At 68.9% G+C, this 230,686-nt stretch carries 194 protein-coding genes, 1 tRNA gene, 3 rRNA genes and 15 pseudogenes (2 of these 213 cut by a window edge); 89 read left to right on the forward strand and 124 right to left on the reverse strand.

All coding sequences use genetic code 11. From position 1 onward, the window contains the following. On the reverse strand, positions 1 to 229 hold the 5' portion of the coding sequence (locus tag C6A87_RS19855; protein ID WP_311113836.1) for a hypothetical protein. 65 nt of this gene lie to the left of the window's left edge; 229 of the gene's 294 nt are visible here — the first part of the coding sequence; the start codon lies at positions 227 to 229; the stop codon falls past the left edge of the window. A gap of 16 nt (positions 230 to 245) precedes the next feature. Continuing rightward, positions 246 to 917 carry an endonuclease NucS gene (gene nucS, locus C6A87_RS19860; protein ID WP_311113837.1) on the reverse strand — a complete coding sequence of 224 codons (672 nt, stop codon included), beginning with the start codon at positions 915 to 917 and terminating at the stop codon, positions 246 to 248. Positions 918 to 964: 47 nt separating this feature from the next. Between nucS and C6A87_RS19865 the strand changes: the two genes are divergently transcribed. Continuing rightward, positions 965 to 2,575, forward strand: a complete 1,611-nt coding sequence (locus C6A87_RS19865) for an adenylate/guanylate cyclase domain-containing protein (protein ID WP_311113838.1) — start codon at positions 965 to 967, stop codon at positions 2,573 to 2,575. Here C6A87_RS19865 and C6A87_RS19870 read toward each other — a convergent pair. Both C6A87_RS19870 and C6A87_RS19875 read right to left on the reverse strand, forming a co-directional pair. Then, positions 2,572 to 2,967, reverse strand: coding sequence for an OB-fold domain-containing protein (locus C6A87_RS19870; RefSeq protein ID WP_311113839.1), 396 nt, complete (start codon positions 2,965 to 2,967; stop codon positions 2,572 to 2,574). The two genes, C6A87_RS19865 and C6A87_RS19870, sit on opposite strands and share 4 nt — an antisense overlap. Positions 2,968 to 2,986: 19 nt before the next feature. Then, positions 2,987 to 4,153 carry a thiolase family protein gene (locus C6A87_RS19875; protein WP_311113840.1) on the reverse strand — a complete coding sequence of 389 codons (1,167 nt, stop codon included), beginning with the start codon at positions 4,151 to 4,153 and terminating at the stop codon, positions 2,987 to 2,989. Between the two features lie 224 nt (positions 4,154 to 4,377). Here C6A87_RS19875 and C6A87_RS19880 point away from each other — a divergent pair. From C6A87_RS19880 to C6A87_RS19895, 4 genes and pseudogenes are all read left to right on the forward strand, one after another. Continuing rightward, a pseudogene (locus C6A87_RS19880) lies at positions 4,378 to 5,494 on the forward strand (acyl-CoA dehydrogenase family protein). 2 nt (positions 5,495 to 5,496) lie between these two features. Further along, entirely contained in the window at positions 5,497 to 6,699 is a 1,203-nt protein-coding gene (locus tag C6A87_RS19885) for an acyl-CoA dehydrogenase family protein (protein ID WP_311113841.1), read from the forward strand. Between the two features lie 4 nt (positions 6,700 to 6,703). Then, entirely contained in the window at positions 6,704 to 9,046 is a 2,343-nt protein-coding gene (locus C6A87_RS19890; RefSeq protein ID WP_311113842.1) for a CoA transferase, read from the forward strand. A 76-nt stretch (positions 9,047 to 9,122) separates the two neighbouring features. Then, positions 9,123 to 10,056, forward strand: a pseudogene (locus C6A87_RS19895) (LysR family transcriptional regulator). A gap of 7 nt (positions 10,057 to 10,063) precedes the next feature. On the opposite strand, the gene C6A87_RS19900 reads toward C6A87_RS19895, so the two are convergent. Genes C6A87_RS19900 through C6A87_RS19920 form a run of 5 tightly spaced genes read right to left on the reverse strand, consistent with a single transcriptional unit; the run spans position 10,064 to position 14,568 of the window. Then, complete coding sequence (locus C6A87_RS19900; RefSeq protein WP_311113843.1) at positions 10,064 to 10,693, reverse strand: carboxymuconolactone decarboxylase family protein; 630 nt, start codon at positions 10,691 to 10,693, stop codon at positions 10,064 to 10,066. Continuing rightward, positions 10,690 to 11,445, reverse strand: a complete 756-nt coding sequence (locus C6A87_RS19905; RefSeq protein WP_311113844.1) for an SDR family NAD(P)-dependent oxidoreductase — start codon at positions 11,443 to 11,445, stop codon at positions 10,690 to 10,692. The genes C6A87_RS19900 and C6A87_RS19905 overlap by 4 nt, the downstream gene beginning before the upstream one ends. 14 nt (positions 11,446 to 11,459) lie before the next feature. Beyond that, on the reverse strand, positions 11,460 to 12,740 hold the full coding sequence (locus C6A87_RS19910) for a cytochrome P450 (RefSeq protein WP_311113845.1): 1,281 nt from the start codon (positions 12,738 to 12,740) through the stop codon (positions 11,460 to 11,462). Further along, entirely contained in the window at positions 12,737 to 13,201 is a 465-nt protein-coding gene (locus C6A87_RS19915) for a hypothetical protein (protein WP_311113846.1), read from the reverse strand. The genes C6A87_RS19910 and C6A87_RS19915 overlap by 4 nt, the downstream gene beginning before the upstream one ends. Next, complete coding sequence (locus tag C6A87_RS19920; protein ID WP_311113847.1) at positions 13,198 to 14,568, reverse strand: aromatic ring-hydroxylating dioxygenase subunit alpha; 1,371 nt, start codon at positions 14,566 to 14,568, stop codon at positions 13,198 to 13,200. Before C6A87_RS19920 ends, C6A87_RS19915 begins: the two co-directional genes overlap by 4 nt. A 182-nt stretch (positions 14,569 to 14,750) precedes the next feature. Here C6A87_RS19920 and C6A87_RS19925 point away from each other — a divergent pair, with 182 nt between their 5' ends. The 4 genes and pseudogenes from C6A87_RS19925 (at position 14,751) to C6A87_RS19940 (ending at position 17,939) form a co-directional block, all read left to right on the forward strand. Then, positions 14,751 to 15,242 (forward strand): hypothetical protein, encoded by a 492-nt coding sequence (locus C6A87_RS19925; RefSeq protein ID WP_311113848.1) that lies wholly within the window; start codon positions 14,751 to 14,753, stop codon positions 15,240 to 15,242. 28 nt (positions 15,243 to 15,270) lie between these two features. Then, entirely contained in the window at positions 15,271 to 15,870 is a 600-nt protein-coding gene (locus C6A87_RS19930) for a helix-turn-helix domain-containing protein (RefSeq protein WP_311113849.1), read from the forward strand. A 77-nt stretch (positions 15,871 to 15,947) separates the two neighbouring features. Beyond that, positions 15,948 to 17,437: pseudogene (locus C6A87_RS19935) on the forward strand (AlkA N-terminal domain-containing protein). Then, positions 17,437 to 17,939 (forward strand): annotated as a pseudogene (locus tag C6A87_RS19940) (methylated-DNA--[protein]-cysteine S-methyltransferase). The pseudogenes C6A87_RS19935 and C6A87_RS19940 overlap by 1 nt, the downstream one beginning before the upstream one ends. A 64-nt stretch (positions 17,940 to 18,003) precedes the next feature. Here C6A87_RS19940 and rrf read toward each other — a convergent pair. From rrf to murA, 4 genes are all read right to left on the reverse strand, one after another. Then, positions 18,004 to 18,116: ribosomal RNA gene (gene rrf / locus C6A87_RS19945) — 5S ribosomal RNA — on the reverse strand. A 138-nt stretch (positions 18,117 to 18,254) separates the two neighbouring features. After that, a 23S ribosomal RNA gene (locus tag C6A87_RS19950) occupies positions 18,255 to 21,378 on the reverse strand. 410 nt (positions 21,379 to 21,788) lie between these two features. Then, a 16S ribosomal RNA gene (locus C6A87_RS19955) occupies positions 21,789 to 23,310 on the reverse strand. Together the 16S, 23S and 5S rRNA genes form the textbook arrangement of a ribosomal RNA operon. A 353-nt stretch (positions 23,311 to 23,663) precedes the next feature. Further along, entirely contained in the window at positions 23,664 to 24,917 is a 1,254-nt protein-coding gene (gene murA / locus C6A87_RS19960) for a UDP-N-acetylglucosamine 1-carboxyvinyltransferase (protein ID WP_311113850.1), read from the reverse strand. Positions 24,918 to 24,998: 81 nt separating this feature from the next. On the opposite strand from murA, the gene C6A87_RS19965 reads away from it, so the two are divergent. Continuing rightward, positions 24,999 to 25,574: a cob(I)yrinic acid a,c-diamide adenosyltransferase gene (locus tag C6A87_RS19965; protein WP_311113851.1), complete on the forward strand. Its 576-nt coding sequence runs from the start codon at positions 24,999 to 25,001 to the stop codon at positions 25,572 to 25,574. A 10-nt stretch (positions 25,575 to 25,584) separates the two neighbouring features. Here C6A87_RS19965 and C6A87_RS19970 read toward each other — a convergent pair whose 3' ends face one another. The 16 genes and pseudogenes from C6A87_RS19970 to fadD1 all read right to left on the reverse strand — a co-directional run bounded on the left by C6A87_RS19970 (position 25,585) and on the right by fadD1 (position 40,219). Next, the gene (locus C6A87_RS19970) at positions 25,585 to 26,031 is read right to left on the reverse strand and encodes a DUF2550 domain-containing protein (RefSeq protein ID WP_311113852.1); all 447 of its coding nucleotides are present in this window, start codon (positions 26,029 to 26,031) and stop codon (positions 25,585 to 25,587) included. Positions 26,032 to 26,037: 6 nt separating this feature from the next. Continuing rightward, positions 26,038 to 26,403 (reverse strand): F0F1 ATP synthase subunit epsilon, encoded by a 366-nt coding sequence (locus tag C6A87_RS19975; RefSeq protein WP_311113853.1) that lies wholly within the window; start codon positions 26,401 to 26,403, stop codon positions 26,038 to 26,040. A gap of 39 nt (positions 26,404 to 26,442) precedes the next feature. Then, positions 26,443 to 27,870 carry a F0F1 ATP synthase subunit beta gene (atpD, locus tag C6A87_RS19980; RefSeq protein WP_311113854.1) on the reverse strand — a complete coding sequence of 476 codons (1,428 nt, stop codon included), beginning with the start codon at positions 27,868 to 27,870 and terminating at the stop codon, positions 26,443 to 26,445. Positions 27,871 to 27,905: 35 nt separating this feature from the next. Next, positions 27,906 to 28,835 carry a F0F1 ATP synthase subunit gamma gene (locus C6A87_RS19985; protein WP_003931030.1) on the reverse strand — a complete coding sequence of 310 codons (930 nt, stop codon included), beginning with the start codon at positions 28,833 to 28,835 and terminating at the stop codon, positions 27,906 to 27,908. 34 nt (positions 28,836 to 28,869) lie between these two features. Further along, positions 28,870 to 30,516, reverse strand: a complete 1,647-nt coding sequence (gene atpA, locus C6A87_RS19990; protein WP_311113855.1) for a F0F1 ATP synthase subunit alpha — start codon at positions 30,514 to 30,516, stop codon at positions 28,870 to 28,872. 48 nt (positions 30,517 to 30,564) lie between these two features. Next, positions 30,565 to 31,903 (reverse strand): annotated as a pseudogene (locus tag C6A87_RS19995) (F0F1 ATP synthase subunit B/delta). Continuing rightward, on the reverse strand, positions 31,904 to 32,404 hold the full coding sequence (locus C6A87_RS20000) for a F0F1 ATP synthase subunit B (protein ID WP_003931027.1): 501 nt from the start codon (positions 32,402 to 32,404) through the stop codon (positions 31,904 to 31,906). Positions 32,405 to 32,413: 9 nt separating this feature from the next. Continuing rightward, complete coding sequence (locus tag C6A87_RS20005) at positions 32,414 to 32,668, reverse strand: F0F1 ATP synthase subunit C (RefSeq protein WP_163924093.1); 255 nt, start codon at positions 32,666 to 32,668, stop codon at positions 32,414 to 32,416. Between the two features lie 114 nt (positions 32,669 to 32,782). After that, positions 32,783 to 33,556: a F0F1 ATP synthase subunit A gene (gene atpB, locus C6A87_RS20010; protein WP_311113856.1), complete on the reverse strand. Its 774-nt coding sequence runs from the start codon at positions 33,554 to 33,556 to the stop codon at positions 32,783 to 32,785. A 48-nt stretch (positions 33,557 to 33,604) separates the two neighbouring features. Continuing rightward, positions 33,605 to 34,051, reverse strand: coding sequence for an ATP synthase subunit I (locus C6A87_RS20015; protein WP_311113857.1), 447 nt, complete (start codon positions 34,049 to 34,051; stop codon positions 33,605 to 33,607). Positions 34,052 to 34,330: 279 nt separating this feature from the next. Further along, the gene (locus C6A87_RS20020) at positions 34,331 to 35,548 is read right to left on the reverse strand and encodes an MraY family glycosyltransferase (RefSeq protein WP_311113858.1); all 1,218 of its coding nucleotides are present in this window, start codon (positions 35,546 to 35,548) and stop codon (positions 34,331 to 34,333) included. Positions 35,549 to 35,559: 11 nt separating this feature from the next. After that, positions 35,560 to 36,222 (reverse strand): L-threonylcarbamoyladenylate synthase, encoded by a 663-nt coding sequence (locus C6A87_RS20025; RefSeq protein ID WP_311113859.1) that lies wholly within the window; start codon positions 36,220 to 36,222, stop codon positions 35,560 to 35,562. Positions 36,223 to 36,267: 45 nt separating this feature from the next. Beyond that, entirely contained in the window at positions 36,268 to 37,095 is an 828-nt protein-coding gene (gene prmC, locus C6A87_RS20030; protein WP_311118011.1) for a peptide chain release factor N(5)-glutamine methyltransferase, read from the reverse strand. A gap of 23 nt (positions 37,096 to 37,118) precedes the next feature. Beyond that, the gene (gene prfA, locus C6A87_RS20035) at positions 37,119 to 38,192 is read right to left on the reverse strand and encodes a peptide chain release factor 1 (RefSeq protein ID WP_311113860.1); all 1,074 of its coding nucleotides are present in this window, start codon (positions 38,190 to 38,192) and stop codon (positions 37,119 to 37,121) included. A gap of 90 nt (positions 38,193 to 38,282) precedes the next feature. Then, positions 38,283 to 38,507, reverse strand: coding sequence for a 50S ribosomal protein L31 (rpmE, locus tag C6A87_RS20040; RefSeq protein ID WP_311113861.1), 225 nt, complete (start codon positions 38,505 to 38,507; stop codon positions 38,283 to 38,285). 134 nt (positions 38,508 to 38,641) lie between these two features. Next, positions 38,642 to 40,219 (reverse strand): fatty-acid--CoA ligase FadD1, encoded by a 1,578-nt coding sequence (fadD1, locus tag C6A87_RS20045; protein ID WP_311113862.1) that lies wholly within the window; start codon positions 40,217 to 40,219, stop codon positions 38,642 to 38,644. A 110-nt stretch (positions 40,220 to 40,329) separates the two neighbouring features. Here fadD1 and C6A87_RS20050 point away from each other — a divergent pair, with 110 nt between their 5' ends. Beyond that, positions 40,330 to 40,974: a helix-turn-helix domain-containing protein gene (locus C6A87_RS20050; protein ID WP_311113863.1), complete on the forward strand. Its 645-nt coding sequence runs from the start codon at positions 40,330 to 40,332 to the stop codon at positions 40,972 to 40,974. A gap of 1 nt (position 40,975) precedes the next feature. On the opposite strand, the gene C6A87_RS20055 is transcribed toward C6A87_RS20050, so the two are convergent. The 7 genes and pseudogenes from C6A87_RS20055 to argS all read right to left on the reverse strand — a co-directional run bounded on the left by C6A87_RS20055 (position 40,976) and on the right by argS (position 50,516). Continuing rightward, a complete protein-coding gene (locus C6A87_RS20055) occupies positions 40,976 to 41,575 on the reverse strand; it encodes a maleylpyruvate isomerase family mycothiol-dependent enzyme (RefSeq protein ID WP_311113864.1) in 600 nt (199 codons plus the stop codon). A 114-nt stretch (positions 41,576 to 41,689) separates the two neighbouring features. Next, the gene (rho, locus tag C6A87_RS20060; protein ID WP_311113865.1) at positions 41,690 to 43,798 is read right to left on the reverse strand and encodes a transcription termination factor Rho; all 2,109 of its coding nucleotides are present in this window, start codon (positions 43,796 to 43,798) and stop codon (positions 41,690 to 41,692) included. A 296-nt stretch (positions 43,799 to 44,094) separates the two neighbouring features. Further along, entirely contained in the window at positions 44,095 to 45,039 is a 945-nt protein-coding gene (gene thrB, locus C6A87_RS20065) for a homoserine kinase (protein ID WP_311113866.1), read from the reverse strand. A 13-nt stretch (positions 45,040 to 45,052) separates the two neighbouring features. Then, positions 45,053 to 46,132, reverse strand: a complete 1,080-nt coding sequence (gene thrC, locus C6A87_RS20070; RefSeq protein WP_311113867.1) for a threonine synthase — start codon at positions 46,130 to 46,132, stop codon at positions 45,053 to 45,055. Next, on the reverse strand, positions 46,129 to 47,445 hold the full coding sequence (locus C6A87_RS20075; protein WP_311113868.1) for a homoserine dehydrogenase: 1,317 nt from the start codon (positions 47,443 to 47,445) through the stop codon (positions 46,129 to 46,131). The genes thrC and C6A87_RS20075 overlap by 4 nt, the downstream gene beginning before the upstream one ends. Continuing rightward, positions 47,442 to 48,774 (reverse strand): annotated as a pseudogene (gene lysA / locus C6A87_RS20080) (diaminopimelate decarboxylase). The gene C6A87_RS20075 and the pseudogene lysA overlap by 4 nt, the downstream one beginning before the upstream one ends. 89 nt (positions 48,775 to 48,863) lie before the next feature. After that, the gene (gene argS / locus C6A87_RS20085) at positions 48,864 to 50,516 is read right to left on the reverse strand and encodes an arginine--tRNA ligase (RefSeq protein WP_311113869.1); all 1,653 of its coding nucleotides are present in this window, start codon (positions 50,514 to 50,516) and stop codon (positions 48,864 to 48,866) included. Between the two features lie 101 nt (positions 50,517 to 50,617). On the opposite strand from argS, the gene C6A87_RS20090 reads away from it, so the two are divergent. From C6A87_RS20090 to C6A87_RS20115, 6 genes are all read left to right on the forward strand, one after another. After that, positions 50,618 to 50,690 (forward strand) — tRNA-Arg (locus C6A87_RS20090). 668 nt (positions 50,691 to 51,358) lie between these two features. Next, a complete protein-coding gene (locus tag C6A87_RS20095) occupies positions 51,359 to 52,999 on the forward strand; it encodes an ABC transporter substrate-binding protein (protein ID WP_311113870.1) in 1,641 nt (546 codons plus the stop codon). Further along, positions 52,999 to 53,982, forward strand: coding sequence for an ABC transporter permease (locus C6A87_RS20100; protein ID WP_311113871.1), 984 nt, complete (start codon positions 52,999 to 53,001; stop codon positions 53,980 to 53,982). The genes C6A87_RS20095 and C6A87_RS20100 overlap by 1 nt, the downstream gene beginning before the upstream one ends. Next, positions 53,979 to 55,655 carry a dipeptide/oligopeptide/nickel ABC transporter permease/ATP-binding protein gene (locus tag C6A87_RS20105; protein WP_311113872.1) on the forward strand — a complete coding sequence of 559 codons (1,677 nt, stop codon included), beginning with the start codon at positions 53,979 to 53,981 and terminating at the stop codon, positions 55,653 to 55,655. The genes C6A87_RS20100 and C6A87_RS20105 overlap by 4 nt, the downstream gene beginning before the upstream one ends. Then, positions 55,652 to 56,407, forward strand: a complete 756-nt coding sequence (locus C6A87_RS20110) for an ABC transporter ATP-binding protein (RefSeq protein ID WP_311113873.1) — start codon at positions 55,652 to 55,654, stop codon at positions 56,405 to 56,407. The genes C6A87_RS20105 and C6A87_RS20110 overlap by 4 nt, the downstream gene beginning before the upstream one ends. Positions 56,408 to 56,417: 10 nt before the next feature. Beyond that, on the forward strand, positions 56,418 to 56,921 hold the full coding sequence (locus tag C6A87_RS20115; protein WP_311113874.1) for a hypothetical protein: 504 nt from the start codon (positions 56,418 to 56,420) through the stop codon (positions 56,919 to 56,921). 4 nt (positions 56,922 to 56,925) lie between these two features. On the opposite strand, the gene C6A87_RS20120 is transcribed toward C6A87_RS20115, so the two are convergent. The 5 genes from C6A87_RS20120 to C6A87_RS20140 all read right to left on the reverse strand — a co-directional run bounded on the left by C6A87_RS20120 (position 56,926) and on the right by C6A87_RS20140 (position 60,431). Then, positions 56,926 to 57,600, reverse strand: coding sequence for a hypothetical protein (locus C6A87_RS20120; protein WP_311113875.1), 675 nt, complete (start codon positions 57,598 to 57,600; stop codon positions 56,926 to 56,928). After that, positions 57,597 to 58,172 carry a hypothetical protein gene (locus tag C6A87_RS20125; RefSeq protein ID WP_311113876.1) on the reverse strand — a complete coding sequence of 192 codons (576 nt, stop codon included), beginning with the start codon at positions 58,170 to 58,172 and terminating at the stop codon, positions 57,597 to 57,599. Before C6A87_RS20125 ends, C6A87_RS20120 begins: the two co-directional genes overlap by 4 nt. A gap of 143 nt (positions 58,173 to 58,315) precedes the next feature. Further along, positions 58,316 to 58,948 carry a GIY-YIG nuclease family protein gene (locus C6A87_RS20130; RefSeq protein WP_311113877.1) on the reverse strand — a complete coding sequence of 211 codons (633 nt, stop codon included), beginning with the start codon at positions 58,946 to 58,948 and terminating at the stop codon, positions 58,316 to 58,318. An 82-nt stretch (positions 58,949 to 59,030) separates the two neighbouring features. After that, the gene (locus C6A87_RS20135; protein ID WP_311113878.1) at positions 59,031 to 59,318 is read right to left on the reverse strand and encodes a hypothetical protein; all 288 of its coding nucleotides are present in this window, start codon (positions 59,316 to 59,318) and stop codon (positions 59,031 to 59,033) included. A 138-nt stretch (positions 59,319 to 59,456) separates the two neighbouring features. Further along, complete coding sequence (locus C6A87_RS20140) at positions 59,457 to 60,431, reverse strand: lytic transglycosylase domain-containing protein (protein WP_311113879.1); 975 nt, start codon at positions 60,429 to 60,431, stop codon at positions 59,457 to 59,459. A gap of 91 nt (positions 60,432 to 60,522) precedes the next feature. On the opposite strand from C6A87_RS20140, the gene C6A87_RS20145 reads away from it, so the two are divergent. The 3 genes from C6A87_RS20145 (at position 60,523) to C6A87_RS20155 (ending at position 63,683) form a co-directional block, all read left to right on the forward strand. Then, positions 60,523 to 61,332, forward strand: a complete 810-nt coding sequence (locus C6A87_RS20145) for a DUF1460 domain-containing protein (protein ID WP_311113880.1) — start codon at positions 60,523 to 60,525, stop codon at positions 61,330 to 61,332. Between the two features lie 78 nt (positions 61,333 to 61,410). Continuing rightward, complete coding sequence (locus tag C6A87_RS20150) at positions 61,411 to 62,568, forward strand: acyl-CoA dehydrogenase family protein (RefSeq protein ID WP_311113881.1); 1,158 nt, start codon at positions 61,411 to 61,413, stop codon at positions 62,566 to 62,568. Positions 62,569 to 62,576: 8 nt separating this feature from the next. Next, positions 62,577 to 63,683 carry an acyl-CoA dehydrogenase gene (locus C6A87_RS20155; RefSeq protein ID WP_311113882.1) on the forward strand — a complete coding sequence of 369 codons (1,107 nt, stop codon included), beginning with the start codon at positions 62,577 to 62,579 and terminating at the stop codon, positions 63,681 to 63,683. On the opposite strand, the gene C6A87_RS20160 is transcribed toward C6A87_RS20155, so the two are convergent. Together C6A87_RS20160 and C6A87_RS20165 are read right to left on the reverse strand one after the other, a co-directional pair. Beyond that, complete coding sequence (locus C6A87_RS20160) at positions 63,680 to 65,656, reverse strand: M13-type metalloendopeptidase (RefSeq protein WP_311118012.1); 1,977 nt, start codon at positions 65,654 to 65,656, stop codon at positions 63,680 to 63,682. The two genes, C6A87_RS20155 and C6A87_RS20160, sit on opposite strands and share 4 nt — an antisense overlap. Before the next feature lie 138 nt (positions 65,657 to 65,794). Continuing rightward, a pseudogene (locus tag C6A87_RS20165) lies at positions 65,795 to 66,016 on the reverse strand (Ig-like domain-containing protein); the annotation flags it as partial. Positions 66,017 to 66,184: 168 nt separating this feature from the next. Here C6A87_RS20165 and C6A87_RS20170 point away from each other — a divergent pair. Then, positions 66,185 to 66,805, forward strand: a complete 621-nt coding sequence (locus C6A87_RS20170) for a hypothetical protein (RefSeq protein ID WP_311113883.1) — start codon at positions 66,185 to 66,187, stop codon at positions 66,803 to 66,805. A gap of 227 nt (positions 66,806 to 67,032) precedes the next feature. Beyond that, positions 67,033 to 67,260 carry a hypothetical protein gene (locus tag C6A87_RS20175; RefSeq protein ID WP_311113884.1) on the forward strand — a complete coding sequence of 76 codons (228 nt, stop codon included), beginning with the start codon at positions 67,033 to 67,035 and terminating at the stop codon, positions 67,258 to 67,260. 2 nt (positions 67,261 to 67,262) lie between these two features. On the opposite strand, the gene C6A87_RS20180 is transcribed toward C6A87_RS20175, so the two are convergent. From C6A87_RS20180 to C6A87_RS20190, 3 genes are all read right to left on the reverse strand, one after another. Beyond that, positions 67,263 to 67,934, reverse strand: coding sequence for a DUF899 domain-containing protein (locus C6A87_RS20180; RefSeq protein ID WP_311113885.1), 672 nt, complete (start codon positions 67,932 to 67,934; stop codon positions 67,263 to 67,265). A 22-nt stretch (positions 67,935 to 67,956) separates the two neighbouring features. Then, complete coding sequence (locus C6A87_RS20185; RefSeq protein WP_311118013.1) at positions 67,957 to 68,838, reverse strand: LLM class flavin-dependent oxidoreductase; 882 nt, start codon at positions 68,836 to 68,838, stop codon at positions 67,957 to 67,959. A gap of 77 nt (positions 68,839 to 68,915) precedes the next feature. Continuing rightward, entirely contained in the window at positions 68,916 to 69,974 is a 1,059-nt protein-coding gene (locus tag C6A87_RS20190; protein ID WP_311118014.1) for a TDT family transporter, read from the reverse strand. Between the two features lie 218 nt (positions 69,975 to 70,192). Between C6A87_RS20190 and C6A87_RS20195 the strand changes: the two genes are divergently transcribed. From C6A87_RS20195 to C6A87_RS20210, 4 genes are all read left to right on the forward strand, one after another. Beyond that, positions 70,193 to 71,518 carry a histidine kinase gene (locus C6A87_RS20195; protein WP_311113886.1) on the forward strand — a complete coding sequence of 442 codons (1,326 nt, stop codon included), beginning with the start codon at positions 70,193 to 70,195 and terminating at the stop codon, positions 71,516 to 71,518. Beyond that, on the forward strand, positions 71,506 to 72,144 hold the full coding sequence (locus C6A87_RS20200; protein ID WP_311113887.1) for a response regulator transcription factor: 639 nt from the start codon (positions 71,506 to 71,508) through the stop codon (positions 72,142 to 72,144). Before C6A87_RS20195 ends, C6A87_RS20200 begins: the two co-directional genes overlap by 13 nt. Before the next feature lie 18 nt (positions 72,145 to 72,162). Then, positions 72,163 to 73,047, forward strand: a complete 885-nt coding sequence (locus C6A87_RS20205; protein WP_311113888.1) for a DUF4097 family beta strand repeat-containing protein — start codon at positions 72,163 to 72,165, stop codon at positions 73,045 to 73,047. 75 nt (positions 73,048 to 73,122) lie between these two features. Continuing rightward, positions 73,123 to 73,515: a VOC family protein gene (locus C6A87_RS20210; protein ID WP_311113889.1), complete on the forward strand. Its 393-nt coding sequence runs from the start codon at positions 73,123 to 73,125 to the stop codon at positions 73,513 to 73,515. On the opposite strand, the gene C6A87_RS20215 is transcribed toward C6A87_RS20210, so the two are convergent. Beyond that, positions 73,512 to 73,988, reverse strand: a complete 477-nt coding sequence (locus tag C6A87_RS20215) for an RrF2 family transcriptional regulator (protein ID WP_311113890.1) — start codon at positions 73,986 to 73,988, stop codon at positions 73,512 to 73,514. The genes C6A87_RS20210 and C6A87_RS20215 overlap by 4 nt on opposite strands. A gap of 141 nt (positions 73,989 to 74,129) precedes the next feature. On the opposite strand from C6A87_RS20215, the gene C6A87_RS20220 reads away from it, so the two are divergent. Both C6A87_RS20220 and C6A87_RS20225 read left to right on the forward strand, forming a co-directional pair. Continuing rightward, a complete protein-coding gene (locus tag C6A87_RS20220; RefSeq protein WP_311113891.1) occupies positions 74,130 to 75,377 on the forward strand; it encodes an acyltransferase in 1,248 nt (415 codons plus the stop codon). Positions 75,378 to 75,400: 23 nt separating this feature from the next. After that, on the forward strand, positions 75,401 to 76,396 hold the full coding sequence (locus C6A87_RS20225; protein ID WP_311113892.1) for an SGNH hydrolase domain-containing protein: 996 nt from the start codon (positions 75,401 to 75,403) through the stop codon (positions 76,394 to 76,396). A 1-nt stretch (position 76,397) separates the two neighbouring features. Here the strand turns inward: C6A87_RS20225 and C6A87_RS20230 are convergent, their stop codons facing one another. The 10 genes from C6A87_RS20230 to C6A87_RS20275 form a co-directional block, all read right to left on the reverse strand. Beyond that, a complete protein-coding gene (locus tag C6A87_RS20230; RefSeq protein ID WP_311113893.1) occupies positions 76,398 to 76,994 on the reverse strand; it encodes a cysteine hydrolase family protein in 597 nt (198 codons plus the stop codon). A 39-nt stretch (positions 76,995 to 77,033) separates the two neighbouring features. Further along, a complete protein-coding gene (locus tag C6A87_RS20235; RefSeq protein ID WP_311113894.1) occupies positions 77,034 to 77,645 on the reverse strand; it encodes a hypothetical protein in 612 nt (203 codons plus the stop codon). 78 nt (positions 77,646 to 77,723) lie between these two features. Then, positions 77,724 to 78,467: a 3'(2'),5'-bisphosphate nucleotidase CysQ gene (locus C6A87_RS20240; RefSeq protein ID WP_311113895.1), complete on the reverse strand. Its 744-nt coding sequence runs from the start codon at positions 78,465 to 78,467 to the stop codon at positions 77,724 to 77,726. Then, positions 78,464 to 80,320 carry an adenylyl-sulfate kinase gene (gene cysC / locus C6A87_RS20245; RefSeq protein WP_311113896.1) on the reverse strand — a complete coding sequence of 619 codons (1,857 nt, stop codon included), beginning with the start codon at positions 80,318 to 80,320 and terminating at the stop codon, positions 78,464 to 78,466. Before cysC ends, C6A87_RS20240 begins: the two co-directional genes overlap by 4 nt. Further along, positions 80,320 to 81,249: a sulfate adenylyltransferase subunit CysD gene (cysD, locus tag C6A87_RS20250; protein WP_396836909.1), complete on the reverse strand. Its 930-nt coding sequence runs from the start codon at positions 81,247 to 81,249 to the stop codon at positions 80,320 to 80,322. The genes cysC and cysD overlap by 1 nt, the downstream gene beginning before the upstream one ends. 177 nt (positions 81,250 to 81,426) lie before the next feature. Next, positions 81,427 to 83,316, reverse strand: coding sequence for a glycosyltransferase family 39 protein (locus C6A87_RS20255; protein ID WP_311113897.1), 1,890 nt, complete (start codon positions 83,314 to 83,316; stop codon positions 81,427 to 81,429). Next, positions 83,313 to 84,596, reverse strand: a complete 1,284-nt coding sequence (locus C6A87_RS20260; RefSeq protein WP_311113898.1) for a bifunctional glycosyltransferase family 2/GtrA family protein — start codon at positions 84,594 to 84,596, stop codon at positions 83,313 to 83,315. Before C6A87_RS20260 ends, C6A87_RS20255 begins: the two co-directional genes overlap by 4 nt. A gap of 200 nt (positions 84,597 to 84,796) precedes the next feature. Further along, entirely contained in the window at positions 84,797 to 86,101 is a 1,305-nt protein-coding gene (locus C6A87_RS20265; protein ID WP_311113899.1) for a DUF222 domain-containing protein, read from the reverse strand. A 197-nt stretch (positions 86,102 to 86,298) separates the two neighbouring features. Beyond that, positions 86,299 to 87,909, reverse strand: coding sequence for a HAMP domain-containing sensor histidine kinase (locus tag C6A87_RS20270; RefSeq protein WP_311113900.1), 1,611 nt, complete (start codon positions 87,907 to 87,909; stop codon positions 86,299 to 86,301). Further along, positions 87,887 to 88,591: a response regulator transcription factor gene (locus tag C6A87_RS20275; RefSeq protein WP_311118015.1), complete on the reverse strand. Its 705-nt coding sequence runs from the start codon at positions 88,589 to 88,591 to the stop codon at positions 87,887 to 87,889. Before C6A87_RS20275 ends, C6A87_RS20270 begins: the two co-directional genes overlap by 23 nt. Before the next feature lie 179 nt (positions 88,592 to 88,770). Here C6A87_RS20275 and C6A87_RS20280 point away from each other — a divergent pair, with 179 nt between their 5' ends. From C6A87_RS20280 to C6A87_RS20300, 5 genes are all read left to right on the forward strand, one after another. Continuing rightward, positions 88,771 to 89,256, forward strand: coding sequence for a hypothetical protein (locus C6A87_RS20280; protein ID WP_311113901.1), 486 nt, complete (start codon positions 88,771 to 88,773; stop codon positions 89,254 to 89,256). An 88-nt stretch (positions 89,257 to 89,344) separates the two neighbouring features. Next, on the forward strand, positions 89,345 to 90,322 hold the full coding sequence (locus C6A87_RS20285) for an ABC transporter permease (protein WP_311113902.1): 978 nt from the start codon (positions 89,345 to 89,347) through the stop codon (positions 90,320 to 90,322). A gap of 26 nt (positions 90,323 to 90,348) precedes the next feature. Beyond that, positions 90,349 to 91,239, forward strand: a complete 891-nt coding sequence (locus C6A87_RS20290; RefSeq protein ID WP_311118016.1) for an ABC transporter permease — start codon at positions 90,349 to 90,351, stop codon at positions 91,237 to 91,239. Further along, the gene (locus tag C6A87_RS20295) at positions 91,236 to 93,071 is read left to right on the forward strand and encodes an ABC transporter ATP-binding protein (RefSeq protein WP_311113903.1); all 1,836 of its coding nucleotides are present in this window, start codon (positions 91,236 to 91,238) and stop codon (positions 93,069 to 93,071) included. Before C6A87_RS20290 ends, C6A87_RS20295 begins: the two co-directional genes overlap by 4 nt. 101 nt (positions 93,072 to 93,172) lie before the next feature. Beyond that, positions 93,173 to 94,822 (forward strand): ABC transporter family substrate-binding protein, encoded by a 1,650-nt coding sequence (locus tag C6A87_RS20300; RefSeq protein WP_311118017.1) that lies wholly within the window; start codon positions 93,173 to 93,175, stop codon positions 94,820 to 94,822. On the opposite strand, the gene C6A87_RS20305 is transcribed toward C6A87_RS20300, so the two are convergent. Genes C6A87_RS20305 through C6A87_RS20315 form a run of 3 tightly spaced genes read right to left on the reverse strand, consistent with a single transcriptional unit; the run spans position 94,812 to position 99,918 of the window. Then, positions 94,812 to 96,065 carry an alpha/beta fold hydrolase gene (locus C6A87_RS20305; protein WP_311113904.1) on the reverse strand — a complete coding sequence of 418 codons (1,254 nt, stop codon included), beginning with the start codon at positions 96,063 to 96,065 and terminating at the stop codon, positions 94,812 to 94,814. The genes C6A87_RS20300 and C6A87_RS20305 overlap by 11 nt on opposite strands. A 56-nt stretch (positions 96,066 to 96,121) precedes the next feature. After that, complete coding sequence (locus C6A87_RS20310; protein ID WP_311113905.1) at positions 96,122 to 98,770, reverse strand: AAA family ATPase; 2,649 nt, start codon at positions 98,768 to 98,770, stop codon at positions 96,122 to 96,124. Further along, on the reverse strand, positions 98,767 to 99,918 hold the full coding sequence (locus tag C6A87_RS20315) for an exonuclease SbcCD subunit D (RefSeq protein WP_311113906.1): 1,152 nt from the start codon (positions 99,916 to 99,918) through the stop codon (positions 98,767 to 98,769). The genes C6A87_RS20310 and C6A87_RS20315 overlap by 4 nt, the downstream gene beginning before the upstream one ends. 113 nt (positions 99,919 to 100,031) lie before the next feature. Between C6A87_RS20315 and C6A87_RS20320 the strand changes: the two genes are divergently transcribed. After that, entirely contained in the window at positions 100,032 to 100,556 is a 525-nt protein-coding gene (locus C6A87_RS20320; protein WP_311113907.1) for a histidine phosphatase family protein, read from the forward strand. A gap of 11 nt (positions 100,557 to 100,567) precedes the next feature. On the opposite strand, the gene C6A87_RS20325 is transcribed toward C6A87_RS20320, so the two are convergent. Continuing rightward, positions 100,568 to 101,113, reverse strand: coding sequence for a DUF3558 domain-containing protein (locus C6A87_RS20325; RefSeq protein ID WP_311113908.1), 546 nt, complete (start codon positions 101,111 to 101,113; stop codon positions 100,568 to 100,570). After that, the gene (locus C6A87_RS20330) at positions 101,110 to 101,721 is read right to left on the reverse strand and encodes a DUF3558 domain-containing protein (protein WP_311118018.1); all 612 of its coding nucleotides are present in this window, start codon (positions 101,719 to 101,721) and stop codon (positions 101,110 to 101,112) included. Before C6A87_RS20330 ends, C6A87_RS20325 begins: the two co-directional genes overlap by 4 nt. 124 nt (positions 101,722 to 101,845) lie before the next feature. Between C6A87_RS20330 and C6A87_RS20335 the strand changes: the two genes are divergently transcribed. The 3 genes from C6A87_RS20335 (at position 101,846) to C6A87_RS20345 (ending at position 107,717) form a co-directional block, all read left to right on the forward strand. Continuing rightward, complete coding sequence (locus C6A87_RS20335; protein ID WP_311113909.1) at positions 101,846 to 103,588, forward strand: ABC transporter ATP-binding protein; 1,743 nt, start codon at positions 101,846 to 101,848, stop codon at positions 103,586 to 103,588. Then, positions 103,585 to 105,489, forward strand: a complete 1,905-nt coding sequence (locus C6A87_RS20340) for an ABC transporter ATP-binding protein (protein WP_311113910.1) — start codon at positions 103,585 to 103,587, stop codon at positions 105,487 to 105,489. Before C6A87_RS20335 ends, C6A87_RS20340 begins: the two co-directional genes overlap by 4 nt. 65 nt (positions 105,490 to 105,554) lie before the next feature. After that, on the forward strand, positions 105,555 to 107,717 hold the full coding sequence (locus C6A87_RS20345) for a molybdopterin-dependent oxidoreductase (protein WP_311113911.1): 2,163 nt from the start codon (positions 105,555 to 105,557) through the stop codon (positions 107,715 to 107,717). Here C6A87_RS20345 and C6A87_RS20350 read toward each other — a convergent pair. Further along, positions 107,714 to 108,280 (reverse strand): hypothetical protein, encoded by a 567-nt coding sequence (locus tag C6A87_RS20350; protein WP_311113912.1) that lies wholly within the window; start codon positions 108,278 to 108,280, stop codon positions 107,714 to 107,716. The genes C6A87_RS20345 and C6A87_RS20350 overlap by 4 nt on opposite strands. Before the next feature lie 123 nt (positions 108,281 to 108,403). Between C6A87_RS20350 and C6A87_RS20355 the strand changes: the two genes are divergently transcribed. Continuing rightward, positions 108,404 to 109,264, forward strand: a complete 861-nt coding sequence (locus tag C6A87_RS20355) for an AIM24 family protein (protein ID WP_311113913.1) — start codon at positions 108,404 to 108,406, stop codon at positions 109,262 to 109,264. Between the two features lies 1 nt (position 109,265). Here the strand turns inward: C6A87_RS20355 and dtd are convergent, their stop codons facing one another. Next, positions 109,266 to 109,697, reverse strand: coding sequence for a D-aminoacyl-tRNA deacylase (gene dtd, locus C6A87_RS20360; protein WP_311113914.1), 432 nt, complete (start codon positions 109,695 to 109,697; stop codon positions 109,266 to 109,268). 9 nt (positions 109,698 to 109,706) lie between these two features. After that, positions 109,707 to 110,357, reverse strand: coding sequence for a DUF305 domain-containing protein (locus C6A87_RS20365; protein WP_311113915.1), 651 nt, complete (start codon positions 110,355 to 110,357; stop codon positions 109,707 to 109,709). Positions 110,358 to 110,441: 84 nt separating this feature from the next. Here C6A87_RS20365 and C6A87_RS20370 point away from each other — a divergent pair, with 84 nt between their 5' ends. From C6A87_RS20370 to C6A87_RS20380, 3 genes and pseudogenes are all read left to right on the forward strand, one after another. Continuing rightward, positions 110,442 to 110,648, forward strand: coding sequence for a heavy metal-associated domain-containing protein (locus C6A87_RS20370; RefSeq protein WP_311113916.1), 207 nt, complete (start codon positions 110,442 to 110,444; stop codon positions 110,646 to 110,648). Positions 110,649 to 110,653: 5 nt separating this feature from the next. Then, positions 110,654 to 110,809 (forward strand): hypothetical protein, encoded by a 156-nt coding sequence (locus tag C6A87_RS20375; RefSeq protein ID WP_311113917.1) that lies wholly within the window; start codon positions 110,654 to 110,656, stop codon positions 110,807 to 110,809. 26 nt (positions 110,810 to 110,835) lie between these two features. After that, a pseudogene (locus C6A87_RS20380) lies at positions 110,836 to 113,017 on the forward strand (heavy metal translocating P-type ATPase). On the opposite strand, the gene C6A87_RS20385 reads toward C6A87_RS20380, so the two are convergent. Both C6A87_RS20385 and C6A87_RS20390 read right to left on the reverse strand, forming a co-directional pair. Further along, positions 113,018 to 113,479, reverse strand: a complete 462-nt coding sequence (locus tag C6A87_RS20385; protein ID WP_311113918.1) for a nuclear transport factor 2 family protein — start codon at positions 113,477 to 113,479, stop codon at positions 113,018 to 113,020. A gap of 122 nt (positions 113,480 to 113,601) precedes the next feature. Then, a complete protein-coding gene (locus C6A87_RS20390) occupies positions 113,602 to 114,723 on the reverse strand; it encodes an adenylate/guanylate cyclase domain-containing protein (RefSeq protein WP_311113919.1) in 1,122 nt (373 codons plus the stop codon). A gap of 43 nt (positions 114,724 to 114,766) precedes the next feature. Here C6A87_RS20390 and C6A87_RS20395 point away from each other — a divergent pair, with 43 nt between their 5' ends. The 3 genes from C6A87_RS20395 to C6A87_RS20405 are packed head-to-tail and all read left to right on the forward strand — an operon-like array spanning position 114,767 to position 116,197. Then, the gene (locus tag C6A87_RS20395) at positions 114,767 to 115,273 is read left to right on the forward strand and encodes a DNA-deoxyinosine glycosylase (protein WP_311113920.1); all 507 of its coding nucleotides are present in this window, start codon (positions 114,767 to 114,769) and stop codon (positions 115,271 to 115,273) included. 23 nt (positions 115,274 to 115,296) lie between these two features. After that, on the forward strand, positions 115,297 to 115,734 hold the full coding sequence (locus C6A87_RS20400; protein WP_311113921.1) for an HIT family protein: 438 nt from the start codon (positions 115,297 to 115,299) through the stop codon (positions 115,732 to 115,734). A 4-nt stretch (positions 115,735 to 115,738) separates the two neighbouring features. After that, complete coding sequence (locus C6A87_RS20405) at positions 115,739 to 116,197, forward strand: nitroreductase family deazaflavin-dependent oxidoreductase (RefSeq protein WP_311113922.1); 459 nt, start codon at positions 115,739 to 115,741, stop codon at positions 116,195 to 116,197. Here the strand turns inward: C6A87_RS20405 and C6A87_RS20410 are convergent. Both C6A87_RS20410 and C6A87_RS20415 read right to left on the reverse strand, forming a co-directional pair. Then, a complete protein-coding gene (locus C6A87_RS20410; protein WP_311113923.1) occupies positions 116,194 to 117,243 on the reverse strand; it encodes an LLM class flavin-dependent oxidoreductase in 1,050 nt (349 codons plus the stop codon). The genes C6A87_RS20405 and C6A87_RS20410 overlap by 4 nt on opposite strands. Before the next feature lie 79 nt (positions 117,244 to 117,322). Next, positions 117,323 to 118,171, reverse strand: coding sequence for a uracil-DNA glycosylase (locus C6A87_RS20415; RefSeq protein WP_311113924.1), 849 nt, complete (start codon positions 118,169 to 118,171; stop codon positions 117,323 to 117,325). A 110-nt stretch (positions 118,172 to 118,281) separates the two neighbouring features. Between C6A87_RS20415 and C6A87_RS20420 the strand changes: the two genes are divergently transcribed. The 5 genes from C6A87_RS20420 to C6A87_RS20440 all read left to right on the forward strand — a co-directional run bounded on the left by C6A87_RS20420 (position 118,282) and on the right by C6A87_RS20440 (position 123,544). Continuing rightward, the gene (locus C6A87_RS20420; protein ID WP_311113925.1) at positions 118,282 to 118,962 is read left to right on the forward strand and encodes a sensor domain-containing protein; all 681 of its coding nucleotides are present in this window, start codon (positions 118,282 to 118,284) and stop codon (positions 118,960 to 118,962) included. A gap of 75 nt (positions 118,963 to 119,037) precedes the next feature. Then, the gene (locus C6A87_RS20425; RefSeq protein ID WP_311113926.1) at positions 119,038 to 120,249 is read left to right on the forward strand and encodes an MFS transporter; all 1,212 of its coding nucleotides are present in this window, start codon (positions 119,038 to 119,040) and stop codon (positions 120,247 to 120,249) included. A 31-nt stretch (positions 120,250 to 120,280) separates the two neighbouring features. Continuing rightward, complete coding sequence (locus tag C6A87_RS20430) at positions 120,281 to 121,642, forward strand: FAD-linked oxidase C-terminal domain-containing protein (RefSeq protein WP_311113927.1); 1,362 nt, start codon at positions 120,281 to 120,283, stop codon at positions 121,640 to 121,642. Between the two features lie 61 nt (positions 121,643 to 121,703). Beyond that, a complete protein-coding gene (locus C6A87_RS20435; protein WP_311113928.1) occupies positions 121,704 to 122,957 on the forward strand; it encodes a cytochrome P450 in 1,254 nt (417 codons plus the stop codon). Continuing rightward, positions 122,957 to 123,544 carry a TetR/AcrR family transcriptional regulator gene (locus C6A87_RS20440; RefSeq protein WP_311113929.1) on the forward strand — a complete coding sequence of 196 codons (588 nt, stop codon included), beginning with the start codon at positions 122,957 to 122,959 and terminating at the stop codon, positions 123,542 to 123,544. The genes C6A87_RS20435 and C6A87_RS20440 overlap by 1 nt, the downstream gene beginning before the upstream one ends. On the opposite strand, the pseudogene C6A87_RS20445 reads toward C6A87_RS20440, so the two are convergent. The 3 genes and pseudogenes from C6A87_RS20445 to C6A87_RS20455 all read right to left on the reverse strand — a co-directional run bounded on the left by C6A87_RS20445 (position 123,529) and on the right by C6A87_RS20455 (position 127,187). Continuing rightward, positions 123,529 to 124,246: pseudogene (locus C6A87_RS20445) on the reverse strand (siderophore-interacting protein). The gene C6A87_RS20440 and the pseudogene C6A87_RS20445 overlap by 16 nt on opposite strands. Positions 124,247 to 124,314: 68 nt before the next feature. Continuing rightward, a complete protein-coding gene (locus C6A87_RS20450; RefSeq protein ID WP_396836910.1) occupies positions 124,315 to 125,493 on the reverse strand; it encodes an acyltransferase family protein in 1,179 nt (392 codons plus the stop codon). Next, positions 125,490 to 127,187, reverse strand: a complete 1,698-nt coding sequence (locus C6A87_RS20455; protein WP_311113931.1) for a DEAD/DEAH box helicase — start codon at positions 127,185 to 127,187, stop codon at positions 125,490 to 125,492. Before C6A87_RS20455 ends, C6A87_RS20450 begins: the two co-directional genes overlap by 4 nt. A 107-nt stretch (positions 127,188 to 127,294) precedes the next feature. On the opposite strand from C6A87_RS20455, the gene C6A87_RS20460 reads away from it, so the two are divergent. The 4 genes from C6A87_RS20460 to C6A87_RS20475 all read left to right on the forward strand — a co-directional run bounded on the left by C6A87_RS20460 (position 127,295) and on the right by C6A87_RS20475 (position 134,219). Next, on the forward strand, positions 127,295 to 127,849 hold the full coding sequence (locus C6A87_RS20460; RefSeq protein WP_311113932.1) for an LppP/LprE family lipoprotein: 555 nt from the start codon (positions 127,295 to 127,297) through the stop codon (positions 127,847 to 127,849). Between the two features lie 117 nt (positions 127,850 to 127,966). Next, positions 127,967 to 131,452, forward strand: a complete 3,486-nt coding sequence (locus C6A87_RS20465; RefSeq protein WP_311113933.1) for a TM0106 family RecB-like putative nuclease — start codon at positions 127,967 to 127,969, stop codon at positions 131,450 to 131,452. A gap of 8 nt (positions 131,453 to 131,460) precedes the next feature. Further along, entirely contained in the window at positions 131,461 to 132,807 is a 1,347-nt protein-coding gene (locus C6A87_RS20470; protein ID WP_396837110.1) for an FAD-binding oxidoreductase, read from the forward strand. A 23-nt stretch (positions 132,808 to 132,830) separates the two neighbouring features. Further along, positions 132,831 to 134,219 carry an NAD(P)-binding protein gene (locus tag C6A87_RS20475; protein WP_311113935.1) on the forward strand — a complete coding sequence of 463 codons (1,389 nt, stop codon included), beginning with the start codon at positions 132,831 to 132,833 and terminating at the stop codon, positions 134,217 to 134,219. Here C6A87_RS20475 and C6A87_RS20480 read toward each other — a convergent pair. Both C6A87_RS20480 and C6A87_RS20485 read right to left on the reverse strand, forming a co-directional pair. Continuing rightward, positions 134,216 to 136,020 (reverse strand): annotated as a pseudogene (locus C6A87_RS20480) (MFS transporter). The gene C6A87_RS20475 and the pseudogene C6A87_RS20480 overlap by 4 nt on opposite strands. Before the next feature lie 97 nt (positions 136,021 to 136,117). Continuing rightward, complete coding sequence (locus C6A87_RS20485; RefSeq protein WP_311113936.1) at positions 136,118 to 137,383, reverse strand: multidrug effflux MFS transporter; 1,266 nt, start codon at positions 137,381 to 137,383, stop codon at positions 136,118 to 136,120. Positions 137,384 to 137,523: 140 nt separating this feature from the next. Here C6A87_RS20485 and C6A87_RS20490 point away from each other — a divergent pair, with 140 nt between their 5' ends. After that, the gene (locus C6A87_RS20490; RefSeq protein WP_311113937.1) at positions 137,524 to 138,267 is read left to right on the forward strand and encodes a hypothetical protein; all 744 of its coding nucleotides are present in this window, start codon (positions 137,524 to 137,526) and stop codon (positions 138,265 to 138,267) included. A gap of 243 nt (positions 138,268 to 138,510) precedes the next feature. Beyond that, on the forward strand, positions 138,511 to 142,335 hold the full coding sequence (locus C6A87_RS20495; RefSeq protein ID WP_396837111.1) for a multifunctional oxoglutarate decarboxylase/oxoglutarate dehydrogenase thiamine pyrophosphate-binding subunit/dihydrolipoyllysine-residue succinyltransferase subunit: 3,825 nt from the start codon (positions 138,511 to 138,513) through the stop codon (positions 142,333 to 142,335). Positions 142,336 to 142,362: 27 nt separating this feature from the next. Here the strand turns inward: C6A87_RS20495 and C6A87_RS20500 are convergent, their stop codons facing one another. After that, on the reverse strand, positions 142,363 to 142,716 hold the full coding sequence (locus tag C6A87_RS20500; protein ID WP_311113939.1) for a DUF732 domain-containing protein: 354 nt from the start codon (positions 142,714 to 142,716) through the stop codon (positions 142,363 to 142,365). A gap of 137 nt (positions 142,717 to 142,853) precedes the next feature. Here C6A87_RS20500 and C6A87_RS20505 point away from each other — a divergent pair, with 137 nt between their 5' ends. After that, positions 142,854 to 143,681 (forward strand): SDR family NAD(P)-dependent oxidoreductase, encoded by an 828-nt coding sequence (locus C6A87_RS20505; RefSeq protein ID WP_311113940.1) that lies wholly within the window; start codon positions 142,854 to 142,856, stop codon positions 143,679 to 143,681. An 89-nt stretch (positions 143,682 to 143,770) separates the two neighbouring features. Here the strand turns inward: C6A87_RS20505 and C6A87_RS20510 are convergent, their stop codons facing one another. Next, positions 143,771 to 144,589 carry a glycine betaine ABC transporter substrate-binding protein gene (locus C6A87_RS20510; RefSeq protein WP_311113941.1) on the reverse strand — a complete coding sequence of 273 codons (819 nt, stop codon included), beginning with the start codon at positions 144,587 to 144,589 and terminating at the stop codon, positions 143,771 to 143,773. 52 nt (positions 144,590 to 144,641) lie between these two features. Next, a complete protein-coding gene (locus C6A87_RS20515) occupies positions 144,642 to 145,802 on the reverse strand; it encodes an NADP-dependent malic enzyme (protein WP_396837112.1) in 1,161 nt (386 codons plus the stop codon). 164 nt (positions 145,803 to 145,966) lie between these two features. Here C6A87_RS20515 and corA point away from each other — a divergent pair, with 164 nt between their 5' ends. After that, positions 145,967 to 147,082, forward strand: coding sequence for a magnesium/cobalt transporter CorA (gene corA / locus C6A87_RS20520; protein WP_311113942.1), 1,116 nt, complete (start codon positions 145,967 to 145,969; stop codon positions 147,080 to 147,082). Between the two features lie 55 nt (positions 147,083 to 147,137). Here the strand turns inward: corA and C6A87_RS20525 are convergent, their stop codons facing one another. The 3 genes from C6A87_RS20525 to C6A87_RS20535 all read right to left on the reverse strand — a co-directional run bounded on the left by C6A87_RS20525 (position 147,138) and on the right by C6A87_RS20535 (position 149,570). Beyond that, positions 147,138 to 147,731, reverse strand: a complete 594-nt coding sequence (locus C6A87_RS20525; protein WP_311113943.1) for a suppressor of fused domain protein — start codon at positions 147,729 to 147,731, stop codon at positions 147,138 to 147,140. Next, the gene (locus tag C6A87_RS20530) at positions 147,728 to 148,903 is read right to left on the reverse strand and encodes a sn-glycerol-3-phosphate ABC transporter ATP-binding protein UgpC (protein ID WP_311113944.1); all 1,176 of its coding nucleotides are present in this window, start codon (positions 148,901 to 148,903) and stop codon (positions 147,728 to 147,730) included. Before C6A87_RS20530 ends, C6A87_RS20525 begins: the two co-directional genes overlap by 4 nt. A 139-nt stretch (positions 148,904 to 149,042) precedes the next feature. After that, positions 149,043 to 149,570 (reverse strand): general stress protein, encoded by a 528-nt coding sequence (locus C6A87_RS20535; protein WP_311113945.1) that lies wholly within the window; start codon positions 149,568 to 149,570, stop codon positions 149,043 to 149,045. Positions 149,571 to 149,693: 123 nt separating this feature from the next. Between C6A87_RS20535 and C6A87_RS20540 the strand changes: the two genes are divergently transcribed. Continuing rightward, entirely contained in the window at positions 149,694 to 150,362 is a 669-nt protein-coding gene (locus C6A87_RS20540) for a DUF4190 domain-containing protein (RefSeq protein WP_311113946.1), read from the forward strand. A 15-nt stretch (positions 150,363 to 150,377) separates the two neighbouring features. Here the strand turns inward: C6A87_RS20540 and C6A87_RS20545 are convergent, their stop codons facing one another. Next, the gene (locus tag C6A87_RS20545; protein WP_311113947.1) at positions 150,378 to 151,337 is read right to left on the reverse strand and encodes a CoA ester lyase; all 960 of its coding nucleotides are present in this window, start codon (positions 151,335 to 151,337) and stop codon (positions 150,378 to 150,380) included. Between the two features lie 26 nt (positions 151,338 to 151,363). On the opposite strand from C6A87_RS20545, the gene C6A87_RS20550 reads away from it, so the two are divergent. The 4 genes from C6A87_RS20550 (at position 151,364) to C6A87_RS20565 (ending at position 155,835) form a co-directional block, all read left to right on the forward strand. Then, the gene (locus tag C6A87_RS20550; protein WP_311113948.1) at positions 151,364 to 152,656 is read left to right on the forward strand and encodes a magnesium transporter MgtE N-terminal domain-containing protein; all 1,293 of its coding nucleotides are present in this window, start codon (positions 151,364 to 151,366) and stop codon (positions 152,654 to 152,656) included. Then, positions 152,653 to 153,198: a DUF1003 domain-containing protein gene (locus tag C6A87_RS20555; RefSeq protein ID WP_311113949.1), complete on the forward strand. Its 546-nt coding sequence runs from the start codon at positions 152,653 to 152,655 to the stop codon at positions 153,196 to 153,198. The genes C6A87_RS20550 and C6A87_RS20555 overlap by 4 nt, the downstream gene beginning before the upstream one ends. A gap of 147 nt (positions 153,199 to 153,345) precedes the next feature. Next, the gene (locus tag C6A87_RS20560) at positions 153,346 to 154,647 is read left to right on the forward strand and encodes a lytic murein transglycosylase (protein ID WP_311113950.1); all 1,302 of its coding nucleotides are present in this window, start codon (positions 153,346 to 153,348) and stop codon (positions 154,645 to 154,647) included. 60 nt (positions 154,648 to 154,707) lie between these two features. Next, positions 154,708 to 155,835 (forward strand): P-loop NTPase, encoded by a 1,128-nt coding sequence (locus C6A87_RS20565; RefSeq protein WP_311113951.1) that lies wholly within the window; start codon positions 154,708 to 154,710, stop codon positions 155,833 to 155,835. Positions 155,836 to 155,854: 19 nt separating this feature from the next. Here the strand turns inward: C6A87_RS20565 and tatB are convergent, their stop codons facing one another. The 4 genes from tatB to sigE form a co-directional block, all read right to left on the reverse strand. Further along, positions 155,855 to 156,298, reverse strand: coding sequence for a Sec-independent protein translocase protein TatB (tatB, locus tag C6A87_RS20570; protein WP_311113952.1), 444 nt, complete (start codon positions 156,296 to 156,298; stop codon positions 155,855 to 155,857). 2 nt (positions 156,299 to 156,300) lie between these two features. Then, a complete protein-coding gene (locus C6A87_RS20575) occupies positions 156,301 to 157,788 on the reverse strand; it encodes a trypsin-like peptidase domain-containing protein (RefSeq protein WP_311113953.1) in 1,488 nt (495 codons plus the stop codon). A gap of 97 nt (positions 157,789 to 157,885) precedes the next feature. Then, positions 157,886 to 158,281: an anti-sigma E factor RseA gene (gene rseA / locus C6A87_RS20580; protein WP_396836911.1), complete on the reverse strand. Its 396-nt coding sequence runs from the start codon at positions 158,279 to 158,281 to the stop codon at positions 157,886 to 157,888. 88 nt (positions 158,282 to 158,369) lie between these two features. Beyond that, the gene (gene sigE / locus C6A87_RS20585; RefSeq protein ID WP_311113955.1) at positions 158,370 to 159,176 is read right to left on the reverse strand and encodes an RNA polymerase sigma factor SigE; all 807 of its coding nucleotides are present in this window, start codon (positions 159,174 to 159,176) and stop codon (positions 158,370 to 158,372) included. Between the two features lie 178 nt (positions 159,177 to 159,354). Between sigE and C6A87_RS20590 the strand changes: the two genes are divergently transcribed. Next, on the forward strand, positions 159,355 to 160,035 hold the full coding sequence (locus C6A87_RS20590; RefSeq protein ID WP_003931064.1) for an O-methyltransferase: 681 nt from the start codon (positions 159,355 to 159,357) through the stop codon (positions 160,033 to 160,035). Positions 160,036 to 160,108: 73 nt separating this feature from the next. Here the strand turns inward: C6A87_RS20590 and C6A87_RS20595 are convergent, their stop codons facing one another. Then, on the reverse strand, positions 160,109 to 161,305 hold the full coding sequence (locus C6A87_RS20595; protein WP_311113956.1) for an IS30 family transposase: 1,197 nt from the start codon (positions 161,303 to 161,305) through the stop codon (positions 160,109 to 160,111). A 134-nt stretch (positions 161,306 to 161,439) separates the two neighbouring features. Between C6A87_RS20595 and C6A87_RS20600 the strand changes: the two genes are divergently transcribed. From C6A87_RS20600 to C6A87_RS20620, 5 genes are all read left to right on the forward strand, one after another. Next, positions 161,440 to 162,108, forward strand: a complete 669-nt coding sequence (locus C6A87_RS20600) for a TetR family transcriptional regulator (RefSeq protein ID WP_311113957.1) — start codon at positions 161,440 to 161,442, stop codon at positions 162,106 to 162,108. Then, a complete protein-coding gene (locus C6A87_RS20605; protein WP_311113958.1) occupies positions 162,095 to 163,000 on the forward strand; it encodes an ABC transporter ATP-binding protein in 906 nt (301 codons plus the stop codon). Before C6A87_RS20600 ends, C6A87_RS20605 begins: the two co-directional genes overlap by 14 nt. Beyond that, the gene (locus C6A87_RS20610) at positions 162,997 to 164,622 is read left to right on the forward strand and encodes an ABC transporter (protein ID WP_311113959.1); all 1,626 of its coding nucleotides are present in this window, start codon (positions 162,997 to 162,999) and stop codon (positions 164,620 to 164,622) included. The genes C6A87_RS20605 and C6A87_RS20610 overlap by 4 nt, the downstream gene beginning before the upstream one ends. A gap of 18 nt (positions 164,623 to 164,640) precedes the next feature. Then, entirely contained in the window at positions 164,641 to 165,315 is a 675-nt protein-coding gene (locus C6A87_RS20615; protein WP_311113960.1) for an isoprenylcysteine carboxylmethyltransferase family protein, read from the forward strand. 125 nt (positions 165,316 to 165,440) lie between these two features. Then, positions 165,441 to 165,917 (forward strand): MSMEG_6728 family protein, encoded by a 477-nt coding sequence (locus C6A87_RS20620; RefSeq protein ID WP_311113961.1) that lies wholly within the window; start codon positions 165,441 to 165,443, stop codon positions 165,915 to 165,917. A gap of 6 nt (positions 165,918 to 165,923) precedes the next feature. Here the strand turns inward: C6A87_RS20620 and glgC are convergent, their stop codons facing one another. Then, the gene (glgC, locus tag C6A87_RS20625) at positions 165,924 to 167,138 is read right to left on the reverse strand and encodes a glucose-1-phosphate adenylyltransferase (protein ID WP_311113962.1); all 1,215 of its coding nucleotides are present in this window, start codon (positions 167,136 to 167,138) and stop codon (positions 165,924 to 165,926) included. Between the two features lie 158 nt (positions 167,139 to 167,296). Between glgC and glgA the strand changes: the two genes are divergently transcribed. Further along, entirely contained in the window at positions 167,297 to 168,460 is a 1,164-nt protein-coding gene (glgA, locus tag C6A87_RS20630; RefSeq protein WP_311113963.1) for a glycogen synthase, read from the forward strand. Positions 168,461 to 168,471: 11 nt separating this feature from the next. Here glgA and C6A87_RS20635 read toward each other — a convergent pair whose 3' ends face one another. From C6A87_RS20635 to C6A87_RS20665, 7 genes are all read right to left on the reverse strand, one after another. Continuing rightward, entirely contained in the window at positions 168,472 to 168,639 is a 168-nt protein-coding gene (locus tag C6A87_RS20635) for a DUF3117 domain-containing protein (protein ID WP_003406247.1), read from the reverse strand. Positions 168,640 to 168,849: 210 nt separating this feature from the next. Next, positions 168,850 to 169,467, reverse strand: a complete 618-nt coding sequence (locus tag C6A87_RS20640) for a DNA-3-methyladenine glycosylase I (RefSeq protein ID WP_311113964.1) — start codon at positions 169,465 to 169,467, stop codon at positions 168,850 to 168,852. Beyond that, entirely contained in the window at positions 169,464 to 169,814 is a 351-nt protein-coding gene (locus C6A87_RS20645) for a DivIVA domain-containing protein (protein WP_311113965.1), read from the reverse strand. Before C6A87_RS20645 ends, C6A87_RS20640 begins: the two co-directional genes overlap by 4 nt. Positions 169,815 to 169,872: 58 nt before the next feature. After that, the gene (locus C6A87_RS20650; protein ID WP_311113966.1) at positions 169,873 to 170,835 is read right to left on the reverse strand and encodes a glucosyl-3-phosphoglycerate synthase; all 963 of its coding nucleotides are present in this window, start codon (positions 170,833 to 170,835) and stop codon (positions 169,873 to 169,875) included. After that, complete coding sequence (gene folP, locus C6A87_RS20655; RefSeq protein ID WP_396836912.1) at positions 170,832 to 171,707, reverse strand: dihydropteroate synthase; 876 nt, start codon at positions 171,705 to 171,707, stop codon at positions 170,832 to 170,834. The genes C6A87_RS20650 and folP overlap by 4 nt, the downstream gene beginning before the upstream one ends. Before the next feature lie 78 nt (positions 171,708 to 171,785). Next, positions 171,786 to 173,594, reverse strand: coding sequence for a long-chain-acyl-CoA synthetase FadD6 (gene fadD6, locus C6A87_RS20660; RefSeq protein WP_311113967.1), 1,809 nt, complete (start codon positions 173,592 to 173,594; stop codon positions 171,786 to 171,788). 39 nt (positions 173,595 to 173,633) lie between these two features. Continuing rightward, entirely contained in the window at positions 173,634 to 174,191 is a 558-nt protein-coding gene (locus C6A87_RS20665) for a TIGR00730 family Rossman fold protein (protein ID WP_311113968.1), read from the reverse strand. A gap of 88 nt (positions 174,192 to 174,279) precedes the next feature. Here C6A87_RS20665 and C6A87_RS20670 point away from each other — a divergent pair, with 88 nt between their 5' ends. Both C6A87_RS20670 and C6A87_RS20675 read left to right on the forward strand, forming a co-directional pair. After that, positions 174,280 to 176,223 carry an ATP-binding protein gene (locus C6A87_RS20670; protein ID WP_311118021.1) on the forward strand — a complete coding sequence of 648 codons (1,944 nt, stop codon included), beginning with the start codon at positions 174,280 to 174,282 and terminating at the stop codon, positions 176,221 to 176,223. A 74-nt stretch (positions 176,224 to 176,297) separates the two neighbouring features. Then, positions 176,298 to 177,065 (forward strand): type VII secretion target, encoded by a 768-nt coding sequence (locus tag C6A87_RS20675; protein ID WP_311113969.1) that lies wholly within the window; start codon positions 176,298 to 176,300, stop codon positions 177,063 to 177,065. On the opposite strand, the gene C6A87_RS20680 is transcribed toward C6A87_RS20675, so the two are convergent. Both C6A87_RS20680 and dapE read right to left on the reverse strand, forming a co-directional pair. Further along, positions 177,062 to 178,669: an ABC-F family ATP-binding cassette domain-containing protein gene (locus C6A87_RS20680; protein ID WP_311113970.1), complete on the reverse strand. Its 1,608-nt coding sequence runs from the start codon at positions 178,667 to 178,669 to the stop codon at positions 177,062 to 177,064. The two genes, C6A87_RS20675 and C6A87_RS20680, sit on opposite strands and share 4 nt — an antisense overlap. A gap of 109 nt (positions 178,670 to 178,778) precedes the next feature. Further along, positions 178,779 to 179,843, reverse strand: a complete 1,065-nt coding sequence (gene dapE, locus C6A87_RS20685) for a succinyl-diaminopimelate desuccinylase (protein ID WP_311113971.1) — start codon at positions 179,841 to 179,843, stop codon at positions 178,779 to 178,781. Between the two features lie 79 nt (positions 179,844 to 179,922). Here dapE and dapD point away from each other — a divergent pair, with 79 nt between their 5' ends. Further along, entirely contained in the window at positions 179,923 to 180,879 is a 957-nt protein-coding gene (gene dapD, locus C6A87_RS20690; RefSeq protein ID WP_311113972.1) for a 2,3,4,5-tetrahydropyridine-2,6-dicarboxylate N-succinyltransferase, read from the forward strand. A gap of 11 nt (positions 180,880 to 180,890) precedes the next feature. On the opposite strand, the gene C6A87_RS20695 is transcribed toward dapD, so the two are convergent. Then, positions 180,891 to 182,081 carry an ROK family transcriptional regulator gene (locus C6A87_RS20695; protein ID WP_311113973.1) on the reverse strand — a complete coding sequence of 397 codons (1,191 nt, stop codon included), beginning with the start codon at positions 182,079 to 182,081 and terminating at the stop codon, positions 180,891 to 180,893. A 54-nt stretch (positions 182,082 to 182,135) separates the two neighbouring features. On the opposite strand from C6A87_RS20695, the pseudogene C6A87_RS20700 reads away from it, so the two are divergent. Then, positions 182,136 to 183,312, forward strand: a pseudogene (locus C6A87_RS20700) (MFS transporter). A gap of 3 nt (positions 183,313 to 183,315) precedes the next feature. Here the strand turns inward: C6A87_RS20700 and C6A87_RS20705 are convergent. The 3 genes from C6A87_RS20705 to C6A87_RS20715 are packed head-to-tail and all read right to left on the reverse strand — an operon-like array spanning position 183,316 to position 185,695. Beyond that, entirely contained in the window at positions 183,316 to 183,939 is a 624-nt protein-coding gene (locus tag C6A87_RS20705; RefSeq protein WP_311113974.1) for a M15 family metallopeptidase, read from the reverse strand. Further along, entirely contained in the window at positions 183,936 to 184,286 is a 351-nt protein-coding gene (locus tag C6A87_RS20710) for a VOC family protein (protein ID WP_311113975.1), read from the reverse strand. The genes C6A87_RS20705 and C6A87_RS20710 overlap by 4 nt, the downstream gene beginning before the upstream one ends. Continuing rightward, positions 184,277 to 185,695 carry an acyl-CoA synthetase gene (locus C6A87_RS20715; protein ID WP_311113976.1) on the reverse strand — a complete coding sequence of 473 codons (1,419 nt, stop codon included), beginning with the start codon at positions 185,693 to 185,695 and terminating at the stop codon, positions 184,277 to 184,279. The genes C6A87_RS20710 and C6A87_RS20715 overlap by 10 nt, the downstream gene beginning before the upstream one ends. 42 nt (positions 185,696 to 185,737) lie before the next feature. Between C6A87_RS20715 and C6A87_RS20720 the strand changes: the two genes are divergently transcribed. Together C6A87_RS20720 and C6A87_RS20725 are read left to right on the forward strand one after the other, a co-directional pair. Next, positions 185,738 to 186,274 (forward strand): NUDIX hydrolase, encoded by a 537-nt coding sequence (locus C6A87_RS20720; RefSeq protein WP_311113977.1) that lies wholly within the window; start codon positions 185,738 to 185,740, stop codon positions 186,272 to 186,274. 147 nt (positions 186,275 to 186,421) lie between these two features. Beyond that, the gene (locus C6A87_RS20725) at positions 186,422 to 186,922 is read left to right on the forward strand and encodes a hypothetical protein (RefSeq protein ID WP_311113978.1); all 501 of its coding nucleotides are present in this window, start codon (positions 186,422 to 186,424) and stop codon (positions 186,920 to 186,922) included. A gap of 11 nt (positions 186,923 to 186,933) precedes the next feature. Here C6A87_RS20725 and C6A87_RS20730 read toward each other — a convergent pair whose 3' ends face one another. From C6A87_RS20730 to pruA, 6 genes are all read right to left on the reverse strand, one after another. Continuing rightward, positions 186,934 to 188,553 (reverse strand): glycosyltransferase, encoded by a 1,620-nt coding sequence (locus C6A87_RS20730; protein WP_311113979.1) that lies wholly within the window; start codon positions 188,551 to 188,553, stop codon positions 186,934 to 186,936. A 3-nt stretch (positions 188,554 to 188,556) separates the two neighbouring features. Then, on the reverse strand, positions 188,557 to 190,035 hold the full coding sequence (locus C6A87_RS20735) for a glycosyltransferase family 39 protein (protein WP_311113980.1): 1,479 nt from the start codon (positions 190,033 to 190,035) through the stop codon (positions 188,557 to 188,559). 92 nt (positions 190,036 to 190,127) lie between these two features. Further along, positions 190,128 to 191,378 carry a glycosyltransferase gene (locus C6A87_RS20740; RefSeq protein WP_311113981.1) on the reverse strand — a complete coding sequence of 417 codons (1,251 nt, stop codon included), beginning with the start codon at positions 191,376 to 191,378 and terminating at the stop codon, positions 190,128 to 190,130. 38 nt (positions 191,379 to 191,416) lie between these two features. Next, positions 191,417 to 195,178: a PQQ-dependent sugar dehydrogenase gene (locus tag C6A87_RS20745; protein WP_311113982.1), complete on the reverse strand. Its 3,762-nt coding sequence runs from the start codon at positions 195,176 to 195,178 to the stop codon at positions 191,417 to 191,419. A 1,162-nt stretch (positions 195,179 to 196,340) separates the two neighbouring features. Continuing rightward, positions 196,341 to 197,297 carry a proline dehydrogenase family protein gene (locus C6A87_RS20750; RefSeq protein WP_311113983.1) on the reverse strand — a complete coding sequence of 319 codons (957 nt, stop codon included), beginning with the start codon at positions 197,295 to 197,297 and terminating at the stop codon, positions 196,341 to 196,343. A 2-nt stretch (positions 197,298 to 197,299) separates the two neighbouring features. Next, positions 197,300 to 198,928 (reverse strand): L-glutamate gamma-semialdehyde dehydrogenase, encoded by a 1,629-nt coding sequence (gene pruA, locus C6A87_RS20755; RefSeq protein ID WP_311118022.1) that lies wholly within the window; start codon positions 198,926 to 198,928, stop codon positions 197,300 to 197,302. Positions 198,929 to 199,030: 102 nt separating this feature from the next. Here pruA and C6A87_RS20760 point away from each other — a divergent pair. Next, a pseudogene (locus C6A87_RS20760) lies at positions 199,031 to 200,604 on the forward strand (PucR family transcriptional regulator). A gap of 14 nt (positions 200,605 to 200,618) precedes the next feature. On the opposite strand, the gene dapC reads toward C6A87_RS20760, so the two are convergent. Beyond that, on the reverse strand, positions 200,619 to 201,794 hold the full coding sequence (gene dapC, locus C6A87_RS20765; protein ID WP_311118023.1) for a succinyldiaminopimelate transaminase: 1,176 nt from the start codon (positions 201,792 to 201,794) through the stop codon (positions 200,619 to 200,621). Next, complete coding sequence (gene fdxA / locus C6A87_RS20770; RefSeq protein ID WP_311113984.1) at positions 201,791 to 202,114, reverse strand: ferredoxin; 324 nt, start codon at positions 202,112 to 202,114, stop codon at positions 201,791 to 201,793. The genes dapC and fdxA overlap by 4 nt, the downstream gene beginning before the upstream one ends. A gap of 336 nt (positions 202,115 to 202,450) precedes the next feature. Here fdxA and C6A87_RS20775 point away from each other — a divergent pair, with 336 nt between their 5' ends. Further along, a complete protein-coding gene (locus tag C6A87_RS20775) occupies positions 202,451 to 203,008 on the forward strand; it encodes a YceI family protein (protein WP_311113985.1) in 558 nt (185 codons plus the stop codon). 36 nt (positions 203,009 to 203,044) lie between these two features. On the opposite strand, the gene C6A87_RS20780 is transcribed toward C6A87_RS20775, so the two are convergent. From C6A87_RS20780 to mshB, 4 genes are all read right to left on the reverse strand, one after another. Then, the gene (locus C6A87_RS20780; RefSeq protein ID WP_311113986.1) at positions 203,045 to 203,953 is read right to left on the reverse strand and encodes a fumarylacetoacetate hydrolase family protein; all 909 of its coding nucleotides are present in this window, start codon (positions 203,951 to 203,953) and stop codon (positions 203,045 to 203,047) included. 119 nt (positions 203,954 to 204,072) lie between these two features. Continuing rightward, positions 204,073 to 206,652, reverse strand: a complete 2,580-nt coding sequence (locus C6A87_RS20785) for a bifunctional FO biosynthesis protein CofGH (protein ID WP_311113987.1) — start codon at positions 206,650 to 206,652, stop codon at positions 204,073 to 204,075. A gap of 96 nt (positions 206,653 to 206,748) precedes the next feature. Continuing rightward, positions 206,749 to 207,207: a hypothetical protein gene (locus C6A87_RS20790; RefSeq protein ID WP_311113988.1), complete on the reverse strand. Its 459-nt coding sequence runs from the start codon at positions 207,205 to 207,207 to the stop codon at positions 206,749 to 206,751. Positions 207,208 to 207,322: 115 nt separating this feature from the next. Continuing rightward, a complete protein-coding gene (gene mshB / locus C6A87_RS20795) occupies positions 207,323 to 208,177 on the reverse strand; it encodes an N-acetyl-1-D-myo-inositol-2-amino-2-deoxy-alpha-D-glucopyranoside deacetylase (protein WP_311113989.1) in 855 nt (284 codons plus the stop codon). A 204-nt stretch (positions 208,178 to 208,381) separates the two neighbouring features. Between mshB and C6A87_RS20800 the strand changes: the two genes are divergently transcribed. After that, the gene (locus tag C6A87_RS20800) at positions 208,382 to 209,722 is read left to right on the forward strand and encodes a hypothetical protein (protein WP_311113990.1); all 1,341 of its coding nucleotides are present in this window, start codon (positions 208,382 to 208,384) and stop codon (positions 209,720 to 209,722) included. 66 nt (positions 209,723 to 209,788) lie between these two features. Here C6A87_RS20800 and C6A87_RS20805 read toward each other — a convergent pair whose 3' ends face one another. Further along, the gene (locus C6A87_RS20805; RefSeq protein ID WP_396837113.1) at positions 209,789 to 211,624 is read right to left on the reverse strand and encodes an ABC transporter family substrate-binding protein; all 1,836 of its coding nucleotides are present in this window, start codon (positions 211,622 to 211,624) and stop codon (positions 209,789 to 209,791) included. An 86-nt stretch (positions 211,625 to 211,710) separates the two neighbouring features. Continuing rightward, the gene (gene typA, locus C6A87_RS20810) at positions 211,711 to 213,618 is read right to left on the reverse strand and encodes a translational GTPase TypA (protein WP_311113992.1); all 1,908 of its coding nucleotides are present in this window, start codon (positions 213,616 to 213,618) and stop codon (positions 211,711 to 211,713) included. Between the two features lie 56 nt (positions 213,619 to 213,674). Between typA and C6A87_RS20815 the strand changes: the two genes are divergently transcribed. The 3 genes and pseudogenes from C6A87_RS20815 (at position 213,675) to C6A87_RS20825 (ending at position 214,742) form a co-directional block, all read left to right on the forward strand. Then, complete coding sequence (locus C6A87_RS20815) at positions 213,675 to 213,842, forward strand: hypothetical protein (protein ID WP_003931192.1); 168 nt, start codon at positions 213,675 to 213,677, stop codon at positions 213,840 to 213,842. Between the two features lie 90 nt (positions 213,843 to 213,932). Continuing rightward, the gene (locus tag C6A87_RS20820; protein ID WP_311113993.1) at positions 213,933 to 214,205 is read left to right on the forward strand and encodes a hypothetical protein; all 273 of its coding nucleotides are present in this window, start codon (positions 213,933 to 213,935) and stop codon (positions 214,203 to 214,205) included. Between the two features lie 14 nt (positions 214,206 to 214,219). Continuing rightward, positions 214,220 to 214,742: pseudogene (locus tag C6A87_RS20825) on the forward strand (DUF488 family protein). A 13-nt stretch (positions 214,743 to 214,755) separates the two neighbouring features. Here C6A87_RS20825 and narI read toward each other — a convergent pair. The 4 genes and pseudogenes from narI to C6A87_RS20845 all read right to left on the reverse strand — a co-directional run. Beyond that, positions 214,756 to 215,493, reverse strand: a pseudogene (gene narI, locus C6A87_RS20830) (respiratory nitrate reductase subunit gamma); the annotation flags it as partial. Beyond that, the gene (gene narJ, locus C6A87_RS20835; protein WP_311113994.1) at positions 215,489 to 216,139 is read right to left on the reverse strand and encodes a nitrate reductase molybdenum cofactor assembly chaperone; all 651 of its coding nucleotides are present in this window, start codon (positions 216,137 to 216,139) and stop codon (positions 215,489 to 215,491) included. The gene narJ and the pseudogene narI, both read right to left, overlap by 5 nt. Next, entirely contained in the window at positions 216,136 to 217,791 is a 1,656-nt protein-coding gene (gene narH / locus C6A87_RS20840; protein ID WP_311113995.1) for a nitrate reductase subunit beta, read from the reverse strand. Before narH ends, narJ begins: the two co-directional genes overlap by 4 nt. Continuing rightward, positions 217,788 to 218,060: pseudogene (locus C6A87_RS20845) on the reverse strand (hypothetical protein); the annotation flags it as partial. The gene narH and the pseudogene C6A87_RS20845, both read right to left, overlap by 4 nt. 411 nt (positions 218,061 to 218,471) lie before the next feature. On the opposite strand from C6A87_RS20845, the gene C6A87_RS20850 reads away from it, so the two are divergent. After that, a complete protein-coding gene (locus C6A87_RS20850) occupies positions 218,472 to 220,058 on the forward strand; it encodes a PE-PPE domain-containing protein (RefSeq protein WP_311113996.1) in 1,587 nt (528 codons plus the stop codon). A gap of 113 nt (positions 220,059 to 220,171) precedes the next feature. Here C6A87_RS20850 and C6A87_RS20855 read toward each other — a convergent pair whose 3' ends face one another. Beyond that, a complete protein-coding gene (locus C6A87_RS20855; protein ID WP_311113997.1) occupies positions 220,172 to 220,582 on the reverse strand; it encodes a (deoxy)nucleoside triphosphate pyrophosphohydrolase in 411 nt (136 codons plus the stop codon). A gap of 27 nt (positions 220,583 to 220,609) precedes the next feature. Here C6A87_RS20855 and C6A87_RS20860 point away from each other — a divergent pair, with 27 nt between their 5' ends. Then, positions 220,610 to 220,891: a 4a-hydroxytetrahydrobiopterin dehydratase gene (locus C6A87_RS20860; RefSeq protein ID WP_311113998.1), complete on the forward strand. Its 282-nt coding sequence runs from the start codon at positions 220,610 to 220,612 to the stop codon at positions 220,889 to 220,891. On the opposite strand, the gene C6A87_RS20865 is transcribed toward C6A87_RS20860, so the two are convergent. Beyond that, positions 220,839 to 222,038 carry a mannosyltransferase gene (locus C6A87_RS20865; protein WP_311118024.1) on the reverse strand — a complete coding sequence of 400 codons (1,200 nt, stop codon included), beginning with the start codon at positions 222,036 to 222,038 and terminating at the stop codon, positions 220,839 to 220,841. The genes C6A87_RS20860 and C6A87_RS20865 overlap by 53 nt on opposite strands. A gap of 198 nt (positions 222,039 to 222,236) precedes the next feature. Between C6A87_RS20865 and C6A87_RS20870 the strand changes: the two genes are divergently transcribed. The 3 genes from C6A87_RS20870 (at position 222,237) to C6A87_RS20880 (ending at position 225,182) form a co-directional block, all read left to right on the forward strand. Then, positions 222,237 to 222,836, forward strand: coding sequence for a hypothetical protein (locus tag C6A87_RS20870; RefSeq protein ID WP_311113999.1), 600 nt, complete (start codon positions 222,237 to 222,239; stop codon positions 222,834 to 222,836). A 62-nt stretch (positions 222,837 to 222,898) separates the two neighbouring features. After that, on the forward strand, positions 222,899 to 223,891 hold the full coding sequence (locus C6A87_RS20875; protein ID WP_311114000.1) for a hypothetical protein: 993 nt from the start codon (positions 222,899 to 222,901) through the stop codon (positions 223,889 to 223,891). Between the two features lie 94 nt (positions 223,892 to 223,985). After that, positions 223,986 to 225,182, forward strand: a complete 1,197-nt coding sequence (locus C6A87_RS20880; protein WP_311114001.1) for an IS30 family transposase — start codon at positions 223,986 to 223,988, stop codon at positions 225,180 to 225,182. Between the two features lie 64 nt (positions 225,183 to 225,246). Here the strand turns inward: C6A87_RS20880 and C6A87_RS20885 are convergent, their stop codons facing one another. After that, the gene (locus C6A87_RS20885) at positions 225,247 to 225,393 is read right to left on the reverse strand and encodes a DUF1059 domain-containing protein (RefSeq protein WP_311114002.1); all 147 of its coding nucleotides are present in this window, start codon (positions 225,391 to 225,393) and stop codon (positions 225,247 to 225,249) included. 50 nt (positions 225,394 to 225,443) lie between these two features. Here C6A87_RS20885 and C6A87_RS20890 point away from each other — a divergent pair, with 50 nt between their 5' ends. After that, positions 225,444 to 226,109: a nitroreductase family protein gene (locus C6A87_RS20890; RefSeq protein ID WP_311114003.1), complete on the forward strand. Its 666-nt coding sequence runs from the start codon at positions 225,444 to 225,446 to the stop codon at positions 226,107 to 226,109. Positions 226,110 to 226,134: 25 nt separating this feature from the next. After that, complete coding sequence (locus C6A87_RS20895) at positions 226,135 to 226,518, forward strand: recombinase family protein (RefSeq protein ID WP_311114004.1); 384 nt, start codon at positions 226,135 to 226,137, stop codon at positions 226,516 to 226,518. Here C6A87_RS20895 and C6A87_RS20900 read toward each other — a convergent pair. Then, positions 226,508 to 227,104 (reverse strand): HhH-GPD-type base excision DNA repair protein, encoded by a 597-nt coding sequence (locus C6A87_RS20900; RefSeq protein ID WP_311114005.1) that lies wholly within the window; start codon positions 227,102 to 227,104, stop codon positions 226,508 to 226,510. The genes C6A87_RS20895 and C6A87_RS20900 overlap by 11 nt on opposite strands. A gap of 289 nt (positions 227,105 to 227,393) precedes the next feature. After that, on the reverse strand, positions 227,394 to 229,175 hold the full coding sequence (locus tag C6A87_RS20905) for a thiamine pyrophosphate-requiring protein (protein WP_311114006.1): 1,782 nt from the start codon (positions 229,173 to 229,175) through the stop codon (positions 227,394 to 227,396). A 161-nt stretch (positions 229,176 to 229,336) separates the two neighbouring features. On the opposite strand from C6A87_RS20905, the gene C6A87_RS20910 reads away from it, so the two are divergent. Further along, positions 229,337 to 229,639, forward strand: a complete 303-nt coding sequence (locus tag C6A87_RS20910) for a DUF732 domain-containing protein (RefSeq protein WP_311114007.1) — start codon at positions 229,337 to 229,339, stop codon at positions 229,637 to 229,639. A gap of 36 nt (positions 229,640 to 229,675) precedes the next feature. On the opposite strand, the gene C6A87_RS20915 is transcribed toward C6A87_RS20910, so the two are convergent. Next, positions 229,676 to 230,686: the 3' portion of a DUF222 domain-containing protein gene (locus tag C6A87_RS20915; RefSeq protein WP_311114008.1), read on the reverse strand. It continues 270 nt past the right edge of the window; 1,011 of the gene's 1,281 nt are visible here — the last part of the coding sequence; the start codon falls outside the window, past its right edge; its stop codon occupies positions 229,676 to 229,678.

Genomic DNA, 230,686 nt, shown 5'->3' on the forward strand with positions numbered 1-230,686 from the left:
GTCGATCGTCGACGCGGCCGCCACCGTCGGCCGGCCACACCACCAGGTGCGCTGTAGCGGGCCTGATCTCGTGGTCGCAACCCGGGCACCGGTAGACCTTGGTCGCGCGTGCGGCCGACACCGGGCGTACCTCGTAGTCGTCGCCGTCGGCACCGACCTCGATGCGCCGCGGCCCGGGTAGCGGATCGCGCACGGGGGCCGGCTTGCGCGGGACGCGCCGCTTGCCCATCAGTGCCACCCGCTCATCAGAAGAGTCGGAACTCGTCGCTGTCCATGCCGCGCATTTTGTCGTAATCCAAAGTCACACAACGGATTCCGCGATCAGTCGCGAGCGTACGGGCCTGCGGCTTGATCTGTTGCGCGGCGAACACCCCGGCCACCGGCGCCAGCAGCGAGTCCCGGTTGAGCAGATCCAGATAGCGGGTGAGCTGCTCGACGCCGTCGATCTCGCCGCGCCGCTTGATCTCCACCGCCACCGAGCGTCCCTGCTCGTCCCGGCACAGCAGGTCCACCGGCCCGATCGGGGTCATGTATTCGCGGCGCACCAACGTGTATCCGGCCCCGAGCAGTTCGACGTGCTCGGCCAGCAGCGCCTGCAGATGCGCCTCCACACCGTCTTTCACCAGACCCGGATCGACGCCCAGTTCGTGGCTGGAATCGTGCTCGATCGCCTCCACGGTGATGCGCAGCTGCTCCCCTGCCTTGTTCTCCACCACCCACACCGGGGTCTCGCCGTCGGGCTGTTCGACGATCCAGCAGGGCGGAGACATCCAGTTCAGGGGCTTGTAGGCGCGGTCGTCGGCATGCACGCTGACCGACCCGTCCGCCTTGAACAACAGCAGCCGACGGGCCGAAGGCAGGTGGGCAGTGAGCCTTCCGACGTAGTCGACGGTGCACTGGGCGATGACGAGACGCACCGAACCACCATAGATGCCGGCCGCCGGGTCACTAGGCTGACGCCACAATGAACGCGACCAAGAGCGTGCCGTATCGGTTGGGCCGGGTACTGGAGCGGGTGACGCGGCAGAGCGGACGGCTGGGCACACCGGACTACGGCTCCTGGTTGTTGGGCAGACCCGAGGAGAGCCAGGGCCGCCGCCGCGTCCGCATTCAGGTGATCCTGACGGTCCTCATCCTGTTCACCAACATCCTGGGCATCGCGGTGTCGCTGTTGCTCAACACCGTCGCCATCCCGGTGCCGAGCGTCTTCTCCGATGCACCGGCATGGTTGACGTTCGGGGTCACGCCCGCCTACATGGTGGTCGCGCTGATCTTCGGCACGGCGTGGATCACCTCGCGCACCGTCGCCTCACTGCGGTGGTCGATCGAGGAACGCCGGCCGACCACCGCCGACCAGCGCGCTGTCTTCCTGGCCCCGGCCCGGGTGGCGCAGAGCCTGCTGTTCCTGTGGGGCGTCGGCACTCTCCTGCTGACGTTGCTGTACGGCCTGCAGGATTCGGCGTTCATCCCCCGCTTCCTGTTCGCGGTCGGTTTTCCCGGCATCGTGGTCGCCACGGCGTGCTACATGATCACCGAGTTCGCGCTGCGGCCGGTCGCCGCGCAGGCACTGGAGGCCGGCCGACCGCCGCGCCGGCTGGCACACGGGGTCATGGGCAGGACCATGACGGTCTGGCTGCTCAGCTCCGGAGTGCCCGTGCTGGGCATCCTGTTGCTCGCGATCTTCACGCTGTCGTTGAAGAATCTCAGCCCCACCCAGTTCGCGGTGGCGGTGATGATCATCTCCATCGTCGCTCTGGTCTTCGGGTTGGTCCTGATGTGGCTGCTGGCGTGGCTCATCGCCACCCCGGTCCGGGTGGTGCGCGAGGCGCTCAAGCATGTCGAGCAGGGCGATCTGGACTGCAACCTGGTGGTGTTCGACGGCACCGAACTCGGCGAGCTCCAGCGCGGTTTCAACTCGATGGTGCACGGCCTGCGTGAACGCGAGCGGGTGCGGGATCTGTTCGGCCGCCACGTCGGTCGCGAAGTCGCGCTCGCCGCGGAGAAGCAGCGGATCGAGCTGGGCGGCGAGGAACGCCACGCGGCGGTCATCTTCGTCGACATCATCGGGTCGACGCAGCTCGTCACCAGCAGGCCCGCCGTCGAGGTCGTCGAGTTGCTCAACCGGTTCTTCGACGTCGTCGTCGAGGAGGTCGACAACCACCACGGGCTGGTGAACAAGTTCGAGGGGGATGCGGTGCTCGCGGTGTTCGGCGCACCAGTCTCCCTGGACAACCCCGAGACCGAGGCGCTGAGCGCCGCACGTGCCATGGCGCGGCGGCTGCGCCACGAGATCCCGGAACTGCGCGCGGGCATCGGCGTGGCTGCCGGTCAGGTGGTGGCCGGAAACGTCGGCGCCAAAGAGCGATTCGAGTACACGGTCATCGGCGAGCCGGTCAACGAGGCCGCCCGGCTGTGCGAATTGGCCAAGAACGAACCGCATCTGGTGGTGGCCGCCGCCGACACGGTGACGGGCGCCACCGAGGACGAACGCGGCCACTGGCAGCTGGGCGACACCGTCACGCTGCGCGGCCACGACCAGCCGACGCAGTTGGCGGGTCCGGCCGGTGAGCCCTAGGCCACCTCGAAGTACGGGATCGCCTCGGCGGCGTCGCCGTCACCGAGCAGTTCGAAGGCCACCGTCACCCGCGCCCCGAACAGGTCGGCCTGCGGATCTGCCCCCGGAAACGACGTCCACCACCACGGGCCCTCGTCGAGCTCGACGATACCGACGGGCAGCGTGTGCATCTGGCCGTCGAAGCCCCTCTGGTGAACCACCGACCAGCTGACCACCGTTCCGGTGCCCGCGGCGGGCACCCGGGTGTAGCGCTCGGGTTGCACGGAGACGTCGAACTGGGGCGGCAGGATCTCCCCGGTCTCGATGTCGCGGACGAGCAGGAACTCGCCGCGCTTGGTGCCGTCGAGGAACTCCGCCGAGGCGGCGTCGCGCTCAATGGGGAAGACGGGCATGTGAAGTCGCGCTCCTTGCTCAGTTGTCGGTGCCCAGCACCAGGGTCGAGTGGTAGTCGAGGATGCCACCGTTGCCGGAGACCAGCACACGGTCGTGATCGTCGACCTGACGCCCGCCGCCCTGCCCGCGCGCCTGCACCACGGCTTCGTGCAGCGGCGTCATGCCCCACATGTAGAACGAGCTCAATTCCCCACCGCCGGTGTTGAACTTGAGCCGCCCGCCCGGCCCGATCATGCCGGGCTCGGCCATCGCGGGACCGGCCTCGCCCTTGGGGAAGAAGCCGTAGTCCTCCAGGGTCAGCAGCGCGGTGAAGGTGTAGCAGTCATAGAGCTGGGCGACGCCGATCTCGTCGAGCGTGGTCCGGGCCATCTTCAGCGCCGCCGGGCCCGACTGGGCCGCACCGCTGACCAGACCGAAGTCGTCGTTGCGGATCCCGGCCCGGCCCGGGTGTGCCTGCGCCCAGCCCAACACGCGCACCGGCGGCTGCCGCAGCGCGCGGGCCCGCTCCAGCGACGTCACGATGACCGCCACGCCGCCGTTGCTCACCAGGCAGCAGTCGTAGAGGTGGAACGGTTCGGCGATGTAGCGGCTGTCGTGATACTCCTGCAGCGTCAGCGGCGTCCCGCAGAACTGCGCGATGGGGTTGAACTGTGCCCAGGCGCGCTGCGCGACGGCGATGTGGCCCAACTGATCCGAGGTCGTGCCGTAGGTCTTCATGTGCCTGCGGGCCGCCAGCGCGTACATCGTGGTCGGCGACATGATGCCGTTGGACGCGGTGATCCCGTCGAAACCCCGCGGCAGTGACCCCGCCCCCGAGTACGCCGCCGACGAGCGCGATTTCTCCTTCAGCGGCGCGTCGGCCCACACGATCGCGACGGTGCTCGCCATGCCGGACTGCACGGCCATCGACGCGTACTGAACCATCTGCGCGGCGGTGGAACCGAATCCCTGCATCGCGGTGAGCAGCTTCAGGTCGACCAGGCCCAGCGTGTTCTGCAACTCGATCCCGACCCGGGCCTTGATCCCGCCGGAGACGATCAGGCCGTCGATGTCGGACATCTCCAGTCCGGCGTCGGCAGCGGCGCGGCGCACCGCGTCGGCGGCGAACTGCCGGGCCGTCCTGCCGTACACCTTGCCCTGCTCGGTGATGCCGAGGCCGGCGATGGCCACCGTGGGGTCGCTCATGCGTCGTGTGCTCCTTGTCGGACCGCGAAGTCGATGGCACCGATTGTGTTAGGGCGGCTCGCAAGCTGTAAACGACCGAACAGCTCACCGGTACGTGCGCGGTTGGGAAACCTGTCGCGCGGCGGCATGTCCCAACGGGAAATCAGCTGGTGTCGGGATTCGTGATTTACACCGGGGCCGCCGCCCCCCAGCATGGGGTGGCAAGCCAGGAGAGGCGGATGACGATGACGATCAGTGTGGCCGAGCGCGCAGAACTGCGCACCGCGGTCGGCGAGCTGTTGGCCGACAAGTGCACCGAGGCGGACGTGCGGCGGGTGATGGAGTCCGACGACGGCTTCGATCGCGAGCTGTGGGGACGCCTGGCCGACCAGGGTGTGCTCGGCATGCTCGTCGACCCCGACCTCGGCGGGCTCGGTTTCGACGCCCTCGAGCTCGAGGCCGTCGCCGAGGAGACCGGCGCCGCGCTGCTGCCCGCGCCGTTCATCTCCAGCGCCGTGCTGACCGTCGCGCTGATCAACGCGGCGGGATCCGACGACGACAAGCAACGCCTGCTGCCCACGCTCGCCGACGGCACGTCGATCGGCACGGTCGCGCTGACCGGCCCGTCCGGCACGTGGACGGCCGACGGCGTCGACGTGCGCGCCGGAGCCGACGGCACCCTCACCGGCACCGCGCATTACGTCACCTGGGGCCAGGTCGCCGACGTCGTGCTGGTCGTCGCCCGCACCGACGACGGTGTCGGCGTATTCGAGGTCGAAACGGACGCAACAGGTTTCGACCGCGCCGCGGCGACGGTCTTCGACCCGACGGTGCGCCTGTCGACCTACACGTTCACGGACACCCCCGCGCGCCGCCTCGGCACCGCGGGATGGGAGGCCGTCCAGGAAGCGCTGGACTACGCGGTGGTCGCGTCGGCCGGTGAGCAGGCCGGCGGCACGCGGCGCATCTTCGACATCACCATCGCCTACCTCAAGACCCGGTTCCAGTTCGGCCGGGCGATCGGCAGTTTCCAGGCGCTCAAGCACATGGCCGCCGACCTGCTGCTGGAGGTCGAATCGGCCACCTCCGCCGCGCAGAACGCGGCGGCACAACTCGCCTCCACCGGCGACACAGCCGCGAGCACCGAAGAGGCCCGCGCCGGGGCGGTCGCGCTGGCCGGCTTCGCCTGCGCCGAGGCCTATGCGAAGACCACCATGGATGCGGTGCAGATGCACGGCGGCATCGGCTTCACCTGGGAACACCCCGCGCACCTGTACGTCCGCCGGGCCCGGACGGGCCTGCAGCTGTTCGGCGACTCGGAACTCGCACCGCGAACGCTATCTGCTCTCGAAAGGCGCATGAGAATGAGCGACAACAATCTGCCGAGCGCCGAGGAACTGCGCACCGAGGTCCGCGAATGGCTGGACCGGAACTGGACCGGTGTCACGCTGCCCAAGTCCGATGACCCGTGGGTCAGCCCGCCTGAGCGGATCGCCTGGCTGGACAAGGTCGTCAAGGCCGGCTACGGCGCACCCACCTATCCGACCGAGTGGTACGGCCGGGCGTACCCGAACAAGCTGGCCAAGGTGATCGCCGAGGAGTTCCGCGCGGTCCACGCGCCCGGCGCCTGCCAGGACAAGTTCAGCATCCCGGCCAACACGACGCTCGCGTTCGGCACCGAGCAACTCAAGGCGGATCTGCTGCGGGACTTCCTGACCGAGAAGTCGCGCACCTGCCTGCTCTACAGCGAGCCCGGTGCCGGCTCGGATCTGGCGGGGGTGCGCACCACCGCGGTGCGCGACGGCGACCAGTGGATCATCAACGGCCAGAAGGTGTGGACCTCGGGCGCCAAGACTTCGCAGTATGCGCTGCTGATCGCCCGGACCGACTGGGATGTGCCCAAGCACAAGGGCATCACGTTCTTCATCGTGCCGATGAACCAGCCGGGCATCGAGATTCGGCCGCTGGTGCAGATCACCGGCGACGCGCATTTCAACGAGGTGTTCATCACCGACGCCAAGGTGCCCGACGCCTACGTCGTCGGCGGGGTCGGCAACGGCTGGCGGGTGCTGCAGACCGCGCTGGCCTACGAGCGGTCCATCATGGGCTCCGGAACCAGCCTGCACCGCAAGGAGTCCCGCGGAAACAGCCTGGTCGAGATGGCCCGCGCACACGGCAAGCTGGACGACTCCGCGATCCGCCGGCAGCTGGCCGATGTGCTCGCACTGCGAGAACTCAACGCCCTCAACAACGCCCGGGCCAAGGCCGAGGCCAAGCAGGGCACCGCCAGCCCGGTCATGTCCCTGGGCAAGCTGGCGACATCGCGCATCCTGCACGCCGAGGCGCGGCTCAAGACCGACGTCATCGGTGCGCAGGCGCTGCTGGCCGGACCGGACAACGCGGAGGCCGACGAGGTGAACTTCCTGACGCTCAACGCGTTCTTCACCTCGATCGGCGGCGGCACCGACCAGATCCAGCGCAACATCATCGGCGAGCGGGTGCTCGGGCTGCCCAAGGAGCCCGAGGTCGACCGCGACATCCCGTTCCGCGAAATCCGGAAGAACTGACCAGATGAGCTACGACCCGCCGCTGCTGGGTGTCCGGATACTCGACGCCTCCTCGGGCCCGATGACCGCCGTCGGCCGGCTGTTCGCCGACCTGGGCGCCGACGTCACGGCACTGCGCCTCGCCGGGGTGACCGCCGACGAGCAGGCCGGCCCGATCGTCGACTCCGTCGACGTGCAGACCGCGATCAACCGGCACGGAATGCCCACCGCGGACATCGATCCCGCCACAGCGGCCGGACGTGAGCAGTTCGCCGCGCTGCTGGCCGACGCCGACATCCTGATCGAGAACACCCGCCCCGGCTCCCCCGCCGAGGCGGCGCTGGCGGTACGCGACATCAGGGCCGCGCACCCGTCCCTGGTGATCCTGTCGATCAGCGACTTCGGCCGCGACAACGAGTACTGCAACTGGCAGGCCACCACGCCGGTGCTGCATGCGCTGAGCAGCGAACTGTCGAGATCGGGCATCCCCGGCCGGGAACCGTTGGTGCCGCCCGCGGACCTGCCCTATCAGGTCGCCGCCGCGCAGGCCGCGGTGATGACGCTGAGCCTGTTCCTGGACCGGTTACGCACCGGCGAAGGCGATCTCATCGATTTCTCAGTGCTCGACGGCGCCATGCAGACCCTCGATCCGCCCTTCGGCACGGCCGGCAGCGCGTCGGCCGGGGTGGCACTCAGCGCGCAACAACGCAACTGGGACGCCGAGCGTCAGCGCTACCCCATCATCCCGTGCAAGGACGGCCACGTCCGCATCTGCATCCTGTCGAAGCGGCAGTGGCGCGGCATGTTCGCGTTGATGGGCAGCCCCGAGGAGTTCGCCGACCCGTCCTACGACAAGCTCGGCAAACGCTTCCACTCCCCCCACCTGCTGGAGGCGATCGAGAAGTTCTGCGCCGACAAGACCCGCGCCGAGCTCGAGCGCGCGGGGCAGGCCCACGGCGTGCCCACCGCGGCGGTGCTGACGCTGTCAGAGGCGCTCAACGCCGACCACTTCACCGCGCGCGGCTTCTTCCGCGACGTGGAACTGGCCCCTGGCGTGCCCGCGCCGGTACCGGTCGGCGTCAGCGAGATCGACGGCCACCGCGCCGGCGCGCCGGACAACGCGCCCACCGGGGCCGACCGTCTCGGCGCCGCGCCGATCCTTTCCGCGCGGCAGCGCCGGGGCCAGGGGCTGCCGCTGGAAGGCATCCGCGTGCTGGATCTGGGCGTGATCGTGGTCGGCGCCGACACCGGACGGTTGTTCGGCGACCTCGGCGCCGATGTCGTCAAGATCGAACACACTGCGCATCCGGACGGTCTGCGGGTGGGCAGGCTGACGTCGATGACGCAGCCGTTCGCCGCGGGGCACCGCAACAAGCGGTCGATCGGCATCGACCTGCGGTCCGACGAGGGCAGGGCCCTCGCCCACCGTCTGGTGCAGCAGTGCGACGTGGTGCTGTCCAACTTCAAGCCGGGCGTGGCCCAGGCACTGGGCATGGATCACGCGACGCTGCGGCAGATCAACCCGGGCATCGTGGTCGTGGACAGTTCCGCGTTCGGCCCGACCGGCCCGTGGGCCGAGCGGCTCGGCTACGGACCGCTGGTGCGCGCCGCCGTCGGGTTCACCAACCTGTGGGTGTACCCGCGTGAGCCCGAGACGTTCTGCGACACCGTCACCGTCTACCCCGACCACGTCGCGGCCCGGATCGGCACCCTGGCCGCCCTGGCGCTGCTGCTGCGCCGGGAACGCACCGGCACCGGCGGCGCGGCGAGCATCTCGCAGGCCGAGGTGATGCTCAGCCATCTCGCTGCCGACATCGCCGCCGAGGCGCTGCAGCGGGCCGGGCATACGCGCACCGAGGCCCGGATGCCCGACGCCCCGTGGGGGCTGTACCCGGCCGACGGCGAGGACCAGTGGGTGGCGGTCACCGTGCGCGACGAGACCGACCTGAGCGCCCTGGCCGAGGTCATCGGCTTCACCGCCGGGGACCGCGCGTCGATCGACGACGCTGTGCGGACGTGGACCGCGCAGCGCTCCCGGATCGAGGCGATGGAGCTGCTGCAGGCCGCCGGTGTGCCTGCGGGCGCGGTGCTGCACGCCGAGGAGATTCCTGGTTGGGGCTATTACGAGCAGCGGCGCGCGTTCCGGGAGGAGCTGCACCCGTACGGGTCAGCGCCGTTCATGATGGAGAACGTGCAGATCCACTGCGAGCACGTCGCGGACCCGCCGTTGGGCCAGGCCCCACTGCTGGGCGAGCAGACCGCCGAGATCGCCGAGGAGCTGCTCGGACTGGATTCTGGGCAGATCGCCGACCTGCACGAGCGCGGGGTGCTGGAGACCCCGGAGGTGGAGGCTGCCGCCCAACCGTGACGGGGTCGCCGCGGCGATCTCGTAGCATTCCTGCATATCCGTGGTGGGCACGACACCACGCTCGAGTGCGGCAGGAATGGACATCGACTTCACCAGGCTCAGATACTTCGTGGCTGTCGCCGACGAGCTGCACTTCAAGCGTGCCGCCGACAAGTTGATGATCACTCCGCCGCCGCTGAGCAAGCAGATCAAACTGCTGGAGAAGGAGCTCGGCGGACCGCTCTTCGAGCGCGGCTACCACGAGGTGCGGCTCAGCCCGCTCGGCGAGCGCCTGATCGGGCCAGGCCCGGGAGATCCTGCGTCAGGTGGAGGACTTCGAGGCCGTGGCCACGCAGGGTGTTCAGGGGCTCGCGCCGATCCGGGTCAGCGCGACCGCGTATGCGCCGTCCGATCTGCTGGGCGAGTTGGAGACCGTCCTCGCGGGCCTGCCAGGGGCGACCGAGTTCAGCGTCCCCGGTTCGGCGGCCGAGGTCACCGCCAAGTTGATCGCCGGACAGAGCGAGGTGGGGTTGATCCACCTGCCGGCCACCGACAAACGGCTCCGGCACAAGGTGGTGGCCAGGTATCAGGGCGGAATCGCCGTGCGCTTCGACGACCCACTGGCGGCCAGGGATCTGGTGTCGATCGAGGAACTGCGCGACCGCGAAGTCGCCATCGACTTCGCCCGACCCAACCCGGTGGTGCTGGCGGGCCTGACCCGCCGGCTCAACCGCAAGGGCGTCCACCGGATCGTGCGCACCACCAACCAGCGTGGCGGTGAGGTCGAGATGGCGACCCAGGTGTTCAACCGGCACCTCGTCGCCGTGGTCAGCTACGCCCCCGATTCGTTCATCGGCAAGATCTTCTCCCCGCCGGAGTTCAAGTTGATCCCCGTCGACGAAAGCACTTGGGCGCCTGCCGACATCGCGCTGGCGTGGGTGCCGGACCGGGTCCAGGCACGGCTGGCCGAGGTCGAGTTGACGGTCGAGCAGATCGCCGACCGGCTCGGCCCCGTGGACCGGGGCGCCTGAGCAGGGGCTAGCCGACGACGGACCCGGCGTCCGGCCCTGGGGGAAGCTGCGCGCTACCGGCGGGCGGGGCCAGCCGCCAGGTGTCGAAGGCCATCGCCAACATCGCATAGGTGCCGACGACGAAGATCAGTTCCATCGCCTGGTGGGTACCGATGCCGTCCGTCAGTTGGTGCCACGTCGACGCCCCGGCACGGCCGTCTCGCAGCAGCTCGTCGGTGGCCTCCAGGACCAGTCGATCGACACCGGTGAATCCGTCGTTACCGCCGGCGATGCGGGCGATGTCGGCCTCGGGCACACCGCCTTCGAGGGCGACCTTGGTGTGCTCACCCCAGAAGAACGCGGACCGGCGGGTGTGCGCAACCCGCAAGATCGCCAATTCCCTTAGCCGCAGCGGCAATTCGCCACGCTGCAGCAGCCATCCGTTGAAGGTCAGGAACCGGCGGGCCATCTTCGGGTGACGGGCGAGAAGCCCGATGATGTCGAAGTTGAGCGGATCGGCGGCGTGCCCTGAGCCGGCTCGCGGGACCTTCTCCCCCGGCAGGCCCAGAAGCGCACCGAACGCCGCGTACTCGTCATCAGCCCATTCGTCGGCGGCCAGCGGCGCGAGAAGCGGTTCGATGCCGTCGGTGGAATTCATGTCCGCCGCCCTCCGTTGACGGGAATGATCTGTCCGGTGATGTAGTCGGATTCGTCCTGGCACAGGAATATCGCCGCGTTGGCGATGTCTTCGGGGCGACCGGCCCGTCGCACCGGCGTGATCTTGGCGAAATGGTCGAGCGACGCCGTGAAACGGCCCTCGGCGATCGCCTTCTCGAGCATCGGGGTGACGACCATGCCGGGTGGAATGGTGTTGACCGTAATGCCCTTGGGACCGAGTTCCAGCGCGAGGCTCTTGGTGAATCCGATCAGCCCGGCCTTGGAACTGACATAGGCGGCCATCCTAGACTGACCGCCCTGAGCGCTCGACGACGAGATATTGACGATGCGGCCCCACTGCGCATCGATCATGTCGGGTAACACCGCCTGGGTGCAGATGAAGGGTCCGCGCAGGTTGACCGCCATCACCCGATCCCACTCGTCGTCGGTGATCTCGGTGAACTTGCCGAACTGTTCGACGCCGGCGTTGTTGATCAGCATCAGCACCGGCCCCAGGTCGGCACGCACCGCACCGAGGGCGGACTCGACCGCCGCACGGTTGGAGACGTCGACGACGTAGCCCGCGACCTTGGCTCCCTCGCCGCGTAATCGGTCGACCTGCCTGTCGATCTCGTCGGCGGCGATGTCGAAGATCGCGACCTTGGCGCCGCGGGCCGCGAGGGCCTCGGTGATGGCCAGCCCGAGGCCGGCGGCTCCGCCGGTGACGACGGCGGTGGTGTTGTCGAAAGGCATGGTTGTCGGGACCCCTACGAGAATTCGATGTGCAGCCGGGTCAGGCCGCGCAGGATGAACGTGGGCAGGTATCTGTAGCGGCGCGCATGTGGCGGTCCGTGCTTGTCCTCGTCGATCCGGATGTCCGACGTCCTGTCCAGCAGCCGGTTGATGCTCACCTTGGCCTCCGCACGTGCCAGCGGAGCACCCGGGCAACTGTGGGCTCCGCGGCCGAAGGCGATGTGCTGTCGCGCATTCGACCGCTGCGCGTCGAAGGTGTCGGGATCGGCGAACCGGCGGGGGTCACGATTGGCTGCCGCGTTGTTCAGCATCACGGTGGTCCCTGCCGGCAGCTCGACGCCGCCGACTGTGACCGGAACCTTGGACAGCCGGAAGTCGCCCCGGATCGGACTCTCGAACCTCAGCGCCTCTTCGACGAAGCCGGGGATGAGGCTGCGGTCGTCACGCAGTTTCGCCTGCAGCGCAGGGTCTTCGGCGATCATCATCACCGCCGTGCTGAGCAGGCGGACCGTGGTCTCCTGCCCGGCCGCGAACAGGTTGGCGGCCACACACACGACATCGATCACGGGCGGCGTCCGACCGTCCGGGAAGAGCGCCGAAGCCAGTCCGGTCAACACGTCGTCACGGGGGTTCTCGCGGCGATCGGTGATGTAGTCGGTGAACTTGCCGTAGAGGTATTCCAGCGGCGAGTGGCGCATGGCCTCGCCGCCGCTGCTGCCGATGGTGCCGGTCGAGGTCAGGAGTTGGTCCTTGAAGTCAGCGTGGTCGGACTCCGGGACTCCGAGCAGGTCGGCGATGACCAGCATCGCGAAGGGATTGCCGAACTCACCGACGAATTCGCAACGCCCACCGGCGAGGGCCTCGTCGTACTGACGGTCGGCCAGCCGCCACATGAACTCCTCGTTCTCCTTGAGGCGCTTCGGCGTGATCATCCGTGACAACAGGGCGCGGTGATCGGTGTGCAGCGGAGGATCCAGTGTCGGCAACTGATCGTTGAACGGAAGCTCGTCCCGGTGCTGCGCGATCAGCGCCGAAACGTCATCGCCCTCAAGAGGAACCGGGAAACCGGGGAACGGCCCGGTGACCGCGGTGCAGGACGAGAACCGCAGGTTGTCGTTGTAGACGGCGACCGCTTCCTCGTAGCCGGTGATCATCACGACGTCATGGTGCGGTTCCCGGCGGACGGGGCACTCGCTGCGCACCGCCGCGAGATATTCGTAAGGGTCGTGCAGCAGCTCGTCATCGGTGAAGAAATCCACCGCGTCGATGCCGGCCGGCGTGAGTTGATCCGTCACTCGGCCCGCCCGGCACCGTCGAATTCGGGCAGCGGCACCGAGTCGGGCAACTGCATCTGAAGGTAGACGGCGACATATCGAATCTTGTTGTCCGCATTGAATTCGTACACCGACGCGGTGTTGACGACGCTGCTGAAGTCACCGATCCGGCTGCGTTCCTCGAGTTCGAGGAAGGCGACTTCGCCGGCGTCACTAATGCGCTTGAACGAGCAGTCCCAGTCCGAGGAGGTGGCCCAGTTGGTCAGGAACTCGGTGTACTCGGCCCAGTTCTGCACCTCCTTGAACGGACCGATGCGGACGAAGTCGTCGACCGCGACCAGCTCGGCCAGCGGCGCCCAGCTTTCGACCGAGAATCCGGGTTCCTTCGCGCTTTTCACCAGCCGCCCCATCGTCTGGCTGTACTCCAGGACCATCCGTGAACGTCCGCTGGTCTCACCGATGACATCCTCGATCGCCGTCATGCCGTCACCCCCGCAGCTGCCATGTAGCGGTCCACCACCGAGTGGAAGTGCGCGATGACGACTTCCTCCTTGACCAGCGACATGTGGTCGAGTCGGTCGTTGCGCAGCCCCTTCTGCTGACGCGGCATCTGCTCGTAGTCCTGCTGGAGCGCCTCGAAGTACTTGTGGCTGCCGGGTGTATCCACCACGATCGCCTCGGCCCGGACGGCGTCGCGGAAATCCTGCGGCACGTACATGTAGCTGGCCACATGCCAGATGCACCTGTTCGGGTCGCCGTCGGGGTGCGGCCTGGCCATGATGACGTGGCATTCGCCGGCACGCACCGTCATGAAGTAGTTTGGGAACAGCACCCAGCCCTGGTTGTCGACCATCTGACTGTCGGTCAGACCGCTGACGTCGAGACCCATTCCGGTCAGCACCTCACGGGTGGCCTGCTGCAGCAGCAGGCGCGCGGTGACGCCTTCGGGGAACGCCACGTTTCCGTCCGAATCCTGGTAGGGCGCAATGAGTTCCTGAAACCGCGGGATCACCGCGACGGTACCGGGGAAGGTTTCGGGCAATGCCAGGATCCCGGCAACCTGATCCTGCACGCCGGCGCCCACCACCTCGAAAGGGGCCATCGCCACGCTGTGGCTTTCGAAGAACCGGTACCGCGCCGTCTGTGGGTTGATGTGCAGCACCTGCAACAGTTGGGGATGAATGCCGTTGATGTGGTAGCCCTCTTCGAAGGCATCCATGACGACTTTCCAGTTGCACTCGATGGCCTCGGTGACATCCATGACGGTGGTGAACGTCTCGATGTTGTAAGGCTCCAGGAGGCTGACGACGTCGTCGCCCAGGTACTCCCGCAGCGACGCGGCGTCGGGATCAGGGTTGAGGAAGATGAAACCGGCGAAGGTGTCGACCGAGACCTGAAGTAGCGAGTTCTCCGTCTTGTCGATCGGGCCGGCGAGGTTCTCCCGCAGCATGCCCTTCAACCTGCCGTCGAGGGCGTAGGACCACAGATGGTACTGGCAAAGGAAGCCGCGCTTGGCGTTACCGGTCTCGGTGATGCACAAGGCGTTGCCGCGGTGCCGGCACGCGTTGACGAATCCGCGGAGTTTCTCGTCCTTGCCGCGGACGATGATGAAGGACTGGTCGAGGATCTCGTACCTTTTCCAGTCGCCTGGCTTCGGCAGGTCCTCCACCCGTCCCGCAATCTGCCATGTGCGCGCCCAGATCGCTTCTCGCTCACGCGCCGCGTACTGCGGACACGTGTATCGGTCGGTCGGGATGGTCATGGAGAAAGTCCCGGGTTGAACGTCGTCCAAGCCGAGCCCGAGACCCGAATCGGGGTCGAGCCATTCTCCTGAGCGGGTTGCTGGCATCAAGGGGTCCTCCTCTGTCGGCGTGGATCACCGATGGTGATGCCGTCGACTTTGCGCATTGGCTGTGATACGCCTCACCATATACATCTATGTATCAGCGATACAAGGATGTATAGAGTGGTCGGCGTCACATCAGCAACGATGTCGTGCAGAGGAGGGGGACCGTGGGCTATCGCCTTGACGTGATCACCGACAGTGTCCCGGAAGCCATCCTGTACGCAGGCGGGCTGATGTTCGATCGCCGCCGGGCCGGTTGGCAGGTCGTCGTGTTCACCGACGATGTCTCCCACCTGAGAGGTTTGGCGATTCTCGGTATCGGAGCGCAGTCTCGGTGCCGGCTCGACGACCGAGAGCACGGGGACCGGGAGGTCCGTGCCGTGGCGTCGCCGATCGAACGTCTGGCAACGAAGCGGGAATCACCCTGGGAAACCCGGATCGTCTGGGGCTGGAACGCACCCGCGGCGTCGACCGGTGTCGTGCAACCTGTGGGCCATCAACTCAGCGCGGCCGCGCGGGCGTTCAAAGAACATGCGCTCCGCTGCACCGGCCTGCGCTCCGCCGTTGAGCATTGCGAGCGTTTCTGGGTAGACGACACCTTCGACACGCGCTTGTTCGTCGATCTGGTGGCGAGAACCGATCGGCCACCTCGGTCGGCCGGTCGGGGCGGGTCATGATCGCTGCCAGTGGTGGGAAGATGGGGCTGTGGCTGAACGCTGGACCAAGGAGCGCCGTACCGAGCACACCCGGCAGATCCTGTTGGACGCCGCCGAGGAAGTCTTCGCGCGCAAGGGATTGACCGGCGCCGCACTCGAAGAGATCGCCGAGACCGCCGGATTCACGCGGGGTGCCATTTATTCTCAGTTCGGCGCCAAGGAGAAGCTGTTCCTCGCGGTGGTGGACCGCCGGCGTCAGCGTTTCCTCGACGGGTTCGCCGAGGTGATGATGTCTTTCCACCGCCTCAGTGATGTCGACATCGACGAACTGGCGCAGCGGTGGCGCCAGTTGAGCAGCGAGACCGACCGGGCGGCTTTGGGGTACGAACTCACTCTGTTCCTATTGCGCAACCCCGAGGCGCGGGAGAGTGTGGCCGCGCAGCGGCGCGAGACGATCCGCGCACTCGGAGAATTCATCAGCAAGAACGTCGCCCGCATCGGAGGAATACTCACGATCGAGGCGGAGACTCTGGCCCGGGTCGTGCTCGCCGCCAACGACGGCATCACGTTGGACAGTCACATCGACGGCGAGGACCTGTACCGCCCGTACCTGCAGCTGGTGATATCCAGCGTGCAGACTCCGGGCTAGTACCGTTTGGGGCGTCGGCGGACGACGATGTCGTTTTTCCGCTAGTTCCGAGCGGGCTCGCGTGTCATCGTCGATGCGTGTACACCGACTTCGACCGCTGCTGCCGGGCCGTCCAATCCAAGGACGCCCGGTTCGACGGCTGGTTCGTCACCGCGGTGCTCACCACCGGGATCTACTGCAGGCCCAGCTGCCCGGTCCGGCCACCGCACGCGCGGAACATGCGGTTCTACCCGACCGCGGCCGCCGCACAACGGGCGGCTTCCGGGCGTGCAAGCGGTGCAGGCCGGATGCGTCGCCGGGGTCTCCCGAGTGGAATGTACGCGGTGACGTCGTCGCCCGCGCCATGCGTCTGATCGCCGATGGAACGGTCGACCGGGAGGGTGTCGGCGGCCTGGCCGCGCGATTGGGATACACCGTGCGGCAACTGGAACGGCTCACCAATGCCGAGGTCGGAGCGAGCCCGCTGGCACTGGCCCGGGCGCAGCGCACCCAGATGGCCCGGGTGCTGATCGAGACGACCGAGATGCCGTTCACCGACGCCGCATTCGCCGCGGGGTTTTCCAGCATCCGGCAGTTCAACGACACCGTGCGTGCGGTCTGCGCGCTCACGCCCACGATGCTGCGGCGCCGCGCCCGGACGCGGCCGGGCGGGGACGGTGACGGCGGCACGGGCCTGCTGTCGCTGCGGCTGCCGGTCCGGGCGCCGTTCGCATTCGAAGGGGTCTTCGGGCACCTGGCCGCGTCCGCGGTGCCCGGGGTGGAGGAAATCCGCGACGGCGCCTACCGCAGAACCCTGCGGTTACCGCATGGCCGCGGCGTGGTGAGCCTGACGCCCCGCCCTGACCACGTCGCGTGCCGTCTAGTCATCGACGACTTCCGCGACCTTGCGGCAGCGATCGCGCGATGCAGGCGCCTGCTCGATCTCGATGCCGACCCGGAGGCCGTCGTCACCGCGCTCAGCGCCGACGACCGGCTTGCCGCACTCGTCGCCAAGCAGCCGGGCCAGCGCATCCCCAGGACCGTTGATGAACATGAGCTCGCGGTACGGGTGATCCTCGGCCAGCAGGTGTCGGTGGCTGCCGCCCGGACCCATGCCAGCCGGCTCAGCCGCGCGTACGGCGCGTCGATCGAGGATCCCGAAGGGACCCTCACCCACGTGTTCCCCTCGGTCGCAGAACTCTCGGCGATCGACCCCCGGCACCTGGCGTTTCCGAAGGTACGGCAGCGGACCCTGCACACGGTGGTCACCGCGCTCGCCGACGGCACCGTCACGCTCGACCCGGGCTGTGACCGGGAGGCCGCGCGTGCGCAGCTGCTCGCGCTGCCCGGTATCGGACCGTGGTCGACGGAGATGATCGCGATGCGCGGCCTCGGCGACCCCGACGCCTTTCCCGGCACGGATCTCGGTGTGATCGCCGCGGCTCGACAGCTCGGCCTGCCCGCGACCCCGCGCGGTCTGGCCGAGCACAGCAGACGATGGCAGCCCTGGCGCTCGTATGCTGCCCAGCACCTCTGGACCGCCCTCGACCACGCCGTCAATCAATGGTCCCCGAAGGAGACACCATGATGACCACCGTGCACTACCGGACGGTGAACAGCCCGGTCGGGCCGCTGACCCTGGCCGGCACGGACGGACGATTGCAGCATCTCAGGATGGTGGACCAGACCTATGAACCCGACCGCGCCGGTTGGGAGCCGGACGAGGACGCGTTCGCCGACGCGGTCACCCAGCTGACGGAGTATTTCAGCGGCGAACGCCGGGATTTCGATCTGGATCTCAACCTGGTCGGCACCGACTTTCAGCGCGGGTCTGGGCAGCACTACTGACAATCCCCTATGGCCAGACGCGGTCCTATGGAGAGATCGCCCGGCAGATCGGCGCGCCAGGCGCATCACGTGCGGTCGGATTGGCCAACGGACACAATCCGATAGGGATCATCGTGCCGTGCCACCGTGTCATCGGCGCCAATGGGAATTTGACCGGATATGGCGGTGGATTGCACCGGAAGAAACAATTGTTGGGTTTGGAGGGTGGTGGTGCGTCGGCGTTTCCGATGCTGTTCGGTTGATGAACAAGCGGACGCATAAATGCCTGTACCCCCCAACGGTGTTGGGGGGTACAGGTCAATGTGTGTTCGGCGGTGTCCTACTTTTCCAACCAGTGGTTAGTATCATCGGCGCTGGCAGGCTTAGCTTCCGGGTTCGGGATGGGACCGGGCGTTTCCCTGCCGCTATGGACCGCCGTAACTCTATTCACTCGTTATCGAGCGTGAATCTGTGATACCCCGTGTTTTTGGTGGTGGGGTGTGTCTCAACAATGTCCCGGTGAACCGGGTCGTGTTGAGTGTGTCTGGGTTTGTGGTGTGGTTGCGAGGTTTTGTTGTTGTTGTAAGTTTTCGGCCGGTTAGTGCCAGTTCCCTGCGCCTATTACTAGGTTTCTAGGTCTGGTCTATCGATCCCGTGGTCTGCGGGGGGCCTTATCCCACTTAATGGGTGAGAAGCCTGGTCTTGGAGAAGGTTTCCCGCTTAGATGCTTTCAGCGGTTATCCTGTCCGAACGTAGCTATCCAGCAGTGCCCCTGGTGGGACAACTGGTAGACCAGAGGTTCGTCCGTCCCGGTCCTCTCGTACTAGGGACAGGTTTCCTCAAGCTTCTGACGCGCGCGGCGGATAGAGACCGAACTGTCTCACGACGTTCTAAACCCAGCTCGCGTGCCGCTTTAATGGGCGAACAGCCCAACCCTTGGGACCTGCTCCAGCCCCAGGATGCGACGAGCCGACATCGAGGTGCCAAACCATCCCGTCGATATGGACTCTTGGGGAAGATCAGCCTGTTATCCCCGGGGTACCTTTTATCCGTTGAGCGACACCCCTTCCACTCAGAGGTGCCGGATCACTAGTCCCGACTTTCGTCCCTGCTCGACATGTCCGTCTCGCAGTCAAGCTCCCTTGTGCACTTACACTCAACACCTGATTGCCGTCCAGGTTGAGGGAACCTTTGGGCGCCTCCGTTACATTTTAGGAGGCAACCGCCCCAGTTAAACTACCCACCAGGCACTGTCCCTGAACCGGATATACGGTTCGAGGTTAGAGGCCCAATACGATCAGAGTGGTATTTCAACAACGACTCCACAATCACTGGCGTGACCGCTTCACAGTCTCCCACCTATCCTACACAAACCGTATCGAGCACCAATACCAAGTTGTAGTGAAGGTCCCGGGGTCTTTTCGTCCTGCCGCGCGTAACGAGCATCTTTACTCGTAATGCAATTTCGCCGAGTCTATGGTTGAGACAGTTGAGAAGTCGTTACGCCATTCGTGCAGGTCGGAACTTACCCGACAAGGAATTTCGCTACCTTAGGATGGTTATAGTTACCACCGCCGTTTACTGGGGCTTAAATTCTCCGCTTCACCCTTACGGGTTAACGGGTCCTCTTAACCTTCCAGCACCGGGCAGGCGTCAGTCCGTATACATCGTCTTGCGACTTCGCACGGACCTGTGTTTTTAGTAAACAGTCGCTTCTCACTGGTTTGTGCCACCCACCCCCGCTGCCGGCCGCAAAAGCCATGACGGTACGTGGGTCCCCCTTCTCCCGAAGTTACGGGGGCATTTTGCCGAGTTCCTTAACCATAGTTCACTCGTACGCCTCGGTATTCTCTACCTGACCACCTGTGTTGGTTTGGGGTACGGGCCGTGTGTGCGCTCGCTAGAGGCTTTTCTCGACAGCATAGGATCACCGAATTCGCCTCAATCGGCTATGCATCACCTCTCAGGCATCATGAGTGACGGATTTACCTATCACTCGCCCTACAGGCTTACCCCAGTATTACCACTGACTGGTACGGCTACCTTCCTGTGTCACCCCATCGCTTGACTACTACCCACCTGGGTCCCGCGCAGCCCCAGCAGCCCTCACCCCGAAGGGATCGGTGCCACTGGATTTGGGCGGTTAGCAAGATGGATTCATCAGGGACGCTCACACACGGGTACGGGAATATCAACCCGTTGTCCATCGACTACGCCTGTCGGCCTCGCCTTAGGTCCCGACTCACCCTGGGCGGACTGGCCTGGCCCAGGAACCCTTGGTCTTCCGGCGGGCAAGGTTCTCACTTGCCTTATCGCTACTCATGCCTGCATTCTCACTCCCACACCCTCCACAGCTCCATCACTAGGCTGCTTCACCGGATGCAGGACGCTCCCCTACCCAGCACACGAAGTGTGCTGCCGCGGCTTCGGCGGTGTGCTTGAGCCCCGCTACATTATCGGCGCACAATCACTTGACCAGTGAGCTATTACGCACTCTTTCAAGGGTGGCTGCTTCTAAGCCAACCTCCTGGTTGTCTTCGCGACTGCACATCCTTTTCCACTTAGCACACGCTTAGGGGCCTTAGCCGGCGATCTGGGCTGTTTCCCTCTCGACGCACGGAGCTTATCCCCCGCCGTCTCACTGCCGCATTACACCGTGTCGGCATTCGGAGTTTGGCTGACGTCAGTAACCTTGTGAGGCCCATCGGCCATCCAGTAGCTCTACCTCCGACACGAACACTGCGACGCTGCACCTAAATGCATTTCGGGGAGAACCAGCTATCACGGAGTTTGATTGGCCTTTCACCCCTACCCACAACTCATCCCCTCAGTCTTCAACCTAAGTGGGTTCGGGCCTCCACGCGGTCTTACCCGCGCTTCACCCTGGCCATGGGTAGATCACTCCGCTTCGGGTCCAGAACACACCACTACACCACACACTCTTGTGTGGATACGCCCTATTCAGACTCGCTTTCGCTACGGCTACCCCACACGGGTTAACCTCGCGACATGTCCCTGACTCGCAGGCTCATTCTTCAAAAGGCACGCCATCACCCCACGCTTTAACACGAAGGCTCTGACGGATTGTAAGCGCACGGTTTCAGGTACTATTTCACTCCCCTCCCGGGGTACTTTTCACCATTCCCTCACGGTACTAATCCGCTATCGGTCACTGGGAAGTATTCAGGCTTACCGGGTGGTCCCGGCAGATTCACAGCAGATTCCACGGGCCCGCTGCTACTCGGGGAAACATTCCACAGGAGCTGTTGAGTTTTCGTCTACGGGGCTCTCACCCTCTACGACAGACCATCCCAGGCCACTTCGACTAACCCAACAGTTTCTAACTCCTGCCCTCATCGGCGGATGAGAGAAGAAACGCCCCACAACACCGCACACACAACCCCCGCCGGGTATCACATGCACGCGGTTTAGCCATCCTCCGCTTTCGCTCGCCACTACTCACGGAATCACTTTTGTTTTCTCTTCCTACGGGTACTGAGATGTTTCACTTCCCCGCGTTCCCCCCCAACGCCTATATATTCAGCGTTGGGTGACACGACATCACTCGTGCCGGGTTTCCCCATTCGGACATCCTCGGATCCACGCTCGGTTGGCAGCTCCCCGAGGCATATCGCAGCCTCCCACGTCCTTCATCGGCTCCCAGTGCCAAGGCATCCACCATGCGCCCTTAAACACTTACAACACAAAACCAAAAAATGAGTCACCCACACACAACCCCCAAAAGGGACTGCATGCGAGTATCAGAAAAATTTGCATTACACCGAACACACAACACCACAAGCGCTGTGCATTCAGATGCTCGCAACCACTATCCACGAATCAAACACCACACCCCACCACCAAAGCAGGGCAACAACACGCCGACCCTGCCAACGCAGAGCCACCCCCCAAAAAGGGGCACGGGCCTGTTGTCTCAAAGCCCAATAGTGTGTCTGATAATTTTCCTCACCGGCAATCCCGTACCAGCTCAGCCAAGTTTGTTGAGTGCACCAGACCCCCACCCACTACAGGCGAAAGGCCATCCAACGAATCGCTTGAGTCACCGAACCCCCACACTCGTGGGCGGGCTCAAGTCTCGTGGTGCTCCTTAGAAAGGAGGTGATCCAGCCGCACCTTCCGGTACGGCTACCTTGTTACGACTTCGTCCCAATCGCCGATCCCACCTTCGACGGCTCCCTCCCACAAGGGGTTAGGCCACCGGCTTCGGGTGTTACCGACTTTCATGACGTGACGGGCGGTGTGTACAAGGCCCGGGAACGTATTCACCGCAGCGTTGCTGATCTGCGATTACTAGCGACTCCGACTTCACGGGGTCGAGTTGCAGACCCCGATCCGAACTGAGACCGGCTTTGAAAGGATTCGCTCCACCTCACGGCATCGCAGCCCTTTGTACCGGCCATTGTAGCATGTGTGAAGCCCTGGACATAAGGGGCATGATGACTTGACGTCATCCCCACCTTCCTCCGAGTTGACCCCGGCAGTCTCTCACGAGTCCCCGCCATTACGCGCTGGCAACATAAGATAAGGGTTGCGCTCGTTGCGGGACTTAACCCAACATCTCACGACACGAGCTGACGACAGCCATGCACCACCTGCACACAGGCCACAAGGGAACCGACATCTCTGCCGGCGTCCTGTGCATGTCAAACCCAGGTAAGGTTCTTCGCGTTGCATCGAATTAATCCACATGCTCCGCCGCTTGTGCGGGCCCCCGTCAATTTCTTTGAGTTTTAGCCTTGCGGCCGTACTCCCCAGGCGGGGTACTTAATGCGTTAGCTACGGCACGGATCCCAAGGAAGGAAACCCACACCTAGTACCCACCGTTTACGGCGTGGACTACCAGGGTATCTAATCCTGTTCGCTCCCCACGCTTTCGCTCCTCAGCGTCAGTTACTGCCCAGAGACCCGCCTTCGCCACCGGTGTTCCTCCTGATATCTGCGCATTCCACCGCTACACCAGGAATTCCAGTCTCCCCTGCAGTACTCCAGTCTGCCCGTATCGCCCGCACGCCCACAGTTGAGCTGTGAGTTTTCACGGACAACGCGACAAACCACCTACGAGCTCTTTACGCCCAGTAATTCCGGACAACGCTCGGACCCTACGTATTACCGCGGCTGCTGGCACGTAGTTGGCCGGTCCTTCTTCTCCAGGTACCGTCACTTGCGCTTCGTCCCTGGCGAAAGAGGTTTACAACCCGAAGGCCGTCATCCCTCACGCGGCGTCGCTGCATCAGGCTTGCGCCCATTGTGCAATATTCCCCACTGCTGCCTCCCGTAGGAGTCTGGGCCGTATCTCAGTCCCAGTGTGGCCGGTCACCCTCTCAGGCCGGCTACCCGTCGTCGCCTTGGTGAGCCGTAACCTCACCAACAAGCTGATAGGCCGCGGGCCCATCCCACACCGCAAAAGCTTTCCCCTCCCAGACCATGCAGCCAGAAGGGTGTATTCGGTATTAGACCCAGTTTCCCAGGCTTATCCCAAAGTGCAGGGCAGATCACCCACGTGTTACTCACCCGTTCGCCACTCGAGTACCCCGAAGGGCCTTTCCGTTCGACTTGCATGTGTTAAGCACGCCGCCAGCGTTCGTCCTGAGCCAGAATCAAACTCTCCAAACAAAAACCCCTCACCCAAAGGCAAGGCAGAATTCACAATCAGAGAAATCCGATCATCAAACAAGACACCAAAAACTGGCATCAAAAAACAGCCCACCCCTAAACGGGAAAAAGAGGTGAACCAAAAACAACAAACAAAAACCACCAAACACACTATTGAGTTCTCAAACAACACGCCTGAATCTTTGCGAAGTCACCCTCTGGAGGGCAACCCTGCCAGCTTAAACCATCTGGGCTAGCGAGTCAAGATCCTGTCCTTCGCGTTTCCGCGGCGACTTCATAAGATTAGAGCCGAGGCTCTTTCGAAGTCAAATCCGCTGGTCAGAGGCTTGTTAGCGCTTCGCAGCGGGTCTTCTCTAGGTTACCCGTTCTATCTCCGCGCCTAAACCGACCAGGTTTTCCACGAACTTCGGGTAGCCGCGGTCGATGTGGAAGACGTCGTGCACCTCGGTATCGCCATCGGCGACCAATCCCGCCAGCACCAGGCCGGCACCGGCACGGATATCCGACGACCACACGGGAGCGCTGGAAAGCTGCGGGATGCCCCGCACCACCGCGTGGTGGCCGTCGGTACGGGCGTCGGCGCCGAGCCGGATCATCTCCTCGACGAACCGGAAGCGGGCTTCGAACACGTTCTCGGTGATCATCGATGTGCCGTCGGCGATCGCTGCGAGGCCGATCGCCATCGGTTGCAGGTCAGTCGGGAATCCCGGGAACGGCAGCGTCGCGACGTTGACCGCTTTCGGGCGCTCGTACTGGACCACCCGGAAACCGTCGTCGGTCTGGGTGACGGTGGCGCCGGCGTCATGAAGTTTGTGCAGCACGAGTTGCAGATGCGCCGGGTCCACCCCGGTCACCGAGATGTCGCCGCGCGTCATCGCCGCGGCTATCCCCCACGTCGCAGCCACGATCCGGTCACCGATGACCCGGTGTTCGGTCGGATAGAGCCGGTCGACGCCGGTGATGGTCAAGGTCGAAGACCCCGCGCCGGTGATCTGCGCGCCCATCTGGTTCAGCATCATGCACAGATCGGCGACGTCCGGTTCGCGGGCGGCGTTGTGGATCGTCGTGACCCCCTCGGCCAGCACCGCCGCCATGAGGATGTTCTCGGTCGCACCGACGGACGGGAACTCCAACTGGATCTCGGCGCCGTGCAGATGTTCGGCCTCGGCGACCACGCAGCCGTGCTCGATATTGCACTGAGCCCCCAGTTGCCGCAGGCCGGCTTGATGCATGTCCAACGGTCGCGAACCAATCGCGTCGCCCCCGGGAAGGGCGACCTTCGCCTTCTTGCATCTGCCGACAAGTGGACCGAGGACGCACACCGACGCACGGAACTGACGCACCGCCGCGAAGTCGGCGTCGTACTTGAGCTCGTCGGGTGAAGTGATCCGGACGACATCACCGACGAGGTCGACCGTCGCGCCGAGCCCACGCAGGACTTCGGCCATCAACGGGACGTCGAGGATGTCGGGGCAATTGGTGATCGTGCTGGTGCCCTCGGCGAGCAGGGCCGCGGCCATCAGCTTGAGCACGCTGTTCTTGGCGCCCCCGACGGCCACTTCGCCTGACAACCGGCAACCACCGGTTACCACGAAACGCTCGCTCACGCCGGTCAGTGTAAACAGCCTGCTCGGCCGTGTCAGGCTGCCGAGCCACCGCTCAGGACACAGCCCGGTACCGTTCTGGCCATGGCTGTACACCTGACACGGATCTATACCCGGACCGGCGACGATGGCACGACGGGGCTCAGCGATTTCAGCCGGGTTTCCAAGAGCGATGCCCGCCTGAGCGCCTACGCCGACTGTGACGAAGCCAACGCGTCCATCGGTGTCGCGGTCGCGCTGGGACACCCCGACGAGCGGATCCTGCCGGTGCTGCTCCAGATCCAGAACGACCTGTTCGACGCGGGTGCCGACCTGTCGACGCCGGTGGTGGAGAACCCCGAGTATCCCCCGCTGCGTATCCAGCAGAGTTACATCGACCGCTTGGAGAAGTGGTGCGACGAGTTCAACGAGCCGCTGCCGGCGCTGAACTCGTTCATCCTGCCCGGCGGGACGGCGCTGTCGGCCCTACTGCATGTCGCCCGCACGGTGACCCGGCGGGCCGAACGGTCGGCGTGGCATGCGGTGGACACTCATGGCGACTCGGTCAGTGTGCTGCCGGCCAAATACCTGAACCGGCTGTCCGATCTGCTGTTCATCCTGTCCCGGGTGGCCAATCCAGACGGCGATGTGCTGTGGCAGCCGGGTGGACAGCGCGGGTAATTGAGCAGCGTCAGTAGCTGCGGCGGCGCGCCCGCGGGGACGGGCGCGACTCCAACCATGAGGTGAAGGCGGTGAGCGCGCCGCGGTCCAGTGCGATCTCGTAGCCGCGGCCGCGTTCCGGGCTGGTGTCGCGCAGTTCGAGGACGACGATCTCGTCGCTCATGATGTCGAACTCGTCACCGCGCGGCGATCGGCGCGACACGATCTCCAGGCCTCGCCGGCTCAACCTCCGGTCGGGCCACCATCGCAAGCTCGACAGCCGGTAGAAGCCGGCCTCGCCGCCGCGGTATCTCATCACGCCGTGGCGCCAGCCCTGACCACCGTTGGCCGGGAAGTCACGCAGGATGGCGGCGGTGCCGCCCACCTGCCGCAACTTCCACAGCCGATAGGTCAGGGCCGCGACGGCGACCAAGAGCACACCGACGAGCGCGGCCATGAACAGCATGGACGCGCTCATCGGTGATCAGTCCAGTTGGCCGAGGGCGCGCAGGCGCGCGCGACCCCATGCCGCGGTCCGCTCGTCGTCGGACTCGGAATCCTGCTTGGCCTGGTCGGCATTGATCTCCGACTCAAACTGCGCGTTCTCGACGAGGATGCGAACAGCTTCCTCGGTGACGGACAGAAATCCGCCGTCGACCGCGATCCGCAGGTCGTCCTCGCCGTCGCGCTCGACGCGCACCATCGCGTCGTCGACGAGCTGGGCAACCAGCGGGATGTGCCGCGGCAGGATGCCGATCTCGCCGGCAGTGGTGCGGGTGAACACGAACGTCGCGTCACCCGACCACAGCTCCCGCTCCACGGCGACGATCTCGACGTGCAGGTCAGCCATGACGCACCACCCTTCGGTTCACGGGGCAAGCGGTCATCATCACAGCTTGGCGCCGAGGCTTTCGGCCTTCTTCGCCAGGTCATCGAGACCGCCGATGAGGAAGAACGCCTGCTCGGGCAGGTGGTCGAAGTCGCCCTTGGTCAGCTTGTCGAAGGCCTCGATGGTCTCCTTCAGCGGCACCGTCGAACCCGGCTGACCGGTGAACTGCTCGGCCGCCATCATGTTCTGGCTCAGGAAGCGCTCGATGCGGCGGGCACGCTGCACCAGCTGCTTGTCCTCCTCGGCCAGCTCGTCGATACCGAGGATCGCGATGATGTCCTGCAGATCCTTGTAGCGCTGCAGGATGCGGATGACTTCCTGCGCGACGCGGTAGTGCTCGTCGCCGACCACGGCCGGGTCGAGGATCGTCGAGGACGACGCCAGCGGGTCCACGGCCGGGAAGATGCCCTTGGAGAACACCGTACGAGAGAGCTCGGTGGTGGCGTCGAGGTGCGCGAACGTCGTCGCCGGCGCCGGGTCGGTGTAGTCGTCGGCGGGCACGTACACGGCCTGCATCGAGGTGATCGACCGACCGCGGGTCGAGGTGATGCGCTCCTGCAGCTCACCCATCTCGTCGGCCAGGGTGGGCTGGTAACCCACCGCGGACGGCATACGACCGAGCAGCGTCGACACCTCGGAACCGGCCTGGGTGAACCGGAAGATGTTGTCGATGAACAGCAGCACGTCCTGCTGCTGCTCGTCGCGGAAGAACTCGGCCATGGTCAGGGCCGAGAGCGCGACGCGCATACGCGTGCCCGGCGGCTCGTCCATCTGGCCGAACACCAACGCGGTGTCCTTGAGCACGTTGGCGTCCTCGAGCTCGACCCACAGGTCGTTGCCCTCGCGGGTGCGCTCACCGACGCCGGCGAACACCGAGGTACCACCGAAGTTGCGGGCGATACGGTTGATCATCTCCTGGATGAGCACCGTCTTGCCCACGCCAGCACCACCGAACAGCGCGATCTTGCCGCCACGCACATACGGGGTGAGCAGGTCGACGACCTTCAGGCCGGTCTCCAGCATCTCGGTGCGAGGCTCGAGCTCCGAGAAGGGCGGCGGCTTGCGGTGGATCGACCAGTGGTCGAAGTCCTTGCCGTAGCCGGGCTCGTCGAGGCAGTCGCCGAGGGCGTTGAACACGTGGCCCTTGACCCCGTCGCCGACGGGCACCGAGATCGAGGCGCCGGTGTCGGTCACCTCGACGCCGCGGACCAGGCCGTCGGTCGGCTGCATGGAGATTGTGCGCACCAGGTTGTCACCCAGGTGCTGGGCGACCTCCAGGGTCAGCGTCTTCGACAGCTCCTTGTAGGTGATGTCGGCGTGCAGCGCGTTGAACAGTTCGGGTACGGAGCCACGCGGGAACTCCACGTCGACCACGGGTCCGGTGATACGAACGACGCGGCCTGCGCTCTTTTCGGCGGTAGCTGTCATTTCCTCTTCGCTTCCTACGGGGCTTGCTGTTGAGACTATTTCGCGTCGGCCAGCGCGTTGGCGCCGCCGACGATCTCGCTGATTTCCTGAGTGATCTGCGCCTGACGCTCGCGGTTGGCCGCCAAGGTCAGCGCCTTGATCAGATCGTCGGCGTTGTCGGTCGCCGACTTCATGGCGCGCCGACGGGAGGCCGACTCGGAGGCTGCGGCCTCCAGCAGCGCGGCGTACACACGGGTCGCGACGTAGCGCGGAAGCAGGGCGTCGAAGAGCGTCTCCGGGTCCGGCTCGAACGAGAACAGCGTCTGCGGGCCGTCTTCGGGCTGTTCGTCGCCGACGTACTCGACCACCATCGGGGCGATTCGCCGCGCGACAGCCGACTGCGACAGCATCGACCGGAACTCGGTGAAGACGATGTGCAGTTCGTCGACGCCGAGGATGCCGTCGGCACCGGCGTCGTCACCCTCGTCGTCCGCGCCGGACATGAACGCCGCCACCAGGGTGTCGGCGATCTCACGCGCGTTCTCGTAGGTGGGCCGCTCCGAGAAGCCGTCCCAGGAACCGATCACGTCGCGCTGGCGGAAGCTGAAGTAGCCCAGAGCCTTTCGGCCCACCGTGTAGAGAACCGGCTCCTTGCCCTCTTCGCGCAGCAGCGCGAACAGTTCCTCGGACTGCCGGAGCACGTTGGCGTTGTAGGCGCCGCACAGGCCGCGGTCCGACGACACCACAAGCACCGCGGCCCGGCGCGGGTTCTCCCGTGCGACCAGCAGCGGGTGATCCAGTGCGCTGGCACTCGCGAGCTCGGTGAGCATGTTCGTGATCTCAGTGCTGTAAGGCCGAGCCGCTTCGACTCGGGCCTGCGCCTTGGCGATTCGCGACGTGGCGATCAGTTCCTGGGCCTTGGTGATCTTCTTGATCGACCCCGCGGAACGAATGCGCCCACGAAGCTCGCGCAGTGTTGCAGCCATCTAGCTCTCCAGACCCTTCAGTGCGTTTCCCGCCTTACTTCTTCGGGGCCGGCTTGCGGACCTTGACGGATTCCTTCTCGACGTCAGCCTCGTCCATCGCCTCGGCGCCGGCCTCGTTGACCACCACCGAGCTGCCGTCGGTCGTCGAGAAGCCCTTCTTGAACTCGTTGATGACGTCGGTCAGCTTCTCCGCAGTCTCGTCGGAGAGCTTCTTCGTCTCGCGGATCTCCTTGAGGATCTCCTCGTGCGAACCCTTCACATGCTCGAGCACTTCCTGCTCGAAGCGTGCGACGTCCTCGACGGGAACCGAATCCAGGTGGCCCTTGGTGCCGAGGAAGATCGCGACGACCTGATCCTCGACCGGGTACGGGGTGTACTGCGGCTGCTTCAGCAGCTCGACGAGGCGGGCACCGCGGTCCAGCTGCGCCTTCGAGGCGGCATCCAGATCCGAGGCGAACGCCGCGAACGACTCCAGCTCGCGATACTGCGACAGCTCCAAGCGGAGACTTCCTGCCACTTCCTTCATTGCCTTGATCTGCGCGGCGCCACCGACGCGGGACACCGACACACCGACGTTGATGGCCGGCCGGACGCCCTGGTTGAACAGGTCGGACTCCAGGAAGCACTGGCCGTCGGTGATCGAGATGACGTTGGTCGGGATGAACGCCGAGATGTCGTTGGCCTTGGTCTCGATGATCGGCAGACCCGTCATCGAACCACCACCGAGCTCATCGGACAGCTTCGCGCAACGCTCCAGCAGGCGAGAGTGCAGGTAGAAGACGTCACCGGGGAACGCCTCGCGGCCCGGAGGGCGACGCAGCAGCAGCGAGATCGCGCGGTAGGCGTCGGCCTGCTTGGACAGGTCGTCGAACACGATCAGCACGTGCTTGCCGTCGTACATCCAGTGCTGGCCGATGGCCGAACCGGTGTACGGGGCCAGCCACTTGAAGCCGGCGGCGTCCGAGGCGGGGGCCGCGACGATGGTGGTGTACTCCATCGCGCCGCCCTCTTCGAGGGCCCGCTTCACCGAGGCGATCGTGGTGCCCTTCTGGCCGATCGCGACGTACACGCAGCGCACCTGCTGCTTCGGGTCGCCGGTCTCCCACGCCTCACGCTGGTTGAGGATGGTGTCGACCGCGACGGCCGTCTTGCCGGTCTTGCGGTCGCCGATGATCAGCTGACGCTGGCCGCGGCCGATCGGGGTCTGGCTGTCGATGGCCTTGATGCCGGTCTGCAGCGGCTCGGAGACACCCTGACGCTGAACCACCGACGGCGCCTGGAGTTCCAGGGCGCGGCGGGTTTCGGCCTCGATGTCGCCCTGGCCGTCGATCGGCTGGCCGAGCGGGTTGATGACGCGACCGAGGAACGCATCCCCGACCGGGACCGAGAGAACCTCGCCGGTGCGCTTGACCTGCTGGCCTTCTTCGATCTTCGCGAAGTCACCGAGGATGACCGCGCCGATGCTGTGCTCGTCGAGGTTCAGTGCGACACCGAGGACGCCGCCGGGGAACTCCAGCAGTTCCTGGGTCATCACCGAGGGCAGACCCTCGACGTGGGCGATGCCGTCACCGGCGTCGATCACGGTGCCGACCTCTTCCCGCTCGTTGTCGGCGGTGAAGGAGGAGACGTAGTCCTCGATCGCACCTTCGATGTCAGAAGCCGAGATTGTCAACTCTGCCATGGCTTTTCGTCCTGCCTTTGTGTTGTTACTGCGCGAGTTCTGGGGCGGTCAGTCCGGCAGCCCGGTGCGGGCCGCGGCCAACCGCGAAGAGATGGAGCCGTCGATGACCTCGTCACCGACCATGATCAGGAGCCCACCGAGGACCTCGGGGTCGACCTTCGAGCTGGATCGACACCGGGGTGCCGTAGATCCGGCTCAGCACCTCGGTCAACCGGGTGCGCTGCGAATCGGAGAGGTCGGCTGCGGCGGTGACCTCGGCGACGGCCTCACCGCGCCGGGCGACCGCAAGCTCCGCCAGGTCGTTGACCGCGGAGTCGGCGGTTTCGCCGCGCAGCAGTTCGACCGTCTGGATCAGCAGGGCCTTGGCGGTGTCGTTGACGCCGTCGCCGCCGTCGAGGATCTTCGTCAGCAGCGCCACACGCTTCTCGGCGGGCACCACGGTGTCGGTCAGCAGCCGGCTCAGCTCGGGCTGCGAGTCGAGCACGCGGCTGAACCGGAAAAGCTGGTCCTCGACCTCTTCGCTCTGACCGTCACGCTCGGCGCGGACCAGCAGCGCCAGCCTGGCGACGTGCTCGATCGCGTCGATCAAGTTCGCCTCAGTGGACCAGCGTTGCGCCACAGCGGTCTTCAGCAGATCCTGTGTCGCGGCGTCGACCTTGCCGTCGAACAACCGGTCGACCAGCCGCTCCTTGGCCGAGGGGTCCTCGGCGGGCTCGGCGAGATGCTTGTTCAGCGTCGTCTGATCCAGCAGCAGCGTGGCCACCGCGGAGAGATCGTTGGCGAGGGTGGCCAGGCTTGCGGCGTCGGCGCCCTCGGCGAGCGACTCGAACTTCTTGACCAGCTCGGCCAGCGCTTCACGGCTCGCGGCGCGCAGGTTCACCGTCGCGCCCGCCTCCAGCACCGAGGAGGACGGAGCCATCGCATCCAGCTCGTCCAGGAACCGGTCCACGGTCGACGACTGTGCGGCCGGATCGGAGACGTAGTTGCGGACGATCTCCGTGGCCTTCTCCACCGATTCCTCACCGAGGCCGCTGCGCAGCTGCCGGATGAGTTGCTGACGCATCAGCTGAACCTGCTGGGCACCTTGGGCTTTGATCCGCTCGGCCTCGGCGTCGGCCTGCTCGGCCAGCTGTGAGGTGATCCGCTCCGAGTCCTGGCGTGCTTCCGCGGCGACCTTGGCCCCCGCCGCCTTCGCGTCCTCGACCGCCTTGGCGTGCATCGCGTCGGCGTCGGCGAGCTTCTTGCTGGCCTCGGCACTCTCGGCGAGCGCGACCCGGATCGCCTCCTGCTGGCGCTGCATCAGCCCCTTCACAGGCGGCACGACCCACTTGACGATGATGAACACGATGACGGCGAAGCCGATCAGCTGTCCGATGAAGATCGACATCTAACGACTCCCACCTGAATTCACGTCGACGCCCAGGATCCGGCTGGCCAGCGTCGCGGACAGGCCGTCGACGGAGGACTCCAGATCCGACCGAGCGGCCGAACCTTGTTGCGACAACTGCTGGTCCGCGGCGCTCAGCGTCTCGGCGACCTCGCCACTGGCCGCCGACCGCTTCTCGTCGACCACCTGGCGACCCGCGACACGGGCCTCATCGCGGATCGACGAAGCCTCGCTGCGGGCGTCGGCCATTGTCTTTTCGTAGTCCGCCTGTGCCGCCGCGACCTGTTCGGCCGACTTGCGGTTGTCGGCGGCAGTCTTGGCCAGCATCGCCTCGCGCTCGGCCAGGACCTTGCTGATCGGCGGCACCACCCATTTCGAGATCACGCCGAGCACGATCAGGAAGATGAGCAGCACGGCGAAGAAGGTGCCGTTGGGGATCAGGAAGTTACTGGTCCCTCCGCCTTCTTCGGCGGCGACGATAGAAGTGGTGAGTTCACCCATGCCGGTGGATTACTGCAGGCCCGGAGTGGCGAAGACGAACAGCGCCATGAAGGCCAGGTTGATGAAGTAGGCCGCCTCGACCAGACCAACCGTGATGAAGAACGGCGTGAACAGCCGGCCCTGTGCCTCGGGCTGGCGGGCGATGCCGGAGATCAGGGCGTTACCGGCGATACCGTCACCGATACCCGCACCGATCGCGCCGCCGCCCATGATCAGACCGCCGCCGATCAGCGCACCAGCCGTGATGATGGCGTTGGGGTCGATTTCCATTCTCTTATCCTCCTTGATAACTGGGGGCGGTGCCGCCAGAGTTCGTGATCGTTGGTCGTAGGGACTTAGCGGTTGGTGAGTCGGTGTCGCGCTTGGTGGTCGTCGCTCTCAGTGTTCGTCGTCGTGGTCCAGTTCCATCGACTGGCTGAAGTACAGGATCGTCAGCAGCGAGAAGATGAAGGCCTGAATCAGGCCGACGAACAAGTCGAACGTCTTCCACACGGCGTTCGGGAACCACTGGATGTACCAGGGGAACATCGCGATCAGCGCCACCAGGATGCCGCCCGCGAAGATGTTGCCGAAAAGTCGCAGTGCCAGCGAGATGGGCTTCGCAAGCTCCTCGACGATGTTGATCGGCGCGAGGAACGCGACGTGGCCCTTCACGACCTTGATCGGGTGGCCGATGATGCCGCGACGCCAGATACCCGCGGCGTGGTAGCAGATGAACACGAACAGGGCCAGCGCGAGCACGAAGTTGATGTCGGAGGCCGGCGGCTTGTAGAGCTCGCCCGCGGCGCCGTCGGAACCGCCGTACTGCCACGGCAGCACCGCAAGCCAGTTGGAGATCAGGATGAAGACGAAGATCGCGACCGACAGCGGCAGCACGAACGGCGCCACCTTCATGCCGATCGAGCCTTCGATCTGCTGGCGCATCTGAATCGTCAGGGCTTCCCAGAACAACTGCACGCCGCCGGGCACACCCGTCGCGGTGACCTTGGACTTCAGGTAGAACGCCAGTGCGATGACGATCAGGCCCGTGACCGCGGTGGCCAGAATCGTGTCGCCGTTGAACGTCATGCCGAACAGCTCGAACACCATCGTGTGATGCCCGACGTGGATGGCGGCGCCACCTTCCTCTGCGGCGAGGATGGATTCGGTCATCGTCCCTGTCTTCTCTCCATTGAGTCCAGCCGGTTCATGTAGCTCAGATCAATCCTTCGAATCCGTGTCGAGCACGTTGAGTCCGTCGCGGCGGATCTTCTTCATCACCGGGATGCTCGTGCTCAGCACGAGCAGTGCCTGGAAAATCGCCAGCCCGAACAGCACGGCGAGCCCGCCGTGCTGACGGAACACGAACGCGACGGTGAGGGCGATGGCGGTGATGACCAGCAGCCGGGTGGCCGAGTTCACCGCCATCTTCTTCTTGAGGGGGTGTTCCTCGGCGGTGATGGACTCGACGGCCCGACGCACCAGCAGGGCGTTGACCAGTCCCAGACCGAGGCCGACACCGAAGAATGCGCCGAAGAGGATGTTGCCGGTGAATCCTGAGGCCAGCAGCGCGACCGCGGTCAGCGCGAGGCATACGATCAGCAGACGGACGGGACGGAAAGCAACGGACGGGAACACCAACGGCGCGTCTTGCGCAGGCGTCGTCACTGCTTCACCTCAATCCGGCGGTCGTCGAGCATCGATGGGGTCTTCCCGCGGTTCCTGTGCGTGGCGCCCGTAGCGTATCGGAGGGCGTCGGGCGCGCTGGAATCACCCAAGGGGTTGCTCCCTGTTTCTGTCGAAATGTGGTCTGATTGTCGTTCGTCATGCCAGTCCGAGCGATGCTCTGATCGATGCCATCGAACCGCTCGGAGGCCGGCAACCCGGGAGGTCTTTCGGGTTCTCATGAAACCCTAACACATGGTGAGGGCCCTAAAAGAGGCCCTACTACTTTTTGTCGTACATCCCGTCCGGTGCTTCGTTCCGGCGTCCCAGCAACGGGATCAGCGTCACCACGATGGCGATCACGACCGCGCCCGCCATCACCGCTCCGGTGTGCCGGGGATCGAAGAAGATCGTGCTCGCGGCGCCCAGTGCGGCGATGCCCACCCACAAGTAGATGAGCAGCACGACGCGCCGATGGGAGTGGCCGATCTCGAGCAGCCGGTGGTGCAGGTGCATCTTGTCGGGGCTGAACGGACTCAGGCCCTTGCGGGTGCGCCGGATGATGGCCAGCAGCATGTCCAGCGCGGGCACCAGCACCACCGCCACCACCAGCAGGAACGGTGACAGCAGCGCGAACACGTCGCGGGCGCCGTAGGCGGTCTGCGAGATGGGGCCTGCGGCGGTGGTCGACGCGGCGGCCAGCATCAGCCCGATCAGCATCGAGCCGGAGTCACCCATGAAGATCCGCGCCTTGTGGAAGTTGTGCGGCAGGAACCCCAGACAGGCCCCGGCGAGCACCACCGAGATCACCGCAGGCGGATAGAACAGCACGTCGCCGCCGTGGTCGCGGAGCAGCCCGACCGAGAACATGCAGATCGCCGATGCGGTGATCAGGCCGAGACCGGCCGCCAGCCCGTCGAGGCCGTCGACGAAGTTCATCGCGTTGACCAGCGCGACGGTGAACGCCAGCGTCAGCAGGATGGATGCGACCTGGTCGAGCACGATGGTGCCGACGCCGCCGATCGGGATGTAGAGCACGCTCCAGGCCACGCCCATGGTCACCAGCACGCTGGCGGCGGTGATCTGGCCGGCGAACTTGGTCAGCGCGTCGAGTCCCCACCGGTCGTCGATGAGGCCGACCACCATGATCAGCCCGCCGGCGACGACGACCGCGGGGATCCCCGACGAGTACACGAAGCCGCGGGTCAGGGCGGGCAGCTGCGAGGCCAGCAGCACGGCGGCGACGACGCCGATGTACATCGCCAGGCCGCCCATGCGCGGGATCGGCTGCAGGTGCACGTCGCGTTCCCGGGGGTAGGCCACCGCTCCCCAGCGGGTCGCGAGCACCCGTACCCATCCGGTGGCCAGGTAGGTGATGATCGCCGCGGTCAGCCCGACCAGCGCGAGTTCGCGCAGCGGGACCCCGGCCCCGCGGTCGGAGAGCGCCAGGAGGCTCTCCCCTGCCTGCGCGACGGTCTCGGTCGCTGAACCCAGGTGCACGGAATTCCAGCTCAATCCGGGAGCGGGCTGAGGGTCGAGGCGTCGACACCCAGGACGTCGGCGATCGCCGCGGTCGTCACCGGGCCCTCCCGCAGCACCCTCGGATGCGCGCCGGTGAGGTCGACGATGGTGGACGCGGCCTGCTGCTGGGCGGGACCGCCGTCGAGGTAGACCTCCACGAGGTCGCCGAGCTGCTCCTGAGCCTGCGCGGCGGTGACGGCGGCGGGCCGGCCGGAGATGTTGGCGCTGGACACCGCCATCGGGCCGACCTCGCGCAGCAGATCGATGGCCACGGGGTGCAGCGGCATCCGCAGCATCACGGTGCCGTTCGCGTCGCCGAGGTCCCACTGCAGCGACGGCGCCTGGTGGACCACCAGGCTCAGCGCGCCGGGCCAGAACGCGCGGATCAGTTCCTTGGCGCTGTTGGGCACCGAGTACACCAGCCCCTGGATGGTGTGCCAGGAACCGACGAGCACCGGCACGGGCATGTTCCTGCCACGGCCCTTGGCCGCCAGCAGCGCCGCGACCGCCTCGCCGTCGAACGCGTCGGCGCCGATCCCGTAGACGGTGTCGGTCGGCATCACGACCAGGCGCCCGCCCTTGAGTGCGCTGACCGCCGACGCGATACCGGTCTCGCGCTGTGCCGGATCCGTGCAGTCGAACATCTCGGTCATTTGCGATCCGCCTTCGCTTCTCGCTGGGTCACGGGAATCAGCCTCTCACCCGGCCCGCACCGCGGTCACGAAGCGTGGCCGGCCGGTGAGGTCGTGTCGGGCGGTGACGTCGACGAATCGGCCGGACCCGGTGAACGCCGCGACGGTGCGCTCCGAGGTGGTGTCGTCGTGCTCGACCGCGCAGCGCCCGCCGGGGCGCAACAGGCGGGCCGCCACCTCGACGATCCGGTCGATCACCACCATTCCGTCCGGGCCGCCGAACAACGCGTGGGCCGGATCGTGCTCGGCCACCTCGGGTTCGAGCCGCGCGTCGGCCGGGATGTAGGGCGGGTTGGCGACGAGCAGGTCGGCGGTGCCGTCGAGTTCGGCGAGCACGTCATCGGCGGTGACGTCGGCGCGCAGCACCGTCACCGGCGTGCCTTCGGTGTTGCGCCGCGCGTAGGCGAGCGCGGCGTCGGAGTCGTCGACCGCGGTGACGGTCGCGGCCGGGAACCCGGCGGACAGCGCCAGCGCCAGCGCCGCCGACCCGGTGCACAGGTCGACGATCCGGGGGCGCTCCGGAAGCCGTTGCGCCAGAGCCCATTCCAGTAGAGCCTCGGTTTCGGGGCGCGGGATGAACACGCCGGGACCGACGTGCACGGTGACGGGTCCGAACGCCGCGGTGCCGGTCAGGTGTTGCAGCGGCACGCGTTCGGCTCGGCGGGCCACCAGGGCACCGAAGCGCGCGGCGAAGCCGTCGTCGGGGCTGACGAACGCGACCCGGCCGCGCTGGGTTCCCGCCACGTGCGCGGCCAGCAGTTCCGCGTCGACCCGCGGCGACCCGACACCGGCCGAGGCCAGCACCTCGGCGGCGTCGTCGATCAGCTGACGCATCGTCACCGGCCGGTCGGCTAGGTTCACGTGTTCTGCAACCGCGCTTGCCTGTCCGCCGCGGCCAGCGCGTCGAACAGCGGGTCGAGGTCGCCGTCGAGCACCTGGTCGAGGTTGTGGGCCTTGTAGTTGATCCGGTGGTCGGCGATCCGGTTCTCCGGATAGTTGTACGTGCGGATCCGCTCGCTGCGGTCGACGGTGCGGATCTGGCTGGCCCGGTCCGCCGACGCGTCGGCCTGCGCCTGCTCCTCCTGGAGCGCCTGCAGCCGCGCGGCCAGCACCTGCATGGCCCGCGCCTTGTTCTGCAGCTGGGACCGCTCGTTCTGGCAGGTCACGACGATGCCGGTGGGTAGATGGGTGATGCGCACCGCGGAGTCGGTGGTGTTGACGCCCTGGCCGCCCTTGCCCGACGAGCGGTACACGTCGATGCGCAGATCGGACTCGTCGATCTGGACCTGTTCGACTTCCTCGGGCTCGGGGTAGACCAGCACCCCGGCGGCCGAGGTGTGCACCCGTCCCTGCGATTCGGTGACGGGGACCCGCTGCACGCGGTGCACGCCGCCTTCGAACTTCAGCCGCGACCACACCCCGTCGGCCGAATCACCCTTGCTGGCGATCGACAGCGTCGCGTCCTTGTAGCCGCCGAGATCGGAGGTGGTCTCCCCCAGCATCGTGACCGTCCAGCCGTGCCGCTCGGCGTAGCGGATGTACATCCGGGCCAGGTCCGCGGCGAACAGCGCGGATTCCTCCCCGCCCTCGCCGGACTTGACCTCCAGCACGATGTCGTCGGCGTCATGCGGATCACGCGGGGCCAGCAGGTCGGTCAGCGCGGTGTCCAGCTCGGTCACCTTGGCGCTGAGTTCGTCGACCTCGGCGGCGAAGGAGGAGTCGTCGGCCGCGAGTTCGCGCGCCGCCTCCAGGTCACCGCGGGCGGTCTCGAGCTTGCGGTAGGTCGCGACGATCGGCGACACCTGGGCGAACCGCCGGCCCACCTTGCGGGCGGTGGCCGCGTCGGCATGCAGCTCAGGATCGGAAAGGCGCTGTTCCAGCTCGGCATACTCGGCGAGAATCGCCTCGATCGCCGGTGCGGCCTCGGTCATCTCGCCTCCTCAACTGTCCTGTGTCTACCCCGGTGCGCGAAACGGCGCCCGGCCTGTGCCTGAGCAACAGAGCGGGCGCCGTTCGGACGGCTACTTGTCGGCAGTCGTCTTGCGCTTGCCGTAGCGCTTCTCGAAACGTGCGACGCGGCCGCCACTGTCGAGGATCTTCTGCTTGCCGGTGTAGAACGGGTGGCACTGCGAGCAGACCTCGACAGTGATGTTCCCACTCTGCTTGGTGCTGCGGGTGGTGAAGCTCGCACCACAACCACACAGCACGGTGGTCTCGACGTAGTCAGGATGAATGCCTGATTTCATGGTTTCCTCTTCGATCGTGGGGTCCGGGTCGCCCTTCCCGTACCGGGAGGCTGCGGCGTGAACCGGAACCGAGGTGACGGCGGTAAATTATGCCAGTTCAACCGCCAGCAGCCTAAACGCCCGTTCGGGGCTCGCTATTCCTGAGCCACGGTCAGGTAGGTCTTGCCATCGCGGCGCCACAGCGTCCGGCCCGCCGGTTCGGTCCCCATCGCGACGAGTTCCCGCTTGAGCACCTTGTTGGTCGCGGTGCTGGGCAGGTCCTCGGCGATCCACACATGGCGCGGCCAGGCCTTCGGCGACAGGTCCGGCTGGGCTTCCAGGAACCGGGCGAACTCGTCCGGGGTCAGCGTCGCGTCGTCCTGCAACACGATCGCGGCCATCACCTGGTCGCCGACGAATTCGTCGGGCACCGGGTAGACCGCCACCATGCTCAGCGCCGGCAGCCTGATCAGGATCCGCTCGATCGGCGCGGAGGTCATGTTCTCGCCGTCCACCCGCATCCAGTCGGCGGTGCGGCCTGCGAGGTAGATCCAGCCGTCGGCGTCGCGGTAGGCCAGGTCGCCGGACCAGAACATGCCGTGACGCATCCGGTCATCGGTGGCGTCGGGGTCGTTGTAGTAGCCCGCGAACATGCCCGCGCCCTGGGTGTTGACCAGCTCCCCGACCGCGTCGTCGGCGTTGCGCAGCGCGCCGTGTTCGTCGAACTGGGCGACCGCGCACTCGGTCAGCGTCTCGGAGTGGTAGATGGCCACCCCGGGGAAGCCCTTGCCGATGGAGCCGGGCGGGCAGCCGTCCTCGCGGGTGACCGTCACCGCGTTCTCGGTGGAGCCGAAGCCGTCCCAGACCTGGCACCCGAACCGGCGGGAGAACTCGGCGATGTCCCGGTCGGTGGCCTCGTTGCCGAACGCGACCCGCAGCGCGTTGTCGACGTCGTCGGGCCGTTCCGGCCGGGCCAGGATGTAGGCCAGCGGCTTGCCGACGTAGTTCATGTACGTCACGCCGTAGCGGCGCACGTCGGCGAGGAAGCGCGACGCGCTGAACTGCGCGGGCGCCATCGCGGCGCCGGCGTTGACCGCGACCGCCCAGCCGGCGAGCACCGCGTTGCTGTGGAACAGCGGCATGGACAGGTAGCAGACGTCGTCGGGGCCCAGCTGGTAGCGGCCGACCAGCGCAGCGCCGGCCAGCAGCACCATCGCGTGCATCATCTTCACGGCTTTCGGGTCGCCGCTGGTGCCGGAGGTGAAGATCAGCATGAAGGTGTCGGTGGCGGTGACCTCCCGGTGCGGGGTCAGGGCCCCGGCCTGCGCGGTGAGCTCCGTCCACTGCGGGGTGCCCACCTCGAACACGCGTACCCCGGCCAGGTCCACACCGTCGAGAAGGGCCCGGTGGGCGCCGTCGGTGAGCAGGAACTGGCAGTCGGCCCGGCGGATGTCGCGGGCCAGCGCCTGGCCGCGGCGGGTGTTGTTGATGCCGCACACGACGTAGCCGCCGAGTCCCGCCGCGGCGATTGCGGTCAGCATGTCGGGGGTGTTGCCGAGCAGCACCCCGACGTGCAGCGGGCGGTCCGGGTCCGCGGCGCCGATCAGCGCGGCTGCCTGGGCGGCAGCCTGGTCGAGGTGCTCCCGCCAGGTCCAGGTACGCCCCTCGTAGGTCACCGCGACGCCGTCGCTGTCCATGCGCTCCCGCAGTAGCTGCTGCACCGTCTCGGTCAACGCGCCCCACCCTCCCCCACGTGATGAACAGATCGAAAGAGTTGTCTACTGCCGCACCGCGCGAAGCGTACCTCAGCCCTGGCGGTCGCTTCGTTTGCGAAGATATGCCGATGGACGTGGGGGCCGACGCCAAACCAGAGCCCGATTCCGCGGCCGGGGCCGAGCCCCGGACAGTTCGGGACCGGCTCATCGATGCCGCCGAACAGTGCCTGACCGCCAAGGGGATTCGCGCCACCACCGTGTCCGAGGTCGCCGAGGCGGCCGGCATCAGCCGCGGTTGGCTCTACCGCCATTTCCCGGACAAGAACGAGCTTCTCGGTGCCGCGATCGTGCGGCTCAACGACGCGTTCTGGACCGAGTCCCGGGCGCGCCTGGACCAGGTGACAGGGCTGGACCAGCAGATTGCCGTGGGCGTGGAGTTGGCGCGCCGGGAGTCCGAGACGCCGGGCGCGCTCGTCCTCAAGCTGCGCCAGGAGGAGCCGGAGGCGTTCACCGCGTGCGCCGGCCTCGGTGTCCGCGGCCTCATCCCCGAGATCGCCGCGTTCTGGGTGCCCTATGTCGAGGCCGCGGTCGAGCGCGGCGAAATCCACCAGGCGACCGACTGCGCGGAGGCCGCGGAGTGGATCGCCCGGATCATGATGAGCCTGGCCACGGTGCCCGGCGAGCAGTGCGACGTCGACGATCACGATTCGGTGCTGCGCCACGCACGGCGCTACCTCGTCGCGGCGCTGCGCAGCGATCCGTCCGCCGGCTGACCTATCGACGCGGCCCGTCGGCCGGTTCCCGCCCGGTCATGAGCAGAAGCAGCGCGCTGATCGGCGCGGCCACTTCGCGACCTTCGCCGACGTCGAATCCGGCGTCGGTGGCCATCAGCCGGGTGCCGGCGAGGCGCTGCTGAGCCCGGAACGGAGATCCCGTCGTCCAGACCCGGTGGGCGGCCGCGACCGCGGCGTCAGCGGGCATCGGACGTGTGATGCCGAGAGGGATGCAGATGTCCTGCGCGTGGACCAGCACGTCGATCAACGGCTCCAGCGCTGTCGTCCCCGGGGGATGGCGCCGGCTGCCTGCGACGGCCCGCAGATTCGCCGCGATCTCGGCGGGCGATCTGGCGTCGGTGACCGCCATCCGGTTCACCACGGCGTCGAGTCGGAAGCCGCTGCGCGCCGCCTCCAGCAGCATGCGGGGCAGCCCGATCGTGGAATGAGTCAGGTGTGCGGCGACGTTCCGGATCGACCAGCCGGCACACAGCGACGGCCTGTCCCAGACGTCCGGGTCCCGAGCGTCGATCGTGTCGATGAGTTCGGCGATCTCGTGACGCTGGGCGGCGATGTGGCGCCAGACGGTCTCGTGGTCCACGATCGCCTCCCGGCCGCGTCGAGCAGGAATGCCGGAAGCATTTGGGCGAAAAGGCTTCCGACGACCGGTGAGTCGGTGTGGTCGGGCAGGCCGGGCGCGACCACACCGCGTCACTCAGTCGTGGTCGGTGCCACCGGGGGTGTTCTTCGAGACCTGCACCAGGAACTCGTAGTTGGTCTTCGTCTTGCGCAGCTGGCTCATCAGCAGGTCGATGGCCTGGTGCGGGTCCAGCCCGGACAGCACCCGGCGCAGCTTGTGCACGACCGCGAACTCGTCGGGTGAGAGCAGCAGCTCGTCCTTACGGGTACCCGATGGGTTGACGTCGACCGCGGGGAACACCCGGCGCTCGGCGATCTTGCGGTCGAGCTTGAGCTCGGCGTTACCGGTGCCCTTGAACTCCTCGAAGATCACCGTGTCACCGGTGGAGCCGGTCTCGACCATCGCCGTGGCGATGATCGTCAGCGAGCCGCCCTCCTCGATGTTGCGGGCCGCGCCGAGGAAGCGCTTCGGCGGGTACAGCGCGGTGGAGTCCACACCACCGGACAGGATGCGACCCGAAGCCGGGGACGCGTTGTTGTACGCGCGGCCCAGACGGGTGATCGAGTCGAGCAGCACGACGACGTCCTTGCCCTGCTCGACGAGCCTCTTGGCCCGTTCGATGGCGAGCTCGGCGGCCTGCGTGTGATCTGACGGCGGCCGGTCGAAGGTGGAGGCGATGACCTCTCCCTTGACCGAACGCTGCATGTCGGTCACCTCTTCGGGCCGCTCGTCGACGAGCACGACCATCAGATGGCATTCGGGGTTGTTGCGGGTGATCGCGTTCGCGATGTCCTGCATGATCGTGGTCTTACCGGCCTTGGGCGGCGACACGATCAGCGCGCGCTGCCCCTTGCCGATCGGCATGATCAGGTCGATCACCCGGGTGGTCAGCTTGTCGGAGCTGGTCTCCAGCCGCAGCCGCTGGTTCGGGTACAGCGGGGTGAGCTTCTGGAACTCGGGCCGCTTCCGGGCTTCGTCCACGGGCTTGCCGTTGACGGTGTCGAGGCGCACCAGCGGGTTGAACTTCTGCCGCGGGTTCTTGTCGCTGTTACCAGCGTCGGTGTCCCGGGGGACGCGCACGGCGCCGGTCACCGCGTCACCGCGGCGCAGGCCGTTCTTGCGGACCATGTTCATGGACACGTACACGTCGTTGGGACCCGCGAGGTATCCCGAGGTGCGCACGAACGCGTAGTTGTCGAGCACGTCGAGGATGCCCGCGACCGGCTGCACCACGTCGTCTTCGCGCAGTTCGGTGTCGCGCTCGCCGCCGCCACCACCGCCGTCGCCGCCACGCTCGCGGCGCTTGCGGTCGCGGAACCGGCGGCCACGCCGGCCCTGGCGGCCGTCACCGTCGTCGTCGTTGTCCGCGGCGGGGCCGCGGCCACGGTTCTGACCGCCCTGGTGCTCGCCACCGTCGGAACGGTTGTCCGAGTCGGAGTCCGACCGCGAACCCTGGCCGGTGTTCTGCTTGTCCCTGCCGTCGCGGTTGTCCCGGTTGTCGCGGCCGCCCTGCTGGTCGCGCTGGGCGTTCCTGCGGCCCTCCGCCTGGCCGGACTCCGCCTGCGCGGCGGACTTGTCCTGCTCCTTGGCGGGCCGGTCCTTGGCGGGCTGGTCCTTGGCGGGCTGGTCCTGATCCTTGGCGCTCTGGTCCTGGTCCTTGGCGGGCTGCTCTTTGGCGGGCTGGCCCTGGTCCTTGGCGGGCTGCTCGGGGGCCTGGTCCTGGTCCTCGATGCTCGTCTGCTCGCCGGCGCTCGGGCCGCCCTGCTGACGCGAGGAGCCGCGGCGCTCACGGCGCCGGGTCTGCGGCTGCGCTTCGGCAGCCTGCTCGGGCGCGGCCTCGCCGGCACCCTGGTCGGCCGGCGCCGGGGCGGCCTGGACGGCGCTCTCGCCGACGGTGCCGTTCTTGGTCTCGGACTTGCCGTTGGCCTCGCCGCGCCGCTCGCGGATGGCCGCGATCAGTTCGCTCTTGCGCATGCCGGAGGCGCCTTCGACGCCGATCTCCTTGGCCATTGCCCGAAGTTCGGGCAGAACCAGGCTGGTGAGAGCGCCACGCCGGGCGCGAGCAGCCGCCGGGGCGTCACCCGCGGCAGGGGCTGCCTGGGAAGACGAAGCGTCTGCGCTCACGGTGTTGGGCAGCTCGCCGCTGTCGGAGCCGCCAGCCGTGATGAGGTCCGTATCAGTCACGGATTTCCTTTCTTCCCTCGATGATCAGGTCACGCGAGGGTTCAGTGCGTTCAGCCGATCCGCTGAACGCCGAGGTCACACCACTGCCACCGCAACGGTGATCCCAGGTCTCGCCGGCAAACGGCGAAACGTCAGTCCACAAAATTGAACACCTGAAAGAAGAGTCGTCCTAGTGTCGGCGCAGGTGAAGACGCTGCGATTGCTGGACGAAAGCGAGAATAACCTGCATCCGGCATGGAAGCAAGAAACCCCATGATCCGCATGTTGCGCCTGTTACTCCCGATCAGGGCGTCAATCTAATTGTGCGCTGCGACGGCGGAGGTCCACGTCACGCCGCGTCCGGCCGACATCTTCTTGATCTCGAAACCGTGGTCGGCGCCGTACCGGAGGGCCGGCGCAGGAAGCTCGGCTGCGGTGCTCAAGGCGAGCACACTCGGCCCAGCGCCTGACAGCACTCCTGCCACTCCGCAACGCCGCAGCACCGCGAGGTATTCCGCCGACGCGGGCATCGCGGCGGCGCGCTGAGGCTGGTGCAGCACGTCCTCGGTCGCAGGCATCAGTAGGTCGGGCCGCTCGGTGAGCGCGACGACCAGCAGCGCCGACCGGCTCAGGTTGAAGCGGGCGTCGGTGTGGCGGACCTGCTCGGGTAGCAGCACCCGGGTCTCCGCGGTCGACGAGCGAACCTGCGGGACGGCCGCGAACAACGTGATGTCCGGGTGCAGCCGGATCGGGGCCGCGGCGTACCGGGGCTCCCCGGCGCCGGCCTCGGTCCAGGAGACGACCGCGCCACCGAGCACCGCGGCGGCCGCGTTGTCCGGGTGTCCTTCGAATTCCGACGACACCTGCACCAACCGCTCCTGCGACATCGGTGCGCAATTCGCTTGTGCGGCAATTCCATTGGCGGCAGCCAGGCCGCCGACCACGGCAGCGGCCGACGAACCCAGTCCGCGGGAATGCGGGATGTCGTTGCGGCAGCGGACGATCAGACCGGGAGCCGAGACCCCCGTCTCGCGCAGCCCGCGTTCGATGGCCTGCACCACCAGGTGCGAGGCGTCCAGCGGAACCTGGCCCGCACCCTCCCCCTCGACCTCGACGACCAGGCCCGATTCCGTTGTCTCGACCACGATTTCGTCGTAGAGGCCCAGGGCCACGCCCATGCTGTCGAAGCCGGGGCCGAGGTTGGCGCTGGATGCGGCGACCACGGCGGTGGCCGTCAGGCCGGGCTGCAGTGTGCGGGTCACGGTCAACGAATTCCTAGACCAGCCCGAGTTTGGCGACCACGGCGACCGGGTCCACCGGCACCGGGATGACCGCGGGCATGCCCTTGAGCGCGGTGTCGGGGTCCTTGAGCCCGTTGCCGGTGACGGTGCACACGACCGTGGAACCCTTGGCGACCCAGCCGTCTTCGATGGACTTGAGCAGTCCGGCGATGCTCGCCGCCGATGCGGGCTCGACGAACACACCTTCGGTGCGGGCGACGAGGTGGTAGGCCGCCAGGATCTCCTCGTCGGTGGCGGCCAGGAACCGTCCCCCGGACTGCTGCTGGGCCTCGACGGCCGAGTTCCACGATGCGGGCGACCCGATCCGGATCGCGGTCGCGATCGTCTCGGGATCGCTGACCGGCTCCCCGAGCACCAGCGGTGCGGCGCCGGCGGCCTGCGTGCCGAGCATCCGGGGCAACTGCGCGGCCAGCCCGTCCCGGTGGTACTCGGTGTAGCCCTTCCAGTAGGCCGTGATGTTGCCCGCGTTGCCGACCGGCAGCGCATGCACATCGGGGGCGTCACCGAGCGCGTCCACGATCTCGAATGCGGCGGTCTTCTGCCCTTCGATGCGGAACGGGTTGACCGAGTTGACAAGCGAGACCGTCGGGAAATCGGAGGTCAACTTGCGGGCCAGTTCCAGGCAGTCGTCGAAGTTGCCGTCGATCTGGATGATCTTGGCGCCGTGCATGACGGCCTGGGCCAGTTTGCCCATCGCGATCTTGCCCTGCGGCACCAGCACGGCGCAGGTGATCCCGGCCCGCGCGGCGTAGGCGGCAGCCGAGGCGGAGGTGTTGCCCGTCGAGGCACACAGCACCGCCTGCTGTCCGCGTGAGACTGCCTCGGTGACCGCCATCGTCATGCCGCGGTCCTTGAAGGAGCCGGTCGGGTTGAGCCCCTCGACCTTCAGATGCACTGTGCAGCCGGTGTATTCGGACAGCCGCGGGGCGGGCAGCAGCGGGGTGCCGCCCTCCCGCAGCGTGATCGGCGTCCAGCTGTCCTCGACGGGCAGCCGGTCACGATAGGCCTCGATCAGGCCCGGCCAGGGCTGGTGCACGGCACGGGTGGTGCTCACTCTGTGGTCCCTTCCATCCGCAGGACGCTGTTGATGTTCTGAACGACTTCCAGATCACCCAGCGCGGCAACGGTTTCCGACAATGCGGCATCGGTGGCCTCGTGGGTCACCACGACGATGCGCGCACCGCAGCGCTGACCGCCCTCGTCGACCATGCCTTCCTGGCGCACCTCGGCGATGCTGACTTCACGCTTGCTGAACTCGGCCGCCACCGCCGAGAGCACGCCCGGCCGGTCGGCGACGTTCATGTTGACGTAGTAGCGCGTCGGGATGACGCCGATCGGGGCGATCGGCAGCTTGGCGTACTTGGACTCCCGCGGACCGCGGCCGCCCTGCACGCGGTTGCGCGCCGCCATGACCAGGTCACCCAGCACAGCCGAGGCGGTCGGCGAACCGCCCGCGCCCTGCCCGTAGAACATCAGGCGCCCGGCGGCCTCGGCCTCGACGACCACAGCGTTGAACGCGCCGTTGACCGAGGCCAACGGATGCTCCAGCGGGACCAGCGCAGGATAGACCCGGGCGGAGACCTTCTGCTTGCCCTTACCGGTGGTGAGCCGCTCACAGATCGCCAGCAGCTTGATCGTGCAGCCGAGAGAACGCGCCGAGACGAAGTCGGCCGCGGTGACCTTGGTGATGCCTTCGCGGTAGACGTCGTCGGCGGTGACCCGGGTGTGGAACGCGATCGAGGCCAGGATCGCCGCCTTGGCCGCGGCGTCGTAACCCTCGACGTCGGCCGTCGGGTCCGCCTCGGCGTACCCGAGCGCGGACGCGTCCGCGAGGGCCGAGGTGTAGTCGGCGCCGGTGCTGTCCATCTCGGAGAGGATGTAGTTGGTCGTGCCGTTGACGATTCCGGCCACGCGCAGCACGGTGTCACCGGCCAGCGACTGGGTGAGCGGGCGGATGACCGGGATGGCACCAGCGACCGCGGCCTCGAAGTACAGGTCCACGTGGGCGTGCTCGGCGGCCTCCGCCAACTTGCCCGCCGACACGGCCATCAGCGCCTTGTTGGCGGTGACGACCGATTTGCCCTGCTCGAGGGCGGCGAGGATGGCCTTGCGCGCCGGTTCGACCGGGCCCATCAGTTCGACGACGATGTCGACGTCGTCGCGCGAGACGAGCTCTTCGACGTTGTCGGTCAGCATCTCCACCGGGACGCCGCGGTCGGCGGCCACCCGCCGGACCCCGATGCCGCGGATCGCCAGCGGTGCACCGATCCGGGCGGTCAGGTCGGCCGCGCTCTCCTCGATGATGCGCACCACTTCGCTGCCCACATTGCCCAGCCCCAGTACGGCCACGCCGATTTCGTCACTCACCGCTTCACCTCACTCACTTCCAGACTCAAGAGATCGTCGACCGTCTCCCGGCGCAGGATCAGGCGTGCCCGCCCGTCGCGCACGGCCACCACGGCCGGCCGATCAGGTTGTAGCGGCTCGACATCGAATAGCAGTATGCGCCGGTGGCCGCGACGCCGAGCAGATCCCCCGGTGTCACGTCGCCGGACAGCCATGCATCGCGCACCACGATGTCGCCGCTCTCACAGTGCTTGCCCACCACCCGGGACAGCGTCGGCTCCGTGTCGCTGGTCCGCGACACCAGCCGGACGTCGTACTCGGCGTCGTAGAGGGAGGTCCTGATGTTGTCGCTCATCCCGCCGTCGACGCTGACGTAGCGGCGGCTGCGGTCGGCGGCCACGGCGACGTCCTTGACGGTGCCGACCTCGTAGAGGGTGATCGTGCCGGGGCCCGCGATGGCGCGCCCGGGTTCGACCACCAGCCGGGGTGCGGGCAGCCCGACAGCGGCGGACTCCTCGCGAACGATCGACTGGAGTTTCGCGGCCAGATCGGCCATCGGCGGCGGGTCGTCCTGCGGGAGGTAGGAGATGCCCAGTCCCCCACCGAGGTCGACGATGTCCATCTGGGAGGTCTTGTCGACGCCGAACTCGGCGACCACGTCTCGCAGCAGCCCGATCACCCGGCGGGCGGCCAGCTCGAAGCCGGCGACGTCGAAGATCTGGGAGCCGATGTGGCTGTGCAGGCCCACCAGGCGCAGGTTGTCGGTCTCGAACACCCGGCGCACCGCGGCCATCGCCGCGCCGCTGGCCAGCGACAGACCGAATTTCTGGTCCTCGTGTGCGGTGGAGATGAATTCGTGGGTGTGCGCCTCGACGCCGACGGTGACCCGCACCAGCACGTCCTGCACCACCCCGGCGGCACCGGCGATCGCGTCGAGCCGCTCGATCTCGATGTCGGAGTCCAGCACGATGTGACCGACCCCGGCCTTGACCGCCGCGGTCAACTCGGCGACGGATTTGTTGTTGCCGTGCACCGTGATCCGTTCCGGCGGGAATCCGGCGTGCAGGGCGACCGCGAGCTCTCCCCGGTCGCCACGTCCAGCGACAACCCCTCTTCGTGGACCCACCGCGCGATCTCGGTGCACAGGAAGGCTTTCGCCGCGTAGTGGACGAACTCACCGCCGCCGAACGCTGCCGAGATGTCCCGGCAGCGGGCCCGGAAGTCGGCCTCGTCGATGACGAACACCGGCGTCCCGAACTCCGCGGCGATGTCGGTCAGCGGCACACCGGCGATCGAGACGACTCCGTCGTCACCGCGAACAGCGTTCTGGGGCCAGACGTTCGGGGCCAGCGCGAGGACGTCGGCAGCCGCTTCGGGGCGACCCGGGACCGGTGCCGGGTGGCCCTCTTCTGCATGTCGCTGCCCGGCAGGGTGGGCGATCACATCCGCTCCGGAGCGCTGACGCCGAGGATGGCGAGTCCGTTGGCGATGACCTGGCGCGTGGCCGCGCACAGCGCCAGCCGCGCCGCGTGCAGATCGCCGGGTTCCTCGTCGCCCTGCGGCAGCACCCGGCAGGAGTCGTAGAAGCGGTGGTAGTCGCCTGCCAGGTCCTCGAGGTAGCGCGAGACCCGGTGCGGTTCACGCAGACTCGCGGCGGTCTGCAGGACGCGCGGGAACTCGCCGATATTGCGGATCAGCGTGCCCTCTTTGTCGTGGGTCAGCAGATCCAGGTGCGCGGTGTCGGGTGCGACGCCGAGTTCGGCGGCGTTGCGGGCCAGCGCCGAGAGCCGCGCGTGCGCGTACTGCACGTAGTAGACCGGGTTCTCGTTGGACGCCGAGGACCACAGCTCAAGGTCGATGTCGATCGGGCTGTCGACCGAGCTGCGGATCAGCGCGTACCGGGCGGCGTCGACACCGATGGCGTCGACGAGATCGTCGAGTGTGATGACCGTCCCGGCGCGCTTGCTCATCCGGACCGGCTGACCGTCGCGGACCAGGTTGACCATCTGCCCGATGAGCACCTCGACGGTGTCGGGGTCGTCGCCGAGGGCGGCCGCGGCGGCCTTGAGCCGGGCGATGTAGCCGTGGTGGTCGGCGCCGAGCATGTAGATGCACAGGTCGAACCCGCGCTTGCGCTTGTCCAGGAAGTAGGCGAGGTCACCGGCGATGTAGGCGGGGTTGCCGTCACTCTTGATGACGACGCGGTCCTTGTCGTCGCCGAAGTCGGTGGTGCGCAGCCAGACTGCGCCGTCCTTCTCGTAGATGCTGCCGGTCTCGCGCAGTTTGGCGATGGCCTGGTCGACGCGTCCGGAGGTGTGCATCGAGTCTTCGTGGGTGTAGACGTCGAAGTCGGTGCCGAACTCGTGCAGCGATTCCTTGATGTGGTCGAACATCAGGTTCACGCCGATGGCCCGGAACGTCTCGTGCATGTCGGCCTCGGGCAGCTGCAGCGCGCCGGGCTCCTTGGCCAGCACCTGGGCGGCGATGTCGGCGATGTAGTCGCCGGCGTAGCCGTCCTCGGGGGCCGGTTCGCCCTTGGCGGCGGCGATCAGCGAGTTGGTGAACCGGTCGATCTGCGCGCCGTGGTCGTTGAAGTAGTACTCGCGGGTGACCTCGGCGCCCTGGGTGCTCAGCAGCCGGCCCAGCGCGTCACCGACCGCGGCCCACCGGGTGCCGCCGATGTGGATGGGGCCGGTCGGGTTGGCCGAGACGAACTCCAGGTTGACCTTCTTGCCGCCCAGCGCGGCGGAATGGCCGTAGCCGGGACCGGCCGAGATGACATTGCCGACGATGACGTTCTGCGCGGACGCCTCGATGCGCAGGTTGACGAATCCCGGGCCTGCGACGTCGGCGGCGGCGATGCCGTCCTGCGCGGCCAGCGCGGTGGCCAGCCAGCCCGCCAGCTCGCGCGGGTTCGCGCCGACCTTCTTGCCGAGTTGCAACGCCAGGTTGGTGGCGTAGTCACCGTGCTCGGGATTACGCGGGCGTTCGACGGTGACGGTTGCGGGCAGCGCGGCGGAGTCGAGGCCGTGCTCGGCCAGCACCGCGGCAGCGGTGGCCTTGAGCAGCTCGGCCAGATCGGCGGGGGTCACGAGGAACCATCCTATGGTCTGGGCTGTTCACGACCGAATCCGTTTCCGGTCCCGGCATGCGCTACGCTATCCACGCCCAACGGCGCAGCTGCACAGCACGCGCCCCCGTAGCTCAGGGGATAGAGCGTCTGCCTCCGGAGCAGAAGGCCGCAGGTTCGAATCCTGCCGGGGGCACCCATCACACCAGGTGAATGTTCTACATCTGATACCCAGCGGGTGAAATCGGGTTTTCGGTCACCGCATTCGTTTGCCGTGTTCACCGCCCGTGTGTGCGGCAGCCTTCGGCCGCGGCCCCGAATAACCCCTCAGGCTTGCGGCCGGGTAACCAGGAGCGGGAACGCCGCTGACGCCAGTCTTTGCACCAGCATTTGCACGCCGGCAAGCGGAATACCGGCGATTGCCTCTTCGAATTGCGGCACGTGATGCCAAACGAGTCACGGCACCGTCGAGATGGCCCGGCGACCACGATCGGATTCGAATATGTCGACCTCGGCGCCCGCGCAGTTCCCCAGCGCGGGCCGAGCACGCCGTGTGACCTTCCGCACGGACCCCGGACATGCGCTCCCCCGGCTGGATGATGTGCGCCGGTCTGGAGCAAGGGTCGCGTCCACCTGAGGGCCGGTGGTGGTCGCCGCACGGGCATATCCGCCATCTACCGACAAGGCAACGAGTTCGCTGTTTTCGGCAGGTGAACGTTCGGAGCCTTTGTCGCACAGGCCGTTCCGTCGAGAGGCTGTACGAAGAGAAATTCGCCGCTGGATTTACCGGTCGCCAGTGTTCTATGGTCGGACCGCTACAGTTAGGTAAGGCAGTCCTTATTACCTCGAGAGAACGGGGCCTGAATGTCGGGCAGTACCGCGCGTCCCTACGTCCTGCCTCTGGTTCTGGCCACCGCCCTCGTCGTTGCCGCGTGTGGATCGTCCGGCTCCACGGCTTCCGGTACCGGTACCGCCACCGCCGACACGGTCACGGTCGCGGTGTCCAAGGACAGCGGGCCGCTGAATATCTTTGCGGGTCAAACCGATCAGATGACCGAACTGATCTACGACAAGCTGCTGGCGCCGTCGCCGTATGTGGCCGAACCGCAGCCATGGCTGGCCAGCGAGGTCCGCCAGGTCAGCGCCACTACCTGGGACGTCGACCTGCGCGATGACGTGACCTGGCATGACGGCGAGCCATTCACCGCTGACGACGTGGCTTTCAGTTTTCACTTCATGCACGCCGCGCCGACCGGACGCTTCACCCACCACGTCAACGACACCCCGTCGATCTCCACCGTCGAGGCCACCGGCGAGCACTCGGTGCGCTTCGTGTGCGACTACGCGTGCCCCGAACTCGGCACCGTCACTCTCGCCGACCTGCCGGTCCTGCCCGAGCATGTGTGGTCGAACGTCGACCCCGCCAAAGCCAAGGAGATGAACGAGCTTCCCGTCGGCACCGGCCCGTACAAGCTCGTCGACTACAGCCCCACCACCGGCTATCGCTTCGAGGCCAACCCCGAATACTTCGCGGGCACCCCGACCGTCGGGGAACTGGTCATGCCGGTGATCTCCGACACCTCGGCGGCATTCACGGCCCTGCGCTCGGGGCAGATCGACGCCGTCGACCGCGCTCTCACCCCGGAACTCGTCGACCAGTTCACCGCATCCAGCGACATCGGCGTGGTGACCGTGTCACCGCTGGCCTATCCGGAACTCAAACTGAACTACACCCGAGAGCCGTTCGCGCAGCACGACGTCCGCGCCGCGCTGAACCTGGCCGTCGACCGCGACCAGATGCTCGACGTCGTCGCGCTGGGGCAGGGACGGCCCGCCACGCAGGGTTACATCCATCCGGACGCTCCGTTCGCCGATCCGGACGCCTCCACGCCCTACGATCCGCAGCGGGCCGCGGCGCTCCTCGATCAGCTCGGCTGGGTCGACGCCGATGGTGACGGCATGCGGGAGAACCCGGCCGGACCGACCACCCCGTTCACGCTGATCGTCGACGGGGGCAACGCTCCGCACGTGCGTGCCGCGGAGCTGGTGGCCGAGGACTTCGCCGAAGCGGGCATCGCCGTCGAGATCAAACCGCTGGACGCCGGGTCGCTGGCCGATGCCTCGGCGAAGATGGCCTACGACCTGTACATCAGGACCAATTCGCCACACGCCGTAGGTGATTCGACCCAGTTCATCATGTCGCACCGGTCCGACAACCTGTGGCAGCACCCCGATCTCGCCTACCCGGAGTTCGACGTGCTCTACGACAAGTGGCGCGCGACCGAGACCAACGAGGCGCGCATCGCCGCGATGCAGGAGATGCAGAAGCTGTTCAACCGGCAGCCGACGGCGATCGCTCTGTACTACCCCGACGAACACTGGGGCTACCGCGCCGACAAGTTCACCGGCTGGATCGAGACACCCGGCTACGGCATCGTGCACAAGTGGTCGTTCCTGCCGGCGGAAGTGGTCAAGGAGGCCAACGCGGAAGCACCGCAGGACTGATGGCTGTTGCGCGGCGGGTCGGGCAGTACGCCCTGGTGCTGTGGGCGGCGGTGACGCTGAACTTCGCGCTGCCACACCTGGCGCCCGGGGACCCCGTCGTTTATCTGTACGGCGGTGCCGACCAGTCGCTGGACGAGGAGTCGCTGGCCCAGATCCGGGCGGGCTACGGACTGGACCGGCCGATCCTGGAGCAGTACCTCTCATTCTGGTCAGGCCTGCTGCACGGCGATCTCGGCCTGTCCGTGCAGCACAACCGTCCCGTCGCAGAAGTGCTGTGGGACAAGCTGCCGTGGACCGTCGCGCTGGTCGGCGTCTCGACGCTGCTGGCGTTCGTCATCGGTGCGCTGCTGGGGGCGTGGGCGGCATGGCGCCGCGGCACCGCCAAGGAAACCGGCGCCGTCGTCACCGTCCTCGCGCTGGACTCCATGCCGGGATTCTGGATCGGCATGATCCTCATCGCAGTGTTCTCGGTGAGCCTGGGCTGGTTCCCGTCCTACGGCGCGGCGGCCATCACAGCCACCGGCGGGGAGTGGCTCGTCGAAGTCGCGTCCCGCATGGTGCTGCCGATGGTGACGCTGACGGTGGCCGGCATCGGCGCCTTCTTCCTGATGACCCGCGCCGCGATGATCGGGGTGCTCGAGGAACCGTTCGTCCGACTGGCGCGCGCCAAGGGCCTCAGCGAGTTCCGCGTCGCGGTCCGCCATGCGCTGCACAATGCGCTGCTGCCGGTGTACACCACGCTGACGCTGACCGTCGGCGTGATGTTGTCCGGTGCCGTCGTCGTCGAGAGCGTGTTCGCGTATCCGGGGTTGGGCAAGCTCATCTACGACGCGGTCACCGCGCGCGATTATCCGCTGCTGCAGGGCGCGTTTCTGCTGGCGACGGTCGGGATCGTGGCGGCGAACCTGCTGGCCGACCTGACCTATCCACTGTTGGATCCGCGGGTGCGTCGCACCGAGCGCCCGGAAGCGGTGCGCCGGTGAAGGTTCTCGGTACGACCACCCGGTCCCAGCGCCTCGCGCTGACAGGTGCGGTGATTCTCGGCCTGCTGCTGATCATCGCCGCCGCCGCGCCGTGGCTGGCCCCCTACGACCCCGGCGAGCGCGTCACCCGGCCGTTCGCCGTCCCGTCGGCGGCGCACTGGCTCGGTGCCGATGACGCCGGCCACGACCTGCTGTCGCTGCTCATCCACAGCGCTCGCGTCTCCCTGTTCGTGGGTGTGGTCGCAGCCCTGGTGGCCACCGTCGTCGGCACGGTCGTCGGTGTGCTCGCCGGCTACCTGCGCGGCCCGGTGGACACGGTGCTGATGCGCGTGGTGGACGTCGTGCTGGCACTGCCGGTGTTGCCGTTGACCATCGTCATCGGCGTCTTCGCGGGCCCCGGCCTGCGCACCCAGATCATGGTCATCGCCGCGGTGCTGTGGGCGGGCCTGGCCCGCGAGCTGCGCGCCCAGGTGCTGAGCCTGCGGGAACGCGACTACATCCAGGCCGAGCGCGCGATGGGCGCTGGAGCGTTCTACGTGCTGCGGCGCCACATCGTTCCTGCGATCTTCCCGTTGGTGGTCCCACAATTCGTGCTCACCATCAAGACCGCGATCCTGTTGGAGGCGTCTCTGGCGTTCCTCGGTCTCGGCGACATCTCGGCCGCCAGCTGGGGCTCGATGCTGTCGATGGCGCATGAGCGCAACGCCTTCCTCACCGATGCGTGGTTGTGGTGGGTGCTGCCCCCGGGCCTGGCCATCGCCGTCACGGTGCTGGCGTTCGCGTTGCTGGGCAACGCGATTGAAGAGCGTTCGCGACCCGTTCTGCGTATCCGCCGCCGACGGGTCGGTCCCCCGGCCCGGCCTGTCGCCCCCGACGTCGAGGCTCCGCTGGTGGTTGACGGTCTCACCGTCGTGTACGGAGACCATCACGTCGGTGCGCGGAATGTCAGCTTCACCGTCGCCGCCGGCGAGGTTGTGGGACTGGTCGGCGAATCCGGCAGTGGCAAGTCCACCGTTGCCGCCGCGGCCATGGGGCTGCTGCCGGCCGCCGCCGAGATCACCGACGGCCGCGTCCTTGTCGCCGGGCAAAACGTCGCGACCATGGCCGGGCCTGAACTGCGGGCCCTGCGCGGCAACCGGATCGCGCTGATCCCGCAGGAGGCGCTCAGCGCGCTGAACCCGGTGCGCACCGTCGGTTCTCAGCTCGACGAAGCGATCCGGGCGCACCGCTCCTGTAGCCGCGGCACCGCCCGCACGCGGACCTTGGAGCTGCTTCGGCAGGTGGGACTGCGCGATGACCACGTCGATGCCTACCCGCACCAGCTGTCCGGCGGCATGCGCCAGCGCGTGGTCATCGCGATGGCACTGGCCAACGAACCCGATGTGCTGATCGCCGACGAACCCACCAGTGGCCTGGACGCGATGCGGGAGGCCGAGGTCCTCACCCTGCTCGACGACTTGCGTATCCGGCATTCGCTGGCGCTGCTGATCGTCACGCACAACCTGCCGGTGATAGAACGGATCGCTCGTCGCATCGCGGTGATGAAGGACGGCGCCGTCGTCGAGATCGGTGCCACCGCCCAGATCATCGCGGCACCGCAGCATCCGTACACGCGTCGACTCGTCGAGTCCGCTCCTCGGCTCACGGCAGTGTCGCCGGGAGCTGCCCGATGAGCACGCTTCTCGAAATCGACTCGCTGACCGTCTCTTTCGACGGCAAGCCGGCCGTGTCCGAGGTGACGCTGACGGTGGCCGCAGGAGAAACCGTGGCTCTGGTCGGTGGGTCCGGAGCCGGCAAGTCCACCGTCGCTCGTGCGGTCGCAGGCCTGGTCACCCCGGCCTCGGGCACCATCCGCTTCGACGGCGTGGACCTGACGGCAGCGCGCCGGCGTCGCAGCCGGGAAGCGCGCCGCGGCATGCACCTGGTGTTCCAGGACCCCTACGCCGCACTCCCTCCGAACCTGCGGGTGCGTGAGATCGTCGCCGAACCGATGGTCATCCACCGTCTCGGCGACCGGGCCTCGCGCCGCGCCGCCGTGGTCGCCGCGCTGGAGAGCGTGCACCTGACGAGCGACCACCTCGACCGCTTCGCCCACGAACTGTCCGGCGGGCAGCGCCAGCGGGTCGCGTTCGCTCGAGCCCTGGCCGCCCGGGGGCGGCTGCTGCTGGCCGACGAACCCGCCAGCGGGCTGGACGCATCGCTGCGTGTGGAGGTCGTGGACCTCATGACCGAGCTCGCCACCACCCAGGGTCTCGCGGTCGTCCACATCACCCACGATCTGGCGCTCGCTGCGCGCAGCTGTCAGACCATCGTCGTCATGCAGGACGGACGGGTCGTCGAGAAAGGCCGCACCGCGGACGTTCTCGGCGCGCCGGCACACGAATACACTGCCGCACTGGTCGCGGCAGCCACCAGTTCCAGTTGAGGAGGAATACATGTCCACAGTGCTCGAAGTCGACGACAGCGGAACTGTCCTAGGTTTCACCTTCGATGACGTGATGAAGTATCACGGCCCCGGTTTTCCCGGCGGGGTGGCGCACGCGGTCAAGGTGCTCGAGCGGGCACTGCCGGTCCTGAGCCCCGGCGCACCGGCGCAGCGCCGCGAGATCTCGATCGTCACGGCGCACCGCGGTCCCGGTGTGCGCGACACCTTCGAGGCCGTCACCCGCGCCGTGACCGAGAACCGCTTCACCGTGGACTCCGCCCTGGAACGTCCGGACCGTGGCGCGACCCTGGAGCGGTACGTCTTCGAACTGACCTACCGCGGCACGACGGTGCGACTGGAGATCCGCGACGGCTTCGTCACCGACGAATTCATCTCGCTCGCACGTAAACCCGATCGCAGCCAAGCCGACGAGGACCGCCTCACCGTCCTCAAGCAGGAGATGGCCGACCGCCTGCTCGCCGCGCCTGCCAACCAGGTGTACGACGTGGTCTAGCCGCTCAGGTGTTGTCCACCCACCGCAGCAGCGCGTACAGGAACCGGGTGGCCCCGGACATGAAGTTGCTGCCGTGGTGGTGCATCGGGTCCAGCGTCGTCACGATGATCCGCCCGGGCGTGCTCACGGTGTCCTCGTAGAGCATCATGCCGGCATCGTGCGGCGTGCCGTCGGCGCCGGGCTCTTCTGAAACCACCAGCGGCACAACGTCGGCCGTGGTGCGCAGCAGGCCGTGGTGATGCCAGATGACCGCCTTGGTGGTCAGGTACTCCCAGGATTCGTGCTCGTGGCTACGGGTGCGGATCATCGGATCTTCCCCGATGGTCCACCACCAGAAGTTCGTCGGGCGGCCTTCCCATTCGATGCCCGGCAGCCAGGTGTGCACCTGGTTCTCGCCGAGCACCACCAAGGTGTCGCCGCGCTCGGCGACACCATGGAACTGGGCGGCGTGGCGGGCGAGGAGTTCGGGGTGCATCCGGTCGCCCACGATGACGGTGCCGTAGCCGTCGAGCCCGCCGTCCTCGAGGTCGGCGATATAGACGAAGTCCGGCTGATAGGCCAGCACCGCAGGGTCTTTCATCGCGTACAGGTGTGCGTAGGAGCCGCTGTGCACGATGGCGAGCCGGCGTCCCCGCCGCGGTGCGCGGTCGGTGCGATTGAAGGGTTCGACTGTGGTCATCGCTGCATCAGCCAATCGATCAGTTGGGGTGTCATCCGGGCCGAGGTATTGGGATCGTCGGCGTAGTTTGTCAGGTCGTTGCCGCCGTGGACCAGCACCAGGCCCTCCCCCAGCGGGTAGACGTAATCCAGCGGCAGCGCATGCCGGCCGATGCGAGTGGTCACGACAGCGTCTGCAGGGATCTTGTCGGCGTAGCCACGCGCGTAGAAACCCGTAACGCCCTTGCGGACACTGAGATCAACGGGATCGACGCCCTCCCACACCGGATGCGGTTCGCCCATGCTGATCCACAGGTCCTTCGGACCGGTGTAGGTCAGTTTGCGCCAAACTCCCAGGCCGGCAAGGAAATCGGTGACTGCGTGTCCCATCACCGCGATACGGCCGCCGGCGGTGACGAATCCGTCGAGCAGCTCGCGGTTGCGTTCGAGAAAGATCTGGTCGGCGTCGGCGCCGACGATCAGCCCTCGGACGTCGGTCAGGTCCACCGCCGGCAGGCGGTAGATGTCGACCTTCCCGAGCCGCGGAGTCGAGCCGGGCGCGGGTTGATGGGTGCCCATAGTGATCTTCAGCACGGGGGCAACTGTGACCGGTGGTGATGACGTTGTCTGATTCACGGTTAGGCAAGCCTACGCTGTGGCGATTTCAGATCCCGGTGCGGATGCAACGGCCACCGCTCTGGCGGGCTGACGCTGCCCACCACGTCCCGCTGTGCGAGCTACGACCACTCCGCGAGCACGCGCATCTTGCCCGCCTTCACGGCCGCTTCCTTGCGGAGCCTCTTGAGCTCCGGGGCGAAGGCGTTGCGTTCGTTGTCCTGGAAGTTCAGCGGCAGATCCAGCGCGTTGATCAGCTTGCGCTCCAGGTGCCACGGCTCAGGGTGCAGCACCCAGGACACCGTGGCGTTCTCGGCCATCCACTGCGTCAGCACGGCTTCGCCGCCGGCGAACGTCTGCCGCTTGCCCGAACCGATCCGGCGCAACGCGAAACCGAGCTCACCACCGAGCAGGACTCCGAGCGATTTGCGCAGCGTGGAACCGTCCGCGCTGGCGTTGCCCGCCCCGAAGTGGTAGCGGATGCGTTTGCGGAGATCCTGCGGTACCCGCGGTTTGCCGTCGGGCCGGGGCGGCCCGGAGGTGATGCCGACGTAGAGCAGGGTCCAGCCGTCGCGCTGTTCGCAGCCGGAGACGTCGATGTCGCCCGGGATGGTGCGGAACCACCAGCCGTGGACGCCGGGCTGCTCGGGAACCGGGCTGGGTTCGGCGAACACCTCGTCACGCGTGTACCGCTGAGCAGCAAGAAAATTCGCTACCGCGTCAGCGGCGCGCTTCGCGGACATCGACTCAGCCATCACCTCAGACTATCCATCGGTCGGCGTAACCGAACCATCGCCACCTGCGGGCAGCGCCGCCCCGCCCCGCCGGGTCGTCCCGTCAAATCCCTGTGCACAGCGCCACGAACGGGATCGGCGCGCAGATGCCGATCGAGAAGCCCGGTGTCGGATCGCCGTTCCACGGTGGCGGCGGTGGAGGCGGGGGTGGTGGTGGAGGCGGGGGTGGCGGAAGCGGCGCGGCGATGCAGGTGTTCGACGGCGCGTCATAGACCGTCCCCACTCCACACTCGGCCGCCTGGGCGACGCCCGGTGAGATCGCCACCAGCGGAGCGAGCGGAGTCAACGCCGCCGCGGCGACCGTTACCGCACCACGCAATCTGTGCCGCATCGTAGGGCCCTCCTCGACATTCCCCGACCCTCTGCGTAAACACATAGTAGGTCTGCGAGACCGCGGATCGACGCGGTTTCGTGGGCGGTGACGACCTCTTCGATCGTTGCTCCGTCGGCGACCCGGGTGGTCACGCCTCTACTGCGGGTGCCGGGCCAGATAGTCCTCGACACGGATCGGCTCGGCCGCCGCGTAGCCCACCGGCAGCACCACGTCCCCGGCACTGGAGTTGTAATAGACGTCCCACCGGTAGAACCCGGCGAAGGCTGCGGGGTCCGCGGCGATCAGCGTCGCGTACTGGCTGACCGCCCGCACGTACTTGTTCGAGTTGTTGTAGCGGTAGAGCGCGGCGTCGCGGTCGCGCGCGAAGCCGTGGGCGGCCAGGAACCGGCCGGCAGCCATGATGCTGTCGCGCTCCGCGGTGATGTCGCCGCCCGCGCCGTAGGACGCGAACGTCGACGGCAGGAACTGCATCGGACCCTGCGCGCCGGCGGTGCTGACCCCGGCGATCCGTCCGAACGCGGTCTCGACCAGGTGGATGGCGGCCAGGTAGTTCCACGCGACCCCGGAGGCGGCCTCGGACTCGTGGTAGTACCCGACCAGTTCCGGTGCCGGCGCCGGCGGCTCGATCCGCCACGCCGGCAGGGTGGGCTTTCCCCGGCCGGTACTCATCGAGGTCAGCTGCCTACGGGCGTCGATGTTGCGGTCGTAGACCTCCAGCAGCGGTCCGGGAACCCGGGGTCGCACCAGTGCGTCCCATTCCGGATGACGCCCGAGCACCCGGTAGGCCACCTGCTGGCGGCGCGCCGCGGCGAGCAGGACGGCCTCCGACGACGACGGATCCCGCAACGCGCGTTCGTCGGCGACCAGGCCGTCAACCAGCGCGACCGGGTCTGCGGCCAGCCGAGGCTGTGCGCTCGGCGGCGTGGAGGGCGGTGGCGGGGGCGGCTGGGGCGGCACAGGCTGCGGGGCCACCTGCGCCGTCTCGGGGCCGTGTCCGGCATCACGGGTCGGCGAGACCGCGAACACCGCGCCGCCGACAAGCGCGACAGCAGCCAAAACCGCCAGGATCACCGCCGGTCGGGTCTCCACGAGGCGTTCACCCCAGCCCATCACGTCTCCCTCGAATCGTCGGGTCGTCGCAGCACCAGTCTGACCGATGCCCGGGCCGTACAGTGGCCGCAGTCCCCCGGGAGGAGCTGACATGTCGAAGGCGGCCGAACGTGCCCGTCGCGTACCGAGGCTGGTCTGGACGGTCCTGCTCTGCACCGTCCTGTGCCTGACCGCGTCACCCGCCGCCGCGCACGCCGCGCCGGACGTCAGCATGTCCCCAGCCAGTGCACAGACTCTGGCGTCGATGCTGGCCGCGGACAACACCGACCCCGCCGAGATCTCCGCCCGCTTCCTCGGAACCCCATACGGCGCGAACACTCTCATCGGCTCGGCGACCGAGCCCGAGCAGCTCGTCGTCGACCTGGAACGCGTCGACTGCTTCACCTACGCCGATTACGTCGAGGCGCTCAAGCGCGCGCACGACCGTGACGAGTTCCTCGCCGGCCTCGCCGAGGTCCGGTACAAGGACGGCGTGGTTTCCTTCGAGAACCGCAGGCACTTCTTCACCGACTGGGCGGCGGCCGCACCGGCGATCGCGACCGATGTCACCGCGTCCCTGACCGACGACGCCGTGCGCACCCCCAAGAACCTCAACAGCAAGGATTCCGGCGGGGTGTACCTGGCGGGTCTGCCGGTCGTCTCGCGCACCGTCACCTTCATCCCCAGCGAGGCCGTCTCCGCGGAGGTCGTCGACGGCTTGCGCACCGGCGACTACCTCGGCGCCTACGCCGAGGACGGCGGACTGGACGTCACCCACGTCGGCCTCTTCGTCGACACACCGGATGGGCCGATCTTCCGCAACGCGTCGTCGCTGAGCAGGGACGACGCCGTCGTGGACACCCCGCTGTCCGATTACCTGCAGACCATCCCCGGGATCGTGGTGCTGCGCCCGCTCCGGTGAGTGGGACGCCCGCCTGTTTGGCGACCAACCAAGTGGTTAGTCTGGCGGGTGGTCCACCGATGAACCAGGAGTCCGCACATGCAGCTGGCGCTCACACCCGAGGAAGCAGCCTTCCGCGACGAGCTACGCACGTTCTACCGCACGAAGATCCCCGCGGAGATCCGCGAGCGCACGCGTACCGCCACCGAGGCCAACCGCGACGACGTCGTCACCGCGAACAAGATCCTCAACGACCACGGGCTGATGGTGCCCAACTGGCCGCTGGAGTGGGGCGGCAAGGACTGGACGCCGGTTCAGCACCAGATCTGGCTCGACGAGATGCAGCTGGCGAGCGTGCCGGAACCCCTGACGTTCAACGCCAAGATGGTCGGCCCGGTGATCGCCGAGTTCGGTAGCCAGGAGCTCAAGGAACGCTTCCTGCCACCCACGGCCGCCGTCGACATCTGGTGGTGCCAGGGCTTCTCCGAGCCGGAGGCGGGCTCGGACCTCGCGTCGCTGCGGACCACCGCGCTGCGCGACGGCGACAGCTACGTCGTCAACGGCCAGAAGACGTGGACGACGCTGGGCCAGTACGCCGACTGGATCTTCTGCCTGGTGCGCACCGATCCCAACGCCCCGAAGAAGCAGGCCGGCATCTCGTTCCTGCTCATCGACATGAACACCCCCGGCATCACGTTGCGGCCGATCAAGCTGATCGACGGCAGCTACGAGGTCAACGAGGTCTTCTTCGAAGACGTCCGGGTGCCCGCCGACCAGCTCGTCGGCGAGGAGAACCAGGGTTGGTCGTACGCGAAGTTCCTGCTGGGCAACGAGCGCACCGGGATCACGCAGATCGGCCGCACGAAACTCCGTCTCTCGGAGGTCAAGGAACGCGCGAAGGCGAACGGCCTGCTCGACGACCCACTGTTCGCGGCGCGGCTGGCCGAGACCGAGAACGACGTCCTGGCGCTGGAACTGACCCAGATGCGAGTCGCGTCCAGCTCCAAGAGCGGCAAACCCAACCCGGCCTCGTCGGTGCTCAAGTTGCGCGCCAGCGAGCTGCAGCAGGCTGCCACCGAGCTGCTGGTGGAGGTCGCCGGCGCCGACGCGTTGCCGTTCGGCAGCGACGGCATCGCCTCGGCCGAGTGGGCGCAGGACGCCGCGCCGCGCTACCTGAACTACCGCAAGACCTCGATCTACGGCGGCAGCAATGAGGTCCAGCGCACCATCATCGCGTCGACCATTCTCGGATTGTGAGCTAAGACATGGATTTTCAGTTCAGTGAAGAGCAGGTCCTGCTCCGCGACACCACCCGCGAGATGCTCTCGCGCACCTATGACCCGGAGAGTCGCCTCAAGACGCTCGACACCGAACTCGGCTGGAGCCGGGACGTGTGGAAGCAGCTCGCCGAGATCGGCGTCCTCGGCCTCGGTTTCGACGAGGACGCCGGCGGGCAGCTCGAGGTGCTCGTCGTACTGACCGAGATCGGCCGCCGACTGGCGCCGGAACCGGTGCTACACGCCGCGCTCGGCCCGGGTGCGCTGATCGCCGATGCCGGAACCGAGCAGCAGCGCGCCCTTCTCGACGAGGTGGCGGCCGGCGAGCGGCTGCTGGCCTTCGCCCACCTGGAGCCCGGCATGCGCCTGCCGACGGCGAAGGTGACCACGACCGCTGTCTCCGACGGTGGCTCGTGGACGCTGCGCGGCACCAAGAATCCGGTGCTCGCCGGTGACGCCGCCGACACCCTGGTGGTCAGCGCAGCCCTGCCCGACGGCGGCACCGGGTTGTTCCTGGTCGACGGCGCCGCGGTTCAGCGCACGCCGTACCGCACCTTCGACGGCCAGCGCGGCGCGCAGATCGACTTCGACGGGGTCGCCGCCGAACCGTTAGGTGAGGCCGTGGACGCCTCTGAGGCGATCTCCCGTGCGCTGGTGCGGATCTCGGCGGGTCTGTGCGCCGAGGCGCTCGGCGCGATGGAGGAAGCGCTGCGCTTGACGAGCGAATACCTCACGCAACGCAAGCAATTCGGCGTCACGCTGAGCAAGTTTCAGACGCTCACCCAGCGTGCCGCCGACATGTACGTGTCGCTGGAGCTCGCCCGCAGCATGACGTTCTACGCCAACATGTCCGTCGCCGACGGCGACCTCGACCCGGCGAAGGCGGCACGGGCCAAGCTGCAGATCGGCCGGTCGGGCCGCCATATCGCCCAGGAGTCGATCCAGCTGCACGGCGGCATCGGGGTGACGGCCGAATACCCGGTCAGCCACTACGCAGCGCGGCTCACCGCGATCGATCACACGCTGGGGTCCTCCCAGGACCAGTTGCACGTGCTGATCGGGCAGCTCGGTGACTACGAGGTCGTCGCCCTCTAGTACCAGATCCGGACCCGGTCTTCGGGGGCGACCCACAGCGGGCTGGACTCGTCGACACCGAACGCCTCGTAGAACGCGTCGAGATTGCGCAGAATCCCGTTGACCCGGAACTCCGGTGGCGAGTGCGGGTCCGTCGCCAGGCGCTTGAGAATCTCGGCGTCGCGGGACTTGATCTGCCACGACTGCACGTACCCGAGCAGCACACGCTGGGTACCGGTATAGCCGTCGATGACCACATCGGGGGTGCCGTCGAGTGACTTCGCGTATGCCTTGAGCGCGATCGCCAGGCCACCGAGGTCGGCGATGTTCTCACCGAGGGTCAGCGTGCCGTTCACATGCGGACCGTCGGGCAGCTGACGGGGCACGTAGCCGTCGAACTGCTCGACCAGCACACGGGTTTTCGCCGCGAATGCGGCCTGGTCGGCCTCGGTCCACCAGTTGACGAGGTTGCCGTCGCCGTCGAACTGCGAGCCGGTGTCGTCGAACGCGTGACCGATCTCGTGGCCGATCGTGGCACCGATGCCGCCGTAGCTTGCGGCCAGATCCGCATCCGGGTCGAAGAACGGAGCCATCAGATGTGCTGCCGGAAACACGATCTCGTTCATCGTGGGTGAGTAGTAGGCGTTCACGGTCTGAGGAGTCATGCCCCACTCACTGCGGTCGATCGGCTTGCCGAGGTCGTTGAGAGCGCTTTGGAGGTCGGCTGCGAGCCCCCTCACGACATTGCCGTACAGGTCGCCGCGGTCGATGACCACTGCGGAGTAATCCACCCAGGTATCCGGGTAGCCGACCTTGACGGTCAGCTTGTCGAGTTTCTCCAGAGCCTTCGCCCGCGTTTGCGGCGTCATCCATTCGAGTTCGTTGATGCTGTCCCGGTAGGCCTCGATCAGATTGTCGACCATCTCTTCGATCTGCCGCTTCGCCTCTTGCGGAAAGTACTTCTCGACGTAGAGCTTGCCGACGGCGTAGCCGAGGATGGTGTCGAGCGCCTCCAGTGCCCGCTGGGCACGCTCGCTGTTCTTCTCCACGCCGTTGAGTCGCTGCCGGAAGAACGCGAAGTCCTCCTCCACCAGATCCTCGGTCAGCAGGGGCGCCCGAACGTGGATGGTCTGCCAGCGCAGGTAGTCCTGCCAGTCCTGGAGCGACTCGGTCGCCCAGGCCTGCGCGAAAGCCGTCAGATAGTCGGGTTGGTCGATCATCATCACTGCGGTGTGCTCCAACGGAACTCCACGCGACTGCAGCCAACTTCCCCAGTCGAAGCCGGGTGCCTCCGCGACCAGATCCGACAAACTCCGCAGGTTGTAGGTCAACTCGGGGTCGCGGCTCCTGACGAGGTCCCAGTGCGCCGACGCGAGCTTGGACTCGAGGGAGACCACCCGCTGTGCGGTCTGAAGGTGGTCGTCGACCGTCCCGCCGTAGACCAACGCGAACATCGTCGCGATATGCCGCGGATAGGCAGCCAGAATGTCGGCGTGCCGGGGGTCGGTGTAGTACGACATCTCCGGCAACCCGAGGCCTGCCTGAGAGAGTTCCAGAAGACGGCGCGACGAGTCTTTCAGATCCAACTCCACAGCCAGGCCGACGCCGGTGTTGACGCCGACCAGCGAACCCAGCACCGCGGTGAGCGCCGCGGAGTCGGCGGCGCCGTCGATCCTGGCCAGCTCGGCAAGCAGCGGTGCCAGACCTACCTCGGCGATGGTCGCGGTATCGGTGTAGCTGGCGAAGAAGTCGACGATGCGCTGCGCGTCGGTGCCCGGTTGAGTTCCGGTGCGCCCGAGCTCCGCAATCAGGTCGCGAATCTGCCGTGACACCGTGTCGCTCAGTTCAAAGATCAGCCCGTCGCGGCCACGGTCGGCGGGAATCTCGTGTTCTTTCAGCCACTTTCCGAGCAGCCAGCCGAAAGGGTCGTCCTGGACCCGCACGCTGTTGTCGATGTTGCTCAGGTCGATTCCCGACCTGACCGCCGGCGCCAGAGCAATGGTGACCCGGGCGTAGTCGGCGTGCCCGAAGTCCGGCTTGGTCAGGAGGCTGACCAACCCCGGCAGATGCCAACCGCTCGACGCGTCACTGACCTTGTAGAAGAAGGTGTCGGTGCCACCCCGGCGGGCGAACGCGTCGTCGGGGTCATAGGTGAACGTGCCTGTCGCCTGGTCGAACGTGACCGTGCCGTGCTTGGGCCCGCGATTGCCGAGCAGACTGAAAGCCAAGGCGTCGCCGTCACGGTCGCGCGCCAGCAGTGCCACTGGATCGCTCATATTCTCTGGCTCGGCAAGTGTGATCGTGACGAGCTGGTTGCGGGCATCGGGGGCACGGTTGAAGAAGGTCCGCTGCATGCCGGCGAAGAAGCCGGTCAACCACGAGAGCAGATTCGGAGCCGGCGCGACCGGGGCGGCGGGAACGACCGTCGGCACCGCGAGCGACTTCACCACGGTCACCGGTGGGTCCTGCGGATCCTGCGCCTCTGCGGGTGTGCGCGCGGTGGTCAACTCCACCGTCGTGAGATGTTCTGCTACGGAGCCGGTTTCAACGCTTTCGCGCGTCTCCGTGGGAACTTCGACGTGCACTGGGTCGTCGAGAGCCCGTGCCGCCGGGTCAACCTCGGTCTGCGCGTCGTCGCGATCTGGCCGCGGCTCGACGGCACCGTCGCTCGCATCGGTCGGGGGATCGTCTTCGATCGAGTCCTCGACGTCGTCGACATCCTTGACGCCGTCGTCGGATTCCTCGCCGTCGTCGCCGTCGTCGCCGGATTCCTCGCCGTCGTCGGATTCCTCGGCCGGTTCGACGTCATCGTGTCGGTCAACGGCAACTTCGTCGGCGGGGTCGCCGGCGTCCGGTGCGCGCGTCGTCGCGGCCGACCCGGCATCGCCTTGCTGCGACGATTCCGACGACGAGTCGGAAGAACCCGTGCCCGTTTCGGCACCGGCGACAGCCGCGCCCTGCGTGGCGGCGACAGCCATTCCGACACCGAGGGCCACCGCCAGCGCACCTACCCTGCCGATGTAACGGCCATAACCGTCACGTGCGACAACGTCCATCGATCCCCCGATCCGCCTGAACCCAGCACCGGCGCGGAAGCAAACTTCGTCCCACCCGAAGCAATCTGCGCAAACCTAACTCACTGATCCTGACGGACGCGTTAGTTTGCCGAAGTTTCGCATATTGGCCGAGGAAAGTCCTAGCGTGCCAATCTGCCGCTTGCTGCCTTCTGAGTCTCTACAGCTCTGGCAACCTCAGGTGCCACCTGACCGCACCCGTGCCCCTCGATGGGTCGAGCCGGGATCCACAAAAGACGATACAAAGGAATGAGGACCTGAACGAGCGCCGATTTCCCGGTATTGAGGAGTGCACGATGCAGGTGAAGAAATTCGTCGCCGCCGCGGTGATCGCGGGCGGACTCGGGGCAGGGCTTTCTGTGGGTGTCGGCCAGGCCGGTGCCGATCCGCACTGGTGGCATCCCGGACCCCCACCCCCACCCGGCCACGTCGGCCATATCGTCCACGTCCCGCCCGGCCATCTGGGCCAGTGGGTCGGCGTGCCGCCGGGGCACTGGGACAAACCGTGGAAATGGCTCAAATAGCGTCAATAGTCGTCATGCAGCCGCATCCAGCCATATGGGGGCTGCTGCGGCCATCCCGCCGGTGAGTCCTCCCAGTCCTCCTGGCGCCCGTACGGGGTGAGGTCGAGCAGGTCGAAAACCACCATGAACGGCTCCTCACCGCGGTCGAAGGTCTGCCAGGTGTGGAACACCCGATCGCCGTCGCGCAGGAAGACGCTGATGGAGTGGCGTTCTTCCCCGTCGACGGTGGTGCGCAAGTCCTCGTTGAAGGTGGTCCGGCCCGAGGACACCCACGGCAGGTCCCAGCCCATCCGGTCCTTGAACGCGACCAGCTTTCCGACCGGAGCCCGCGACACCAACACCAGCGAGGTGTCCTTGGCATGCAGGTGGGAAAGAGGCCCGATGTGATCAGCCATCATGGAGCATCCGGAACACCCTGCGTCCCAATCTGATCCGAACATGAAGTGCTGCACGATCAGCTGCCGGCGGCTGTCGAACAGATCCAGCAGAGTCACCGGCCCCGCCTCGGTGTCGAAGACGTACGGCGTCTCGACCAGCACCATCGGCAGCCGGCGGCGCGCGGCGCTGACGGCGTCCTTGAGGCGGGTGAGTTCTTTCTCACGCAGGAGCAGGTCGGCACGCGCGTGCTCCCATTCCTCTCGCGACACAATCGGCGGCAACGCGGCGGCTTCCATGCCCCGAGCTTGCCACCGCGACTCAGGCGAGGTCGGCGATTACCTCGGCTGCCTGCCGGACCTGGTCGATGTCCGAGCTCGTCGGGATCAGGTGCACCTCGTCGGTGCCGATGCCGGCGAATCCGGCCAGCACGTCACGCAGTTCGTCGGCGGTGCCGGCGAACCCGGTGGTGGGCGCCATCGCATCGACGAAGTCGGCGGGGATCCAGTTCATGTACCGAAGCAGGTGACGGTGCACCTGTGCGCGCGGCGCGTCGCCGTCGCCGATGGCGAACCAGAACGACGTCGCCAGATGCGGTTTCGTCTTGTCGGCCTCCCGCCACGCCTGTCTCGCCACGTCGAACAGCTCGTTCTGCTTGCCGAGGTCCAGATCCAGCGTCGTGCCGGCCAGGCCGTCGGCCCAGGCCGAGGCGTTGCGGACCGTCTTGGGCCCCAGCGTCCCGACGTGCAGGACGGGGCCACCCGGCTGCACCGGCGGCGGGCCGACCGGCAGTGTCGACTCGGTGACCTTCTCCCCCGCCCACACCCGCTTCATGACTGCGACCCGCTCGGCCATCTGGCGCATCGTCTGGGTGGCGGGGTCGGCGCCCACAGCCCGGTAGTCCTCGTGGCGGCCGCCCACGCCGACACCGACCGTCAGCCGTCCGCCGCACAGCATGTCTCCGGTGGCGAGCTGTTTGGCCAGCATCACCGGGTCGTGCAGTTGCGGGATGACCACCGTGGTGACCAACCGGACCCGCTCCGTCCAGGCGGCCAGGGCTCCCAGCAGGGTCAGGCTCTCCGGGTTGTCGAAGGCGATCCGCTCGCCCCAGCACAGCGACGAGAACGGTCCGTCGTCGACGAGCTGGGCCCATGACCTCAACGTCGCACGGTTGAGATCGGGCTCCATCACCGGCATCGTCATCCCGATTTGCACGACGGTGATTCTGGCACGCGGTCAGGCGAACACCCGCCCGGACGGCAGCGCGCCGCCGCGCGAGCTCAGCGCGCCGGCGGGTCCTTGTAGGCGCGGATCGGGTCGGCGCCCGGTGGAGCGAACAACGCACCCCGCAGGCCACCTCGGAACGTGCGGATCGCCACGAGGAACCACGTGGACAGCAGCCCCACGAACGCAATCGCGGCCGCGTACTTGAACGCAGGCAAACCGGTGTGCAGCGCGAGTTGGGTCGTGCCGGTGACGAAGGTGCCGACCGGGAACGTCAGGCTCCACCAGGTCAGCGCGAACGGCATCCCCCGACGCAACGTCCGCACCGTCAACGCTGTGGCCAGCCCGATCCACAGCACCGCGAAGCCCCACACCGGCACGCCGTAGAGCACCGCGAAGATGCGCATTCCGTCGGCCAGGCGCGCGTCGACGGCCAGCGCCGCGTCCGTGCCCAGAAGCCCTGCGACAGTGATGGATTGGCCCAGTGGCCCGAGCACGATCCACAGCGTGGGCACGCGAGCGGTGCCGGAGGTACCGAAGTGGGCGAGCCGGCTCCAGACCATGGTGATGATGATCAGTGAGGCGATCAGCGACAGTCCGAACATCGCGTAGCAGCCGTAGAGCATGGTGGCGCGTCCGGGGCCTTCGGCCATGTGCGGAACGAGAAGGCACCCGGTTGCCGCCGACACCATCGGCGGCACGACCGGCATGAGCCAGCCGCCGAACGCCGCGTCGGGTTCCACGCGGTACTGAGTGAACATCAGATACGGGATGGTCGTCGCGGTGAACAGGCCACCGAGTGTGCCCGCCGTCCAGAGCACCCACGCCAGGCCGACAGCCGCGTCGACGCCGATCAGATCCGTGCCGACCAGCAGCGCCCCGGACGCCACCGTCAGCAGCGCCATCGGCGCCGCCCCGTAGAAGTGCGCCATCTGCGGATTGCGGGCGTGGCTACGGGCCACCACGGGGTTGCGGATCCAATGCGCGAGCATGGCCAGGATCAGCACCACCATCCACAGCGCCGAGAGCACCCACACCGCCAACGCGAACCCCCGCAGCCCCGGCACGTGCACCGGAAGCGTGGCACCCGCGGTCGCGACGATGCCGGTTCCCATCACCGACGCGAACCAGTTCGGTCCGAGATAGCCGAGGATGGACGGCCGCTGCGTGTTCACCGGGACAGTATGGTCACCGCGAGCGTGCGCGAAGTTCCGGACCCGATCGGCGTTTCGCCCGCAGACACGCACTCTCGGCGGTGGGTGGGGGTTATCCCCCGCCAGACTGACCGGAAAACGCTGTGTCGCCGCGGCGCCGCGATCCATAGGTTGAAGACATGACCGCAGTCACCGACACCGATCCTGTCACCGACAGGGTCCCGCTGGACCACGACCGGCCCGCCCTCGGGACGACACCGCCGCGCGCACGCAGCGTCGTCGCGAGCGCGTCGCTGCTCACCGGCGGCACGCTCGCGGTGGTGTGGTTCTGGATTCCGTTGGCAGTCCTGGTCCTCGGTGTCAGCGCGATCCCCAGTGTCATCGGTTTCCTGCTGGCCGCCATCGTGTTCGCGTACCTGATGCGCGGCATCGACCACGTCGAACGGGTCCGCAGCGAAGCCGTGTTCGGCATGGGCATCCCGGTTCCGCCGCGCCGGCTGTCTCCCTACTCCGGCGCGCAGCGCTGGGCCCACCAGTTGTGGCTCGACATCAGCAGCGCCCGCCTCTGGAAGGCAATGGCCCACCACTACCTGCGCATGCTCTACGACGCCCTGGTCACCGCCGTTGCGCTGGGGCTGGTGGTGTTCGCGTTCCTGGCACCGGCGGTCGCGATCGGCGTCGGCCACAGCGACCCCGAGGCCGGGCTGTCGTTCCTGCCCACCCCGGTGGCTTGGCTGCTGGCCGTCGTCGCGCTGGCCGCCGCGGCCGCGTTGGTGACCTTCGCGCCGACACTGGACGCGAGGATCGACCGCTGGCTGCTGCCGCCGTCGTCGACCGCCGAACTGCAACACAAGGTCAGCGCGCTGGCCGATGCCCGGCAGGGTGCGGTGACGTCGGCGCAGACAGAGCGCCACCGCATCGAGCGGGATCTGCACGACAGCGTCCAGCCGCGCCTGGTGTCACTGGCGATGACGATCGGGTTGGCGCAGACCAAACTCGACTCCGATCTGCCCGCGGCGAAGGCCCTGATCGCCGAGGCCCACTCGGACGCCAAGGCCGCGCTGGTGGAACTACGCAACGTGGTCCGCGGGATCGCCCCGACCATCCTGTCCGACCGCGGCCTGGATGCCGCGCTGTCGGCAGTGGTGCAACGGGCCAACAACTCCGGCGTGTCCACCACGATGAGCGTGCACCTGCCGCGCCGGTTGCCCGAGGAGGTCGAGGCGTGCGCCTACTTCGTCGTCGCCGAAGCGCTGACGAACGTGATCCGGCATGCCGGGGCCGCCCACGCGGCGGTCACCGTGCGGCTCGACGAGACGGCGGAGCTGTTGCACGTCAGCGTGTTCGACGACGGGAGCGGTGGAGCGCGGATCACCGACGACGACAACACCACCGGGCTGCGCGGCCTCGACGAGCGGGTGCGCGCAGCACAGGGCACGTTCTCGGTGACCACCCAGCCCACCGGACCCACGATCATCTCCGCGGTGCTGCCATGCGGATCGTGATCGCGGAGGATTCCGCGTTGCTGCGAGCGGGCATCGAGCGGATCCTCACCGACGCAGGCCACGAGGTCGTGGCAGGCGTGCCCGACGCGACGAACCTGCTGCACCTGGTCAACGAGAAGCACCCCGACCTGGCGATCCTGGACGTCCGGATGCCGCCCACGTTCACCGACGAGGGCATCCGCGCGGCCGCCCTGCTGCGCAGTCAGAACCCTGAATCACCGGTGCTGGTGCTGTCGCACTATGTCGAGGAGCGCTACGCCGCGGAACTGATCGCCTCGGACACCCGCGGGTTCGGGTATCTGCTCAAAGACCGGGTCGCCGACGTGCCGGCGTTCCTCGACGCCGTCGAAGTCGTCGGCTCCGGCGGAACGGTGCTCGACCCCGAGGTGGTGTCCCAGATCCTGGTCCGGTCGCGCCGCCGCAATGCGCTCGACGCGCTGAGCCCACGTGAGCGTGAGGTGCTGCAATTGATGGCCGAGGGCAAGACCAACGCGGCGATCGCGTCCGCCCTTCACATGTCGGTCGGCTCGGCCGAGAAGCACATCGCGTCGATCTTCACCAAGCTCGCTCTCGCGCCCGACGAGAACCGCCGCGTTCTCGCCGTCTTGCGCTACCTCGAATCCTGAAGCCCCGGAAGGACTCTCGTGACCACCACACTCGCCACGCCGCCGTCTCCCGCCTCACCCCCGCCGCAACTGTCACCGGGCGGACGCACCACGATCCGCACGCTGTTGATCCTGGCGGCGGCCGTGCTGCTGGTCGCCGTCGTCGCGCTGTCGGCCACGGCCGCGTGGGGCGTCAGTTCGTTCCGGGTGGTCAAGGATTCGCAGCCGCTGCCCGCGACGCTGACCTCGGTGGAGATCGACACCGGTTCGGTGCCGGTGGCCATCCGCCTGACCTCCGACCGCGAGTCCCGCGAGCCCAGGGTCGACATGCGCATGGTCAACTCTGTCCGCGCCGCGGCCGATCCGTTGTCGGTCGACGCCGACGGCACCACCGCGCGGGTGACGATCGATGCGGAGCGCTCGGAGTTCCTGCAGTGGGGCCGGGCCGGGGAGATCACGCTCGTGCTGCCCCCTGAACTGGCACGCCGGTTGACAGTGACCACCCGGCAGGAGAGTGGCGTGGTGTTCGCCCAGACCGACCTCGACCAGTTCACCGCCCACACCGTGGACGGCACCGTGGTGCTCAACGGCGCGGCCCGCCGCATCGACGTCACCAACCAGCACGGCGACATCACCACCCGCGATCCGATCTCGGTGACCCAGTCATTCCGCGCGAGCACCACCACCGGCGACATCAGCGTCGAATTCGCCGAGACCCCCGGCACGGTGGACGCCGACACCCAGCGCGGCGACGTCGTGGTCACGTTGCCACCGCCGGGCCCGTATTTCGTCGACGCGTCCACCGGGACCGACAGCGGGGCGACGGTGGTGCGGGTCCCCCAGTCCAGGGACCGCGACGCCGCGGCAGCAGTGGTCACCGCGCGGACCGACAGCGGCGACGTCGTCGTCACCGACGGGCGTTAGCTCGGGCCGCCCTGCGCGACAATGCGTTCGGCGAACCACCGGCCGGTCGGCGCGGCCCGTCCTATCCTGGAGGGGATGGCGATCACCCTCAACCACACGATCGTCGCCGCGCGGGACAAGACCGAGTCGGCGACGTTCCTGACCGAGTTGTTCGACTTGTCCGCCGCGCGGCCGTTCGGGCCTTTTCTCGTGGTCGGTGTCGGGGACACCAGCCTGGATTACGCCGAGGTCGGCGCCGGCGAGGACATCCACCCGCAGCATTACGCGTTCCTGGTCTCCGAGGACGAGTTCGACGTCATCTACGGGCGCATCCACGACCGCGGTCTGCCGTACTGGGCCGATCCGAGGGGCACGAGGCCGGGCGAGATCAACCACAACGACGGCGGCCGAGGCGTGTACTTCCGGGATCCGGCGGGCCACTCTCTGGAGATCCTCACCCGTCCGTACGGATCGGGCGGATCGGGCTAACCGACCGAGTGGCCGCGGGCTTCTTCCTGGTCCCGGTAGTCGTCGGCCAGGCAGCGAACGTGCTCGGGCAGATCGCCGGAGGCGACATCGGCCAGGCTGGTCTGCTCGAGCACCGAGCGCATGCTGGCCCGCAGCGCCCGCCACACGTCGGTCAGTGCCGCCGTCGGCCCCGAGTACGGCAGATCGCCGAGCCCGATGTCCCGGACGCTGGCGAGAGGACCGTCGATGCACCGCAGCACGTCGGCGATGCTGATGTCGACCGCGGCCCGGGCCAGCTCATAGCCGCCGTCGCGACCCCGGTAGCTGCGCACCAGCCGGTCGGTGCGCAGGTCGGAGAGGATGTCGACGAGGAACTGCGCCGGGATGCCTTGAGCCTTGGCCAGGTCGTCGGTTTTGACCGGCGCACCGTCGTCGACCGTCGCAAGCTGGATCATCGCGCGCACGGCGTACTCCGCCTTGGCCGACATCCGCATGCGCTCAGGCTAGCTGGACGACGATCAAAGTGGCGACGAAGGAACCGCCGGCGCGAAGAATTGAGGTTAGGCTAACCTTCGTGCTACCGTGCGCGCCAAGAGCTGCACAGGTAGCTCCCAGGTAGAGCGAAGGCAGGGCTCGTGGCGCTTGCTGTCAGTGCCGCTCACGGCGAGCAACCAGCCTCTGCACACCGTTACCACCGTCCCGACGTTCAAGGGCTACGCGCGATCGCGGTGCTGGTCGTCATCCTCGATCACGTCGGCATGCCGGGATTCGCAGGCGGTTTCGTCGGCGTCGATGTCTTCTTCGTGATCTCCGGTTACGTGATCACCGGGATGCTGCTGCGCAAGTCCACCCAGCCGCGCGGCGCATGGTCCTTCGACTTCCTCGACTTCTACGCCAGACGGGCTCGGCGGATCGTCCCGGCCGCCACCCTGGTCATCGTCCTCACCGTGATCGCGACCTTCGAACTCACCAACTTCCTGCGCGGCGCCCGGGTACTGCCGGACGCGACGGCGTCGTCGTTGTTCCTCGCCAACTTCCACTTCATCGCGACCGGCACCGACTACGCCCGACTCGGTGCCGATCCCTCTCCGCTGCAGCACTATTGGTCACTTGCGGTGGAGGAGCAGTTTTACCTGGTCTGGCCACTGCTGGTGATCCTGGCGATCGCCGTCGCGGCCCGATGGCGCCGGGCGACGCTGCGCCGGGTGCTGTTCGGGCTTCTGGTCGCGATCGTGGCGGGCAGCTACCTGTCGTCGATCGTGACGACCTCCGTCAACGGGGTAGCGGCTTTCTACTCACCGCTGACCCGGGCGTGGGAGTTGGCCATCGGCTGCCTGATCGCGGTGGCCCAACCGTGGCTGGCGGCCAAGATCTCGGCGAGCACGGCCCTGGCCACCTCCCTGAGTTGCTCCGGTGTCGCGGCGATCGCCTGGTCGGTCCTCTCCCTCGATGACACCAGCCGTTTTCCGGGGTGGGTCGCCGTAGTCCCGGTGCTCGGCGCCGCGGCGATCCTCGTCGCGGGGATGAGCGCGCAGCGCACGGTCCCGGCCGCCGTGCTGGGCAACCGGGCCTTCGGTTACGTCGGCGACATCTCCTATTCGCTCTATCTGGTGCACTGGCCGATCTTCGTCATCACCGCCGCCCGCATCGGCGACGACTTCGCCCTCCCCGTGCAACTGCTCCTCATCGGTGCGACCTTCGCCGCCGCCGCGGTCATGTACCACGCATTCGAGGATCCGATCCGTCGGTCACGCGCACTCGTGACCCGGCCATGGTTGAGTCTGGCCATCATCCCGGCGAGCATCGCCGTCGTGTTCGCGGTCGCGGCATTCGAGAGGTACCGGTGGTCCCTGCCTGTTCCCCTTGTCCAGCAATTGTTCTGAGTGTTCTGCGAAAGGATCGATGAATGGCGATGCGCTTGCCCACCACGGCCATTGCGGGCGTGGCGATGTGCACTGCATTGATGCTGGCCGGCTGTCAGGCCGTGGTGGCCGACCAGACGGCTCCGGTCGCGGAAACGGAATCAGCGCCCGCCCCTGCGGCGATACCCCAAGCCGAGGTATTGCGGGCGGTGCAGGCCGCGACCGAATTGCGTGACCTCCCGGCGGGTATCACCAACGACGAACTGCTGGCTGCCAGCGGCGACTACACCGACCAGTGGTCGATCGAGGGATGCGAACCATCGCTGACGGAAAGTCGGCTCGACGACATCGGCCCCTGCACCCTCGGCGACACCACCAGCGAGCGAACCATGGTGTTGATCGGCGACTCCGCCGCATCGATGTGGCACCGCGCCCTCGATCTCATCGGCCAACGCAACGGTTGGCGGGTGATCGTGTTGGCCAAGAGCAACTGCGGACCCGCGTCGCTGACCTACTACCAGTGGCAGCTGGAGCGCGCCTACACCGAATGCGATGACTGGCAGCAGTGGCGGATGGAGATCATCGGTCAGGAAAGGGCCGAGATCGTCGTGATGGCCGGGTTCTTCGACGGCGGAAATCAGGGCCCCGGCAAGGACACGACCCCGGAGGTCTGGCGCGACGCCCTCGTAAAGACGATCAGAGCACTACCCGAGGGTACGAAGACGTTCATGCTCGGCAACATTCCGCGTCCGCCGGAAAGTCCGTCCGAGTGTGTGGCCGACAATCCCACCGATCTCACCCGGTGTGCCGTGCCGGCGGTCGAGGTGCTGCCGAATCAGGAGGGCTGGTCGGGTGCAGCAGAACTCACCGGCCAGACCTACGTCGACGTCGATCCGTGGTTCTGCGCCGAGGTCTGCCCGGCCGTGATCGCCGACCACCTCGTCTACTCCGGCAAGCATCACATCACCGCGCAGACCGCCCAGTACCTGTCGGGATCCATCGAGGAGGTCATGGCACCGGCGCTGACTGTGCCGCGCTGACTCAGTCGGGAACGGCGGCGGGGTCCGGCACGACGACCGCGAACAGGTCCGAGAGGGCGGCGAGGCTGGCGGACTGCAACGACGCGGCAGGCACCGTCTCGCCACCCACTACCGGCAGCGCACGGGTAGCGGTCGCCGAGGCGACCACTGTCGGCGCGTAGCCGAGATTGAACGCGCCGCGGGCGGTCGAGTTCACACACATGTGTGTCATGAAGCCGGCCAGCACGAGGTTGGACACGTTCGCCGCCTTGAGCCGCTCGTCCAGGTCGGTCTGCACGAACGAGTTCGGATAGTTCTTCACCACCACGGGTTCGTCGCCGCGCGGGGCCACCTGCTCGACGATCGCCCCGCTCTCCCCCGAGATGTCGTACAGTCCGCCGCCGTCGTCGTGCTGGATGTGGATCACGGGGATGCCCGCCGTGCGGGCGCGGTCCAGCAGGGCCGCCGCCTCGTCCAGCGCGGCCTGCACACCCTCGAGTTCCATCACGCCACGGGTGTAGGTGTTCTGGCAGTCGATGAGGACGAGCGCCGAATCGGAGAGACCGGCGGGCGCCAGAGGCAGCCCGGCCAACGAGCGCAGGGTCGGAAGGTCTGACATCGTCGCAGCCTACTGCGGATCAGGCCCGCGGTGTCGGGATCAGGCGGCACCCATGTCGGTGCAGTCCAGCCAGCGCCCGTCCTCGCGGACGAACGGGGTGATGTCCGTACTCGTCTGCGGGGCGCTGTCCCCCATCACACGGGTGACGGTGACGTCCGCGGTGGCGTTCTCCCCGTCGACCTCGATGTTGTCCACACCGTCGACGGTCAGGGTGGTCGATTCGGTCATCAGGTCCAGCATGGCTACCCGGTAGGCCGGCTCCTCGTAGTCGACGAGCGCCCGAGCCGCGCGGTCGAGGGTTTCCGTCCGGACCGCGCCGCCGAACTGTTCGGCCAGCAGTTGAGACATCTCCGGCACGGTCAGCGACGTCACCTCCTCGCGGGTACCGAACGTGTCGATCGGCGGGACCAGGTGGGCGGCCGGATCGGCAGCGCGCTCGCGGAACTTCGCGCATGTCAACTCCGCCAACGCTTTCCAGTCGCCGTCCGAGAACGCGTCGGCCTGGGCTTCGACCAGTTCGCGGATCTGACGCTGATCGTCGGCCTGCGACGCCGGCGGCACCGACGGTGCGCTGGTGTCGGCGGAATCCGAACCGCATCCGGCGAGTGCGAGCACCGTTGCGGCGATGGCGACGTGGATGGTCCGGGCCATGGCATCCCCTCGACTAGCTACCCTGCGTCGCACTCTACCGACGGCCGTGCGCCTTCTGTCGAGATTGCGCCCAGCGGCCTAGCCGGCGGTGACCGCGAGCACCGCGTCGGCGAATTCCGGCCGGCACACGATCAGATCGGGCAGCCTGGGATCGCGCTGGTTGTAGCGCAGTGGGGAGCCGTCGATCCGCGAGGTGAACAGGCCCGCGGCCCGCGCGACCGCCACCGGGGCGGCCGAATCCCATTCGTACTGCCCGCCGGCGTGCACGTACACGTCGGCCAGGCCCTGCACCACCGAGGCGACTTTGGCTCCGGCCGAACCCATTTCGACGAGCGTGCCGTTCAGTGCGTCCTTGACCTGCAGCGCCACGGCCGGCGGCCTGGTGCGCGAGACCACCACGCGCGGTGGGCCGGACGACGCCTGCGGCAGCGGCACGGTCGGGGTGGCCAGGGTGACTCCCTGCGCGGGCAACGCGACCGCCCCGGCGACCAGTTCGCCGGATTCCCACAACGCGACGTGCACGGCCCAGTCGGTCCGGCCCAGCTCGGAGAACTCCCGCGTCCCGTCGAGAGGGTCGACGATCCACACCCGCTCCGCGGACAGCCGCGCCGGATCGGTGTCTTCGGCCGGGCCCTCCTCGGACAGCACCGCGTCCTGCGGCCGCTCGGCGGTCAGCGCGGCCAGCAGGAAATCATGGGACTGCTTGTCCCCCTGCGCTTTGCGCTCTTCGGCCGATGCCCCGGCCAGCTCACCACGGATGTCGAGCAGCAGGTTCCCGGCTTCGGTCGCCAGCCGCCCGGCGAGCGCGTGGTCGTCGGTCACCGCGCGCGGCCTTCGAGCAACTCGATCACCGCTACGGCGTGCTCGTCGGGGGTGCGGTCCGAGGTGAGCCGCAGGTCGGGATTCTTAGGCCGCTGGTACGGGCTGTCGATCCCGGTGAAGTGGGTGATCTCACCGGCCCGGGCCTTGGCGTAGAGCCCCTTCGGGTCCCGTCGCTCGCAGTCCTCCAACGGGGTGTCGCAGAACACCTCGAAGAATTCCACGCCGGCGTCGGTGGCCACCTTGCGCGCCACTTCGCGGTGCTCGGCCAGCGGGCTGATCGCGGGCACAAGCACCACCTGGCCGGAATCGGCGAGGATCGCCGCGACGTGGGCGAGCCTGCGCAGGTTCTCGGCCCGATCGGCCATCGAGAACCCGAGGTCGGAGTTCAGGCCGTGACGGAGGTTGTCGCCGTCGAGAACATAGGCAGGCACACCCTTTTCGAGCAGCTTCTGCTCGACCAGCATGGCCACCGACGACTTGCCAGACCCCGACAGGCCGGTGAACCAGATGGTCCGGCCCTTGGTCAGGCGGTCCTCGGGACGGCACAGCGACTCGTGACGGACGGTGTTCGGGCTGGCGGCCCGGGCGGTGCCGTCACGCAGCACCATGCCCGCGGCGATGGTGCCGTTGGTGTTCGGGTCGATCAGGATGAACGAGCCGGTGGCCGCGTTGCGGCTGTACTCGTCGAGCAGCAACGGCACCTGCGAGCGCAGCGAGATCCGGCCCAGCTCATTGAGTTTCAGAGCCGTCGCGGTCTTGTCGCGGTGCAGGGTGTTCACGTCGAGGCGGTAGTCCAGACCCATCACCTTCACCCGCGTGGTGCGGGTGGTGTGCTTGATCAGGTAGTCCCGGCCGGGTTCGAGCGCGACCTCGTCGGCCATCCAGCACACTGTGGCGTCGAAGTCCTGCGTGACGCGGGGCTGGTTGTTGGGCCGGGCGATCATGTCGCCGCGCGAGACGTCGATGTCGTCGGCCAGGCTCACCGACACCGCCATCGGCGGGAAGGCCTCCTCGACCGGCCCGGAGGGGCCCTCGATCGCCGAGATCCTGCTGGGCTTTCCGGCCGGCAGCACCACCACCTCGTCGCCGACGCGCATCACGCCGCTGGCGATGGTGCCTGCGTAGCTGCGGTGGTCGTGGTGTTCGCGGGTCTGTGGACGGATCACGTACTGGACCGGGAACCGGACGTCGACCAGGTTGCGGTCCCCCGCGATGTAGACCTCTTCGAGATGGGTCAGCAGGGACGGACCCTCGTACCAGGGCGTGACGTCGGACTTGGTGACCACGTTGTCGCCGTTGAGTGCCGACAGCGGGATCGTCATGACGTCGTGGATGTCCAGGCGCGCGGCGAAATCATGGAAGTCGTCGCGGATCTTCTCGAACTGCTCTCTGTCCCAGCCGATCAGATCCATCTTGTTGACCGCGAGCACGATGTGCCGGATGCCCAGCAGCGAGGCCAGGAACGCGTGCCTGCGCGACTGCTCGAGCAGCCCGTGCCGGGCGTCGACGAGCACGATGGCCAGCTGCGCGGTCGACGTGCCGGTCACCATGTTGCGGGTGTACTGCAGGTGTCCGGGCGTGTCGGCGATGATGAATTTCCGCTTGGCCGTGGCGAAGTAGCGGTACGCGACGTCGATCGTGATGCCCTGCTCACGCTCGGCGCGCAGGCCGTCGGTCACCAGGGCCAGGTCGGTGTAGTCGTTGCCCCGCTCCTTGGAGGTGCGTTCGACCGCGGCGAGCTGATCCTCCATGACGGCCTTGGAGTCGAAGAGCAGCCGGCCGATCAGCGTGGACTTGCCGTCGTCGACCGAACCCGCGGTCGCGATGCGCAGAAGCGTCATCGAGCTGCCCATCAGAAATACCCCTCGCGCTTGCGGTCTTCCATCCCGGCCTCCGAGATGCGGTCGTCGGCGCGAGTGGCGCCGCGTTCGGTCAGTCGCGAGATCGCGGTTTCGGCGATGACCTCCGACACCGTCGCCGCGGTGGACTCCACGCAACCGGTGCACGTCACGTCGCCGACGGTGCGGAAACGCACGGTCTTCTCGATGATCGGCTCGTCCTTGCGCGGCTGCAGGTACTTGTGCACGGCGAGCAGCATGCCGTCGCGCTCGAACACCTGGCGCCGGTGCGCGTAGTAGATGGCGGGCAGCTTGATCTTCTCGGCCCCGATGTAGGACCAGATGTCGAATTCGGTCCAGTTCGACAGCGGGAACGCGCGGATGTGCTCGCCTTTGCGGTGCCTGCCGTTGTAGAGGTTCCACAGCTCGGGACGCTGGTTCTTCGGATCCCACTGGCCGAACTCATCACGGAAGCTGAACACCCGCTCCTTCGCGCGTGCCTTCTCTTCGTCGCGGCGGGCGCCGCCGAAGGCCGCGTCGAACTTGTTCTCCCGGATCGCGCGCAGCAGGGTGAACGTCTGCATCGGGTTGCGCGACGGGATGGTCTCCACCACCCGCCCGGCGTCGATGTCGTCCTGCACCTTGGCCACCACCAGGCGCACGCCGGACTCGGCGACCAGGTCGTCGCGGGCCTGCAGCACTTCGTCGAAGTTGTGGCCGGTGTCGACGTGCATCACCGGGAACGGCAGCCGGCCCGGCGCGAACGCCTTGATCGCCAGGTGCAGCATCACGATGGAGTCCTTGCCGCCGGAGAACAACAGCACCGGCTTCTCGAACTCCGCGGCCACCTCGCGGATGATGTGGATGGCCTCGGCCTCGAGGGCACGTAGATGGCTCAGCTCGTAGCGCCCGGCAGTGACGGTGAGCTCGTCGGTGGCGGTCATGGATACCTCATAAAGTTGGTAGGTTTGACCAGAATTACGCGCATAACCGGGAATTGTGCCGCAGGCCGTGCGGTGTGTCAACGAATTGGGCCGATCGCCTCCATCTCGCAGCGCCGAGACTGAAGATATGCGCGGATTCCGGCCCGTTCGTCGAGCACAACCTCAGATTCGGCGGGATCAGGGCTGCAAGTCGTAGACGGTCGCCCCGCCGACGTCTGCCGGGCGGAAGCTCTGCTCGACCCACGTGGTGATCTGTGCCGCCGATCCGGTGTCACCGCCCGGCCCGCGGTGCCCGCCGGCGATGAAGTACCTGACCTGGCCGTCTGCGACGTACTGCTGGAACTGTTCCAGCGTCGGCGAATCGTCGCTGCCGGTGAAACCACCGACCGCCATCACCGAGGCCCCGGTCTGCAGTTGGAGATCACCGGCGGTCATGGATCCGACAGTGGCCGCTGCCCAGCGGTTGTCCGCTCCGGTCACCAACCGCTGCAGTTCGGCGTTGTCGGAGACCCTGGCGCCGGGACCGCGCGGACCTCCTGGGCCTCCTGGGCCGCCGAAGCCACCGTCGGGCCGGTCCGGGCCCGACATCGCAAGCGGGCCGTCGCCGGGATGGACCGCGGTCTCGATCGCGTACGCCAGCGGCGCGGCCGCGCCGAGCAGGAGCGCGGCGGCGACCACCGCGGCGGTGGCTCGGCCCAGCCGGTGCGCCCCGACCGCCATCACGGCCGCCGCAACCACGATCGACCCCGCCGCCACCACCCACCGCAGCCACGGCTGCCAGTCCGGCGTGCGCGCGAGCAGGACGAACGCCCATCCCCCAGTTGCCGCCGACATCGCCGCCAGCACCAGCCGAGCCGCGAGATCCGCTCGGCGGCGCCATAGTTCGACCGACGAGAGGCCGACGAGCGCCGCGATGCCCGGAGCCAACGCGACCGTGTAGTACGGGTGGATGATGCCGTCCATGAAGCTGAAGACGGCGCCGGTGACCAGCACCCAGCCGCCCCACATCAGCAGGCCGGCGCGAAGGACGTCGGTGCGGGCGGCGCGGCGGGTCAGCCACAGTCCCGCGACCAGCCCGATCAGCGCCGCGGGCAACAGCCACGACGCCTCGCCGCCCATCGAGGCACCGAAGAGCCTGCCGATGCCCGGGTCGCCACCGAAGAACAGATTGGCCCCGCCGCCGGGCCTGCCCGGGCCTCCGGGTGGGCCGTCCGGCCCGCCCGGCCCTGCACCCTCGCCGCCCATCACGCGCTGAATGCCGTTGTAGCCCAATGCGAGCTGCAGCAGGCTGTTGTCGGTGGAGCCGCCGATGTAGGGCCGCGAGTCCGCGGGCCACAGGCTGACCAGAGCCAGGAACGACCCTGCCGTCGCCACCATCGCGCCCGCACCGGCCGCCAGCAGGCCCACCCGTCGCCCGAGCCCGACCGGCGCGGCTACCAGGAAGGCCAGCGCCAGCCCGGGCACGACCAGGAACGCCTGCAGCATCTTGGTCAGGAACGCGACACCGAGCACCACACCGGCCAGCACCACCCACCGGGATCGACCGTCGCCGATCGCCCGGACCATCAGGTAGGCGGCCACCACGAGCAGCAGCACCAGCAGCGCGTCGGGGTTGTTGAAGCGGAACATCGACGCCGCCACCGGGGTGACGGCCAGCGCGGCGCCGGCGATCAGGCCCGCGCCCGGGCCGCCCACGCGGCGCACCGCCGCGAACAGCACCGCGACCGACGCGATCCCCATGAGCGCCTGCGGCAGCAGCATCGTGAACGGGCTGAACCCGAACAGCCTCCCGAACAACACCGTCACCCACAGCGCGGCGGGCGGCTTGTCCACGGTGATCGCGTTGCCGGGATCGAGGGACCCGAACAGCCAGGCCTTCCAATCCTGGGTGCCGGCCTGCGCGGCGGCGGCGTAGTACTGGTTGGCCCAGCCCGAGGAGCCGAGCCCGCAGAGGTAGAGCGCCGCGGTGGCGGCCAGCAGTGCGGCCAGCGCGGGCCACACCCAGCGCGGTCGCGCGGGTGCGGCGGCGGCGGTGGTGCGCGGCGCCAGGTCGGCGGTGGCGGTCATCGCGCAGTTGCCCCGGTGGCGGTGCGGCGGGGATGGAACACCCAGCCGCGCAGCAGGACGAAGCGCACCAGCGTAGCGACCAGGTTGGCGGCCACCAGGACGGCGAGTTCGACCATGTGGTGTGGGGTTTCGTTGGTGGCGTGCAACAGTCCCAGCGCGCCGCTGGTGATCGCCAGCGCGATACCGAAGACCAGCAGCCCCTCGAGGTGGTTCCTGGCCAGGCGCGCCCGGCCGCCGATGCCGAACGTGAAGCGCCGGTTGGCCGCGGTGTTGCCGATCGCGGTGAGCAGCAAGGCGATCAGGTTGGCCAGCTGCGCGCCGGCCCAGCCCTGCATCAGCATGAACAACAGGATGTAGGCGGCGGTGGACGCCACCCCGATGCTGCCGAACCGCACCACCTGCCGCAGCAGCGAGCCCGGCGCGGCCGACCGCTGCGAGTCGCCCAGCTGCGCGGCGATCGTGTTGACCGGGATGGCGCCGGTGGCGAAGCCCCGCAGCAGCCTGCCGATGCCCCGCAGATCGGCGGCGGCGGTGGCCACGATGTCGACCCGGCTGTCGGTGTCGTCGACCCAGTCCACGGGGACCTCGTGGATGCGCAGCCCGCTGCGTTCGGCCAGCACCAGCAGCTCGGTGTCGAAGAACCATCCGGTGTCCTCGACGTAGGGCAGCAGCTGGGCGGCGACGTCGGCGCGGATCGCCTTGAAACCGCACTGGGCGTCCGAGAAGCCCGCCGCCAGCGTCGATTTGAGGATCAGGTTGTAGCAGCGCGAGATGATCTCGCGTTTCGGCCCGCGCCGCACCCGGGAGCCGCGGGCCAGCCGGGTGCCGATCGCCAGGTCGGAGTGCCCGGAGATCAGTGGCGCCACCAGCGGCGCGATCGCGGCCAGGTCGGTCGACAGGTCGACGTCCATGTAGACGAGCACTGCGGCGTCCGACTCCGCCCACACCCGGTGCAGCGCGCGGCCGCGGCCCTTCTCCTGCAGGCGCACCACCCGCACGCCGGGCAACTCCCGGGCGAGGTCGGCGGCGATGCGGGGAGTGTCGTCGACGCTGGCGTTGTCGGCGATCGTGATCCGGGCCGGCACCGGCACGCAGTCGCGAAGGTAGCGGTGCAGCCGGTGCACCGATTCGGCGAGCGCGGCCTGCTCGTTGTAGACGGGCACCACGACGTCGAGCACCGGCACCCCCGCCGCGCGGGCGGCCACGGCGGCGTTCGGCCGGGCCGCGAACGGGCGGTCCGCGCGCGCGGGCTCCAGGACGGTATCGGTCATACCTGCCATGCTGGTGCGCCAACGTGTGCCCACCGTGGGCCGCAGCTATGCGCCGGCTGTGAGAAATGCGGCGCCCGCACCGGTACGCCCGGGGTCAGCTCGTGGCAATCCGCGTCACTGGGGCCCATCACAGCTGCGGCCCAGGCGAATTCATCGATCCCAGCACAGTCGGTGCCGAGGCTGTGGCGATCGCGTTCGCGGCTGACTGTCTAGTTTCTGGTTGGTGGTGGGGGTTGGTAGGGGTGGTACCACTTCCATTGGATGCGTTCCCCGGATGGTCCGCGGTAGGGCCCGACCTGCGGTGGCGGTGTGGTCGGGGGCCGGGCCAACGAGCCCGGTTCCAAGGTTCTGCCGCGCTGATCGGTGACGACCAGCTGATCTGCCGGTCCGGTCAGAGTGATGCCCCCGCGATGGTGCAGCCGGTGATGGAACGGGCAGATCAGCACCAGATTGTCCAACTCGGTCGCCCCACCGTCCTCCCAATGCTGCAGATGATGGGCATGCAAGCCTTTGGTGGCCCCGCACCCGGGCACCACACACGAGCGGTCGCGGTACTCCAGCGCCCGGCGTAGCCGGCGGCTGATCGTGCGAGTCGTGCGCCCGGACCCGATGACCTGCCCGTCACGTTCGAACCACACCTCGCAAGTGGCGTCACAGGTCAGATAGCGGCGCTGCTCGGCCGAAAGCGCCGGCCCCAGATGCAGCGCGGCGATGCGATCCTTGACATCGACATGCACCACCACCGTGGTGTGCTGCCCGTGCGGGCGACGCGCGGCCTCGGCATCCCAGCCCGCTTCCACCAACGCCATGAACGCATTCCCGCCCGTCGGCAGCGGCGCGCGCCCCGCACCTGACTCCTCGGAGTGGTCGGGGTGGTCGCGTTTCCACTGGGCGATCAGCCCATCCTGATGGGACTGCAGCGCCGCATCGAAGACCGCAGCTTCCGGGGCCGGCAGCCGGATCTGCCAGCACACGAACTCCCCCTCCACCCGCTTGGAAATCGACGGCTGCGGCACCACCACCGGCTCCGGTTCAGCGTCGTCGTCCGGCTCAGGTTCGGGCTCGGGGTCGGGGTCACGTTCGGGTTTGGGTTCCTGTTTGATCGCGGTGCGCAACTGACTGACCGTGGAATGCGACGCCAACTCCGCGTAATGGGCATCCGACCCCGCACCAGCACCCTCGGCGATCGCCCCGACCTGATCCAACGACAACCGACCCGCACGCAGATCCCGCACACAAAGCGGGAACTCCTCGAGCCGACGGGCGACCGCCACGATCGTCTCGGCATTGCGCATCGAGGTGCCCAACCTCCAGGCGATCAACCCCTCCATCGACTTCACCCCGGTAAACCCCCACAACCGAGCCCCATCGATCTCCGCAGCGATCTCCGCGACCCGCCCGTCAATGGCATTGCGCTGACCCGCCAACTCCGCCAACTCGGCGAAAAACCCGTCCAGGCGCTCTGACTGACCCATCGCCACATCGGCGGTGTCAGCGGCAACCCGGGAGGACATGACCCAATTCAAGCACCACCCACCGACAAAAACCGGCACCCGAAAACGGCTCGCGCACAGGAACGTTGCCCAATCCCGCATGCCGTCAGGCTGAGCTTCCGAGATCGACACCAGGGTCGTCAATCCGACGAGTCTCACCACAGCTGTCCCTGCAATCTCGCCGCTCCGGACGCTCGCGAGACCGCAGTGGCGCCCGACTAGGCCTGGGATGGGCCGCGGCTGTGCGGCGGTTGTGGATCGGCGGGCAGCGTGACGACGAATTGCGTTCTGCCCGGCACACTGTGCAGCTCGATCGTGCCGCCGTGCACCCGTACGACGGCGGCGACGATGGCCAGCCCCAGCCCCGTGCTTCCACCGCGGCGCGAACGTGACGAGTCGCCGCGCGCGAACCGTTCGAAGACCTCCGGCTGCAGCCGGGCCGGGATCCCGGGGCCGTCGTCGAGCACCGTCAGCACCGCCGATCCGTCGTCGCCGACGGCGAGTGAGGTCGTCACCACGGTGCCCTCCGGGGTGTGCACCCGCGCGTTGGCCAGCAGGTTGGCCAGCACTTGGCGCAACCGGGCCTCGTCGCCGGTGATCGTCACGGGATCGTCGGGCAGGTCGAGTTCCCAGATGTGCTCGGGGCCGGCGACGTGGGCGTCGCTGACCGCGTCGACCACCAGCCGGGTCAGGTCCACCGCATCGCGCTGCAGGGGCCGGCCGGTGTCCAATCTCGCGAGCAGCAGCATGTCCTCGACGAGTTGGGTCATGCGTGCGGTCTCGGACTCGACACGGTTCATCGCGTGGGCGACGTCGTCGGGCAGCTGTGCCTGCTTGCGTTGGGCCAGCTCGGTGTATCCGCGGATGGCGGCCAGCGGCGTGCGCAGCTCGTGACTGGCGTCGGCGACGAACTGACGGACCCGCGTCTCGCTGGCGTGCCGCGCGGCCAACGCCCCGGCGATCCGGTCGAGCATCCGGTTCAGCGCGGCCCCCAGTTGTCCGACCTCGGTGTGCGCGGCGGCGGGCTCGACGTCGACGATCGGCGTCGGCAGCCGCACCTCCCCGCGGTCCAGTTCCAGGTCCGCGACCTGCCGCGCGGCTTCGGAAACCCTTGCCAGCGGCGCGAGTTGACGACGGACGATGATCGCCCCCGCGGCGCCCGCCCCGAGCAGTGCAGCGGCCCCGACGGCACAGAAGATCAGCGCCACCCAGAACAGGGTGTCGTCGACGTCGGCGGTCGGCAGACCGGTGACGACCGCCTCGCCCGGCACGTGCGCGGGAAAGGCGACCACCCGGTAGCGGCCCAGACCGTCGAGTTCGACCGTCCGCGGCTGCTTGTCGACCGCGACCTCGGCCAGTTGCCGGGCGGCGGCGGCGGAGATCTCGTCGCGGGCGCCGTCGGCGGTGATCACGCCCGCGTCGCGGACCTGCCCGGCGGCCACCACCGCCCCGACGGTGTGGATCGCCTGGCCCGGCGCGTTCAGGAACGCGGGTCCGGGCCCCTCGTCGCCGATCCCGGTGCGCCGGTCCTGCCCCGGCGCCGGGGGCATCATCATGCCGGGCGGTCGCATCCCGGATCGTCCCATGCCGGGCGGTGGCGGCGGACCGAACTCGAAGAACACCGTCGATCGCCTGCCCGCTTCGACCACCTGCTCGTCGAGCTGGTTGGTCAGGAAGCGTTGTAACGCGAACTCGGTCGCCAGCCCGATACCCGTGCACACGACGGCGAGAAGCAGCAGCTGGGTGACGATCAGCCGGGTCCGCAGCGACCAGCCGCGTGGCGCGCGGAGAACGGGCCCGCTGCGCTCACCGCGCGGGTTTGAGGACATATCCGGCACCGCGAAGCGTGTGGATCATCGGCTCGCGGCCGCTGTCGATCTTCTTGCGAAGGTAGGACACGTACAGCTCGACGATGTTGGATCGGCCGCCGAAGTCGTAACTCCACACCCGGTCCAGGATCTGGGCCTTGCTCAGCACCCGCCTGGCGTTGCGCATCATGAATCGCAGCAGCTCGAATTCCGTTGCGGTCAAGACGATCTGATCACCGCCGCGGGTCACCTCGTGGCTGTCCTCGTCGAGCACCAGATCGCCCACGACGATCTTGGCGCCGCCGGCCTCGGTGGCGACCCCGGTGCGCCGCAGAAGCGCGCGCAGCCGCAGCACGACCTCCTCGATGCTGAACGGTTTGGTCACGTAGTCGTCCCCGCCGGCGGTCAGCCCGGCGATGCGGTCTTCCACCGAGTCCTTCGCGGTGAGCAGCAGCAGCGGCAGGCCGGGCAGTTGCTGACGCAGTTTGCCGAGCACCTCCAGCCCGCTCATGTCCGGCAGCATCACGTCGAGCACGACCACGTCGGGCGGATTGTCCCGGGCGATCGCGATCGCGGTGGCGCCGTCGCCGGCGGTGGAGATCTCCCAGCCCTCGTAGCGCAGCGCCATCGACAGCAACTCGGCGAGCACGGGTTCGTCGTCGACGACGAGCACGTGGATCGGGCTGCCGTCGGCACGGCGCATCACCGCGCGCGCGGGTTCGTCCCCGGATGAGGTCTGGGGGTCGGGCATGGCTCCATTATCGAAGCGCACGCTGTGCGCGGTCTATGCCGTTCCTATGCGCCGGCTGTGAGACAGCGCGTCATGTCGAACGCTGAGCCCGCACACAGCGGACTCACATCGACGGCGCCCAGTGTGGAGGCATGAGCAGTCAGGAGCCGCGGCCTGCCGACGCCGCGCGGGACGACCCCGATCCTGCACCGCGCCGGTGGCGCCGGACGCAGACGTGGCTCGCCGTCGGGATCGCCGCCGTCATCGCGGTGCTGGGCGGCGCGGCGATCTACGCGGCGTCGGACAACTCGTCACCGCAGTTCCCCGGTCCGCCTCCCGTCCACCACGCCGGGGATCCGGCGGACCGACCCGGGTCCGGACGACAGGAGGGCCGCCCACTGCACGGGCAGGAGGTGGTCGCGGTCAGCGCCGGCGGCTTTGTCACGGTGGTCACCCAGTCCGGCACCGTCACGGCGACCGCGCCGGACTCGATCACCGTGCGCAGCGACGACGGCTTCACCCAGACCTGGTCGACCCCGGCCGGGGAGGGGTCGACGTTCGCCGTCGGCGACGCGGTGTCGGTCCGCGGCGTGCAGAACGGCATGACCGCCGAGCTGACCGAGGTGCTCCGGCGCTGAGCGCAACGCCCGCCGGGCCGTGTCGCCGGGCTGTAGCACGACATATCTCTTAACCTGGGCCCATGCAGCCCCGAGGCGACCGCGCCGGATGACCCGATTCCTGGCTCGCCGGCTGCTCAACTACGTGGTGCTGCTGGGGCTGGCATCCTTTCTGACGTTCGCGCTGACCTCGCTGACGTTCTCGCCGCTGGACAGCCTGCTGGAACGCAACCCGCGCCCGCCGCAGGCCGTGATCGACGCCAAGGCCGCGGAGCTGAACCTCGACAAGCCGGTACCCCTGCGCTACGCGGACTGGCTGGGGGGAGCGGTACGCGGTGACTTCGGCACCACCGTGAGCGGCCAGCCGGTGACCGACGAGCTGTGGCGCCGGGTCGGGGTGAGCCTGCGGCTGGTGCTCATCGGCTCGCTGGTGGGCACCGTGCTCGGCGTGGTGGCCGGCGCGTGGGGCGCGGTCCGGCAGTACCGGTTGTCCGACCGGGTCATCACGACGCTGGCGCTGCTGATCCTCAGCGCGCCGACGTTCGTGATCGCCAACCTGCTGATCCTGGCCGCACTGAACGTGAACTCGTTCCTCGGGATGCAGGTGTTCGAGTACACCGGGGAGACGTCCGCGGACGCCGTCGGCGGCGCGTGGAACCAGTTCGTCGACCGCCTTCAGCATCTGGTACTGCCGACGTTCACACTGGCGCTGGGCGCGATCGCCGGGTTCAGCCGCTACCAGCGCAACGCCATGCTCGACGTGCTGGGACAGGACTTCATCCGCACCGCGCGGGCCAAGGGCCTGACCCGGCGCCAGGCGCTGTTCCGCCACGGGCTGCGCACCGCGCTGATCCCGATGGCCACGCTGTTCGCCTACGGGGTCGGCGGCCTGTTCACCGGCGCGGTGTTCGTGGAGAAGATCTTCGGCTGGCACGGCATCGGGGAATGGTTCATCCAGGGCATCGCCACCCAGGACACCAACATCGTCGTCGCGATCACCGTGTTCACCGGGCTGACGGTGCTGCTCGCCGGCCTGCTATCCGACGTGCTCTATGCCGCCCTCGATCCGCGGGTGCGTGTGTCGTGACCGCGACCGACAGCACCGAGATCGCCGTGCCGCACCGCTTCGTGTCCCGGCGCACCCTGGTGTGGCGCCGGTTCGTGCGCAACCGGCCCGCCGTGGTGTCGCTGTTCGTGCTGGCCGCGCTGTTCCTCAGTTGCTGGGTGCTGCCGCCGCTGCTCCCCTACTCGCACACCGACCTCGACTACTACGCGCTGCAGCAGCCCCCGACGACCGCGCACTGGTTCGGCACCAACGCGCTGGGCCAGGACGTGCTGGCCCAGACGCTGCGGGGTATGCAGAAGTCGCTGCTGATCGGTGTGGGCGTGGCGTTCCTGTCGACCGTCATCGCCGCGACCGTCGGGGCGATCGCCGGCTATTTCGGCGCCTGGCGCAGCGCGGTGTTGATGTGGGTCGTCGACCTGCTGCTGGTCGTCCCGAGCTTCCTGCTGATCGCGATCGTCACGCCCCGCACCCGGGAGTCCGGCACCATCCTGTGGCTGATCCTGCTGCTGGCCGCGTTCAGCTGGATGATCAGCGCGCGCATCGTGCGGGGTATGACGATGAGCCTGCGGGAGCGCGAGTTCGTCACGGCCGCCAGGTACATGGGCGTCAGCCACTGGCGCATCATCGTCCGGCACATCCTCCCGAACGTGGCGTCGATCCTGATCATCGACACCGCGCTGAACGTCGGGCTGGCGGTGCTGGCCGAAACCAGCCTGAGCTTCCTCGGTTTCGGGGTGCAGCCTCCGGACGTGTCGCTGGGCACGCTGATCGCCGACGGCACCCGGTCGGTGACGACGTTCCCGTGGGTGTTCCTGTTCCCGGCCGGCGTGCTGGTGCTGATCGTGTTCTGCGCCAACCTGGTCGGGGACGGACTGCGCGACGCCCTCGATCCCGGAGTGCGGCCCGCCCACCGACGCAAGCGCCGGGCACGCCCATGAGCCTGCTCGAGGTCAGCGGGCTGACCGTCACCTTCCCCACCGACACCGACCCGGTCCCCGCGGTGCGCGGCCTCGACTATCGCGTCGAATCCGGTGAGGTCGTCGCACTGGTCGGCGAATCCGGCGCGGGCAAGTCCGCCGGGGCGATGGCCGTCATCGGCCTGCTGCCCGAATACGCCGAGGTGTCCGGCTCGGTGCGGCTGCACGGCCGGGAACTGCTGGGCCTCAGCGACCGGCAGATGTCGCAGATCCGCGGCGCGAAGATCGGGACGGTGTTCCAGGACCCGATGTCGGCGCTGACCCCGGTGCACACCGTCGGCGACCAGATCGCCGAGGCCTTGCGGATCCATCAGCGCGGCCTCGACCGTCGCGCCGCCCGCAGCCGTGCCGTGGAGTTGCTCGAGCTGGTCGGCATCTCCCAGCCCGCCCGGCGGGCCCGGGCGTTCCCGCACGAACTGTCCGGCGGGGAACGTCAGCGCGTGGTGATCGCCATCGCGATCGCCAACGACCCCGACCTGCTGATCTGCGACGAGCCGACCACCGCACTGGATGTCACCGTGCAGGCCCAGATCCTCGACGTGCTGCGCACCGCCCGCGACGTCACCGGTGCCGGGGTGCTGATCATCACCCACGACCTCGGGGTGGTCGCCGAGTTCGCCGACCGCGCGCTGGTCATGTACGCCGGGCGGGCCGTCGAGACCGCACCCGTGGCCGACCTGTACCAGCGGCGCCGGATGCCCTACACCGCGGGGCTGCTGGGCTCCGCACCCCGCCTGGACGCCACCCAGGGCACCCGCCTGGTGCCCATCCCGGGAGCGCCGCCTGCGATGGCGGCCCTACCCCCGGGTTGCCCGTTCGCGCCGCGCTGCCCGCTGGCGATCGACGAATGCCGTTCCGCAGAACCGGAACTGGAGATCGTCGACACCGACCACCGGGTGGCCTGCATCCGCCACGAACTGGTGGCCGGGCGCAGCGCCGCCGACATCTACGGCGTGTCGACCGCCCCGCCCGCCGAGACTCCGGCGCCCGACGACACCGTCGTCGTGCGCGTCACCGACCTGGCCAAGACCTACCCGCTGACCAAGGGCGTGGTGCTGCGCCGCCGCATCGGCGAGGTCCGCGCGGTCGACGGTGTCAGCTTCGCACTTCGGCAAGGCCGCACACTGGGCATCGTCGGCGAATCGGGGTCCGGCAAGTCCACCACGCTGCACCAGATCCTGGACCTGTCGGCGCCGCAGGCGGGCACCATCGAGATCCTCGGCCACGACGTCGCCACGCTGGACCGCGGTGCGCGCCGCGCGCTGCGCGCAGACCTGCAGGTGGTGTTCCAGGATCCGGTGGCCTCGCTGGACCCGCGCCTGCCCGTCTTCGACGTCCTGGCAGAACCGTTGCAGGCCAACGGGTTCGACAAGTCCGCGATCGCCGACCGGGTCGGCGAGCTGCTGGGCGTGGTCGGCCTGCGCCGCGAGGACGCCGGCCGCTACCCGGCCGAGTTCTCGGGCGGGCAGAAGCAACGCATCGGCATCGCCAGGGCGCTGGCGCTGCAGCCCAGGATCCTGGCCCTCGACGAGCCGGTCAGCGCACTCGACGTCTCCATCCAGGCCGGCATCGTCAACCTGCTGCTCGATCTGCAGGAGCGCTTCGGGCTGGCCTATCTGTTCGTCTCGCACGACCTGTCGGTGGTGCGCCACCTCGCCCACCAGGTGGCGGTGATGCACGACGGGGTGATCGTGGAGCAGGGCGACGCCGATCAGGTGTTCGGCGACCCCCGGCACGAGTACACGCGGCGGTTGCTGGCCGCGGCGCCTCACCCCCGCGCCGATCGCCGTTAGAGTCAGTCCGCATGAGCACGCACCCGCGCCCCTTGGGCTCGCGAGCAGACACAAAATCGCACGCCTGGTCCCCGAAAAGGGCGATTTTGCGTCTGCTCGCGGTGGGATCGGTGGCCGCACTGGTGCTGACCGGGTGCTCCGGCGCGCAGAACGACGCGCCGACGGCCGGCGGCAGCGCCGAGCTGGGCACCACCGCCGACATCAACCCGCAGGACCCGGCGACACTGCAGCAGGGCGGCAACCTCCGGCTGCCGCTGACGGGCTTCCCGGCCAACTTCAACAACCTGCACATCGACGGCAACCTCGGCGAGATCGGCCGCATGTACCGCCCGACTCTGCCGCGCGCGTTCTTCATCAAGCCCGACGGCGAGATGACCGTCAACAGCGACTACTTCACCGACGTGCAGCTGACCAGCACCGACCCGCAGGTCGTCACCTACACGATCAACCCGAAAGCGGTGTGGACCAACGACCGACCCGTCACCTGGGAGGACATCGCCGCCCAGATCAACGCCACCAGCGGCAACGACAAGCGCTTCCTGTTCGCCTCGCCCAACGGCAGCGAGCGGGTCGCGTCGGTAACCAAGGGGGTCGACGACAGGCAGGCTGTGGTCACCTTCGCCAAGCACTACGCCGACTGGCGGGGGATGTTCGCCGGCAACGGGATGCTCTACCCCAAGGAGATGACCCAGGATCCCGAGGCGTTCAACAAGGGCTTTCTCAACGGCCCCGGACCGTCCGCGGGACCGTTCATGATCACCGCCGTCGACCGCGGCGCTCAGCGAATCACTTTGAGCCGCAACCCGAAGTGGTGGGGAACCCCGCCGCTGTTGGACAGCATGACCTACACCGTGCTCGACGACGCCGCGATGCTGCCCGCGCTGGAGAACAACGCGCTGGACTCGGTCGGGCTCGCCACCGTCGACGATCTGGAACGGGCCCGCCGCGCCCAGGGGGTCACCATCCGTCGTGCCCCGGCGCCGAACTGGTACCACCTCACACTCAACGGCGCCGACGGCGCGCCGCTGGCCGACCCGGCACTGCGCGCGGCGATCAGCAAGGGCATCGACCGGCAGGCCGTCACCGCGGTGTCGCAGCGCGGGCTGACCGACAACCCGCAGGCGCTGAACAACCACATCTTCCTGGCCGGCCAGGAGGGTTACCAGGACAACAGCATCGCCTTCGACCCCGAGGCGGCCAAACGGGAACTCGACGCGCTCGGCTGGACGCTCGGCGACTCCGGGGCCGGGCAGTTCCGGGAGAAGGACGGCAAACGGCTGACCCTGCGCGACGTGTTCTACGACGGTGCGAGCACCCGCGCGATCGCGCAGGTGGTGCAGAACCAGCTGGCCCAGATCGGGGTCAACCTTGAGCTGGTGCCGGCGCCGGGCGGTTCGCTGTTCACCGACTATGTCGTGCCGGGCAACTTCGACGCCGTCCAGTTCGCTTGGGGTGGTGACGCATTCGCATTCGGCGGCCTGACCCAGATCTACGCCTCACAGGGTGAGAGCAACTACGGCAGGATCGGCAGCCCGCAGATCGACGCCAAGATCGAGGAGACGCTCTCCGAGCTGGATCCGGCCAAGGCGCGCACCCTTGCCAACGAACTCGACAAGATGATCTGGGAGATCGGGCACAGCCTGCCGCTGTTCCAGGCGCCCGGCAACGTGGCCGTGCGCAGCAATCTGGCCAACTACGGCCCCACCGGCATCGGCGACCTGAACTTCTCGGCGATCGGCTTCATGAAGTAGCCGCGCGCACCCCCCGCGGCAGCACCGATTCCGCGCGGACGCCCGCCGCGAGCGCGGCGATCAGCAGCCGCACCGTCACGTTCGCCGGGAGGGCGTCCAGTTCGGTTGCCCGGGAGGGAAGTTCGGCGATGTTCCCACCGTGCACCGCGGTGCAGATCTGCAGGGCCGCGTGCTCCCGGGTGTCCAGGATGCTGTGGCCCGCGGTGGGCAGTTCGACGAGCGCAGATCCGGGAATGAGGTCGGCGATCCGGTGCGCCACCTGTGGGGGTGTGGTCAGGTCGCGACCGCCCGACAGCACCGCGGTGGGCCACCCGAAGCCCGGCATCGCCGCGGCGAGATCATAAGGTTCGGCGACGAAGTCCACGTCACCGGAAGCCATTTCGCGCAACGCGACGGCGGGATCGAGCGGTCCGCCGTCGGGCACCGCACCGTAGTTCAGTTCCCGGTAGGCGATGCGCTCCACCAGGTCGGGCTCGTGACGGTACGGGGTCTTGCGTTCGGTCACCAGCTTGGTGATCCGCTCGGCGAACTTCCACAGCAGATCCCGGTCGGCCGCCAGCAGATCGAGCTGGCGGCTCAGCGCGTCGGGGCCGGCCAGCTCGTACAACCCGATGGTCAGCAACAGGGCCTCGGGCGTCAACGTGCCTGCCGCGACCAGCTGCCGCACCTTCGCGGCCAGGTCCGCGTCGCCGCCGGCCGCGCCGTCCCACAGCACCCGGCGGGCCTGTGCGCGCACCGCCCCGATATCCCCGGCCGAGAGCAGCGGCGAGTCCAGCACCATGGCCTGCACCCGTCCCGGATGGCGCACCCCGACCCCGGCCGCCACATACGAGCCGTAGGACGTGCCGTACACCACCGCGCGCTCGACCCCGGCGTCGTCCAGCACCGCGGCGACGTCGTCCACGACGGCGTCGACCGTCAGCGCCTCCGGCGGCAGGTCGGCACCGGCGTCGTCGTGGCGGGACAGACCGACGCCGCGATGCTCGACCATGATGACGTCGAGCCCCGCCGCCGCGGCGTGCCTGCGGAACGTCCGGTACAGCGCGACGGACGCCGCGCCGGGCCCGCCGGGGATGATCACCAGCGGATGCTCGGACGCGGGACCGGTCCGCACGTAGTACACGTCGAACTGCTCGTCGCCCGGCCCGGCGGGACGCGGGCGGACAGGACGGCGCACCGACCGCACCCCGGGCAGCGCCGCGAACCTGTCGTGCGCGCGGCGACGTCTGGCGTTCCTGCTCATCACGCTCATTGTGCCCTCGGCAGTGGCCGGGTGACGTCGCCGGACCCGCTGCGGGCCTAGGCGATCAGCTCGATGTGCTTGGCGGTCTGCACGTCGGCGTAGCGCTGCGGGCTGCAGGTCAGGATTATCACCTGGCCGTCACCGGCGACGGCGTCGAACACCTCGGCCATCTTGGTCAACCGCTCGGTGTCGGTGAAGCCCAGCGCATCGTCGATCACCACCGGCACACTGTCCTCCCGGGCGACCAGCGCCGCCCCGGCCAGCCTCGCAACGATGCCCAACTGCTCCTTGGCACCCCCGGACAGCGATTCGTAGGGCACGGTCCGGCCGGACAGCGTGCGGTGCCCGATGCGCAGCGAGCTGTCCACGTCGACCTCGAAGGTCTCCCCGAACACGATGCGGCCCAGGCGTTCCACCTCGCCGCGGAACGGGTCGACATAGCGCTGGCGCATCGCGTCGCGGTGCCTGCCCATCACCGACCTGAGCAACTGGGCCGCCCGCGCACGGCGCTGCACCCGTTCGAACTCGGCCGCCGCGCGCTCCCGTTCGGTCTCGGCGGCATCGAGACGGCCCTTGCGCCCCTCGGTGCCGTACACCTTCAGCTGCGCGGAAACCTCCCGCAGCGCCTCGGTCAGCTCACCCTGTCGCGCCGCGACCGCCGCGGCGTCGCGCTCGGCCGCGGCGAGCGCCGCCGCGACGGCCTCGGGTTCGTGCCGTGCCAACTCGGCGCCCAACCGGGCCACCACGGCCTCGGCGGCGGTCACCGCATCGGCGTCGGCCTCGGCCCGCACCGCCAGCTCGTCGTCTCCGGTGACGGCCCGGTGTTCGGCCAGTCGTGCGCCCGCAGCGGCGAGCTCGGCCTGGGCGGCCTGCAGCTTCTCCAGCAGCCGCGCCGCACGCAGGCCCCGGGCGGCCAGCAGTTTGCCTGCCTCCTCGGCGACCTTGCGATGGGTCTCGCAGTCGCCGATGGCCTGCTGGTGCGCGGCGGTGGCCTCGACGAGCTCCCTCCGCTGCGCCGCCGGGTCCAGCGACCCGTCAGCCTCGAAAAGCCCTTCCTCAGCGGGCATCCGGGACCGCAACGTGACAAGGCGGGACCGCAACTCGTCGATGGAGTCGTCGGCGGTCAGCGCCTCCAGGATCGCCCGCACCTGCTGCCGGGCGGCCCGCAGATCGCGTCGGCGCCGGTCCAGTGCGCGCGCGGCGTCGACGTCCTCGACCCCGGCCTGGCTCAGCGCCTCGGCCAGCTTGGCCGTCGCCGCGTCGAGCACCGTCTGGGTGGCCGCCGCGGACGCCCCCGGCACCACCTGCACCGTCAGCACACCCGGCAGGTCGATCCCGGTCGCGGTGCCCGTCGCGGCCGTCCAGGCTTCGCCCGCCGCCAGGCAGACGTGCTGGCCGTCGATGCTGAGCTCGACGTCGGCGGCGGCGGTGATCTCGATGTGCGCCGAGGTCTGCTCGACGGCGGCGGTGGCCCGGTCGACGGCGGCCGCGGCGCTCTCGATGCCGGCCAGCATCGCGTCGGTGAGCGTGATCGCCGACAGATCGTTCTGCGCGGTCGCAAGCTCTCGTTCGTGCCGCTCGATCGCCGCGATCCGGGTGGTGAGGCGGTCCACGTCCTCACGGTCGGCCAGCCGCTGCACCGCGCCGCGGGCGGTGTCGACCCGTTCCTGGGCGGTGCTGACCGCGGTGCGTGCCTGCTCGGCGGCCTCTTCCGCGGCCACCTGCATTTCCTTGGCGATGTCCAGTTCGGCTGCAGCAGCGTCGGATCCGGCCTGCAGGACCGAGACCGAGGCGGTGCGTTCGTCGATCTCGGCGCGGGCGCGGCGCCGCTCGGTCAGCGCCGCGGCAGACGCGGTGTGCGCGGAACGCGCCGCCTCTGCGCGCACCGTCGCCTGGTCGAACTCGCCGCGCAGCACCGCGACAGCCTGGGCTGCGTCCCGCGCGGCGGCGAGTCGCTGTGCGGCAGCGGCACATTCACCCTCGAGGCGGGCCAGCTCGCCGGTGAGCCCGGCGTGGGTGCGCACCGCGTCGTCCACCTCGGCCATCGCCGCGGCGCAGCGCGCCACGTCCTCGTCGGCTGCGCGTAGCCGCGTCGTGGCCGCCGCCCATTCACCCGTGGGGCGGCCGGTGGTGGTGAAGTAGCGCCGGAACTCCTCCTCCACCCGGTCGATGAGCAGCGTCTCCATGTTCCCCGCGGCGGCCGCAGGCGCGTCGTCGACCTCACCGGCCACCACGTCCAGTGCCCGGGACAGCGCGTTGCAGCCCGACAGTTCCACCGCGGAGGTCGGTGCCGACTGCAGCACCCGCTGCGCCTGCCACAGGTCCAGGTCCACGGACTCGGCCAGAATCGCGCGCACCCGTTCGTGTGCCTCGTCGCCGGTGAGCTGTTCGCGCCGCGGGCTCAGCACGGTCAGCTCCGTCTCCGGGCGCTTGTGGAAGCGCTTGCGGTACACGAAACGGTAGGGGCCGGCGGAGATCTCGGCCGTCACCTCCGCGCCGACGTCGGCGTGGGTCGGCTTGACCTGCTTGACCTCTTTCCTGCTGGAGCGGTCCTTGGACTCCAGCAACAGGTCGAGCGCCTCGAGCATCGAGGACTTGCCCACCTCGTTCGGGCCGCTGACCACGACCACCCCGCGATCGGGGAACTCGATGTCGCGGTGGGTGATTCCGCGGTAGTTCGTCAGGACCAGTCGGTGCAGCTTCACGCCGCGCCCCTTTCGGTGAGACGCAGCAGCAGCGCCAGCGCGGCGCGGGCGTCCTCGGCGTCGTTGCCGGTCGACCGCGCGGTGGCCACCAGCTCGTCCACCGCGGCGGCCGCGAAGCCACCGATCCCGAGGTCGTCGAACTCTCCGTCGGCGGGCATCACCGCCAAGTCGGTCTGCTTGTCCCACGGCACCAGCGCCGCGAACAACCGCGCGTAGCGGTCCAGGCAGGCGTCGAGCGCGGCCCGGTCGGTGACCGTGAGCGACCCGGTCAGCCCCAGCCGGATCACCGTGTGCTCCTTGTCGGGCATCTGGTCGAGGTTGATGTCGAGGTCGGCGACGTCGCGGCTGTCGTCCACCGAGTGCTTCAGCGACATGAAGCGCCAGGTGCCGACCCGGCGCGCATCGACCTGCACCGGCCGACCCGGCAACGCTTCGTCGATGTCGACGACGAGCACGTGCCCGGGGTCGGGTTCGATGTCGTCGTAGTTGGTGACCTCGGGCGAGCCCGAGTACCAGACCCGGCCGGTGGCGCCGACACTCATCCGGGAGTGCTTGTCGCCCAGCGCGACATAGTGGACGGCGCCGCGGCTGATCGCGGCCTCGACGGCGGCGAGCCCGATCAGCGACGGCCGGTCCTTGTCCGGCACCAGGATGTCGACGGCGCCGTGACCGACGACGACACGCGTCACCCCCGGCTCTGCCGGCAGTTCGTCGAGGACCCGCCCCACCAGGTCGGTGGTAGGTGCCTTGGAGAACCATGGCGCGGCCACCAGCTCCAGCCCGGGACGGACCTCGTGCACGCCCGGCCGGTCGAGCACCACGACGTTGTCGGGCTTCTCGGAGGTGAACAGCGCGCTGGTGTACACCGACGACGCATCCAGCGGATCGTGGTTGCCCGGCAGCAGGTAGACCGGCACCGTGATGGCGCGCATGGCCTCCAGCGCGGTGCTGACCTCGCGCGGGGCCAACTGGTTGTGCTCGAACACGTCTCCGGCGACCACGACGAACTCCGCGCCCACCTCGGCAGCCAGGGACCCGAGCGTGCTGACCGCGCTGCGCCGGGACGCCGAATACCGTGGCTGCGCATCGCCGTTGAGGTAGTGACGGGTCATCCCCAGCTGCCAGTCAGCAGTGTGCAGAAATCGCATGTCGCCCCGCCCCCTTTGCGTCGTCGCCGGCTGTGTTTCTCATGGCATGGCTACTGTAGGGCCGGCCCCCGACAAGTCCGTGGACGCGCACCGGCATGGCCTACGGTTGTCGGATGAGTCACCGTCATCGCACCCTCGTGCTGCTCCGCCACGCCAAGTCGGACTATCCCGACGGAGTCGTCGACCACGACCGGCCGCTGGCCGAGCGCGGGGTCCGGGAGGCCGCGCTGGCCGGTGAATGGATCAGGGCGAACGTCGGCGACGTGGACGCGGTGCTGTGTTCGACGGCGACGCGGACCCGGCAGACGCTGGAACGCACTGGCATCACCGCACCGGTGGAGTTCGTCGACCGCCTCTACGACGCGACGCCCGGCGTGGTGATCGAGGAGATCAACGCCGTACCGACCCGGTTTCCCGGCGACGTGTCGACCCTGCTGGTCATCGGGCACGAGCCGGTGATGTCGTCGCTGGCCCTGGGGCTGGCCGCCGACCCGGACACCGAGGCCGACAACCGTGCCTACCAGCAGGTCTCGGCGAAGTTCCCGACCTCGGCGATCGCGGTGCTGCACACCACCGCACCGTGGGACCGGCTCGCGCTGCGCGGTGCCCGGCTCGTCGACTTCCACGTCCCGCGCTGACGCGGGGCCGCTCAGGCCCTGGTGGCCAGCGTCAGTTCCATCAGCTTGATCGCCATCCCGCACGCGTCCATCCCCGGCGTCTGGGGGTTGACCCACCAGCCGACGACGCCGGCGGCGTCACTGGCGACACCGCAAGCGCCGTTGGGATCGTTGGGCCGCATGACGATTGACGAGATGCCCGCGACCGACCGATTCTCGATCTGATACTGCAACTGCTCGGCCACCTCGCGCTCGTTGTCGAGGCTGCCGGTCTCGAACCAGAAGCGGGTGATGTCGACCAGCCCGGCCGGGTTTGCGGCCTGCCAACGGCAGATCGCGCCGACGAACGTGCTCTGGATGTCCAGCGGGTCGGCGCCCACCGTCTCGGCGAGGATGTCCTCGGTGAGGACCTCGCACTCCTTGAGCAGGTTCGGGTACTTGCGCTCGGAGTTGTCGTTCCGGGGCACGGTGCCGGTGCCGGACCTGGCGGCGGTGCCCTCGACGGTCTGCGTGCAACCGGTCAGCACCACCAGCCCGGCCAGCGCGGCGACCATCCCGGAGAGCAGGCGGCGGGTCATTTGGAGTTCACGATCGACTGGCGGGTGAGTTCCTTGGCGACCTCACACGCATCCGGATAGGGCGGCTGGGCGTAGCTGATCGACCACTCGATGAAGTCGTCGTCGAACTGGATGCCGACCTCACACAGGTTCACGCCGATCTTCGGGTCGGGGTCCTCGTTGATCCCGATGAAGCCGTCGTAGCCCTCGATGTTGATGTCTTCCACGCTGGTCCGGGACAACTCCATGGTCTTGCGCTCCCGACCGATCGGGCTCCCGCGGAACCACGAGAACGAGAAGTGCGGCCCCAGGATCGACCCGCCGGAGAGCCACTGACACCCGACCGACGTCTTGGCGGTGTTCACCAGCCCCGGCACCTTGGTCTGCTTGGTGATCTCCTCGTCGCTGATGCCGCCGCATTCGGGGAAGAACGGCCCGTGCGACACGGTCTCCTGCACCGGCGCCTCGCTCGACGGCACGGTCGGGCCCTGCGGCTCGGAGTCCGAGCAGCCGGCGACCACCGGCAGGATTGCCACAGCAGCAACGGCCAGCCCCCGGCGTACGCGAGGAGCAATAACCGACACCGCAGGCCGACGCTGTCCGCGGAAGCTGGAGTTCACGCCATGCACTGTAGCGGCACCCATCACCCCCAACCACCGGCAGGCCGATTGACCTGCCCATTTATCGGATTCTCAGGCGCGGCAGCGGCTCGCCCGGCACGGCGGGCACCCGAGGATGTGCGACAGTAGCGGGATGCTCTGGGGGCTGCTCCGCCGGTACGCACGGCCCTACCGCAGGCTGCTGACGATCGTCGCGGCGCTTCAGGTGGTCAGCACGCTGGCAACGCTGTATCTGCCCACGGTCAACGCAGCGATCATCGACGACGGGGTCGCCCAGGGCGACCTGCGCCGCATCGTCGAGCTCGGCGCCGTGATGCTCGCCGTGACCGCCCTACAGGTGGTGTGCGCGGTCGGCGCGGTCTACTTCGGGTCCCGCGCCAGCATGGGCGTCGGCCGCGACCTGCGCTCGACGATGTTCCACCACGTCACCGGGTTCTCCGCGGAGGAGACGGCGCGCTTCGGCGCACCGTCGCTGCTGACCCGGACCACCAACGATGTCCAGCAGATCCAATTGCTGGTCCAGCTGACGTGCACGATGCTGGTGACCGCGCCGATCATGAGCGTCGGCGGCGTCCTGATGGCCATCCATCAGGACGCGGGCCTGTCGTGGCTGCTGGCGGTCGCCGTGCCGGTGCTCGCCCTGGCGAACTACTGGATCGTGTCGCATCTGCTGCCCATCTTCCGCAGGGTGCAGGGTCAGATCGACGGCATCAACCGGGTGATGCGCGAGCAGCTCACCGGCCTGCGCGTGGTGCGCGCGTTCGCCCGGGAATCGTTTGAGCGCAACCGCTTCGCCGAAGCCAACACCGCGCTGGCGGGCAGCGTGCTGGAGGCCGGGCGCTGGCAGGCGCTGATGCTGCCGGTGACCACGCTGGTGATCAACATCTCCAGCGTGGCGTTGATCTGGTTCGGCGGCATGCGCATCGACGCAGGACAGATGCAGGTCGGATCGCTGATCGCGTTTCTGTCCTACTTCATGCAGATCCTGCTCGCGGTGCTGATGGCGACGTTCATCCTGGTCATCATCCCGAGGGCGTCGGTGTGCGCGGAGCGGATCACCGAGGTGCTCTCCACCGAGCCGGCGATCGTCAACTCCCCCACCGCGGACTCGCCCCAGTCCATCAACGGCGAGATCCGGTTCGACCACGCGACGTTCAGCTACACCGGCGCCGACCGTCCGGTGCTGCAGGACGTCTCGTTCACCGCTCGGCCCGGGACCACCACCGCCATCGTGGGGTCCACCGGCTCGGGCAAGTCGACGCTGGTGTCGCTGGTCTGCCGGCTCTACGACGTCACCGCGGGCGCGGTGTGTGTCGACGGGGTCGACGTCCGCGACCTCGATGTCGACCGCCTGTGGGACGCGATAGGGCTCGTGCCCCAACGGGGTTACCTGTTCTCCGGGACGGTCGCCGAGAACCTGCAGGTAGGGGTACGCCCCGGACATGTGGCGACCGAGGAACAGATGTGGGCGGCGCTGCGGGTCGCGTGCGCCGACGACTTCGTCGCCGCCCATCCCGACGGGCTGTCGATGCCGGTGGCCCAGGGCGGGATGAACTTCTCCGGCGGCCAGCGGCAGCGGCTGGCGATCGCCCGCGCGGTGATCCGCCGCCCAGCCGTCTACCTGTTCGACGACGCGTTCTCCGCGCTCGACGTGCACACCGACGCGCGGGTCCGCGAGCAGCTGCGCGAGGTCTCCGCGGGGGCCACGGTGATCATCGTCTCGCAACGCATCTCGACGGTGTCCGCCGCCGACCTGATCGTCGTCGTCGACGACGGCCGGGTGGTGGGCACCGGCACCCACGAACAACTGCTCGCCGACTGCCGGCCCTACCGGGAGTTCGCGGAGTCGCAGTCGATGCCGGTCGGTGAGCGATGAGCGGCCCGCTGGCGCGCCCGATGCGGATGAACGAGCCGCCCCAGATCCGGTCCCGCGACTTCAAGGCCTCGGCGATCCGGCTGCTGAGAAGGCTGACGCCTCACCGTCGGCTGACCGCGGCGGTGATGCTGCTCGGGATCGGTGGCATCGCCGTCAGCGTGGTGGGCCCCCGGATCCTCGGGCACGCCACCGATCTGCTGTTCAACGGCGTCATCGGCCGCCAGCTGCCCGCGGGCCTGACCAAGGAACAGGCGATCGAGGCCGCCCGGGAACGCGGCGACGGCACGTTCGCCGACCTGCTCTCGGGGATGAACGTCGTCCCCGGTCAGGGCGTGGACTTCGGCGCGGTGGCCCGCACGCTGGCGCTCGCACTGGGACTGTATCTGGTTGCAGCGCTGATGGTCTGGGTGCAGGCGCGGCTGCTCAACGTCGTGGTGCAGCGGACCATCATGATGCTGCGCGCAGACGTCGAGGCCAAGGTGCACCGACTGCCGCTGCGGTACTTCGACTCGCGGCAGCGCGGCGAGGTACTCAGCCGGGTCACCAACGACGTCGACAACCTGCAGCAGTCGCTGACCATGTCGATCACCCAGCTGCTGACCTCGGTGCTGACCGTGTTCGGCGTGCTGGTGATGATGCTGACGATCTCGCCGCTGCTGACCCTGCTCACCGTGGTCACCGTGCCGCTGTCGCTGTGGGTCACCCGGTCGATCGCGAAGCGGTCCCGCAAGCTGTTCGTCGCGCAGTGGACCAACACCGGCAGGCTCAACGCCCACATCGAGGAGACCTACAGCGGTTTCACCGTCGTCAAGACCTTCGGCCACCGCGCGCACGCCGAGGAGCAGTTCCGCGAACTCAACGACGACGTCTACCGGGCCAGCTTCGGCGCGCAGTTCCTGTCCGGGCTGGTCTCCCCCGCGACGATCTTCATCGGCAACCTCAGCTACGTCGCGGTCGCGGTGCTGGGCGGGGTGCAGGTGGCCACCGGTCAGATCACCCTCGGCAGTATCCAGGCCTTCATCCAGTACGTCCGCCAGTTCAATCAGCCGCTCACCCAGATCGCCGGCATGTACAACACGCTGCAGTCCGGCATCGCCAGCGCCGAGCGGGTTTTCGACCTGCTCGACGCCGAGGAGGAGAGCCCGGACCCGCCCGCGGCACTGCCCGCCGGTGGCGGTGGCCGCAGCGGCCGGGTGGAGTTCGAGCGGGTCTGGTTCGGGTACCGGCCCGACGTGCCGGTGATCGAGGACCTCTCCCTGGTCGCCGAACCCGGCACGACCGTGGCCATCGTGGGACCGACCGGCGCGGGCAAGACCACGCTGGTGAACCTGCTCATGCGGTTCTACGACGTCGACGCCGGACGCATCACCCTCGACGGGGTCGACATCGCGTCGGTGAGCCGCGAATCGCTGCGCTCCCGGATCGGGATGGTGCTGCAGGACACCTGGCTGTTCGCCGGGACCATCCACGACAACATCGCCTACGGCCGCCCCGACGCCGCCGACGCCGAGGTGCTCGAAGCGGCCAGGGCCGCATACGTCGACCGCTTCGTACAGACCCTGCCCGACGGGTACGACACCCGTATCAACGACGGCGGCACCAACATCAGCGCCGGCGAGAAACAGCTGATCACCATCGCCCGGGCGGTGCTGGCCCAACCGCGGCTGCTGATCCTCGACGAGGCCACCAGCTCGGTGGACACCCGCACCGAGGTGTTGATCCAGCGGGCGATGAGCCGGCTGCGCCAGGACCGCACGAGTTTCATCATCGCCCACCGCCTTTCGACGATCCGGGACGCCGACACGATCCTGGTGATGGAGGCGGGCAGGATCGTCGAACGCGGCACCCACGACGAGCTGATGGCCCGGCACGGCGAGTACTGGACGATGGCGAGCCGCTGACATCTGAGCGGACCGCTCAATCGCATTCGCCGGACGCTCGCACAGCGCTCGGGCACCATGACGGCATGAGCCGCACCGTGCACACCTTCTGCCGGTACTGCCTCGCCGCGTGCGGGGTCGAGGTGACCGTCGACGGCAACCGCGTGGTCAAGATCTCGCCGGACAAGCAGAACCCGCACAGCTGGCGGGATTTCTGCGCCAAGGGCCGCACCGCCCATCAGGTCGTCGAGCATCCCCGCCGGATCGTGGCGCCGATGAAACGGGTGAACGGCACGTACGTCGAGGCCGGCTGGGACGAGGCGATCGGTGACATCGCCGCGCGGCTCAACGCGGTCATCGACGCCGACGGGCCCGACGCGGTCGGCGCGTACTACGGCAATCCGGCGGGCTACTCGTCGTCGAACCTGATGTTCATGAACGCGTGGCTGGACGCGGTCGGCACGTTCAACAGGTACGCGGTGGGCTCGGTCGACCAGAACGCCATGCACGTGGTGGCCGAGAAGATGTACGGCTCGGCACTGCTGGCGCCGGTCTCCGACGTCGACAACTGCGACTACTTCCTGCTGGTCGGGGCCAATCCCGCGGTGAGCGCGTGGAATTGGCTGGAATCGGTACCCGGCGGCTGGCGCCGGGCGCTCGCGCGCCAACAGCAAGGCGCCACCATCGTGGTCGTCGACCCGGTGCGCACCGAGTCCGCGGAGAAGTCCGACGTGCATCTGCCGGTGCGGCCGGGACAGGACTGGGCGCTGCTGCTGGCCATGGTCAAGGTCATCCTGGACGCCGGGCTGGAGCATCGGGGCGCGTGCGCCGAGCTGGCCGTGGGCACCGACCGGTTACGGGCGCTGGTCGCCGAAGCCGACCTCGACGACCTCGCCGCGCGCTGCGACCTGCCTCGCGATCAGATCGTCGACGTGGCAACAGCTTTCGCGACAGCACCGCGGGCGATGGTAGTGACCAGGACCGGGGTGTCGCTGCACCTGGCCGGCACGGTCGGCGAATGGCTGGGTCATGTCCTCAACGTGATCACCGGCCGCATGGACCGGCCGGGCGGACGACGGTTCGAACCCGGCTACGTCGATGCGCTGCGGCTGGCCGGACTGGCCGGCACCAAGCCGCACACCAGCCGGCTGCGGGGCCGTCCGCTGGTCGCGGGCGCGCACGCGCTGAGCGAACTGCCCGACGAGATCACCACGCCCGGGCGCGGCCAGATCCGCGCGCTGCTGATCAACAGCGGCAATCCGGTGGTCTCCGGCCCCGACGGCGCGAAGCTCGATCACGCGCTGTCACAACTGGATCTGCTGGTTGCGATCGACTTCGTGCAGCGCGAGAGCCACCGCCACGCGCACTGGCTGCTGCCCGCCGTGCACTGGCTCGAGCGTGCCGACCTGCTGGCCTTCACCAGCAACCTGCACGACGAGCCCTACCTGCACTACGGCGTGCGCGCGGTCGACGCGCCGCCGCTGGCCCGCCCGGAGTGGCGCATCTTCGTCGACCTGGCGCTGGCGATGGATCGCCCGCTGTTCGGGGCACCGGGACTGAACCGGTTTGTCAGGACGTCCAGGAGGCTGGCCCGGGTGACCGGAAGAGCCGGGCTGGAATTCAGTCCGGACTGGGTCGACCGGCTGTTGGTGGCGACCGGCCGGAAGCTCGCCGGACGGCGGATCCGGTGGTCGGATGTGCTCGCGCATCCGCACGGCTGGGTGCTCGGGCCGCGCGAGTTCGGGCACTTCCGGGACGCGTTGCGCACCCCGGACAAGCGGGCGCACGTCGCGCCGCCCGAGTTCGTCGTCCGCGCGCGCGAACTGCTCGCCGAACCGGTGCCGCAGCCGCCGCCGGACTACCCGTTCCAGCTCGGCAACCGTCGTCACCGGCACTCGATGAACTCGTGGCTCAACGAACTCCCGGATCTACACCCCGCAGGCAAGGGCAACGAGGTCGTCGTGCATCCCGACGACGCGGCCCGGCTCGGGATCGCTGACGGCGACCGCGTGACGGTCAGCTCCCCCGTCGGCGCGGTCGAACTGAGCGCCTCGGTCAGCGAGGCGACCCGTCCTGGCGTCGTCGTCATCGACCACGGCTGGGGCTCAAGGGTTTTCGACCCGCACGCCGGGGCGGTTCCGCAGTCCTACGGCGTCAACCGCAACCTGCTCGTCGACGGCGGCCCGGTGGATCCGCTGTCGCAGACCTCGGCGCTGAACTCCAGCTACGTGGCGGTCACGCCCGCCTAGAGCTGCGGACCCGCCGAGCGGAGGTCGTCGACTTCGCGCATGGCGTCGCGCAGTTGGCTCAGCCACTCGTCGGCATGGTCGCCGACCAGTCGCACCGACCACGCGAGGGCATCGGAGCGCGACCGGGCCACGCCGGCGTCGACGAGCGTGTCCAGCACCCGGCGCTCCGGCTGCCGCAGCCGCGTCATCACCGGAACCGCGAGGTGGGTGAACAGGATTCGCTCCGTGCGGGTGTCGACGGGGATGTCCACACCCCAGGCGACCTTGCGCCCGTAACGCGCCTCGGCCTCGTCGGCGATCTGCATGCGTTCGGAACGCGTCTGCTCCCGGAAGCGGGCGGCGCGGCCGGAGGCGCGGGCCTCGCTCTCGGGGTCCTCGGCGTCGGGAAGACGACCGATGACGGTGATCTCTTCGCGGTCGACGATGACCTCGGGGTCACCGGCGAACCAGGTGTCGGGCAGTCGGCCGGCGATCCAGTCGCCTGCGTCCGCCGCGTCGGGTTGATCGGCCTGCTGCCAGCCGCCGGGGCGGCCGGCCCGTCGGCCATGAGGTTGATGCCGCATGATTACATACTTACACCGTTGCAGCGGCAGCCGGGAGAGCCTTCGCCGAGAGCAGAACCCCCCGGCCCGGCCGGGCGTCGGCCCCTAGGGTGAATGGCACGAGTCACATCCGAGGAGGCGGCGATGACAGCACCCGGACCAGGCAGTTGGCAGCCCGATCCCGAGGGCCGGTTCGACTACCGATGGCATGACGGACGGCAATGGACCGACCAGGTGTCCCATCAGGGACAGCTGCATCGGGCGCCGATGGGCGGTCCGCCCCCGGCACAACCGGGCCCGCCCCAGGCACAGCCGATCGGCGGGTCCGACGGATTCGCCGGCATCAGCGGCGACCTCGTCGACGGGCGCTTCAGCGAGAAGGAAGCCGAGCCGATCGCCAACCAGAACACCAGACTGCTCCGCGTCCGGCTGGGCGAACCGTTCATGGCCAGGCAGGGCTCGATGGTGGCCTACCAGGGCAACGTCGACTTCGCCTTCGAGGGCGGCGGTGCGTCGAAGTTCCTGAAGAAGGCGCTGACCGGCGAGGGGCTGCCGCTGATGCGGTGCCACGGTCAGGGCGATGTGTTCCTCGCCGACCGGTCCTACGACGTGCACCTGCTGAACCTGACCAACTCCGGTCTGTCGATCAGCGGTAAGAACGTGCTGGCGTTCTCGTCGAGCCTGGACTGGAACATCGAGCGGGTCAGAGGCGGCAGCATGGTCGCCGGCGGGCTGTTCAACACCACGCTGCGCGGCACCGGCTGGGTCGCGCTGACCACCGACGGCCCGCCGGTGGTGCTCAACGCCGCCGAAGCCCCCACCTTCGCCGACACCAACGCCGTGGTGGCGTGGTCGGCGAACCTGCAGACCCAGCTGAAGACCAGCTTCAAGGCCGGTGCGCTGATCGGCCGCGGTTCCGGCGAGGCGATGCAGGTGTCGTTCTACGGCAACGGGTTCGTCATCGTGCAACCGTCCGAGGGCGTCCCGGTCGGCATGCCGCAGTAGGTCAGAGCTCCAGCAGCACGGTCACCGGCCCGTCGTTGACGAGCTCGACCTGCATGTCGGCGCCGAAGACGCCCGTGGCCACGTCGGCGCCGAGTTCGGCCAGGGAGGCGGCGAACGTCTCGACCAACGGCTCCGCGACCGACCCGGGCGCCGCGGCGTTCCACGTCGGCCGCCGTCCTTTGGCGGTGTTGCCGTACAGGGTGAACTGGCTGACCACCAGGACCGGCGCACCGATGTCACAGGCCGACTTCTCGTCGTCGAGAATGCGCAGCTGCCAGAGCTTTTCAGCCAGTCGCCGCGCCTTGGCCGGGTCGTCGTCGTGGGTGACACCGACGAGCGCGAGCAGCCCCTGACTCTGCGGACGGATCTCACCGACCGTCTCACCGCCGACCGTCACCCGGGCAGAACTCACCCGCTGCACGAGGATTCGCATGCGGCGAAACTACAGGGAGCCGAGGATCTCTTTCATCGTGGCGATCTCGCGCTGCTGGGTCTCGATGATCTCGTGCGCCAGGTGCACCGCGTCCTGCGATTGACCGGTGTCCACCTCGGTCTGTGCCATCGTGACCGCGCCTTCGTGGTGGGCGATCATCCCGGTCAGGAACTGCTTGCCGGCCTCGGCGCCCTCGGCCCGGCGCAGCTGCTCGAGTTGCTCCTCGGTCATCATGCCCATCGCCGCGTGCGCCGACGGGTCCCCGCCCATGTCGTGACCCTCGTGCCCGGACGCCGCCGGGGCGCCCCAGTCGCTCAGCCACTGCCGCATCGTGTCGATCTCCGGCCCCTGCGCGGCCTTGATCTGTTCGGCCAGTTCCGTCACCCGGGGATCGATGCCCTGCTTGGCCAGGATGATGTCGCTCATCACGACGGCCTGTTCGTGGTGCGGGATCATGTCGCGCGCGAACGTGGCGTCGGCCTCGTTGTGGCCGGCGTGCTCACCGTGGCCGTCTCCGGCGGCCTGCGAGGTCGTCGGGTGCTCATGGGTGCCGTGGTCGTGCTCGGCCGACTCGGTGCCGACGTCACTGCACCCGGAGAGCAGCAGCGTCAAGGTGGCGCCCACAGCGCCCGCCCCGGCCAGCAGACTGTGTTTCGACATCTCCTCAAGCTCCCTTCGTGTGACTTACATACCCTAGGGGGGTATAGTACAGACCAGCTGTCAACATCCGTGGAGAGGAGCCTGATGAGCACCACCACCATCACCGTCGAGGGTATGAGCTGCGGAGGGTGCGCCAACTCGGTGCGGGCCGAACTCACCCACATCCCCGGCGTCGTCGGGGTCGACGTGGACATCACCAACGGTACGGTGACGATCGACAGCCAGACCCCGGTCGACCCTGCGGCCGTCCGTGCGGCGGTCGAAGAGGCCGGCTACACACTGGCGGGCTGACCGTCATGGCCGCCCCGGTGAAGATCGCCGCATTCGTCGCGATGCTCGCGGCGGTGTTCGCGGTCGCACTGTGGGTGGGCCACACCGTCGGGCCGGAACCCGTACCGGCGCCCGCCCCCACGAGCGAACTTTCCCACCTCCACGAAGGTGACCATCGGTGAGCACTGTCGAACTGAACATCAGCGGGATGACCTGCGCGTCGTGTGCGGCGCGCGTCGAGAAGAAACTCAACAAGCTCGACGGGGTCACCGCGACGGTGAACTTCGCGACCGAGAAGGCCCGCGTCGAGTACGGCGACGCCGTCTCCCCCGCCGACCTCGTAGCCGCCGTGGAATCGGCCGGTTACCACGCCGCGCTGCCCGAACGCGCCCCCGAACCCACCGAGGATCCGGCCGACCCGGCCGCAGCGCTGAAGCGCCGCCTGCTGATCTGCGTCGCGCTGTCGGTCCCGGTGATCGCCATGGCGATGATCCCCGCGCTGCAGTTCACCTACTGGCAGTGGCTGTCGCTGACGCTGGCCGCGCCGGTGGTGGTGTGGGGCGCCTGGCCCTTCCACCAGGCCGCGTGGACGAACCTGCGGCACGGGGCCGCGACGATGGACACGCTGATCTCCGTCGGCACCCTCGCCGCGTTCGGCTGGTCGCTCTACGCGCTGTTCTGGGGCACCGCCGGCGTTCCGGGGATGACGCACCCGTTCGAGCTGACCATCGCCAGGATGGACGGCAGCGCCAACATCTACCTCGAAGCCGCCGCCGGCGTGACGACGTTCATCCTGGCCGGCCGCTACTTCGAGGCGCGGGCCAAACGGCAGGCCGGCGCGGCCCTGCGTGCGCTGCTGGAGATGGGCGCCCGCGAGGTCACCGTCCGCAGAGGCGGTGCGGAGCAGCGCATCCCGGTCGAGCAACTGCTGATCGGCGACGTGTTCGTGGTGCGTCCCGGCGAGAAGATCGCCACCGACGGCGTCGTGGTGGAAGGGATGTCCGCGGTCGACGCGTCGATGCTCACCGGGGAATCGGTCCCCGAGGAGGTGCAACCGGGCGATCAGGTGGTCGGGGCGACGGTGAACGTCGACGGCCGCCTGGCGGTGCGGGCCGAGCGCGTCGGCGCCGACACCCAGCTGGCCCAGATGGCCCGCCTGGTCGAGGACGCGCAGAACGGTAAGGCGCAGGCGCAGCGACTGGCCGACCGGATCTCCGGCGTCTTCGTCCCGATCGTGATCGCACTGTCGGTGGCGACCCTGGGGTTCTGGCTCGGCACCGGGCACTCGGTGGCGGCTGCGTTCACCGCCGCGGTGGCCGTGCTGATCATCGCGTGCCCCTGCGCGCTCGGGCTGGCGACGCCGACGGCGCTGATGGTGGGCACCGGCCGGGGCGCACAGCTGGGCATCCTGATCACCGGGCCCGAGGTGCTGGAGGACACCCGCCGGGTGGACACCGTGATCGTCGACAAGACCGGCACCGTGACCACCGGGAACATGACGCTGGTCGATGTGTTCGCCGCCGACGGCGAACAGCCCGACGAAGTCCTGCGGATCGCCGGGGCGGTCGAGAACCCGTCCGAGCATCCGATCGCCCGCGCCATCGCATCGGGCGCGCTGGAGAAGTTCGGTGAACTACCCGCCGTCTCGGCGTTCTCGAACCTGCGCGGTCTCGGGGTGTCCGGCGAGGTGGACGGGCGTGCGGTTCTGCTGGGCCGGACCCGGCTGCTGGCCGACCAGTCGCTCGACATCCCCGACGAGATCAACGGCGCGGTGCTGCGGGCCGAGTCCGACGGCAGGACCGCGGTCGTGGTGGGCTGGGACGGCCGGGCCCGAGGCGTGCTGATGGTCGCCGATGCAGTCAAACCGACGTCCGCCGAGGCGATCTCGCTGCTGAAGAAGTTGGGGCTGACGCCGATCATGGTGACCGGCGACAACGAGGCGGTCGCGCGCGCGGTCGCCGCCGAGGTCGGCATCGACACCGTGATCGCCGGGGTGCTGCCGCAGGACAAGGTGGAGACGGTCAAGCGACTGCAGCACGACGGCAAGGTGGTCGCGATGGTCGGCGACGGCGTCAACGACGCGGCGGCGCTGGCCCAGGCCGACCTGGGGCTGGCGATGGGCAGCGGCACCGACGTCGCCATCGAGGCCAGCGATCTGACGCTGGTCGGCAACGATCTGCGGGCGGTCCCGGACGCCATCCGGCTGTCGCGCAAGACGCTGAGCACGATCAAGGGCAACCTGTTCTGGGCGTTCGCGTACAACGTCGCGGCACTGCCGCTGGCCGCGCGGCCTGCTCAATCCGATGATCGCCGGCGCCGCAATGGCATTCAGCTCGGTGTTCGTCGTGACCAACAGTCTGCGCCTGCGCGCGTTCACCCCGTCGCGCTGATCACGGGCGCTGGTCGTAGATCGCCGCGACGATCGCGGCGGTGTCCCAGTAGAACGGCCACACCTCGGCAATGCGACCGTCGACGACGTGCAGCGTCTGCAGGATCGGGAAGCTCAGTTCGCGGTGCGTCGCCCGCGCGCGGGCGCGGACCCGGGTGCGGACCACCGCGGTCTCGGCGGTGGCCAGGAACTGCTGATCGAGCATCTCGAATTCGTCCCAGGTGGCGGCCATGGCCGCGAAGAACTCTCGCATCCCGTCGTGACCGCGCCACACGCCGCCGTAGGGCAGCGCAGTGGCCTGGCACAACACCACGTCCTCGGCGAAATAGGGTGCGAGCATGGCGAAGTCGGCGTGGCCGGGCCCGCCGGCGGCCAGATACTCGCGCTCGGCGGCGTACATGCCGCGCAGGATGTGGCTGTAATCGGTGGAGGTCTGCATACCGGGTAGACGGCGACGGGTCACCAAACGTGAGATTCGACTTCGGGCCCACTCCTCCTGGCATGGTTCGGCACCATCGGGTCGATCATCACCAGCAGCGTCCCGGCCGCGTCATCCAGATTCTCCGTCAACCCGGACTCCGGCACTCAACTGGCGTCGGCCCGCCGGATGCGGAACGCCTTCACATCGGATTTGATCCCCTTCAGGCGCTTGGCCCCGGCGAACGACCAGGTGAAGCGGTCGTCCTCGCCGATCGCGTCGCGGGTGGACTCGGCCACCAGCACCGACCCGGGACGCGCGGCGCCGGTCATCCGGGCGGCGAGGTTGACCGGACTGCCGAACCAGTCCCCCGCGCGACCGACCGCCATGCCGGTCGCGACACCGGCGCGCAACCGGGGAAACGCGTCGTCGTCCTCGGTCTCCTCGATCAGCCGCAGCATCGCCTCGAGCAGCGCCGCCGGTTCCGGGCTGACCAGCATCACCTCGTCGCCGATGGTCTTGACGAATCGCACTGGAGGCAGCGAGAATTCACGCGTCATGTCCGCCAGCCGCTGGGACAGCTGTTCCAACTCCTCCGGCGGTACCGCCTCGCCGAGGCGGGTGAAACCCACCAGGTCGGCGAACCCGATGGTCACCAGCCGCGCTCCCGGAAGATGCTGTCCCTCAGCGCGTTCGGTGGCGGTGACGGCCTCGGTCTCGATCGCGTGGCGCAGTTGCAGAAGCAGCACCTCCTGGATCATCGGCCCCAGCAACGGCGCGATGTTCCCGACGAGCGCCTCGGACGCCTTCGCCACGTCCAATTCCGTGGCGCCAGGCCTGATCACAGCGGCCAGCGCCGCAGAGCGCATCGCTTCGGCGGCCCGCGCCAACCCGTCACCGAGCAGCCGGGTGATCTGCACCAGCTCGTCGGGGTCGATGCCGGCGTCGAGGAAATCGCGGGTGAACTTCGCCGCCTCGGCGTCGGCGCGCAGGAACACCTCGGAGTCCGGGTCGTCCACGCGCGGCAGTCCCATCGCCCGCTGGATCCGTTCGAACAGCGCAAGGTCGACACCGGCTTGCACCGCCGCCTGCCGCGCCGACACGTACCGGCCGTCGTCGCCGAGGATGCGCCGCGAGGCCAGCAGCATCGGCGCGGGGTTACCGCGGATCTGGTCGACACCGACACCGCGGTCGAGCAGCCAGCGAATCAGGTCCGCACGCTCTTCGCGCGCAGCGGCGTCCAGCCCGTCGAGCAGCGCGGATGCTTCCAGATCGGCGTCGTCGCTCACCCGCCCAACCTATACGGCGGCCGCCGGTGGGATAGTCGGGCACATGACGTCTCCGACGCTGCAGAGCTTTCCGCCGCTGGCCGCCCCCGGAGCCCGAATCCTGGTCCTGGGCAATATGCCGGGTGTCGCGTCACTGCAGGCGCAGCGCTACTACGCGTATACGCGCAACGCGTTCTGGGGCATCATGGGCGAACTGTTCGGATTCGACCCCGCAGGCGATTACGACGAACGGGTGGCCGCGCTGACCGGCGCGGGTGTCGCGGTGTGGGACGTGCTCAAGCACTGCCGCCGCATCGGCAGCCTGGATTCGTCGGTCGAACCGGACAGCATGGTGGCCAACGATTTCCGGGCCTTCTACGCCGGACAACCGGCGCTGACCCACGTCTACTTCAACGGCGCCGCCGCGGAGAAGAACTACCACCGCCTCGTCGGGCGGAGCGAGAGGCTGCACTACACGCGGCTGCCGTCTACCAGCCCGGCGCAGACCATGTCCTTCGACCGCAAGCTCGAGGCATGGCGGCAGATCGCCGACGCCGTCCACCACCACTGAGCGGCGTCCACTAGCGTGGCGGCATGTCCTGCGTGTTCTGCGCCATCGTCGCCGGCCGGGCGCCCGCCATCCGGATCCACGAGGACGACGACTACCTGGCGATCCTCGACATCCGACCGTTCACCCGCGGGCACACCCTGGTGATCCCCAAGGCGCACACGGTCGATCTGACCGACACCCCGCCGCAGACCCTGGCCGGGATGGCCGCCCTCGGGCAGCGCATCGCCAAGGCCGCCAGGAGCTCGGGCCTGCACGCCGACGGCAACAACATCGCCGTCAACGACGGCAAGGCCGCCTTCCAGTCGGTGTTCCACGTCCACCTGCACGTGGTGCCGCGCCGCGACGGGGACAAGCTGTCGTTCGCGAAGGGGATGCTGCTGCGGCGCGACCCCGACCGCGAGGAGACCGCCCGGCTGTTGCGCGAGGCACTCGCGCAACTCGACGCCGCCGAGAAGGAGTGACCTCATGGGCATCGCGCAGTGGATCGAACAGAACGTCGGCACCCGGCTGCTGATGTTGCACGACAAGCTCTACCAGAGCACCGACGGGCGCATCGGACACCGCATTCCGCTGCCGGGCGTCGCCCCGTCGCTGCTGCTGCACACCGTCGGCGCCAAGACCCGCAAGAAGCGCACCAACACGCTGTCCTATTTTCCCGACGGCGGCAGCTACTACGTCGTCGCCTCCAAGGGGGGCGATCCCCGGGCGCCCGGCTGGTACCACAATCTCAAGGCCCACCCGGACGTCGAGATCAACATCGGGCCAAAGCGTTTCGCGGTGACGGCGACCCCGGTGACGGCCGACGACCCCGACTATCCGCGGCTGTGGAAGCTGGTCAACGACGGCAACTCGAACCGCTACGAGGGCTACCAGAAGCGGACTTCACGCAGGATCCCGCTCGTCCGGCTGAGCCCGAAGACCTAGAAGATCTCCTTGGCCAGCAGTTCCAGGGTGGCCTCGCGGCCGGGTGCGGTGCCGGGGTCGACCCCGCGGAACGCCGAGGCCACCGGATGCACCATCACCTCGTCCACACCGAACTTCTCGGCCAGTGCGTACACCTGGCCGGCCGCCTCGGCGGGAGCGCCGACCACGGCCTGACGCAGCCCGGCGTCGATCACGGACTGGGCGCGCGGGTCCGTGCGCTGCTCTTCGGCGTCCTCGACCAGATCGAGCGGCACCATCGGCTGCCCGGTCCGCAGCCGCGCCATCATCTGCAGGTTCGGCAGAATCAAACGCATTGCCTCGTCCCGGGTCTCGGCGACAACCGCATTGACCGTCAAGAACGTGACCGGCTCCGGAGTCAGCTCGCTGGGCCGGAAGTTCTCGCGATAGAACTGCATCGCCTCCTCGGTGCCCTGCCCGGCGAAGTGGTGGGCGAACACGTAGGGCAGACCCTTCGCGGCGGCCAGTCGCGCGGAGTACATCGACGAACCAAGGAGCCACAGCCGCGGCGTGCTCGCCGCGGCCGGCGTCGCCTTGAGGATGTAGTTGTCGCGCATCAGGTCGCGTGGCAGCGGTACCCGTACGCCTTTGCTGCTCATCAGCGCCATCACGTCGTCGAGATACTCCGGGAACGCCTCGATGTCGCGGTCGTCGCGGCCTGCCGCACCGCGCAGCGCCATCGAGGTCACCGGGTCCGAGCCGGGCGCGCGGCCGATGCCCAGGTCGATGCGCCCGGGGTGGGCCGCTTCCAGTAGCGCGAACTGTTCGGCGACGGCCAGCGGCGCGTGGTTGGGCAGCATCACCCCGCCGGAACCGAGGCGCAGCGCCGCGGTGTGCGCGGCGAGGTGGGCGATCAGCACCGGCGGGCTGGTGGCCGCGACCGAGGGCATGTTGTGGTGCTCGGCGACCCAGTAGCGGGTGTATCCCAGCCGGTCAGCGGTCTGGGCCAGCAGCGTCGAGGCGGCGATCGCATCGGAGGTGCTCTGGTCGGAGCGCACGGGAACGAGGTCGAGGACTGAGAGACGCATCAACAGTCCAACGCGCGCCGGTACGGTTCCGTTCCCCCGTCGGTCAGGGATTTTGGTGCGCACATCGTTGCTGCGGCGGTCACGCCGACAACTCGACTGCGGTGGCGAAGAGCGCGTCCATCATCGCGGGCGTGAGCCGGCCGGTGAACGTGTTCTGCTGGCTGGGGTGATAGCAGCCGAGCAGCGTGACCGCGCCGTGCGGGGTCTGCAGCTCGGCGGTCGCACCGTGGCCGAACTTCGGCGCGGGCGTGCCCGCCGAACCGCCTGCCCGCCGGATCATCGCCAGCGCGGCCTGCCAGGCGAACCCGCCCAGCGCCACGATCACGCCCACGTGCGGTCCGGTCAGCCGCCACTCGGCGTCCAGCCACGGCGCGCACGTGCTGCGCTCGGCCGGCGTCGGCGCGTTGCCCGGCGGCGCGCAGCGCACCGCGGCGGCCACCCGCACGTCGTACAGTTCGAGCCCGTCGCCGCTGTCCGTGGCCGTGGGCTGGTTGGCCAGCCCGCTGCGGTACAGCGAGCCGAACAGGAAGTCGCCGGAGCGGTCCCCGGTGAACACCCGCCCCGTCCGGTTTGCGCCGTTGGCCGCCGGCGCCAGGCCGACGATCAGGATCCGGGGTCGCGCCGCACCGAACCCCGGCGCCGGCCTGCCCCAGTAGGGCTGGTCGGCGTACGACTTGCGTTTGGTCGCCGCGACGTCCTCGCGCCACTGCACCAGTCGCGGGCACGCGCGGCAGACCGAGATGCAGGCGTCCACCTGATGGAGCGTCCTGGCCGCCTCGGCCAGCGACGTCACCTGCGCCGGGGTGTCGGCCACCGCGGTCCGCCGGGTCGCCGGATCACCTGGCCACCCGTCGCCCGGGCGCACCGGAGAGGTGAACAACTCGCCGGTCCTGGGGTGCGGGAGCCGCTGGTCTGGGGGGCGCATCATTCGTTACCGGAAAGCACCGTTCATCGTTATCACGAAACGCCGTTTCCCTGGCGGCGAGGTGGGCATTCTTCTATCACCATTGGTCGCTGAGCGTTTCGATTGGGGGGGCCATGCGGCGGGTGAAAGTAGCGTTTTTCGGAGTCTGTGTTCTGCTCACCGGCTGCGGCAGCACGATCAGTAGCGCCGAATCCACGAGTGCGCCGCGCACGATGATCCCCCGTCCGCTGGTGGAACGCGAGCTGGGCGGCCTGCTGCTCAGCCCCGAGGAGTCCGCCGCGGCGATGGGCGTGCCCGCGATGACGGTCACCGAATCGCGCACCAGCATGGACGACAACAGCGCGATCATGGCGCCGCCGGAGTGCCTGGCCATCGACGGCGCCGCCGAGTCGGTCGTCTACTCCGCCAGCGGTTACCAGGCCGAACGGGACCAGAGCCTCAACGACGGCGGGGACTGGAAGCACTACCTCAAGCAATCGGTCGTGCTGTTCCCGTATCTGGAGAAGGCCGGCGAGTTCTTCGACGCATCGGTGTCGCAGTGGCCCGCCTGCAGCGAGTACACGCACACCCAGAGTGGCAGCCGGTGGTCGGTCGGCGAGATCGTGCACGACGACCGGACGCTGCACACCGTGGCCACCCAGCAGGAGGCCGCGCCACCGGGCTGGGGCTGCGGCCGTGCGCTGATCCACCGGAACAACGTGATCGTCGACGTCAACACCTGCAGCGCCGCCCCGGGAGACTCGGCGGTGCGCGTCGCCGAGCAGATCGCCGCCAACGTCGACGCGCAGTGGTAGAGCCGAAACCGGCCGATCTGCAACAAATTCCGTGGTCCGCGGGCCGCCGCACTGCTACATTCCCGGCGATAACCCATGACGCCCACCCGAGCGCCGAGTCGACGCGGCCCGCTGTTGCTGATTCTGTTCGCCGCGTTGATGGCGGGCGCCGGCAACGGCATCTCGATCGTGGCGTTTCCGTGGCTGGTGTTGCAGCGCAACGGTTCTGCGCTCGACGCCTCGATCGTCGCGATGGCGGGCACGCTACCTCTGCTGGCCGCGACGTTGCTGGCCGGCGCCGCCGTCGACTATCTGGGCCGGCGGCGGGTGTCGATGATCTCCGACGCGCTGTCGGCGCTGTCGGTGGCGGCGGTGCCGGTGACGGCGCTGGTGTTCGGCGCGGACGCCGTCAACGTCGCCGTACTGGCCGGCCTGGCCGCGCTCGGCGCGTTCTTCGACCCCGCCGGGATGACTGCCCGCGAGACGATGCTGCCGGAGGCCGCCGTGCGCGCCGGCTGGACCCTCGACCGCGCCAACAGCGTGTTCGAGGCGATCTTCAACCTGGCCTACATCGTCGGGCCCGGCATCGGCGGTCTGTTGATCGCGACGCTCGGTGGCGTCGACACCATGTGGGTGACCGCGGGCGCGTTCGTGCTGTCGATCCTGGCGATCGGCGCGCTGCGACTGGAGGGCGCAGGCCGCCCGGACCCGACGGCGATGGCCGACGGGGTGTGGGCCGGCATCGTCGAGGGGCTGCGCTTCGTCTGGCACAGCAAGGTGCTGCGCACCCTGGCGTTCATCGACCTCGCCGCGACTGGGCTGTACATGCCGATGGAGAGCGTGCTGTTCCCGAAGTACTTCACCGACCGCGACGAGCCGGCCCAGCTGGGCTGGGTGCTGGTGGCGCTGAGCATCGGTGGCCTCGTGGGCGCGCTCGGGTACGCGGTGATGTCGAAGTACCTGTCGCGGCGCACGGTGATGCTGATCGCGGTGCTCACCCTCGGGGTGGCGATGACCGCGATCGCGTTCCTGCCGCCGCTGCCGGTGATCCTGGTGCTGTGCGCGATCGTCGGGTTCGTCTACGGACCGATCGCGCCGATCTACAACTACGTGATGCAGACCCGCGCCCCCCAACGGCTGCGCGGGCGCGTCGTCGGGGTGATGGGTTCGCTGGCCGACGCCGGCGGCCTGCACGTCACGTTTCTGGCGCTGTCGTTGCCGATGCTCGCGCTCGGTGTGGTCGCGGTGTTCCTGCCCGCGCTGCGTGACCTCGACCTGGAACCCAGACCGGACTCCGGTGCGGCCTGATGCCGCCCGCGCCGGTCCTACACTGGCGGCTGTGCAACCGCTGGACAGCCTGATCGCCGAACTGCCCGAGGGCACGGTCGTCACCGATCCCGACATCGTGGCGTCCTACCGCCAGGACCGCGCCGCCGACCCGAGCGCAGGCACGCCGCTGGCGGTCGTGCGGCCCCGGCGCACCGAAGAGGTGCAGGCGGTGCTGCGCTGGGCCGCCGGCCACCGGATCGCCGTCGTCACCCGCGGTATGGGCACCGGATTGTCCGGTGGTGCAACGGCTCTCGACGGCGGCATCGTGCTGTCGACGGAGAAGATGCGCGACATCACCGTCGACCCGGTTACCCGCACCGCGGTCGTGCAGCCCGGCCTGCTCAATGCCGAGGTGAAGAAGGCCGTCGCCGAACACGGGCTCTGGTATCCGCCCGACCCGTCGTCGTTCGAGATCTGCAGCATCGGCGGCAACATCGCCACCAACGCAGGCGGGCTGTGCTGCGTGAAGTACGGCGTGACCACCGACTACGTGCTCGGCCTCGAAGTCGTGCTCGCCGACGGCACCGCGGTGCGCCTGGGCGGTCCGCGCCTCAAGGACGTCGCGGGACTGTCGCTGACGAAACTGTTCGTCGGCAGCGAGGGCACCCTCGGCGTCGTCACCGAAGCCACGCTGAAGCTGCTGCCCGCCCAGAGCGGCGCCTGCACCGTGGTGGCGACCTTCGATTCGGTGGAGGACGCCGCTGCTGCGGTCGTCACCATCACCGGCAAGATCCGGCCGTCGATGCTGGAGTTCATGGACTCGGTGGCCATCAACGCCGTCGAGGACAAGCTGAAGATGGGGCTGGACCGGGACGCCGCCGCGATGATGGTCGCGGCGAGCGACGACCGCGGCCCGGCCGGTGCGCAGGACGCCGAATTCATGGCCCGTACGTTCACCGCGTACGGCGCGAAAGAGGTGTTCTCCACGTCGGACCCCGACGAGGGTGAGGCATTCGTGGTCGCGCGCCGCTTCGCGATACCGGCGGTGGAGGCCAAGGGCGCGCTGCTGCTGGAGGACGTCGGGGTGCCGCTGCCCGCGCTGGCCGAACTCGTCGGCGGCGTGGAGAAGATCGCGGGCGTGCACGACCTGATGATCTCGGTGATCGCGCACGCCGGGGACGGCAACACCCACCCGCTGATCGTGTTCGACCCGGCCGATGCCGCCATGGCGCAGCGCGCGCAGCAGGCGTTCGGCGAGATCATGGACCTGGCGATCAGCCTGGGCGGCACGATCACCGGTGAACACGGTGTCGGCCGCCTCAAGCGTCCCTGGCTGGCCGGTCAGCTCGGCCCCGAAGCGATGCAGCTCAACCGCCGGATCAAGCAGGCGCTCGACCCCGATGGCATCCTCAACCCCGGCGCGGGGATCTGAGCGCTCGCTACCCGGGCGGACAGCATTTGACATTGTTCACTCGGTGTCGTACCCATAAGACATGACCGCGATTCTGTCTCAGGACTCGCCTGCCCGGTTCGTCCCGGCCGACGCGAGCACCTGGCGGGATCCGTGGCCGATGTACCGGGCGCTGCGCGACCGCGACCCCGTGCACCACGTCGTCCCGCCGGACCGGCCCGACAGTGCCGAACCGGGTGACTACTACGTGCTGTCCCGGCACGCCGACATCTGGGCGGCGGCCCGTGATCATCAGACCTTCTCGTCCGCAAAGGGGCTGACCGTCAACTACGGCGAGCTCGAGCTGATCGGGCTGGCCGACAACCCGCCGATGGTCATGCAGGACCCGCCCGCGCACACCGAATTCCGCAAGCTGGTCGCGCGCGGGTTCACCCCGCGCCAGGTCGAGGCGGTCGAGCCCAAGGTCCGCGAGTACGTCGTCGCGCGGATCGAACGCCTCAAGGCCGACGGGGGCGGCGACATCGTCGCCGAGCTGTTCAAGCCGTTGCCGTCGATGGTGGTTGCGCACTATCTCGGTGTGCCGGAACAGGATCGGGGCAAGTTCGACGGCTGGACCGACGCCATCGTGGCCGCGAACACCAGCCAGGGCGGGATCGGCGGCGCACTGCACACGCTCGGCGACGCACTCGGCGAGATGATGGCCTACTTCACCGCGCTGATCGAGCGCAGGCGCGTCGAACCCGAGGACGACACGGTGTCGCATCTGGTCGCCGCGGGAGTCGGCGCCGACGGTGACATCACCGGGGTGCTGTCGATCCTGGCGTTCACCTTCACGATGGTCACCGGCGGCAACGACACCACCACCGGCATGCTCGGGGGGTCGGTGCAACTGCTGCACCAGCGCCCCGACCAGCGCGCGCTGCTGAGCGCGAATCCGGAGCTGATCCCCGACGCCGTCGACGAGTTCCTCCGGCTGACCTCACCGGTACAGATGTTGGGCCGCACCGTGACTCGTGACGTGACGATCGGCGACGTGACGATCCCGGCCGGGCGTCGCGCGATGTTCCTGTACGGGTCGGGAAACCGTGACGAGCGCCAGTACGGCGATGACGCAGGCGAGCTCGACGTCACGCGCAGGCCGCGCAACATCCTGACGTTCAGCCACGGTGCGCACCACTGCCTCGGCGCCGCCGCGGCGCGGATGCAGTCGCGGGTGACCCTGACCGAGCTGCTCACCCGCATCCCGGACTTCGAGGTCGACGAGTCCGGGATCACCTGGGCCGGTGGCAGTTACGTGCGCCGTCCGCTGTCGGTGCCGTTCACGGTGGTGCGCTGATGGCCGGTGACTGGCTGGCCGCCCGCCGCACCGAGGTGGCCGCGGACCGGATCCTGGACGCAGCGGGCGAGCTGTTCGCCGCGCAACCGGCCGCCACCGTCGGCATGCACGAGATCGCCTCGGCGGCAGGGTGTTCCCGCGCAACGCTGTACCGCTACTTCGAGAACCGCGAGGCTCTCCACACCGCCTACGTGCACCGGGAGGCCTACCGGCTGTACCGCGAGATGACCGACCACATCATGTCGTTCGCCGATCCGAGGGAGCGGCTGATCGAGGGCATGCTGGCGTCGCTGCGCAACGTGCGGCAGAGCCCGGCGCTGGCGTCGTGGTTCGCCACCGCCCAGCGCCCCATCGGCGGCGAGATGGCCGACCAGTCCGAGGTGATCAAGGCGCTCACCGAGGCTTTCGTGATCTCGCTGGGTCCCGACGAATCCCGGCTGGTCGCGCACCGGTCACGCTGGCTGGTGCGGGTGATGACGTCGCTGCTGGTGTTCCCGGGTCTGGACGAGGACGACGAACGCAGCATGCTGGAGGAGTTCGTCGTGCCGATCGTGCTGCCGCAGGAGGCCGGTCAGGCGACCCAGTAGGCCTGCGCCTTGATGGACTTGCGCGGGATCTTGAAGTCCTCCCGCAGCAGCTTGACCACCGCGCGGGTGGTGCGGTTGTCGCAGCCCACCCAGCCGAAGTGGTCGGGGGCGTCGAACGCCGCCGCCGCCACGGCCGACACCAGTGCCTCGCCGGCGTTCTTGCGGTCCACCCAGGTCACGCCGGTGCTGCGGTGCACCGGCAGTTGCTTGTCGTCGTCGTGGGCGGCTTCGAGGAAGATCTGCGCGGGCGCGTCACCGATCGCGTCGAGCAGTGAGTTGATGGCGGGCAGCGACGCGGTGTCGCCGACGATCAGGTAGCCGGCCAGGCCGAGGCTCGGGCAACGCGAAACTGCTGCCGAGCACGGTGACCTCGATCGTGTCGCCGGGCTGGGCCTGCTCGGCCCAGCGCGAGGCGACGCCGTCGTGCAGCGCGAACTCGATGTCGACGGTGTCGTGGGCCGGATCGGGGTTGACCAGGGTGTACCCGCGCTGGTGCAGTTTGTCCCCGTCGGAGAACCACATCCGGATCCACATCGTCGGGTGCAGTGCGCGGTCGGCCAGCAGGCCACCGGCGGCAAAGCTCAGCCTCAGGTAGTGGGGGCCGACCTGGGTGCGCCCGGTGACCGTGAGTTCGTAGTCGCCGGCCCGCAACAGCTTGAGCACCGCACCCGCGAACCCCCGCGATTTCCTGGTGTCCGTCATGGACTTTCCACCCTCCCAGCCTGTAGGTCAGGTAAGCGTAACCTAACTTGGACGCGGGATGGCGCGGATCAGTCCTTGACGCGGGTGAACCGGTGCAGCAGCCACGCCAGCGGGATCGTCACCGCCATCGTGCCGAAGAACAGCAGCCACACCGATCCGGTGTAGATCGGATAGCGCACGACCTCCACCATCACCAGCTCCATCAGCACGAGATGGATCAGGAAGATCTCGTAGGAGATCTCGCCGAGGAACACCATCGGCAGGCTCGCCAGCAGCCCCGCATACCAGCCGTCGCGCTCCTCGCCGCGCGGTCCCCGCAGCGCCAGCGGTGCCACCACCAGCGTCGCGATCACCGCGTAGAACACCGTCTTGGCCAGCGCCTCACGCAACTCCGCCGGCGAGGTGGTCGGTTCGCCGGCGATCGGCGTGGAGGCGATGAGATAGCAGGCCAGCGCCAGCGGCACACACGCCAGCGCGTAGGCCCGGACCCCCAGCGGCTGCAACGCGGCCAGCAGCATGCCGCCGACGAACCACGCCAGATAGCCGGGCAACCACAGCTTGGCGCCGTCGGGCAGGAACGTCGTGTCGTGCACCAGCCACATCCAGGCCGGGGACACCAGCGCCAGCGCCGCGAGGCCGGCGAGCAACAGGCCGGGCCGCCACTGCCGCCGGCACAGCACCACCAGCAGCAGGTAGGCCAGCAGCGGCAGCGCGACATAGAAGGCGACCTCGACAGCCAGGCTCCACATCTGGGTGAGGCCCTGATGCAGATACGAAAACAGGTAGTTGTCGGTGTAGATCTGGGTCAGGGTGAGATTGCGGAACAACCCCTCCCACGTGTGCCCGGGGTTCGGCCCGGCCGTGCGGAAGTGGTAGACGAGGTAGGCCGCGACCACTGTGACGACATAGGCGGGCATGATGCGGCGCACCCGGTGCCAGGCGTAGCGACTCACCGACGGCGCGGGCTTGCCCGCCGCGGCCGCCTTCACCCACGGGGCGAACAGCAGGAAGCCGGACAGCACGAAGAAGATCGGCACCCCGATCTCCATCCGCGAATACACCAGGCCGACGAACCCCTGCGGGTACTTGCCGGTGGTGTACGCAGCGTGGGTGAGCACCACCAGCAGCGCGGCGACTGCACGGATCCCGGTCAGGGACGCGACCCGGCCGGTGGTGACCGATTCCAGACCGCCCGCGTCGACGTCTTCCCTCACCGACCGGCGATCCGCCCTGTCGGGCAGGGTCACTGCGGCTTGTGCTTCCCCCGATGCGGTTTCGGCCCGCGATCGGGTTCCAGTTGGATCAGCTGACCCTGGATCCTGGTGTTCTCCAACGACTTCAGCGTCTTCGGCGGCAGCTTGGCCGGCAGCTCCACCAGCGAGTAATCGACCTTGATGGTGATGTGGCCGAAGTCGCTGCGGTGCAACCCGCCCTCATTGGCGATGGCGCCCACGATCGCGCCGGGCGCGACCTTGTGCCGCTTGCCGACGGCGATGCGATAGGTCGCGAGGTCGCTGCGGCGCTCGCGGGGCTTGCGCGCAGGTGCGTCGCCCCGGTCGGAACGCTCGCCCCGCTCGGGACGCTCGCGCCGCTTCTCCGGCGGCGGCTCCGTCATCAGGAACTCTTCGCCGTTGCGGCTCTGCAGTGCCAGCGCCGCGGCGATGTCGGCCATCGGGACGTCGTGGTCGCGCTCGTAGCCCTCGACCAGCGTGCGGAACAGCTCGATGCCGGGCTTGTCCAGCGCGTCGGTGATCGAGTCGCGGAACTTCGCGACCCGCTTCTCGTTGACGTCGTCGACCGACGGTAGTTCGGACTCCACCAGCTTCTGGCGCGTGACCCGCTCGATCGCGCCGAGCAGGTGGCGTTCGCGCGGCGTCACGAACAGCAGCGCGGTGCCCGACCGCCCCGCACGTCCGGTGCGCCCGATGCGGTGCACATAGGACTCCGGGTCGTGCGGGATGTCGAAGTTCACCACGTGCGAGATGCGCTCGACGTCGAGTCCGCGGGCCGCGACGTCGGTGGCGACCAGGATGTCGATGGTCCCGTCTTTGAGCTGCGAGATGGTGCGCTCGCGGACCGCCTGCGGGATGTCGCCGTTGATCGCCGCCGCGGCGAATCCCCGGGCGCGCAACTTCTCGGCGACCTCTTCGGTGGCCTGCTTGGTGCGGACGAACACGATCATCGCGTCGCCCTGCTCGGTTTCCAGCAGCCTGGTCAGCGCGTCCATTTTGCGCGGATAGGACACCTGGTAGTAGCGCTGTGTGATGTTCTCGGCGGTCTGGGTCTTGGACTTGACCGTGACCTCGACCGGGTCGTGCAGGTATTTGGCGGTGATCTTCTTGATCGCCGGCGGCATGGTCGCCGAGAACAACGCGACCTGCTTGTACTCGGGGGTGTCGGCCAGGATGCGCTCGACATCCTCGGCGAAGCCCATCTGCAGCATCTCGTCGGCCTCGTCGAGCACCAGGTAATCCAGGTGCGAGAGGTCCAGGCTGCCCTTCTCCAGATGGTCGATCACCCGGCCCGGCGTGCCGACCACGACCTGGGCGCCGCGCTTGAGTCCGGCCAGCTGCGGCACGTAGGACGAGCCGCCGTAGATCGGCAGCACGTTGACGCGGAGCTTGGCGCCGTAGCGGCCGAACGCCTCGGCGACCTGTAGGGCGAGCTCTCGGGTGGGCGCGAGCACCAGCGCCTGGGTGGTGCGGCTCTCGGTGTCGATCTTGGACAGGATCGGGATCGCGAACGCCGCGGTCTTGCCGGTCCCGGTCTGGGCCAGGCCGACGACGTCGGAGCCTGCCAGGATCGCCGGGATGGTCGCCGCCTGGATGGGCGAGGGCGTCTCGTAACCGACGTCGGCGACCGCCTGCAGCACCGCCGGGTGTATCTGCAGGTCGGCGAAGGTCAAATCTGCGGGTTCAGGTTCCGCGTTCGTGGGGGTCATCGTGGTGGAAGTCTAGTGCCACTCGGCGGCTCCTCCGACCTTCCGGGCACAGCGGGCCCGGTGTGCCTTCCCGAAGGGCGCCCGCGGTGACGGTACGGTGCGCAACTGTGAAATGGGCGGCGAGCATCGGCGCCGTGGTCGCAACGGTCACGCTGGCGGCCACGGGGTGCAGCCCGGGCGACTCGACGGTGTCCAAGACACCGGAGCCGAGCACGTCCGCAGCACCCGTCCCGGCCGCCCCGCCGCCGGCGCCGACCGGCCCGCCACCCGGGCCCGTCGAGGACCCGTGCGCCACGGACCTGGCCGCCCCGGAGATCGCCCGCGCAGTGTCCGAGCTGCCCCGCGATCCGCGCAGCAACCAGGCCTGGAATCCCGAGCCGCTGGCAGGCAACTACAACGAGTGCGCGCAGCTGTCGGCGGTGATCGTCAAGGCCAACACCAACTCGGAGAACCCGAACACCCGCGCGGTGCTGTTCCATCAGGGCAAGTTCATCCCGACCGGGGTGCCCGACACGTACGGCTTCAACGGACTGGACACCACCCAGAGCACCGGCGACACCGTCGCGCTGAAGTACTCCAGCGGCATGCCCGGGCTGGACAGCGTCGTGAAGTTCCGCTGGAACGGCAGCGGCGTCGAGCTGATCGGCAACACGCCCCGCTGAGCCGGCCGCCGACTTTGGCCGGAATAGCGTTCCTGGCTGCGCTCGAGCCCCGATCCGCAACCCGGAACGCTATTCCGCGGCGGGTGCGGTGTCGGTGCGCTCGCTTACAGTGGCTGCGTGTTCGTCGCCACCGACGCTGACGAGGTCCGGGTCGTCTACAGCGCCTCCGACCTTGCTGCCGCGGCGCGCTGCGAATACGCGCTGCTGCGCTCGTTCGACGCGCGGCTGGGCTGGGGCCCGGAAGTGTCCGGCGACGACGAATTGCTGGCCCGCACCGCGACTCTCGGCGACGACCACGAACGACGCCACCTCGACGAGCTCCGGCTCGACGCCGACGTCGCGATCATCGGCAGGCCGAAGTACACCGTGGCGGGGCTGGCCGCGGCGGCCGAGCAGACGCTGCAGGCGATCGCCCGCCGGGCGCCGGTGATCTACCAGGCCGCCATGTTCGACGGCCGGTTCGTCGGGTTCGCCGACTTCCTGATCCTGGAGGACCCTGGCGACTCCGACGACTCCGACGACGACGCAACCGGTCCGCGCTACCGGCTGCGCGACACCAAGCTGGCCCGCTCGGTCAAGGTCGAGGCGCTGCTGCAGATGGCGGCCTACGCCGAGACGCTGACCGAAGCGGGCGTGCCCGTCGCCCCCGAGGTCGATCTGGTGCTCGGCGACGGCACCTCGGCCAGCTACCCGCTCGAGGAGCTGCTACCGGTCTACCGTCCGCGGCGGGCCGCGCTGCAGCGGCTGCTCGACGAGCACCTGGCCGGCGGCCGGCCGGTCGCCTGGGAGGACGAGCGGGTACGCGCGTGCTTCCGGTGCTCCGAATGCGCGCCGCAGGTCCGTGCGCACGACGACCTGCTGCTCGTGGCCGGAATGCGGGTCAGCCAGCGGGCCCGCCTGCTCGACGCGGGCATCGCCACCGTGCCGGAACTGGCCGCACACCGCGGCCCGGTGCCGGAACTGTCGACCCGCACGGTCACGGCGCTGACAGCTCAGGCCCGCCTGCAGCTCGCCGACCGGGAGGACGGCAAGCCGCCCTACGAACTGATCGACGCGCAGCCGCTGATGGTGCTGCCCGACGCCGACCGCGGCGACCTGTTCTTCGACTTCGAAGGCGATCCGCTGTGGACCAGGGACGGCCACTCGTGGGGGCTGGAGTACCTGTGGGGGGTGCTGGCGCTGGCCCCCTCGCCGGCCGCCGACGAGGACTTCCACGCGTTCTGGGCCCACGACCGCGCCGAGGAACGCCAGGCCCTCAAGGACTTCCTGACGATGGTGCGCAAGCGCCGGCGCCGCTATCCCGGCATGCACGTCTACCACTACGCCGCCTACGAGAAGAGCACGCTGCTGCGGCTGGCCGGCCGCTACGGCGAAGGCGAACGCGAGGTCGACGAGCTGCTGCGCGACGGCGTGCTCGTCGACCTGTATCCGATCGTGCGCAAGAGCATCCGGGTGGGCACCGAGAACTACAGCATCAAATCGCTGGAGCCGCTCTACATGGGCAACGAGTTGCGCAGCGGCGAGGTCACCACCGCCACCGCGTCGATCACCGAGTACGCCCGCTACTGCGAACTGCGCGACGCCGGCCGCGCCGACGAGGCCGCGGGCGTGCTGAAGGAGATCGAGGAGTACAACCGCTACGACTGCCGCTCGACGCGGCGGCTGCGGGACTGGTTGATGGCCCGCGCCATCGATTCCGGCGTGCCGCCGCGCGGGCCGGTGCCGCGCGCGGCCACCGCCGACCCCCGCGAGGTCACGGCCGACCCGCCCGATCAGGTCGAACGCGCGCTGCTCAAGTTCGCCGGCGACGGCATCGAGGCGCGCACCGCCGAACAGACCGCGGTCGCGCTGCTGGCCGCCGCCAAGGGTTTCCACAAGCGCGAGGACAAGCCGTTCTGGTGGGCGCACTTCGACCGGATCAACAACCCGGTCGACGAATGGGCCGACGACGGCGGGGTGTTCATCGCCGAACGCCACGAGATCGACACCGACTGGCACACCCCGCCCAGGGCGCGCAAACCCCAGCGCCGCGTCCGGCTGTTCGGCGAGATCGCCACCGGCGAGGTCACCCGCGACATGTACGCGCTCTACGACCCGCCCTCCCCTCCCGGGCTGGCCGACGATCCGGACCAGCGCGGGTTCGGGTCGGTGACGGTCGTCGAGTGCGACGACCCCGAAGCGCCCACCGAGGTCGTCATCGTGGAACGCCAGCCCAAGGGCGGCGACGTGTTCACCCAGGTGCCGTTCGCGCTGACCCCCGGCTCCCCCATCCCGACCCGGCAACTGCAGGACGCGATCGCCGAGACCGCACAACTGGTGGCCGCCGGGCTGCCCGCACTGCCGCCTGATGCGCTCACCGACATCCTGCTGCGCCGCCCGCCCCGGACCCGCCGCGGTTCGGCGCTGCCGCGCACCGGCGACGTCGTCGCCGACATCACCGCCGCGCTGCTGGATCTGGACTCGTCCTACCTTGCCGTGCACGGCCCGCCGGGCACCGGCAAGACCCACACGTCGGCGAAGGTGATCGCGACCTTGGTCGGCGAGCACGGATGGCGGGTCGGGGTGGTGGCGCAGTCGCACGCGGTGGTGGAGAACCTGTTCGGCGACGTGATGAAGGCCGGGGTGGACGGCGCCCGGGTCGGTAAGAAGCTGAACACCGTCAGCACCGGGTGGACCGCGCTGGACCGCGACGACTACGCAGAGTTCCTGTGCCAGGACGGCTGCGTGGTCGGCGGCACCGCGTGGGATTTCGCCAACGGCAACAAGATCGCGCGCGACAGCCTCGACCTGCTGGTCATCGAGGAGGCCGGGCAGTTCAGCCTGGCCAACACCGTCGCGGTGGCGCAGTCCGCCCGTAACCTGCTGCTGCTGGGGGATCCGCAGCAGCTCCCCCAGGTCAGCCAGGGCACCCACCCCGAACCCGTCGACGGGTCCGCGCTGGGCTGGCTGGTCGACGGCCATCACACGCTGCCGCCCGAACGCGGCTACTTCCTGGACCGCTCCTACCGCATGCATCCCGACGTGTGCCGGGCCGTGTCCCTGCTGTCCTACGACGGACGGCTGCGCTCGGCCGAGAGCGTCACCGCCGCGCGCCGCCTGGCAGGCGTGACGCCGGGAGTGCGCACCCTGGCCGTCGACCACCTCGGCAACGCGACGGAGAGCCCCGAGGAGGCCGACGCGATCATCGCCGAGGTCACCGCACTGCTCGGCGCCGAGTGGTCCGACGAGCACGGCACCCGGCCGCTGGCCCAGAGCGACGTGCTGGTGGTGACCCCGTACAACGCGCAGGTGGTGCTGGTCCGCCGCGGCCTCGACGCGGCGGGGCTGACCGAGGTGCGGGCCGGCACGGTCGACAAGTTCCAGGGCCAGCAGGCGCCGGTGGTGTTCATGTCGATGACGGCGTCCTCGATCGACGACGTCCCCCGCGGAATCTCGTTCCTGCTCAACAGGAATCGCCTCAACGTCGCGGTGAGCCGGGCCAAGTACCTGGCTGTGATCGTGCGCTCGCGCCACCTCACCGACTATCTGCCGGGCACCCCGGAACGGCTCAGGGAGCTCGGCGCGTTCCTGTCCCTCTCGGTCTGTGATACACCGACGGAGTGACCGAAGCGTTGACCGACCGGCTCGCGGCCATCGTCGGTGCCAACCAGGTGACCGCCGATCCCGACGTGCTCGAAGGCCGCAGCATCGACCACACCGGCCGGTACCGGGGTCACGCCACGCTGCTGGTGCGTCCCGGCTCCACCGACGAGGTGGCCGCGGTGCTGCGGGCGTGCCGCGACGCCGGGGTGAACGTGACCGTGCAGGGCGGGCGCACCTCGCTGGTCGCCGGCACCGTGCCCGAGCACGACGACGTGCTGCTGTCGACCGAGCGGCTTCGCGACATCGGCGACGTCGACGTGGTGGAGCGCCGGATCCGGGTCGGCGCCGGGGCGACGCTGGCCGAGGTGCAGAAAGCCGCCGCCGCGGCGGGCCTGGTGTTCGGCGTCGACCTCGCCGCCCGCGACTCGGCCACCGTCGGCGGGATGGCCTCGACCAACGCCGGCGGGCTGCGCACGGTCAGCTACGGCAACATGGGCGAGCAGGTCATCGGACTCGACGTGGTCCTGCCCGACGGCACCGTGGTGCACCGGCACAGCCAGGTGCGCAGCGACAACACCGGATACGACCTCGCCGCACTGTTCGTCGGCGCCGAGGGCACCCTCGGGGTCATCACCGCACTGGATCTGCGGCTGCACCCGTCACCCCGCCGGCGGGTGACCGCGATCTGCGGCTTCGACGACCTGGACGCGCTCGTCGCGACGGGCCGGGTGTTCCGCGACATGGAGGGCATCGCGGCGCTGGAGCTGATCGACGCGCGGGCCGGCGCGCTGACCGCCGAGCACGCCGGTGTCGCCGCGCCGGTCCAGGGGGCCTGGCAGCTGCTGGTCGAACTGGCCGGGGAAACCGACCTCACCGACCGGCTGGCCGGCGCGCTGGCCGACGCCGACCTGGCCGACGAACCCGCCGTCGGCGTGGACACCGCCGCCCAGCAGCGGCTCTGGCAGGTTCGCGAAGCTGTCGCCGAGGTGCTCGGCGTCTACGGCCCGCCACTCAAGTTCGATGTGTCCCTGCCCCTCTCGGCGATCCGCGGGTTCGCCGACGCCGCCGCGGCGCTGATCGCCGAGCACGCACCGGAGGCCATCCCGGTGCTGTTCGGCCACATCGGCGAGGGCAATCTGCACCTCAACATCGTGCGCTGCGACCTCGCCGGAGACCGGGAGCGCGCGCTGTACTCGGCGATGATGACGCTGATCGCGCAGCACGGCGGCAACGTCAGCTCCGAACACGGCGTCGGCACGCGAAAACGTGACTACCTGTCGATGGCCCGCACCGAGGCCGACATCGCGGCGATGCAGGCGGTCAAGGCGGCGTTCGACCCGACCGGCTATCTGAACCGCGCGGTGTTGTTCTCCTGACCGAAGTGGGTACCTGCCCGAGGATGACCGAGATCGAGGTCGATTACCTCGTGGTGGGGGCGGGCGCCATGGGGATGGCCTTCGTCGACACGCTGCTGGCCGAAACCGATGCCACCGTCGCGCTCGTCGACGAGAACCATCAGCCCGGCGGACACTGGAACTCGGTGTACCCGTTCGTCCGGCTCCACCAACCGTCGGCCTACTACGGCGTGAACTCCTTGCCGCTGGGCAACGAGGGGTCGATCGACCGCAGTGGCCCCAACGAGGGCTACTTCGAACTGGCCACCGGGCACGAGGTGTGCGCGTACTACGACCAGGTGATGCGTAACCACCTGCTGCCGACCGGCCGTCTGACCTACTTCCCGATGTCCCGGTACCTGGGCGACAACACCTTTCGGACCCTGGACGGGCGGGAGCACCGGGTCAGCGTGCGACGCCGGACCGTCGATGCCACCTACCTGCTCACCGTCGTGCAGTCGATGCGCTCGGCGCCGTTCACCGCGGCCGACGGGATCGAGGTGATCGCCCCCAACGACCTGCCGCGGCGCGCACCCGGCCACGGGCATTTCACGGTCGTGGGCGGCGGCAAGACCGGGATGGACTGCTGTCTGTGGTTGTTGTGCAACGGCGTCGCGGCCGACGCCGTGCGCTGGGTGCGGCCGCGCGAGTCGTGGCTGCTCAACCGGGCCAACATCCAGCCGGGCCCCCAGTTCGTCGCCGAGCTGCGCGGCTCGGTCGCCACCCGGATGCGGGTGATCGCCGAGTCCGCCACGCTCGACGACCTTTTCGCCGGACTCGAGGACGCAGGCATCCTGCTGCGCCTCGACCCGGCGACGCGACCGACGATGTACCACTGCGCGATCGTGTCGCAGCGCGAACTGGACCAGCTGCGCGGTGTCTGGGACGTGGTGCGACACGGCCACCTCGAGCACGTCGAACCCGACCGCCTGCGGCTGCGGGAGGCCACCATCCCGGCCCCGGCGTCGCTGTACGTCGACTGCACCACCCAAGGGCTGCCGCGCCCGCCGTCGGTGCCGGTCTTCGACGGCGACCACATCACGCTGCAGAGCGTGCGCAGCTGCCAGCAGGTGTTCAGCGCGGCGTTCATCGCCCATGTCGAGGCCGGTTACCCCGACGACACCGTGCGCAACGAGTTGTGCGCGCCGGTCCCGCACCCCGATGCGCCGATCGACTGGCTCCGGCACACGCTGGCCGACAACCTCGCCCAACTGCGCTGGCTGCGGGATCCGGAGCTGATGGACTGGATGAAGTCCGCGCGGCTCAACGCAGCACGCGACCTGTTCCCGGTGTTCCCGCCGGGCAAGGAACGGGTGCGTGACAAGGCGCTGGGCGCGCTGGCCGTGGCGCTGCGCAAGACCAACGAGCAGCTGGCCGAACTGATGAGCGCCTAGTCGCGGGAGTGCGTGCCGACGTCGGACTGCGGGTCCCCGTTCTGGCGCCGACCATGAGATCCGTTGCGGCCATTGCCGTTCGAGGACTCAGGCGGGTTCGCCTCGGTCAGCAGTTTCTCCAGGATGGTGCGCCATTCCCGGTCCGGGTCCGGCGCGGCGACCGGCTCGGCGACCGAATGCAGCACGTCGGTGTCGGCCAGCGCAGTGCCGGACAGCGCGTCGTCCGGATTCGGGTCGCGGCTCACCTCGAACTCCACGTACTCGTCTTCGCCGTCGGCCCAGTACAACTCGTGCTCGGGGTCGTACACCGGCTCAGGTTCGGCGTCCTGCTGCGGCGCCGGCGGCGGCGGCGAGCGCACCAGGTCGAACAGGAACAGCGCCGCGATCACCCCGAACAGTGCGACGAACGCCGGCAGCAGCATGGACTGCGACATCGCCGCGGCGAACGGCGCGTGCAGGAAGGGCGGCAGCTCGGCGACCTGACCCTCGGGCCGGGCAGCACCGCCCGGCGCGTCGGGGACCTTGGCCGACAGTTCGGAGGCCATCAACGCCGCCATGCCCGCGCTGCCCAGCACCGAACCGACCTGGCGGGTGGTGTTGTAGACGCCCGAACCCGCACCGGCCAACTGCTGCGGCAGGTTCCTGGTCGCGGTGGCCGCCAGCGGCGACCAGATGAACGCCATCGCCACGCCCATCGCCGTCAGCGGCAGGACCAGCCGCCAGATCGGGGTCACCGGGGTCATCTCGATGGACAACCAGGTCAGCCCGATCGCCATCAGTGAGAACCCGAAGCCCACCACCGGGCGGGGGTGCGAGCGGTCCACTATGCGGCCGACCAGCGGCGCCAGCGCGCCCGTCGCGACCGCCATCGGCGCGGTCAGCAGCGCCGACTGCGTCGGGGTCAGGCCGCACACCGCCTGGGCGTAGAACATCAGCGGCAGGATCATCCCGGTGGCGACGAACCCGATGGTCGCCACCCCCAGGTTGGACATCGAGAAGTTGCGGTCTTTGAACATGGCTAGCGGGATCAGTGGTTCGCCGGGGTTGATCGACTGCCAGTAGACGAACGCGGCCATGATCGCGATCCCGGCCGCGATCAGCGCCCAGATCCAGCCCGTCCAGTCATGGGCCTGCCCCTCCTGCAGCGCGAACACGATCAGGAACATGCCGACCCCGGAGAGCACCACGCCGGGAACGTCGAAACGCTGCCGGTGCTGGGCAGGCAGCGTCGGCACCAACCAGACCGCCAGCGCCAGACCGACGACGCCGACCGGCACGTTGACGATGAAGATCCACTGCCATCCGAGCGTGTCCACCAGCACCCCGCCGGCCAGCGGCCCGGCCAGCGTCGCCACCCCGGCGGTGGCACCCCACACGCTCATCGCCACCCCGCGGTGCTGGGCGGGGAACGTCCGGGTGATCACGGTCAGCGTCTGCGGGGTGAGCAGCGCCGCCCCCACCCCCTGCAGCACGCGGGCCGCGACCAGCGTGCTGATGCTGTCGGAAAGTCCGCACCACAACGAGGCGACGGTGAACACCGACAGCCCGATCAGGTACATGGTCTTGGGTCCGTAGCGGTCGCCGAGCCGGCCACCAGCAGCGGCACGGCGTAGGCCAGCAGGTACGCGCTGGTCACCCAGATCACCGCGTCGTAGTCGACGTGCAGCTGCGCCATGATCGCCGGGTTGGCGACCGGCACGATCGTCGCGTCGACCAGGATCATGAAGAACCCGACCAGCAGCGCCCACAGCGCGTGCCAGGGGTTGGCACCCCTGGCATGCGGCGTCACGGATTCGAACATGGTGCAGTCAGCCAGATTTCACTCGGGGAGGATCGTCCGGCCCGACGCTACGGTCCGGCGGAGGTCCCGACAAGTCAGCCGGGAGCACCTCCGAAGATCAGGCAGCTTCGGCGATCAGCGCGTCGGGCGCGGCGACCACAGGGCGGCGGTGCGCCCCGGTCAGCAGCAGCGCGATCAGCGCGGCGGTCACGCCGGCGGCCATCACGATCGCCATCGCGAACTCGTCGTTGCCGAGCGCACCGACGACCGGCGCGATCAGCGCGCCCATTCCGAACTGCACGGCGCCCAGCAGTGCCGCCGCGGTGCCCGCGGCGTCGGGGTGCCGGGTCAGCGCCACCGCGGGCGCGTTCGGGATGACCAGGCCCATGGCCGCCAGGATGGCCCAGACCGGGATCACGAACCCGTAGAGGCCGCCGACACCTGTGGCCGCCAGCGCGACGAACGCCACGCCCGCCACCGAGGCCGCGCCCAGCGCCCACACCATGATCTGCTGCGGGGCGAACCGCTTCAGCAGCACGACGTTGCACTGGGTGGTGCCGATCAGCGCGATCGCGCCGGCACCGAACACCACCGCGAACGCGGTCTGGCCGAGACCGAACTCGCCCTGCAGCACGAACGACGCGCCGGCGATGTAGGCGAACAGCCCCGACATCCCCAGCGCACCGACCAGCACGAGGATCACGAAACGCCCGTCGCGCAACAGCTCGAGGTAAGTACTCGCGATGCCCCGCGCCTTCAGCGGCCTGCGGTGGTCCACGGGAAGGGTCTCGGGCAGCGCCAGCACGGCCATCAGCAGCAGCGCCGCGCCGATCACCGCCAGTGCGGCGAACACCCAGTGCCACGATCCGTGCAGCAGCACCGCGGCGCCCAGCGACGGCGCCAGTACCGGGGCGACGCCCAGCACCAGCATCAGCCGGGACATCACCGTCGCCGCCGCGTTGTCCTTGTACAGATCGCCGACGACCGCGATCGCGACCACCATTCCCGCCGCGGCGCCCATGCCCTGCAGGCCGCGGGCGATGCCGAGCGCGGTGATGTTCGGCGCGAACAGGCACATCAGCGACGCCACCAAGTGCAGCGTGATGCCGGCGAACAGCGGCCTGCGACGGCCCAGCGAGTCCGACAGCGGACCGATCACCAACTGCCCGATCGCCAGGCCGGCCAGCGTGCCGGTCAGGGTCAGCTGAGCGATCGACGAGGACACCCCCAGTTCCTCACCGATCCTGGGCAGGGCCGGCAGATACATGTCGATGGTCAGCGGGCCCAGCGCCACCAGCAGGCCGAGCACAAAGATCATCCGGGTGCGGCTCGGCGGAGCCACGGGCCCAGGGTGCGTTCCATCCACGACAGGGGATATTGCCATGCAAATGGTTAGCGACACTTCCCAGTGATTTCTTCCCCGGATCGCCAACCGTGACCGCGATCACGTCGGGCACGTGGCGGGCGCGGTCGTTCGTTGTACTCGGGTTAGCCTGAGATCAGGTTCACAGGGAGGAAGCACCCATGAGTGCCAGGTCACGAGCCAAGAGTCAGCCGCCCGCGGTCGTCGACGAGGATCCGAGCGTCGCTGCCAAGGTGCTCTCCCAGATCATCGAACGCGGCGCCCGCGTGCAGGCCCCCGCCGTGCGGGCCTACGTGGAGCGGGCCCGGGAGAGCAACCCGGGCGCCACCCCGGCCCAGATCATCGGCAGGCTGGACAAGCAGTACATGGCGACGGTGATGGCCAGCGGCGCGGCGGTGGGCTCGGCCGCCGCATTCCCCGGCATCGGCACGCTGGTCGCGATGTCGGCCGTGGCCGGCGAGACCGTGGTGTTCCTGGAGGCGACGACGCTCTACGTGCTCGCCGTCGCCGAGGTGCACGGCATCCCGGCCGAACAGCGCGAACGGCGGCGCGCCCTGGTGCTGTCGGTGCTCGTCGGCGAGGACGGCAAGCGCGCGGTGGCCGATCTCATCGGTCCCGGCCGCACCAGCGGCGCGTGGGTGGCCGACGGTGCCGCGACGCTGCCGCTGCCGGCGCTGTCGCAGCTGAACTCGCGACTGCTGCGGTACTTCGTCAAGCGCTACACGCTCAAGCGGGGCGCGCTGGCGTTCGGCAAGATGCTGCCGGTCGGGATCGGCGCGGTGGTCGGTGGCGTCGGCAACCGACTGATGGGCAAGAAGATCGTCGCCAACGCGCACAAGGCCTTCGGCGCGCCGCCGGAGCGCTGGCCCTCGCCGCTGCATCTGCTGCCCGCGCCGCGCTCCTAGCAGCGGTCCCGGCGCCCGGCCGACGTGCCGGCGAGGTGACCGCAATGACCATAACTACGTTGCCTGGTCGTGCCGATGACCGAAGCGCTAGCCTTGAGTCGGCTGAACGCGGGCGACCGCGCACCGGGTCGATAAGGGGTGGCCGGCTGCCGCGGGGTGCTGGCCCGAAGCGAAGAATTGAGGCGAAAAGCAGCCGTGAGCTCACCTTCACCATTCGGTCAGAACGAGTGGTTGGTCGAAGAGATGTACCGCAAGTTCCGCGAGGATCCGTCGTCGGTTGACCCGAGTTGGCACGAGTTCCTCGTCGACTACTCCCCCGGGCCCGTGAACGACGCCCCCGCCGACGGCGGGCACCGGCAGTCCGCCGGCGGAAACGGCAGGCCGACCGCACCCCCCGAGCCCGGCCCCGCCCCGGCACCCGCGGGCGCCAACGCCAACGGCGCGCGGCCCGCGAAGTCGGACACCGCCGAGTCGGAGAAGAAGCAGAAGGCCCCGGCCAAGGACGTCAAAGCCGACACGAAAGCCGATACCAAGTCTCCCTCCAAGTCCGACACGAAGGCTCCCGCCAAGTCCGACACCAAGTCCGACACCAAGGCGCCTGCGAAGTCCGACACGAAAGCTCCGGCCAAGTCCGACAGCAAGCCCGCACCGAAGCCCGCGGCCTCCGACTCCGGCGGTGAAGAGCAGCAGATACTGCGCGGCGCCGCGGCCGCCGTGGTCAGGAACATGTCGGCCTCCCTGGAGGTGCCGACCGCGACCAGCGTGCGCGCCATCCCGGCCAAGGCGATGATCGACAACCGCATCGTCATCAACAACCACCTCAAGCGCACCCGCGGCGGCAAGATATCGTTCACCCACCTGCTCGGTTACGCGATCGTGCAGGCGGTCAAGAAGTTCCCGGTCATGAACCGGCACTTCGCCGAGATCGACGGCAAGCCGAACGCGGTGACACCGGCTCACACGAACCTGGGCCTGGCCATCGACCTGCCCGGCAAGGACGGCAAGCGCGCACTGGTCGTGGCCGCGATCAAGAACTGCGAAACCATGAACTTCGGCCAGTTCATCGCAGCCTACGAGGACATCGTGCGGCGCGCCCGCGACGGTAAGCTGACCGCCGAAGACTTTGCCGGCGTGACGATTTCACTGACCAACCCCGGCACCATCGGCACCGTGCACTCGGTGCCGCGCCTGATGCAGGGGCAGGGCGCGATCGTCGGCGCGGGTGCGATGGAGTACCCGGCGGAGTTCCAGGGCGCCAGCGAGGAACGCATCTCCGAACTCGGCGTGGGCAAGCTGATCACGCTGACCTCGACCTACGACCACCGCATCATCCAGGGTGCCGAGTCCGGCGACTTCCTGCGCACCATCCACACCCTGCTGCTCGACGACGAGTTCTACGACGAGATCTTCCGTGCGCTGGGGATCCCGTACGAGCCGGTGCGCTGGCGCATCGACAACCCCGACTCCATCGAGGACAAGAACGCCCGCGTCATCGAGCTGATCGCGGCGTACCGCAACCGCGGGCACCTGATGGCCGACATCGACCCGCTGCGGCTGGACAAGACGCGCTTCCGCAGCCACCCCGACCTCGACGTCAACACCCACGGGCTGACGCTGTGGGACCTCGACCGCGAGTTCAAGGTCAACGGGTTCGCCGGTCAGAGCCACAAGAAGCTGCGCGACATCCTCGGCCTGCTGCGCGACGCGTACTGCCGCCACATCGGCGTGGAGTACACCCACATCCTCGAGCCCGAGCAGCAGCAGTGGCTGCAGGAGCGCATCGAGATCAAGCACGCCAAGCCGACGGTGGCCGAGCAGAAGTACATCCTGAGCAAGCTCAACGCCGCCGAGGCCTTCGAGACCTTCCTGCAGACCAAATACGTTGGGCAGAAGCGGTTCTCACTCGAAGGCGCCGAGACCGTCATCCCGATGATGGACGCCGCGATCGACCAGTGCGCCGAGCACGGGCTCGACGAGGTGGTGATCGGGATGCCGCACCGCGGCCGGCTCAACGTGCTGGCCAACATCGTCGGCAAGCCGTACTCGCAGATCTTCACCGAGTTCGAGGGCAATCTGAACCCGTCGCAGGCGCACGGCTCCGGCGACGTGAAATACCACCTGGGCGCCAACGGCACCTACATCCAGATGTTCGGCGACAACGACATCTCGGTGTCGCTGGTCGCCAACCCCAGCCACCTGGAAGCCGTCGACCCGGTGCTGGAGGGCATCGTCCGCGCCAAGCAGGACCTGATGAACGTCGGCGAGGAGGTCGAAGGCTCCGAGCAGTTCTCGGTCGTGCCGATGATGTTGCACGGCGACGCGGCGTTCGCCGGGCAGGGCGTGGTCGCCGAGACGCTGAACCTGGCGCTGCTGCGCGGCTACCGCACCGGCGGCACGATCCACATCATCGTCAACAACCAGGTCGGCTTCACCACCTCGCCCAGCGACTCCCGTTCCTCGGAGTACTGCACCGACGTCGCGAAGATGATCGGCGCGCCGATCTTCCACGTCAACGGCGACGACCCCGAAGCCGCGGTGTGGGTGGCCAAGCTGGCCGTCGACTTCCGGCAGAAGTTCAAGAAGGACGTCGTCATCGACATGCTGTGCTACCGCAGGCGCGGCCACAACGAGGGCGACGACCCGTCGATGACCCAGCCGAACATGTACGACGTGATCGACACCAAGCGCGGTGTCCGCAAGTCCTACACCGAGGCGCTGATCGGCCGCGGCGACATCTCGATGAAGGAAGCCGAAGACGCGCTGCGCGACTACCAGGGCCAGCTCGAGCGGGTGTTTAACGAAGTCCGCGAGCTGGAGAAACACGCGATCGCGCCGAGCGAGTCCGTGGAGTCCGACCAGATGGTGCCCGCAGGCATGACCACCGCGGTCGACAAGTCCCTGCTGGCCCGCATCGGCGACGCGCACCTGGCCTTCGGTGACGACTTCAACGTGCACCCCCGCGTCAAGCCGGTGCTCGAGAAGCGCCGCGAGATGGCCTACGAGGGCAAGGTCGACTGGGCCTTCGCCGAGCTGCTGGCGCTGGGCACGTTCCTGGCCGAGGGCAAGACCATCCGGCTGACCGGCCAGGACACCCGGCGCGGCACGTTCACCCAGCGCCACTCGGTGATCATCGACCGCAAGACGGGACGGGAGTTCACCCCGCTGGAGCTGCTGACGATCGACAGCGACGGCAACCCGACCGGCGGCCGGTTCATGGTCTACGACTCGGCGCTGTCGGAGTTCGCGGCCGTCGGTTTCGAGTACGGCTACTCGGTGGGCAACCCCGACGCGCTGGTGCTGTGGGAGGCCCAGTTCGGCGACTTCGTCAACGGTGCGCAGTCGATCATCGACGAGTTCATCTCCTCCGGTGAGGCCAAATGGGGCCAGCTCTCCGACGTGGTGCTGCTGCTGCCGCACGGCCACGAGGGCCAGGGACCCGACCACACCTCGGGCCGCATCGAGCGGTTCCTGCAGCTGTGGGCCGAGGGGTCGATGACGATCGCGGTGCCCTCGACGCCGGCGAACTACTTCCACCTGCTGCGTCGCCACGGCCTGGACGGGATCCGGCGCCCGCTGATCGTGTTCACGCCGAAGTCGATGCTGCGCAACAAGGCCGCGGTCAGCGACCTGCGGGACTTCACCGAGGCCAAGTTCCGGTCGGTGCTGGAGGAACCCACCTACACCGAGGGCACCGGCGACCGGTCGAAGGCCAAGCGGCTGTTGCTGACCAGCGGCAAGCTGTACTACGAGCTGGCGGCCCGCAAGACCAAGCAGGAGCGCGACGACGTCGCGATCGTGCGCCTCGAGCAGCTGGCGCCGCTGCCGAAGCGGCGGCTGGCCGAGACGCTGGACCGGTACCCGAACGTCGAGCAGTACTTCTGGGTGCAGGAGGAGCCGGCCAACCAGGGTGCGTGGCCGACGCTGGGACTGACGCTGCCCGAGATGCTGCCGGACAAGCTCGCCGGGATCAAGCGCATCTCGCGGCGTGCGATGTCGGCGCCGTCGTCCGGTTCGTCGAAGGTGCACGCGGTCGAGCAGCAGGAGATCATCGACGAGGCGTTCGGCTGACCCAGGCCGGCCGTCGCGCGGCGGCGCTCACCGCAGGAACGAGAACGGCACGCCGTCGGTGAGCGCGCCGACGGCGCGCGGGCAGAAGATCGAGATCGCCAGGCCGGTGAACATCGTCGCCGGGCCGAGCGGGCGGCCGATCGCCTCGGCGACGTCGGCGGCCACGTTCGCAACGTCCTGTCCGGGCGCCGCCAGCCTCGGGCACACGTCCTGACCGACCCGCATCGCCGTGGCCGGGTCGATGTCGCCGAGCCGGTAGCGCTGCAGCGTCGACACGAACACATCGGTGGCGGTGTCGGCCTGCGCCGGGGGCGCCGACATCGTCGCGGCCACCGCTGCTGACGCGACGAACGCGGCGACAGCCGCAGAGGTCAACTTCATGCCATGTCTGTCGTCGCGACGGTCATGGCCATTACTGCCGCTCCCCACACGCCCGGCGCACCGAACACCCCACCAGTGCGGTACCGCCGGTACCGTTTAGTGTCTATACGTCGAACAGCCAACGCGAGGGAGTGAACATGCAGGGCTTCGCCGGGAAGGTGGCCGTGGTGACCGGGGCCGGATCAGGCATCGGGCAGGCCCTGGCCATCGAGCTCGGCCGGTCCGGGGCGCACGTCGCGATCAGCGACGTCGACACCGAGGGGCTGGCCATCACCGAGGAGCGGCTCAAGGCCATCGGCGCCCGGGTCAAGGCCGACCGCCTCGACGTGACCGAACGCGAAGCGTTCCAGCTCTACGCCGACGGCGTCGCCGAGCACTTCGGCAAGGTCAACCAGATCTACAACAACGCCGGCATCGCGTTCACCGGCGACATCGAGATCACCCAGTTCAAGGACATGGAACGGGTGATGGACGTCGACTACTGGGGTGTCGTCAACGGCACCAAGGCGTTCCTGCCGCACCTGATCGCCTCCGGCGACGGCCACGTCGTCAACGTCTCCAGCGTGTTCGGCCTGTTCTCGGTGCCCGGGCAGGCCGCCTACAACGCCGCCAAGTTCGCCACGCGCGGCTTCACCGAGGCGCTGCGGCAGGAGATGGGTCTGGCCGGTCACCCGGTGAAGGTGTCGTGCGTGCACCCCGGCGGCATCAAGACCGCGATCGCGCGCAACGCGTCCGCCGCCGAAGGCCTGGACGCCGAGGAACTGGCCAGGACATTCGACAAGAAGCTGGCCAGCACGACCCCGGAGAAGGCCGCCAAGATCATTCTCGACGGCGTGCGCAAGAACAAGGCGCGCATTCTGGTGGGCAACGACGCCAAGATGTTCGAGATCGTCATCCGCGCCGTCGGCGCCGGATACCAGAGCCTGTTCCCGAAAGTGGTCGCCCGGCTGACCAAGCCGAAATAGCGGGCCCGCCCCCGCGAGCGTGCGGGAAGTGCATGATTTCGACGGCGTGTCCGCCGCAAACACGCACGCTCGCGGAGAGGGGCGGAACCCTAGTTGCCGACGCCCAGTGGGTGCTCGTCGAGCCACTGCCCGGCCACCAGCGCGGGATCGTCGCCCTCGGCGACCTTGCGGCGCATGTCGGCCAGCGAGCCGGTGTCCAGCACACCGGCGATCTCGTTGAGCGCCAGCACCTGGGACTCGGACAGCTCGTTGCGCCGGTACAGCGGCACCAGGTTCTCGGCGCGGATCAGCGACGTGTTGTCCGACAGCACCACGATCTCCGACGGCACGTCGGGAGACGCGGTCGTCGTCCACGCGGCGTCAATCTGACCGGCGCGCAGCGCGGCGAACATCGCGTCGTCGTCGGCGAAACCGCGCGGCCGCGGCAACTCGCAGGTGCCCAGCGCCGGCGGGTGCGGCACCGAGACGACCGCGCCGACCGCGACATCCCCGCATCGGCGGGCCAGCGCGCTCACGTCCCGCCCGGCCCACTCGTCGGCGGTGCTTTCGGTGACCGCGACGGCGGGCTTGTCCTCGGCCGAGGTGGTGTAGTCGCCGGCCAGGATGCCCTCCGGCAGCACCGAGAGCAGCGTGCGGTAGACCTGCACATCCGAGCGCGCCGCCGACTCCGGCGCGAACCGGGTCAGCAGCCGGCCGGTGAACCCGGGCGCCACCTGGATCTCGCCGGAGTCGAGCAGGCCGAGCGGGGTCTCGGTGGCCGCCACGTGCGCGGGGTTGCCGTAGAACCGCAACGCCGCCGCGTAGAGATGGGCGATCAGCAGGGACTCCGGATCGGGCTGCGAGCCCACCGGGATCGACGGCGGCGGTGGCGGACCACCACAGCCCACCAGCACGGCCGCAGCCACCACCGCGGACCCCAGCCGTAGCCAGCGGTCCCGAAAACGCCTGCGGCTCAGGCGACTACCCCTCAGAAGCCGCGCCGACCGCGGCCGCGACCGCAGGGGCGACCCGCGGATCGAGCGCGCTCGGCACGATGTGGTCGACGGCCAGGTCGTCGCCGACGACGGAGAAGATCGCCTCTGCCGCAGCGACCTTCATCTTCTCGGTGATACGACGCGCCCCGGCGTCCAACGCTCCGCGGAACACCCCGGGGAACGCCAGCACGTTGTTGATCTGGTTCGGGAAATCGCTGCGCCCGGTGGCCACCACCGCCGCGTACTTGCGGGCCACGTCCGGGTGGATCTCGGGATCGGGGTTCGACAGCGCGAACACGATGCCCCCGGGAGCCATCGTCGCGATGATCTCCTCCGGCACCAGACCGGCCGACAGGCCGAGGAACATGTCCGCGCCGTCGAGCGCCTCGGCAACGCCGCCGGTGCGCCCGGCAGGATTGGTGCGCTCGGCCAGTTCGGCCTTGACCGGGTTCAGGTCGTCGCGCCCGCTGTGGATGATGCCCTTGGAATCCAGCACGGTCACGTCCCGGATTCCTTTGGCCAACAGGATGTTCGCGCATGCCACGCCCGCGGCGCCGGCCCCGGAGATCACCACGCGCAACGCATGCATGTCACGGTCGAGCACCTTCGCCGCGCCGTGCAGCGCCGCCAGGACCACGATCGCGGTGCCGTGCTGATCGTCGTGCATCACCGGGCAGTCCAGCGCCTCGATGACGCGGCGCTCGATCTCGAAGCACCGCGGCGCCGAGATGTCCTCCAGGTTCACCGCGCCGAAGGTCGGCCGCAGCCGGATCAGTGTCTCGACGATCTCGTCAGGATCGTTGGTGTCGAGCACGATCGGGATCGAGTCCAGCCCGGCGAACGCCTTGAACAGCGCGCTCTTGCCCTCCATCACCGGCAGCGACGCCGCGGCGCCGATGTCGCCGAGGCCGAGCACCGCGCTGCCGTCGCTGACGACCGCGACCAGCCGATTCGCCCACGTGTACTTCGCGGCCAGCGTCTTGTCCGCCGCGATGGCCCGACTGACCTGCGCCACACCGGGGGTGTAGGCGATCGACAACGCCCGCTGGGTGTCCAACGGCGACTTCAGTTCGACCGAGAGCTTGCCGCCCTCATGAGCCTCGAAGATCTCGCGGTCCTCGATGACCACCCGCGGCGTGCGCTCCACCGATCCCACTGATTCCGACACGGGCGTCAGGGTAACCGACCCCCCGAACTCACAGGAACGGGTTACCCCTCGGTGAGGGCGGCGCCGCCGCCCCGGCGCGTACGATTTCCCGGTGCCCGAAGGGCGCGTTCACGGCCGACGCCGCGCACGAGGGAGGTGACGACATGTCCTCGTTCCACCCGTCGCCGCGCCGTCAGCCCACCAAGGCGCGCGGCCTGCGGCGGCCCAAGGGCGCCGAACCGGACGCCGAGCGCATCCACGTCCCGGTCTCCCAGGCGATGGTCGACTGCGGCGTCTACTGCGAAGGACACCGGCTGCCCGGCAAGTTGACCCACGCCGCGGCGCTGACCAGGGTCCATGAACTCGAAGCGCAGGGCAGGCCCGCGTTCGTCTGGATCGGCCTGCACGAACCCGACGCACAGCAGATGCAGGCCGTCGCCGACGTGTTCGGCCTGGACGGACTCCCCGTCGAGGACGCCGTGCACGCCCATCAGCGCCCCAAGCTCGAGCGCTACGACGACATGCTGTTCCTGGTGCTCAAGACCGTCACCTACGTCGACCACGACTCGGTGGCCAAGGCCCGCGAGATCGTCGAGACCGGCGAGATCATGATCTTCGTCGGCCGCGACTACGTCGTCACCGTTCGCCACGGCGAGCACGGCGGACTCGCCGGCGTGCGCAAACGACTGGAGGCCTCGCCGGACAACCTCAGCCTCGGCCCGTACTCGGTGATGCACGCGATCGCCGACCAGGTGGTCGACACCTACCTCGGCGTCACCGAGCTCATCGAGACCGACATCGACGCGATGGAAGAGGACATCTTCTCCCCGCAGGCGCGCACCGACATCGAGAGCATCTACCTGCTCAAGCGCGAAGTCGTCGAGTTGCGTCGCGCCGTGAGCCCGCTGGCGACCGACCTGCAGAGCATCGGCACCGACCACGACGACCTGGTCAACCCCGAGATCCGCCGCTACATGCGCGACGTCCTCGACCACACCATCAAGGCCGCCGACCGCATCGCCAGCTACGACGAACTGCTCAGCTCGCTGGTGCAGGCCGCGCTCGGCAAGGTGGCCATGCAGCAGAACGTGGACATGCGCAAGATCTCCGCCTGGGTCGCCATCGCCGCTGTGCCCACCGCACTGGCAGGCATCTACGGGATGAACTTCGAGGAGATGCCCGAATTGCGCTGGGACTTCGGCTATCCCATGATCCTGCTGCTGATGACCTCGGTGTGTGTGCTGCTGTACCGGAACTTCCGCCGCAATAACTGGCTCTGAGAAGCTCAGGCAGGATTGGCGGCTCGCCGCTCAGGCAGGATTGGCGGCTCGCCGCTCAGGCAGGATTGGCGGCTCGCCGCCGTGGGTCCGTGGGGTCGACCCCGTCCTGCGCCCACGCCTGCCTCATCGCGTCGGCCCCCTTGAGCCGCACCCACGCCGCTTCCGTGGCCGTGATCGGCACCGCCGAGAGCACCGCCACCGGCGCCAACGGCTCCGGCAACACCACGTCTTCGATGTCGCTGCGCCCCAACAGGAAAGCGGTGAACGGCGCACCCTCCCACAGCGGGGTCTCGAGGTCGATCAGCGCGTCCGGCGCCAACACCAGGCCTTCGACCGCCGGGGCCGCCGCGACGATCGCCACCGACCGCGACAGCCCGGCCGGCGCCGGACCGCGCAGCGCGACCATCACCTCCGCCCGGGGGCCCTGCACCGGATCTGCCACCATCTCCGTCGGATCCACCATCGGGTATCGCGAGCACCCCAGCGAAACATAGTGTGCCGCACCATCACCGGGCCCCGCGAAGCGCAGGACGTCGATGCGTTCGGTACCGAGGAACGTCACACTCGCGACGTGCGGTTCGGCCGTGACGCCGGTACGGGCGAAGTGCTCCCGCAGCCGCGCACGGACCAGGTCCAGAACCTCGCTCATGAGCCGGCCACCGGCAGCGACAGGTTGCGACCGGTCCTCGGGTCGAACAGCTGGACATGCGCCGGGTTCAGCGCCAGCTGCAACGTCTCGCCGGCCCGCGCCGCCGAGTGCGCCGGAACACGCGCGACGGACTCGTTCGCGCCGCCGCCCGACTGCGCGGCCACCTCGGCCAGATACATCGCCTCGGCGCCGGGTCCGTCCATCCCGAAATACACGTACTTGTCGGCGCCCAGCGACTCGACCATCTCCACCGTGACATCGAAGACCAGGGCGCTGATCCGGGCGTAGGCGTCGATCACCGCGGCGTCCTCCAGGTGTTCGGGACGGATCCCGGCGATCAGATCCCCCGCGGACCGGTGGTCCCTGAGGCGGTTGTACACCGCGCCCGTCAGCGGGATCTCCCCGAACGGCAGCCGCACACCGAGCTCGGACAACGCTGCGGGAAAGAAGTTCATCGCCGGGGAACCGATGAACCCGGCCACGAACAGATTGACGGGCGCGCGGTACAACTCGTCGGGCGTGCCGACCTGCTGCACCGCGCCGCCGCGCATCACCACCACCCGGTCCCCGAGGGTCATCGCCTCGGTCTGGTCATGGGTGACATAAACCGTCGTCGTGCCGAGCCGCTTCTGCAGACGCGCGATCTCGGTGCGCATCTGGACACGCAGCTTCGCGTCCAGGTTGGACAGGGGTTCGTCGAGCAGGAATGCCTTCGGGTTCCGCACGATCGCGCGGCCCATGGCCACCCGCTGGCGCTGACCGCCTGACAGCTGACCCGGCTTGCGGTCCAACAGGTCCGTCAGATCGAGGGTTTTCGCCGTCTGCTCGACCTGGTGCGCGATCTCGTGCTTGCTTAGCTTGGCCAGCGTCAACGGAAACGCGATGTTCTGGCGCACCGTCATGTGTGGGTAGAGCGCATAGGACTGGAACACCATCGCGATGTCGCGGTCCTTCACGGGGCGCTCGTTGACCCGTTCGCCGTCGATGCGCAGCTCACCGGAGGTGATCTCCTCCAGTCCGGCGACCATGTTCAGCGTGGTGGACTTGCCGCAGCCCGACGGCCCGACCAGGATGACGAACTCGCCGTCGGCGATCGTGAGCGACAGGTCCGTGACCGCCGCCGTGCCGTCGGCGTAGCTCTTGGTCACCCCGTCCAAAACGATCTCAGCCATCGAGCTCCCTCTCACCGCACGGAACCGGCGAGCGTGCCGACCCGTCCGACGGGATTCTCCCGCCGGGCCAAGCTAGGGCCAAAGCGTCGCCGCGCGCAACATCGTCACCGCAGGCGGTCGCGGGCGTTGCGCCCGTGAGCTAGATGGTCAGCCGGGCGAGCAGATCGCGACCGCGCTCGGCGTTCTGCGGGTCGCAGAGCACGTCGTAGCGCCCGGCCACCAGCTGCATCGTCGAGCTGAAATCCCTTGTGCCGCGCGCCATCGCGTACGGGATGGCCGAGGTGATGAGGCCGAAGAAGACACCGGCGATCAGGCCGGTGGCCAGCGCGCTCCACGGATTGGGACTGAAGAAGCCCAGGATCAGACCGATGAACAGGCCCAGCCAGGCGCCGGTGAGGACGCCGCCGCCGAGCACCTTCGGCCACGTCAGCCGTCCGGTCACCCGCTCGACCTGCATCAGGTCGACACCGACGATGGTGACCTGCTGGACGGGGAACTCCTGATCCGACAGGTAATCCACCGCGCGCTGGGCTTCGGCGTAGGTGGGGTATGAACCGATTGGCCATCCCCTGGGCGGCGTCGGAAGACCCACCGGGCGGCCGCGACCGGTTGCCGAACCGCCGGGCGTCGCAGCGGGACCCTGTCCTGGCTGGAATTGGTTTGTCATCTCGTCTCACTCCTTCGCTACGACCTGCAACGCTAGTCCCTCTCGCCAACGCGCGGCACCCTCTCGCGGTGCCCGCAGCAGCGCTCACCTCGACGTTCCCGTGGTTACGCTAGGTTGATCAGCATGACGAATCCGGACAACGACGCAGGCCGCAGCGAATCGTCCGATTCCACCCCGGGTGGGTCCGAACCGTCATCGGCGGGCTTCGAAGCGCCGCCGATCGAGCAGGGTGACACCACCGACCCGACCGGGCACCAGCCGCAGTACCCGCCGCCGGCGTACAACCCGCCCCCGCCGCCGGGCTACGGCGAAACTCCCGGTTACCCGACCGGATATCCGCCGCCCGGCGGATTCGCGGCCCCGGACTACCCGCCCCCGGCATATCCCCCGCCCTACCCCGACGCGGGAGGGCCCCCGCCGTACCCGGCCCCCGGCTACGGCGGTCAGGGATACGGCGCACCCGAATACGGGAGCCCGTCGTATCCCCCGCCGCCGCCCTACGGGGCAGGCGGATACCCGCCCGCAGGGGGATGGATCGGCGCCGAGTACGGCTACGGGGCACCGGCCCCGCAGGGCACCAATTCCCTGGCGATCGGCTCACTGGTGGCCTCGTGCGTCGGCCTGTTCTGCTGTGTGGGCTCCATCATCGGCATCGTGCTGGGCATCGTGGCGATGAACCAGATCAACCAGACACAGCAGGAAGGCCGCGGCCTGGCCATCGCCGGCGTCGCCGTCGGCGTGCTCACCCTGCTGATCAGCGGTATCGCCACCATCGCGATCATGAGTTCCTGACCGCGGCCGTACCGCTCACCCGGCCGGCGGCTGGAACCTCTCACCCGTGCGCTGCATGCCCGCCGCGCGGCCCTTGCCCGCGATCACCAGCGCCATCTTGCGGCTGGCCTCGTCGATCATCTCGTCACCGAGCATCACCGCTCCCCTGGCGCCGCCGGCCTTCGACGTGTGCCACTCGTAGGCCTCGAGGATCAATTCGGCGTGGTCGTAGGCCTCCTGCCGCGGGCTGAAAATCTCGTTGCCCGCGTCGATCTGGTCCGGGTGCAGCACCCACTTGCCGTCGTAACCCAGTGCCGCGGAACGCCCGGCCACCCGCCGGAACGACTCGACGTCGGGGATCTTCAGATACGGCCCGTCGATCGCGGCGATCCCGTTGGCCCTGGCCGCCACCAGGATGCGCATCAGCACGTGGTGGTAGGCATCCCCTTCGCGATAGCCCTCGGGTTGTTCACCGACCTCCAGCGTGCGCATGTTCAGGCTGGCCATCAGGTCGGCGGGACCGAGCACCAGAGCCTGCACCCGCGGGGCCGCGGCGATCGCGTCGACGTTGGTCAGCCCTCTGGCATCCTCGATCTGGGCCTCGATTCCGATGCGCCCCAACGGGAGACCGTGGATGGCCTCCAGTTGGCGCAGCAGCAGATCGAGGGCGTGGACGTGCGACACGTCGGTCACCTTGGGCAGCACCACGATGTCCAGCGCGGCTCCGGCCCTGGCGACGACCTCGATGATGTCGGCGTGGGTCCACGGTGTGGTCCAGTCGTTGACGCGCACGCCGCGCAACTGCCCGGCCCATCCCGGCTCGGCCAGCGCCGCGGCGACCTGCTCGCGCGCCTGCGCCTTGGCGTCCGGCGCGACGGCGTCCTCGAGGTCGAGAAACACCTGATCGGCGGGAAGGCTCTTGGCCTTCTGGATCATCTTTGCGCTGCTGCCCGGCACGGACAGGCACGTCCGACGGGGCCGATACCGGTTTTCCACAACAACACTCTCTACCCTTTACAACCATGGCGTCCGTCAACAGGGTCTATGCGGCTCGGCTCGCTGGCATGGTCGTGCTCGGTCCCGACGGCGAATCCATCGGCCGCGTCCGTGACGTGGTCATCGGCATCAGTGTCGTACGTCAACAACCGCGCGTGCTCGGCCTTGTCATCGAATTGCTCACCCGCAGACGAATTTTCGTACCGATATTGCGCGTCACGGCCATCGAGCCGGGCGCGGTCACGCTGTCGACGGGCAACGTGTCGCTGCGGCGCTTCTCGCAGCGCCCCGGCGAGGTGCTGGTGCTGGGGCAGGTGATCGAGACCCGCGTCCGCGTCGACGATCCGGACCTTCCGGAACTGGCCGGAGTGGACGTCGTCGTGGTCGATCTGGCCATCGAGCAGACCCGCACCCGCGACTGGATGGTCACCAAGGTCGCCGTGCGCCAGCAGCGCCGGCTCGGCCGGCGGAGCAACGTTTACACCGTCGAGTGGCAGAACGTGCAGGGCCTCACCCCGTCCGGGCTGGCCATGCCCGACCAGGGGGTGGCCCAGCTGCTGGAGCAGTTCCAGGGCCAGCGCGCCGTCGAGGTGGCCGACGCGATCCGGGAGCTCCCCGACAAGCGGCGCTACGAGGTGGTCAACGCCTTCGACGACGAGCGGCTGGCCGACGTGCTACAGGAACTGCCGGTGGACCAGCAGGTGGCGGTGCTACGCCAGCTCAAGACCGATCGCGCGGCCGACGTGCTCGAGGCGATGGACCCCGACGACGCCGCCGACCTGCTCGGCACGATGACCCCCGCCGACGCCGAGCAGTTCCTGCGGCGGATGGATCCCGAGGACTCCGAGGACGTCCGTCGCCTGCTGAGTCACTCGCCGAACACCGCGGGCGGTCTGATGACCTCCGAGCCCGTGGTGCTCGCACCGGACACCACTGTCGCCGAAGCCCTTGCGCGCGTTCGGGATCCGGACCTGACCCCGGCGCTGGCGTCGCTGGTGTTCGTGGTGCGCCCGCCCACCGCGACCCCGACAGGGCGCTACCTGGGCTGCGTGCATCTGCAACGCCTGCTGCGGGAACCGCCCGCGACACTGGTCAGCGGCATCATCGACACCGACCTGCCCACCCTCGGCCCCGAGGACGCGCTCGGCGCGGTCACCCGGTACTTCGCCGCGTACAACCTGGTGTGCGGGCCGGTGGTCGACGAGAACCACCTGCTCGGTGCGGTGTCGGTCGACGACGTCCTCGACCATCTGCTGCCCGACGACTGGCGGGAACGCGAAGCCGAGACCGTGATCCTCACCGCGGAGAATACGAAATGAGCGAACCGTCCTCCCGGCAGCGCCTGGACACGCCGCGGATCTCGCGGAGCCTGGCGCCGCGGCTCGACGTCGAGGCCGTCGGCCGGGTCAGCGAGCGCTTCGCCCGCTTCCTCGGCACCGGCCGCTATCTCGCCATGCAGACGATCTTCGTGGTCGTGTGGATCCTGCTCAACTTCGGCGCGTTCGCCTGGCAGTGGGATCCGTACCCGTTCATCCTGCTCAACCTCGCGTTCTCCACCCAGGCCGCCTACGCCGCGCCGCTGATCCTGCTGGCCCAGAACCGGCAGGAGAACCGCGACCGCGTGTCGCTGGAGGAGGACCGGCGCCGGGCGCAGCAGACCAAGGCCGACACCGAGTACCTGGCCCGCGAGCTCGCGGCGCTGCGGCTGGCCGTCGGAGAGGTCGCCACCCGCGACTACCTCCGCCGCGAGCTGGAGGAGATCCGGGACCTCATCGAGGAACTGCACGCCCGCACCGAGCCGGGCAAGCCCGATTCCGGCAAACACGACACCGGCGAACGGCGGGCGAAGAGATCCGGCTAGACAGACGCGGCGATTGCTGTAACACCACCGTTGCCCAATAGGTATGGTGACTTGATTCACAGATGGTCTAACAGCTAGGACGGTCGAGTGCACATTGGGGCATCAGCCCTCGAAGCAGCGCGACGGCGAGCGGGACAGTTCGTCCGGATGCCGGCCTTCGGGGTCGCCGCGGTACTCACACCACTCGTGCTGGCCGGCGCCGTCGGCGCGTCCGCGCCGTCGACCCACGCGCCGGTCCGCGACTCCGCGGTGGTGCCGCTGGCCGCGGTCGCGGCGCCGCCCGCCGACCGTTCCGGGCCGTCCGTGGTGGCGGTGAAGAAGACCCCGACCCCGTTGCGCACCGTGGCCAGCGCCTCGTCTTCCGCGCCGCCCCCGCCGACGGTGGTGAACGCGCCCGGCACGCTGCGCATCCCGTCGACGGCCCTGGCGGCCTACCGCAACGCCGAGACGATGATGGCGGCCGCCTATCCCGGCTGCGGGCTGAGCTGGAACCTGCTGGCCGGCATCGGCCGCATCGAGTCGATGCACGCCTACGGCGGCGCCACCGACGCGCGAGGCACCGCGGTGCGCCCGATCTACGGCCCGGCACTGGACGGCACCCTGCCCGGCAACGAGGTGATCGTGCAGAGCCGGTCCGCCGACCGCGTGATCTACGCCCGCGCGATGGGTCCCATGCAGTTCCTGCCCGGCACCTGGTCGCGCTACGCCTCCGACGGGGACGGCGACGGGAAAGCCGACGTCCAGAACCTCTACGACGCGTCGCTGGCCGCGGCCCGGTACCTGTGCAGCGGCAACATGAACCTGCGCAACCAGACCGACGTGATCGCCGCGATCCTGCGCTACAACAACTCGATGGCCTACGCCCAGAACGTGCTGAGCTGGGCGGCTGCGTACGCGACCGGGGTCGTACCGGTCGACCTCCCGCCGATCGTCGGGGCGGTGCCCGAGCTCGAGGAGGCCGCCATGACGGCCAGCCACCTCGACCGGCGCGCGGGGCTGGGCCCCGGGCTGCCGATCAACGCCACCGGACTGCCCGCCAACGACCCGCTGGCGTTGATCCCGTTGATGACGCGCACCGATGTGGCCAGCCAGATCAACCAGAGCGTGCCGGGGTTCGTGCCCGGCCAGAGCCTGGGCCCGTTGCCCGGACCCGCTCCCCAGGCCGCGCCCGAACCCGTGCCGCCGCCGCCGGCGTGGGTTCCACCCTGGATGGCGCAGCCGCAGCAACAGCGGCAGCCCGACGAGTGCGCGGTGTTCTGCATCCAGGACCTCCCGCCCGCCGCGCCGGCGCCCGGCCCTGCCCCCGCTCCTGCGGCACCGTTCGGATTGCCCGCCGGACCCGCACCGGCTCCCGGCCCGGCCGCCCCGGCGCCCGTTGCGCTGCCCGGCCCGCCAGCGGCGCCCGGTATGCCGCCCGCCCCGGGGCCCGCGCCCGGTCCCGTGGGCTGAGCGCACCCCCGCACGCCCGCATTCGGGGGCGACGGTGTCAGGAGCCTAGACTCGCTGGTGATGACATCTACTCCGCCTGACCTGGAAGCGGCCGTGCGCGCCGCACTCACCAAGGTGATCGACCCCGAGCTGCGGCGTCCGATCACCGAAGTGGGCATGGTCAAGAACGTCAGCGTCGACCCCGACGCCTCAGTCCACGTCGAGATCTACCTGACCACGTCAGCGTGCCCGAAGAAGACCGAGATCTCCGACCAGGTGACCCGCGCCGTGCAGGACGTGCCCGGCACCGGCGCGGTCAAGGTCAGCCTGGACGTGATGAACGACGAACAGCGCGCCGAACTGCGCAAGATGCTGCGCGGCGACTCCCGCGAGCCGGTGATCCCGTTCGCCCAGCCGGGGTCGCTCACCCGGGTCTACGCGGTCGCGTCGGGCAAGGGCGGCGTCGGGAAGTCGAGCGTCACGGTCAACCTGGCCGCGGCGATGGCGGCCCGCGGCCTGTCCGTCGGGCTCCTCGACGCCGACATCTACGGCCATTCCGTCCCCCGGATGATCGGGGCGACCGATCGCCCCACCCAGGTCGACTCGATGATCCTGCCGCCGGTCGCCCATGACGTGCGGGTCATCTCGATCGCGATGTTCACCCAGGGCAACACCCCCGTCGTCTGGCGCGGGCCGATGCTGCACCGGGCGCTGCAGCAGTTCCTCGCCGACGTGTACTGGGGCGATCTCGACGTGCTGCTGCTCGACCTGCCCCCGGGCACCGGCGACATCGCGATCTCGGTGGCCCAGCTGATCCCAGGTGCGGAGATCCTTGTGGTCACCACCCCGCAGCTGGCCGCCGCCGAGGTGGCCGAGCGGGCCGGCGCGATCGCGCTGCAGACCCGTCAGCGCATCGCCGGTGTCGTCGAGAACATGGTCGACGGGCCCGTCATCAAGATGTTCGGAGAGGGCGGCGGTCGCCACGTCGCCGAGAGCCTGTCCCGCGCCGTTGGCGCCGACGTGCCGCTGCTCGGCCAGGTCCCGCTGGATCCGGCCCTGGTGGCTGCCGGTGACTCCGGGATCCCGCTGGTGCTCAGCGCGCCCGACTCCCCCGCGGGCAAGGAGCTGCGTAAGGTCGCCGACGCGCTGTCGAGCCGCAAGCGCGGGCTGGCCGGGATGTCCCTGGGACTCGATCCCGCCGGTCGCTAGCCGTCACCGGCCCACGAGGTCAGGTCGCGTCGGTGTCGAACGGTGTCGCGCCGGAGGGTGGCGTCGCGCCCGAGGTCGGCGTATCGGTCTGGCCGGTCTCCGGCATCGCCGCGGCGGGGCCCGGCCCCGACTGCGGCTTCTCGGGCTTGCCCGGCGTCGACCCGTTCTGATCGAACTTGCCGGTGAAGATCGAGTCATCGCCGTCGAGAAGGTGTTTGGTCAGCGCCGCGCGCGGCGTCATCCCCCGCAGTTTCTGCAGCTCCGACAGCGGCTCCCGCAGGTCGTCGAAGTCGGTGCCCAGCTCCTCACGCAGTTGGGTGGTCGCCCCGGTCACATAGTCACGGACCTGGCGGACCGCTCCCGCCGTCCAGCGGATGGCTCCGGGCAGCCGTTCCGGCCCGAGGATCACCAGACCGGCGATCACCAGGACCAGCATCTCGCCCCAGCCGACGTTCGCGAACATCGTTACGTGCTGTCGTCGCCGTTGGGAGTCACCATCAACGTGACCGGTCGTCCCTCGCGGAGCACCTCGATGGGGGCCGGCTGGCCGATCGTGAGCTGACGCACCGCGACGATGAACTCGTCGGCGTCGGCGACCTTACGGTCACCGACCTTGACGACGACGTCGTTCTCGACGATGCCCGCCCGCTCGGCCGGGCTGTCCGGCGACACGTCGGCGATCTGCGCACCCTTGGCCACGTCGTTGCTCACCGACCGCGCGGTCAGCCCGAGCGTCGGGTGGGCGATCTTGCCGTTCTGGATCAGCGTCTCGACGACCTGCTTGACCTCGTTGACCGGGATCGCGAAACCGAGCCCGCTGGCACTGTCGGACAACGACTTGCCCGCGGTGTTGATGCCGATGACCTCCGACCTCATGTTGATCAGCGGGCCGCCCGAGTTGCCGTGGTTGATCGACGCGTCGGTCTGCACCCCGTCGATCACGGTGTCCGTATCCGAGCCGTCGCCGGAGAGCGGGACGGGCCGGTGCAACGCGCTGATGATGCCGTGCGTGACAGTGCTGCGCAGGCCCAGCGGGGCGCCGGCGGCGATCACCTCTTCACCGACCCGCAACTTCTCGGAGTCACCCATGCGGGCCACGACCAGGTTGTCCACATTGTCGACCTTGAGCACCGCCAGGTCGGTCTTGGGGTCGCGGCCGACCAGGTTCGCAGGCACCTCGGAGCCGTCGTTGAACACGACCGACATCTGGAATTCGCTCGGATTGGACGCGGCTTCGGAAATCACGTGGTTGTTGGTGACGATGTAGCCGCGGCCGTCGATCACCACACCGGAGCCCTGTGAGCCCTCCCGGTCGCTGGTCGCCTCGATCGTCACGACGGAGTCCGCCACCGCGGCAGCCACTTTCGCGAACTGCCCCTCGGGTTCGTCGCCGCCGGCCGCGGTCTCCAGGGTGACCTTGGAGGTGGTGAACGCCGAGACCACCTCGGCGGTGGTGCGTCCCACCCAGCCGCCGGCCACCCCGATGAGAAGGGCGGTGATGCCGAGCACGACGAGCGCGACGTAGGACACCTTGCCGCCGAACAACACGTCACGCACGCCGAGCTTGCCGACCGGCGCCGCCTGCGGCACGGCGACCGTCGGGGTCAGCGCGGGGGTGCCCAGCGCGGCGGGGGCACCAGGGTTGCGCCACGGGTCGTCGGGTTCGTCGGCATCGCCGGCACGTTCGGCGTCGAGGGCGCCTGCGTCGGCGGGATGGCGCTGCAACGAGTCACCGCCCTGATGGGGCCGGCCGAAGGCCTCGGCCAGCACCGGATCCGGCGCCTGGTCTTTGGGGGTGTACTCACCCTGGTCACGATGCTGGTCGGCGCTCAGGAACGAGCCACTCACCCCGGCGGGTCGGCCGAATGCGCGCTGAGCCGACGGATCGACCGGCGGACGTGACACCGGTCGCGGCTCGAGGCGTTCCCGACCGGTCTGGTCCAGATTGGTCACCCGTACATCGCCCTTTCCCGGCCCTGTCCCGGCCCTGTCCTGCACTTCCACACCTGCTGCGACGGCTGTCGGCGGTCGCGGTCGATACCGCTATACCCTACCGGCGCCGACGACGCGGCCGCTGCGTGCCGTCAGCTAACTGCGGCGTATCAACGGGCTCAGGCGCCTCCACGGGCGTGTGGTTCGGGATCTGGGACAACAGGCCCAGCAAGGAACTCGGCATCGCGACCGGGCGGCAGTCCCGCAACGCCTCGCGCGCCTGCCGCTGCGCGTCGACCTCCATGGCGCACTCCTGGCACAACGACAGATGGTGCGCGGCCCTCAGATGCGCAGACATCCGCAGCTCGCCGTCGACGAACGCCGCGATCGCCTCGGTGGACAGATGCTCGGTGGAGCCGAACTGCCGGGGACCGACCGGATCGCCGCTCTGCGACGCGAAATGGGCCGGGAGCCACGAGAACGCCCGACGGAAAGCATGTCCGGGATCGAACACCACCAAGCTCCTCTCCATTGGGCGTCGTGGGCTGCCTGCCGACCTTCTTCGAATGTAGCGCGGCGAAGTGGACAGCATCGCCGGAACGTCAGGCGGAGGTGGCCGGGTCCAGGGCGGCGCCGGTGTCGGAATGCCGCGCCAGGTACTCGCGCAGCGCCTGCCTGCCCCGGTGGATACGGCTGCGCACGGTGCCCAGCTTCACACCGAGGGTGGCGCCGATCTCCTCGTAGGACAGACCTTCGATGTCGCACAGCACGACCGCGGCGCGGAACTCCGGCGCCAGCGAATCGAGCGCGGCCTGCAGGTCCGGGCCCAGCCGGGAGTCGTGGTAGATCTGCTCAGGGTTCGGCTCGTCGGCGGGCACCCGGTCGTAATCCTCGGGCAGCGCCTCCATCCGGATGCGTCCACGGCGGCGCACCATGTCGAGGAAGAGGTTCGTGGTGATGCGGTGCAACCAGCCCTCGAACGTGCCGGGCTGGTAGTTCTGCACCGAACGGAACACGCGGATGAACGTCTCCTGCGTCAGGTCCTCGGCGTCGTGCTGGTTGCCCGACAGCCGGTAGGCCAGGCGGTACACCCGGTCGGCATGCTGGCGAACCAACTCGTCCCAGCTCGGCATGGCGGCCTTGTCCCCGGTCGCGTCGAACACCGCGGTGCCGGTCAGCTCGTCGGTGGGCTCCACCCAGTGGGCGTCGGTGTACTGCTCGCGGTGGGCCATGGTGACCGGCGCGGCGGCAGTGGTGACGGGGCCATGTGTGATGGTCGTCAGATCCTCCATGTCGTGGGGGTCGCGGCTGTGCGGTGACGGCCGCTCGTCGGCGTCAACAACACGCGCCGGGAGATTGTTCCCGGGACGCGAGAGATCGGTGCGTGCGCTGGGTGCGCCGTCTGTCATGCGATCACCGTCTCCCGTGCTGGTGTGGCAGGCATATGAGCAAACTGAACTTTTCCTGAGAAAGTTCGCTACCCCGTTTCCGAGCAGCGGAAACACCCCGGCAGGCGGGCTGTCCCGGCGACGGCGGCCGGGCGTGTCGCAGTCGCGGGCGACGCGGACTTGGCTCTACGCTGCGGGCATGTCCAGCACCGACGAGCCCGGGGCCGAGTCCGGCGATGCCACCGCACGGGCCCGTCAGGCCGCAGCGATCGTCAACCATGCCGAGCAGTCGATCTCCGAGGACGCGATCGTCGCCGCCGCCCGGGAACGCGCCGTGGACATCGGCGCCGGAGCGGTGACCCCCGCGGTCGGTGCGCTGCTGTGCGTGCTGGCGAAGGTGACGGGCGCCCGCGCGGTCGTCGAGGTCGGCACCGGCGCCGGCGTCAGCGGCCTCTGGCTGCTGTCGGGGATGCGTGAGGACGGCGTGCTGACCACCATCGACGTCGAACCCGAGCACCAGCGGATCGCCAAGCAGGCCTTCTCCGAGGCCGGCGTGGGTCCGGGCCGGACCAGGCTGATCGGCGGACGCGCCCAGGAGGTGCTGACCCGGCTGGCCGACGAGTCCTACGACCTGGTTTTCATCGACGCCGCACCGGCCGATCAGCCGCAGTTCGTCACCGAGGGTGTGCGGTTGCTGCGCCCCGGCGGCGCGATCGTCGTGCACCGCGCCGCGCTCGGTGGCCGGGCTGGAGACGCCTCAGCCAAGGACAGCGAGGTCGCCGCTGTGCGCGAGGCGGCCCGGCTGATCGCCGAGGACGAGCGGCTCACGCCGGTGCTGATCCCGCTCGGCGACGGCCTGCTCGCCGCCGCCCGCGACTGACCCGCACACCCACCCAGAGCGCCGCCCCCCTTCCCCAAGCGCCGCGGAATAGCATTCCGGGCTGCTAAAGCGCTTAGGCTGCTTGGCTAATCAGAGCGGCCATGCGCTGGGCGGGGGTGTCGAGGTCAAGGGTGGGGCGTGGTCGGGTGTTGAGTTTGTCGGCGACGGCTTGCAGGTCGGCTTTGGTGTAGACGCTCAGATCAGTGCCCTTCTCAAACCAGTGGCGCAGCAGCCGGTTGGTGTTCTCGTTGCTGCCACGCTGCCAGGGCGCGTGCGGGTCGCAGAAGTACACCGGCGCTTGAAGCTGCAGCGAGATGTCCTGCCAGCGGGCCATCTCGCTGCCGCGGTCCCAGGCGATCGAACGGCGCAGGTGATCGGGCAGCTTGGCCATTGCCTCAAGCATCGCCGTGGCGACCGCTTCGGAGGTGTGGTCGACGGGCAGATGCAACAAGATGGTGAACCGGGTGCTGCGTTCGACCAGGGTGCCGATCGCGCTGGCGCCGCGGGCGCCGACGATCAGATCGCCTTCCCAATGCCCGGGCACCGCACGATCAGCGGCTTCAGCGGGCCGTTGACTGATACGCAGCACGTCATCGAAGGTGCCGCGCCGTTGGGCATGCCCGCGCGGCTTACGCGCCGCTCGTCGAGTGGACAAGCATCGATGCAGATCAGCGCGCAACTGGCCACGAGCTTGTACATACAGGCTGCGGTAAATCGTCTCGTGGCTCACCCGTGCCAGCTTGTCACCAGGGTGATCACGGGCCAACACCTCAGCGATCAGCTTGGGGCTCCACCCGTCGTCCATCCACGCTTCGACCGCCGCGCACAGGTTCGGGTCAGACAGCTTGAACGACTTGGGCCGGCGCGCAGCCCGCGCGGCCCGGGCGTGGGCCACGTGGGCGTGGTAGTCCCCGTCGTCGGTGCGGTTGCGAGACACTTCGCGCCAGATGACCGAGCGATCTCGGCCCAGCTTCGCCCCGATCGCGGCGTAGCCCAACCCCGCGTCGAGACCCCGCATGATCACCACACGTTCGTCGAAACTGAGCCGCCGCCCCGGTCCACCGACCCGGGTCAGATCACCCGGTTCAGCCAAACCTGATCCACCGTTGCCATTGAGCAGTCGCATCGCGCCAGCCTTGCGCCACCACAGGTAGCCGGCCTGGAAAGACACGCCCAACTCCACAGCCGCGTGCTTGACCGGCGCACCAGCACACACCCGGTCGTAAAACTCGCGCCGAACCTCACACCCGAACCGCCGACCACTGGTCACTCAGCAACTCCTCAAACCGCCCGATGTTGCAATGACCGTATGAATCCGCCGCCCTTTTCACTCCGCGGAATGCTATTCCGCGGTGGAGAACTGGCTATTGACCGCGCACTGAACGCGCGTTTAGCATGTTGAACATGCGTTCAGCAGATGATCTGACCGCGACGGCCCGGATCCGAGAGGCCGCCCTCGACCTGTTCGGCCGAGAGGGCTTCACGGTCAGCGTGCGCGCCATCGCCGCCGCGGCCGGGGTCAGCCCAGCGCTGGTGATCCACCACTTCGGCTCCAAGGAGAACCTGCGCAAGGCGTGCGACGAATACGTCGTGCAGACGGTGCGGGCCGCCAAGACCGAGACCATCCAGTCCTCCGATCCGGCGACCTGGTTCGCGCAGATGGCCGAGATCGAGGAGTACGCGCCCTTGATGGGTTACCTGGTGCGCAGCATGCAGGCCGGCGGTGATCTCGCGAAGGCGTTCTGGCACAGCATGATCGACAACGCCGAGCAGTACATCGAGGCCGGGGTGCGGGCCGGGACCATCAAACCGAGCCCGGACCCGAAGAGCCGCGCCCGGTTCCTCGCAATGTCCGCAGGCGGCGGGTTCCTGCTCTACCTGCAGTTGCACGACAACCCGACGGATCTGCGGGCGGTGCTGCGCGACTACAGCGAGGAGATGATGCTGCCGGCCCTGGAGCTCTACACCAACGGGCTGATGACCGAATCCACCATGTACGACGCGTTCCTCGCCCAACGACGACAAGGCATTCCGTTGACCGCGATGAAAGGGGCACCCGATGACCGGCACTGAACTGTCCGTCGACATCCGAGGACTGCGCAAGTCGTTCGGCCGCACCAGAGCACTGGACGGGCTGGACCTCGTCGTCGCCCCGGGCGAGGTGGCAGGGTTCCTCGGCCCCAACGGCTCCGGCAAGTCCACGACCATCCGCGTGCTGCTCGGGCTGCTGCGTGCCGACGGCGGCTCGGTGGCGCTGCTGGGTGGCGACCCGTGGCGCGACGCGGTGCGTCTGCACCGCCGGATCGCCTATGTCCCAGGCGATGTCACCCTGTGGCCGAACCTGACGGGGATGCAGGCCATCGACTTCCTGGCGCGGTTGCGTGGCGAGGACACCGTGGACGAGGCACGCCGCGACGAGCTGATCGACCGCTTCGAACTCGACCCGCACAAGAAGGCGCGCACCTATTCCAAGGGCAACCGCCAGAAGGTCGCGATCATCGCGGCGTTCTGCACCCGCAGCGAATTGTTCGTCCTCGACGAACCGACCTCGGGCCTGGATCCGCTGATGGAGCAGACATTCCAGCAGTGTGTGCGTGAGGTGGCCGGCCGGGGCGCGGCGGTACTGCTGTCCAGCCACATCCTGGCCGAGGTCGAAAAGCTCTGCGACACAGTCACCATCGTGCGTGCCGGGCGCACGGTCCGATCGGGGACATTGGCCGAGATGCGCCATCTGATGCGCACCACCGTCAGCGTCCGCACCCGCGGGGACGCCGGAAGCCTGCGCCGGGCGCCCTACATCCACGACCTGCGCGCCGATGACGGAAACCTGCGCTTCGCGGTGGACCGCGACGATCTCGACCGCACCATGACCGACCTGGGCGGACTCGGCATCGAGGAGCTGACTGTGGCTCCCGCCTCGCTGGAGGATCTGTTTCTCCGCGAATACCAGGGATCGGAACGGTGAGCGCCACCGCCGCGGTCGCTACCCGCGGCCCGCGGCACACAGCGGCAACGACGGGATCACCGTGGACGGGCACCGCCGCGTTGGTTCGACTCGCGCTACGTCGCGACCGCATCCGGCTGCCGGTCTGGATCGCGGCGCTGACCGCGATGATGGCCTACTCCCCCAACACCATCGAGCTGGCCTACCCCGAGGAGGCCCAGCGCCAGGCCAGGGTGAACCTGCTCAAGACACCTGCAGGCATGATGCTGGGCGGCCCGATGTTCGGCGGCCGCGAAACCGATCTCGGTGCGATGGTGGCCAACGAGCTGATGTTGACCCTGATCGTGGCCACGTCGATCCTGGCCATTCTCACCGTGATTCGGCACACCCGCGCCGAAGAGGAGAGCGGCGCCGCGGAACTGGTGCTGGCCTCGGTCGTGGGCCGGTACGCGCGGACCGCCGCGGCGCTGGCCGTCGTGGTGGCGGTCAACACCGTGCTCGCGGTGGCGATGACCGTCGCCATCGCCGCCAACGGATTCGACGTCGTCGACTCGGCCGCGATGTGCCTCGGCGTCACCGGGGTGGCCACCGTGTTCGGCGCCGTCACGGCGGTGACCGCGCAGATGTGGCGGGCGGCGCGCGCGGCGACCGGGGCCGCCATGGCCGCCCTCGCGCTGGCAGCGCTGATCCGCGGCGTCGGCGACGTCATCGACAACTCGGGCAGTGCGCTGAGCTGGCTGTCGCCGATCGCGTGGGCGCAGCAGATGCGGCCCTTCGTCGAGCTGCGCTGGTGGCCGTTGGCACTGCTGATCGGGTTGACGCTGATCCTCGTCGCGGCGGCGGCTGCCCTGGAGATGCGCCGCCAGTACGACGACGCCACCATCACCTCGACCGGCGACCACCCCCGGGCGCGGCCGGTCCGCGGCGTGCTGGCTCTGCACCTGCGGCTGCAGCGCGGGCAGACCATCGGCTGGTCGGTCGGCCTGTTCGCGTCCGGGCTGGCCTTCGGGTCGATGACGAAGTCGCTGCTCGACGCCGCCGAGGACAACGAACTGCTGGCCCGCCTCGTGTCGAGCCAGGGCCTGGACGGGGTGTACACGACGATGACGCAGTTCCTGGCCGCCGCGGCGTGCGCCTACGTCACCGTGGCGGTGCTGCGCATCTACGGCGACGAGCAGTCCGGCCTCGGCGAAGCGGTGCTGGCCGGTGCGGTCTCGCGCGCCCGTTGGCTGTCGACCGCGGTGGTCGCGGCGGTGCTCGGTGCGACGGCGTTGATGTTCGCGGCGGGCCTGGGCAACGGGCTGGGCGCCGGGCTGACGCTGGGTGAGCCCGCCACCGTGCTCAAGCTCACCCTGGCCGGGCTCGCCTTCGTCCCGGCGCTGGCGGTGTCGGCGGGGGTGGCCGCACTGGCGGTGGCTCTGCGGCAGGTGTGGATCGCTTGGCTGGCAGTCACTTTCATCGTCGCGTCGCTGTATCTCGGTGCGCTGCTGCGATTGCCGGAATGGCTGCTCGACCTGTCGCCGGTCGGTCAGACCGACAGCCCGGCCGACGTCCCCGTCACCGCGTGGATCGTGATGTGCTGCGTGGCGGCGGTTCTGGTGGTGGCGGCCACGGGCATCTACCGGCGTCGCGACGCGGTCTGAAGCCGGCAGGAGTCCGCGGTGAAGCTGATCGTTCAGACACTGGCATCGGCGGTGTTCGGTGTGGCGTTCTTCGCCGCGGTGCTCTTCTGGCCGGCGGGCACCTTCCACTACTGGCAGGCTTGGGTGTTCCTCGCGGTGTTCGCGGTGACCACGCTGGGGCCGAGCATCGTGCTGGCCGCCCGCCACCCCGATGTGCTGGCGCGTCGCATGAAGGCCGGACCGACGGCGGAAACCCGTCCCGCGCAACGGATCGTCATCACCGTGACCATGGCGCTGGTGGCCGCGACGTTCGTGGTCTCGGCGCTGGACCACCGGTTCGGCTGGTCCTCCGTGCCGGGGTGGCTTGTCATCGTCGGCAACGTGATGGTCGCCCTCGGACTGGGCATGGCTCAGCTGGTGATCCTGCAGAACCACTACGCGGCGGCGACCGTGCGGGTGGAGGCCGGTCAGCCCCTGGTGTCGACGGGCCTCTACGGACTCGTGCGGCACCCGATGTACACCGGCACGCTGACCATGATGCTCGGCACCCCATGGGCGTTGGGTTCGTGGTGGGGGCTCGTCTGCGTGGCCGCGGCGGCGCCGGCGCTGGTGGCGCGCATCCTCGACGAGGAGAAGATGCTGACCGCCGAACTCGACGGCTACCGCGACTACACCCGGAGGGTGCGGTACCGACTCGTCCCCGGTCTGTGGTGACCCACCGCTTACTGATCGCATGGCGCTGCTCACCGGGCTGGCCTGCTCCCTGCCGGCGCCGGTTGCTGCGGCGCCGTCACACCCGCCGTTCCCCCTGAACCCGTGCGAACGGGTATCCCGCCGGCATGCAGACCTTCCTGCCCTACCCGGCTTTCGCCGATTCCGCACGCGTGCTGGATACCCGCAGGCTGGGCAAGCAGAGAGTGGAGACGATCCAGATTTTGCGGGCGTTGACCGTCGCCGGGTACGGGTGGCGCCACCATCCCGCCGCGGCGATGTGGGCCGGGTACGAGGAGGCGCTGGTGCGGTACGGGCTGGAGGTGTGCGCGGTGTGGTGCGCCCAGGGCCGGGGTGACACCTGTGCGGCGACACTGGCCGCGGACCTGACGGCCGGCACCGGGCTGACGACGATCCGCTCGTATGACGAGCTCACCGTTGCCGACGAGCTACCGCCCTGGCTCGGCGACAGGAAATTTCATCTCAGCCATCAGTCCGCGCTGGTGCGCAAGGACCCGGCGCACTACCGGCCGTTGTTTCCGGACGTGCCTGACGATCTGCCCTACGTGTGGCCGGCGTCCGACCGCGCCCGCCGCGTGCCGTGACCCAGCTCAGATCCAGACGCCCTTTCCGACCGCAACCACCCCGCCCGCGCTGATCGAGAACCGTTCGCGGTCCTTGTCGAGATCGACACCGACCATCTCGCCGGGGCCGACCACCACGTTCTTGTCCAGGATCGCGTGCCGGACCACGGCGCCGCGCCCGATCCGCACCCCGGGATGCAGCACACTGCCCTCGACGATGGCGCCGTCGTCGATGACGACATTGGACGACAGCACCGAATTACGCACCGAGGCGGCCGAAATGATGCTGCCCGCGCCGACCACCGACTCCTGGGCCGAGCCGCCGTTGACGAACTTGGCCAGCGCCAGGTTCTCGGCGCCGCCGCGGATCGGCCAGCGCTTGTTGTACAGGTTGAACACCGGGTGCACGGAGACCAGGTCCATGTGCGCGTCGTAGAACGCGTCCAAAGTGCCGACGTCACGCCAGTAGCCGTGGTCGCGCTCGGTGGCGCCGGGCACCTCGTTGTCGCTGAAGTCGTACACCGCGGCCATCCCGTCGGCGACCAGCCTGGGGATGATGTTTCCGCCCATGTCGTGGTCGGAGTCGCCGTCCTCGGCGTCGGCGCGGATGGCGTCGATGAGCACCTTGGTGGTGAAGATGTAGTTGCCCATCGACGCGAACGTCATCTCGGGGTCGTCGGGGGTGCCCGGCGGATCGGCCGGCTTCTCCACCCAGCCCCGGATGCGTCCGGAATCGTCGGCGTCGATGCAGCCGAACGCACTGGCCTCCGAGCGCGGCACCCGGATCCCGGCCACGGTCGCACCCGCGCCGCTCTCGATGTGCTGCTGGACCATCTGCTCGGGGTCCATCCGGTACACGTGGTCGGCGCCGAAGATCACGATGTAGTCGGGATCCTCGTCGTAGATCAGGTTCATCGACTGGTAGATCGCGTCCGCCGAACCGGTGTACCAGCGCGGACCGAGCCGCTGCTGGGCAGGCACCGGGGTGATGTACTCACCGGCAAGCCCCGAAAGCCGCCAGTTCTGCGAGATGTGGCGGTCCAGCGAATGAGACTTGTACTGGGTCAGAACGCAGATCCGCAGAAAGCGGGCATTGACGAGGTTCGAGAGAACGAAATCGATGAGCCGGTAACCGCCCCCGAAGGGTACGGCCGGCTTCGCGCGATCGGCCGTCAACGGGTAGAGGCGCTTGCCTTCTCCGCCTGCGAGGACGATGCCCAACACATGTGGCGCTTCCCTCATGATGCCAACCTATCCGCACGTGGGGACAGGGGCCACCCATTCCCGCTTTTGCCGTGTCGCGCGTCGGCCTGCCGCCGCGGCGCAGGGACTTCTCGGCTGTCCGTCAAGACAATTGGGGATGCTTCGCGACGGGTCCCTAAGTTGGATACCGTCACAGCATGCGGGTGGCGATGATGACTCGGGAGTACCCACCCGAGGTGTACGGCGGAGCCGGGGTCCATGTCACGGAACTGGTCGCGCAGCTGCGCCACCTGTGCGAGGTCGACGTGCACTGTATGGGCGCGCCACGGGCAGGCGCCGTCGTCGCCCAGCCCGATCCCGCGCTTGCCGGCGCCAATCCGGCGCTGACCACGCTGTCGGCCGACCTGAACATGGTCAACGCCGCGTCGGCGGCCACCGTGGTGCACTCGCACACCTGGTACGCCGGCATGGCCGGGCATCTGGCTGCACTGCTCTACGGGGTCCCGCACGTGCTCACCGCACACTCGCTGGAACCGATGCGGCCGTGGAAGGCCGAGCAGCTCGGCGGCGGCTACCGCATCTCGTCGTGGGTGGAGAAGACCGCGGTCGAGGCCGCGGCCGCGGTCATCGCGGTCAGTTCGGGAATGCGCAAGGATGTGCTGCGCACCTATCCGGCGCTGGACCCCGACCGGGTGCACGTGGTGCGCAACGGCATCGACACCGAGGTCTGGTATCCGGCTGACCCGGGTCCCGCCGATTCGGTGCTGGCCGAACTCGGAGTCGACCCGGCGCGGCCGATCGTCGCGTTCGTCGGCCGGATCACCCGCCAGAAGGGCGTGGCGCATCTGGTGGCAGCGGCGCACAAGTTCGACCCCGAGGTGCAGCTGGTGCTGTGCGCCGGCGCCCCAGATACCCCGGAGATCGCCGAGGAGGTGTCCGCGGCGGTCCGCGAACTGTCCGCTTCCCGTACCGGGGTGTTCTGGGTGCGCGAGATGCTGCCCACCCCCAAGATCCGCGAGATCTTGTCGGCGGCAGTCGTTTTCGTCTGTCCGTCGGTGTACGAGCCGCTGGGCATCGTGAACCTCGAGGCCATGGCGTGTTCGACGGCGGTGGTGGCCTCCGACGTCGGCGGGATCCCCGAGGTGGTGGCCGACCGGCAGACGGGTCTGCTGGTGCACTATGACCCCGACGACACGGCGTCGTTCGAGAGCGGACTGGCCGCCGCGGTCAACTCGCTGGTCGCCGACCCGCAGCGGGCGGCCGAATTCGGCAAAGCCGGACGTCTGCGGTGTATCGATGAGTTCTCCTGGGCACAGATCGCCCAGGAGACACTGCAGATCTACCGCTCGGTCTCGAGCTAGCGCGCGCCGCGCTAGCTGGTGACACCCTTGAGTTCGTCGCCCAGCGCTGCGGCCTCGTCCGGGGTGAGTTCGACGACGAGCCTGCCACCGCCTTCCAGTGGTACCCGCATCACGATGCCCCGCCCCTCCTTGGTTGCTTCCAGTGGACCGTCGCCGGTCCGGGGCTTCATCGCCGCCATCGAGTGCTCCCTCCGCATGGGCGTGCCCGTCAGGGCTCTGGTCTGCCGCGAGCCGGGCGTTGCGCCCTTCGACGTGCGACGACAGCACCCGGCTCTGAACTGCTACAGACCTCCATTGTTCCCTATCCTGACCGGGTCGTGTGCGAAGACCCGGCTATAGCCGTCCGGGCGGGCCGTTCCGGACGCCGATCGCGCACCGCTACCGCCCGACTACCTCCCGTCCGCGAGCCCCGGCACCCAGCAGTTGGTCACGTGGTCGTCGACCATCCCGGTCGCCTGCATCAGCGCGTAGGCCGTCGTCGGCCCGACGAACCGGAAGCCGCGCTTCTTGAGCTCCTTGGCCATCGCCTTCGACTCGGAAGTCACGGCGGCGATCTCCGACATGGTGGCGGGCCGCCCCCGGGTCGCCCGATCCGCGGGAGCGAACGACCACAGCAACTCCCCCAGATCCTCGCCGGCGTCGGCCATGTCCGCGGTGACCCGCGCGTTGGCGATCGTCGCGTCGATCTTGGCGCGGTTGCGCACGATGCCCGGATCAGCCATCAACCGTTCGACGTCGCGGTCGGTGTAGCGCGCGACGCGCTCGACGTCGAACCCGTCGAACGCGGCACGGAAGTTGTCCCGTTTGCGCAGGATGATCAGCCAGGACAACCCGCTCTGGAACGCCTCGAGGCTGACCCGCTCGAACAGCGACGCCGAGTCGCGCAGCGGCCGGCCCCACTCCGTGTCGTGGTAGTCCCGGTACAGCTCGAAATCATCTGCGGAAAGCCGCGATTGATCGATCCATCCGCAGCGGATCCGCGAGTCCGCGGCAGCCGAGGCCGTCACGCGTCCTCCCGCGCCGGGACCGCGTGCTGCGCCCCGTCGTCGACGTCGTCGTCCAGGTCGGTCGCGGCGCGCAGGGTGTCCAGCTCACCGCGGAGCATGTCGAGCTCACGTCCCAACCGGTCCAGCACCCAGTCGACCTCACTGGTCTTGTAGCCGCGCACGGTCTGGCTGAACTTCACCGCGTCGACGTCGGCGCCGGTGACCCCGGAGGCGGGCAGCACGGTGGCGGTGGTGGCCTGCGGCAGCGGCGGCAGCGCCTCACCACGACCGAACAGCACGCTGCCGAGGGCGAACAGCACGATGCCGACGAGCACCAGCACGACGAGGTAGAGCAGGACGAGAGTCACCCCTCGATATTGCCCCAAAGCGCCGACACCGGCGCACCCCTACCGGCGCAGCGGCCGGTCAGCCGCGGGGGCGCAGGGTGATCATCGGCGGACGGTCGGTCAGTGACACCGCCGAGGTCCGCGGGGTGTAGTCGTCGCCGTCGGCGAAGAACTGGGTGAGCCCGACCCCGGAGTCGGGGATGCCGCAGCGCGTCAGCAGGGTGGCGATGACCTGCCTGCTCATCGACGCGAGCTCGGTCAGCGGGCGGTTGCGGTGCGTGCGCACCCCGAGGTTCACCTGGGCGATGCCATCCAGGCCCAACCGGTCGTAGGCGTCGACGAGCAGCCCGATCTCCACGCCGTAGCCGGGGGCGAACGGCACCGCGGTCAGCAGCTCGCGCGTGCCCGCGTACTCACCGCCCAGCGGCTGGTACAGGCACATCAGCTCGGGACGCAGCGCGGCCAGCAGCGGGCGCGCCACCAGTTCGGTGACCCGGCCGCCGCCGTTGGCGTCCTCCCGGCCGCTGACCTTCAGCGGCCGCCGGTAGAACCCCTTGACCAGGTGCACACCGTCGGCGGTCAGCAGCGGGCCGAGCAGCTTCGGCACGAACATCGGATCGGGGTCGAGCAGGTCGGAGTCGACGAACGCGATGATGTCTCCGGTGGTCGCGGCCAGCGAGCGCCACAGCACCTCGCCCTTGCCGGGCTGCGGCGGCACCTCGGGCAGCGCGACCTCACGGCTGACCACCCGGGCGCCGGCGGCGACGGCGCGGATCTCGGTGTCGTCGGTGGAACCGGAGTCCAGCACGATCAGCTCGTCGACCAGCCCGCCGAGCAGCGGGGTGATGGTCTCGACGACGCCGGCCACCGTTTCTTCCTCATCGAGTGCGGGCAGCACCACCGACACGGTGCGGCCCTTCTTGGCGGCCTCCAGTTCGGCCACGGTCCAGCTCGGCCGGCACCAGCTGCGTTCACGCAGCCACCGGTGCTCGGCCACGCCGTAGGTCTCCAGGTCGTCGACGCGGTCAGACAACACAGTCATGCCAGTCCCCTCACGGTGCGTTTCGGCTGACGGGCGCCCTTGATCGACGCAACCATCTCCAGTACCCGACGTGTGGGTCCGACCTCGTGCACGCGGAAGATCGCGGCACCGTCGGCCGCCGCCAGCGCAGTGGCGGCGAGGGTGCCCTCCAGGCGTTCGGTCAGACCCACACCCAGAGTCTCCCCGACGAAATCTTTGTTGCTCAGGGCCATCAGGACCGGCCATCCAGTGTTTACAAGGTCTTTTACCTGGCGCAACAAACTAAGGCCGTGGTAAGTGTTCTTGCCGAAATCATGGGTCGGGTCGATGACGATGCCGTCCCGGCGCACCCCGAGCGACAGGGCTCGCTCCGCCGCGGAGGTCAGCTCGGCGACCACGTCGTCGACCACACCGCGCTCGGTCAGCCCGTAGTTGACCCGGAACGGCCGGGTCCGCGGCACCGCGCCGCCGGTGTGCGAACACACCAGCCCGGCGTTGAACTCGGCGGCCACCGCGGGCAGCTCGGGATCGACCCCGCCCCACGTGTCGTTGATCAGGTCCGCGCCGGCCGCGCAGGCCTGCTTGGCCACTTCCGCGCGCCAGGTGTCGACGCTGATCACCCGGTCCGGGAAGGTGCCGCGCAGCCACTCGATGAACGGCACGACCCGGGCGATCTCCTCGTCGACGTCGACCGTCTCACCGGGGCCCGCCTTGACCCCGCCGACGTCGATGATGTCGGCGCCCTCGGCGACCACCCGGTGGGCCGCCTCCATGGCCGCCTCGTCGGTGAACGTGGCGCCGCGGTCGTAGAACGAGTCCGGCGTGCGGTTCACGATCGCCATGATCAGCGCCCGATCCCCGGCCACCGGGCGTCCCAGAAACGTCGACTGCACACCACCCAGGCTACGTTCAGGCGTGAATCGGGCGCGTTCGGCGACAGTCAGGGTGCCTGAGCGCGCCCGATCCGCGGGTTACTTGGGCTTCTTGCCCTCCGCGACCTCGCCGGGGTACTCGTCGTAGTACGGCACGTATCCCTCGTCGCGGCCGGACAGCACGTACAGCGGATCCTCGATCTTGACGTCGTCCTCGTCGCCCTCGCCGCTGCTGCCGCCGTAGCCCTCCTTGCGCAGGTCGCCCTTCTGACTCTTGAACGTCGACGTGTGCGCGAGCTCCTGCACCACGCGGACGAACAACGGCACCGCATACCCGGGCAGCTTGTCGAACACCGCCTTGGCCAGGCCCTTGCCGTCGAGCTCGTGGCCCTCTTTGAGCTGAATGGCCACCATGCCGGCCCGGCCGCCGGTGTCGGGCACCTCGACGCCGAACGCCGTGACCTGCTCGATCTGATCGTGGGTGGACACCGCGGCCTCCACCTCGGTGGTGGCGACGTTCTCGCCCTTCCACCGGAACGTGTCGCCGAGCCGGTCGGTGAACGCGGCGTGGTTGAAGCCCTGTGCGCGCATCAGGTCGCCGGTGTTGAACCACACGTCGCCCTCCTTGAAGGCGTCGCGCACGAGCTTCTTCTCCGACTCCTTCTTGTCGGTGTAGCCGTCGAACGGCTGGAAGTTGCTGACCTTGGACAGCAGCAACCCGGGCTCACCCTTCTTGACCTTGCGGACCCGGCCGTTGTCGTCGCGCACCGGCTCGCCGGTGTGCTCGTCGTACGCGACGAACGCGATCGGGGTGGGCGGGGCGATCCCGGTGGTCTTGTCGATGTTGAAGACGTTGACGAACGCGGTGTTGCCCTCGCTGGCGGCGTAGAACTCGCAGACCCGCTTGATGCCGAACCGCTCGGTGAAGTCGTCCCAGATGGCCGGGCGCAGTCCGTTTCCGCAGATGACCCGCACCTTGTGCTGCCGGTCGGTCGGCTTCTCCGGCTGCTTGAGCAGGTAGGTGCAGATCTCGCCGATGTAGACGAACGCGGTGGCGTCGTAACGGATCACGTCGTCCCAGAACTTCGACGCCGAGAACGACTTGCCCAGCGCCAGCGCCGCGCCTGCGTTGATCACCGACGACAGCGCGACCGTCAGTGCGTTGTTGTGGTAGAGCGGCAGGCAGCAGTACAGGGTGTCCCTGTTGTTCAGCCGCAGACCGAGCCCGCCGAATCCGGCCAGTGCGCGCAGCCAGCGGTAGTGCGTCATCACGCTGGCCTTCGGCATGCCGGTGGTGCCGGAGGTGAAGATGTAGAACGCCTTGTCCTTGGCCAGCACCGCCGAGGTGGTCACAGGGTTGGTGGTCGGCGCGGTCTCGGCGAGCTGCCGGAGCTCGTCGAGGGTCATCAGGCCTTTGGTGTCGGCGCCGGACTCGGTGATCGGCTCGACGAACTCGGTCTCGGCGACCACGACCGAGGCCGACAGCAGCCCGAGGCTGTGCTTGAGCACCTCGTCGCGCTGGTGGTAGTTCAGCATCCCGGAGATCGCGCCGCATTTGACGATGGCGAGCATGAGCAGCACCGGTTCGGGCGAGTTGCGCATCATGATGCCGACGACGTCTCCGTGGCCCACTCCGCGCGCGGCGAGCACGGCCGCGTAGCGGTTGACGATCTCGTTGGCCTCGCCGTAGGTGATCTCGCGGTCCTCGAACTTCAGGAACACGTTGTTGGCGTACTGCGCGGCACGGTCCTGGAACACCTTGCCGATCGACGTCTTCGCGGTCGGCCGGGCCCCGAACCCCGTCACCACACCGCGGACGATGGTCGGCGCGTCCTTGAGCAGACCTGGCACCTGCTTGGCGATGTCGAACAGCCCCACGCTGTCCCGGGTCCCCGACCTCTTCGTCATAGTTGCCGCTCTTCCTCCGCTGTCGATTTGTGGGTCACCCTAGCCCGGGGCACACGCGGCCAGAGCGGCATCGACGTCATCGACGACGGTCAGGCACCGCATCGCGTCCTCGGCGACGTAGCCCGTTCCGACCAGCCCGTGCAACCAGGCCAGAAGACCGTCGTAGTGCCCGAGAGTGTTGAGCATCACGATCGGTTTCGTGTGCATACCCAAATAGGCCGCGGTCCAGGCTTCGAAGAATTCCTCGAGGGTACCGATGCCGCCGGGCAGCGCCAGGAACGCGTCGGCGCGGTCCTCCATCACCTGCTTACGCTCCCGCATGGTGTCGGTGACGACGAGTTCGTCGGCCTCGGTGTCGGCGACCTCCCGGTGCACCAGGCGCTTCGGGATGACGCCGACGGTGTAGCCGCCGCGCGCCCGGGCCGCGGTCGCCACCGCGCCCATCGCCGACACATTGCCCCCACCGGACACCAGCGTCCACCCCCGGGCGGCGATGCCGTCCCCGACGCTGCGGGCCAGTTCCAGCAGATCGGGATGCACCGGGCCCGAGGCGCAGTAGACGCAGACAGCCCACTCATGATCTTGATCTGGGGACATATCACCAACCTAGCCACATAGACTCCGCCGTGTGCCCCCGCCTCAGCCTCTCGGATGGGTGACCGCGCCGGCCGAACCCGCCCTGGAGATGCTCGAGGCCGGTGTGCGGGGACGGGCGGGCGCGGTGCTGATCGGGCCCGAGGGAGTCGGCAAGACCACGGTGGTGCGCGCGGCCGCGGACCGGCTGGCCGCCGAGTTTCCGCGCGTGGACGTGGTGCGGGCGACCGTGTCGCGCCAGGCGATCCCGCTGGCCGCATTCGAGCGGCTGTTCGACGTGCCGGAGACCGGTACCACCACCTCCGTGCTGCGCGCGGCCGCCGAGGCCCTCGGAGACGGCAGGCTGCTCGTCGTCGACGACGCGCATCTGCTGGATCCGCTGTCGGCGGCCCTGCTGCACCAGCTGGCGGTGAACCGGTCGGTGCGGCTGCTGCTGACCGCCACTGTCGGAGCCGCCGCGGTACCTGTCGAGATCGCGGCCCTGTGGCGCGACGGTCTGCTCAGCCGGGTGGAGCTGGAACCCCCCGGCCACGACGACGGCCGGCTGATGACGCGCATCGAGGAGTTCGTCGACGCACAACCGGCAGGCGCACGCCGCATCCTGCAGTTCCTGGCCGTATCGGATCCGTTGAGCCGCGCCGACGCCGAGGCGCTGACCGACTTCGACACCGTTGACGAGGCGGTGCGCTGCGGGGCAGTGGTGGCCGAGGACGACGAACTGCGCCCGGCCCACCCGATGTTGCTGGACGCGGTCCGCGACGCGCTCGGCGGCCCCGAACTGCGCCGGCTGCGCACCGCGATGGTCGCGCAGGTCTCCACGGGCTGCGTCGGGGTGGTCGGCCGGCTGCGGCTGGCGGCGCTGGCGCTGGGCAGCGACCGCCCGCTCCCGCACCCGGACATGTGTGCCGCCGCGCGCGATGCGTTGCGGCTGGGCGACCTGGAGCTCAGCGAACGGCTGGGCCGCGCGGCGCTGGGCAAGGCGCCGGACCTCGGCGCCCGCCTGACCGTCGGGTATGCGCTGGCCTGGCAGGGCCGCGGCCGGGAGGCCGACGCGGTGCTCGCCGAGATCGACCCGGCCGGGCTCAGCGAGGACGAGCTGATGGCGTGGGCACTGCCGACCGCGGCCAACCAGTTCTGGATGCTGTCCGAGCCGGAGCGCGCCACCGCGTTCCTGCGGACCACCCGCGGCAGGGTGACATCCCCTGCCGCCCGTGTCACCCTCGACGCATTGTCGGCCACGTTCACCATGAACGCCGGAAATCTGCGCCTGGCAAGCGAACTCACCGAGGAAGTGCTCTCCTCGCCGGCAGCCGACGAGACGGCGGTCGGCTGGGCGGCCTCGGCGGCGGCCCTGAGCAAGGCGCGGATGGGCCGGTTCGCCGACGTCGACGCCCTCGCCGAGCGGGCGCTGGCCGCCGGGCAGCCGGGTCTGCTGCGGTTCACCAGCGGGCTGGGCCAGACGACCGCGCTGCTGATGACCGGCCGGCCCGACCGCGCTCTCGAACTGGCCGAGCGGATCACCGATCTGGCGCGGCGAAGGCAGCCGGCCCGCGCGATCGGTGAGGTGGTGATCGCCGACGTGCTGATCGCCCGCGGCGAGCTGACCCGTGCGGTGTCGGTGCTTCGCGAAGCCGCCGCGACGCTGGCGCCCACCGGGTATTCGTGGGGTCCACTGGCGTGGATGCTGTTGGCGCAGGCGCTCGGCCGGTCGGGGCAGCCGACAGAGGCCGCGAAAGCGTTGGCCCGCGCCGAATCCCGGCACGGCCTGAAGTCGATGCTGTTCGCCCCGGAGCTCGCCCTGGCGCGGGCGTGGACCGCGGCGGCCCGGCGGGACACGCACGGCGCCGTCGCCGCTGCCCGGGATGCCGTCAGGGCAGCCGAACGCGGCGGGCAGGGGGCGGTCGCGCTGCGCGCCGCGGTGGACGCGCTGCGGTTGGGCGACCCGCGTGCCGCGGCGACGTTGTCGCGCCTGTGCGGTGACGTCGACTGCGCGTTCGGCCGCGCCGCGCTGGCCGAGGCCACCGGCCCGGCCTGACCGCAACGATTTTGCCGTCGAGGCACCCCGGCGCACGGCCCTAAACTCAGATCCGAGTGATCGGGAGGTGCGCGATGACCCAACCGCTGTCGGTGGACCCCGGCGCCGTGCGGTCCCTCGGCGAAGTTCATCAACGGGTCGCCGGCGAGCTGGGTGCCCTGGCGGCCGCCGCACCGGGTGCGGGCGCGGTCGCACAGTCGCACGGCACCATCGCCGCGGCCGTCGACGCGGCGCTGACCGGTGCGCTGGGCGCAAGGTCGGACACCATGGCCACCACACGCGGTGCCGGGGACACGATCTCCGAGCTGCTGCGGCAGGCGGCGCTGGCCTACGAGCGCGGCGACGACCGCGGCGCGGAGGCTATCCGGATCGCCGCCGACCACCTGGCGCGGTCCGAATCCGATGGCGTGGCAGGCACTTCGGCGACCGCGACGCCGCCCGTCGCGGCCGACGCGCTCGGTCAGCTGAGCCAGCTCGGCCAGCTGGGTCAGCAGCTGGTGACGCCGTTCGCCGCGCTGGCCCAGCCGCTCGCCCAACTGCCGCAGCTACTCGCCCAGGGCCTGGCGCAGGCGGGTCAGGGCGCCGATCGCTCCGAAGACCCCGAAATCCCCGATGTTTCCGAGGTTTCCGAGATCCCCAACGACGCCGATCCCGACGCCGAACTCGACGCCGCCCATCCCGACGCCGCCCATCCCGACCGCGACGAGGAGCGGGATCCGGACGACGAGTCACCCACAGACGGTGCCGGGCCACACACCGGGGACGGCGGACCGCCGGGTACTGATCCGACGCCACCGCCGACAGCCCCGCGCCCGGCGCCCACCCGGCCGGCCGTCGGTTAGGCCCGCGAGAGCCTGCCGTCCGCGAGGCGCAGAACGCGATCCACGCCGATCGCGTCGAGGAACGGCTCGTCGTGGCTGACGACGACGAACGCGCCCCGGTAAGCCGTCAACGCGCTCTCCAGCTGTCCGACGCTGACCAGGTCGAGGTTGTTGGTCGGCTCGTCGAGCAGCAACAACTCCGGTGCGGGCTCGCCGAACAGCACGCACGCCAGCGTGGCCCGCAGCCGTTCCCCGCCGGAGAGCACTCGCACCGGCAGGTCGACGTCGTCTCCGCGAAACAGGAACTGCGCCAACAGATGACGCCGCCGGGTGACCGTGAGGCTGGGCGCGGACGCGGCGAGGTTCTCGGCGACCGAACGGTCCTGGTCCAGCAGATCCAGTCGCTGGGACAGGTACGCGACGCGTCCGGCGGCGACCCCGACCGTGCCCGCATCCGGTTCGATCTCGCCGAGCAGGATCCTGAGCAGGGTCGTCTTACCGGCGCCGTTGGGACCGGTCAGCGCGATGCGTTCCGGACCGCGCACCGTCAGATCCACCCCGGCCAGCACGTCCCGGCCGTTTCGGGTGAACCGTATTCCTGCGCACTGCAGAACCATTCGACCGGTAGGCAGCTGGGTCTCGGGCAGTTCAAGGGTCAGCGCGTCGTCGTCGCGCAGCGCGCTCTCGGCATCGTCGAGCCGGTTCCTGGCGTCGTCGATCCTTCTCGCGTGCACGTCGTCGGAGCGGCCTGCGGTCTCCTGCGCGCGCCGCTTGCGCGCCCCGGCGACGATCTTCGGCAGGCCCGCGTCCTTGAGGGTGCGCGCGGCGGCGCCGGCCCGCCGGTCGGCCCGTTCCCGGGCCTGCTGGCGTTGGCGCTTCTCGCGTTTGACGGCTTGCTCGGCGCTGCGGACCGCGTCCTGCGCCGCCTGTTGGGCGTCCGTGACCGCCTGTGAGTAGGCGGTGAAGTTGTCGCCGAACCACTTCGCCTCGCCGCGGTACAGCTCGGCGATGCGGTCCATCCGGTCCAGCAGCACCCGGTCGTGGCTGACCACCAGCAGGCATCCGGTGAAGTCGTCGAGCGCGTCGTAGAGCCGGTGGCGGGCATCGCCGTCGAGGTTGTTGGTGGGTTCGTCCAGCAGCAGCACGTCGGGACGGCGCAACAACTCCCGGGCCAGGCCGAGACTGACGACCTCGCCGCCGGACAGCGAGCGCAGCGACCGGTGCAGGTCGAGGTGCCCGAGGCCGAGGCGGTCCAGCTGCGCGCGGGTGCGTTCCTCGACGTCCCAGTCGTCGCCGATCGCGGCGAACACCACGTCCCCTGCGTCGCCGGCCGCGAGCGCGTCGAGCGCGTCGATCGTCGCGGCGACACCCAGCAGCTCGGCGACACTGCGGTCGTCGAGAAGCGGCAGCGTCTGCGGCAGATAGCCGACGACGCCGTCCACGGTCACCGCGCCTGCGGTGGGACGGAGTTCACCGGCGATCAGCCGCAACAGCGTGCTCTTGCCCGCGCCGTTGGCGGCGACCAGGCCGGCGCGGCCCGCGTCGGCGGTGAACGACAGGTCGGTGAACACCGCGGTGTCGTCGGGCCAGGAGAAGGACAGATGGGTACACACGACAGAAGACATGTCGGGAGAGCTTTCGTCGAGGCGTGACGCCGTCAGGAAAAATCGGGACCCGTCCGGGTACTACCCGGTGATGTCTTCTCCCAGCACGTGTTCGACGCTACCGGTGCCGTCAACCGGTTAAATAGCGCCGCAGCGTCTCGGTCACCGCGGTGATCTGCGCGACCTCGACGTGTTCGTCGACGCGGTGGGCCAGGTTCGGGTCGCCCGGGCCGTAGTTGACGGCGGGGATGCCCAGCGCGGCGAACCGGGACACGTCGGTCCAGCCGTATTTGGCCCGTACCTGACCGCCCGCAGCCTCGACCAGCGCGGCAGCGGCCGGTCGGGTCAACCCGGGCAATGCCCCCGCGGCGGCGTCGGTGAGTTCGATCGCCACGTCGAGCCCGTCGAACACCTCCTGCACATGGGCGTAGGCCTGTTCGACGCTGCGGTCGGGGGCGAACCGGAAGTTGACCGTGACGGTCGCCGCGTCCGGGATGACGTTGCCGGCGACGCCGCCGTCGATGCGCACCGCCGACAGCCCCTCCCGGTAGCCGCAGCCGTCGATGTCGACACTGCGCGCCCGGTAGCCGTTCAGCCGGGCCAGCACATCACCGAGTTTGTGAATCGCGTTGTCGCCCAGCCACGATCGGGCCGAATGCGCGCGGGTGCCGGTCGCGCTGACGGTCACCCGGAGGGTGCCCTGGCACCCGGCCTCGATGAAGCCGCCCGACGGTTCGCCGAGGATCGCGACGTCGGCGGCGAGCCATTCGGGAAGTTCCCGTTCGATGCGGCCGAGCCCGTTGGCCGACGCCTCGATCTCCTCGCAGTCGTACATCACCAGCGTGATGTCGTGGGCGGGGGCGGTCAGGGTGGCTGCCAGGTGCAGGAACACCGCGTCGCCGGCCTTCATGTCCGAGGTGCCACAGCCGTGCAGGATGCCGTCGGCCAGCCGGCTCGGCAGATTGTCCGCAGCGGGCACGGTGTCGATGTGCCCGGCCAGCAGCACCCGCGACGGCCTGCCGAAGTCGGTGCGGGCCAGCACCGCGTCGCCGTTGCGGACGACCTCGAAGCCGGTGGTCTGTTCGCGCAGCGCGGCCTCGACCTCGTCGGCGATGCGGGTCTCGTGACGCGACTCGCTGGGGATGTCCACCAGGGCGGCGGTCAACGCGATCGGATCACCGTGAAGGTCCAGCACAACTGTCACGTTAGCCGCTCGGGCGGCCTGGTCGGGACCCCGTCGGGCGGGGCCGGGCACACCGGTAACCTGATGCACCGTGACAGGAGCATCAGGCATCGGCGTGGCGACGATCGCGGCGGACGGATCGATTCTCGACACGTGGTTCCCCGCCCCCGAGCTGACCGAGGCGGGCGCTTCGGGCACCGAGCGGCTCTCGGTGGCCCAGGTGCCCGAGGAGCTGGCCGCGCTGGCGGGCCGCGACGAGGACCGCGACGTCGACGTGGTGGTGGTGCGCACGGTCATCGCGTCGCTGGACGACAAGCCCGCCGACGCCTATGACGCCTACCTGCGGCTGCACCTGCTGTCGCACCGCCTCGTCGCCCCGCACGGCCTCAGCCTCGACGGGCTGTTCGGGGTGCTCACCAACGTCGTGTGGACCAACTACGGCCCGTGCTCGGTCGACGGCTTCGAGACCGTGCGGGCCCGGCTGCGCCGGCGCGGGCAGGTCGCGGTGTACGGGGTGGACAAGTTCCCGCGGATGGTGGATTACGTGCTGCCGTCCGGCGTCCGGATCGCCGACGCCGACCGGGTGCGCCTCGGTGCGCACCTGGCCCCGGGCACCACCGTGATGCACGAGGGATTCGTCAACTTCAACGCGGGCACGCTGGGCAGTTCGATGGTCGAGGGCAGGATCTCGGCGGGCGTGGTGGTCGACGACGGCTCCGACATCGGCGGCGGCGCATCGATCATGGGCACTCTGTCCGGCGGCGGCACACAGGTGATCTCGGTCGGCAAGCGCTGCCTGCTGGGCGCCAACGCCGGTCTGGGCATCTCGCTGGGCGACGACTGCGTGGTCGAGGCCGGCCTGTACGTCACCGCGGGCACCAAGGTCACCCTCCTCGACAAGGGCGAGACGACCACGACCGTCAAGGCGCGCGAACTCTCGGGCGCCGACAACCTGCTGTTCCGCCGCAACTCGGTGACCGGGGCGGTCGAGGTGGTCAGGCGCGACGGCACCGGCATCACGCTCAACGAGGCCCTGCACGCCAACTGACCCGGCGGCGCTCACACCCGCAGGCGCTCAGCCCAATCCGCCAGACCCGCCGGGCTGGTCACGTGGTTCATGGCCATGATCACCGCGCCGTGCAGGGTGGCGTGTTCCCCGTGCTCGGCGTCCCGCACCGGCGGCGGGGAGTCGCGGCGATAGGTCATCAGCGCGTCGCGGTAGGCGGCCTCGAACGCCTCGGGCGCGGCCGCGCGTAATCCCGCGCCGACCCCGCCCAGCGTGACCACCTCTGGATCGTGGAGGTTCACCAGCGCGCCGATGCCTCGGCCCAGCGACGCCGCCACGGTGGCCAGCGCCTGTCGCGTCGCAGCGTCGCGGGGCCCGTCGAGCACCCGGTGCGCGTACCCGACCGGATCCTCGGGCGGCGCGTCTCCGCGCAGGCGGGCCAGCGCCCGGCCGTCGACGGTCAGGTCCCAGCATCCGCGCGCGCCGCACGGGCACGACAGCGCCGGGTCGCCGAACGGGATGTGGCCGTACTCGCCCGCCGCCCCGTGGGTGCCGCACAGCGGTTCGCCGTTGACGACCAGGGTGCCGCCGACGCCCTGCGCGACGATCAGGTGCAGCGACGTGTCCGCGTCACGCGCGGCACCGGTGCGGGCCTCGGCCAGCCCCGCCCAGGTGGCGTCGTTGCCGATGAGCACGCTGACGTCCGCGTCCGGCGGGAGCCGGGCGGTCAGTATCGACAGGTCGACGTCGCGCCGCCGCCGCGACGTGAACTGCACCAGTTTGGCGTCGCTGACCGTGCCCGCGAACGAGACCGCCAGTGCCCGCACCCGGGCGGGGTCGCGGCGGTAGGCGGCGCCGATGGCCTCGGCCAGCCGGTGAAGGGCCTCGTCGAGTTCGGTGTCGGCATAGGCGCCGCCGGCCACGACGTGCGGCTGACCGTCGACGGCGGCCACTGCGAGCCGCCAGTCGGCCACGCGCACCTCACCCGCCAGCACCAGCGGCCCGTCCGGGTGGGGGCCCAGCACCGTGGTCGGCCGTCCCCGCCCCTGCGCGGGCGCAGGCGTCTCGTCGAGCAGCCGCATCTGCTTGAGCCGTGCGACCATGTCCGCTGCCTGACCGGTGCCGATGCCCAGGCGCTGGGCGGCGGCGGCGCGGGTGATGCCAGGTTCTGCGCGCACCACACTGAGCAGTTCGGCGGCCCCGAGCCACCGCGGGTGCACGGCACGTCGCTGGTCGTCAGACATCGCCGAGCAGTATGTCACTTGATTAAACTCGTTGACCGAGTATATTCGCGAGCTATGACCGTCACCTCGCCGCCGGACCGAGGCCTGCGCGCGAATCTGCCCGCGCTGCTCTGCCTCGCGGCGGCGTCGTGCCTGGCGGTGTCCACCGAGATGCTGCCGGTCGGCCTGCTGCCCCAGATCGGCGCTGCCTTCCGGATCTCCGACGCCGCGCGGCCTGCTGGTCGGCCTGTACGCGGTGATGGTGGCCGCGCTGGCCGTGCCACTGACCGTGCTCACCACCAGGTTCGCCCGCAAGCCGCTGCTGATGGCCACGGTCGCCGGTTATGCGGTGAGCAACGCGGTGGTCGCGGTGGCGCCGGTGTTCGCGCTGGTCGCGGCGGGACGCACGCTTGGCGGGATCACCCACGCGCTGTTCTTCTCGCTGGTGATCGGTTATGCCCCGCGGTTGGTGCCGCAGGCGCTGGTCGGTCGCGCGCTCGCACTGGCGGGAAGCGGCGCCTCAGTGGGTCTGGTGCTCGGGGTGCCGTTGCTGACCTCGCTCGGGACCGCTGCCGGCTGGCGGATGTCGTTCGTCGCATTGACGGTGCTCTCGGTGGCGACGCTGGCATTGCTGGCCAAGGTGCTGCCGCCGGTCGGCCACGACCGGACCGCCCAGCGGGACCGCACGGCGGACGACGGCCGGGAACGTCTTGCCGCGGTGGCGGTGTCGAACATGCTGGTGTTCCTCGGCCAGTTCACCGTGTACACGTTCGTCAGCGTCATGCTGCTCACCCACGGCGCCCGGCCGGCGCTGATCGGCCCGATCCTGCTGGTCTGCGGGGCCTGCGGCCTCCTCGGCCTGTGGTACGCCGGCCGCGGTCTGGACCGCAATCCGCGGCGGACGACCGCGGTGCTGCTCGGGACGACCATGCTCGCCGTGGCCGGCCTCTCCCTGCCGTCGGCCGGGCTGTGGGCGGTGCTGGCGGTGGTCGCGGTGTGGTGCACCGCGTTCGGTGGTGTGCCGTCGATCTACCAGTCCTGCGCGGTGCGCGCGGGCGCGATGTCGCCCGAACGCGCGGGCGCCTGGATCAACGCGACGGCCAACACCGGCATCGCGGGCGGCTCGGCAATCGGGGCGGGCCTGCTGGGAACCGCGGGACTTACCGCGCTGCCGTGGGCGGGCGCCGTGCTCGTCGGCGCCGGGCTGGCGGTCGCGCTGCTGACCCGCAGAGCTTTCCCGTCTGAGCCCTGATGCTCAGCCGGCCGCGTTGGGCTTGAGCGGCGGACACCTGCCCTGCGGGTCGGCCGCGAGCTCGAAATGCCAGATCTCGTTGGCGTAGATCTGGCACAGGCCGAACCTCGCGCCGTTGGCGATCAGCCAGTGATCGGCCTCGGGCGGCCCGATGTCGACCGCGCGGCCCCGGACGTGCTCGGACACATCCGGTGTGGCCACGAACTCGGCGGCCTGCGGCACGCTGCCGTAGTTGCGCACCGCTTCGTCGAACAACCGCTGCTGGAAGCCCCGCGACCGCCAGCCCGAGTTCACCCTCAGTGGCACCCCGTCCGCCTCGGCGGCCCGGGCGGCGTTCTGCACCGCGGCGAGTAACACCGGATCCAGTTGCGACAGAATGGGGTTGGCGGTGTCGAACGGCGACAGCATGGTGCCGTCGGGAAGCCAACCACCCGTGGTGTCGACGGCTGCCGGGCCGATCGACAGCGGGTCGGCGGGCGGTGGCAGCTGTGGCGGTACAGGAGGGGGCGCCACGATGCTGGTCTGCACCAGCATCACCTCCGGCGGGTGGCCGCAGGCGGGCAGCAACGCGGCGGCGAGCACGCCGGCGATCCCGGCGAGCGCACACCGTGCCGCGGGCCGGTTCACCCCTCGGCCGCCAGGACGCAGAACTCGTTGCCCTCCGGGTCGGCCAGCACCACCCAACTCTGCTCGCCCTGACCGATGTCGATTCGGCGGGCGCCCAACCCGATCAGCCGCTCGACCTCGGCGTCCTGATCGTCGGGGGTGAAGTCGAAATGGATGCGGTTCTTCACGGCCTTGCCCTCGGGCACCGCCAGGAACAGCCAGTCCGGTCCGACGCCGCCGGGAGCGCGCAGTGCGACGTCGCCATCGCTCGCGTCCTCGGCCGCCCAGCCCAGCGCCTGCGACCACCAGTGCGCCAGGGCCCGGACGTCGTTGGCGTCGATGCAGATGTCGCTGAATCTCAGACCCATTGCGCCAGTTCCTTCTTCAACACCTTGCCCATCGCGTTGCGCGGCAGGCTGTCCACCACCCGAACCTCGCGTGGCCGCTTGTGCACGGAAAGCTGCTGTGCCACATACTCGATCAACTCGTCGGGCTGGGCGTCGCCGACGACGAACGCCACGATGCGCTGGCCGAGATCGGGGTCGGGCGCACCGATCACCGCTGCCTCCCGCACGCCGGGATGCTCCAGCAGCACCGTCTCGATCTCCCCGGCGCCGATCCGGAAGCCGCCGCTCTTGATCAGGTCGACCGACTCGCGGCCGACGATGCGGTGCATGCCGCCTGCGTCGATCACCGCCACGTCACCGGTGCGGTACCAGCCGTCGTCGCCGAGCACCTCGGCGGTGGCGTCGGCGCGGTTGAGGTAACCGTCGAACAGCGTCGGACTCTGCACGTGCAGTTGCCCGATCGCCTCGCCGTCGTGGGGCAGCTCCGCGCCGTCGTCGGCGACCAGCCGGGTCGACACCCCCTGCAGCGGCAGGCCGACCCAGCCGGGCCTGCGTTCCCCGCCGACCAGTGTGCTGAGCGTGATCAGGGTCTCGGTGCTGCCGTAGCGCTCGATGGCCCGGTGCCCGCTGAGCTCCTCGAGCCCGTCGAACACCGGAACCGGCAGCGCCGCACTGCCGGAGACCAGCAGCCGCGCCGGTGCGAGCGCGCGGGCGGCCGCGCCGTCCTCCACGATCCGGGACCACACCGTCGGAACCCCGAACAGCAGGGTGCCGCCGAGTTCGGCCACCGCGTGCGCGTAGGCCTGCGGCGTGGGTTTCCCGGTGTGCACGAACCGGTTTCCGATCCGCAGTGAACCCAGCAGGCCCAGCACGAGACCGTGCACGTGATACAGCGGGAGTCCGTGCACCAGGGTGTCGTGCGGGGTCCACTCCCAGGCCTTCGCGAGCATGTCGATGTCGGCGGCGACGGCCCGTCGGCTCACCACCACGCCCTTGGGCAGCCCGGTGGTCCCCGAGGTGTAGATGATCAGCGCGGGGGCCTCCGGCGGCGGCTCGGCGTAGCGGTGCCAGGACCTGGCGTGCATGCGCACCGGGATGTGCGGCAGCCCTTCGGTCTCCTCCGGCAGATCGCCGAGCCAGGCCTGCGCGCCCGAGTCGGAAAGGATGTGCCGCCGCTCGGCGGCGCCGACGTCGGCGGGCACCGGGACGACGGGGACCCCGGCGATCAGGCAGCCGGTGACCGCGAGCACGGTCGCCGCGCTCGGCGTGGCCAGCACGGCGACGCGGGATGCGCCGGCCACGCGTTCGGCCACCGACGTCGCCGCCCCGACGAGATCACTCCGGCTCAACGACACCCCGTCGATGCGCACCGCATCGCCGAGATCTGCGCCCGCGGCCACGGCGGCGGGGTTCAAGGACGCCAGCAACACAGGAACTGAGGCTACTCCCCGACCCCTGGTCATACTGGTGCGGTGGATTCCATCCGGTGCGTGGGGACGCGCGAGGTGTACCGCAACAACTGGCTGACGATCCGCGAGGACCGCATCCGCAGGGACGACGGCAGCGCGGGCGTGTATGCGGTGGTGGACAAGCCGACCTACGCGCTGGTGATCCCGCGCGACGGGGACCGTTTCCACCTCGTCGAGCAGTTCCGGTATCCGATCGGGTTGCGCCGGTGGGAGTTCCCGCAGGGCACCGCGCCCGGCCTGGCCGAACTCGACGGCGCCGAACTCGCCGCGCGGGAGTTGCGCGAGGAGACGGGCCTGATCGCGGCGACGATGACCGAGATCGGGCTGCTCGACGTCGCGCCCGGGATGAGCAGTCAGCGCGGCCGGGTGTACCTGGCCACCGGCATCACCGAGGGTCCGCACGAGCGCGAGCCCGAGGAGCAGGACATGCGCAGTAGCTGGTTCGGCCGCGACGAACTCGAGCAGATGATGCGCGACGGCACCATCACCGACGCGCAGACCTTGGCCGCGTGGACCCTGATGTTGCTCAGTGGACGGTGAGCTGCGTTCGCCACGAACGTCATTCGCCGGTCCAGGCCGATATCAACCCGTGACGCAACCGTGCCCGAACCGACCGTGTCGGTCCGGCACCTTGACGGATGGGGCAATTAAGTTTGCTGTGCCAGACCGAGGAACTGCGAGGAAACCATGCCGGTGCGACGTGTGCGCAGTGCGCTTGCGTCCGCGACCTTGGTCGCGGCCGCGTGCGTGGGCGCCGAGGGCACCGCGCTGGCGGCGACGCCCGACTGGAGCGGCCGCTACACCGTGGTGACCTTCGCGTCGGACAAACTCGGCACGAGTGTCGCCGCCCGCCAGCCCGAACCCGACTTCAGCGGCCAGTACACCTTCAGCACGTCCTGCGTGGGCACCTGCGTGGCCACCGCGTCCGACGGCCCGGCGCCGTCGAACCCGACGATTCCGCAGCCTGCGCGCTACACCTGGGACGGCAGGCAGTGGGTGTTCAACTACAACTGGCAGTGGGAGTGCTTCCGCGGCGCCGACGTCCCGCGCGAGTACGCCGCGGCCCGTTCGCTGGTGTTCTACGCCCCGACCGCCGACGGGTCGATGTTCGGCACCTGGCGCACCGAGATCCTCGAAGGCCTCTGCAAGGGCACCGTGATCATGCCGGTAGCCGCGTACCCGGCGTAGCCGCCGCCGGTTCACGCCGTGCGGTCCTGCCCGACCTGCTCCTCTGCGGAGATCGGCACGGCGACGACGTCCGGGTGCTCCGCGGCGCGGGCGGCCGGTTCGCCGACGCCCGGGGAGACGCTGCGCAGACTGCCGACCGCCTGATCCAGCGTGTGCAGGTCGTGGCCGTGTTCGGTCTTGTCCCAGAAATGCCGCATCCGTGGGTTGGCCAACTCGTAGCACGCCTTGACCAGGGACAGCACGGCCAGCATCGGCCAGATCCCGGCGAGCACCACCACCATGTACTTCACCGTGGAATAGCCCTCGTGCTTGGTGGCGATCGCGACGTGCTGCAGGAAGAGCACGAGGTTGCCGAACACCAGCAGCAGCACGCCGAGGTAGAGCAGCAGACTGGGAAACAGGGCCTCGATCACGGGCGACCGCGTCGCGAAGTACAGGTAGGTCAACGCCCACGAGAACGCGGCCAGTCCGATCGACAGCGGCGTACCGATCAGGAACAGCACGTACACCATCCAGCGCACGAAGCCCATGTGCTGCATCGTGCGAATGGGATTGCGGGTGAAGATCAGTCCGGTCTGGATGTATCCCTTGAGCCACCGCGACTTCTGCCCGATCAGAGTCGAGACCTTGGTGGTGGCGATCTCCTGGGTGACGCTGTCGAGCATCGCGATCTTGAATCCGTGCAGTGCCAGCGCGCCGGCCAGATCGGCATCCTCGGTGACGTTGAACATGTCCCAGATGCCGACCCATTCGACACCGGGCGGCAGATCGGCCTCTTCGATGCTGACCCGGGTGAGCATCTCGAGGCGGAAGTGGTTCGACGTCCCGCCCAGCGGCGGGATGAGGCCCAGCTTCGCCATCCCGGGCAACACCCAGGTGAAGTGAATCAGGTACTCCGCCCACATGAGTCGCGACACCCAGGTGCTGGTCTGGTTGGAGAACGCCAGCTGCGCCTGCAGACACACCACCGTCGAGTCGACGCGGTCGTAGCCGCGGAACATCCCGACCGCCTTGCGCAGCTGATCGGGTTCAGGCCGGTCCTCGGCGTCGTAGACGACGCACAGCCGTGCCGCCCGGTCCCGCCTGGACATCGCGCGCGACTCCTCCAGTGCAACGTGCGCACCGTAATTGAGCGCCCGCTGCTTGCCGTAGGGCTTGACGTCGGGCACCTCGACGATGTCCACGAACGACGGAACGTCGACCGCGTCGATGGCGGCCCGCGTGCTCGGGTCGCGATCGCGCGACTCGACCAGCAGCTTCACCCGCAGCCGGTCCTTCGGGTATTCCAGGCCGGCCATGCCGCTCATCATCGGAGCGATCATGTCGGGTTCGCGGAACATCGGCACCAGCACCAGGTAGTGGGGCAGCGTGGGGTCGTCGACGGACGGAATGTCGTAGTCCAGATACGTGTGCCGGGTGGACGCATGCCACAGGCCCATCTTCATCAACCCGACGAACACTGCGAAGAACGACAGCACCACGGCGACCGTCACCTGGGCGACGATCAGCGGAACAGTCACCAGCCCCACGATCAGCAGCACGGCCGACAGGGCGAACAGCGTGACCTGCCCGGTGTTGACGACGGTTGCCGCGGTATGCCGAACAGGCTCGCGCCGAGAGGTTTTCGCCATGTCTCAATCCTTGAACTGGTAGACGATGTAGAGGTCGTTGCGGAACACCTCGCGGTAGGCGGTCAGCTTGTGAGACGCCTGCAGCTCGGTGAACGTCTGGTCGGCGCCGTTGCCCGATCGGGTGACGATCCACCGGATCTGCTGGCCCGGCGGATTGCTCAGCGCCGGGTCCCACTTCTGATAGCTGCCTTCGTAGACGTTGTTGTTCAACGGGATCCGCGCCTTGAACAGGATCGACTCGTTGCCGAACGACTCGATCAGGATCACGCCGCCGTCGTAGTGCTCGGCCAGGAAAGCGCTCGTGGTGTCTGCTGTCTCGGGGAAGCCGACGCTGCCCTCGGTCGCGGTGACCACGCCTGCCGGACCGTGCGACTCGGCCGGGATCAACGTCCACGCCGCGGCGACCATCGCGCCCGCGACCCAGCACCGCGCCGGCAGCACGCTGACGAGATAACCGACCAGGATCGCCGCGGGAACCACCAGCATCAATCCGAACCGCACGTTGTAGAGGTCGTGGTTGATCTGCATCACGTGCAGCGGACGCTGCCCCACGGTCAGCGCGAACACGAAGAACGGCGCGATCACCAACAATCCGAGCACCGGCAGTGAGTCCAGTTGGCGGCGTGCGAGGAGACAGCCCGCCCCGACGATCATCGCGAGCGTCACCGCGATCCCGAGATTCTCGACCACGGCGTACCAGTACGTCTGCGCGGCGACCCAGGGGTGGCCCACCGAGGGCTCCCCCTCCCCCACCCATAGCGAGGGTTTGGCGTACTGCCCGTTCTGAAAGTTCAGCGCGTTCCCGAAGATGAGCTGGTTCCAGCCCATCCACAGCACGATGGCCGCCCCCGCGACGAAGCCGAAGGCCAGGGACATGCCCGCGACGGCGTGCCTGCCGTACTGCCGCCACGTGACCACCGCCACCACCGCGCCCATCGTCAGCGTCAGCGGCCACGCCTCATAGCGGGTCAGACACGCGATGAACGCGGCCACGGCCGCGGCGAACAGGTACCGGTACTTGCGTTCATGGTCGGTGACCTGGATCCAGCGCTGGATGTAGTAGGCCATCGCGACGATCGCGGCGAACAACAGCAGCTCGGTCATCGGCGTGGACTGCATGTAGAGCACGTTGGGGTTCAGAGCGAACACCGCGGTCGCGGCCAGCGCCGCCGGCCTGGAGCGGGTGAGGTCGAGCGCCATCTTGTAGACGTAGACGCACGCGACGACATAGGCGATCATGCTCACCGCGCTGCCGGCGAACCCGCTGTAGTAGAACGGGGTGAACCACACCAGCGGCAGCATCAGGACGTGCGGCAACGGAAGCCACACACCGCCGAGCTGCGCGAAGCCGGCCGTCGGGCTGTTCAGCGTCCTGGCCGCTATCTGGAGGTGGGAGATGGAGTCCTTGTACCCGAGCGCCATGCCTTTGCTGACGAAGTAGGCGTACGCGGTGATCGACAGCACCGTCGCGGCCGCCGCCACCCACCGCACCGTACGGTCGCTACGCTCGACCGGCGCGCGGTGTTGCGGCTCAACGCTTTTCGGTGCCGGGGTGGACGTCCCCGCCAGGGTGGTCACACCGCCTCCTGACCGGCGACGGGCAGGTAGGCCTGCAGCGCGCTGGGCACCGGTGCGACCGCGCGCACGGCGAGTTCGCGACGCACGAGATAGAGATCGCGGAACGACCGCAGCACGACCTTGGGCTGCAGGCCCGACTGGGTTCCGTGGGCACGGGGGTAGTGCGGGACGGGCACTTCGACACACCGGGTGCCTGCGCGGTGCAGCCGGGCCAGCAGTTCCGGTGAGATCGCCGCGTAGTCGCTGCGCAGTTCGGGCACGACCGCCTCGATGGCGCTCCGGTGCAGCAGTTTGAAGCCGCAGTCGACGTCGGTGGCGTCGTATTTGAGCACCATCCTGCTGATCAGGTGCCAGCCGCGCCCGGCGATGCGCCGTACCACGTTGTCGGCGCGCTTGAGCCGCACCCCGAGCACCACATCGACGTGGTGGGTGTACGCGGTCACCATCAGCAGCGCCATGTCACCGGGGTTGAACTGGCCGTCGGAGTCACAGAACGCCACCCACTCGCAGCCCGTCGCGAGCGCGGCCGCGAAGCCCGACCGCAGGGCCCGGCCGTAGCCCTGGTTGCCGTCGTGCGTGACGACCGAAACCGCCTGGCTGGCGGCGAACTCGGCCAGCACGGCAGCGGTGCCGTCGGACGAACCGTCGTCGACCACGATGACGGCCCGCTCGGAGATGCCGGCCTCGTCGAAGAACCGGTGCGCCCGAGCGATGACGTCTCCGAGGTTGGCGGCCTCGTTGTAGGCGGGCATGAACAGCGCCACACTCGGCGAGTGCGACGTATCGACGGGCAGCGTTCTCATGATGGCCTTCTCCGGTGTGGTGAGTGACTTCGGTTGGGTGGGCTGGGCTTTGAACACGATCAGGTGGTTGACGAGGAAGGTCCACACTGAGCTGGCGACGTTGGCCGCGAGCATGGCCGCCCAGTACGGCAGACCGAGGTGGACCAACAGGTAGAACACGCTGGCGTTGACCAGGAACACCGACACGAGCGCGTTGGCGTTGAACTTCAGCCACCGCAGCCGCACCAACTCCTCGTGACGGCGGTCGCCCCAGGTGAACAGCAGGCTCAGCACGAAGTTCACCTGAGCCGAAGCAAGGAACGCGACCACGTCGGCGTAGTACAGGTGCATGAACCCGTCGAGCAGGTGCAGCAGTCCTAGCTGCACCACGAAGCACCCGCCACCGACGATGCCGAAGCGGCAGATGCGGGTGATGGGGCGTAGAGACACGGCGTCACCGGTCATCGTGGGCAACCTTGCGTCGGGGCTGTGGGGGCCGTGGGCTATACCGCGACGGCGGCGGGAGCGGTGACGTCGGCGCCGGTGACGACGACGTGGTCGAACACCGAGGTGTTCACCTGGGATCCGTTGTGTGACGTGACGAACAGCCCTATCTCGACGTCGGCGCCGAGATCCAGGGTGACCGTGCCCAGCCGGGTCCACGTGACGCCGTCGGCCGAGGTGTAGCCGGTGAGCTGAGTTCCGCTGCGGCTCAGACGGACCCATCCTTCACCCGGGGTGTGCGGCGCCGATCCGACGTCGACGGCGAATCCGTGTTGCATCGTCACACCGTTGGCCGGGGTGACTGCGACCAGCACGTAGGGCGCTCCGGCGGCCGCCGACTGCTTGATCATCACGCCGCTCTTGGCCCAATCGTCGGTCCCGGATTCCTGGGCTGCGACCCGAGCGACGATGTCGCCGTCGCCGGTCAGGCTCTGGTGCACGAAGTGGAACTGGTCCGCTTCACCCCAGATGTCGTCGCCGGCACCGTTGACGGTGAACGTGCCACCGGCGTAGGTCGCCGATCCGGCCAGCCGTGGCGCCCCGACGTCCTCGGTCACCCAGGGTGCGGGCGGCACCGACGACGTCGCGCTCTTGTCCACCGAGACCTGGTCGAATGTCGCAGTCGCGAGCGCGGAGCCGTCGTGGGCGCTCACGAACATCCCGATGATCGCATCATCGCCGAGTGGCACTGTGGCCGAACCGACCTCGGTCCACAGCAGGCCGTCGACGGACACCAGCCCGGTGACCGTGTTGCCGGCACGGACCAGCTTGAGCCAGTCGCCCGTCGTGGCCGCCGCGGAGTTCGCATTGAACCCGTGCTGGAAGTTGACACCGTTGGCCGGTGTCACGGCGAGCAGCGCGTACGGGGCACCGGCCGCGGCCGATTGTTTGACGATCACGCCCGCCTTGGCCCACCCGTCGGTGACACCGGTGAACGACGCGACGTGGGCCACGATCACGCCGTCCCCCGGCAGGCTCTGGTACGCCAGGTGCATCTGGTCCGCGCCGCCCCAGATGTCGTCACCGCTGCCGGTCAAGGTGTACGTGCCGCCGGAGTGGGTGGTACTGCCGGTCAGGCGGGTCCCGCCGACGTCGGTGCTCCTCCACTGCTTGCCGGACACGATGCTGACGTTGTCGAACCGCGTCGTGTTGAGCGTGTCGTACTTGTGTGAGGTCACCGCCAGACCGCCGGTCACCCCGCCCGCCATGGCCAGCGTGGTCTCCCCCACCAACGTCCAGGCCAGGCCGTCCGAGGAGGTGTAGCCGCGGAACACATCGCCTTGGCGCTCGAGTTTCAACCACGCGTTCGGGAGCGTGTACGCCGCCGAGCCGCCGTCACCGTCGAAGTCGTACTGGAAGGTCACCCCGTTCTCCGGGGTGACGGCGAGCAGGACGTACTTGCTGCCCGCGGTCGCCGACTCCTTGATGATGATCCCGGACTTCGCCCAGTCGTCGGTGTCGGTCTGCGACGTCACCCGCGCGATGATGGTCCCGTCGCCGTCGAACGGCTGGTACACGTAGTGCATTTCGTCGGTCGGACCCCAGATGTCGCCTCCCGCACCGCGGATGGTGAACACGCCGCCGCCGTAGGACGAGTAACCGGTCAGCGTCGGGTGCCCGATGTCGGTCTCACGCCACGGCGTCGGCGGGGTGCTGAACTTGTCGTAGTTGACGGTGTAGGTACCGCCGGTCAGCGGTGTGACGATGATGTGGGTGGCCGCTTCGCCGTTCGACCAGCTGTTGAACACCAGCTGACCGTCGGGCAGGTATTGGGGCGACACCGCACCCACCACGCGTTCGACGCCCACGACACCCATTTCGGTGAACGTGCCCCGGTGCGGTATGCCGTCGATCGTGTACACCGCGTTCGGATCGCTGGCGGTGAACGTCATCGGCGCCAGGCGGGGTTTGATCTCCACGGTTTCGGTGGTGGAGAGTCCGCTGCTGTCGGTGACCGTGAGGGTGATGCGGTAGAAGGTGGTGTCGACGTTGTCGGAGCTTCGCGGCAGCACCACCATCCCGCTGGGTCCGATGATGTTGTCCCGGAAGGGATGCACGTGGTCCGCGTGACCGAACTGGATCGTCCACTTGTAGGCGGCGTCGGGAAGCACGCCGTCCTCGGCATCGGCGCCGACACCGGTGAACGAGAGGACGTCGCCGGCGCTGTACTGCGAGTTCTGCACGGGGCTGGTGATCGTCGCGGTCGGCGCGGTGCTGCCCACCACGATGCGTTGGGTCGCCCTGCCGGTTTTCTCACCGTCGCTGACGGTCAACGTGACGAGGTAGGAGCCGTTGGTGCTGAACACCCTCGTCGGATTGGCCTCGGCAGAGGTGGTTCCGTCACCGAAGTCCCACGCGTAGGTCAGCGTGGTGCCCGGATCCGGATCGGTCGATCCGGCCGACGAGAAATCGATGGCCAGCGGCGGCAACCCGTTGTCCCTGCCGGCGGTGATGACCGCCGACGGTGCCCGGTTGCCGCCGGACGGCACGATCCGGGACAGCGTGCCGGGGAAGATGTTCAGCTGGTAGATGTTCCCGTCGGGGCCCTGCGCGAGCTTGACCGCGGTGCCGGCGTCGTCGTCGAAGATCTCCTCGGAGATGAAGCTGGTGAACTGGGAGTCGAACGTCAGGGTCTTGATCCATCCGAGCGTGTAGTCGGCGATGAAGACCTTGTTGAGGTACTCGTCGCCGAGTTTGTCGCCGGTGTAGACCATCACCGAGGTGATCGAGCCTGCCTTCGCCGGCGCAGGGGTGTGCGCGTAGGTGTAGATCGGATTGACGTATCCGCAGTTGGTGCAGACGCCTTCGGCAGACGGCCAGCCGTAGTTGGCGCCCCCGGTGACGATGTTGAGTTCCTCCCAGGCGTCGCCGCCGACGTCGCCGGAGAGCAGCTGTCCGTCGGGGGTGAACGTGAACCGGAACGGGTTTCGCAGTCCGTACGCCCAGATCTGCGGGATCGCTCCGGGAGTGTCGAGGAACGGGTTGTCGGCGGACGCGGTGCCGTCCGGATTGAGTCGCAGGATCTTGCCGTGGACGTTGGACAGGTTCTGCGAGTTGGGGTTGTAGGTGTTCATCCCCATGGCCCAGTACAACTTGCCGTCCGGACCGAAATGCACCTCGCCGCCGTGGTGATAGATGTTTCCGGGTTGGTCGGATTCCATCAGCACGACTTCGGACGCCGGGTCGGCGGTGTGTCCGGTGACGGTGAGCCGGGAGAGCCGGTCGAAGTTCTGGGCGGTGGTGTACGAGACGTAGAGGTAGCCGTTGTCGTCGAAATCGGGATCGAGTTCGATGCCGAGCAGACCCCGCTCCTCGTCGGTGTCCGTGGGCAGCGTGACGAGCGTGATCACCGGTTCGGCGTGCACGTGTCCGTCGTGAAACAGCTTGATGGCGCCGCCCTTCTCGGCGACCAGGATGTCCCCGTTGGGCAGGAAGCGGAAGTCCGTGGGTTGCACCAGACCGTCGATGAGCACCTGGCGCTCGAGGTGCTCGGGCAGCCCGTGCCGTACGGCGTCCGGATCGTCGATCGGGTCGTGAACCCCGGGGATGTCCGCGCGCCCCGCCACGGGCGGGCCGGCTACCACCTCTGCGACGGGAGGCCGCGGACGTTGGGCGACATAGGGTTCGAGTTGCCTTCTGACCCAGGCCAAGACGGTCCACAGCAACGGCGTGTTCGTCTGCGTGATGGGCCCGTTGTCATCGAGCAGCGGCGCCAGCACGGAGTCGAGCACGGTCGCGACCATCGTGATCAACGGGTGCACTCGGGCGGCTTTCGGCGGCTGAGGCGGCACAGCGGACGAGCCGGCGATCGCACTCGTTCCTGTCGCCGACGTCGCGGGCCGGGCCGTGAACGCGGCAGGCAATGAGGCTGCGGCGCTCGCTTCGTCATCGATAACCGTTGCCGTGCTGAGCATTTCGTCACGCCCACCGGCTACCTGCCCGCTCCCGTCGCCGCGGCCGAGCTGGAGACCGGCGCCGGCCGATCGAGGATCCGGCTGCGCATCCTGATGGCCCGAGCCCGAAGGTACCGGCGGTGTGGCGGATTCGGGGATGACGACGTCTCCCACCGGCGCGGGCCCTTCGGTCTCCACCCCCGCTGGGCCGGGTTCTTCCGGAGTGTCGAGTGGATCCCCCTCTGCCTCAACGGCATCGGGCGGACTCTCCGCCACCGGGGGTTCCTCGTCGGCTGGATCTCCCGAGCCGTCCGGATTACCCGAGCCGTCCGGCACATCCGCTGCCGACCCGTCGTCGTCCGTCTCGGTCGCATCGTTGCCACCCGATGGCGTCGCCCCCGGATCTGTCCCGGTACCCCCGCCTGCAGTAGCCGCCGAACCCGACACAGAGCCGGATTCCGCACTCGCAGAGGATGTTTCGGTCTCGTCGGCCCACGCAAGGCCGGACCCGAACATTCCACCGACGCCGAGCGCCACGGCCAGTGCCCCGATGTGTCCCACGTGCTGCGCGGTCCCGCGACGGACGCGGTTTCGCGAGTGGCATGGACTCATGAATCCCCCTGGAGCCAACAGCGACCCCCGTCGGCTGCGCTCTGCAGGAACTATGGCATGGAAGTTATAGCAAATCTATCGCCTGCGACAGTTCCAAACATGCACCGTTGCGTGCGCATGTATATCGCGGGGATCAGCGAACTCAGACGTCCGACGGTGCCATAGGTGACATTCAGAGATACAACCAAGTCAACGGGCTGACATTCAAGTGCCACTGTGACATTCGGCTATGGCGCGTTTACCAGCCGCTAACACAATCCCGAGATCAGCCGGAGCGTCGGTCACGCAATCATGAGACCTAGGATGCGGCTCCAGCAACGCCGAGTTGTTTCGGTGCTGTTACCGGTGCCTCGACATCGGCTCTGTACCAGGGATTGTAAGGGCCCCGTCGACGAAGTCGGCGGCAGCTCAACGCTCCTCAGTCCACCAGTGCGCGCAGGAAGAACCCGAGATTCGCGGGACGCTCGGCCAACCTGCGCACCAGGTAGCCGTACCACTGGGTGCCGAACGGCACGTAGACGCGGACGTGGCTGCCCTGCCCGGCCAGCCGCCGCTGCTCGGCGTCGCGGATGCCGTAGAGCATCTGGTATTCGAAAGCATCGGCCCCACGGCGGTATTCGCGTGCCAACGCGGGCACAGCGTCGACGATCTCGGGGTCGTGTGAGGCCACCATCGGGTAGCCGTTGCCCGCCATCAGGATCCGCAGACACTGCAGGTACGAGTCGGTGACCTCGTCACGGTCCCGGAAGGCGACCGAGGCCGGCTCGTCATAGGCGCCCTTGCACAAGCGGATTCGCGCACCGCCGGCCGCTGCGAACTCCGCGCAGTCCGCCCGCGAGCGTCTCAGGTAGGCCTGCAGCACGGTGCCCACCCAGTCGTAGTCCACCCGCAGGTCACGCACGATGGACAACGTCGAATCGGTGGTGGTGTGGTCCTCGGCGTCGACGGTCACCCACACGCCGGCGGCCAGCGCCCGTTCGCAGATCGCGCGTGCGTTCTCCAGCGCGATCTTCTCGCCGTCCCGGGGCAAGGCCTGCCCCAGCGCCGAAAGCTTCAGCGACACCTCGGTCGGCGCCACGTCCGCAGCGGTCTCACCGCGGACCGCGAGTGCGTCGATCAGCGCGTGGTACGCGGTGACGGTCGCCGCGGCCGCGTCGGCGTCGGTGACGTCTTCACCGAGGTGGTCGATGGACACCATGCGGTGTGAATCGCGCAGCTGGGTGACCGACGTCATCGCGTCGTCGATGGTCTCCCCCGGCACGAAGCGACGAACCACCTCCCGCGTCACCGGGATCCGCTCGGCGGCGCGGCGCAGTCCGTCACGTCGGGCCGCCGCCAGGATCACCGGACGCGCGACCGTGCCGAAGACGCCCACGGCTACACCTCCATGTGGGGATAGGCGTGCCGGGTCGACGGCACGAACGTCTCCTTGATCGAGCGCGCCGAGGTCCACCGCAGCAGGTTCATCGGCGAACCGGCCTTATCGTTGGTGCCGGAGGCCCGCGAGCCGCCGAACGGTTGTTGCCCGACCACCGCACCGGTCGGTTTGTCGTTGACATAGAAGTTGCCCGCCGCGTGCCGCAACCGCTGTTGGGCGGTCAGCACCGCGGAGCGGTCGTCGGCGATCACCGCGCCCGTCAGCGCGTAGCGGGCGGTGCGATCCACGACGTCGAGGATGCGCTCGTAGTCGCCGTCGGGGTAGACGTGCACGGCCAGCAGCGGGCCGAAGTACTCGGTGCTGAACGCCTCGTCTGTGGGGTCGTCGGACAGCATGACCGTGGGCTGCACGAAATAGCCTTCGCTGTCGTCGTATTCACCGCCGACCGCGATGGTCACCCCGGCGGCACCCTTGGCCCGTTCGATCGCGGTGACGTTCTTGGCGAACGCGCGCTCGTCGATCAGCGCGCCGCCGAAGTTGGCCAGGTCGGTGACGTCGCCGTAGCGCAGGGCCTCGGTGGCGTCGAGGAAGTCCTCGCCCATCTTCTGCCACACCGACCGCGGGACGTAGGCGCGCGAGGCGGCCGAACACTTCTGCCCCTGGTAGTCGAACGCACCCCGGATCAGCGCCGTGCGCAGCACATCCGGCTGCGCGGAGGGATGCGCGACGACGAAGTCCTTGCCGCCGGTCTCGCCGACCAGCCGGGGATAGGTGTCGTAGCGGTCGATGTGGGTGCCCACCTCCCGCCACAGGTGCTGGAACGTCGCGGTCGACCCGGTGAAGTGGATGCCGGCCAGTCTGCGGTCGGCCAGCAGCACCTCCGAGACGGCCTTCCCATCACCGCCCAGCAGATTGATCACCCCCGGCGGCAGGCCCGCCGCCTCCAGCAGCTGCATGGTCAGGTAGGCCGCGAACATCTGCGTGGGCGAGGGCTTCCACACCACCGTGTTGCCCATCAGCGCTGGCGCCGTGGGCAGATTCCCGGCGATCGCGGTGAAGTTGAACGGGGTGATGGCGTAGACGAAACCCTCCAGCGGCCGGTAGTCGGTGCGGTTCCACACCCCTTTCGAGCTGGTCGGCTGCTGGGCCAGCAGCTGGCGGGCGAACGCCACGTTGAACCGCCAGAAGTCCACCAGTTCGCACGGCGCGTCGATCTCGGCCTGGTAGGCGGTCTTGGACTGCCCCAGCATCGTGGCGGCTGCCATGCGTTCCCGCCACGGACCCGACAGCAGGTCGGCCGCGCGCAGGAACACCGCGGCGCGTTCGTCGAACGGGGTGGCCTCCCAGCCCGGCTTGGCGGTGACCGCGGCGTCCACCGCGGCGGCGGCGTCCGCATGCCCGGCGTTGGTCAGGACACCCAGGCGCGCCGAATGCCGGTGCGGCTGGACCACTTCCATGGTGTCGCCGGCACCCATCCGGTGGGTCCCGCCGATGACATGCGGCAGGTCGATCGGGTCGGCGGCCAGCGCGGCCAGTGCATCCTCCAGCCGGTGGCGTTCCGGGGAGCCGGGGGCGTAGTCGTGCACCGGCTCGTTGGCCGGCAGCGGCACGTCGGTTATCGCGGTGATCGCGGTCATGCACCGAGGATCGTCGCGTCGGACCTCCGTTGGCGATGTCTGATCGGACAACCGATGGCAGACTTGTTGAGGCAATCGGACAAAGGACCCACGATGGCCTCCACTCCCGGTCTCGGCCTCGGCCTCGGCCAACTGCTCCTCGCGCTGGACCGGACCATGGTCACGCTCGTCGAGGCACCCCGCGGGCTGGATTTGCCGGTGACCTCGGTCGCCCTCGTCGACGCCGACGACGTGCGGCTCGGCCTGTCTCTCGGGCCCGGTTCGGCCGATCTGCTCTTCCTGCTGGGCGGATCCGACGCCGCGGCGCTGGGGTGGGTGGAACACCACGCCGACCGGCCCGTCGCGGTCTTCGTCAAGGAACCGACCCCGCAGGCCGTCGCCCGCGCGGTGGCACTCGGCACCGCGGTCGTCACCGTCGACCCGCGCGCCCGCTGGGAACACCTGTACCGCCTGGTCAACCACGCCATCGAGCACCACGGGGACCGCAGCGACCCGCAACGGCGCTCGGGCACCGACCTGTTCGGTCTTGCCCAGTCCATCGCCGACCGCACCCGCGGCATGATCTGCATCGAGGACGCCGACAGCCGCATGCTGGCCTACTCCGCCAGCGACGAGGCCGACGAACTGCGCCGGCTGACGATCCTGGGCCGGCAGGCCCGCCCGAGCATCTCCAATGGATCGGGCAGTGGGGCATCTTCGACGCCCTGCGTGCCGGTCCGGACGTGGTCCGGGTCGCCGAGCGGCCGGAGCTGGGGCTGAGGCCGCGGCTGGCGGTCGGCATTCATCTGCCCGCCGACGCGCGGCACTCGGCACGGTTCGCCGGCACCATCTGGCTGCAGCAGGGGTCGGCGCCGCCCGCCGACGATGCCGAGGACATCCTGCGGGGCGGGGCGGTGCTGGCGGCCCGGATCCTGTCCCGGCTGGCGGCGGCGCCGTCCCAGCATGCCGCCCGCATCCAGCAGCTGCTCGGGCTGGCGGGGACAGAGGTCGGGGACGTCGCGGCGCTGGCCGACGAACTCGGCATCCCGGTGCACGGGCGCGCCGCACTGGTGGGGTTCCACCGCCACGGGGCCGCCGTACCGGCCGACGTCCTGGCGTTGAGCGCGGGCGCTTTTCGTGCTGACGCGCAGGTGGCCGCCGCGGGCGACCGGGTGTACGTGCTGTTCCCCGAGCTCAGAGCCGCCGCTGCGGTGGGTTCGTGGGCGCGCGGGATGGTGTCGTCGTTGCGGCGCGAACTCGGGCTGCAGGTGCGCGCGGTCACCGCGCCGCTGGCGGGTTTGGCCGATGCGGCGGACGCGCGCGCCGAGGTGGACAAGGTGTTCGACAGCGCCGAACGGCACCCGGGCGCAATCGACGCGGTGACCTCGCTGGACGACGCGCGCACCACGGTGCTGCTCGACGAGATCGTCTCGCACGTCGCGTCGCAGCGGCATCTGGTCGACCCGCGGGTACGCAGGCTGCGGGCCGGCGATCCGTTGATGGCCGCGACACTGCAGGCCTATCTGAACGGTTTCGGCGACATCGCCGCGGTCGCCGCGCGGCTGCACGTGCACCCGAACACGGTGCGCTACCGGATCAGACGGGTCGAGAAGCTGCTGTCGACCTCACTGGAGAACCCCGACGACCGGCTGGTGCTGGAGCTGGGACTGCGCGCGACGGAAACCTGAGCCGGTACCCGCGGTCAGGACCGATCGCCGAGACGCTCGACGGCGGCGGCGATGCGTTCGTCGGTCGCGGTCAGCGCCACCCGGACGTGCCGGGCACCGCGCGGGCCGTAGAACTCCCCCGGCGCGACGAGAATGCCCCGCTGCGCCAACCATGCGACGGTGTCGCGGCACGGCTCGTCGCGGGTGGCCCACAGGTAGAGGCCGCCCTCGGAGTGGTCGACGGTGAACCCGGCCGCCAGCAGCGCGGGCAGCAGCGCGTCGCGGCGCCGCCGGTAGCGCTCGCGCTGCTCCTGCTCGTGGAGATCGTCGTCGAGCGCGGCCACCATCGCGGCCTGGATCGGCGTCGGCACCATCAGGCCGGCGTGCTTGCGCACCGCGAGCAGTTCGGCCACCACCGCCGGATCGCCTGCGACGAATCCGGCCCGGTAGCCGGCCAGCGAGGACGTCTTCGACAGCGAGTGGATGGCCAGCAACCCGGTGTGGTCGCCGTCGCAGACCTGCGGGTGCAGCACCGAGACCGGCGTGTCGTCCCAACCCAAGCCGAGATAGCACTCGTCGGAGGCGACCAGCACGCCGCGCTCGCGCGCCCACTCGACGACCTTGCGCAGGTGTTCGACGCCGAGGATCCGGCCGGTCGGATTACTCGGCGAGTTGAGGTAGACCAGCGCCGGGGCGGATGAGCCGCTTGCGCGAAGACCAGCCAGCACCGAGGGCCCCAGTTGGGTCAGCGAATCGGCGCGGACCACCGCGGCGCCGGCCAGCAGCGCACCCACCTCGTAGGTCGGGTAGGCCAGTTCGGGCACGACCACGACGTCGCCTGCCGCGAGCCCCAGCGTGGTGGGCAACCACGCGATGAGCTCCTTGGTGCCGATCGCCGGGAGGACCGCCTCGGGCGGCACCCCGGTGATCCCGTACCGGCGCGCCAGCGCCGACACGGCGGCCTCGCGCAGCGCGGGAGTGCCGTGCGTCGTCGGATATCCCGGCGCCGAACTGGCGGCGGCCAGGGCGTCCCGGATGACCGGAGCCACCGGATCGACCGGGGTTCCGACGGACAGGTCGACGATCCCGCCGGCATGCGCGCGGGCAGCCGCGGTCGCCTCGGCGAGCGTGTCCCACGGGAAGACCGGCAGGGACGCCGACTTGCGCGGCCGGGTGAACTCAGAGGGTGCGCGCTGAGCCGTGGTACTCAGTCCTCACCCTGCGGCGGGAGATCCTTGACCGCCTGCGGGTCGTTGTCGGTCTGGCCGACCTTCGAGGCGCCGCCCGGCGAACCCAGCTCGGCGAAGAAGTCTGCGTTGCTCTGGGTGTAGCTGCTCCACTGATCGGGGACGTCGTCCTCGTAGTAGATGGCCTCCACGGGGCACACCGGCTCGCAGGCGCCGCAGTCGACGCACTCATCCGGATGGATGTACAGCATGCGTGCGCCCTCATAGATGCAGTCGACAGGGCACTCTTCGATGCACGCCTTGTCTTTGACGTCGACGCAGGGCTCGGCAATGACGTACGTCACGAACTACTCCTCAAGTCCTCTCGAACTACCTGTCCGGTGGGCTGCTAGCAGGCAGGGCTCAGCCGATGCCGTGACCAACTCAGCAAGTATCCATGCCGTGTGTCGGACGCGCAGGTCAGTGTGCCCTAACTTCGGGTGGCCTAACTTCACGCGCAACACCAGGTAGGGGTTGCGCGTGGTTACTGATACTAAACGTTGCAGATACCGCGCGCCTAGTGACACACGCCGCGGCACGGTCTCGAAAGTGTCGGATGTCGGGAATAAATTCGGACTGCGGTCCGCTTGATCCCGAGGTAACCGTCGGTCCGCCGACCCACCTCGAACGCAAGGGACACCATGACCACGACCACCACGGCACTACCCACCGGAACCTGGGCCATCGACCCGGCCCACTCGTCGATCGCCTTCTCCGTCCGCCACCTGATGGTGAGCCGGGTCCGGGGCGTCTTCGGCACCTTCGACGGCGCGATCACCGTCGACGAGAACGGCGTACCGGCGGTAAGCGCCGAGATCGCTGTCGACTCCGTCGACTCCCGCAACGAACAGCGCGACGCGCACCTGCGCTCGGCGGACTTCTTCGACACCGAGAAGTTCCCGGCCGCGACCTTCACCTCGACCGCCGTCCAGGCCGCCGTCCAGGCCGCCGGTGACGACTACGTCCTCGACGGCGACTTCACCCTCAAGGGCGTGACCCGCCCGGTCTCGCTGACCCTGGAGTTCAACGGCACCAACCCCGGCATGGGCAACGGCGAGGTCGCCGGTTTCACGGCCTCGGTGACGTTGAACCGCAAGGAGTTCGGCATCGACATCGACATGCCGCTGGAGACCGGCGGAGCAGTGATCGGCGACAAGGTGACGATCACCCTCGAGATCGAGGCCGTCCGGAAACCCTGACTGTGGGCCGTGAAACCCGCTGTTTCACAGCGGGTTTCACGCCAGTATCCGATGGCTGACGTCACCGATCTGGTCGATGGTCAGTCTCAGTTCGTCACCCGGCCGTAGCCAGCGTCCGATTTCCATGCCACTGCCGCCCGGCAGCGTGCCGGTGGCGAACAACTCACCGGGATACAGCCTTTCGTCCCGGGACGCGTGTGCGAGCACGTCGCCGACCGACCACTGCAGGCCGCTGCTGGAGACCTCGCCGACCTGAGCTCCGTTGATGGTGACCGTCCCGGTGAGAGCCTCCAGTCGCGGCAGGATCTCGTCGGCGGTGACCGCCACCGCGGACATCGACGAGGCGAAGTGCTTGGCCTTCTGCGGGCCCAGCCCGGTGGCCATCTCGGCGCGTTGTACATCGCGGGCGCTGAAGTCGTTGACGACGACGAACGCGCCGATCGCCGCGAGCGCCTCGTCGGGCGTGGCGTTGAACAGCGGCGCCTTGAGGACGAAGCCGACCTCCAGTTCGAAGTCCAGCGCCGTGGAGTACGACGGGAACGCCACCGGTGTGCCGCTGGGCACGAAGCTCAGGTGGTTCGACATGTAGTAGATCGGCTGGCGGTAGAACAGGGGCTTGGGCCGGAACAGCGGGAACGGCCTGCCGGTCACCTTCTCGATCGCCGCGGCGGCCCGCGACTGGCGGGGATGGAAGCGCCGCACCAGTCCGCGCGCCGCGTCGGTGGCGTGTGCCTCGGAGAGCATGAAGTCGCGAAACGACGCCGGCTGGAACGGCAGCACCTGGCCGGCGAGGTCGTGATGGCGCTGCGCAGCGGCCAGCTCCCACCCGGCGTCGAACACCACACCGCCCAGCGGCGAGGTGTCCTCGGTGCGCACCCATGCGCCGTCGGCTCCCAGAGACTGCACTTCCAACCCGCCGTCGGTGAGCACCCGTCGCAGCTTCATGGTTCCGTCCTACCAGGAGCCTGCTTTGGCACGCAGGTCCGCGAGCGTGCGCGTTGTCGGACTTTTGCGCGGCGTGTCGGCCGCAGACACGCACGCTCGCCCCAACTCGGGGGTGGAGGTCAGGCCGCGAGCGGGGTGTAGTCCGTGGTCCGCTGGCGTGCCGGGCGGCCGATCCCCTCGGCGATCGCGACGAGCTCGGCCACGGTCTTGGCCGAGCCGTTCTCCGAGCCGGCCATCCGGGAGATGGTCTCCTCCATCAGCGTGCCGCCGAGATCGTTGGCGCCGCCGCGCAGCATCACCTGGGTGCGCTCGACGCCGAGCTTGACCCAGCTGGTCTGAATGCTGGGGATCCTGCCGTGCAACATGATTCGCGCCAGCGCGTGCACCGCCCGGTTGTCCCGGTGGGTGGGCCCCGGCCGCGCCCCACCGGCCAGGTACAGCGGCGAGGACTGGTGCACGAACGGCAGCGGCACGAACTCGGTGAACCCGCCGGTGCGGTCCTGGATGCCGCGCAGCACGTTGAGATGCCCGACCCAGTGCCGCGGGGTGTCGACGTGGCCGTACATCATCGTCGAGCTCGACCGCAGCCCGACCTCGTGCGCGGTGGTCACGACGTCGATCCACATCGACGTCGGCAGCTTGCCCTTGGTCAGCACCCAGCGCACCTCGTCGTCGAGGATCTCGGCAGCGGTGCCGGGGATGGTGTCCAGGCCCGCCTCACGCAGCGACGTCAGCCACTCCCGGATCGAGAGTCCGCTCTTGGTGACGCCGTTGGCGATCTCCATCGGCGAGAACGCGTGCACGTGCATCGACGGCACCCGCGCCTTGACCGCCCGCACCAGATCGGCATAACCGGTCACGGGCAGTTCCGGGTCGATGCCGCCTTGCATGCACACCTCGGTGGCGCCGGCCACGTGCGCCTCCCAGGCGCGTTCGGCCACCTCGTCGGTGGACAGCGAGTACGCGTCGGCGTCGCCCTTGCGTTGCGCGAACGCGCAGAATCGGCAGCCGGTGTAGCAGATGTTGGTGAAGTTGATGTTGCGGTTCACCACGAATGTGACGTCATCGCCGACGACGTCACGGCGCAGCGAATCGGCAAGTGCGGTCACGGCTTCCAGCGCGGGTCCGTCGGCGGTGGCCAGCGCGAGGTACTCGTCGTCGGAGCAGCCCGCCGGATCCCGTTCGGCCGAGCGCAATGCGGCGAGCACATCGGTGTCGACACGTTCGGGCGCGCGGGCGGCCAGCTCGTTCACCTTGGCCCGGATGGACTCCCAGTCACCGAACGCGCTGCCGAGGTCGCTGCGGGTCTCGGTCAGCCGGCCCTCGGTGTCGATCGCGGTGTGCAGATCGGTGCGACCCAGCGATTCGGTGGCCTCGTCGGGCTCCTGCCACGGGTGGCCCACCGGGTTGACGTCCAGCGCGTAACCGGTGTCCGGGTCGGCCAGCGCGGCGACGTGCCCGTACACCCGCGGATCGATCCACGCCGCACCGGCCTGCACGTACTGCGGCTGGGCGGTCAGCCGTTGGACCAGGTCGTAGCCGGCTTCGGCGGTGACCGCGGCCAATTCGTCCAGCGCGGGCCAGGGCCGCTCCGGGTTGACGTGGTCGGGCGTCAGCGGCGAGACCCCACCCCAGTCGTCGACGCCTGCGGCGATCAGCGCGAGGCATTCCCGGCGCGACACCAGATTCGGCGGCGCCTGGATACGCACTTTGGGGCCCATCACCAGTCGGGTCACCGCGATGGTCGCCAGGAAATCGTCCAGCCCGGCATCGGGCACGTCGGCCATGGCGGTGTGGTCCTTGGCACGGAAGTTCTGCACGATCACTTCCTGGACGTGGCCGAACTCCTTGTGCGAGCGGCGGATCGCGTGCACGGTCTCGGCCCGCTCGGTCAGCGTCTCGCCGATGCCCACCAGCAGACCGGTGGTGAACGGGATCGACAGCCGGCCCGCGTCGTCGAGCGCACGCAACCGCACCACGGGATCCTTGTCGGGGCTGCCGTAGTGAGCCAGCCCCTTGGTCTCGAACAGCCGCCGCGACGTGGTCTCCAGCATCATGCCCATCGACGGCGCCACCGGCTTGAGCCGCGACAACTCCGACCAGGACATCACGCCCGGGTTCAGGTGCGGCAGCAGCCCGGTCTCTTCGAGCACCCGGATCGCCATCGCCCGCACGTAGTCCAGGGTCGAGTCGTAGCCACGCTCGTCGAGCCACTGCCGCGCCTCGTCCCAGCGATCCTCGGGCCGGTCGCCCAGGGTGAAAAGCGCTTCCTTGCAACCCAATTCGGCACCCCGGCGGGCGACGTCGAGGATCTCGTCAGCCTCCATGAACATGCCCCGGCCCTCGGCGCGCAGCTTGCCGGGCACAGTGACGAACGTGCAGTAGTGGCACTTGTCGCGGCACAGGTGGGTGACGGGGATGAAGACCTTGCGCGAGTAACTGACGGGCAGCCGTCCCGTGGCACCGCGCCGACCGGCGGCATCGAGACCGGCGTCGCGCACCCGGGCCGCCGACGCGCACAGGTCCACGAGATCGTCGCCGCGCGCGGTCATCGCGATCGCGGCCTCGTCGACGTTGAGTGCCACGCCGTCGCGGGCGCGCCGGAGCACCCGCCGCAGTGCGGCCGGGCTCGGCGCACCGGGCCTGGGAGGAACTACCGGGTTGGGCAGATCGGCACCGTGCTGGGGGTTCAGAGCCACTTCCCTATAACCCCGGCGTCCTCGCGGATCATCCACGCGTCTCACTCTCTGAAACAGAATGCGTCTGCCATCCGCCTGACATAGGGATCACAGTAGTCACCTGATCCGGCTCGCGGTGCCTGCCCCCGCCGTCGGGTTCCGCGTCAACAACCACGCGGCGGGCCCGGCCCCGAGGGCCACCAGCAGCACCGGGCCGAACTCCATGATCCCGACTCCGCCGAAGACGGCGTCGTCACCGGGACCCACCACGGTGAACAGCACAACCGTGGCCAGCCAGGTCCACAGCGGCAATGCCGCCAGCCGCGGCGCCGACGTCCACTGCAGGGCCGCCCACACCAGCGCCACGTTCAGCAGACCGCTGAGCAGCGCGCTGAAGGGTGCCGGCACCGTGCCGATGCGCCACGGCAGGAAGAAGATGGCCAGCACGGCCGAGAGCACGCCGTCGAGGGCGAGCAGGGACAGCACGAGAACACGTAGCCGGGACGATGCCGGCCGGGCCGGGGCTGTCAGGTCGGGATGCTGTCGAGCACCGAGACGAGCGAGCCGACCACCCATTGGAAGCTGTCGAGGCGGTCCTGCCAATGCTGCAGGTTGGGATCCAGGTCCTGGTCCATGTGCTTCCCTTCCGTCCGCGCTCGGTTGCGGGCAGCTTACCCTCCGCAACGCCGTGTCAACCGACGGACAGCCCGGACAGCAGATCCGTTTCCCAGCCGCGCTCGTCGCGGTCACCGGCCTCCCCTGCGGCCAGCTTGTAGTACTCCGTCGAGTCGACCGGCAAGGCGATGTTGTTCGACAGCGCGAATGCGCGCCCGTCCGGCGCGACGCTGACCTGGGTCTCGTGGGCGCGCAGCGCGGCGACCCGGGCCGCGGAGTGCGCCTTGAGGTCGAGTGCCGCGTCGATCGCGTCGTCGGGATAGCCGACCAGTGGCAGGTCGTCGGCCGGGATGCGGATCCACCCCTCGGGCACGTCGCCGAGTTCGGCCAGCCCGGCGACCAGTGCCGAAGCTGACGTCACCGTCCAGTAGAACTTCGGCACCGACCATGCCGCGGCTTTCACGGCGGCCGTCGTGACCCGGTGGGTGTGGATGTGGTCGGGGTGGCCGTACCCGCCGTTCGGGTCGTAGGTGACCACGACGTGCGGCCGCAGGTCGTCGACCACCGCGGCCAGCACGGCGGTCTGCTCGGCGAAGTCTCCGTCGACGAAACGCTCCTGCCGCCGGGGCGGGGTGCCTTCCATACCGGAGTCGCGCCAGCGGCCCGCGCCACCCAGATAGCGCGGCCGGTCGACACCGAGCTGCGCCAGTGCGGCGGTGAGTTCGCCGATGCGGTAGCCGCCGAGCTGGTCGGCGTGGTCGACCGCGAGCTGCGCCCAGCGGTCACCGATCACCTCGCCCTCCTCCCCCAGCGTGCAGGTCAGGACCTGCACCTGCGCACCGCGCTCGGCGTAGTGCGCGATGGTCGCGCCGGTGGTCAGGGTTTCGTCGTCGGGGTGTGCGTGCACGAACAGCAGCCGCGGGGTCTCCATTCCGTTCAGCTTGCCCGGTCACCCCACGCGAGCAAAAGCGCAGCCACCGAATACGAAGGTGACTTATCCGGTGAGGATTTGGACCCTGCGGCCGAGCAAATTTGAGCATGCCACTGCCGAATGGCGGTAAATGCCACTAATTTAATTAACGCGCATGTAAGGTCCGCTGTGTCCAACATCACAGTTCTGTCTTGAAGGGATCTCATGGACATCACGGTTCGCTCATACCTCACCGCGGGAGTCGCACTGGCCGGCGCAAGCGCCATCGCCATCGCACCGACGATCGCGCCGCCACCGGGCACCCTGACAGCGACCGCCCCACCGATCTCGTCGGTCCAGGTAGACCTGTCCGCCGCGGTCAATCCCATTGCCGCATGGGTCAACGTCTTCACGGGCGCGGCCGAGAACCTGGGCGGGCTGGGCAACGCATGGCTGCAGGATCCGTTCCCGCTGCTGCGCCAGGCACTCATCAATGGTCTCGGCTACGGCGGAACTCTGGTCTCCGCGGTCGGCGGCGCCGTCGACGGCGCACTGCAATACCTGGATTTCAGCAGCGAATTCAGCCTGTGGTCCCAACTGGGTGACGCGGTCGAGCAACTGTTCCAGGGCGAGATCGCCGCCGCGTTCAACTCGCTGACCGACGCGCTGGTGACCGGACCGATCTTCAACATCGGTTTTCCGATCTTCACATCGGGGCTGCTGGATGTTCCCGTGAAGATCACGCAGAACGCCGCCAACCTCGTGAAGACGCTGTTGAACCTGGAGACCATGCTGCCGCTCGTGCTGGGCGCGGTGGCTCCGGTGATGGGATCGCTGGCGGCGACCGGCGAGACGCTGCAAGCCGCGTTCGACTCCCTCATGGAAGGGAAGCTCATCGACTCGGTGATCAATCTGATCAACCTTCCCGCAGTCGTGATCGGTGCGGCCCTCAACGGCTTCACCAAGTTCGACGGGACCTGGATGCCGGGCATCTTTTCGTTCAGTGAGGATCCCCTCCAGGGTGGCCTGCTGCAGGCGTTGTTCGTGACCCTGCCCAAGGCCCTCGCCGCGGCCATCACCCCGGAAGTCGTGCCGGCAGCCGCCCGCGTCGCCGCCGACGAAGTCTCCGATCCCGAGGTCGGTGGAGGCACGATGTTCGCGCTGACCGCCGTGCAGACCGAGGACGCCGCCGCCGGGACAGAGACGGTTGCCGAGTCCGAAACCGCTGCCCCGGTCCCGACCGCACCGGAGGAACCGGCCGCCGCGGTCGTCGACACCCCAGAGGAGGACACGGCCGAGGAAACGGATCCGACGACCGACGACGGCACGGGGGCCGAGGACACCACGGTGCCCGAGGACACCACGGTGCCCGACCCGGAGGAGACCGACGAGGACACCGGTGCCGAGGATGAGCTGACCGACGAGACCGAAACCGACACGGACGACACCGACACCGACGCTGACGCTGACGCTGACGACAACGATGACGACGACGCGCCCTCGGGTGCGGCGGGCGACGGCGCCGACTCCGGCGGATCCGACGGAGGTGACTCGGGCGACGAGTAGCCCGGCGCATCGCAGGCAGGCCCCCGCATCGCCCCCCGGTGCGGGGGCCCGCGCTGTGCCGCAGGTCTACTGCGGCAGTTTGACCCAGGTGCCTGCGTCGCCGACGATGCCGACCGGCACGGCGCCGGTCAGGCTGACGTCCTGCACGCTCGGGCCGGCCGCGACGATCGTGGTGTCCTGCAGGATCGGCAGCACCGTGGCCATGTCCCACAGCTTTGGCTCGACCTCGGAGATCACCTCGGCGATGTCGGCGGTGCCGTGCAGCGCGGCGTCGATGCGGGGCTGGATACCGGGGTCGCAGATACCGGTGATGTTGCTGGGCGCCTGCACCAGCCGGTCCGATCCCGGCGTCTCGGTGGGCGGGGTCTGGGTGGCCGGCGTCTGGGACGGGGTCTGCCCGGACGGCGTGCCCTCCGGGGCCGGCTCGGTGGTGTCCGGTGTGTCCGGGGCCGGGGCACCGGGCGCGGTCGCCACCGCGGTGGCCTCCAGAGCCGGACATCCGTAGCGCGAGGCCAGTGACGTGGCCAGGTCGCCTCCGGCGGGGTGCCAGCCGACCACCGCGTCGACCTGGTTGTTGACCAGCGCGTCCCCGTACAGGGTCACCGGGTCCAGCGCCGCCACCGACGCGGCGATCCCGACGTTGCGCAGCTGGTCGGCGGCGGTGTTGGCGACCGCGACCGAGGTCGGGTCGTTCGCGGCGACGCCCAGCACCATGGTCAGCGGTTGCCCGTCCTTGGTGAGGCTGCCGCGGTTGTTCTCCGGCGGAACCGGCGCGGGCGGGTCGGTCTCCGGCGCGGATTCGATCTCATAGCCGGCCTCGGCCAGCAGCGACATCGCCTCGTCCCGGGTCATCGCCGGCGGTGCCGTCGGCACGTAGCCGGGATCCGAGGGCGAGCGCACCTGCGCCTGAGCCAGGGTCACGGTGTTGTCGTCGCCGGCCCCGACCGCGGCGAGCAGGTCGACGTCCAACAGACCCAACACCGCCTTGCGCACCAGCGGGTCGGTCAGCGAAGGCTGCTGGGCGCGCAACGTCAGGTGCATCACGCGCGGGGTGACGATCCGCGCGGTGCGCACGTCGGGGATCGCGGAGAGCTGGGCGAACACCGCCGACCCGCCGTGCACCTGGGCGACCTGGGTGTCGCCGTTGCGGATGGAATCGGCCAGCGCGGCAGGCGCGCCGGCGCGGCGGAACAGGATGAGATCCGGAACGGCGGGTGTGCCCCAGTAGCGGTCGTTGCGGGCCAGCAGGATCTCGTCGCGCTGCGGGTCGATGTTGTCGACCCGGAACTGCCCGCCGGTCACCGGCAGGGTCTGGGCCAGCCCCGCGGCGAACCCGCCCGGGACGTCCTTGACGATGTGGGCGGGCAGGATGTCGTTGAACAACTCCCGCCACGCCGGATACGGCTGCGCGAAGGTGACGACGGCGGTCTTGCCGCCCTCCACGGACTGCACCCCGGTGATGAGGTCGTAGCCTGCCGGGTCCGCGGCGCCGGGTTGGCTGACCATCTGCCGCCACAGGTACCAGTAGTCGTCGGCGCCGATCGGCGCGTTGTCGGTCCACTGCGCCTCGGGCCGGATCTTGTAGGTGACCGTGAACGGCGCCTCGTCGGTGACCTCCGCCGACACCAGCAGGGAGGTGTCCAGTTCCCAGCGGGATCCCGTCGGGGTGCTGGAATCCGCGATCGGCCGGAACGAACTGGGCAGCACCAGTGAGCTGATCGCCGCATTGACCGGGGACTGGTCGGACAGCAGGTGCGAGTTGAACCCGGGCCCGATCGAGTCGATCGCCATGATGATCTGGGTCGCCTTCATCGGCGGCGGCGGGGTCATCTCGGTGGTGTCGGTGCTCTGAGGCGCCGGCGGGGGACTCGCCGTACACCCCGTGACCAGGGCTAACGTCATCCCGATCGCGGTGAGGCCGACGCTGACAGAGCGCAGGGTCGTCGGCATGCTCTACAGATTAACCACGGCGGCGGTCCCCGCCGGGATCAGCTGTTGGCCTGCTGCTTGGCCCGCGACTTGGCCCGGGCCCGCAGCGACGCCGTCAACTCCACCTTGCGCACCCGCACGATCTCGGGGGTGACCTCGACGCACTCGTCGGCCGCGCAGAACTCCATCGCCTTCTCCAGGTCGAGCTCGAGCGGACGGGCCAGCGTCTCCATCACGTCGGCGGTCGAGGACCGCATGTTCGTCAGCTTCTTCTCGCGGGTCACGTTCACGTCGAGATCCTCGGCGCGGGGGTTGATCCCGACGACCTGGCCCTCGTAGGTGTCGTCGCCGGGGGCGACGAAGAACTGGCCGCGGTCGGCGAGCTGGATCATCGCGAACGGCGTCACCGTGCCGCTGCGGTCGGACACCAGCGAGCCGGTGTGGCGGGCGCGGATCTCCCCTGCCCACGGCCGGTAACCGTCGAACACCGCGTTGGCGATGCCGGTACCCCGGGTCAGCGTCAGGAAGTCCGTCCGGAACCCGATCAGGCCACGGCTGGGCACGATGAAGTCCATCCGGACCCAGCCGGCGGCATGGTTGGCCATGTCTTCCATCCGGCCCTTGCGGCCCGCCATCAACTGCGTGACGGCACCGACGAACTCCTCGGGGCAGTCGATCGTCATCGCCTCGTAGGGCTCGTGCAGCTTGCCGTCGATCGTCTGGGTGACCACCTGCGGCTTGCCCACGGTGAGCTCGAAGCCCTCGCGGCGCATCTGCTCGACGAGGATCGCCAGCGCCAGCTCACCGCGGCCCTGCACCTCCCACGCGTCGGGTCGGCCGATGTCGACGACCTTGATGGACACGTTGCCCACCAGCTCGGAATCCAGCCGCGACTTGACCATTCGCGCGGTCAGCTTGTGACCCGACACCTTGCCGGCCAGCGGCGAGCTGTTGGTGCCGATCGTCACCGAGATCGCGGGCTCGTCGACGGTGATGCGGGGCAGCGCGTGCGCGTGTTCCGGGTCGGCGAGCGTGTCGCCGATCATGATCTCCGGCATGCCCGCGACCGCGACGATGTCGCCTGCGACGGCTTCGTCGGTGGCGGTGCGTTCCACGCCTTCGGTCACCAGCAGTTCGGTGATCTTGGCGTTCGTGATGACCGGGTGCCCGTCGACCTCACGCATCCAGGCCACCTGCTGGCCCTTGCGGATGCGGCCCTTGTAGATGCGGATCAGCGCGAGGCGGCCGAGGAAGGCCGATGCGTCGAGGTTGGTGACCAGCGCCTGCAGCGGGGCCTCCGGATCGCCCTGCGGCGGCGGGATGTGCTCGAGCAGCACGTCGAAGAGCGGGTCGAGGTTCTCCCCGTCGGGGTTCTCCCCGTTGGGGGGTTCGGTGGTGCTGGCGATACCGGCGCGGCCCGACGCGTAGAGCACCGGCAGACCGAGGGCCGCCTCGGCGGCCTTCTGCGCGTCGTCGTCGAGGTCGGATGCCACGTCGAGCAGCAGGTCGTGGCTTTCCGAGACGACCTCGGCGATGCGCGCGTCCGGCCGGTCGGTCTTGTTCACGACCAGGATCACCGGCAGGTGCGCCTGGAGCGCCTTACGCAGCACGAAGCGGGTCTGCGGCAGCGGGCCCTCGGAGGCGTCGACCAGCAGCACCACGCCGTCGACCATGGACAGGCCGCGCTCGACCTCACCGCCGAAATCCGCGTGCCCCGGGGTGTCGATGACGTTGATGATCGTCATGCTGCCGTCGGGGTGTTTGCGGTGCACGGCGGTGTTCTTCGCCAGGATCGTGATGCCCTTTTCCTTTTCCAGGTCACCAGAGTCCATCAGGCGCTCGACGGCGTCGTCACCGCGGTGCGTCAGCGCACCGGACTGTCGCAGCATGGCGTCGACCAGGGTGGTCTTGCCGTGGTCGACGTGGGCCACAATGGCGACGTTGCGAAAGTCCGGACGAGAAGTCACGTCGGTGATTGTCGCAGTGCACTGCACCGATCGCGAAAACGAGAGATTCCCGTCACGTGAAAGCCACCAAGCTCAGCGGCGTCAAGCCGAAGAAAAAGTGCTGCCGCAGCAAGCCTCGGTGCAAGCGCTGCCCCCTGGTCCTGCACAAGGTCCACAAGGCCGAACTCAACGGATTGCGGGGCAAGGAACTGGAGAAGGTCTACAAGCGCGCCAGAAAGGCCTGACCGGCGGATTCACCGCCGAATCCCGGGTATTTCGACCGTCCGCGGGCGTACCGTTGAGGGCACCCGTCAGACGTCTTCTGGAGGTGGGTCATGACGGTTTACTCGGTGCTCACCATCGTCCTGATCACGGTGCTCGCCACCCTGACGACCCTGGCGATCTTCCTCGGGCTGGCCAACTGGATCGGCGCCTTCTACATCGTGCGATGTAGCGAGTGCCGTCACCTGACGTTCAGTTCGGCCAATCGCAGTCAGGCGTCGTGCCCGCACTGCCGCCACCCGGTGTTGACCCATCCGATCCACGCGATGCACCACCGCGGCGCCCGTTCCGACGTCCGGGTCGCGCGGGACCGGCTGCGCTACTGACACCGCCACAGCGGATCCTGCTCTCGGTGGGGCACGGCACCCTCGACCCTGCCGGGCTCGCCGGGCTGCTCACCGCGGCCGGGGTGGCCGACATCGTGGACATCCGCCGGTTCCCGGGGAGCCGGCGCAATCCCGACATGGATCGCGACGCGCTGCAGGCCTGGGCGCCGGCAGCCGGGCTGGACTACCGCTGGGAGCCGGATCTGGGCGGCCGCCGCCGGCTGCCCGCGGACGCCCCCGTGGTCGACACGTGGTGGCGGGTCGCGCAGTTTGCCGCCTACGCCGCCCACACACGCACCGAATCCTTCGGCCGGGCGCTCGACGAGCTGCTCGAGCAGGCAGCGGGCCAGGCGCACCGCGATGATGTGCAGCGAGTCGGTGTGGTGGCGTTGTCACCGCCGGCTCGTCGCCGACGTCGCCGAACTCCGCTGCGGCACCGAGGTTCTGCATCTGATGCACGACGGGAGGCTGATACCCCACCCCCTGTCCCCCGCGGCCAGGGTGGCCGCCGACGGCCAGGTCTACTGGACCGAGTGAACGCGGGCCTGCGTCACCAGCCGCGCCGGTGCGGCGCCGAACCGAGCAGTTCACCTCTTCCGGCCTCGTCACGGCTGCGGTAGACGATGTAGGGGCGGAACAGATAACCGACCGGGGCGCTGAACGCGTGCACCAGCCGGGTGAACGGCCACAGGCAGAACAGGATCAGGCCGAGCGTCGCGTGGATCTGGAACCACAGCGGAGCCGCCACCATCAGGTCCCCGCGCGGCTGGAGCACCCAGATCGACCGGAACCACGGTGAGACGGTCTGGCGGTAGTCGTGCTCGGCGCCGACGGGTGTGGCGCCGATCAGCGTGCAGGCCAGGCCCGCGACGATGGCCAGCACCAGCACCACGTACATGAGCTTGTCGTTGCGGGTGGTCGCCATGAACACCGGACCGCTGGTGCGCCGCCGGTAGATCAGCAGCATGACACCCACCAGCGTGCACAGCCCCGCGATGGCGCCCAGCACCAACGCCTGGATGTGATAGGCGTCGTTGCTCAAACCGACAGCGTCCGTCCAGGATTCGGGGATGACGAGGCCGATGATGTGCCCGACGATGACCACCAGGATGCCGAAGTGGAACATCGGGCTGGCGATGCGCAGCAGCCGGCTCTCGTAGAGCTGCGACGACCGGGTGGTCCAGCCGAACTTGTCGTAGCGGTAGCGCCACCACGTGCCGAGGACGACGACGGCCAGGGTCACGTACGGCACGACGTCCCAGAAGATCTCCCCACCGGTCATGTCAGCGGACCCCTTCCGGATCGCCGTCCGAACGCCGCGGCGGGACGGTCAGCGTGAAAGGCTGCAGCCCGACGGCTTCGGCGGGGGGCCCCTCGGCGGCCAGCCGACGGGCCCGGCGCAGATCACCGTCGGTGGCCGCGCGCAGCGTCGACAGCACCGCCCGCACCGCGGGCGCGTACGGGGACTCGGCCTCGGAGAGCGCCTGCAGCAGCACCTCCAGGGCGACCCGGTGCTCCCCGAGCAACCGCCGTCCGGCATCGGGGTCGACGGTCGCGGCGAACTCGAGGACCACGGGCAGGTGGTCGGGCGCTTCACCCTCGGGCATCAGCACCCCGGCCCGCCGGTAGGCATCGGCGAACTCCAGCATCGCCCGGCCGCGGTTGCGGGTGTCCCCCGCCGTCCAGTACGTCAGGTACATGGTGGCCCGGCGCCGCATGTCGAAGGTCGCGACGTACTGCTGGGCGGAAGCCATCGGGTCGATGCCGCGCAACGCCTGCAGCGCGACCGAGAGTTCCTCGGCTGCAGCGCCTTCGGCGTGCCGCAGCAGCTCCGCGGCGGTGTCGAGCTGCCCCGGGCGCGGATAGCTCAGCAGCAGGGACGCACACTGCCATGCCAGCCGGTCCGCCAGTGGGGAACGCTTGCGCAGCCTCATCCCCGGTCTCCGTTCTGCGGGAACATCCCCGGCGGCGCGCCGCGGCCGTCCCAGTTGAGCAGGTTCACCCGCGAGGGGCGGGTGTCGTTGGCGCCCATGTGCTCACCGGTCTGGCGGTGCTGCAGCGCGTGGAACGTCTCCACCGCCACGGGCACCGGCACCCCGCTGGCCTCGCCGAACGGCCCGGACTCGAACATGCCGGGCCCACCCTCGAACGACAGTGAGCAGCCCGGTTCCTCCACCCCGGGCAGCCCGTCGGTGGCGTACGCGGTCGGAATGACGTAGCGCTCTTCATATTTGGCCAGGGCCAGCAGCCGGTACATGTCGTACATCTGTTCCTCGCTCATGCCCACCGACTCCGGGATCTCCGGTTGCGTCACCCGGCCCAGGTTGATGTCACGCATGTAGGACCTCATCGCGGCCAGCCTGCGCAGCACACCCTCGACCACCGCGGTGTCGCCGGCGGTGAACAGGCCCGCCAGGTACTCGATCGGGATGCGCAGCGCCTCCAGCGCGCCGAACAGGTTGCCCAGTTCCTCGCCGTCGTGACCGCTGCGGCTGACCGCGTCCACGACCGGTGACAGCGGCGGGATGTACCAGACCATCGGCACGGTGCGGTATTCCGGATGCAGCGGCAGCGCCACCTGATAGCGCTGGATCAGCGCGTAGATGGGCGAACGCTGGGCGGCCTCGATCCATTCGTCGGAGATCCCCTCGGCACGGGCGGCGGCGATCACCTCGGGGTCCTCGGGGTCGAGCAGGATCGACCGGTGCGCAGCGTACAGATCGGTGTCCTCGGGCACCGAGGCCGCCTCCAGCACCCGGTCCACGTCGTAGAGCACCAGACCCAGGTAGCGCAATCTGCCGACGCAGGTCTCCGAGCACACCGTCGGCAGGCCCACCTCGATGCGCGGATAGCACAGCGTGCACTTCTCGGCCTTGCCGGTCTTGTGGTTGAAATACACCTTCTTGTAAGGACATCCGGACACGCACATCCGCCATCCGCGGCAGCGGTCCTGGTCGACGAGCACGATGCCGTCCTCGCTGCGTTTGTACATCGCGCCCGACGGGCAGGACGCGACGCACGATGGGTTCAGGCAGTGCTCACAGATCCGCGGCAGGTAGAACATGAACGTCTGCTCGAGTTCCAGCCGGACCTGTTCGCTGACCTGCCGCAGCACCGGATCGCCGGGCACGATCTCCGGCGACCCACCGAGGTCGTCGTCCCAGTTCGCCGACCACTCGACCTTCATCGACTCGCCGGTGATCAGGCTGCGCGGCGGCGCCACCGGCATGTGTTCGCCCAGCGGAGCATTCGTGAGGTTCTCGTAGTCGTAGGTCCACGGCTCGTAGTAGTCGTCGATCGACGGCAACTTCGGATTCGAGAAGATGTGCAGCAGTTTGTCGAAGCGTCCGCCGCCGCGCAGCCGCAGCCGGCCCCGCCGGTCCCGGACCCAGCCGCCGCGCCAGCGGTCCTGATCCTCGTAGGTGCGCGGGTACCCCTGGCCCGGCCGGGTCTCGACGTTGTTGAACCACACGTACTCAGTGCCGGGCCGGTTGGTCCACGCCTGTTTGCACGTCACCGAACAGGTGTGGCACCCGATGCACTTGTCCAGGTTCATCACCATCGCCATCTGCGCCATCGGTTTCACTGGTAGACCACCTCCTGCGAGCGGCGACGCACGACGGTGACCTCGTCGCGCTGATTTCCTGTGGGCCCCAGGTAGTTGAACGCGAACGCGGTCTGGGCGTAACCGCCTGCGAGGTGGCTCGGCTTGACCAGCAGCCGGGTCAACGAGTTGTGGATGCCGCCGCGGCGTCCCGTGGTCTCGGTCAGCGGCACGTCGATCACCCGCTCCTGCGCGTGGTAGACGAACACCACCCCTTCGGGCATCCGGTGGCTGACGATCGCCCGGCACACTACGCCGGCGACATGTCCCTGAGCAGCAGTGCACCCGTCTCCGGCAGTGTCGCCGTGCTCACCGCCTGAGCAAATCAAACTCGCCGGGTCCGCGCGGCGTTTCCCGTTGATCGAAACAATCGGCGGCACAGGACTTTCGGTACGCAAAGACCAGGTCACGTCACCGGGTGAGCTGCACCGCCACCCAAGCGCCGAAACCGCAGTTACATGGCCGGATCCTGGTATGTCGCGGGGTTGCGCGCCGACACGGCGGACGCCACTGTCCGGTGCCGGGCTCGTTACGCAGCCACGCCCGGCGCCGCGCAGCCAGCGCAGCGCGCGGCGTCGCGCGCTTGAGGCACCGAGTACTGGAGTCCTGTGCGAACATGCCAAGTAGCGCGGCGGTGTCGTCGGCGGATTGGAGTGTGCTCAGTGCGTGTGTTCATCCGGTCACTGCTCGTCACCGTCGTTGCCGTGCTCGGCGCGACGGTGCTGGCCATTGGTTCGTCTCTGACCGCCGCGGTGGCGGCGCTGGCCGACCCCGTTGCTCTGATCATGGGCAACAGCGGCCGCCCCTGGCCCGAGGAGTCCTACGTCGCCAATGCCATGCGGCGCTACATCGAGCCCAATTCGACCTGCGGAACCGAGACCTGCGAAGCCCGCAACGTCTACGGCCCGGAGGAGTTCTGGCCGGTCTACGGCGGGCTGACCGCGATGAGTTTCAACCGGTCGACCGCCGTGGGGCTGGATTACCTCGACGCCGCGTTGCAGCAGCAGCTGCACGCAGAGCCCGGGGAGAAGGTGGTCATCTTCGGGTACTCGCAGAGCGGCCGGATCACCAACCTCCAACTACGTGACCTCGCAGATCCGGACTACGCAGTGGGCAACGACAAGATCGTGCCGGATGCGGACCAGCTTGAGATCGTCCTGGTCGGCAACTGGAGCCGCCCCAACGGTGGGATCGGGTCCCGGTTCAACGGCATCACCGTCCCGATCCTCGACATCACCTTCGACGGGCCCACCCCGACCGACACCGGTTACCGGATGACCGACATCTCCTACGAATACGACATCATCTCCGACGCGCCGCTGTACCCGATCAATCTGTTGGCGACGGCCAACGCGGCGCTGGGCTTCTTCTACGCCCACCTGACCTATGCCGACCCCTCCGCCACCGGCGCGGCCTTCCCCTGGGGTTCGCACAGTGAAGCGTCGTTCGAAGAGCTGCTGGCCTCGTCGACGGTGCAGAAGTACCCGGGCAAGGGTCAGGATCCGAACGGCAACCCCGAGGACTGGGACAACACCTACGTCCTGATCCCGTCGAAGCACCTTCCGCTGCTGCAGCCGATCCGCGATCTCGCAGCCGCCACCCGCACGTCCGCGATCATCGAGCCGCTGATGTTGTTGATCGAGCCGACGCTGAAGGTGCTGATCGACACCGGGTATGACCGGACCATCCCGATGGGCAAGGACACCCCCGCCCGCTTGATCCCGCTGATCAACCCGTTCAAGCTGACCGCCGACCTGGCCAAGGCGGTCGGTCAGGGTATCCACGACGCGCTCGGAATCAAATCGGCGGTCCCCGCCGCGCCGACGGTCACCCCCTCCACCGAGAGCGCTTCGCCGCTGAGCGACTCCCAGACGGTTGCCGGCAAACGCCTCGACAAGCCGGCGAAGGTGCCCGCCAAAGACGAGACACCCACGGCGGCCGAGGAATCCAGCGACAGCTCAAGACATCAGGACGAGGACGGGGACGCGGCAACGGACGCGACTGCGGACGCGGACGAACTGTCGGGCGGCAGCGAGCAAGACGCCGTCGAACAAGACGCTGTGGAGCAGGACGCCGTCGAACAGGACGCCGACGATCCGGCGGACAGCACGGACAGCACGGACAGCACGGACAGCACGGACACCACGGACGAGAAGGACACCGAAGACACGGTGCGGCAACCCGGCACCTCGGACTCCACCGATGCAGCCGACTCCGACGACGCCACTTCCGACCGCGCCGCCGCGTAGCGACCAAGCCCCACCCTGCACCACGGCCGCCGGGCCTCGAAAAGCGTTGCCGGCTACCAATTGACGCAAGGGAAGCCGTACACGGCGTGAGCCGCCCGGCTGCCCCTGGCGCTTCAGTCAGATCCTGCGAAGTCCGCTGCGTCGAGCAGGCGGGCCAGGTCCGGCAGCCACGCCCGGTCGGCGGGCACCCACGGCAGGTCGTCGATCTCGGCACCGTGCACCCAGCGCAGCGCGCGGTGGTCGTGCGGCGCCACCACTCCGCCGGTGCGGGTGACCACGTAGGCGCGCAGACTCGCGGTGGGACTCAACGCGACCTCGGCGCCGAGTCGGGCCCCGACCGTCACGTCCACGCCGAGCTCCTCGTTCAACTCCCGGGCCAACGCGCTCTCGTCGCTCTCCCCCGGGGCCACCTTGCCGCCGGGCAGTTCCCAGAGACCGGCCAGTTCCGGCGGGCGGGCGCGCTGGGCCACCAGCAGCGCCCCGCGCTCGACGAGCGCACCGGCCACCACGATCAAGTTCGACACTGCGCCAGACGGTATACCGTCGAGACCATGGCTGTGTTATCGGATGACCAGGTCGACGCCGCACTGTCCGACCTCGACGGCTGGGAACGTGCCGACGGGGCCCTGCGCCGGTCGGTGAAGTTCCCTGCGTTCCTCGACGGCATCGACGCCGTCCGTCGTGTCGCCGAGCACGCGGAGGCCAAGGACCACCACCCGGACATCGACATCCGCTGGCGGACTGTGACTTTCGCGTTGGTCACGCACTCCGAAGGCGGCATCACCGACAAGGACGTGCAGATGGCTCGCGATATCGACGGGATCCTCGGCTAGCGATCCAGGCCAGCGTCGCCAACGTCGCCGCGATGTAGATCAGACCGGCCCACGCCAGGTACCACGGTCGCGGGATCACCCAGATGCTCGGCTGGGCGAAGCTGAGCAGCCACGGCACGCCGACCAGCGTCAGCGCCAGCCAGCCCCAGCCGAGCACCCTCGCCCCGAGTTCCCGGCGCAGCGGGCCGTGCAGCAGCCAGATCATCAGCGGGATCAACCACACCCAGTGGTGGGTCCACGAGATCGGCGACAGCAGCAGCCCGAACAGTTCAACGATGACGATGGCGCCCAGCCGGTCGTCGGCGCCGCCGATGGCCCGCCAGGCCAGCACCGCGAGCACGGCCGTCACCGCGATGCCGGCCAGCACCACGGGCCCGTAGCCGGCGTCGTGTCCGAGGATCCGGGAGATGCCGCCCCGCCAGGACTGGTTGAACGACGTCCCGATCGGCCCCACCCGGTCGGCGTCGCCGAGCAGGTCGGTGAAGTAGAACCGGGTCTGCTCGCCGACCAGCAACGCCGACACGCCGACCGTCAGGAAGAACACGACGGCGGAGAACCCGACCGCCGCCCAGCGGCGCGCACCGACGAAGTAGAGCCCCGCCACCGCGGGTGTGAGCTTGACCCCGGCGGCCAACCCGACGAGCAGGCCGGACAGCCACCACTTCGAGGTGTAGACCGCGTAGAGCACCATCAGCACGAGCAGCACGTTGACCTGCCCGTAGTCGAAGGTGCTGCGCAGCGGCTCGGTCCAGATGCCGACCGCGGTCCACAGCATCGCGACACGCCGGCCGCCCGGCGCCGACGACGAGGTCAGCAGCCGCTGGCTGAGGCGCACCACGCCGTAGAGCGCGGCGATGATGCCGAGCTGCCACACGAACGCCACCAGGCCGAACGGCAGTAGCTGCATCGGGTAGAACACCACCGCGGCGAACGGCGGATAGGTGAACGGCAGCGGGAAGTCCGGCGTCTGCTCGCCGTAGACGTAGCTGTACAGCGTGCCGGGCCCGTCGAGTTCGGCGGCGCCGCCCACGTAGACGTGCAGGTCGACGAAGTTCGCGCCGTTGGGCACGAGGTAGGTCCAGGCCAGCCGCAGCGCGACGCTCAGCATCAGCAGGGCGGGCGCCGCCGCGCGCAGCCGGGCGGTCATCCCGGTGGGGTGTTCGGTGGTGTCGATGCGCCCGACTCTAGCGAGTGGGTCACCGTCCGCCTTCACCTCCGTAACGGTTCCATAAATGCCACTCTTGTCACTTGAGTAACTCTAGTAACAGGCTAGCTTCGGGTGAAGGCGTGCCGTCTGTGTCATTCACGGCCCAACAGCGCCACCGACGGAAATGGGAGAACTTTCATGCACCGCACCCGGAAATTGTTCGCCACATCGATGATCGCCGCGGCGGGGGCGGTGTCCGCTGCCGTCGCGTTGAGCGCCGGCGCTGCCGCTCAGCCGGCGCCCCTGCCCGCTCCCGCGCCCGCGCCGGCGCCTGAGGTCCCCGGCATGCAGTTCCTGCAGCAGCTCGCCGCCAACCCCGCCGCAGCCACCCAGCTGATGCAGGGCTTCGCGAACCTGATGGGCACCACGCCGGCCGCGACGGCCACCACGACGCCCGCCACGCCGGTCACCGGACCGGGCGCAACCGCGTCGATCAACCTGCCGCAGCCGGCCAACGTGCTGCCCGGGGCGACCGCGCTGCCCGGCGGCAACGTGACCACGGTGCCGGTCGGCAACACCACCACGGTGCCGGCGACCGCCCCCGCGGCCCCCGCGTCCCCGCTGACGGGGCTGACCGACTCGCTGGGCGTTCCTGGCGGACTGGCTTCGCTGCTGCCCGCGGGCGCTCCGCTGGCCGGCCTACTGCCGACCGGCGCAGCCGCTCCTGCCGCTCCTGCCGCGGCCCCGGTGGCCGCTCCGATGCCGATCACGGCGCCGCTGCTGTCGGCCCTGCCCTGACGTTCGGCGCACGCCGAAGCCACCTGAAAACCATCTGTAAACGACCCATGTATTGGGGGATCATGCCTACGACCCGGCTCATCTCAGCGAAGGCGACCGCGCTCACCACCCGGCTGGCGGTGTGCACCTCTGCTCTGCTGCTGACGGCCGGCGTCACCGGAGTGGCGCACGCCGAACCGGCGCCTCCGTTGCCGATCGACGGGTTGCAGGCCCCCGGCCTGCCTGCCGTGCAGAGCATCGGACCGGTGATCCAGCAGGCGGCCTCTGATCCCACCAATGCGGCGTCGATGCTGATGGCGGCCGCCGCCGTGTTCGCCGGGGACATGGCGGCGCCGCAGCCGTCACGCGATGTCGCGTCGGCGGTCAACTCCTTCGTCGCCCAGCCGGTCGCGCACGTCCCGGCGACCGGCGCGGTGCCCGGCACCGAGGCGCACCTGCCCGCCGGGGTGAACCCCGCCCATGTCGTCGGCCCCGTGCCCGAGGCCGTGCCGCACGCACTGCCCGAGGCACACGCACCCGCGGCGGTTCCGGCGCCGCCCGGCCCGGCGCCCGACCCGGCGGCCGCCGGTCCCGCACCCGCGCCCGCCCCGGAGGTCGCCACGCCGGTGGCAGCCACACCCGGCGCAGCGCCCGGACTCGGCCCGGACGCACCGGTGACCCAGGACTTCCTGTATCCGTCGATCAGCAACGGGTGCCTCGCCGACGGCGGCAACGTGCTCGCCACCGCGATCTCGGTGGCCGGCCCGGCGACCATCCCGCTGCCCGGTCCCGGCCCCGGTCAGACCGCGTACGTGTTCACCGCGATCGGCACCCCCGGCCCGGCCGCCGAGCAGAAGTTGCCGCTGAACGCCACGTGGGTGAACCTGACCACCGGCAAGTCCGGCAGCGTCACCCTCAAGCCGCGCCCGGACATGAACGCGAACGGGCCGACCACGCTGACCGCGATCGCCGACACCGGGTCCGGCAGCATCATGTCGACGATCTTCGGGCAGGTCACCACCACCGAGAAGCAGTGCCAGTTCATGCCGACGATCGGCTCGACCGTCGTCCCGTAATCCCCCCACTGCGCCGGAATAGCATTCCTGGTCGTGATTCGCCCGGCGGATTCATACGGTCATTGCAACATCGGGCGGTTTGAGGAGTTGCTGAGTGACCAGTGGTCGGCGGTTCGGGTGTGAGGTTCGGCGCGAGTTTTACGACCGGGTGTGTGCTGGTGCGCCGGTCAAGCACGCGGCTGTGGAGTTGGGCGTGTCTTTCCAGGCCGGCTACCTGTGGTGGCGCAAGGCTGGCGCGATGCGACTGCTCAATGGCAACGGTGGATCAGGTTTGGCTGAACCGGGTGATCTGACCCGGGTCGGTGGACCGGGGCGGCGGCTCAGTTTCGACGAACGTGTGGTGATCATGCGGGGTCTCGACGCGGGGTTGGGCTACGCCGCGATCGGGGCGAAGCTGGGCCGAGATCGCTCGGTCATCTGGCGCGAAGTGTCTCGCAACCGCACCGACGACGGGGACTACCACGCCCACGTGGCCCACGCCCGGGCCGCGCGGGCTGCGCGCCGGCCCAAGTCGTTCAAGCTGTCTGACCCGAACCTGTGCGCGGCGGTCGAAGCGTGGATGGACGACGGGTGGAGCCCCAAGCTGATCGCTGAGGTGTTGGCCCGTGATCACCCCGATGACAAGCTGGCACGGGTGAGCCACGAGACGATTTACCGCAGCCTGTATGTACAAGCTCGTGGCCAGTTGCGCGCTGATCTGCATCGATGCTTGTCCACTCGACGAGCGGCGCGTAAGCCGCGCGGGCATGCCCAACGGCGCGGCACCTTCGATGACGTGCTGCGTATCAGTCAGCGACCCGCCGAAGCCGCCGATCGCGCCGTACCCGGGCACTGGGAGGGCGACCTGATCGTCGGCGCCCGCGGCACCAGCGCGATCGGCACCCTGGTCGAACGCAGCACTCGATTCACCATCTTGTTGCACCTACCCATCGACCACACCTCCGAAGCGGTCGCCACGGCGATGCTCGAGGCAATGGCCGAACTCCCCGATCACCTGCGCCGCTCGATCACCTGGGACCGCGGCAGCGAAATGGCCCGCTGGCAGGACATCTCGCTGCAGCTCCAAGCCCCGGTGTACTTCTGCGATCCCCACTCGCCCTGGCAGCGCGGCAGCAACGAGAACACCAACCGGCTGCTACGCCACTGGTTTGAAAAGGGCAGCAATCTGAACGGCTACACCAAAGCCGACCTGCAAGCCGTCGCCGACAAACTCAATACCCGACCACGCCCCACCCTTGACCTCGACACCCCCGCCCAGCGCATGGCCGCCCTGATTAACCAAGCGGCCTAAGCGTTGCCATAACCACTTGACTTTGAGCCCCGCGATCACGACCAGGAATGCTATTCCGCGGTGATCAGTAGGCCATGAACAGGATCGCGTCGCGGTCGTAGTCGCGGCCGGGGTGCACCTCGGACAGGTGCTTCTGGGCCTTCTCCACGAGGTCGTCCTCGTCCTTACCGGTGATCGCTTCGCCGCAGGGGCAGTTGAGGTGAGTCTTCATGCGTTCACAATGACACAGCCTCCGGCGCGCGATGAGACAAGATCGACAACATGGAGTTGTACGACGTCATGCGCACCACCGGCGCGGTCCGGCGGTTCACCGACGACCCGCTTCCCGACGACGTGCTGGCGCGGATCCTGGACAACGCAAGGTTCGCCCCGAGTGGCGGCAACCGTCAGGGCCTGCACGTCATCGCGCTACGCGAACGGGACACGCGCATGGCGCTGGCGGCGCTGTCCGAGACCGGCGCCCGCCGCTACACCGCGCAGAAACGCAACGGCGAGGGACCGTGGAACCCCTTGCGGTCCATGCAGGTGAGCCCGGACCAGCTGGCCGCGACCGAGGTGCCCGCCGAGATGACGGCGCCACTGCTCACCTCCGCGGTGGTGCTCGTGGTGTGTGTCGACCTGAACGTGGTCGCGGCGATGGACCAGGATCTCGACCGGATCGGGCTGATCTCCGGTGCGTCGGTGTACCCGTTCGTGTGGAACGTCCTGCTCGCCGCGCGCAACGAGGGCTTCGGCGGCGTCCTGACGACCATGGCCGTGGCCGAGGAGCCGCGCGTCAAGGAGCTGTTGGGCATTCCCGACGACCACGCGGTCGCCGCGGTGGTGCCGCTCGGCAGGCCGCAGCGCCAGGTCACCAGGCTCACCCGCAAGCCGGTCGCGGAGTTCACCACCTGGGAGCGGTTTGACGGCGAGTCTCTGGTGACGTGAGCGCGGACCGTGAGACCTTGGAACGGTGACGGTCACGCTGGGGTACGCCACCGCCGCGGACGGGGACCTCGACGAGCAGCTCGCCGAGCTCGCCGCCGCGGGCGTGGACCCGCGCCGGATCTTCACCGACCGGACGGCGGGACCGGTGGACAAGATGCGGGCGGGCCTGGTGGCACTGCTCAGCTATGCCCGATCCGGCGACGTCGTCGTGGTGGTGGCGATCGACCGGCTGGGCCGCTCGGCGGCGGAGGTGGCGCAGACGGTCGCCGATCTCAGCGGCCGCGGGATCACGCTGCAGTGCCTGCGCGACGGACTGGACACCGCGAACGCGACCGGGCGCGTCGTCGCCAGGGTGCTGACCGACCTGGCCGCCCTCGACGTACGAGGCCCGGCCGCCTCTAGGCCTTGACGGACTTGGCCGCCTTGGCTTCCTTGTTTTTGGCCTTGGCTTCCTTCTTGTAGGCGCGCACCTGCTGCAGCGACACGGCATCGGTCACGTCGGCCACCGACATGTGGGTGCCGGTCTTGCCGTAGTCGCCGGCTGCGGCCTGCCAGCCCTGCGGGGTGACGCCGTACTGCTTGCCCAGCAGCGCGAGGAAGATCTTGGCCTTCTGCTCGCCGAATCCCGGGAGCGCCTTGAGCCTGCGCAGCACCTCGGCGCCGTCAGCGCCGTCGGACCACAGCGCGGTCACGTCGCCGCCGTACTCGTCGACGATCACCTGCGCCAGCGCCTGCACGCGCTTGGCCATCGACCCCGGGAACCGGTGCACCGCAGGCGTTTGCGCGCACAGCTCGGCGAAGTTGTCGGGGTCATGGTCGGCGATCAGCTGCGCGTCGAACCCGCCCATCCGGTCGGCGATCTTCTTCGGCCCGCCGAACGCCACTTCCATCGGGATCTGCTGATCGAGCAGCATCCCGACCAGAAGTGCGAACGGGTTGTCCTCCAGCAGCGCGTCGGCCGCCGGCTCCTGAACCAGGCACAGCTTCGCAGTCATGCCAGCAGCCTACGGCGGCCATCGCGATGGACGGTACGCCCGTCTGGCGGCAAGGCGACGATCACCACCGAACGGTGAGCGAGGTCGACCTGCCCGGGACTTCTCTCGTGGGGGCGTCGCGAGAGGAACGGTCAGCTGTTCTCATCTCACCGAGGGGGCCCTTCCTTCGGCCGTCGCGCGGTTTCCAACCGCTCCTCGATGCCGTCGACCACCAGCACTCGCGGACATGCACTGCCCCAAACCCTTTCGTGCCCGGCGCTGGCGTCGGCGGCCTTGAGGTCCCGGGCGGTCAACGCGGCGCGTCTTGGGCCTGTAAGTGGCGGTCTATGCGCGCGCGCACTGCAGCGCCGTCGGGTTCCTGGTCGACGGCATCGAAGACTTTCTTCCTCTTCTCGTCGGGCATGTTCGGTGGCAGCAGCGGGACGTCGGCATCGACTATGGCCTCTATCAGGGTGGGCCGGTCGGCGCTGAAAGCCGATCGCCACGCCTCGGACGCCTGGTCCGACTTCTCCACCCGGATGCCCTGAAGGCCGAGCATCTCGGCGTAGCGGGCGTATGGGAAGTCGGGTACGTGCTGTGAGGCCGGGTATCGCGGGTCGCCTTCCATTTCTCGCTGTTCCCAGCTGACCTCGCTGAGGTCGCGGTTGTGCAGAACGAGCACGACGAACCGTGGGTCTTGCCACTCACGCCAGCGTTGCCCGACGGTGATGAGCTCGAGCAGGCCGTTCATCTGCATTGCCCCGTCGCCGGCCAGCGCCACGACGGGGCGGTCCGGCGCGTCGAGCTTGGCCGCGATGCCGTACGGCATCGCACAGCCCATCGAGGCGAGATACCCGGAGACGTGGGCGGGCACGCCCTCGGGCAGGTGCACGTGTTTGGCGTACCAGTAGGTGGACGAGCCGACGTCGACGGCGATCCGCGCGTTGCCGGGAAGATGATCGTTGAGGGCGTGCACGACGAATTCAGGGTTGGCGTCGGTGGTCTCGGCCGCAATGTTCTTCTCTGCGCAGGCTTTCCAGCGACCGATGTACTGGCCGACGGTGTCGGTCCACTCTTGGTCGGGGCTGCGTTCCAGCAGGGGTAGAAGTTCGCGGAGGGTGGTGGCGGCGTCGCCGACGATGCCGACCTCGACAGGGAACTTGGCGCCGAGGACGCGGGGGTCGACGTCGATCTGGACGGCGCGCGCCTGACCGGGCGCGGGATAGAACTCCGTCCAGGGGTCGTTGCACCCGACGATCAGCAAGGTGTCGCAGTTTTCCATCAGGTCGGCGCTGGCGGTGGTACCCAGGTGACCCATGACGCCGGTGTGCCAGGGCGCGCTCTCGTCGAGGACGGGCTTACCCAGCAGCGACGCGGTGACACCAGCACCCAGGGCCTGGACGGTCTGGGCGATTTCGCCGGCGGCTCCCGCGGCGCCGCGGCCGATCAGCAGGGCGACTTTGCGACCCGCATTGAGGACGTCGGCAGCCTCGTGGAGGCGCTGCGGTGGGGGGACGATGTGGCGGTGGTCGGCAATGGGTGACGACGGGACGATGCCATGGCTGTGCGGGAGTTCATCTGGAAGAGAAGCCTTCTGAACGTCATGGGGGACGATGAGGCAGGTGGGCGTGGAGGTCGCGATGGCGGTGCGCATGGCGTTGTCGAGTGCCATCGGAAGTTGTTCGGGGCTGAAGACGGTCTGCACGAACTGGCCGCAGACATCTTTGAAAAGGGGGTGTAGGTCGACTTCTTGAAGGTAGCCACTGCCGAGGGCGGTGGAGACTATTTGGCCGACCATGGCGACCACGGGGCGGCGGTCGAGTTTGGCATCGTAAAGTCCGGCGAGCAGGTGAATGGCTCCGGGACCCTGGGTGGCAAGGCACACGCCGACCTCGCCGGTGTACTTCGCGTGCCCGCACGCCATGAACGCGGCCATCTCTTCATGGCGGACAGAGACGTATTCGGGTGTGCCGCCGGCGCGGTGAAGGGCGGCGAGAACCGGGTCGATCCCATCGCCGGCATAGCCGAAGATGCGCTTGACGCCCCATTCGCGGAGTCGGTCGATGATGCCGTCAGCAACGAGTGAGCTCATCGTGCGGGGCTACCCGGCGTAGGCCGTCCCAACCGTCGGACCGACGTTTGGCGCCGGGTTTCGGCTGACACCGGCGGTGCGGACAGCCGGCCGTTCCGCGGTCAGGGCCACCGGGAGTATGCGAACGTGTAGGCGATAACCGGTGGAAATGCCCGTAGGAGATGACGTTGAGACGTGTGATCGCACCTCTTGTTGCGGCGGTGGTCGTCGCAATCGGTACGGCAGGTACTGCCTACGCAATTCCCGAACAGGGCACCCCGGAGTTCGACGGCTACATGGAGGGTCTACAGCGCAACGGCTACGTCCTGAATCCGGACACGGCATGGCGCGTTTCCCACCAGGCTTGCGTGGGCGGCATACCGGGATACATCGGTCTGGAGCTGGCCGCTCAAGGGGTTATCGGCCCCGGCGCCCAACAGCGGGTGATGGACGTCGCCCGCAAGTACGCCTGTCCCGTGCAATAGCGAATCATCGCGCTTCGTCTGAACCGAATCCGGCCGTCAGTTGCGGCTGTGTGGTGGGGGTTCGTACGGGTGGTACCACTTCCATTGGATGCGTTCGCCCGACGGTCCGCGATAGGGCGGCACTTCGGGTGGGGGTTGAGTCGGGGGCCGGGCCAGCGATCCCGGTTCGAGTCTTCGGCCGACCCGATCGGTGACGACCAGCTGATCAGCGGGGCCGGTGAGGGTGATTCCGCCGCGGTGGTGCAGGCGGTGGTGGAACGGGCAGATCAGCACCAGGTTGTCCAACTCGGTCGCGCCGCCGTCCTCCCAATGCCGCAGGTGATGGGCATGCAAGGCTTTGGTGGCCCCGCAGCCGGGCACCACACACGAGCGGTCGCGGTACTCCAGCGCTCGGCGTAGCCGGCGACTGATCGTGCGAGTCGTGCGCCCCACGCCCAGGGGTTGGCCGTCGCGTTCGAACCACACCTCACAGGTGGCATCACAGGTCAGGAACCGGCGCTGCTGCGATGTGAGTGCCGGCCCCAGATGCAGGGCGGCGACCTTGTCCTTGACATCGACATGCACCACCACCGTGGTGTGCTGCCCGTGCGGGCGCCGCGCGGCCTCGGCATCCCAGCCCGCTTCCACCAACGCCATGAACGCATTCCCGCCCGTCGGCAGCGGCGCGCGCCCCGCACCTGACTCCTCGGAGTGGTCGGGGTGGTCGCGTTTCCACTGGGCGATCAGCCCATCCTGATGGGACTGCAGCGCCGCATCGAAGATCGCCGCTTCCGGGGCCGGCAGCCGGATCTGCCAGCAGGTGAACTCCCCCTCCACCCGCTTGGAAATCGACGGCTGCGGCACCACCACCGGCTCAGGTTCGGGCTCGGGGTCGGGGTCACGTTCGGGTTTGGGTTCCTGTTTGATCGCGGTGCGCAACTGGGCGACCGTGGAATGCGACGCCAACTCCGCGTAATGGGCATCCGACCCCGCACCAGCACCCTCGGCGATCGCCCCGACCTGATCCAACGACAACCGACCCGCACGCAGATCCCGCACACACCGTGG

It is taken from the genome of Mycobacterium sp. ITM-2016-00317 (assembly GCF_002968295.1).
GTDB lineage: Bacteria > Actinomycetota > Actinomycetes > Mycobacteriales > Mycobacteriaceae > Mycobacterium.

Coding starts and splice junctions, on each gene's coding strand:
- C6A87_RS20115 (WP_311113874.1), top strand. CDS start 56,418: ATGTCCACAGTGCTCGAAGTCGACGACAGCGGAACTGTCCTAGGTTTC.
- C6A87_RS20865 (WP_311118024.1), bottom strand. CDS start 222,038: ATGACCGCCCGGCTGCGCGCGGCGGCGCCCGCCCTGCTGATGCTGAGC.
- C6A87_RS20505 (WP_311113940.1), top strand. CDS start 142,854: ATGCAGGGCTTCGCCGGGAAGGTGGCCGTGGTGACCGGGGCCGGATCA.
- C6A87_RS20550 (WP_311113948.1), top strand. CDS start 151,364: ATGGCGTCCGTCAACAGGGTCTATGCGGCTCGGCTCGCTGGCATGGTC.
- glgA (WP_311113963.1), top strand. CDS start 167,297: ATGCGGGTGGCGATGATGACTCGGGAGTACCCACCCGAGGTGTACGGC.
- C6A87_RS20540 (WP_311113946.1), top strand. CDS start 149,694: ATGACGAATCCGGACAACGACGCAGGCCGCAGCGAATCGTCCGATTCC.
- C6A87_RS20320 (WP_311113907.1), top strand. CDS start 100,032: ATGAGTCACCGTCATCGCACCCTCGTGCTGCTCCGCCACGCCAAGTCG.
- C6A87_RS19885 (WP_311113841.1), top strand. CDS start 5,497: ATGAGCGACAACAATCTGCCGAGCGCCGAGGAACTGCGCACCGAGGTC.
- C6A87_RS20775 (WP_311113985.1), top strand. CDS start 202,451: ATGACCACGACCACCACGGCACTACCCACCGGAACCTGGGCCATCGAC.
- corA (WP_311113942.1), top strand. CDS start 145,967: ATGTCCTCGTTCCACCCGTCGCCGCGCCGTCAGCCCACCAAGGCGCGC.
- sigE (WP_311113955.1), bottom strand. CDS start 159,176: ATGACAGACGGCGCACCCAGCGCACGCACCGATCTCTCGCGTCCCGGG.
- C6A87_RS20890 (WP_311114003.1), top strand. CDS start 225,444: ATGGAGTTGTACGACGTCATGCGCACCACCGGCGCGGTCCGGCGGTTC.
- C6A87_RS20635 (WP_003406247.1), bottom strand. CDS start 168,639: ATGGCGGCGATGAAGCCCCGGACCGGCGACGGTCCACTGGAAGCAACC.
- C6A87_RS20025 (WP_311113859.1), bottom strand. CDS start 36,222: ATGACCGAGATGTTCGACTGCACGGATCCGGCACAGCGCGAGACCGGT.
- C6A87_RS20235 (WP_311113894.1), bottom strand. CDS start 77,645: ATGGCCCGGACCATCCACGTCGCCATCGCCGCAACGGTGCTCGCACTC.
- cysC (WP_311113896.1), bottom strand. CDS start 80,320: ATGGGCAGCTCGATGACGCTTCTGCGCATCGCGACCGCGGGTTCGGTC.
- C6A87_RS20435 (WP_311113928.1), top strand. CDS start 121,704: ATGACCGCGATTCTGTCTCAGGACTCGCCTGCCCGGTTCGTCCCGGCC.
- C6A87_RS20200 (WP_311113887.1), top strand. CDS start 71,506: ATGCGGATCGTGATCGCGGAGGATTCCGCGTTGCTGCGAGCGGGCATC.
- C6A87_RS20875 (WP_311114000.1), top strand. CDS start 222,899: ATGCCTACGACCCGGCTCATCTCAGCGAAGGCGACCGCGCTCACCACC.
- C6A87_RS20185 (WP_311118013.1), bottom strand. CDS start 68,838: ATGACGATGCCGGTGATGGAGCCCGATCTCAACCGTGCGACGTTGAGG.
- C6A87_RS20375 (WP_311113917.1), top strand. CDS start 110,654: ATGGCCGCCCCGGTGAAGATCGCCGCATTCGTCGCGATGCTCGCGGCG.
- C6A87_RS20365 (WP_311113915.1), bottom strand. CDS start 110,357: ATGTCGAAACACAGTCTGCTGGCCGGGGCGGGCGCTGTGGGCGCCACC.
- C6A87_RS20695 (WP_311113973.1), bottom strand. CDS start 182,081: ATGTCTGACGACCAGCGACGTGCCGTGCACCCGCGGTGGCTCGGGGCC.
- C6A87_RS19970 (WP_311113852.1), bottom strand. CDS start 26,031: ATGAGCGCGTCCATGCTGTTCATGGCCGCGCTCGTCGGTGTGCTCTTG.
- C6A87_RS20270 (WP_311113900.1), bottom strand. CDS start 87,909: ATGTCCTCAAACCCGCGCGGTGAGCGCAGCGGGCCCGTTCTCCGCGCG.
- C6A87_RS20395 (WP_311113920.1), top strand. CDS start 114,767: ATGACGTCTCCGACGCTGCAGAGCTTTCCGCCGCTGGCCGCCCCCGGA.
- C6A87_RS20475 (WP_311113935.1), top strand. CDS start 132,831: ATGACCGAGATCGAGGTCGATTACCTCGTGGTGGGGGCGGGCGCCATG.
- C6A87_RS20885 (WP_311114002.1), bottom strand. CDS start 225,393: ATGAAGACTCACCTCAACTGCCCCTGCGGCGAAGCGATCACCGGTAAG.
- C6A87_RS19975 (WP_311113853.1), bottom strand. CDS start 26,403: ATGGCTGACCTGCACGTCGAGATCGTCGCCGTGGAGCGGGAGCTGTGG.
- tatB (WP_311113952.1), bottom strand. CDS start 156,298: ATGTTCGCGAACGTCGGCTGGGGCGAGATGCTGGTCCTGGTGATCGCC.
- cysD (WP_396836909.1), bottom strand. CDS start 81,249: ATGACCGCCACCGACGAGCTCACCGTCACTGCCGGGCGCTACGAGCTG.
- C6A87_RS20565 (WP_311113951.1), top strand. CDS start 154,708: ATGACATCTACTCCGCCTGACCTGGAAGCGGCCGTGCGCGCCGCACTC.
- C6A87_RS20900 (WP_311114005.1), bottom strand. CDS start 227,104: ATGACTGCGAAGCTGTGCCTGGTTCAGGAGCCGGCGGCCGACGCGCTG.
- C6A87_RS20230 (WP_311113893.1), bottom strand. CDS start 76,994: ATGTCAGACCTTCCGACCCTGCGCTCGTTGGCCGGGCTGCCTCTGGCG.
- C6A87_RS20420 (WP_311113925.1), top strand. CDS start 118,282: ATGCGGCGGGTGAAAGTAGCGTTTTTCGGAGTCTGTGTTCTGCTCACC.
- C6A87_RS20340 (WP_311113910.1), top strand. CDS start 103,585: ATGAGCGGCCCGCTGGCGCGCCCGATGCGGATGAACGAGCCGCCCCAG.
- C6A87_RS20820 (WP_311113993.1), top strand. CDS start 213,933: ATGACGGTTTACTCGGTGCTCACCATCGTCCTGATCACGGTGCTCGCC.
- mshB (WP_311113989.1), bottom strand. CDS start 208,177: ATGGAGACCCCGCGGCTGCTGTTCGTGCACGCACACCCCGACGACGAA.
- C6A87_RS20355 (WP_311113913.1), top strand. CDS start 108,404: ATGACAGCACCCGGACCAGGCAGTTGGCAGCCCGATCCCGAGGGCCGG.
- C6A87_RS20095 (WP_311113870.1), top strand. CDS start 51,359: ATGTCGGGCAGTACCGCGCGTCCCTACGTCCTGCCTCTGGTTCTGGCC.
- prfA (WP_311113860.1), bottom strand. CDS start 38,192: ATGACCGAGGCCGCACCGGCGATCGAGGCGATTCTCGCCGAGTATGCC.
- C6A87_RS20210 (WP_311113889.1), top strand. CDS start 73,123: ATGGCGATCACCCTCAACCACACGATCGTCGCCGCGCGGGACAAGACC.
- C6A87_RS20590 (WP_003931064.1), top strand. CDS start 159,355: ATGTCCAGCACCGACGAGCCCGGGGCCGAGTCCGGCGATGCCACCGCA.
- C6A87_RS20490 (WP_311113937.1), top strand. CDS start 137,524: ATGAGTGCCAGGTCACGAGCCAAGAGTCAGCCGCCCGCGGTCGTCGAC.
- C6A87_RS20425 (WP_311113926.1), top strand. CDS start 119,038: ATGACGCCCACCCGAGCGCCGAGTCGACGCGGCCCGCTGTTGCTGATT.
- C6A87_RS20650 (WP_311113966.1), bottom strand. CDS start 170,835: ATGACTGTGTTGTCTGACCGCGTCGACGACCTGGAGACCTACGGCGTG.
- C6A87_RS20670 (WP_311118021.1), top strand. CDS start 174,280: ATGCTCGAGGCCGGTGTGCGGGGACGGGCGGGCGCGGTGCTGATCGGG.
- C6A87_RS20195 (WP_311113886.1), top strand. CDS start 70,193: ATGACCGCAGTCACCGACACCGATCCTGTCACCGACAGGGTCCCGCTG.
- C6A87_RS20260 (WP_311113898.1), bottom strand. CDS start 84,596: ATGGCAGGTATGACCGATACCGTCCTGGAGCCCGCGCGCGCGGACCGC.
- C6A87_RS20225 (WP_311113892.1), top strand. CDS start 75,401: ATGGCGATGCGCTTGCCCACCACGGCCATTGCGGGCGTGGCGATGTGC.
- C6A87_RS20710 (WP_311113975.1), bottom strand. CDS start 184,286: ATGGGTCTGAGATTCAGCGACATCTGCATCGACGCCAACGACGTCCGG.
- C6A87_RS20295 (WP_311113903.1), top strand. CDS start 91,236: ATGAGCCTGCTCGAGGTCAGCGGGCTGACCGTCACCTTCCCCACCGAC.
- C6A87_RS20190 (WP_311118014.1), bottom strand. CDS start 69,974: ATGGGAACCGGCATCGTCGCGACCGCGGGTGCCACGCTTCCGGTGCAC.
- C6A87_RS20525 (WP_311113943.1), bottom strand. CDS start 147,731: ATGAGCGAGGTTCTGGACCTGGTCCGTGCGCGGCTGCGGGAGCACTTC.
- atpB (WP_311113856.1), bottom strand. CDS start 33,556: ATGACCGAATCCATCCTCGCCGCAGAGGAAGGTGGCGCCGCCATCCAC.
- C6A87_RS20145 (WP_311113880.1), top strand. CDS start 60,523: ATGTCGAAGGCGGCCGAACGTGCCCGTCGCGTACCGAGGCTGGTCTGG.
- C6A87_RS20780 (WP_311113986.1), bottom strand. CDS start 203,953: ATGAAGCTGCGACGGGTGCTCACCGACGGCGGGTTGGAAGTGCAGTCT.
- C6A87_RS20405 (WP_311113922.1), top strand. CDS start 115,739: ATGGGCATCGCGCAGTGGATCGAACAGAACGTCGGCACCCGGCTGCTG.
- C6A87_RS20415 (WP_311113924.1), bottom strand. CDS start 118,171: ATGATGCGCCCCCCAGACCAGCGGCTCCCGCACCCCAGGACCGGCGAG.
- dtd (WP_311113914.1), bottom strand. CDS start 109,697: ATGCGAATCCTCGTGCAGCGGGTGAGTTCTGCCCGGGTGACGGTCGGC.
- C6A87_RS20600 (WP_311113957.1), top strand. CDS start 161,440: ATGCGTTCAGCAGATGATCTGACCGCGACGGCCCGGATCCGAGAGGCC.
- C6A87_RS20335 (WP_311113909.1), top strand. CDS start 101,846: ATGCTCTGGGGGCTGCTCCGCCGGTACGCACGGCCCTACCGCAGGCTG.
- atpD (WP_311113854.1), bottom strand. CDS start 27,870: ATGACAGCTACCGCCGAAAAGAGCGCAGGCCGCGTCGTTCGTATCACC.
- narJ (WP_311113994.1), bottom strand. CDS start 216,139: ATGAGGCTGCGCAAGCGTTCCCCACTGGCGGACCGGCTGGCATGGCAG.
- C6A87_RS19875 (WP_311113840.1), bottom strand. CDS start 4,153: ATGAGCGACCCCACGGTGGCCATCGCCGGCCTCGGCATCACCGAGCAG.
- prmC (WP_311118011.1), bottom strand. CDS start 37,095: ATGCGTCAGCTGATCGACGACGCCGCCGAGGTGCTGGCCTCGGCCGGT.
- C6A87_RS20130 (WP_311113877.1), bottom strand. CDS start 58,948: ATGGCTGAGTCGATGTCCGCGAAGCGCGCCGCTGACGCGGTAGCGAAT.
- C6A87_RS19890 (WP_311113842.1), top strand. CDS start 6,704: ATGAGCTACGACCCGCCGCTGCTGGGTGTCCGGATACTCGACGCCTCC.
- C6A87_RS20620 (WP_311113961.1), top strand. CDS start 165,441: ATGCAGACCTTCCTGCCCTACCCGGCTTTCGCCGATTCCGCACGCGTG.
- C6A87_RS20150 (WP_311113881.1), top strand. CDS start 61,411: ATGCAGCTGGCGCTCACACCCGAGGAAGCAGCCTTCCGCGACGAGCTA.
- C6A87_RS20410 (WP_311113923.1), bottom strand. CDS start 117,243: ATGCGTCTCTCAGTCCTCGACCTCGTTCCCGTGCGCTCCGACCAGAGC.
- C6A87_RS20175 (WP_311113884.1), top strand. CDS start 67,033: ATGCAGGTGAAGAAATTCGTCGCCGCCGCGGTGATCGCGGGCGGACTC.
- C6A87_RS20725 (WP_311113978.1), top strand. CDS start 186,422: ATGCCGGTGCGACGTGTGCGCAGTGCGCTTGCGTCCGCGACCTTGGTC.
- C6A87_RS19965 (WP_311113851.1), top strand. CDS start 24,999: ATGGCTGTACACCTGACACGGATCTATACCCGGACCGGCGACGATGGC.
- C6A87_RS19865 (WP_311113838.1), top strand. CDS start 965: ATGAACGCGACCAAGAGCGTGCCGTATCGGTTGGGCCGGGTACTGGAG.
- rpmE (WP_311113861.1), bottom strand. CDS start 38,507: ATGAAATCAGGCATTCATCCTGACTACGTCGAGACCACCGTGCTGTGT.
- atpA (WP_311113855.1), bottom strand. CDS start 30,516: ATGGCAGAGTTGACAATCTCGGCTTCTGACATCGAAGGTGCGATCGAG.
- glgC (WP_311113962.1), bottom strand. CDS start 167,138: ATGAGGGAAGCGCCACATGTGTTGGGCATCGTCCTCGCAGGCGGAGAA.
- C6A87_RS20305 (WP_311113904.1), bottom strand. CDS start 96,065: ATGAGCAGGAACGCCAGACGTCGCCGCGCGCACGACAGGTTCGCGGCG.
- C6A87_RS20255 (WP_311113897.1), bottom strand. CDS start 83,316: ATGACCGCCACCGCCGACCTGGCGCCGCGCACCACCGCCGCCGCCGCA.
- C6A87_RS20280 (WP_311113901.1), top strand. CDS start 88,771: ATGAGCAGTCAGGAGCCGCGGCCTGCCGACGCCGCGCGGGACGACCCC.
- C6A87_RS20155 (WP_311113882.1), top strand. CDS start 62,577: ATGGATTTTCAGTTCAGTGAAGAGCAGGTCCTGCTCCGCGACACCACC.
- C6A87_RS20740 (WP_311113981.1), bottom strand. CDS start 191,378: ATGACCGGTGACGCCGTGTCTCTACGCCCCATCACCCGCATCTGCCGC.
- C6A87_RS20555 (WP_311113949.1), top strand. CDS start 152,653: ATGAGCGAACCGTCCTCCCGGCAGCGCCTGGACACGCCGCGGATCTCG.
- C6A87_RS20050 (WP_311113863.1), top strand. CDS start 40,330: ATGGACGTGGGGGCCGACGCCAAACCAGAGCCCGATTCCGCGGCCGGG.
- C6A87_RS20400 (WP_311113921.1), top strand. CDS start 115,297: ATGTCCTGCGTGTTCTGCGCCATCGTCGCCGGCCGGGCGCCCGCCATC.
- C6A87_RS20170 (WP_311113883.1), top strand. CDS start 66,185: ATGTTCTGCTACGGAGCCGGTTTCAACGCTTTCGCGCGTCTCCGTGGG.
- fadD6 (WP_311113967.1), bottom strand. CDS start 173,594: ATGACGAAGAGGTCGGGGACCCGGGACAGCGTGGGGCTGTTCGACATC.
- C6A87_RS20605 (WP_311113958.1), top strand. CDS start 162,095: ATGACCGGCACTGAACTGTCCGTCGACATCCGAGGACTGCGCAAGTCG.
- C6A87_RS19900 (WP_311113843.1), bottom strand. CDS start 10,693: ATGAATTCCACCGACGGCATCGAACCGCTTCTCGCGCCGCTGGCCGCC.
- C6A87_RS20110 (WP_311113873.1), top strand. CDS start 55,652: ATGAGCACGCTTCTCGAAATCGACTCGCTGACCGTCTCTTTCGACGGC.
- C6A87_RS20860 (WP_311113998.1), top strand. CDS start 220,610: ATGGCTGTGTTATCGGATGACCAGGTCGACGCCGCACTGTCCGACCTC.
- C6A87_RS20120 (WP_311113875.1), bottom strand. CDS start 57,600: ATGACCACAGTCGAACCCTTCAATCGCACCGACCGCGCACCGCGGCGG.
- C6A87_RS20560 (WP_311113950.1), top strand. CDS start 153,346: ATGCCGGCCTTCGGGGTCGCCGCGGTACTCACACCACTCGTGCTGGCC.
- C6A87_RS20535 (WP_311113945.1), bottom strand. CDS start 149,570: ATGACAAACCAATTCCAGCCAGGACAGGGTCCCGCTGCGACGCCCGGC.
- C6A87_RS20345 (WP_311113911.1), top strand. CDS start 105,555: ATGAGCCGCACCGTGCACACCTTCTGCCGGTACTGCCTCGCCGCGTGC.
- C6A87_RS20495 (WP_396837111.1), top strand. CDS start 138,511: ATGTACCGCAAGTTCCGCGAGGATCCGTCGTCGGTTGACCCGAGTTGG.
- C6A87_RS20180 (WP_311113885.1), bottom strand. CDS start 67,934: ATGGAAGCCGCCGCGTTGCCGCCGATTGTGTCGCGAGAGGAATGGGAG.
- C6A87_RS20315 (WP_311113906.1), bottom strand. CDS start 99,918: ATGCGATTTCTGCACACTGCTGACTGGCAGCTGGGGATGACCCGTCAC.
- C6A87_RS20500 (WP_311113939.1), bottom strand. CDS start 142,716: ATGAAGTTGACCTCTGCGGCTGTCGCCGCGTTCGTCGCGTCAGCAGCG.
- C6A87_RS20285 (WP_311113902.1), top strand. CDS start 89,345: ATGACCCGATTCCTGGCTCGCCGGCTGCTCAACTACGTGGTGCTGCTG.
- C6A87_RS20350 (WP_311113912.1), bottom strand. CDS start 108,280: ATGCGGCATCAACCTCATGGCCGACGGGCCGGCCGCCCCGGCGGCTGG.
- C6A87_RS20140 (WP_311113879.1), bottom strand. CDS start 60,431: ATGGGCTGGGGTGAACGCCTCGTGGAGACCCGACCGGCGGTGATCCTG.
- C6A87_RS20800 (WP_311113990.1), top strand. CDS start 208,382: ATGGACATCACGGTTCGCTCATACCTCACCGCGGGAGTCGCACTGGCC.
- C6A87_RS20370 (WP_311113916.1), top strand. CDS start 110,442: ATGAGCACCACCACCATCACCGTCGAGGGTATGAGCTGCGGAGGGTGC.
- C6A87_RS20870 (WP_311113999.1), top strand. CDS start 222,237: ATGCACCGCACCCGGAAATTGTTCGCCACATCGATGATCGCCGCGGCG.
- C6A87_RS19920 (WP_311113847.1), bottom strand. CDS start 14,568: ATGCCAGCAACCCGCTCAGGAGAATGGCTCGACCCCGATTCGGGTCTC.
- C6A87_RS20805 (WP_396837113.1), bottom strand. CDS start 211,624: ATGACGTTAGCCCTGGTCACGGGGTGTACGGCGAGTCCCCCGCCGGCG.
- C6A87_RS19985 (WP_003931030.1), bottom strand. CDS start 28,835: ATGGCTGCAACACTGCGCGAGCTTCGTGGGCGCATTCGTTCCGCGGGG.
- C6A87_RS20455 (WP_311113931.1), bottom strand. CDS start 127,187: ATGACCCCCACGAACGCGGAACCTGAACCCGCAGATTTGACCTTCGCC.
- C6A87_RS19915 (WP_311113846.1), bottom strand. CDS start 13,201: ATGACGGCGATCGAGGATGTCATCGGTGAGACCAGCGGACGTTCACGG.
- C6A87_RS20265 (WP_311113899.1), bottom strand. CDS start 86,101: ATGTCCTCCCGGGTTGCCGCTGACACCGCCGATGTGGCGATGGGTCAG.
- C6A87_RS20790 (WP_311113988.1), bottom strand. CDS start 207,207: ATGGGTGGTCGGCTCGCTCGTCTCGGTGCTCGACAGCATCCCGACCTG.
- C6A87_RS20100 (WP_311113871.1), top strand. CDS start 52,999: ATGGCTGTTGCGCGGCGGGTCGGGCAGTACGCCCTGGTGCTGTGGGCG.
- C6A87_RS20135 (WP_311113878.1), bottom strand. CDS start 59,318: ATGCGGCACAGATTGCGTGGTGCGGTAACGGTCGCCGCGGCGGCGTTG.
- C6A87_RS20000 (WP_003931027.1), bottom strand. CDS start 32,404: ATGGGTGAACTCACCACTTCTATCGTCGCCGCCGAAGAAGGCGGAGGG.
- C6A87_RS20905 (WP_311114006.1), bottom strand. CDS start 229,175: ATGAGCTCACTCGTTGCTGACGGCATCATCGACCGACTCCGCGAATGG.
- C6A87_RS20675 (WP_311113969.1), top strand. CDS start 176,298: ATGACCCAACCGCTGTCGGTGGACCCCGGCGCCGTGCGGTCCCTCGGC.
- C6A87_RS20680 (WP_311113970.1), bottom strand. CDS start 178,669: ATGTCTTCTGTCGTGTGTACCCATCTGTCCTTCTCCTGGCCCGACGAC.
- C6A87_RS19905 (WP_311113844.1), bottom strand. CDS start 11,445: ATGCCTTTCGACAACACCACCGCCGTCGTCACCGGCGGAGCCGCCGGC.
- C6A87_RS19870 (WP_311113839.1), bottom strand. CDS start 2,967: ATGCCCGTCTTCCCCATTGAGCGCGACGCCGCCTCGGCGGAGTTCCTC.
- C6A87_RS20440 (WP_311113929.1), top strand. CDS start 122,957: ATGGCCGGTGACTGGCTGGCCGCCCGCCGCACCGAGGTGGCCGCGGAC.
- C6A87_RS20325 (WP_311113908.1), bottom strand. CDS start 101,113: ATGACCCGCCGCCTGCTCTCCGGGATGGTCGCCGCGCTGGCCGGGCTG.
- C6A87_RS20485 (WP_311113936.1), bottom strand. CDS start 137,383: ATGGCAATATCCCCTGTCGTGGATGGAACGCACCCTGGGCCCGTGGCT.
- C6A87_RS20215 (WP_311113890.1), bottom strand. CDS start 73,988: ATGCGGATGTCGGCCAAGGCGGAGTACGCCGTGCGCGCGATGATCCAG.
- C6A87_RS20910 (WP_311114007.1), top strand. CDS start 229,337: ATGACGTTGAGACGTGTGATCGCACCTCTTGTTGCGGCGGTGGTCGTC.
- C6A87_RS20665 (WP_311113968.1), bottom strand. CDS start 174,191: ATGTCCCCAGATCAAGATCATGAGTGGGCTGTCTGCGTCTACTGCGCC.
- C6A87_RS20275 (WP_311118015.1), bottom strand. CDS start 88,591: ATGCGCCGTGCCGACGGCAGCCCGATCCACGTGCTCGTCGTCGACGAC.
- C6A87_RS20730 (WP_311113979.1), bottom strand. CDS start 188,553: ATGGCGAAAACCTCTCGGCGCGAGCCTGTTCGGCATACCGCGGCAACC.
- C6A87_RS20530 (WP_311113944.1), bottom strand. CDS start 148,903: ATGGCTGAGATCGTTTTGGACGGGGTGACCAAGAGCTACGCCGACGGC.